This window comes from Pseudarthrobacter sp. alpha12b (genome assembly GCF_054130495.1).
On record NZ_CP196746.1, the window covers coordinates 1,599,698 to 1,826,123 of the forward strand.

Annotated in this window: 203 protein-coding genes, 11 tRNA genes, 1 other RNA gene, 2 pseudogenes and 2 riboswitches (1 of these 219 only partly in view); of the genes and pseudogenes, 78 read left to right on the top strand and 139 right to left on the bottom strand. The window is 65.3% G+C overall.

Annotated features, from left to right (window positions below):
• From mctP to ACTAQI_RS07305, 15 genes are all read right to left on the bottom strand, one after another.
• A protein-coding gene (gene mctP, locus ACTAQI_RS07235) for a monocarboxylate uptake permease MctP (RefSeq protein ID WP_457950377.1) crosses the window boundary here: on the bottom strand, positions 1-1,548 show its 5' portion. 129 nt of this gene lie to the left of the window's left edge; 1,548 of the gene's 1,677 nt are visible here — the first part of the coding sequence; the start codon lies at positions 1,546-1,548; the stop codon falls past the left edge of the window.
• Positions 1,545-1,922 (bottom strand): DUF3311 domain-containing protein, encoded by a 378-nt coding sequence (locus ACTAQI_RS07240; RefSeq protein ID WP_457950378.1) that lies wholly within the window; start codon positions 1,920-1,922, stop codon positions 1,545-1,547. The genes mctP and ACTAQI_RS07240 overlap by 4 nt, the downstream gene beginning before the upstream one ends.
• Positions 1,923-2,125: 203 nt before the next feature.
• Positions 2,126-2,198 (bottom strand) — tRNA-Ala (locus tag ACTAQI_RS07245).
• Between the two features lie 212 nt (positions 2,199-2,410).
• Positions 2,411-2,483 (bottom strand) — tRNA-Ala (locus tag ACTAQI_RS07250).
• Positions 2,484-2,599: 116 nt separating this feature from the next.
• Positions 2,600-3,001, bottom strand: coding sequence for a ribosome silencing factor (gene rsfS / locus ACTAQI_RS07255; RefSeq protein ID WP_457950379.1), 402 nt, complete (start codon positions 2,999-3,001; stop codon positions 2,600-2,602).
• Between the two features lie 47 nt (positions 3,002-3,048).
• The gene (locus tag ACTAQI_RS07260) at positions 3,049-4,272 is read right to left on the bottom strand and encodes a hypothetical protein (protein ID WP_457950380.1); all 1,224 of its coding nucleotides are present in this window, start codon (positions 4,270-4,272) and stop codon (positions 3,049-3,051) included.
• A gap of 7 nt (positions 4,273-4,279) precedes the next feature.
• Positions 4,280-4,948: a nicotinate-nucleotide adenylyltransferase gene (gene nadD / locus ACTAQI_RS07265; RefSeq protein WP_457951009.1), complete on the bottom strand. Its 669-nt coding sequence runs from the start codon at positions 4,946-4,948 to the stop codon at positions 4,280-4,282.
• Between the two features lies 1 nt (position 4,949).
• Positions 4,950-5,189, bottom strand: coding sequence for a hypothetical protein (locus ACTAQI_RS07270; RefSeq protein ID WP_457950381.1), 240 nt, complete (start codon positions 5,187-5,189; stop codon positions 4,950-4,952).
• Positions 5,190-5,267: 78 nt separating this feature from the next.
• A complete protein-coding gene (locus tag ACTAQI_RS07275; protein ID WP_457950382.1) occupies positions 5,268-6,653 on the bottom strand; it encodes a glutamate-5-semialdehyde dehydrogenase in 1,386 nt (461 codons plus the stop codon).
• A 26-nt stretch (positions 6,654-6,679) separates the two neighbouring features.
• A complete protein-coding gene (proB, locus tag ACTAQI_RS07280) occupies positions 6,680-7,831 on the bottom strand; it encodes a glutamate 5-kinase (RefSeq protein WP_457950383.1) in 1,152 nt (383 codons plus the stop codon).
• Entirely contained in the window at positions 7,821-9,410 is a 1,590-nt protein-coding gene (gene obgE, locus ACTAQI_RS07285; RefSeq protein ID WP_457950384.1) for a GTPase ObgE, read from the bottom strand. The genes proB and obgE overlap by 11 nt, the downstream gene beginning before the upstream one ends.
• A gap of 117 nt (positions 9,411-9,527) precedes the next feature.
• Positions 9,528-9,791 carry a 50S ribosomal protein L27 gene (gene rpmA, locus ACTAQI_RS07290; RefSeq protein WP_009372867.1) on the bottom strand — a complete coding sequence of 88 codons (264 nt, stop codon included), beginning with the start codon at positions 9,789-9,791 and terminating at the stop codon, positions 9,528-9,530.
• Between the two features lie 60 nt (positions 9,792-9,851).
• A complete protein-coding gene (gene rplU / locus ACTAQI_RS07295) occupies positions 9,852-10,160 on the bottom strand; it encodes a 50S ribosomal protein L21 (RefSeq protein WP_003803420.1) in 309 nt (102 codons plus the stop codon).
• A gap of 263 nt (positions 10,161-10,423) precedes the next feature.
• Positions 10,424-11,944, bottom strand: coding sequence for a bifunctional hydroxymethylpyrimidine kinase/phosphomethylpyrimidine kinase (gene thiD, locus ACTAQI_RS07300; RefSeq protein ID WP_457951010.1), 1,521 nt, complete (start codon positions 11,942-11,944; stop codon positions 10,424-10,426).
• A 7-nt stretch (positions 11,945-11,951) separates the two neighbouring features.
• Positions 11,952-12,049, bottom strand: a riboswitch (TPP riboswitch).
• Between the two features lie 150 nt (positions 12,050-12,199).
• Positions 12,200-15,622, bottom strand: a complete 3,423-nt coding sequence (locus ACTAQI_RS07305; RefSeq protein ID WP_457950385.1) for an Rne/Rng family ribonuclease — start codon at positions 15,620-15,622, stop codon at positions 12,200-12,202.
• Positions 15,623-16,061: 439 nt separating this feature from the next.
• On the opposite strand from ACTAQI_RS07305, the gene ACTAQI_RS07310 reads away from it, so the two are divergent.
• Positions 16,062-16,730, top strand: a complete 669-nt coding sequence (locus ACTAQI_RS07310) for a vitamin K epoxide reductase family protein (protein ID WP_457950386.1) — start codon at positions 16,062-16,064, stop codon at positions 16,728-16,730.
• Positions 16,731-16,843: 113 nt separating this feature from the next.
• Here the strand turns inward: ACTAQI_RS07310 and ndk are convergent, their stop codons facing one another.
• The 4 genes from ndk to ileS are packed head-to-tail and all read right to left on the bottom strand — an operon-like array spanning position 16,844 to position 22,458.
• The gene (ndk, locus tag ACTAQI_RS07315) at positions 16,844-17,260 is read right to left on the bottom strand and encodes a nucleoside-diphosphate kinase (protein WP_457950387.1); all 417 of its coding nucleotides are present in this window, start codon (positions 17,258-17,260) and stop codon (positions 16,844-16,846) included.
• A 51-nt stretch (positions 17,261-17,311) separates the two neighbouring features.
• Positions 17,312-17,776 (bottom strand): DUF4233 domain-containing protein, encoded by a 465-nt coding sequence (locus tag ACTAQI_RS07320; RefSeq protein ID WP_457950388.1) that lies wholly within the window; start codon positions 17,774-17,776, stop codon positions 17,312-17,314.
• Between the two features lie 2 nt (positions 17,777-17,778).
• A complete protein-coding gene (locus tag ACTAQI_RS07325; protein ID WP_457950389.1) occupies positions 17,779-19,137 on the bottom strand; it encodes a bifunctional folylpolyglutamate synthase/dihydrofolate synthase in 1,359 nt (452 codons plus the stop codon).
• A 3-nt stretch (positions 19,138-19,140) separates the two neighbouring features.
• Complete coding sequence (gene ileS, locus ACTAQI_RS07330; protein ID WP_457950390.1) at positions 19,141-22,458, bottom strand: isoleucine--tRNA ligase; 3,318 nt, start codon at positions 22,456-22,458, stop codon at positions 19,141-19,143.
• Between the two features lie 462 nt (positions 22,459-22,920).
• Here ileS and ACTAQI_RS07335 point away from each other — a divergent pair, with 462 nt between their 5' ends.
• Complete coding sequence (locus ACTAQI_RS07335) at positions 22,921-24,000, top strand: endonuclease/exonuclease/phosphatase family protein (protein WP_457950391.1); 1,080 nt, start codon at positions 22,921-22,923, stop codon at positions 23,998-24,000.
• Between the two features lie 63 nt (positions 24,001-24,063).
• The gene (locus ACTAQI_RS07340; protein WP_457950392.1) at positions 24,064-25,071 is read left to right on the top strand and encodes an endonuclease/exonuclease/phosphatase family protein; all 1,008 of its coding nucleotides are present in this window, start codon (positions 24,064-24,066) and stop codon (positions 25,069-25,071) included.
• 48 nt (positions 25,072-25,119) lie between these two features.
• Here ACTAQI_RS07340 and ACTAQI_RS07345 read toward each other — a convergent pair whose 3' ends face one another.
• Both ACTAQI_RS07345 and ACTAQI_RS07350 read right to left on the bottom strand, forming a co-directional pair.
• A complete protein-coding gene (locus ACTAQI_RS07345; RefSeq protein ID WP_457950393.1) occupies positions 25,120-25,878 on the bottom strand; it encodes an SDR family oxidoreductase in 759 nt (252 codons plus the stop codon).
• 18 nt (positions 25,879-25,896) lie between these two features.
• Positions 25,897-26,268, bottom strand: a complete 372-nt coding sequence (locus tag ACTAQI_RS07350; protein ID WP_457950394.1) for a DUF488 domain-containing protein — start codon at positions 26,266-26,268, stop codon at positions 25,897-25,899.
• An 81-nt stretch (positions 26,269-26,349) separates the two neighbouring features.
• Between ACTAQI_RS07350 and valS the strand changes: the two genes are divergently transcribed.
• Positions 26,350-28,971 (top strand): valine--tRNA ligase, encoded by a 2,622-nt coding sequence (gene valS / locus ACTAQI_RS07355; protein ID WP_457950395.1) that lies wholly within the window; start codon positions 26,350-26,352, stop codon positions 28,969-28,971.
• 359 nt (positions 28,972-29,330) lie between these two features.
• Here the strand turns inward: valS and ACTAQI_RS07360 are convergent, their stop codons facing one another.
• From ACTAQI_RS07360 to ACTAQI_RS07385, 6 genes are all read right to left on the bottom strand, one after another.
• Complete coding sequence (locus ACTAQI_RS07360) at positions 29,331-29,945, bottom strand: mycothiol-dependent nitroreductase Rv2466c family protein (protein WP_457950396.1); 615 nt, start codon at positions 29,943-29,945, stop codon at positions 29,331-29,333.
• 14 nt (positions 29,946-29,959) lie between these two features.
• On the bottom strand, positions 29,960-31,240 hold the full coding sequence (clpX, locus tag ACTAQI_RS07365) for an ATP-dependent Clp protease ATP-binding subunit ClpX (RefSeq protein WP_457950397.1): 1,281 nt from the start codon (positions 31,238-31,240) through the stop codon (positions 29,960-29,962).
• A 175-nt stretch (positions 31,241-31,415) separates the two neighbouring features.
• Entirely contained in the window at positions 31,416-32,075 is a 660-nt protein-coding gene (locus ACTAQI_RS07370) for an ATP-dependent Clp protease proteolytic subunit (RefSeq protein ID WP_138606612.1), read from the bottom strand.
• Between the two features lie 36 nt (positions 32,076-32,111).
• Positions 32,112-32,735, bottom strand: coding sequence for an ATP-dependent Clp protease proteolytic subunit (locus tag ACTAQI_RS07375; RefSeq protein ID WP_457951011.1), 624 nt, complete (start codon positions 32,733-32,735; stop codon positions 32,112-32,114).
• A 233-nt stretch (positions 32,736-32,968) separates the two neighbouring features.
• Positions 32,969-34,363, bottom strand: coding sequence for a trigger factor (tig, locus tag ACTAQI_RS07380; RefSeq protein ID WP_457950398.1), 1,395 nt, complete (start codon positions 34,361-34,363; stop codon positions 32,969-32,971).
• 79 nt (positions 34,364-34,442) lie between these two features.
• A tRNA-Pro gene (locus ACTAQI_RS07385) sits at positions 34,443-34,517 on the bottom strand.
• A gap of 131 nt (positions 34,518-34,648) precedes the next feature.
• Here ACTAQI_RS07385 and ACTAQI_RS07390 point away from each other — a divergent pair.
• A tRNA-Gly gene (locus ACTAQI_RS07390) sits at positions 34,649-34,722 on the top strand.
• A gap of 52 nt (positions 34,723-34,774) precedes the next feature.
• Here the strand turns inward: ACTAQI_RS07390 and ACTAQI_RS07395 are convergent.
• From ACTAQI_RS07395 to ACTAQI_RS07405, 3 genes are all read right to left on the bottom strand, one after another.
• Positions 34,775-35,734 carry an Fpg/Nei family DNA glycosylase gene (locus ACTAQI_RS07395; RefSeq protein WP_457950399.1) on the bottom strand — a complete coding sequence of 320 codons (960 nt, stop codon included), beginning with the start codon at positions 35,732-35,734 and terminating at the stop codon, positions 34,775-34,777.
• Complete coding sequence (locus tag ACTAQI_RS07400) at positions 35,734-36,228, bottom strand: ribose-5-phosphate isomerase (protein ID WP_457950400.1); 495 nt, start codon at positions 36,226-36,228, stop codon at positions 35,734-35,736. The genes ACTAQI_RS07395 and ACTAQI_RS07400 overlap by 1 nt, the downstream gene beginning before the upstream one ends.
• 85 nt (positions 36,229-36,313) lie before the next feature.
• Positions 36,314-37,333: a hypothetical protein gene (locus ACTAQI_RS07405; RefSeq protein ID WP_457950401.1), complete on the bottom strand. Its 1,020-nt coding sequence runs from the start codon at positions 37,331-37,333 to the stop codon at positions 36,314-36,316.
• A gap of 172 nt (positions 37,334-37,505) precedes the next feature.
• Here ACTAQI_RS07405 and pepN point away from each other — a divergent pair, with 172 nt between their 5' ends.
• Positions 37,506-40,079, top strand: coding sequence for an aminopeptidase N (gene pepN / locus ACTAQI_RS07410; protein ID WP_457950402.1), 2,574 nt, complete (start codon positions 37,506-37,508; stop codon positions 40,077-40,079).
• Positions 40,076-40,549 carry an OsmC family protein gene (locus ACTAQI_RS07415; RefSeq protein WP_457950403.1) on the top strand — a complete coding sequence of 158 codons (474 nt, stop codon included), beginning with the start codon at positions 40,076-40,078 and terminating at the stop codon, positions 40,547-40,549. The genes pepN and ACTAQI_RS07415 overlap by 4 nt, the downstream gene beginning before the upstream one ends.
• Here the strand turns inward: ACTAQI_RS07415 and ACTAQI_RS07420 are convergent.
• On the bottom strand, positions 40,506-41,546 hold the full coding sequence (locus tag ACTAQI_RS07420) for an NAD-dependent epimerase/dehydratase family protein (RefSeq protein ID WP_457950404.1): 1,041 nt from the start codon (positions 41,544-41,546) through the stop codon (positions 40,506-40,508). The two genes, ACTAQI_RS07415 and ACTAQI_RS07420, sit on opposite strands and share 44 nt — an antisense overlap.
• A gap of 67 nt (positions 41,547-41,613) precedes the next feature.
• Between ACTAQI_RS07420 and ACTAQI_RS07425 the strand changes: the two genes are divergently transcribed.
• Entirely contained in the window at positions 41,614-42,297 is a 684-nt protein-coding gene (locus ACTAQI_RS07425) for a mechanosensitive ion channel family protein (protein ID WP_457950405.1), read from the top strand.
• A 1-nt stretch (position 42,298) separates the two neighbouring features.
• Entirely contained in the window at positions 42,299-42,757 is a 459-nt protein-coding gene (locus ACTAQI_RS07430) for a globin (RefSeq protein WP_457950406.1), read from the top strand.
• A gap of 43 nt (positions 42,758-42,800) precedes the next feature.
• Here ACTAQI_RS07430 and ACTAQI_RS07435 read toward each other — a convergent pair whose 3' ends face one another.
• The gene (locus ACTAQI_RS07435; RefSeq protein ID WP_457950407.1) at positions 42,801-43,460 is read right to left on the bottom strand and encodes a hypothetical protein; all 660 of its coding nucleotides are present in this window, start codon (positions 43,458-43,460) and stop codon (positions 42,801-42,803) included.
• Between the two features lie 64 nt (positions 43,461-43,524).
• Between ACTAQI_RS07435 and ACTAQI_RS07440 the strand changes: the two genes are divergently transcribed.
• Positions 43,525-44,445, top strand: coding sequence for an acyl-CoA thioesterase (locus tag ACTAQI_RS07440; RefSeq protein ID WP_457950408.1), 921 nt, complete (start codon positions 43,525-43,527; stop codon positions 44,443-44,445).
• Positions 44,446-45,422: 977 nt separating this feature from the next.
• Here ACTAQI_RS07440 and ACTAQI_RS07445 read toward each other — a convergent pair.
• The 5 genes and pseudogenes from ACTAQI_RS07445 to ACTAQI_RS07465 form a co-directional block, all read right to left on the bottom strand.
• Positions 45,423-46,235 (bottom strand): IS3 family transposase, encoded by an 813-nt coding sequence (locus ACTAQI_RS07445; protein WP_457950409.1) that lies wholly within the window; start codon positions 46,233-46,235, stop codon positions 45,423-45,425.
• Positions 46,236-46,273: 38 nt separating this feature from the next.
• The gene (locus ACTAQI_RS07450; RefSeq protein WP_457950410.1) at positions 46,274-46,762 is read right to left on the bottom strand and encodes a helix-turn-helix domain-containing protein; all 489 of its coding nucleotides are present in this window, start codon (positions 46,760-46,762) and stop codon (positions 46,274-46,276) included.
• Between the two features lie 111 nt (positions 46,763-46,873).
• Entirely contained in the window at positions 46,874-48,556 is a 1,683-nt protein-coding gene (gene ettA / locus ACTAQI_RS07455; protein WP_079596350.1) for an energy-dependent translational throttle protein EttA, read from the bottom strand.
• A 61-nt stretch (positions 48,557-48,617) separates the two neighbouring features.
• Positions 48,618-49,184 carry a DUF6993 domain-containing protein gene (locus tag ACTAQI_RS07460; protein WP_457950411.1) on the bottom strand — a complete coding sequence of 189 codons (567 nt, stop codon included), beginning with the start codon at positions 49,182-49,184 and terminating at the stop codon, positions 48,618-48,620.
• A 172-nt stretch (positions 49,185-49,356) separates the two neighbouring features.
• Positions 49,357-49,767: pseudogene (locus ACTAQI_RS07465) on the bottom strand (single-stranded DNA-binding protein); the annotation flags it as partial.
• Between the two features lie 10 nt (positions 49,768-49,777).
• On the opposite strand from ACTAQI_RS07465, the gene ACTAQI_RS07470 reads away from it, so the two are divergent.
• The 18 genes from ACTAQI_RS07470 (at position 49,778) to ACTAQI_RS07555 (ending at position 66,841) form a co-directional block, all read left to right on the top strand.
• Positions 49,778-51,202, top strand: a complete 1,425-nt coding sequence (locus ACTAQI_RS07470; protein ID WP_457950412.1) for a recombinase family protein — start codon at positions 49,778-49,780, stop codon at positions 51,200-51,202.
• A gap of 304 nt (positions 51,203-51,506) precedes the next feature.
• Positions 51,507-51,668, top strand: coding sequence for a hypothetical protein (locus tag ACTAQI_RS07475; protein ID WP_457950413.1), 162 nt, complete (start codon positions 51,507-51,509; stop codon positions 51,666-51,668).
• Positions 51,665-51,865, top strand: a complete 201-nt coding sequence (gene trbK, locus ACTAQI_RS07480) for an entry exclusion lipoprotein TrbK (RefSeq protein WP_457950414.1) — start codon at positions 51,665-51,667, stop codon at positions 51,863-51,865. Before ACTAQI_RS07475 ends, trbK begins: the two co-directional genes overlap by 4 nt.
• Before the next feature lie 184 nt (positions 51,866-52,049).
• Positions 52,050-53,669 (top strand): primase-like DNA-binding domain-containing protein, encoded by a 1,620-nt coding sequence (locus ACTAQI_RS07485; RefSeq protein ID WP_457950415.1) that lies wholly within the window; start codon positions 52,050-52,052, stop codon positions 53,667-53,669.
• Between the two features lie 535 nt (positions 53,670-54,204).
• Positions 54,205-54,783 (top strand): hypothetical protein, encoded by a 579-nt coding sequence (locus tag ACTAQI_RS07490; RefSeq protein ID WP_457950416.1) that lies wholly within the window; start codon positions 54,205-54,207, stop codon positions 54,781-54,783.
• Between the two features lie 381 nt (positions 54,784-55,164).
• The gene (locus ACTAQI_RS07495) at positions 55,165-55,755 is read left to right on the top strand and encodes a hypothetical protein (RefSeq protein WP_457950417.1); all 591 of its coding nucleotides are present in this window, start codon (positions 55,165-55,167) and stop codon (positions 55,753-55,755) included.
• Positions 55,752-57,179, top strand: coding sequence for a hypothetical protein (locus ACTAQI_RS07500; protein ID WP_457950418.1), 1,428 nt, complete (start codon positions 55,752-55,754; stop codon positions 57,177-57,179). The genes ACTAQI_RS07495 and ACTAQI_RS07500 overlap by 4 nt, the downstream gene beginning before the upstream one ends.
• Before the next feature lie 235 nt (positions 57,180-57,414).
• The gene (locus ACTAQI_RS07505) at positions 57,415-58,470 is read left to right on the top strand and encodes a phage portal protein (protein WP_457950419.1); all 1,056 of its coding nucleotides are present in this window, start codon (positions 57,415-57,417) and stop codon (positions 58,468-58,470) included.
• Entirely contained in the window at positions 58,463-59,965 is a 1,503-nt protein-coding gene (locus ACTAQI_RS07510) for a phage major capsid protein (protein ID WP_457950420.1), read from the top strand. The genes ACTAQI_RS07505 and ACTAQI_RS07510 overlap by 8 nt, the downstream gene beginning before the upstream one ends.
• Positions 59,966-60,343: 378 nt before the next feature.
• Complete coding sequence (locus ACTAQI_RS07515; RefSeq protein ID WP_457950421.1) at positions 60,344-60,733, top strand: hypothetical protein; 390 nt, start codon at positions 60,344-60,346, stop codon at positions 60,731-60,733.
• Positions 60,734-60,752: 19 nt separating this feature from the next.
• The gene (locus tag ACTAQI_RS07520) at positions 60,753-61,163 is read left to right on the top strand and encodes a hypothetical protein (RefSeq protein ID WP_457950422.1); all 411 of its coding nucleotides are present in this window, start codon (positions 60,753-60,755) and stop codon (positions 61,161-61,163) included.
• Between the two features lie 4 nt (positions 61,164-61,167).
• Positions 61,168-61,668 (top strand): hypothetical protein, encoded by a 501-nt coding sequence (locus tag ACTAQI_RS07525; protein ID WP_457950423.1) that lies wholly within the window; start codon positions 61,168-61,170, stop codon positions 61,666-61,668.
• Between the two features lie 3 nt (positions 61,669-61,671).
• Positions 61,672-63,282 carry a hypothetical protein gene (locus ACTAQI_RS07530; protein WP_457950424.1) on the top strand — a complete coding sequence of 537 codons (1,611 nt, stop codon included), beginning with the start codon at positions 61,672-61,674 and terminating at the stop codon, positions 63,280-63,282.
• Between the two features lie 3 nt (positions 63,283-63,285).
• Positions 63,286-64,038 (top strand): hypothetical protein, encoded by a 753-nt coding sequence (locus ACTAQI_RS07535; RefSeq protein WP_457950425.1) that lies wholly within the window; start codon positions 63,286-63,288, stop codon positions 64,036-64,038.
• Positions 64,035-65,162, top strand: a complete 1,128-nt coding sequence (locus ACTAQI_RS07540; protein ID WP_457950426.1) for a hypothetical protein — start codon at positions 64,035-64,037, stop codon at positions 65,160-65,162. Before ACTAQI_RS07535 ends, ACTAQI_RS07540 begins: the two co-directional genes overlap by 4 nt.
• Before the next feature lie 13 nt (positions 65,163-65,175).
• Positions 65,176-65,688 carry a hypothetical protein gene (locus tag ACTAQI_RS07545; RefSeq protein WP_457950427.1) on the top strand — a complete coding sequence of 171 codons (513 nt, stop codon included), beginning with the start codon at positions 65,176-65,178 and terminating at the stop codon, positions 65,686-65,688.
• A gap of 50 nt (positions 65,689-65,738) precedes the next feature.
• Positions 65,739-66,218, top strand: coding sequence for a hypothetical protein (locus ACTAQI_RS07550; protein WP_457950428.1), 480 nt, complete (start codon positions 65,739-65,741; stop codon positions 66,216-66,218).
• Between the two features lie 35 nt (positions 66,219-66,253).
• A complete protein-coding gene (locus tag ACTAQI_RS07555; protein WP_457950429.1) occupies positions 66,254-66,841 on the top strand; it encodes a hypothetical protein in 588 nt (195 codons plus the stop codon).
• A gap of 22 nt (positions 66,842-66,863) precedes the next feature.
• Here ACTAQI_RS07555 and ACTAQI_RS07560 read toward each other — a convergent pair.
• Positions 66,864-67,016, bottom strand: a pseudogene (locus ACTAQI_RS07560) (single-stranded DNA-binding protein); the annotation flags it as partial.
• A 207-nt stretch (positions 67,017-67,223) separates the two neighbouring features.
• Here ACTAQI_RS07560 and ACTAQI_RS07565 point away from each other — a divergent pair.
• Positions 67,224-67,296, top strand: a tRNA-Arg gene (locus tag ACTAQI_RS07565).
• Between the two features lie 49 nt (positions 67,297-67,345).
• Here the strand turns inward: ACTAQI_RS07565 and ACTAQI_RS07570 are convergent.
• Positions 67,346-68,572, bottom strand: a complete 1,227-nt coding sequence (locus ACTAQI_RS07570; RefSeq protein ID WP_457950430.1) for an ROK family protein — start codon at positions 68,570-68,572, stop codon at positions 67,346-67,348.
• Positions 68,573-68,721: 149 nt separating this feature from the next.
• Between ACTAQI_RS07570 and xylA the strand changes: the two genes are divergently transcribed.
• Positions 68,722-69,909 carry a xylose isomerase gene (xylA, locus tag ACTAQI_RS07575; RefSeq protein ID WP_457950431.1) on the top strand — a complete coding sequence of 396 codons (1,188 nt, stop codon included), beginning with the start codon at positions 68,722-68,724 and terminating at the stop codon, positions 69,907-69,909.
• Between the two features lie 3 nt (positions 69,910-69,912).
• On the top strand, positions 69,913-71,331 hold the full coding sequence (gene xylB, locus ACTAQI_RS07580; RefSeq protein WP_457950432.1) for a xylulokinase: 1,419 nt from the start codon (positions 69,913-69,915) through the stop codon (positions 71,329-71,331).
• Positions 71,332-71,436: 105 nt separating this feature from the next.
• On the opposite strand, the gene ACTAQI_RS07585 is transcribed toward xylB, so the two are convergent.
• Genes ACTAQI_RS07585 through ACTAQI_RS07595 form a run of 3 tightly spaced genes read right to left on the bottom strand, consistent with a single transcriptional unit; the run spans position 71,437 to position 74,656 of the window.
• The gene (locus ACTAQI_RS07585; protein ID WP_457950433.1) at positions 71,437-72,276 is read right to left on the bottom strand and encodes a sugar phosphate isomerase/epimerase family protein; all 840 of its coding nucleotides are present in this window, start codon (positions 72,274-72,276) and stop codon (positions 71,437-71,439) included.
• Entirely contained in the window at positions 72,273-73,487 is a 1,215-nt protein-coding gene (locus ACTAQI_RS07590; RefSeq protein WP_457950434.1) for a dihydrodipicolinate synthase family protein, read from the bottom strand. The genes ACTAQI_RS07585 and ACTAQI_RS07590 overlap by 4 nt, the downstream gene beginning before the upstream one ends.
• Complete coding sequence (locus ACTAQI_RS07595; RefSeq protein ID WP_457950435.1) at positions 73,487-74,656, bottom strand: Gfo/Idh/MocA family protein; 1,170 nt, start codon at positions 74,654-74,656, stop codon at positions 73,487-73,489. Before ACTAQI_RS07595 ends, ACTAQI_RS07590 begins: the two co-directional genes overlap by 1 nt.
• Before the next feature lie 167 nt (positions 74,657-74,823).
• On the opposite strand from ACTAQI_RS07595, the gene ACTAQI_RS07600 reads away from it, so the two are divergent.
• On the top strand, positions 74,824-75,918 hold the full coding sequence (locus tag ACTAQI_RS07600) for a LacI family DNA-binding transcriptional regulator (protein ID WP_457950436.1): 1,095 nt from the start codon (positions 74,824-74,826) through the stop codon (positions 75,916-75,918).
• Positions 75,918-76,664, top strand: coding sequence for an alpha/beta hydrolase (locus tag ACTAQI_RS07605; RefSeq protein WP_457950437.1), 747 nt, complete (start codon positions 75,918-75,920; stop codon positions 76,662-76,664). The genes ACTAQI_RS07600 and ACTAQI_RS07605 overlap by 1 nt, the downstream gene beginning before the upstream one ends.
• On the opposite strand, the gene ACTAQI_RS07610 is transcribed toward ACTAQI_RS07605, so the two are convergent.
• Positions 76,661-77,563, bottom strand: a complete 903-nt coding sequence (locus tag ACTAQI_RS07610; RefSeq protein ID WP_457950438.1) for an aldose 1-epimerase family protein — start codon at positions 77,561-77,563, stop codon at positions 76,661-76,663. The genes ACTAQI_RS07605 and ACTAQI_RS07610 overlap by 4 nt on opposite strands.
• A gap of 79 nt (positions 77,564-77,642) precedes the next feature.
• On the opposite strand from ACTAQI_RS07610, the gene ACTAQI_RS07615 reads away from it, so the two are divergent.
• A complete protein-coding gene (locus ACTAQI_RS07615) occupies positions 77,643-78,350 on the top strand; it encodes a DNA alkylation repair protein (RefSeq protein WP_457950439.1) in 708 nt (235 codons plus the stop codon).
• Positions 78,351-78,356: 6 nt separating this feature from the next.
• Here the strand turns inward: ACTAQI_RS07615 and mptB are convergent, their stop codons facing one another.
• Complete coding sequence (gene mptB, locus ACTAQI_RS07620) at positions 78,357-79,913, bottom strand: polyprenol phosphomannose-dependent alpha 1,6 mannosyltransferase MptB (protein ID WP_457950440.1); 1,557 nt, start codon at positions 79,911-79,913, stop codon at positions 78,357-78,359.
• 154 nt (positions 79,914-80,067) lie between these two features.
• Here mptB and orn point away from each other — a divergent pair, with 154 nt between their 5' ends.
• The 3 genes from orn (at position 80,068) to def (ending at position 81,602) form a co-directional block, all read left to right on the top strand.
• Positions 80,068-80,712 carry an oligoribonuclease gene (gene orn, locus ACTAQI_RS07625; protein ID WP_457950441.1) on the top strand — a complete coding sequence of 215 codons (645 nt, stop codon included), beginning with the start codon at positions 80,068-80,070 and terminating at the stop codon, positions 80,710-80,712.
• Between the two features lie 114 nt (positions 80,713-80,826).
• A tRNA-His gene (locus tag ACTAQI_RS07630) sits at positions 80,827-80,899 on the top strand.
• Between the two features lie 130 nt (positions 80,900-81,029).
• On the top strand, positions 81,030-81,602 hold the full coding sequence (gene def / locus ACTAQI_RS07635; RefSeq protein ID WP_457950442.1) for a peptide deformylase: 573 nt from the start codon (positions 81,030-81,032) through the stop codon (positions 81,600-81,602).
• A gap of 21 nt (positions 81,603-81,623) precedes the next feature.
• Here def and ACTAQI_RS07640 read toward each other — a convergent pair whose 3' ends face one another.
• From ACTAQI_RS07640 to rnpB, 5 genes are all read right to left on the bottom strand, one after another.
• The gene (locus ACTAQI_RS07640) at positions 81,624-82,439 is read right to left on the bottom strand and encodes an HNH endonuclease family protein (RefSeq protein ID WP_457950443.1); all 816 of its coding nucleotides are present in this window, start codon (positions 82,437-82,439) and stop codon (positions 81,624-81,626) included.
• Positions 82,440-82,565: 126 nt separating this feature from the next.
• Positions 82,566-82,775 carry a hypothetical protein gene (locus ACTAQI_RS07645; RefSeq protein ID WP_457950444.1) on the bottom strand — a complete coding sequence of 70 codons (210 nt, stop codon included), beginning with the start codon at positions 82,773-82,775 and terminating at the stop codon, positions 82,566-82,568.
• Positions 82,776-82,849: 74 nt separating this feature from the next.
• Positions 82,850-84,328: a glyceraldehyde-3-phosphate dehydrogenase gene (locus ACTAQI_RS07650; RefSeq protein WP_457950445.1), complete on the bottom strand. Its 1,479-nt coding sequence runs from the start codon at positions 84,326-84,328 to the stop codon at positions 82,850-82,852.
• A gap of 237 nt (positions 84,329-84,565) precedes the next feature.
• On the bottom strand, positions 84,566-85,099 hold the full coding sequence (locus ACTAQI_RS07655; protein ID WP_457950446.1) for a TspO/MBR family protein: 534 nt from the start codon (positions 85,097-85,099) through the stop codon (positions 84,566-84,568).
• 44 nt (positions 85,100-85,143) lie between these two features.
• An RNA gene (gene rnpB, locus ACTAQI_RS07660) (RNase P RNA component class A) lies at positions 85,144-85,529 on the bottom strand.
• A gap of 57 nt (positions 85,530-85,586) precedes the next feature.
• On the opposite strand from rnpB, the gene ACTAQI_RS07665 reads away from it, so the two are divergent.
• Entirely contained in the window at positions 85,587-86,351 is a 765-nt protein-coding gene (locus ACTAQI_RS07665) for a YaaA family protein (protein WP_457950447.1), read from the top strand.
• A gap of 27 nt (positions 86,352-86,378) precedes the next feature.
• On the opposite strand, the gene ACTAQI_RS07670 is transcribed toward ACTAQI_RS07665, so the two are convergent.
• Positions 86,379-87,116, bottom strand: coding sequence for a zinc ribbon domain-containing protein (locus ACTAQI_RS07670; protein WP_457950448.1), 738 nt, complete (start codon positions 87,114-87,116; stop codon positions 86,379-86,381).
• A 61-nt stretch (positions 87,117-87,177) separates the two neighbouring features.
• Positions 87,178-88,101, bottom strand: coding sequence for a Nif3-like dinuclear metal center hexameric protein (locus tag ACTAQI_RS07675; protein WP_457950449.1), 924 nt, complete (start codon positions 88,099-88,101; stop codon positions 87,178-87,180).
• A gap of 99 nt (positions 88,102-88,200) precedes the next feature.
• Between ACTAQI_RS07675 and msrA the strand changes: the two genes are divergently transcribed.
• From msrA to epsC, 3 genes are all read left to right on the top strand, one after another.
• Complete coding sequence (gene msrA, locus ACTAQI_RS07680) at positions 88,201-88,725, top strand: peptide-methionine (S)-S-oxide reductase MsrA (protein WP_457950450.1); 525 nt, start codon at positions 88,201-88,203, stop codon at positions 88,723-88,725.
• Positions 88,726-88,789: 64 nt separating this feature from the next.
• Entirely contained in the window at positions 88,790-89,725 is a 936-nt protein-coding gene (gene cysK / locus ACTAQI_RS07685; RefSeq protein ID WP_159631762.1) for a cysteine synthase A, read from the top strand.
• Positions 89,726-89,764: 39 nt separating this feature from the next.
• Positions 89,765-90,349 carry a serine O-acetyltransferase EpsC gene (epsC, locus tag ACTAQI_RS07690; RefSeq protein ID WP_457950451.1) on the top strand — a complete coding sequence of 195 codons (585 nt, stop codon included), beginning with the start codon at positions 89,765-89,767 and terminating at the stop codon, positions 90,347-90,349.
• Positions 90,350-90,430: 81 nt separating this feature from the next.
• Here epsC and gndA read toward each other — a convergent pair whose 3' ends face one another.
• The gene (gene gndA, locus ACTAQI_RS07695; protein ID WP_457950452.1) at positions 90,431-91,867 is read right to left on the bottom strand and encodes an NADP-dependent phosphogluconate dehydrogenase; all 1,437 of its coding nucleotides are present in this window, start codon (positions 91,865-91,867) and stop codon (positions 90,431-90,433) included.
• A 228-nt stretch (positions 91,868-92,095) separates the two neighbouring features.
• On the opposite strand from gndA, the gene ACTAQI_RS07700 reads away from it, so the two are divergent.
• Positions 92,096-92,821, top strand: a complete 726-nt coding sequence (locus tag ACTAQI_RS07700; RefSeq protein ID WP_457950453.1) for a FadR/GntR family transcriptional regulator — start codon at positions 92,096-92,098, stop codon at positions 92,819-92,821.
• A gap of 3 nt (positions 92,822-92,824) precedes the next feature.
• Here the strand turns inward: ACTAQI_RS07700 and ACTAQI_RS07705 are convergent, their stop codons facing one another.
• From ACTAQI_RS07705 to ACTAQI_RS07715, 3 genes are read right to left on the bottom strand one after another with little or no spacing between them, the layout of a single operon-like run.
• Complete coding sequence (locus ACTAQI_RS07705) at positions 92,825-93,898, bottom strand: L-idonate 5-dehydrogenase (RefSeq protein WP_457950454.1); 1,074 nt, start codon at positions 93,896-93,898, stop codon at positions 92,825-92,827.
• On the bottom strand, positions 93,898-94,668 hold the full coding sequence (locus tag ACTAQI_RS07710) for an SDR family oxidoreductase (RefSeq protein ID WP_457950455.1): 771 nt from the start codon (positions 94,666-94,668) through the stop codon (positions 93,898-93,900). Before ACTAQI_RS07710 ends, ACTAQI_RS07705 begins: the two co-directional genes overlap by 1 nt.
• Positions 94,665-95,591 (bottom strand): NAD(P)-dependent oxidoreductase, encoded by a 927-nt coding sequence (locus ACTAQI_RS07715; RefSeq protein ID WP_457950456.1) that lies wholly within the window; start codon positions 95,589-95,591, stop codon positions 94,665-94,667. Before ACTAQI_RS07715 ends, ACTAQI_RS07710 begins: the two co-directional genes overlap by 4 nt.
• Positions 95,592-95,650: 59 nt before the next feature.
• Between ACTAQI_RS07715 and ACTAQI_RS07720 the strand changes: the two genes are divergently transcribed.
• A complete protein-coding gene (locus ACTAQI_RS07720) occupies positions 95,651-96,715 on the top strand; it encodes a D-2-hydroxyacid dehydrogenase (protein WP_457950457.1) in 1,065 nt (354 codons plus the stop codon).
• Positions 96,716-96,777: 62 nt separating this feature from the next.
• Here the strand turns inward: ACTAQI_RS07720 and ACTAQI_RS07725 are convergent, their stop codons facing one another.
• From ACTAQI_RS07725 to ACTAQI_RS07755, 7 genes are all read right to left on the bottom strand, one after another.
• Positions 96,778-98,124, bottom strand: a complete 1,347-nt coding sequence (locus ACTAQI_RS07725) for an MFS transporter (protein ID WP_457950458.1) — start codon at positions 98,122-98,124, stop codon at positions 96,778-96,780.
• 147 nt (positions 98,125-98,271) lie between these two features.
• The gene (locus tag ACTAQI_RS07730; protein ID WP_457950459.1) at positions 98,272-99,069 is read right to left on the bottom strand and encodes an IclR family transcriptional regulator; all 798 of its coding nucleotides are present in this window, start codon (positions 99,067-99,069) and stop codon (positions 98,272-98,274) included.
• Positions 99,070-99,316: 247 nt separating this feature from the next.
• Complete coding sequence (locus ACTAQI_RS07735; protein WP_457950460.1) at positions 99,317-99,607, bottom strand: hypothetical protein; 291 nt, start codon at positions 99,605-99,607, stop codon at positions 99,317-99,319.
• A gap of 99 nt (positions 99,608-99,706) precedes the next feature.
• Positions 99,707-99,782: transfer RNA gene (locus ACTAQI_RS07740), tRNA-Val, on the bottom strand.
• A 96-nt stretch (positions 99,783-99,878) separates the two neighbouring features.
• Positions 99,879-100,799, bottom strand: a complete 921-nt coding sequence (locus ACTAQI_RS07745) for an NAD-dependent protein deacetylase (protein WP_457950461.1) — start codon at positions 100,797-100,799, stop codon at positions 99,879-99,881.
• Between the two features lie 6 nt (positions 100,800-100,805).
• Complete coding sequence (locus ACTAQI_RS07750) at positions 100,806-101,300, bottom strand: peroxiredoxin (RefSeq protein WP_457950462.1); 495 nt, start codon at positions 101,298-101,300, stop codon at positions 100,806-100,808.
• The gene (locus tag ACTAQI_RS07755) at positions 101,297-101,716 is read right to left on the bottom strand and encodes a DUF3052 domain-containing protein (RefSeq protein ID WP_457950463.1); all 420 of its coding nucleotides are present in this window, start codon (positions 101,714-101,716) and stop codon (positions 101,297-101,299) included. The genes ACTAQI_RS07750 and ACTAQI_RS07755 overlap by 4 nt, the downstream gene beginning before the upstream one ends.
• A 426-nt stretch (positions 101,717-102,142) precedes the next feature.
• Here ACTAQI_RS07755 and aceE point away from each other — a divergent pair, with 426 nt between their 5' ends.
• The 6 genes from aceE to ACTAQI_RS07785 all read left to right on the top strand — a co-directional run bounded on the left by aceE (position 102,143) and on the right by ACTAQI_RS07785 (position 110,181).
• A complete protein-coding gene (aceE, locus tag ACTAQI_RS07760; RefSeq protein ID WP_457950464.1) occupies positions 102,143-104,884 on the top strand; it encodes a pyruvate dehydrogenase (acetyl-transferring), homodimeric type in 2,742 nt (913 codons plus the stop codon).
• Positions 104,885-105,127: 243 nt separating this feature from the next.
• Positions 105,128-106,372, top strand: a complete 1,245-nt coding sequence (locus ACTAQI_RS07765; protein ID WP_457950465.1) for a PucR family transcriptional regulator — start codon at positions 105,128-105,130, stop codon at positions 106,370-106,372.
• An 88-nt stretch (positions 106,373-106,460) separates the two neighbouring features.
• Complete coding sequence (locus ACTAQI_RS07770) at positions 106,461-107,390, top strand: ACP S-malonyltransferase (RefSeq protein ID WP_457950466.1); 930 nt, start codon at positions 106,461-106,463, stop codon at positions 107,388-107,390.
• A complete protein-coding gene (locus ACTAQI_RS07775) occupies positions 107,387-108,448 on the top strand; it encodes a beta-ketoacyl-ACP synthase III (RefSeq protein ID WP_457950467.1) in 1,062 nt (353 codons plus the stop codon). The genes ACTAQI_RS07770 and ACTAQI_RS07775 overlap by 4 nt, the downstream gene beginning before the upstream one ends.
• Before the next feature lie 77 nt (positions 108,449-108,525).
• Positions 108,526-108,771 (top strand): acyl carrier protein, encoded by a 246-nt coding sequence (locus ACTAQI_RS07780; protein ID WP_009359314.1) that lies wholly within the window; start codon positions 108,526-108,528, stop codon positions 108,769-108,771.
• Between the two features lie 174 nt (positions 108,772-108,945).
• Positions 108,946-110,181, top strand: a complete 1,236-nt coding sequence (locus ACTAQI_RS07785) for a beta-ketoacyl-[acyl-carrier-protein] synthase family protein (protein WP_457950468.1) — start codon at positions 108,946-108,948, stop codon at positions 110,179-110,181.
• Between the two features lie 142 nt (positions 110,182-110,323).
• Here the strand turns inward: ACTAQI_RS07785 and ACTAQI_RS07790 are convergent, their stop codons facing one another.
• The 8 genes from ACTAQI_RS07790 to ACTAQI_RS07825 form a co-directional block, all read right to left on the bottom strand.
• Positions 110,324-110,827 carry a DUF3145 domain-containing protein gene (locus tag ACTAQI_RS07790; protein WP_188571271.1) on the bottom strand — a complete coding sequence of 168 codons (504 nt, stop codon included), beginning with the start codon at positions 110,825-110,827 and terminating at the stop codon, positions 110,324-110,326.
• A 241-nt stretch (positions 110,828-111,068) separates the two neighbouring features.
• On the bottom strand, positions 111,069-111,995 hold the full coding sequence (locus ACTAQI_RS07795) for a tyrosine recombinase XerC (RefSeq protein WP_457950469.1): 927 nt from the start codon (positions 111,993-111,995) through the stop codon (positions 111,069-111,071).
• Positions 111,996-112,041: 46 nt separating this feature from the next.
• Positions 112,042-113,217, bottom strand: coding sequence for a DNA-processing protein DprA (gene dprA / locus ACTAQI_RS07800; RefSeq protein ID WP_457951012.1), 1,176 nt, complete (start codon positions 113,215-113,217; stop codon positions 112,042-112,044).
• A gap of 56 nt (positions 113,218-113,273) precedes the next feature.
• Positions 113,274-113,447 carry a hypothetical protein gene (locus ACTAQI_RS07805; protein WP_457951134.1) on the bottom strand — a complete coding sequence of 58 codons (174 nt, stop codon included), beginning with the start codon at positions 113,445-113,447 and terminating at the stop codon, positions 113,274-113,276.
• 493 nt (positions 113,448-113,940) lie between these two features.
• Entirely contained in the window at positions 113,941-115,026 is a 1,086-nt protein-coding gene (locus ACTAQI_RS07810; protein ID WP_457950470.1) for an LPO_1073/Vpar_1526 family protein, read from the bottom strand.
• A 4-nt stretch (positions 115,027-115,030) separates the two neighbouring features.
• Positions 115,031-115,204: a hypothetical protein gene (locus ACTAQI_RS07815; protein ID WP_457950471.1), complete on the bottom strand. Its 174-nt coding sequence runs from the start codon at positions 115,202-115,204 to the stop codon at positions 115,031-115,033.
• Positions 115,205-115,479: 275 nt separating this feature from the next.
• Entirely contained in the window at positions 115,480-115,782 is a 303-nt protein-coding gene (locus ACTAQI_RS07820) for a hypothetical protein (protein ID WP_457950472.1), read from the bottom strand.
• The gene (locus ACTAQI_RS07825) at positions 115,782-117,104 is read right to left on the bottom strand and encodes a phage major capsid protein (protein WP_457950473.1); all 1,323 of its coding nucleotides are present in this window, start codon (positions 117,102-117,104) and stop codon (positions 115,782-115,784) included. Before ACTAQI_RS07825 ends, ACTAQI_RS07820 begins: the two co-directional genes overlap by 1 nt.
• A gap of 1,243 nt (positions 117,105-118,347) precedes the next feature.
• Between ACTAQI_RS07825 and ACTAQI_RS07830 the strand changes: the two genes are divergently transcribed.
• Positions 118,348-118,569: a hypothetical protein gene (locus ACTAQI_RS07830; protein ID WP_457950474.1), complete on the top strand. Its 222-nt coding sequence runs from the start codon at positions 118,348-118,350 to the stop codon at positions 118,567-118,569.
• Positions 118,570-118,724: 155 nt separating this feature from the next.
• On the opposite strand, the gene ACTAQI_RS07835 is transcribed toward ACTAQI_RS07830, so the two are convergent.
• From ACTAQI_RS07835 to ACTAQI_RS07920, 18 genes are all read right to left on the bottom strand, one after another.
• Positions 118,725-119,006 (bottom strand): hypothetical protein, encoded by a 282-nt coding sequence (locus ACTAQI_RS07835; protein WP_457950475.1) that lies wholly within the window; start codon positions 119,004-119,006, stop codon positions 118,725-118,727.
• Between the two features lie 168 nt (positions 119,007-119,174).
• Positions 119,175-120,557 (bottom strand): DNA primase family protein, encoded by a 1,383-nt coding sequence (locus ACTAQI_RS07840; protein WP_457950476.1) that lies wholly within the window; start codon positions 120,555-120,557, stop codon positions 119,175-119,177.
• Positions 120,558-120,909: 352 nt separating this feature from the next.
• On the bottom strand, positions 120,910-121,137 hold the full coding sequence (locus ACTAQI_RS07845; RefSeq protein WP_457950477.1) for a hypothetical protein: 228 nt from the start codon (positions 121,135-121,137) through the stop codon (positions 120,910-120,912).
• Positions 121,138-121,368: 231 nt separating this feature from the next.
• Positions 121,369-122,763, bottom strand: a complete 1,395-nt coding sequence (locus tag ACTAQI_RS07850) for a recombinase family protein (protein WP_457950478.1) — start codon at positions 122,761-122,763, stop codon at positions 121,369-121,371.
• The gene (locus tag ACTAQI_RS07855) at positions 122,760-124,232 is read right to left on the bottom strand and encodes a YifB family Mg chelatase-like AAA ATPase (protein ID WP_457951013.1); all 1,473 of its coding nucleotides are present in this window, start codon (positions 124,230-124,232) and stop codon (positions 122,760-122,762) included. Before ACTAQI_RS07855 ends, ACTAQI_RS07850 begins: the two co-directional genes overlap by 4 nt.
• The gene (locus tag ACTAQI_RS07860) at positions 124,232-124,588 is read right to left on the bottom strand and encodes a YraN family protein (RefSeq protein ID WP_457950479.1); all 357 of its coding nucleotides are present in this window, start codon (positions 124,586-124,588) and stop codon (positions 124,232-124,234) included. Before ACTAQI_RS07860 ends, ACTAQI_RS07855 begins: the two co-directional genes overlap by 1 nt.
• Before the next feature lie 109 nt (positions 124,589-124,697).
• Complete coding sequence (locus ACTAQI_RS07865; protein ID WP_457950480.1) at positions 124,698-125,024, bottom strand: DUF2469 domain-containing protein; 327 nt, start codon at positions 125,022-125,024, stop codon at positions 124,698-124,700.
• A 49-nt stretch (positions 125,025-125,073) separates the two neighbouring features.
• Entirely contained in the window at positions 125,074-125,859 is a 786-nt protein-coding gene (locus ACTAQI_RS07870; protein ID WP_457950481.1) for a ribonuclease HII, read from the bottom strand.
• A 2-nt stretch (positions 125,860-125,861) separates the two neighbouring features.
• Entirely contained in the window at positions 125,862-126,689 is an 828-nt protein-coding gene (gene lepB, locus ACTAQI_RS07875; protein ID WP_457950482.1) for a signal peptidase I, read from the bottom strand.
• Positions 126,690-127,367, bottom strand: a complete 678-nt coding sequence (gene lepB, locus ACTAQI_RS07880; RefSeq protein ID WP_457950483.1) for a signal peptidase I — start codon at positions 127,365-127,367, stop codon at positions 126,690-126,692.
• Positions 127,368-127,451: 84 nt separating this feature from the next.
• A complete protein-coding gene (gene rplS, locus ACTAQI_RS07885) occupies positions 127,452-127,811 on the bottom strand; it encodes a 50S ribosomal protein L19 (RefSeq protein WP_457950484.1) in 360 nt (119 codons plus the stop codon).
• Between the two features lie 235 nt (positions 127,812-128,046).
• Positions 128,047-128,859, bottom strand: a complete 813-nt coding sequence (gene trmD / locus ACTAQI_RS07890) for a tRNA (guanosine(37)-N1)-methyltransferase TrmD (protein ID WP_457950485.1) — start codon at positions 128,857-128,859, stop codon at positions 128,047-128,049.
• Positions 128,860-129,405, bottom strand: coding sequence for a ribosome maturation factor RimM (gene rimM / locus ACTAQI_RS07895; protein ID WP_457950486.1), 546 nt, complete (start codon positions 129,403-129,405; stop codon positions 128,860-128,862).
• Positions 129,406-129,521: 116 nt separating this feature from the next.
• Complete coding sequence (locus ACTAQI_RS07900) at positions 129,522-129,764, bottom strand: RNA-binding protein (protein ID WP_018759999.1); 243 nt, start codon at positions 129,762-129,764, stop codon at positions 129,522-129,524.
• 1 nt (position 129,765) lies between these two features.
• A complete protein-coding gene (gene rpsP / locus ACTAQI_RS07905) occupies positions 129,766-130,188 on the bottom strand; it encodes a 30S ribosomal protein S16 (protein WP_018768286.1) in 423 nt (140 codons plus the stop codon).
• A gap of 244 nt (positions 130,189-130,432) precedes the next feature.
• Positions 130,433-130,888: a hypothetical protein gene (locus ACTAQI_RS07910; RefSeq protein ID WP_457950487.1), complete on the bottom strand. Its 456-nt coding sequence runs from the start codon at positions 130,886-130,888 to the stop codon at positions 130,433-130,435.
• Positions 130,889-131,030: 142 nt separating this feature from the next.
• A complete protein-coding gene (locus ACTAQI_RS07915; protein WP_457950488.1) occupies positions 131,031-131,906 on the bottom strand; it encodes a VOC family protein in 876 nt (291 codons plus the stop codon).
• A gap of 100 nt (positions 131,907-132,006) precedes the next feature.
• Positions 132,007-133,089, bottom strand: a complete 1,083-nt coding sequence (locus tag ACTAQI_RS07920) for an amidohydrolase family protein (RefSeq protein ID WP_457950489.1) — start codon at positions 133,087-133,089, stop codon at positions 132,007-132,009.
• A 79-nt stretch (positions 133,090-133,168) separates the two neighbouring features.
• Positions 133,169-133,276, top strand: a riboswitch (TPP riboswitch).
• Between ACTAQI_RS07920 and thiC the strand changes: the two genes are divergently transcribed.
• A complete protein-coding gene (gene thiC, locus ACTAQI_RS07925) occupies positions 133,272-135,098 on the top strand; it encodes a phosphomethylpyrimidine synthase ThiC (RefSeq protein WP_457950490.1) in 1,827 nt (608 codons plus the stop codon). Its footprint overlaps the riboswitch before it by 5 nt.
• Here the strand turns inward: thiC and ACTAQI_RS07930 are convergent.
• Both ACTAQI_RS07930 and ffh read right to left on the bottom strand, forming a co-directional pair.
• Complete coding sequence (locus tag ACTAQI_RS07930; protein ID WP_457950491.1) at positions 135,095-135,829, bottom strand: alpha/beta fold hydrolase; 735 nt, start codon at positions 135,827-135,829, stop codon at positions 135,095-135,097. The genes thiC and ACTAQI_RS07930 overlap by 4 nt on opposite strands.
• A gap of 42 nt (positions 135,830-135,871) precedes the next feature.
• The gene (ffh, locus tag ACTAQI_RS07935; protein ID WP_457950492.1) at positions 135,872-137,455 is read right to left on the bottom strand and encodes a signal recognition particle protein; all 1,584 of its coding nucleotides are present in this window, start codon (positions 137,453-137,455) and stop codon (positions 135,872-135,874) included.
• A gap of 84 nt (positions 137,456-137,539) precedes the next feature.
• On the opposite strand from ffh, the gene ACTAQI_RS07940 reads away from it, so the two are divergent.
• Positions 137,540-138,943, top strand: a complete 1,404-nt coding sequence (locus ACTAQI_RS07940; protein WP_457950493.1) for a glucose-6-phosphate dehydrogenase — start codon at positions 137,540-137,542, stop codon at positions 138,941-138,943.
• A gap of 69 nt (positions 138,944-139,012) precedes the next feature.
• Here ACTAQI_RS07940 and ACTAQI_RS07945 read toward each other — a convergent pair whose 3' ends face one another.
• Together ACTAQI_RS07945 and ACTAQI_RS07950 are read right to left on the bottom strand one after the other, a co-directional pair.
• Positions 139,013-139,351, bottom strand: a complete 339-nt coding sequence (locus ACTAQI_RS07945; RefSeq protein ID WP_307089431.1) for a P-II family nitrogen regulator — start codon at positions 139,349-139,351, stop codon at positions 139,013-139,015.
• A complete protein-coding gene (locus ACTAQI_RS07950; RefSeq protein WP_457950494.1) occupies positions 139,348-140,700 on the bottom strand; it encodes an ammonium transporter in 1,353 nt (450 codons plus the stop codon). The genes ACTAQI_RS07945 and ACTAQI_RS07950 overlap by 4 nt, the downstream gene beginning before the upstream one ends.
• Before the next feature lie 226 nt (positions 140,701-140,926).
• On the opposite strand from ACTAQI_RS07950, the gene ACTAQI_RS07955 reads away from it, so the two are divergent.
• A complete protein-coding gene (locus ACTAQI_RS07955; protein ID WP_457950495.1) occupies positions 140,927-142,168 on the top strand; it encodes an MFS transporter in 1,242 nt (413 codons plus the stop codon).
• Between the two features lie 41 nt (positions 142,169-142,209).
• Here the strand turns inward: ACTAQI_RS07955 and ftsY are convergent, their stop codons facing one another.
• Both ftsY and smc read right to left on the bottom strand, forming a co-directional pair.
• Positions 142,210-143,415: a signal recognition particle-docking protein FtsY gene (gene ftsY, locus ACTAQI_RS07960; protein ID WP_457950496.1), complete on the bottom strand. Its 1,206-nt coding sequence runs from the start codon at positions 143,413-143,415 to the stop codon at positions 142,210-142,212.
• A 102-nt stretch (positions 143,416-143,517) separates the two neighbouring features.
• Positions 143,518-147,105, bottom strand: a complete 3,588-nt coding sequence (smc, locus tag ACTAQI_RS07965) for a chromosome segregation protein SMC (protein ID WP_457950497.1) — start codon at positions 147,103-147,105, stop codon at positions 143,518-143,520.
• 199 nt (positions 147,106-147,304) lie between these two features.
• Here smc and ACTAQI_RS07970 point away from each other — a divergent pair, with 199 nt between their 5' ends.
• Genes ACTAQI_RS07970 through ACTAQI_RS07980 form a run of 3 tightly spaced genes read left to right on the top strand, consistent with a single transcriptional unit; the run spans position 147,305 to position 151,991 of the window.
• Positions 147,305-148,357, top strand: a complete 1,053-nt coding sequence (locus tag ACTAQI_RS07970) for a 3-oxoacyl-ACP synthase III (RefSeq protein WP_457951014.1) — start codon at positions 147,305-147,307, stop codon at positions 148,355-148,357.
• Entirely contained in the window at positions 148,351-151,023 is a 2,673-nt protein-coding gene (locus ACTAQI_RS07975; protein WP_457950498.1) for an alpha/beta fold hydrolase, read from the top strand. Before ACTAQI_RS07970 ends, ACTAQI_RS07975 begins: the two co-directional genes overlap by 7 nt.
• Positions 151,020-151,991, top strand: coding sequence for an NAD-dependent epimerase/dehydratase family protein (locus ACTAQI_RS07980; protein WP_457951015.1), 972 nt, complete (start codon positions 151,020-151,022; stop codon positions 151,989-151,991). The genes ACTAQI_RS07975 and ACTAQI_RS07980 overlap by 4 nt, the downstream gene beginning before the upstream one ends.
• Before the next feature lie 36 nt (positions 151,992-152,027).
• On the opposite strand, the gene mutM is transcribed toward ACTAQI_RS07980, so the two are convergent.
• From mutM to coaD, 5 genes are all read right to left on the bottom strand, one after another.
• Positions 152,028-152,993, bottom strand: a complete 966-nt coding sequence (gene mutM / locus ACTAQI_RS07985) for a bifunctional DNA-formamidopyrimidine glycosylase/DNA-(apurinic or apyrimidinic site) lyase (RefSeq protein WP_457950499.1) — start codon at positions 152,991-152,993, stop codon at positions 152,028-152,030.
• A 6-nt stretch (positions 152,994-152,999) separates the two neighbouring features.
• On the bottom strand, positions 153,000-153,728 hold the full coding sequence (rnc, locus tag ACTAQI_RS07990; protein ID WP_457950500.1) for a ribonuclease III: 729 nt from the start codon (positions 153,726-153,728) through the stop codon (positions 153,000-153,002).
• Positions 153,729-153,748: 20 nt separating this feature from the next.
• Entirely contained in the window at positions 153,749-153,952 is a 204-nt protein-coding gene (gene rpmF, locus ACTAQI_RS07995) for a 50S ribosomal protein L32 (protein WP_308930650.1), read from the bottom strand.
• A gap of 36 nt (positions 153,953-153,988) precedes the next feature.
• Positions 153,989-154,513 carry a YceD family protein gene (locus ACTAQI_RS08000; RefSeq protein WP_457950501.1) on the bottom strand — a complete coding sequence of 175 codons (525 nt, stop codon included), beginning with the start codon at positions 154,511-154,513 and terminating at the stop codon, positions 153,989-153,991.
• Between the two features lie 122 nt (positions 154,514-154,635).
• Positions 154,636-155,136, bottom strand: a complete 501-nt coding sequence (gene coaD / locus ACTAQI_RS08005; protein ID WP_457950502.1) for a pantetheine-phosphate adenylyltransferase — start codon at positions 155,134-155,136, stop codon at positions 154,636-154,638.
• 43 nt (positions 155,137-155,179) lie between these two features.
• Here coaD and ACTAQI_RS08010 point away from each other — a divergent pair, with 43 nt between their 5' ends.
• Both ACTAQI_RS08010 and ACTAQI_RS08015 read left to right on the top strand, forming a co-directional pair.
• Positions 155,180-156,409 (top strand): aminotransferase class I/II-fold pyridoxal phosphate-dependent enzyme, encoded by a 1,230-nt coding sequence (locus ACTAQI_RS08010; RefSeq protein ID WP_457950503.1) that lies wholly within the window; start codon positions 155,180-155,182, stop codon positions 156,407-156,409.
• Complete coding sequence (locus ACTAQI_RS08015) at positions 156,409-157,197, top strand: spermidine synthase (RefSeq protein ID WP_457950504.1); 789 nt, start codon at positions 156,409-156,411, stop codon at positions 157,195-157,197. The genes ACTAQI_RS08010 and ACTAQI_RS08015 overlap by 1 nt, the downstream gene beginning before the upstream one ends.
• On the opposite strand, the gene rsmD is transcribed toward ACTAQI_RS08015, so the two are convergent.
• From rsmD to ACTAQI_RS08040, 5 genes are read right to left on the bottom strand one after another with little or no spacing between them, the layout of a single operon-like run.
• On the bottom strand, positions 157,194-157,823 hold the full coding sequence (gene rsmD / locus ACTAQI_RS08020) for a 16S rRNA (guanine(966)-N(2))-methyltransferase RsmD (protein ID WP_457950505.1): 630 nt from the start codon (positions 157,821-157,823) through the stop codon (positions 157,194-157,196). The two genes, ACTAQI_RS08015 and rsmD, sit on opposite strands and share 4 nt — an antisense overlap.
• Before the next feature lie 42 nt (positions 157,824-157,865).
• Positions 157,866-160,136: an ATP-dependent DNA helicase RecG gene (locus ACTAQI_RS08025; RefSeq protein WP_457950506.1), complete on the bottom strand. Its 2,271-nt coding sequence runs from the start codon at positions 160,134-160,136 to the stop codon at positions 157,866-157,868.
• On the bottom strand, positions 160,126-161,112 hold the full coding sequence (locus ACTAQI_RS08030; RefSeq protein ID WP_457951016.1) for a DAK2 domain-containing protein: 987 nt from the start codon (positions 161,110-161,112) through the stop codon (positions 160,126-160,128). The genes ACTAQI_RS08025 and ACTAQI_RS08030 overlap by 11 nt, the downstream gene beginning before the upstream one ends.
• 22 nt (positions 161,113-161,134) lie before the next feature.
• Positions 161,135-162,181, bottom strand: coding sequence for a thiamine-phosphate kinase (gene thiL / locus ACTAQI_RS08035; protein WP_457950507.1), 1,047 nt, complete (start codon positions 162,179-162,181; stop codon positions 161,135-161,137).
• A 46-nt stretch (positions 162,182-162,227) separates the two neighbouring features.
• Positions 162,228-163,595: a hypothetical protein gene (locus tag ACTAQI_RS08040; protein ID WP_457950508.1), complete on the bottom strand. Its 1,368-nt coding sequence runs from the start codon at positions 163,593-163,595 to the stop codon at positions 162,228-162,230.
• Between the two features lie 117 nt (positions 163,596-163,712).
• On the opposite strand from ACTAQI_RS08040, the gene ACTAQI_RS08045 reads away from it, so the two are divergent.
• A complete protein-coding gene (locus ACTAQI_RS08045; RefSeq protein ID WP_457950509.1) occupies positions 163,713-164,216 on the top strand; it encodes a DUF3515 domain-containing protein in 504 nt (167 codons plus the stop codon).
• 81 nt (positions 164,217-164,297) lie between these two features.
• Here the strand turns inward: ACTAQI_RS08045 and ACTAQI_RS08050 are convergent, their stop codons facing one another.
• The 6 genes from ACTAQI_RS08050 to leuC form a co-directional block, all read right to left on the bottom strand.
• Entirely contained in the window at positions 164,298-165,446 is a 1,149-nt protein-coding gene (locus tag ACTAQI_RS08050) for a D-alanine--D-alanine ligase family protein (protein ID WP_457950510.1), read from the bottom strand.
• A gap of 2 nt (positions 165,447-165,448) precedes the next feature.
• Complete coding sequence (locus tag ACTAQI_RS08055; protein WP_457950511.1) at positions 165,449-166,498, bottom strand: NAD(P)H-dependent glycerol-3-phosphate dehydrogenase; 1,050 nt, start codon at positions 166,496-166,498, stop codon at positions 165,449-165,451.
• Positions 166,495-167,265 (bottom strand): lysophospholipid acyltransferase family protein, encoded by a 771-nt coding sequence (locus ACTAQI_RS08060; RefSeq protein ID WP_457950512.1) that lies wholly within the window; start codon positions 167,263-167,265, stop codon positions 166,495-166,497. The genes ACTAQI_RS08055 and ACTAQI_RS08060 overlap by 4 nt, the downstream gene beginning before the upstream one ends.
• Before the next feature lie 9 nt (positions 167,266-167,274).
• Positions 167,275-168,600 carry a UDP-N-acetylglucosamine 1-carboxyvinyltransferase gene (gene murA, locus ACTAQI_RS08065; protein WP_457950513.1) on the bottom strand — a complete coding sequence of 442 codons (1,326 nt, stop codon included), beginning with the start codon at positions 168,598-168,600 and terminating at the stop codon, positions 167,275-167,277.
• 147 nt (positions 168,601-168,747) lie between these two features.
• Positions 168,748-169,350 carry a 3-isopropylmalate dehydratase small subunit gene (leuD, locus tag ACTAQI_RS08070; protein ID WP_457950514.1) on the bottom strand — a complete coding sequence of 201 codons (603 nt, stop codon included), beginning with the start codon at positions 169,348-169,350 and terminating at the stop codon, positions 168,748-168,750.
• Between the two features lie 9 nt (positions 169,351-169,359).
• The gene (gene leuC / locus ACTAQI_RS08075) at positions 169,360-170,814 is read right to left on the bottom strand and encodes a 3-isopropylmalate dehydratase large subunit (RefSeq protein ID WP_457950515.1); all 1,455 of its coding nucleotides are present in this window, start codon (positions 170,812-170,814) and stop codon (positions 169,360-169,362) included.
• 113 nt (positions 170,815-170,927) lie between these two features.
• Here leuC and ACTAQI_RS08080 point away from each other — a divergent pair, with 113 nt between their 5' ends.
• Positions 170,928-171,647, top strand: a complete 720-nt coding sequence (locus ACTAQI_RS08080; RefSeq protein ID WP_009356552.1) for an IclR family transcriptional regulator — start codon at positions 170,928-170,930, stop codon at positions 171,645-171,647.
• A gap of 43 nt (positions 171,648-171,690) precedes the next feature.
• Entirely contained in the window at positions 171,691-172,236 is a 546-nt protein-coding gene (locus ACTAQI_RS08085; protein WP_457950516.1) for a DUF1697 domain-containing protein, read from the top strand.
• A gap of 9 nt (positions 172,237-172,245) precedes the next feature.
• Here the strand turns inward: ACTAQI_RS08085 and ACTAQI_RS08090 are convergent, their stop codons facing one another.
• The 5 genes from ACTAQI_RS08090 to ACTAQI_RS08110 all read right to left on the bottom strand — a co-directional run bounded on the left by ACTAQI_RS08090 (position 172,246) and on the right by ACTAQI_RS08110 (position 177,092).
• The gene (locus ACTAQI_RS08090; protein ID WP_457950517.1) at positions 172,246-173,862 is read right to left on the bottom strand and encodes a GTPase; all 1,617 of its coding nucleotides are present in this window, start codon (positions 173,860-173,862) and stop codon (positions 172,246-172,248) included.
• Entirely contained in the window at positions 173,859-175,637 is a 1,779-nt protein-coding gene (locus ACTAQI_RS08095; protein WP_457950518.1) for a dynamin family protein, read from the bottom strand. Before ACTAQI_RS08095 ends, ACTAQI_RS08090 begins: the two co-directional genes overlap by 4 nt.
• A gap of 7 nt (positions 175,638-175,644) precedes the next feature.
• Positions 175,645-176,697 carry an acyltransferase family protein gene (locus ACTAQI_RS08100; protein ID WP_457950519.1) on the bottom strand — a complete coding sequence of 351 codons (1,053 nt, stop codon included), beginning with the start codon at positions 176,695-176,697 and terminating at the stop codon, positions 175,645-175,647.
• A gap of 119 nt (positions 176,698-176,816) precedes the next feature.
• Positions 176,817-176,892, bottom strand: a tRNA-Glu gene (locus ACTAQI_RS08105).
• A 128-nt stretch (positions 176,893-177,020) separates the two neighbouring features.
• Positions 177,021-177,092 (bottom strand) — tRNA-Gln (locus ACTAQI_RS08110).
• A 300-nt stretch (positions 177,093-177,392) separates the two neighbouring features.
• On the opposite strand from ACTAQI_RS08110, the gene ACTAQI_RS08115 reads away from it, so the two are divergent.
• Positions 177,393-178,955 carry a hypothetical protein gene (locus ACTAQI_RS08115; protein WP_457950520.1) on the top strand — a complete coding sequence of 521 codons (1,563 nt, stop codon included), beginning with the start codon at positions 177,393-177,395 and terminating at the stop codon, positions 178,953-178,955.
• 72 nt (positions 178,956-179,027) lie between these two features.
• Here ACTAQI_RS08115 and ACTAQI_RS08120 read toward each other — a convergent pair whose 3' ends face one another.
• The 4 genes from ACTAQI_RS08120 to ACTAQI_RS08135 are packed head-to-tail and all read right to left on the bottom strand — an operon-like array spanning position 179,028 to position 182,945.
• Positions 179,028-179,765 (bottom strand): HAD family hydrolase, encoded by a 738-nt coding sequence (locus ACTAQI_RS08120; protein ID WP_457950521.1) that lies wholly within the window; start codon positions 179,763-179,765, stop codon positions 179,028-179,030.
• Positions 179,765-181,279 carry a glutamate--tRNA ligase gene (gene gltX, locus ACTAQI_RS08125; protein ID WP_457950522.1) on the bottom strand — a complete coding sequence of 505 codons (1,515 nt, stop codon included), beginning with the start codon at positions 181,277-181,279 and terminating at the stop codon, positions 179,765-179,767. Before gltX ends, ACTAQI_RS08120 begins: the two co-directional genes overlap by 1 nt.
• Positions 181,280-181,336: 57 nt before the next feature.
• Positions 181,337-182,113 carry a fumarylacetoacetate hydrolase family protein gene (locus ACTAQI_RS08130; protein WP_056335278.1) on the bottom strand — a complete coding sequence of 259 codons (777 nt, stop codon included), beginning with the start codon at positions 182,111-182,113 and terminating at the stop codon, positions 181,337-181,339.
• Positions 182,114-182,123: 10 nt separating this feature from the next.
• A complete protein-coding gene (locus ACTAQI_RS08135; protein ID WP_457950523.1) occupies positions 182,124-182,945 on the bottom strand; it encodes an MBL fold metallo-hydrolase in 822 nt (273 codons plus the stop codon).
• Between the two features lie 136 nt (positions 182,946-183,081).
• Between ACTAQI_RS08135 and ACTAQI_RS08140 the strand changes: the two genes are divergently transcribed.
• A complete protein-coding gene (locus tag ACTAQI_RS08140) occupies positions 183,082-183,675 on the top strand; it encodes a hypothetical protein (protein ID WP_457950524.1) in 594 nt (197 codons plus the stop codon).
• 80 nt (positions 183,676-183,755) lie between these two features.
• Here ACTAQI_RS08140 and ACTAQI_RS08145 read toward each other — a convergent pair whose 3' ends face one another.
• The 10 genes from ACTAQI_RS08145 to ilvD all read right to left on the bottom strand — a co-directional run bounded on the left by ACTAQI_RS08145 (position 183,756) and on the right by ilvD (position 198,907).
• Positions 183,756-184,868, bottom strand: a complete 1,113-nt coding sequence (locus tag ACTAQI_RS08145; RefSeq protein ID WP_457950525.1) for a branched-chain amino acid aminotransferase — start codon at positions 184,866-184,868, stop codon at positions 183,756-183,758.
• A gap of 103 nt (positions 184,869-184,971) precedes the next feature.
• Complete coding sequence (locus ACTAQI_RS08150; RefSeq protein WP_457950526.1) at positions 184,972-186,024, bottom strand: 3-isopropylmalate dehydrogenase; 1,053 nt, start codon at positions 186,022-186,024, stop codon at positions 184,972-184,974.
• A gap of 92 nt (positions 186,025-186,116) precedes the next feature.
• On the bottom strand, positions 186,117-187,673 hold the full coding sequence (gene metG, locus ACTAQI_RS08155) for a methionine--tRNA ligase (protein ID WP_457950527.1): 1,557 nt from the start codon (positions 187,671-187,673) through the stop codon (positions 186,117-186,119).
• A 36-nt stretch (positions 187,674-187,709) separates the two neighbouring features.
• The gene (locus ACTAQI_RS08160; protein ID WP_457950528.1) at positions 187,710-188,465 is read right to left on the bottom strand and encodes an ABC transporter ATP-binding protein; all 756 of its coding nucleotides are present in this window, start codon (positions 188,463-188,465) and stop codon (positions 187,710-187,712) included.
• On the bottom strand, positions 188,462-191,260 hold the full coding sequence (locus ACTAQI_RS08165) for an FtsX-like permease family protein (protein ID WP_457950529.1): 2,799 nt from the start codon (positions 191,258-191,260) through the stop codon (positions 188,462-188,464). The genes ACTAQI_RS08160 and ACTAQI_RS08165 overlap by 4 nt, the downstream gene beginning before the upstream one ends.
• Before the next feature lie 217 nt (positions 191,261-191,477).
• Positions 191,478-193,067: a phosphoglycerate dehydrogenase gene (gene serA, locus ACTAQI_RS08170; RefSeq protein ID WP_457950530.1), complete on the bottom strand. Its 1,590-nt coding sequence runs from the start codon at positions 193,065-193,067 to the stop codon at positions 191,478-191,480.
• A 125-nt stretch (positions 193,068-193,192) separates the two neighbouring features.
• A complete protein-coding gene (ilvC, locus tag ACTAQI_RS08175; protein ID WP_457950531.1) occupies positions 193,193-194,218 on the bottom strand; it encodes a ketol-acid reductoisomerase in 1,026 nt (341 codons plus the stop codon).
• 84 nt (positions 194,219-194,302) lie between these two features.
• Entirely contained in the window at positions 194,303-194,815 is a 513-nt protein-coding gene (ilvN, locus tag ACTAQI_RS08180) for an acetolactate synthase small subunit (RefSeq protein ID WP_043453275.1), read from the bottom strand.
• A gap of 2 nt (positions 194,816-194,817) precedes the next feature.
• Positions 194,818-196,725, bottom strand: a complete 1,908-nt coding sequence (locus ACTAQI_RS08185) for an acetolactate synthase large subunit (RefSeq protein ID WP_457950532.1) — start codon at positions 196,723-196,725, stop codon at positions 194,818-194,820.
• 463 nt (positions 196,726-197,188) lie between these two features.
• The gene (gene ilvD, locus ACTAQI_RS08190) at positions 197,189-198,907 is read right to left on the bottom strand and encodes a dihydroxy-acid dehydratase (protein WP_457950533.1); all 1,719 of its coding nucleotides are present in this window, start codon (positions 198,905-198,907) and stop codon (positions 197,189-197,191) included.
• 259 nt (positions 198,908-199,166) lie between these two features.
• Between ilvD and ACTAQI_RS08195 the strand changes: the two genes are divergently transcribed.
• The 3 genes from ACTAQI_RS08195 to ACTAQI_RS08205 all read left to right on the top strand — a co-directional run bounded on the left by ACTAQI_RS08195 (position 199,167) and on the right by ACTAQI_RS08205 (position 201,577).
• Positions 199,167-200,249 (top strand): sunset domain-containing protein, encoded by a 1,083-nt coding sequence (locus ACTAQI_RS08195; RefSeq protein WP_457950534.1) that lies wholly within the window; start codon positions 199,167-199,169, stop codon positions 200,247-200,249.
• 4 nt (positions 200,250-200,253) lie between these two features.
• Positions 200,254-201,387, top strand: coding sequence for a PQQ-dependent sugar dehydrogenase (locus tag ACTAQI_RS08200; RefSeq protein WP_457950535.1), 1,134 nt, complete (start codon positions 200,254-200,256; stop codon positions 201,385-201,387).
• Positions 201,388-201,501: 114 nt separating this feature from the next.
• A tRNA-Lys gene (locus tag ACTAQI_RS08205) sits at positions 201,502-201,577 on the top strand.
• A gap of 314 nt (positions 201,578-201,891) precedes the next feature.
• Here the strand turns inward: ACTAQI_RS08205 and ACTAQI_RS08210 are convergent.
• Positions 201,892-202,350 (bottom strand): MarR family winged helix-turn-helix transcriptional regulator, encoded by a 459-nt coding sequence (locus tag ACTAQI_RS08210; RefSeq protein WP_457951017.1) that lies wholly within the window; start codon positions 202,348-202,350, stop codon positions 201,892-201,894.
• A 96-nt stretch (positions 202,351-202,446) separates the two neighbouring features.
• Between ACTAQI_RS08210 and bcp the strand changes: the two genes are divergently transcribed.
• The 8 genes from bcp (at position 202,447) to ACTAQI_RS08250 (ending at position 212,502) form a co-directional block, all read left to right on the top strand.
• On the top strand, positions 202,447-202,920 hold the full coding sequence (gene bcp / locus ACTAQI_RS08215) for a thioredoxin-dependent thiol peroxidase (RefSeq protein WP_457950536.1): 474 nt from the start codon (positions 202,447-202,449) through the stop codon (positions 202,918-202,920).
• Between the two features lie 96 nt (positions 202,921-203,016).
• Positions 203,017-203,098 (top strand) — tRNA-Leu (locus tag ACTAQI_RS08220).
• A gap of 235 nt (positions 203,099-203,333) precedes the next feature.
• A complete protein-coding gene (locus tag ACTAQI_RS08225; protein WP_457950537.1) occupies positions 203,334-204,020 on the top strand; it encodes a fasciclin domain-containing protein in 687 nt (228 codons plus the stop codon).
• A 165-nt stretch (positions 204,021-204,185) separates the two neighbouring features.
• Positions 204,186-205,853 carry an ABC transporter substrate-binding protein gene (locus ACTAQI_RS08230; protein WP_457950538.1) on the top strand — a complete coding sequence of 556 codons (1,668 nt, stop codon included), beginning with the start codon at positions 204,186-204,188 and terminating at the stop codon, positions 205,851-205,853.
• Between the two features lie 79 nt (positions 205,854-205,932).
• Positions 205,933-207,435 (top strand): malate:quinone oxidoreductase, encoded by a 1,503-nt coding sequence (locus ACTAQI_RS08235; RefSeq protein WP_457950539.1) that lies wholly within the window; start codon positions 205,933-205,935, stop codon positions 207,433-207,435.
• 68 nt (positions 207,436-207,503) lie between these two features.
• Positions 207,504-210,737, top strand: a complete 3,234-nt coding sequence (locus tag ACTAQI_RS08240; protein ID WP_457950540.1) for an efflux RND transporter permease subunit — start codon at positions 207,504-207,506, stop codon at positions 210,735-210,737.
• A 194-nt stretch (positions 210,738-210,931) separates the two neighbouring features.
• Positions 210,932-212,041, top strand: coding sequence for an LLM class flavin-dependent oxidoreductase (locus ACTAQI_RS08245; protein ID WP_457950541.1), 1,110 nt, complete (start codon positions 210,932-210,934; stop codon positions 212,039-212,041).
• On the top strand, positions 212,041-212,502 hold the full coding sequence (locus ACTAQI_RS08250) for a MarR family winged helix-turn-helix transcriptional regulator (protein ID WP_457950542.1): 462 nt from the start codon (positions 212,041-212,043) through the stop codon (positions 212,500-212,502). The genes ACTAQI_RS08245 and ACTAQI_RS08250 overlap by 1 nt, the downstream gene beginning before the upstream one ends.
• On the opposite strand, the gene ACTAQI_RS08255 is transcribed toward ACTAQI_RS08250, so the two are convergent.
• Both ACTAQI_RS08255 and ACTAQI_RS08260 read right to left on the bottom strand, forming a co-directional pair.
• Complete coding sequence (locus ACTAQI_RS08255; RefSeq protein WP_457950543.1) at positions 212,499-213,305, bottom strand: transglutaminase-like domain-containing protein; 807 nt, start codon at positions 213,303-213,305, stop codon at positions 212,499-212,501. The two genes, ACTAQI_RS08250 and ACTAQI_RS08255, sit on opposite strands and share 4 nt — an antisense overlap.
• A gap of 72 nt (positions 213,306-213,377) precedes the next feature.
• On the bottom strand, positions 213,378-214,205 hold the full coding sequence (locus ACTAQI_RS08260) for a hypothetical protein (protein WP_457950544.1): 828 nt from the start codon (positions 214,203-214,205) through the stop codon (positions 213,378-213,380).
• 169 nt (positions 214,206-214,374) lie between these two features.
• Between ACTAQI_RS08260 and ACTAQI_RS08265 the strand changes: the two genes are divergently transcribed.
• On the top strand, positions 214,375-215,037 hold the full coding sequence (locus ACTAQI_RS08265) for a DUF1684 domain-containing protein (protein WP_457950545.1): 663 nt from the start codon (positions 214,375-214,377) through the stop codon (positions 215,035-215,037).
• Between the two features lie 83 nt (positions 215,038-215,120).
• Positions 215,121-215,609: a GtrA family protein gene (locus ACTAQI_RS08270; protein WP_457950546.1), complete on the top strand. Its 489-nt coding sequence runs from the start codon at positions 215,121-215,123 to the stop codon at positions 215,607-215,609.
• A 23-nt stretch (positions 215,610-215,632) separates the two neighbouring features.
• On the opposite strand, the gene ACTAQI_RS08275 is transcribed toward ACTAQI_RS08270, so the two are convergent.
• From ACTAQI_RS08275 to ACTAQI_RS08295, 5 genes are read right to left on the bottom strand one after another with little or no spacing between them, the layout of a single operon-like run.
• On the bottom strand, positions 215,633-216,799 hold the full coding sequence (locus ACTAQI_RS08275) for a cysteine desulfurase family protein (protein WP_457950547.1): 1,167 nt from the start codon (positions 216,797-216,799) through the stop codon (positions 215,633-215,635).
• Positions 216,800-216,806: 7 nt separating this feature from the next.
• Positions 216,807-217,724: a carboxylating nicotinate-nucleotide diphosphorylase gene (nadC, locus tag ACTAQI_RS08280; RefSeq protein ID WP_457950548.1), complete on the bottom strand. Its 918-nt coding sequence runs from the start codon at positions 217,722-217,724 to the stop codon at positions 216,807-216,809.
• Complete coding sequence (locus ACTAQI_RS08285; RefSeq protein WP_457950549.1) at positions 217,717-219,558, bottom strand: L-aspartate oxidase; 1,842 nt, start codon at positions 219,556-219,558, stop codon at positions 217,717-217,719. Before ACTAQI_RS08285 ends, nadC begins: the two co-directional genes overlap by 8 nt.
• Complete coding sequence (gene nadA, locus ACTAQI_RS08290; protein WP_457950550.1) at positions 219,558-220,862, bottom strand: quinolinate synthase NadA; 1,305 nt, start codon at positions 220,860-220,862, stop codon at positions 219,558-219,560. The genes ACTAQI_RS08285 and nadA overlap by 1 nt, the downstream gene beginning before the upstream one ends.
• On the bottom strand, positions 220,859-221,569 hold the full coding sequence (locus tag ACTAQI_RS08295) for an NUDIX hydrolase (RefSeq protein ID WP_457950551.1): 711 nt from the start codon (positions 221,567-221,569) through the stop codon (positions 220,859-220,861). Before ACTAQI_RS08295 ends, nadA begins: the two co-directional genes overlap by 4 nt.
• A 286-nt stretch (positions 221,570-221,855) precedes the next feature.
• Between ACTAQI_RS08295 and ACTAQI_RS08300 the strand changes: the two genes are divergently transcribed.
• The gene (locus tag ACTAQI_RS08300) at positions 221,856-223,253 is read left to right on the top strand and encodes an amino acid permease (protein WP_457950552.1); all 1,398 of its coding nucleotides are present in this window, start codon (positions 221,856-221,858) and stop codon (positions 223,251-223,253) included.
• Between the two features lie 81 nt (positions 223,254-223,334).
• Positions 223,335-224,162 carry an alpha/beta fold hydrolase gene (locus tag ACTAQI_RS08305; RefSeq protein ID WP_457950553.1) on the top strand — a complete coding sequence of 276 codons (828 nt, stop codon included), beginning with the start codon at positions 223,335-223,337 and terminating at the stop codon, positions 224,160-224,162.
• Positions 224,163-224,210: 48 nt separating this feature from the next.
• Here the strand turns inward: ACTAQI_RS08305 and ACTAQI_RS08310 are convergent, their stop codons facing one another.
• Both ACTAQI_RS08310 and ACTAQI_RS08315 read right to left on the bottom strand, forming a co-directional pair.
• On the bottom strand, positions 224,211-224,798 hold the full coding sequence (locus tag ACTAQI_RS08310; protein WP_457950554.1) for a hypothetical protein: 588 nt from the start codon (positions 224,796-224,798) through the stop codon (positions 224,211-224,213).
• Between the two features lie 177 nt (positions 224,799-224,975).
• Positions 224,976-226,310: an MFS transporter gene (locus ACTAQI_RS08315; protein WP_457950555.1), complete on the bottom strand. Its 1,335-nt coding sequence runs from the start codon at positions 226,308-226,310 to the stop codon at positions 224,976-224,978.
• Between the last annotated feature and the right edge of the window lie 116 nt (positions 226,311-226,426).

Genomic DNA, 226,426 nt, shown 5'->3' on the forward strand with positions numbered 1-226,426 from the left:
CAGGGCCCGCAGCACCACGGTCAGCACCACAGCGACAATCAGGTTCAGCGCGAAGGCGGACACGGCAATGTAGACGCTGAAGTCCGTCCCGGGAATGGGAGCCACCGATCCCCCAAAGTGGGCTTTGGTCACCGGATTAACCACGTTGTACGCGGAGACGGTGCCGAAGATGATGCCGGCGGCCCAGCCGATCAGCAGCGCCCACCGGTCGAACCACCGGGTGTAGAGGCCTGCCACCACGGCCGGGAAGGTCTGCAGGATCCAGATCCCGCCCAGCAGCTGCATGTTGATGGCCGCGGACTGGTCCATGGCGATCACGAAGACCAAGGCGCCCACCTTCACTACCAGCGAGACGATCTTCGACACTTTCGCCTCGGTCTTTGGATCGACGTCGGGCCGGATGAAGTCGCGGTAGATGTTGCGGGTGAACATATTCGCGGCCGCGATGGACATGATCGCCGCGGGCACCAGGGCGCCGATGGCAATGGCGGCCAGCGCGATTCCGGCAAACCAGGCCGGGAAGTGGTCAAGGAACAACTGCGGAACCACCAGCTGCGGATTGACAGATCCGTCCAGGTCGATCGGCTTGGTGCCCGCCTTGATGGCCACGAAACCCAGCAGTGCCAGGAAGCCAAGCATCAGCGAGTACAGCGGAAGGATGGCGGCGTTGCGGCGGATGGTGTTGCGGGCCTTCGAGGCCAGCACGGCCGTCACCGAGTGCGGGTACATGAACAGCGCCATGGCCGAGCCCAGCGCCAATGACCAGTAAGCGGAGTAGTTCGCCGCGCCCGGGACAAAGACGCCTGCCGGCTTGCCCGTTGCCTGGTTGACCGTGCCCAGCTTGGCTTGTGCCGAGCTAAAGATGGTGTCCCACCCGCCGAACTTAATGGGCAGGTAGATGACCGCCACGATGACGGCAAGGTAGATCAGCAGGTCCTTGACGACGGCGATCATCGCCGGCGCGCGCAGGCCCGACGTATAGGTGTACGCGGCGAGCACCACGAACGCCAGGATCAGTGGCAGGTCAGTCAGCAGAACGTTGCCGGAGCTCCCCAGGCCCAGCACAGTGAGCACCGCCTTGATGCCCACCAGCTGCAACGCGATGTAGGGCATGGTGGCAACGATGCCCGTTACGGCGACGGCCAGGGAGAGCCAGCGGCTGCCGTAGCGTCCGCCCACGAAGTCCGCCGAGGTGACGTAGCCGTGGCGGTGGGAGACCGACCACAGGCGGCTCATGATGATGAAAATGATCGGATAGAGCACGATGGTGTACGGCACGGCGAAGAAGCCGGTGACCGCACCGGTAGCCCACATTGCCGCCGGAACTGCCACAAAGGTGTATGCGGTGTAGAGGTCACCGCCCAACAGGAACCAGGTGATCCAGGTACCGAATCCACGCCCGCCCAGGCCCCACTCATCGAGGCTGTGCAGGCCTTCCACCTCGGGGCTGCGGCGCCACTTGGCGGCGAAGAAGCCCATGACGGCCACCACGACGAAGAGCAGCACCACAATGACCAGGGCGGTCCAGTTGATCTCGCGTCCGTTCATGGCCGGTCCCCTCCCAACCCGGAATCGGCGGAGTCGTCGCCCGCCCGGGGCGGGCCGCCGGCATGTGCCTCGGCCCGCCGTCGTCGGTCTTCCCTGGTGACCAGCCAATACGACGTGCCGGTCAATATGGCCGAGATCGGCACCCAGAGCAGCTGGTACCAGTAGAAGAACGGCAAACCGGCCAAGCGGGGCGCATCAAAGGAGTACAGCTGCGGCATGAGGGGAAAGAGGATCGCGGCGGCCAGCAGGATGCCGGCCCCAATATACGGGGCGGGCCTGGCCGGCCCGCGGATGGCGGTATCGCGCGTCACGCGTGATCCGTTTGGAGAAACTTCCCCGTTGGGGCTGTAGCCGGAACCTTCTGCGTGGGACATCGGTGACCTCCTCGTCAACGCGTCCCGCGGGCCGCTCTTGGGTGTAAGCGGCCGAGCGGCGGGACGATGTGCCCTCAATCTCCAGTTGTACCCCCGTTTGACCTGCGCGGGAAGAGTTTTCAGCGGCAAGGATCATGCTCCATGCCGGCGAACGAAAAAGGGAACCATCACAATGTGATGGTTCCCTTTGTCCTTTGTACCGGTGGAGCTGAGGGGACTCGAACCCCTGACCCCCTGCATGCCATGCAGGTGCGCTACCAGCTGCGCCACAGCCCCGTACTTTCGTCTCTTCCGGTCGATTTCCCCGAAGCAACCTGACCAGAGTAATGCACTTTTTCGCTGGACGCCAATCGGTCCTCGACGGCTCCGAAACCTGCCTCATCCGGGCCGGTTTTACCGCCCGGAAGCGGCGGCCGGTGCATGTCCGCGAGGATACGTGGAAACAAAAAAGTCCGCCGGAACCATAGTGGTTCCGGCGGACTTACCCGTGGAGCTGAGGGGACTCGAACCCCTGACCCCCTGCATGCCATGCAGGTGCGCTACCAGCTGCGCCACAGCCCCGGATGGTTGCTGCCCTTGTACGAGCTTTCTTCAAGGTCTCCCCCGAAGCAACTCAAATATCTTAGAACAGCAATTCCGAAAATTCCAAATCGGGAATATTCACCGCCGGACGGAGCCTACTCGCTGTCGGAGACCGCGCCTGCTTTGGCGGATGCGTCCTCGCCGAGCTGAAGGTCCACAACCGGGCAGTCCTTCCAGAGACGCTCCAAAGCGTAGAACACCCGGTCTTCCTCGTGCTGGACGTGGATCACAACATCGCCGTAATCCAGCAGGACCCAGCGCCCGCCGGACCGGCCCTCGCGGCGCACCGGGCGCAGGTCCTGCTTGGCGAGCTCTTCCTCGACGCCGTCCACGATGGCGTTGACTTGCCGTTCGCTGGGCGCCGACGCGATGAGGAAGACGTCTGCCAGGGCCAGGCGTTCGCTCACGTCCATGGCGACAATGTCCTGGGCGATCTTATCCGCCGCGGCTTTGGCAGCCGCACGGGCTATGACGATGGAAGATTCTGTTGCAGTCACGGGACTCCTTGTTTGATTTAAAGTGTTGTTGATGCCGGCTGGCGGGGTCAGCGGGACATGCCGCTGACGATCAGGATGATGCCGGCGACGAGGGCCAGAATCCCGAACGCGAGGATGCAGAACTGGAGGATCCGGTTCCGGCGCGCCCTGGTCAGGCCTGCCGTGGCGGCGTCCAGGGGGTCGAGCCCGTAGGCGGACCGGGCAGGGACCCGGGGAAGGTCCTCGAAAAGGTCCTCCGACTGGTCCTCCGGCCGCGACACGGGCTGGGGACGGCTGGCGGCCTTGGCAACCGCCTCGGCACGGGCGATGACCTGCGAACGGCCGGTGGCGGAGTCCGCGGCGGGTGCTTTGGGACGGGCGGCAGGCTTTCGTTTTCCAGCACCCGGTACCTTGGTTCCGGGCCGGGTGGTAACCGGGACGTGCGAGGTTGCCGGCGGCTTCATCACCGGACGTTCGACGCCGGGCACCTGGACGAACTCCAGCGGCGTCACCATGGCCAGGTTGTTGGCGGTGGACGGGCCGGGCTTGTCGCTGGGCGCGGAATCCCTGCCCGGGCCGGCGGGACTACCGGCCTGCTCGGCGAGCTTTTGCCGGGCCATGGCGCGGCGGTTCATGACCGCGGCCCGTTCGGCCAGGGCAATCTGCTCTGCCAGGATTTCCGGATCCACTGCCTCCGGATCCATGGAGGCGATGTGCTCCATCTTGGCGATCTGGTTCCTGGCCTGCGCCGCGATGAGTTCGCGCGCCTCCAGGGCCTGTTCCACCGTCATGCCCTCCGGGGCGCTTCCGGCGGCCGGCCGGGGATCTGCGGTCTTCTCCCCTGCCCCGGTGACCTTTCCGGCTGACGGCGTTGCCGTGGGGGCCGGCGCAGCGGCAGGCGGCACAATCGGGTTGGCCGCCGTCAGTGCCTGTTCTTTGAGTTGCTGCAACCGCAGCTGGCGCCGGGTGGGTGGCCCCCCGGCAGCAAGCTGCCCTTCCTTTTCCTCAAGCTCTTTAATGGCGCGCAGCGCGGCGCGGTCGCGGGCCCGGATCTGGGAGGAGCGCTGCGTGGCCATCTGGTCTACAGCCGCCTGCGGGCGCGCCGCGGAAGCGGCGTCGCCGGTAGGACCTGGGCGGGGCACCGAACCCTGTGCTTCCGGTGCGGCTGCGCTGTCAGCCGGCCGGTTGGCGGCAGGCGGGCGCTGCTCCGTGGCAGGCAGGGTGGCTTGTTGGGCGTCCCTGGCCTTCCGGAGTTCCCGGCGGCTGCGGATTGGGGGCTGTTCCTGACTCATTGAGAACTCATTCAGTACTGGCTGGTTCGCGTGCTTCGGAAGTTGGGTCATCCGCGCCTGCCGGCGCGTCGGAATACAGGCCGTACTTGGCTATGTACTGGACTACCCCGTCCGGGACCAGGTACCAGACCGGGTGGTTCACTGCCACGCGGGCCCGGCAGTCCGTGGACGAGATGGCCATGGCCGGAACTTCCAGGAGGCTGACGTCGTCACGGCCCATGCCGTCAAGGACGTGACCGGGCCGCGTGACTCCCACGAAGTGGGCCAGCGACCACAGCTCGTCAATGTCCTTCCAGGACAGGATCTGCGCCAGGGCGTCCGCGCCGGTGATGAAGAAGAGATCGGCATCGGGGCGCTGTGCCCGGAGGTCGCGCAGGGTGTCGATGGTGTAGGTGGGACCAGGACGGTCAACGTCGACACGGCTGACGGTGAAGCGCGGATTGGAGGCCGTGGCGATGACGGTCATCAGGTAGCGGTGCTCGGGCTCGCTGACCTGTTTATGGGACTTTTGCCATGGCTGCCCGGTGGGAACGAAGACCACCTCATCGAGGTCGAACTCCGCCGCGACTTCGCTGGCCGCCACAAGGTGGCCGTGGTGGATGGGATCAAAGGTCCCACCCATCACGCCCAGCCGCAGCCTCCCCCGGGCCCCATGGCGTTGCAGGTTGTGCGAAATCTTAGTGGCCCTGCCCGCGATCGTGCTTGTTGGGGTGCTGGCGGTGCGGATCCGCGTGCTCGTCCGTGGCTGCGTGCCGGTTGCCCAGGTTGTTGTACGACCAGGCGATGAACATCAGCACCACCAGGATGGCGAACATGGACACGCCGAAGACCCACGGCTCAGCCCACAGCGGCGCAAGCTCCTCATGGCCTGCTTCACCTGCGGCGGCGACGGACGTGGCAATCTGCTGGAGCAGCATTTTCTCCCCTTGTTCAAGGATTTACGGGCAGCGGAACCTTCCGCTGCTTTCCGGGTTCTGGTCTATGTTACCGCGTTGCTACCCGCGGACCTGGCCTTCGCCCTGGACGATCCACTTCGTGGTGGTGAGCTCGGTCAGGCCCATGGGCCCGCGGGCATGCAGCTTCTGGGTGGAGATGCCCACCTCGGCGCCAAGGCCCAGCTCCCCGCCGTCGGTAAACCGGGTGGAAGCGTTGACGATCACGGCCGCCGAGTCCACCTCCGCGATGAAGCGTTCGGCGTTGGCGAGGCTGTTGGTGAGGATCGCTTCCGTGTGCCCGGTGGACCAGGTGCGGATGTGCTGGACGGCTTCGTCCAGGCTGTCCACCATTGCCACAGCCAGGTCCAGGTCCATGTACTCGGTTCCCCAGTCAAGGTCCGTGGCCGGCTCCGTTTCGGTCCCGGCGGGCAGAGCGGCGCTGATGCGCGCGTCCACGTGGAGGCGGACACCGGCTTGGCGCAGGGCATTGGCGACGGCGGGAAGCACCGTCGAGCCGGAGTGGACCAGGAGTGTCTCCACCGTGTTGCAGACACTGGGCCGCTGGGTTTTGGCGTTGAGCAGGATTTCCACGGCCATGTTCTCGTCAGCGGACTCATCGATGAAGATGTGGACGTTGCCCTCCCCCGTTTCGATGACGGGCACGGCGGAGTTGGTGACCACGGCCTGGATCAAGTCCCGGCCGCCGCGGGGAATCAGCACGTCAACCCTCCCGCGGGCCTTCATCAGGACGTTGGCGCCGGCACGGCCGTACTGGTCAATCGTCTGCACGGCATCGGCCGGGAGGCCAACGGATTCCAGGGCTTCGCGGAGAATCCGTACCAGCACCTGGTTGGTGGCTTCTGCCGCACTTCCGCCGCGCAGGATCACGGCATTGCCGCTCTTGAGGGCCAGGCCGGCGATGTCCACGGTGACGTTGGGCCGTGCCTCGTAGATGGCTGCCACGACGCCCATGGGCACGTTGACCTGGCGGAGGCGCAGCCCATTGGGGAGGGTCTGGCCGCGCACAACGTTGCCCACGGGGTCCGGGAGGTTTGCCAGGTTCTCAAGGGCAGCCGCCAGCCCGGCAATGCGGGTTTCGTTGAGGGTAAGCCGGTCCAGGAGGGCGGCGGAAGTGCCATTGGCCTTGCCTCGCTGCACATCCATTGCGTTGGCTGCCAGGATTGCCGGGACATTCTCCTGCAGCGCGGCACCGACGGCGCGGAGGGCACGGTCTTTCCAGGCCCTGTTGGCGGTGGCCATGCTTCGGGCTGCGTGGCGGGACCGGTCCGCGATGGCGTGGACAGCTGCTTCCACCTCGGCACTGGACTCCACATTTGCACTGGGCTGGGGCACCTCAGCCGATACCGGTTCTGCCGACGGACCCGGCTGCGCCTGCGCAGCAGTGGTTCCGGTATTTTCAGCAGTGTGGATCAGGGCTTCAGTCATGATCCAAGTTTAGGCGAGGCGGCAGCTCAGACCAGCACCAGGTCGTCAACATGAACAACTTCACGCTCGTAGCCACTGCCCATTTCCTCGCCCAGCTCCCGGGTGGAGCGTCCCAGCATGTGCGGCAGTTCCTGGGATGAGTAATTCACCAGTCCCCTGGCAACAACGGTGCCGTCGGCACCGGCCAGCTCCACCGCGTCGCCCGCTTCAAAGTCACCGTGCACTGCGGAGATGCCCGCCGGCAGCAGGGAGGTGTGGTGGTGCCGCACCGCCCGCACCGCGCCGTCGTCCAGGACCAGGCGGCCCTGCACCGAGGCAACGTGCGCCAGCCACAGGAGCCGTACCGGTTTGCGCGAGCCGTTGACGGAGAACCACGTACCCACGTCCTCCCCGTTCAGCGCTGCGGCAGCGTTGGGCGTGGAGGTCACCAGGGCATGGATTCCCGAGCCTGCGGCCATGCTGGCGGCCTCCACTTTGGTCATCATGCCTCCGGTGCCCACGCCGGCCTTGCCTGCCTTGCCGATGGACACGCCGTCGAGGTCGTGTGCGCCGGTGACCAGCGGGATGCGCTTGGCACCCTGGGCGGGCGGACCGTCATAGAGGGAGTCGACGTCGGACAGCAGCACCAGTGCATCGGCGCGGACCAGGTGCGCCACCAGGGCGGCCAGCCGGTCGTTGTCGCCGAAGCGGATCTCGTGGGTGGCCACGGTGTCATTTTCATTGACCACGGGGACCACCCCGAGACTCAACAACCGGTCCATGGCGCGAAGCGCGTTGGTGTGCTGGCTGCGCCGCATCAGGTCCTCCGCCGTGAGCAGGACCTGGCTGACGGTGACGCCGTGCGCACCAAAGGCGTGGGTGTACCGCGCCATCAGCAGCCCCTGGCCCACGCTGGCAGCCGCCTGCTGGGTGGCCAGGTCGCGGGGACGCTTGGCCAACCCCAGCGGAGCCAGTCCGGCCGCGATGGCGCCGGAGGACACCAGGATGATCTCGGCACCGGCGTTGTGCTTTGCCGCCAGCGCGTCGGCCAGGGCCGTCAGCGATTCCTCCGAGATGCCGCCCTTGATGCTTGTCAGCGAGGAGGACCCCACCTTCACCACGATCCGGCGGGCACCGGCCAGCGCACTTCTGTCCGCGGCGCGCCCAGCCGGTACCGTGGCCACGCCCCTAGAGGTCATCGTCCGCTTCCAGTCCGCTGTCCTTAACGGGCTGGGCGGCACGGCGTCCGCTGACGGATTCGGTCCAGATCCCGGCTTTCCGCTCCGCCTCAAGCTCGGCGCGGGCGGCAGCCTTGGCATCCCGGCGCTCCTGCTGCTCTTCGCGCTTCTGGCTGCGGGTGGGGCGGTCACCAATATCGGCGAACCGGACGTCGGTGCCACGCGGCGAGGCCAGGAGCTCAGCGCCTGCCATCATGGTGGGCTCCCAGTCGAAGACGACGCCGTCATCCTCACCGATGACCACCGTGTCACCCGGCTTGGCGCCCTGCTTGAACAGTTCGGTTTCGACGCCGAGCCGGGCCAGCCGGTCCGCCAGGTAGCCGATGGCTTCCTCGTTGGTGAAGTCGGTCTGCTTGACCCAGCGCTCGGGCTTTTCGCCCAGGACGCGGAACAGCGGCTCCAGGTTCTTTTCCTCGCGGCGGATCTTGAACCCGGCTTCGTTGACGGCGCGCGGCCGCAGAACGGCGGGCTGCACCTTGGGCGGGGCGGCGGCCACGGCGTCGCGGGCGGCCTTGACGATCTCGGCCATGGCGAAGCCGAGCTGGCGCAGCCCCTCGTGGCTGGTGGCGGACACCTCGAAGACCCGGTAGCCGCGCGATTCAAGCTCCGGGCGCACGAATTCAGCCATGTCCTTGCCGTCGGGCAGGTCCACCTTGTTCAGTGCAACCAGCCGCGGGCGGTGGTTCAGGGGAACCACTTCGCCGTCCTGGCCTGCGTAGCTCATGTCGACCGCGTACTTCTCCAGCTCACCCTCGATGATGGCGAGGTCCGCGAGCGGGTCCCGGTCCGATTCCAGCGTGCCGCAGTCAAGCACATGGACCAGGGCCGCGCAGCGCTCAACGTGGCGCAGGAAGTGGTGCCCCAGGCCGCGTCCCTCGCTGGCGCCCTCGATGAGGCCGGGGACATCGGCGATGGTGAACCGCACCTCGCCTGCCTGGACGACCCCCAGGTTGGGAACCAAGGTGGTGAAGGGGTAGTCGGCGATCTTGGGTCGGGCAGCCGACATGGCCGCGATAAGGCTGGACTTGCCGGCGGACGGGAAGCCCACCAGGGCGATGTCGGCGATGGACTTCAGTTCCAGGACGATGTCACGGGAGTCGCCCTCGATGCCCAGCAGAGCAAAGCCGGGTGCCCGGCGCTTCTGTGAGGAGAGGGCGGCGTTGCCGAGCCCGCCAATGCCGCCGGCGGCTGCGATGAACTCGGTGCCCTCGCCTACGAGGTCAGCCAGGACTTCGCCGTCCTTGGTCTTGACCACGGTGCCGTCCGGCACGGGCAGGATCAAGGTCTCGCCGTTCTTGCCGCCGCGCCAGTCACCCATGCCGGGCCCGCCGTTGCTGGCGTGCCGGTGCGGTGCGTGGTGGTAGTCAAGGAGCGTGGTGGTCTGGTGGTCAACGCGAAGGATCACGTCGCCGCCATTGCCACCGTTGCCGCCGTCGGGCCCTCCCAGCGGCTTGAATTTCTCTCGGTGGACGGAGACGCAACCGTGGCCGCCGGTTCCGCCGGATACATGCAGTACTACCCGGTCTACAAAGCTGGCCACGTGGTTCTCCTCAAGTGCTGTTTATGTAGCGCCCGGGGACGCCACATCGATTGTAATGCTGTTAAAAGAACAGTGGAGCGGACCCTCAGGCCCGCTCCACCGCTTCAGAACTGGTTGTTACTCTGCAGCTGCAGCAGCAACGATATTGACCACGCGACGACCGCGGCGGGTGCCGAATTCAACGGCGCCCGGGGTCAGTGCGAACAGGGTGTCGTCCCCGCCACGGCCAACGCCGGCGCCCGGGTGGAAGTGGGTGCCGCGCTGGCGGACGATGATCTCGCCTGCGGAAACTACCTGGCCGCCGAAGCGCTTGACGCCGAGGTACTGAGCGTTGGAATCGCGGCCGTTGCGAGTGGAGCTCGCGCCCTTTTTATGTGCCATTTGAAATGCCTGCCTCTAAATTCTGGGGAATCTGTTGAAATACCTGAACAGTAACCGGTGTTACTTGATGCCGGTGATCTTGACCTTGGTCAATTCCTGGCGGTGACCCTGGCGCTTCTTGTAGCCGGTCTTGTTCTTGAACTTCTGGATGACAATCTTAGGACCACGCAGGTCCTGGAGGATTTCAGCCGTAACAGTTACCTTGGCCAGGTCGGCGGCGGCGGAGGTGACCTTGTCACCATCAACCAGGAGCAGTGCGGGCAGCTCAATGGTGCTGCCGGCTCCACCGGCGACGCGGTTCAGGGTAACGAAGTCTCCAACGGAAACCTTCTCTTGGCGGCCGCCTGCGCGGACAATCGCGTACACCACTTGGGAACTCACTTCTCTCGACGTTTATAACTAAATTTGCGTGCGGAACCGACTATCAAAAGCCTGGTTTCTCGCTGTGCCTCAACGCCGTGGGGTCATAACCCAAGTGTTGGCGTAAGCACCGAAGATCTAGATTACGCTAATTTTGTCTTCGGCCGCAAATGAGGCTGGTTCCCGGCGGCTTGCTGTGATAGCTACCACAGCTCAGGTCCGGCGTCCGCACCGTGCCCCACCATATTACCGGCACACCCGCCGGCACTGAATCAGGCGTGCAGCCTCGGCGCGTCGAAGAATTCCACTTCCAGCCGGCAGGACTGCTTGAATGCGGTCACCATCGCCGCCCTTTCATGGTCGGAGGCCTTGCGCCCTGCCGCGTCCACGATGGCAATGGCCCGGCGGGTGGCTTCGGCAAAGCCCTCGTCGGCGTACGTGCGGAGCCAGTCCGCGTAGGCATGCCCGTCGGGTTCGCCGGCGTCAAGGAACCGTGCATGGAGCTTCTTCCCAACCTCGGCATAGAGCCAGAAGCAGGGCAGGACAGCGGCGGCCAGCACTGCATAGCTGCCCGACGCCGACGCGGCAGTGAGGTGGTCCACGTAGGACTTGGTGACCGGGCCCAGTCCGTTCCGGACCGGACGCGTGCTGAGCCACGAGCGGTGGAGCTCCGATTCCACCTCCAGGCACTGCTGCGCGGACCCCGCCCAGAACAGCTGCTCCGCCTCGGAGGGGGCCAGGGCACTTGCCCGGGCCAGCACGCGGGAGTAACCATTCAGGTATAGGGCATCCTGGGCCAGGTAATAGGCAAAGTCTTTCTCGGCAAGGTCGCCGGATGCCAGGCGGCGGATGAAGTCCAGATCGTAGATGTCCGCGAGGTCCTGTTGGGCTTCCGCCCACAGCCGGGCTGCGAAACCGCCTTCCGCCAGGAGCGGCCGCACATGGTGGAAATGGTGTACCGGGCCGTTCCCCTGACCCACGTTCAGCATGTCCGAGTTCTCGAGGGCGCCGGCCAGCCATGGCTTGACCGTCCGCAGCGATGCCTCCCAGTCCCCCAGGCGGGCCTGGACCGTTGCCATCGCGGAGGATAAGGAACAGCCGGTTCCGTGGCTGTTGCGCGTGGAAACCCGCTTCCCCTGCACTTCCACCACCTCCTGTCCCAGGAGGCCTGACGTGTTGACCAGCGCGTCCGGGCAGTCTGCACCTGCCAGATGGCCGCCCTTGACCAGCACGGTGGCCCCGGTGGCGTCCGTCAGGCGCCTGCCCTGGTCCAGCGCAGCGTCCCAGTTCTCCGCAAGGTCCCCGCCCACCAGCATGGCAAGCTCCGGGAGGTTGGGCGTGATGAGGTGGGCAAGGGGCAGCAGTTCCCGGAGGGCCGCCTCCGCGGATTCCTTCAGGAGCCGGTCACCGCTGGTGGCCACCATCACGGGATCCAGGACCACGACGGCGGGCCGGACCTTCCCCAGCCATTGCCGGACAGTGCGGATCACCGCCTCGTCGCCCAGCATGCCGATCTTGACCGCGTCGATGGTGATGTCGTCGCTGACCGCATCCAGCTGCTGGGCCAGGAAGGCGGCCGGAGGAACGTGGACGGCCTGCACGCCGCGGGTGTTCTGTGCCGTCAGGGCAGTGATGGCAGCCATGCCGTATCCGCCGTGCGCAGCAATGCTTTTGAGGTCCGCCTGGATGCCGGCGCCCCCGGACGGATCGGAGCCCGCAATGGAGAGGACCCGTGGGACCTCCCGGCCTGCCGGCAGCGGGACAGGAACGTCGGAGGCGGCAGGCAGGGGCATGGAAAGGGTCGAAGACAAGAGACATCCCTTCGCCGGTACTAGCCGGACAGGTTCAACGGGTCTGGATCTCAGCCGGCCTTCTGCGCGGCACCCCGTGTCGGTTTCCAGCCTAGCCCGTGGGATGCACCCGGCGGAAAGGTGACAGCACCTGCAGACGCAGGAAGTCCCCGCCTTGCGGACTGTTTCCCCTGAAATTCAGGGGGAACAGTCCATATGGCGGGGACTTCCTTGCTGGCGCGTTGGTCACGCCTTGGCCTAGAGCTCCGAGGCAGGCACGCCGACGCCGAGGATGATGGGTTCCCCGGCCCCCTTGCCGGCTTCGGCCACCGGCTGCGGCTTCGCGGGCTCTGGGGCCTTGGCGGCGTGCGTGTGGCCCGCGGCGGACGCCTGGACGTTCTCATGCTGCTGGACGGCGGTCTCGTTGGCGGCGCCCTGGGCGCGGCTGGCGGCACGGTGGCGCCGCGGCCTGCGCTGCCGTGACTGCTCCAGCGTGTGGTCGGAATAGTCCTTTTCGGCTGGCGCTTCACGGGCGGTGCGGGTTTCCGCTTCCCCGGCGTCGGGCTGCCGTTCCGGCGCCACCTGTTCCGGTACCTTCACGGCATCTGCGGTTTTGGCGGGCGCGTTCTCCACGGGGGAAGCCGGCTGCCCCAGGTGGGCGAACGCCTCCGCAAGCCGGTCCAGGGTCAGGGCGGGCTTGGGCTGCTGCTCCTCGGCGTGCTCCACGAACGGAAGCGGAACTTCCTCGCCGCCAAACGTCAGGACAGCTGCCGGACGCGCCGGGGACTCGGCGTCGTGCTTCTCCTCCACCGGTGCCGGCGCAGGCTCCACGGAAGGCACCTGCCGGGCGGCCGCCACCTCATCGTCATGCACGTGGGCTGCGTGGGCGGCAGCGGCGATGTTCGCCAGGGCAAGCCTGGTTGCCTCTGCCTTGGCGTGCCGCTCTGCGTCGGACGGGTCCGGCTGGACGGTGTGGACATGGACGGCAGGTGCGGGAGCCGCTTCGGGCTGCTGCCCGCCGCGTCCACGCCGCCGCTTGCGCTCCGAACGGACGCCAGGCTGGGTATTGTCGTTCCGCTGGCCTTCCGGACGGTGGGTTTCCGCGCGGGCTTCGGGCCGGTTGTCGGTGCGCTGGACATGGTGCTCGGCCGCGACAATGTTGGCGCGGCGGTGCTCCACGGGATCGTCGTGGGTCACAACGCCACGGCCGGCGCAGGCCTCGCATTGCTCGCCGAATACTTCCAGAAGTCCGGTGCCCATGCGTTTGCGGGTCATCTGGACCAGGCCGAGTGAGGTCACCTCGGCAACCTGGTGCTTGGTCCGGTCACGGCCCAGGCACTCCACCAGGCGGCGCAGGACCAGGTCGCGGTTGGATTCGAGCACCATGTCGATGAAGTCGATCACGATGATGCCGCCGATGTCGCGCAGCCGCAGCTGGCGCACTACTTCCTCGGCGGCTTCCAGGTTGTTCTTGGTGACGGTCTCTTCAAGGTTGCCGCCGCTGCCGGTGAACTTGCCCGTGTTGACGTCCACCACGGTCATGGCCTCGGTACGGTCGATCACCAGGGAACCGCCGGAGGGCAGGAAGACCTTCCGCTCAAGGGCCTTGTGGATCTGCTCGTCGATCCGCCAGGCGGAGAAAATGTCCTGGTCCTTGGTCCACTTCTCAAGGCGGCCCACCAGGTCCGGCGCCACGTAGGTCACGTAGGCCTCGATGGTGTCCCAGGCTTCCTCACCCGAAACGATGAGCTTGGAGAAGTCCTCGTTGAAGACGTCGCGGACCACTTTGATGGTCAGGTCGGGTTCGCCATAGAGCAGCTCGGGAGCCAGGATCTTGGTGGACGTAGACTGGCTTTCGATGCCCTCCCACTGCGCGCGCAGCCGGTTGATATCGTGCGTCAGCTCTTCCTCGGAAGCGCCCTCGGCGGCGGTTCGGACAATGACGCCGGCGTGCTCGGGCAGGCGGTCCTTGAGGATGCGCTTGAGGCGGTTGCGTTCGACGTCGGGCAGCTTGCGGGAAATGCCGGTCATGGAGCCGCCGGGGACGTACACCAGGTAGCGGCCGGGCAGCGAAATCTGGCTGGTGAGGCGCGCACCCTTGTGGCCCACGGGGTCCTTGGTCACCTGGACCAGGACGGTGTCCCCGGACTTCAGCGCGTTTTCTATGCGGCGCTGCTTGCCCTCGAGGTTGACGGCTTCCCAGTTGACCTCGCCGGCGTACAGGACGGCGTTGCGGCCGCGTCCGATGTCCACGAACGCCGCTTCCATGGACGGCAGCACGTTCTGGACCTTGCCCAGGTACACGTTGCCGATCAGCGAGTCCTGCTGGGTCTTGGAGACGAAGTGCTCGGCCAGGACACCATCTTCCAGGACGGCTATCTGGATTCTGTCGTCGCGCTGGCGGACGATCATTTGCCGGTCAACGGACTCGCGGCGCGCCAGGAACTCGGCCTCGGTGATGACGGTGCGGCGGCGGCCCGTGTCACGGGATTCGCGGCGGCGCTGCTTCTTGGCCTCGAGGCGGGTGGACCCCTTCACGCTGGTCACCCTGTTGCTCACGGGCGCTTCACTGACGGCGCGCGGCGCACGGACACGGGTCACCGTGTTGGGCGGATCGTCATCCCCGCCACCAGTGAGCTCAAGGTCCTGGTCTCCGCGGCGGCGGCGACGGCGGCGGCGGGAGGTCACGCCGTCCTCCAGCTGCCCGACGGTGTCCTCGTCGGCTTCGTCTTCGTCGTCAGCCTCGGCGCTGCCGCCCTGGTTGTCCTCGTCGGACCTGTCATCGACGCGGCTGCGGCCCCTGCGGCCACGGCTGCGGCGCCGGCGGCGGCTGGAGGAATCATCGGCGTCGTCGGTTTCTTCCTCGTCAGGCTCCTCGACGGCGGGGGCTGCGGGACGGACCACGGTGCTGAGGTCCGGTGCCTGGAAGATTACGGATGTGGGCGATGCAGGTTCCAGGAAAAGGGAACCAAAGGCACTGGCGGCCGGGGCGGACCCCCCGTCCTTCACCTCAGGGGAATCCTGGGCCGGCTTCTGGGCTGGCGCGGCTTCCGTGACCGGCTCCTGCATGGACGCAGGTTCCTGGGCCGCGGCGGCTTGGGCTGCTGCCACCGGCTCCTGCACCTGCTCCTCGTTCTGCACCGCCACCTGGTCCGCGGCTTCCGGCACCACTGATTCCGGCGCCACTGACTCCGGCGCCACGTCAGCCGCGGCTGCGGAGTCCGCTGCGGGTGCGGCGGCCGGGGACGCAGCCTTGCGGGTGGCTACTCGACGGCGGCGGACCGGCTTGGTTTCGGCGCCGGCCGTGGCGTCCGGAGCAGCATGGGCCGCGGGGCTTTCCTCAGCCGCGGCCGACGCGGTGGCAGGGGCGTCGACGGCAGCGACGGCGCCTGCGGCAGCCGCCTCGGCTTCACCGGCGAAGGCGGGCAAGGGTTCGGCGGCGGCCGCCGCTTTCCGGGACCGGGTGCGCCGGACTGGGGTCTTGGGCGCCGCCGCGGTTTCTTCAGCCGGCGCGTCCGCATTGGGGGTGGCTGAAGCTTCCGGCGCCGCAGTCACGGAAGCCGCCAGGGCGTCCTCCGTCCTGGGAGCCGCTTTGCGGCGGGTGCGGGGAGCCCTCTTGGGTGCAGCAGCCTCAGCAGCCGCTGCTTCGTCGTTAACGGCCAGTTCCTGATCATTGTCCATATGTGGCAACACTCCTGCCCCTGACGTACCGCCACATCCGGCACCCATTGGGGCACATATTTGTCAAAACCCGCAGGCGTTGACAGAAGTCAAGTGGATACTCCCAGGTTCGCACCGTCATTGGGGTGCGGCAGCCCGTGGGAGCCGGTGGATGTTCTGAAAACCCGTTGTTCTGCGTGCTACAACCAGGTGCCGCCCAATGGAGTCGCGGGAGTGCCGGAAGAATCCAAAGCCTGCCCTGCTCATCATTGGCGGTCTTGGGAACATACCACCGGACCGGAGTCCGAATGTGGATCGGCTTCCAGCCACGTTCATTCTCTCATACCCGCGCTGGATCGCCGCGGAAGCGGGCGTTGCTGTTCCTATTGCTGTGTGTTGGCGTCAGCCACCGGCGTTACAATCAGGCACAGGAGCACCGGACGAAAAGGACGCAACACCCATGCCCAGCATCTCCCCCGTCAGCGCCCATGAACAGCAGCGGGCCGCCGATCCGCAGACCACTGCGGCCGGAAGCGTTCCGCGCATGGCCCGGAACCGCCCCTTCGGCTGGCTGCTGGTCATCACCGGAATCATCGGCTGGCTTGCCTCCGGAACCCTGGTCCTGGAAAAACTCGAAGTGCTCAAGGACCCTAACCACACCACAGTGTGCGATGTGAATCCCTGGATCTCCTGCGGACAGGTAATGCAGACCTGGCAAAGCTCGCTGTTCGGTTTCCCCAACATGTTTATCGGGATCGTGGCCTTCGCCATCACCATCACAGTGGGCATGGCCCTCCTTTCCGGAGCAACCTTCGCCCGCTGGTACTGGCTGGGACTGCAGGTTGGCGTCACGCTCGGTTTCGCCTTCGTCGTTTGGCTGTGGTCCCAGGCCCTGTACGCCATCCACATCCTGTGCCCGTTCTGCATGATCGTCTGGGCGGCAATGATCCCGCTCTTTGTGTGGACCACGATCCGGAACATCACATCCGGAATCATCCCCATGCCTGCAGGCGCGGCCCGCGTCCTGGGGGACTCCGGCTGGATCATCACGGCGCTGCTGTACGTGGCCGTCATCGCCACCATCTTCTTCGCGTTCATCCAGGTCTTCGCAGGAACCTCGGGGTTCTAGGCCAGTCCCCGATCCCTTTCGCACTCCCCCGCAGGATGACGGATAAGGTCAATGTTCACGAAGAACATTGGCCTTATCTGTCAGTTCGCGCAGCAGCGCGGGGCTGGACGTGGTTACTGGAACCAGATTTTGATCTCGCGGTCCGCCGACTCAGTCGAGTCGGAGCCGTGCACCAGGTTCTGCTGCACCTTCAGGCCCCAGTCCCGGCCGAAGTCGCCGCGGATGGTGCCCGGGGCCGCCGTCGTGGGGTCCGTGGTGCCTGCCAGGGAGCGGAAGCCTTCGATGACGCGGTGGCCTTCGAAGATGGCCGCCACCAAGGGTCCGCTGAGCATGAATTCCACCAGGGGCTCGTAGAACGGCTTGCCCACGTGCTCCTCGTAGTGCTGCTCCAGCAGCTCACGGGTGGCGTCGACCTTCTTCAGCTCAACAAGGCTGTAGCCCTTGGCTTCAATCCGGGCCAGGATGGCCCCGGTCAGGTTACGGGCGACGCCGTCGGGCTTGATCAGGACGAGGGTGCGCTCTGTAGTCACAACTGCTCCAATGCGTTGGTGGGGTTTCGGGATAAGTCTACGGGGACTGGCCTATGGGGTTTGGGGCTGGGCGGGACCGGCGGACTGGTCCGGGTGGGCGGCTTCCCATTCCGCCTGTTCGCGTGCCCGCTGGGCGGCTTCGCGGTCCAGCCGGATGCCGGTGCGGATCCCGTACCACCAGGCCACCGCAAACAGCGCTCCCACCAGGAACATGGCGGGCTCAAAGATGCCCGTCAGGATCAGGACCAGTTGCAGGATCCATCCCAGGCCGATCCCCCATGGCTTGTTGAGGACCGCACAGGCGAAGATCATGACCACGCTGAGGGCAATACCCACGCCCAGGATCAGGGCCGGCGGGAACTCTCCGCGGCGCAGGCCAAACACCACCAGGGTGGCAAAGAACATGACGAACGCTTCCAGGAGCAGCACGGTGGAGGCGAACATGACCTTGGTGGAACGGCGCTTCTTCGGCATTCCGGGACGCCATTCGCGCTGGGCTTTTGTCAGTCTGGCCATGCTCACGCCTCCGTTTTTCCGAGCAGGATCCGCGCTTCGGCCACCAGGGTGATCGAGCCGGTAACCAGCACCCCGCCGGAGAGGTCGTCATTGGCTTCCGCCCGCTCCACGGCCCATTCCAGTGCGTCGTCCAGTTTCTCGGCGATGTGGACGTTGTCCTCACCGAACCCCAGGTCGATGGCGAGTTCAGCCAGTTCGGCGGCCGGCACGGCACGGGGAGAATTGGACTGGGTGAAGCAGTACTCCACTGCCATATCCCCCAGCGACTCCCTGAGGCCGCGGAGGATCTCTTCTGCATCCTTTTCCTTGAGCACGCCCACCACGGGAACCAGCCGGGTGAAGGTGAATGCTTCCTGCAGGGCGGCAGCGGAGGCCTTGATGCCGTCGGGGTTGTGGGCGGCGTCCACGATGATGGTGGGCGCGGTACGCACCACCTCGAGGCGGCCCGGCGACGTCACTGCGGCGAAGCCTTCCTGCAGGACTTCGAAGTCGAGTTCCTTTTCGCCGCCGAAGAATGCTTCAAGGGCTGCAACCGCCACGGCGGCATTTTGGGCCTGGTGGGCGCCGTGCAGAGGTACCAGCAGGTCCGGGTAGCGGCCGGCGATGCCCTGGATGGTGACCATCTGGCCGCCGACGGCCACCGCCCGTGACTCGACGCCAAACTCCACGCCCTCGAAGCGGAACGGCACGCCCACTTCCTTGGCCTTCTCCAGCAGTACCTGGGCCGCGTCAAGGGGCTGTGCTGCGCTGATGAGGTAGCCGCCGGGCTTGATGATGCCGGCTTTTTCGTAGGCGATGTCTTCGGTGGTGTCGCCCAGCAGGTCCGTGTGGTCCAGCGAAATCGGCGTCACCACCGAAACCTGGCCGTCGCCCACGTTGGTGGCGTCCGTGATACCGCCCAGGCCCACCTCGATGATGGCGACATTGACGGGCTGGTCGGCGAAGATGGCGAAGCCCAGGATGGTGAGGCACTCGAAGTAGGTCAGCCGCGGCTGGCCCCCGGCTTCAAGTTCGGAGTCAACGATCTGCAGGTAGGGCCGGATTTCGTCCCAGATCCTGACGAACGTCTCGTCGGAGACCGGGTGGCCGTCGATGCTGATCCGCTCGGTGACCTTGGACAGGTGCGGGCTGGTGTAGCGGCCGGTGCTCAGGCCATGGGCGCGGAGCACGGATTCGATCATCCGCGAGGTGGAGGTCTTGCCGTTGGTTCCGGTCACGTGGATAATCGGGAACGCCTTGTTGGGCTCACCGAGCACGTCCATGGCGCGGAACAGCGGCGCCAGGCGGGGCTCCATCTTGTTTTCAGGCGCCCGTCCCAGCAGTTCGGCGTAGACGCTTTCCACTGAAAATTCGTCGGTCATGTCCTAGGCCTCCACTTTTTCAACCGCGACGGCGGGTTCGGCCACGTCGGCCGGTTCAGCGGTCAGGTCCACCGTCAGCGTCTCACCCTTGACCAGTTCAGCGTTGGCCAGCAGGGCGTCCACCACGTTCGGCGCGGCGGTGACGGTGGTCCGGATCCGGTCGCTCACGTTGAGTCCGGCGTCCTTCCGGGCCTGCTGGATGGCGCGGACCATGTCGCGTGCAAGGCCCTCGGCCTCAAGCTCAGGGGTGACTTCCGTGTTCAGGACCACGAACCCGCCTCCGGGCAGGACGGCAACAGCAGCCGAACCGCCCTCGGACTCTGCCACCACTGTCTCCAAGGTGTACTCCTGGGGCTCCAGCTGGAGTCCCCCCGCGGTGACCACACCGTCGTCGTCCACTGACCAGTCGCCGGACTTGGAACCCTTGATGGCAACCTGGACGTTCTTGCCCAGCCGCGGACCGGCGGCGCGGGCGTTGACCACCAGCTTCTGCTGGATGCCGAACTCCTCCGGGGCAGCGGTGGCTGCGTCCAGCAGGCGAACGGAACGGAGGTTGAGTTCATCGGCGACGACGGCGGCAAAGCCTTCCAGCGCGTCCGCGCCAGGTGCCACGACGGTGAGTTCCTGCAGCGGCAGGCGGACCCGCAGGTTGGCTGCCTTGCGGAGGGAGGAACCGGTGGAGCAGATCTGCTGCACCCGGTCCATGGCTTCAACCAGGGACGGATTTGCGGGGAAGAGGTCCGCGTCCGGCCAGTCGGCAAGGTGCACCGACCGGCCGCCGGTCAGGCCCCGCCAGATTTCCTCGGAGACCAGCGGCAGCAGCGACGCCGCGGCCCGGGTGATGGTCTCCAGTGCGGTGAAGAGCGCGTCGAAGGCGTCCTGGTCCTCGTCGAAGAACCGCTGCCGGCTGCGGCGGACATACCAGTTGGTAAGCATGTCCAGGTAGCTGCGCAGCGAGTCGCAGGCGCCGGAGATGTCATAGGTGTCCAGCTGCGCGGCCATGGTGCGGGCCAGATCGCCCGTGTTGGCCAGCAGGTACTGGTCCAGGGTGTCCCGGTAGCCCTCGTAGCGGAGTTTGGCATCGTAACCGGCGCCACCGTTCGCTGCGTTGGTGTACAGCGTGAAGAAGCTGTACACGTTCCACAGGGGCAGGATCACCTGGCGGACGCCGTCGCGGATGCCCTGCTCGGTGACAATCAGGTTGCCGCCGCGCAGGATGGGGCTGGACATCAGGAACCAGCGCATGGCGTCGGAGCCGTCGCGGTCCAGGACCTCGGAGACGTCCGGGTAGTTGCGCAGGCTCTTTGACATCTTCTGCCCGTCGGAGCCCAGCACGATGCCATGGCTGATGACGTTCCTGAACGCGGGCCGGTCGAACAGTGCCGTGGACAGGATGTGCAGCATGTAGAACCAGCCACGGGTCTGGCCGATGTATTCCACGATGAAGTCCGCCGGGTTGTGCGTGTTGAACCAGGCTTCGTTTTCGAACGGGTAGTGCACCTGGCCGTAGGGCATGGAGCCGGAGTCGAACCAGACGTCCAGGACGTCCTCAACGCGGCGCATCACGGACTGGCCCTCTTCGGGCGTGCGGGGGTCATCCGGGTTGGGGCGGGTCAGCTCATCGATGAACGGGCGGTGCAGGTCCACCTGCCCGTCCTTGTTCAGCGGGAGCCGGCCGAAGTCCGCCTCGATCTCGGCCAGGGAGCCGTAGACGTCCGTGCGCGGGTACTCGGGATCCGTTGACTGCCACACCGGGATGGGGCTGCCCCAGAAGCGGTTGCGGCTGATGGACCAGTCGCGGGCATTCTCCAGCCACTTGCCGAACTGGCCGTCCTTGACATTGCCGGGGATCCAGTTGATCTCCTGGTTCAGTTCGGACATCCGGTCCTTGAACTTGGTGACCTCCACGTACCAGGAAGACACCGCGCGGTAGATCAGGGGGTTGCGGCAGCGCCAGCAGTGGGGGTAGCTGTGCTCGTAGCTGGCCTGGCGGACCAGCCGGCCCTGGGCCCGCAGCACCTGGGTGATGGGCTTGTTGGCCTCGAAGACCTGCAGCCCAACGATGTCGTGGAGGTCGCCGTGCTTGAACAGCGGCAGGAACTTCGCGCCCTCGTCGACGGAGAGGACCACGGGGATGCCTGCCTCCTCGCAGACCTTCTGGTCGTCTTCACCGTAGGCGGGCGCCTGGTGCACGATGCCGGTTCCGTCCGTGGTGGTCACATAGTCGGCCACCACGAAGCGCCAGGCGTTCTCCATGCCGTACTTCTCGTTGTCGGCAAAGTCGTCCCAGAGCCGCTGGTACTCGAGCCCCTCCAGTTCGGCGCCGGTGTGGGTGGACACGACGGCAGCTTCCGCATCCTCAAAGCTGTCATAGCCAAGGTCCTTGGCGTAGCTGCCCAGCAGGTCCGCTGCGAGCAGGAAGCTGCCCGTGACCGGGGCGTCCGAGGAGGCCGCCTTGATGCCGTTGGGACCGGCGGGCAACACGGCGTAGGTGATGGAAGGCCCGACGGCGAGCGCAGCGTTGGTGGGCAGCGTCCAGGGCGTGGTGGTCCAGGCGAGGGCCTGCACGCCGGCAAGCTGCCTGGAGAGCTCCGACTCCCCCGCGAGGATGGGGAACGTGACGGTGACGGTTTGGTCCTGGCGGTTCTTGTAGACGTCGTCATCCATGCGCAGCTCGTGGTTGGACAGCGGCGTTTCGTCCTTCCAGCAGTACGGCAGGACCCGGTAACCGTTGTACGTCAGGCCCTTGTCGTGCAGCTGTTTGAAGGCCCACAGGACCGACTCCATGTACTCGACGTTGAGCGTCTTGTAGTCGTTGTCGAAGTCCACCCAGCGGGCCTGGCGGGTGACGTAGCTGCGCCATTCGTCGGCGTACTTCATCACTGAGGCGCGGCAGGCGTCGTTGAACTTGTCGATGCCCATGGCTTCGATCTGGGTCTTGTCTGTCATCCCCAGCTGCTTCATGGCCTCAAGTTCGGCGGGCAGGCCGTGGGTGTCCCAGCCAAAGCGGCGTTCCACGCGCTTGCCGCGCTGGGTCTGGTAGCGGCCCACCAGGTCCTTGGCGTAGCCGGTGAGGAGGTGCCCGTAGTGCGGCAGGCCGTTGGCGAAGGGCGGGCCGTCGTAGAACACGAATTCGTTGCTGCCCGGCTCTCCGCCGGGGGCGTCGGCGCTGCGCTGGTCAATGCTTGCCTGGAAGGTGCCGTCCTGGTCCCAGTACTTCAGGATGCGCTCTTCAATCTCCGGAAACTTCACGGAGGCGGAAACGCCGGCGCTGCCGTTGGAAGAGGTGCTGGAGGCTGAGGCCTTGGGGTAAAACGTCATGTTCGACATCCTGGGTTGAGCGTGGTGAACCCCGGCAGTGCCGGATGTTCCGTTCAGGATGCGAGGACGGCTGCCGCACGGTCCGAAGACTGCACGCCTACCGCGGTACCACCTCACTTACCGGCGCTGCGTGTTCCCGACGGAACGGCCGCTGGCCCCGGCCTCTCATTACTGCTGTGACGGGCTTACCCGTCCGGTTCTACTGGCACAGCCACCCTGCAGGGTCACACTGCGCGTTCTTCCGGAAGCTCACCGGTGATAGCCGGGTCATAGCCAATGGCAAGTCTACTATCGCCGCGGCGTCCTGTGCCATTCCGGATCCCTCACGCCACCAATCCTCCTGAACCGGGGACATCCTGGTTCCGGTACCCCAGCCAGAAGGTGTAAAGGTGCCCGGATTAGGGAGGAAGTGGAGGGGAATGCCCGCTGTCCGCCCGGCACCAGGACTCCGATAATGGACAGATGCGAGCGGTGGACGCATCCCTGCCGGGCAAGAGGCGCGGCCAATTACGGCGTACAGGCTCGTGGGCCTGCTGGTCCGTTGCGGCCGTACTGTGGATCCCTGGAGCCGGGCTGACCGCCATGCGTCTCAGCGCCGGAGATGCCGGAACCCCATGGGTGCAGTTACTGTCATTGTTCCCCGCCAGCCTCTTCCCGTCCATGGCAGCGATGGCGGCCGCGCTGGCCGCCGTCTGCCTGGAACCCCGGACAACACGTACAGTATTGGCCGCACTGGCCACCGGAGTCCTGCTTTGCCAGTTGCTTCTGGTGGCACCCCGTGTGGTTCCGGTTTCCGGAGCAGCGCGCGCAGCCTTGGAAGCCCCCGTCGCCGCCTTTGCGGCCGGCAGCCCAGGCCGTGCGCAGCGGCTTACCGTGATGGCGCTTAACGTGGGGTCCACGGGAGTCGATGCGGCCGCGCTGCTGGGCCAGGCACGGGCGTGGAACGTTGATATCCTGGCGCTGCCCGAGCTGGCGCCTGCAGGGGTGGAAAACCTTGATGCTGCAGGAGTCGGCGCGGTCCTTCCCTATCGGGTCCTCGATGTCGACGCGGCCGGCACCGGCAACGCCATCTTTTCCCGCTATCCCCTCCAGCCGATGGCCCGCGTCCCCGGCAGCTCCTTTTACCAGACCCGCGCCGTTGCGGCCCTCCCTGGTGCCAACGGACGCATCCAGCTGACATCTGTCCACATCGATTCCCCCCGCCCTGGACACACAGTGGCCTGGCGCACCGAACTCGACCAGCTTTCAGGCCTGCACCGGGCGCTGCCCACCGACACGCACTCTGTCCTGCTGGGCGACTTCAATTCCGGCCACGACCACGCCGGGTTCCGGAACCTCCTGGCCGCCGGCCTGGTTGACGCCGCGCAGACCGCCGGAATGGGCCTGGCACCCACGTGGCCGGCGAATGCTGCGGTGCCCGCCTTTACCGCCATTGACCACATCCTTGTCAGCCCCGGTGTCACCGTGCTGGGCTTCAGCACGGTGGGATTCCCCGGGACAGACCACGCCGCCGTCGTCGCCACCCTGAGCGCCCGGCCCTGACTTTCCCGCCTGCACTGCATTGCCGGGCTGACGCATGCGGGACGCATTGCCTAGACTCGCCTCATGACAGCTTCCGGACGCCCCGGTGGGCGGAGGCGCGCGGCCGCCGTGTGCAGATGGCTGTTCATTCCTGTTGCCCTGCCGGTGGCGGCCGTGTCGGCCGTTCGGGCTGTACCTGCGGACTGGCCCGTATTTGCGGTCCAGCTGGTGGCGTTCACGCCCTGGCTCGCGGTGCCTGCCGCGGCAGCACTGATCCTGGCTTTCCTGGGACGCAGCCGGTGGCAGCAGGTCCTGGCCGCGTCCCTGGTGGGGTGCCAGGCGTTCTGGCTCTTCCCGCTGGATGTCCGCGAGCCTGCCGCCGAGGCTGCCGGCAGGCCGGTGTCCCTGGTGGCCATGAGCATCAATGCGGAATTGGGCGGCGCGGACGCCGGGAGCATCGTGGACCTGGTCCGTGAACGGCACGTGGACCTGCTGGCGGTGGAGGAGTACACACCACAGCTGTCACGGACGCTGGAGGCGGCGGGGCTGGACGGACTGCTCCCCCACCGGGTTGCCCATGCCAGGGACGGCGCCGGCGGCACGGCCATCTACTCCTCGTTCAGCCTGAAGGAGACCGGGGTGCTCCCCGACACGCAGTTCACCATGCCGGTGGCCCGCCTTGACCTCGGAGACGGCAGCGGTGCCGCCCTTCGCGTGGTGGCTGTGCACACATTGGCGCCGGTGGGGGACGGCCTTGAGCAATGGCGCAGCGACCTCGCCACGGTGGCCAGGGCTGACAACGGTTCCGGTCCCCTGCTGCTGGCCGGGGACTTCAACGCGACCTACGACCACCGCGAATTCCGGGCGCTGCTGGCCGGAACAGGGGGCAGCCGCCCGCTGGTGGACGTCGCGGCCTCCCAAGGCAGCAGGCTGGTGCCCACTTGGCCCATGCGCGGCTACCGCCTCCCGGGGATTGCCTTGGACCACCTGGTGACCAGCCCGGACGTCACGGGCTACGGCTACTCCGTCCACCGCATAAAGGGAACGGACCATGCTGCAGTGGTGGCCACCCTGAACATCCAGGTCCCCTGATGCTTCCTGCCCCTTCGGGCCCGGCCAGCCCAGCCTTTCCTGGCCGGCTCAGCCCTTCCGGATGAGCTTGTAGTTGGCGGCCTGCGCCACCGGCCTGATGACGATCTGGTCCAGGTTGACGTGGTGCGGGACAGTGACGGCGTAGCGGACAACATCGGCCACGTCCTCTGCGGTCAGCGGCTTTTCGACGCCCTGGTAGACCTTGCCGGCGGCCTGGGGGTCCCCAAGGCGGTTGAGGGCGAACTCCTCGGTTTGCACCAGTCCCGGCGCCACCTCAATGACGCGGAGGTTGTGCTCGGCCTCCTCAAGCCGGAGCGCGTTGGTCAGCGCGTGCTGGCCAAACTTGGCCGCGTTGTAGCCACCACCGCCCTCATACGCGTCAAGGCCCGCAGTGGACGTCAGGTTCAGGACCGTTCCCTCACCGGTTGCGCGCAGCATCGGCAGGAAGGCGCGCGTGAGCTTCATGGTGCCCAGGACGTTGACGCGGTACATCCACTCCCAGTCAGCGGTGCTTGCCTCACCCACCTTGTCGGCGCCGCGGGCGCCGCCGGCAATGTTGATCAGCGTATCGATGCCGCCCGCCTCGGTGACCTGGGCGAGAAGCCGGGACACGTCGTCGTCCTCTGCAATGTCGGCAGGAATCGCGACGGCGCCCGTCTCTGTTTCCAGGGCCGCGAGCCGTTCGGCACGGCGTGCCACCGCGTAGACCGTCCACCCGTCCGCACGCAGCGCTCGCACTGCCGCCTCCCCGATCCCGCTGCTCGCGCCGGTCACCAGTGCTGCCTTTTTCTGCAAATCCTTCGTCATGGCACCACCCTAACGGGATCAGCCGCCGGACCGTCCCCGGAGGTAATCAAGCAGGACACGCGCGTGGTTGGCTTCCCTGTTGCGGGCCGCGTAGAGGAGGGTGATCCGTGGGTTTTCACCGGCCAGTTCCAGCAGGGCCTCCACGGCTGGATTGGAATCCAGTTCAAGCCGGTAGCGTTCGGTGAAACCGGCAAACCGCTCGGTCTGGTGGTTGAACTCCTTGCGCAGCTCAGTGGAAGGTGCCACATCCTTGAGCCAAAGGTCGACGGCGGCGCTTTCCTTGGGCATCCCCCGCGGCCAGAGCCGGTCCACCAGCACCCGGCAGCCGTCGTCGTCCGCCGGCGGCTCGTAGATGCGCTTCACGCCGAACGTTGCCCGGAACTCTCCCATGGGCCGCATGCTACCCCCGCTCGCGGCCTACTTGGTGGGACGGGTTGGGTGGGATGTAAGCGGGCATGAAAGAATTGCCCAATGGCTGAAGACACGCAGGGTACAGACACGCCCACCACCGCCCCCATCAACGTTCCGGACAAGCCGGCCCTCGAAGGCCTCGAGGCCGCGCTCACCGAGCGCTGGCTGGCCGAGGGAACCTACAAGTTCAACCCCGACACCACCCGGGAGCAGGTCTACTCGATCGACACTCCCCCGCCCACCGCGTCGGGATCCCTGCATGTGGGGCACATGTTCTCCTTCACACAGACGGACGTCCAGGCCCGCTACATGCGCATGACCGGCAAGAACGTCTTCTACCCCATGGGCTGGGACGACAACGGCCTGCCCACGGAGCGCCGTGTCCAGAACTACTACGGTGTCCGCTGCGATCCCGCCATCCCGTACAACGCCGACTACCGGCCGCCCGCGCAGCCGGCCAAGAACCAGCGTGATTTCGACGTCGTGTCCCGCCAGAACTTCATCGAGCTGTGCGAGGAACTGGCCGTCGAGGACGAGAAGGTCTTCGAGAACCTGTTCCAGACCCTGGGCCTGTCCGTCGACTGGGACCTGACCTACCGCACCATTGACGACACGTCCCGTGCGGTGTCCCAGCGCGCCTTCCTGGCCAACCTGGCTGCCGGCGACGCCTATATGGCCGAAGCTCCCACCCTGTGGGACGTCACCTTCCGCACCGCGGTGGCGCAGGCTGAGCTCGAGGACCGCGAAGTCCCCGGCGCCTACTACCGCTACCCCTTCTTCACCCAAGACGGTGACAAGGTCTTCATCGAGACCACCCGCCCCGAACTGCTTGCCGCCTGTGCCGCTCTGGTGGCAAACCCCGACGACGAGCGGTACCAGCCGCTGTTCGGCAAGACCGTGAAGTCCCCGCTGTTCGACGTCGAGCTGGAGGTCAAGGCCCACCCGCTGGCAAAGGCGGACAAAGGCTCCGGCATCGCCATGGTCTGCACCTTCGGCGACCTGACCGACGTCACCTGGTGGCGCGAGCTGCAGCTGCCCACGCGCGCCATCATGGGCCGCGACGGCCGCATCATCACCGAGACCCCTGAGTGGATCACCACCGAGGCCGGTAAGGCGGCTTACGCCGCCATCGCCGGGAAGACTGCCTTCTCCGCCAAGGAAGCCGTGGTGGAACTGCTCAAGGAAGCCGACCTGCTCGATGGCGAACCCAAGAAGATCACCCACCCGGTGAACTTCTTCGAAAAGGGCGACAAGCCACTGGAAGTGGTCACGTCCCGCCAGTGGTACATCCGCAACGGCGGCCGTGACGAGGACCGCCGCGAACGCCTCATCGGCCGGGGCAAGGACATCGACTTCCACCCGTCCTTCATGCGTTCCCGCTACGAGAACTGGATCGCCGGCCTGAACGGTGACTGGCTGGTCTCCCGCCAGCGGTTCTTCGGCGTGCCCATTCCCGTCTGGTACCCGCTCGATGCACAGGGGAACCCGGACTACGACAACCCCATCCTGCCCTCCGACGAGCTGCTCCCCGTGGACCCTGCGGCGGATGCTGCGCCGGGCTTTGCCGAGGCGCAGCGCGACCAGCCCAACGGCTTCACCGGGGACGCCGACGTCCTGGATACCTGGGCCACGTCCTCGTTGACCCCGCAGATCGTGGGTGGCTGGAGCCGGGACGAGGACCTGTTCGGCAAGGTGTACCCGTTCGACCTCCGCCCGCAGGGCCACGACATCATCCGCACCTGGCTGTTCTCCTCCGTGGTCCGCGCCGACGCGCTCCAGGGCTGCGCCCCGTGGAAGCACGCGGCCATCTCCGGCTGGATCCTGGATCCTGACCGCAAGAAGATGTCCAAGTCCAAGGGCAACGTGGTGGTACCCACCGATGTCCTGAACGAGTACGGCTCGGACGCCGTCCGCTACTGGGCCGCCTCGGCGCGGCTGGGCGCGGACACCGCCTACGAGATCGCGCAGATGAAGATCGGCCGCCGCCTGGCCATCAAGCTGCTGAATGCCTCCAAGTTCGTGCTGAACCTCGGTGCCACCGAGAACTCTGTGCTCTCAGGCGATCTTTCCGTCCTAACCAACCCCTTGGACCGGGCGCTGCTGGCCCAGCTGGCCGACGTCGTGGCCCAATCCACCAAGGCGTTCGACAACTACGACTATGCCCGCGCCCTGCAGCTTACGGAATCGTTCTTCTGGCAGTTCACTGACGACTACGTGGAGCTGATCAAGGACCGCGCATACGGGGCTGCCGGCGAAGCTGAGCAGGCCTCCGTGCTTGCTGCCCTTGCCACAGCTTTGGACACTCTGCTGCGGCTCTTCGCCCCGTTCCTTCCCTTCGCCACCGAGGAAGTCTGGAGCTGGTGGCGCGCCGGGTCCGTGCACCGTGCCGAATGGCCTGCTGCGCTGGAGATCCCCGGCGGCGACACCGCCATGCTGGCAACCGTGGGTGTGGCCCTCAGCGGTGTCCGCAAGGCCAAGTCCGAGGCCAAGGTCAAGCAGCGCACCGAAGTGTTGTCCGCAACCATCACCGCCCCGGAGGCACTGACGGCGCAGCTGCAGGCGGGGCTGGCTGACTTGAAAGCAGCATCCAATGCCCGGGAAATCACGCTGGTAGTGGGCGACGGCGACCTCGCCGTGACCGACGTAGCCCTGGCTCCGAGCGACGAGCCCGCCAAGGCCTGACAACCGGCCGTGGCCGGCCCGGCTCTGTTTCCGGGCAAAGGGGAAGCCCCATCAGCGTTTTGCCGTTGGTGGGGCTTCGACTTTTCGGCCATCTGGTGACGTTCTCATGGTCTGGCAGGATCCGCTGATATTCAGGTCTTACTACACCGTCACTTGTAGCTTGCATTCAACTTTGCCGATGGCTGCGTCAAACTACATATCACTGAATCTTTGGTTCCTGCGTCCCGCTTCTTTCGAAGTGGGTAAGAACCATTGTTCTCCTGGTACATGGCATGCACAAGGGCCCGGGGATAACTACACAACGGTAGTTATCCCCGGGCCCTTGAAGGTTCAGTGAGCGGACCGAGGCCGCCCGGTGCCTAGTCGAATTCGGGGCTCTCCGTGCGGCTGCGCTTCAACTCGAAGAAGTGCGGATACGCGGCAATGGCAGTGGTGGCGTCCCAGATCCTGCCGGCGTCCTCGCCGCGGGGAATACGGGTCAGGACCGGCCCGAAGAATGCTGTTCCATTGAAAGCAACCACAGGGGTTCCAACGTCCTGGCCCACGAGCGAGATGCCTTCCTCGTGGCTGGCCCGGAGCTGTTCATCGTACGCGTCGGTGGTGGCGGCATCGGCCAGGGAGGCGGGGAGGCCGCACTCGGCGAGGGCCTTGGTGATGACCCCGGCCCGGTCTTTTTCGCCCTGGTTGTGGATCAGCGTTCCCATGGCGTCGTACAGCGGTTTGATCACCTGCGGCCCATGTTCTTCCCGGGCGGCGATGATCACGCGGACCATGCCCCACGCGTTGTCCATGGATTCCCGGTAGCCGGGCTCCAGGTCGCGTCCCTCATTGAGGACAGCGAGGCTCATGACGTGCCACTCCGTCTCGATGTCACGGACGGCTTCCACCTCGCCGATCCAGCGGGAGGTGACCCATGCGAAAGGGCACAGGGGGTCGAACCAGAAATCGGCTTTGTTCTTTGCAGGTGCAGTCACGAAGGTCCTTTCGGTCAGGCAGACTTACGGCGCTTGGCCACGTGCGGAATTATGGTGGGCTCGGCGCCGCGGAGAACCACATCTTCGGTGATCACCACACTGGCTACGTCCTCGCGGCTCGGAAGATCGAACATCACGGGAAGCAGGACCTCCTCCAGGATGGCGCGGAGGCCACGGGCGCCGGTGCCGCGTTCCAGGGCTTGTTCGGCAATGGCGTCCAGGGCGGTGTCGTCAAAGACCAGTTCCACGCCGTCGATCTGGAACATCTTCTGGTACTGCTTCACCAAGGCGTTCTTGGGAGTGGAAAGGATCTGGATCAGGGCGTCGCGGTCCAGATTGGACACCGTGGTGATCACGGGAAGCCTGCCGATAAATTCGGGGATCAGGCCGAACTTCAGCAAGTCCTCCGGCATGACCTCGCCGTAGGAGTCCACCTTCTTGCTGGCCTCATTGAGCGGAGCGCCGAAACCGATGCCCTTGCGTCCCGAGCGGGAGCCGATGATCTCTTCCAGGCCTGCGAAGGCACCCGCCACGATGAACAGGACGTTCGTGGTGTCGATCTGGATGAATTCCTGGTGCGGGTGCTTGCGTCCACCCTGCGGCGGCACCGAAGCCACGGTCCCTTCCAGGATTTTCAGCAGGGCCTGCTGCACGCCCTCGCCGGAGACGTCACGGGTGATGGAGGGGTTCTCGCTCTTGCGGGAGATTTTGTCGATCTCATCGATGTAGATGATGCCCTGTTCGGCCTTCTTGACGTCATAGTCAGCGGCCTGGATGAGCTTGAGGAGGATGTTCTCCACGTCCTCACCCACGTATCCGGCCTCGGTCAGGGCGGTGGCGTCCGCGACTGCGAACGGCACGTTCAGCCGGCGGGCCAGGGTCTGGGCAAGGTAGGTCTTGCCGCAGCCGGTGGGGCCGATGAGGAGGATGTTCGACTTGGCGATCTCGACGTCGTCGTGATGGCCGCCTTCCCCCAGGTTTCCGGACTTCGGCGCATGGCCGGCCTGGATGCGCTTGTAGTGGTTGTAGACCGCGACGGCGAGGGAACGCTTAGCGGGCTCCTGGCCGATGACGTATTCCTGCAGGAAATCGAAGATCTCACGCGGCTTGGGCAGTTCAAAGCTGCCGAGGTCCGCGACCTCCGCGAGCTCCTCTTCGATGATTTCGTTGCACAACTCGATGCATTCATCGCAGATGTAGACACCGGGCCCGGCAATGAGCTTGCGCACCTGCTTCTGGCTCTTTCCGCAGAAAGAGCACTTCAGCAAATCCGTGCTCTCGCCAATCCGAGCCATATATGAACCCCTTAGTATCCCGCTGCCAGGCAGCCCTGCACCATTGCTGAAATCTTTCCCGGCCAGCGCGGGCCGGTTTGTGACAACATCCACTCTAGGTCACATTCGGCCCCAAGGGTGGAATGAAAAGGCCGGTGCGGCCAAATGAACTGGACCGCACCGGCTTTCCGTACTGCTACCTCGTGATCGCCTGGGGCTTGATCTTGCGTGAATCGAGCACCTGGTCGATGAGCCCGTACGCCTGGGCCTCATCCGCGGTGAGGATCTTGTCGCGCTCGATGTCGTTGTTGACCTGCTCGGATGTGCGTCCGGAGTGCTGGGCCAGGGTGTCCTCCAGCCACGAGCGCATGCGCATGACCTCTGCGGCCTGGATCTCCAGGTCGGAGGCCTGTCCACCCTGGCCGCCGGACAGCGCCGGCTGGTGGATCAGGACGCGGGCGTTGGGCAGTGCCAGCCGCTTGCCGGGGGTACCCGCCGCCAGCAGGACAGCAGCGGCGCTGGCAGCCTGGCCCAGGCATACGGTCTGGATCTCGGGGCGGATGTACTGCATGGTGTCGTAGATCGCCGTCATGGCCGTGAAGGAGCCGCCGGGCGAGTTGATGTACAGCGTGATGTCGCGGTCAGGGTCCGTCGACTCCAGGACCAGCAGCTGGGCCATGATGTCGTCAGCGGAGGCGTCGTCAACCTGCACCCCGAGGAAGATGATGCGGTCCTCGAAGAGCTTGGTGTACGGGTCCTGGCGCTTGAAGCCGTAGGGCGTGCGCTCCTCGAACTGCGGCAGGACGTAGCGGCTGGACGGAAGATTTCCGGCGGACCACCCGAAGTTATAGTTCATTGTCTTTGCTCCTGATCGAAGTGTGATGGTTGCCGGTTAGTTCTGGGAGGCTGTTTCGCCGGAAGCGCTGTTGGACGTTCCACCGCCGCCTGACACGGAGCCGGCGTGTGCGGCGATCTTGTCGAAGAAGCCGTATTCGAGGGCCTCGGGGGCGGTGAACCACTTGTCGCGGTCGTTGTCCTTGAGGATGGTCTCAACAGTCTGGCCGGTCTGATCGGCCGTCAGTTCCGCCATGACCTTCTTCATGTGCAGGATGAGCTCGGCCTGGATCTTGATGTCCGAGGCCGTGCCGCCGATGCCGCCGGAGGGCTGGTGCATCAGGACGCGGGCGTTGGGGGTGGCGTAGCGCTTGCCCTTGGTGCCCGAGGAGAGGAGGAACTGCCCCATGGACGCGGCCAGGCCGGTGGCGACGGTGACGACGTCGTTGGGGATGAACTGCATGGTGTCGTAGATGGCCATGCCTGCGGTGACGGAGCCGCCGGGCGAGTTGATGTACAGGTAGATGTCCTTTTCCGGATTCTCGGCCGAGAGCAGGAGCAGCTGCGAGCAGATGGCGTTGGCGTTGTCATCACGCACCTCCGAGCCCAGCCAGATGATCCGCTCCTTGAGAAGGCGGTTGTAAATGTAGTTGTCCTGGGCTGCAGGATCGACGGTCGCCATCCGGGGGGCCTCTGAGTGCTGTGACATGTTTACTTACCTCTCGCTGGTGACGGTGACATCACTGAAAATCTCTACTTGGACACTAACCGGTTTCACGGGTGTTTTGTTCGCGCACTGACGGCTGTTCGCTGACGGCGCACGATCATCAAACCAGTGCCGTGTTGCTTCCGGTCAAACGCGAACGGCCCCCGGATCGAATGGATCCAGGGGCCGTTGCTGCGGGTGGGTGAGGACTATGCCTTGGCGTCTGCCGTGGCGTCCCCGGCTTCGACAACTTCGGTCTCAGCAACGTCAGATTCGGTTGCGTCGGCTGCTTCCGCGGCGGGGGTTTCCTCGCCGCCCGGGCGGACGAAGTCGCTCAGGTCAACGGCGTTGCCCTCGGTGTCGGTCACCGTTGCCTGGCCCAGGACGACGGCCAGTGCCTTGCGGCGGCGGACCTCGGAAACCATCATGGGGACCTGGCCGCTCTGGTCGATGATCTGGGCGAACTGGTTGGGGTCCATGCCGTACTGGCTGGCGGTGGTGACGATGTAGTCGATCAGCTCGTTCTGGCTGACGTTGACTTCTTCCTTCTCAGCGATGGCGTCGAGGATGATTTCGTTCTGGAAGGCGCGGGCCGTGTTGGCGCGGACCTCTTCGCGGTGCTCTTCGGTGTCGTGCTCGCCGTCACCGTGGCCGTTGCCCTCCTGGAAGTGGGCCTCGAGCTGCTCTTCGACGACAGAGTCCGGAACCGGAACCTCAACCAGTTCCACCAGCTTGTCCAGGACCTTGTCGCGGGCTTCAACGCCCTGCTCCACGATCTTGGATTCTGCGGCCTGCTTGGCCAGGTCTTCGCGCAGCTCGGCGAGGGTGTCGAACTCGGAGGCCAGCTGGGCGAAGTCATCGTTCGCTTCGGGCAGTTCGCGTTCCTTGACGGCCTTGACGACAACCTTGACCTGGGCGGCTTCGCCGGCGTGGTCCCCGCCCACCAGGGTGGTATCGAAGATGGCGTCCTCGTCGGCGCTGAGGCCGGTTACGGCCTCGTCCATGCCCTCGAGCATGGTGCCGGCGCCAACCTGGTAGGACAGGCCGGCAGCGGAGTCAACCTCTTCGCCGTCAATGGTGGCGGTGATGTCGATGGTGAGGAAGTCGCCGTCAGCGGCGGGACGGTCAACGGACTTCAGGGTGCCGAAGCGGCCGCGCAGTTCGTCCAGTGCCTTGTCCACGTCTGCATCGGAGGATTCCGCAGCCGCAACCTGGACCTCGATGCCGGCGTAGTCCGGGAGTTCGATTTCGGGGCGGACGTCAACCTCGGCGGCGAACTTCAGGCCACCGTCGGTGGCGGAGGGGTCCGGGACCTCGGTGATTTCCACCTCGGGACGGCTCAGGGGGCGGATGCCGGATTCCTGCACGGCAGCCTGGTACCAGCCGTTGAGGCCGTCGTTGATGGCCGTCTCCAGGACGTAGCCCCGGCCGACGCGCTGGTCGATGAGCTTGGCGGGAACCTTGCCCTTGCGGAACCCGGGGACCTGGATCTGCGATGCAACAGTCTTGTAGGCCGAGTCGATGCTGGGCTTCAGTTCCTCAAAGGGGACCTCAACATTGAGCTTGACCCGCGTGGGGGTGAGGTTCTCGACAGCGCTCTTCACGGTCTAAGTACTCCTGGGTTGTGGGATGGGTTTCTGCAAACGCAATATGTGTCCAGGCCGACTGGTCCTGGCCGCAGAGTCGGGGTGACAGGATTTGAACCTGCGACTTCCTGCTCCCAAAGCAGGCGCTCTAGCCAAGCTGAGCTACACCCCGTAAGTGCACAGGCAAGTCTACGGTGATACGCGCCGCGAATGCACATTTGACACGTAGGCCATGGATTAGGTTTAGTTGTATCCGGCTTGAACAGCCAGCCCGGAGTTTCCGCTCAAAACGGATCTTCCTTCGGGGACGTAGCTTAATGGTAAAGCCTCAGTCTTCCAAACTGATTACGCGGGTTCGATTCCCGTCGTCCCCTCCAGCACAACGAAAAGGCCCCTCAATTGAGGGGCCTTTTCGTGTCTGTTGTTCCCTTATGCCTGCGGCTGCTGGCAGTACGGGCACCAGTAGAGGTTCCGGCCGGCAAGGTCCGCCATGAGCACAATGGTGCGGCATACCCGGCAGGGCAGCCCGTGCCGCTTGTAGACGAAATGGACATCATCACGGTGCGGGAAGTGTGCGCTCTTCGGCGGCACCGGCACCCCTGCGGCGGCCGCTTTGGCGGCCGTGGTGCCGTCAAGCGTCCAGTACCTCGGCGGGGTGGTGATGATCCGGCCGTCAGCGACGCCGTCGTTCATGACGGCGACGATGTCGCGCCACAGCTTCCGGGCGTCGTTGTCCGGCAGGGCGTTTCCGGGCAGCAACGGATCGAGGCGACGGCGGAACAGGACTTCCGCGCGGTAGACGTTCCCGACGCCGGCAATCACCTTCTGGTCCATGAGCAGCGCCGCCAGCGCGGTCTTCCGGGACCGGACATTGGCGGCGAACCGGCCGGCGTCGCCGCGGAGGTTCCGTAAGGGATCAGGCCCCAGCCGCGCCAGGACCCCGTCCGCCTCCGCCCCGGTGATGGTTTCGCAGGTGGTGGCACCCCTGAGGTCCGCCCAGCCGTGGCTCCCAGCGAGCCGCACCCGCACGGCACCGACGGGCGCCGGCGGGCCGGCGTAAGGCGCGCCGCCGTCGTCGTCTCCGTCAGCGAAGGCCTCCTGCTCGCCGACGCGCCGGGGCGCACCAATACTGGAAGCGCCCGCGAAGGTACTGTCACCGCCGAAGCTCCAGGCCCCGTACAGGCCAAGGTGGACGTGGAGCACCAGCGAGTTGTCGAAGTGCAGGAACAGATGCTTGCCGTGCGCCTCAGCGGCCAGCAGCGTATGGCCGTCGAGAAGCGCCGCTCCCCCGCTGAACCGCCCCTGCGGGCTGGAAATAGCGAGCGCCTGGCCGGCGAAGACATCGCCGAACTGCCGGGCAAGCCTGCGGACCGAATGCCCTTCAGGCACTACTCGATGACCTCACCGGTTGCCTCGAAGACAGCGATCTTTTCGATCCTGCGGATGTGCCTTTCGTCGTAGCTGAAAGGCTCGGCGAGGAACGCTTCCACGAGTTCCGTGGCTTCTTCAACTGTGTGCTGGCGGCCGCCCAGGGCCACCACGTTGGCGTCGTTATGCTCACGGGCCAGGGTGGCCGTGGAGAGATTCCAGGCGAGAGCCGCGCGGATGCCCTTGACCTTGTTGGCGGCGATCTGCTCGCCGTTGCCGGAGCCGCCCAGCACGATGCCCAAGGCGTGGATGCCGGCCTCCAGGTCGGCAACCACGGCAAGGGCGGCGTTAATGCAGAACGACGGGTAGTCGTCCTGGGCGTCGTAAACCTTGGGTCCATGATCCACCACCTCGTACCCTTTGCCGGTCAGGTGGGATACCAGGTGGGCGCTGAGCTCCATGCCTGCGTGGTCGGTGGCGATGTGGACCCGCGGGGAGGCAGGGGTAGCTGTCACGTGCTAAGTCCGTTCATTTCGTGGGCTGGCGGGCCGCCGGTGGGGGCCGGAACGACACGGATAAGGATACTAGGGCCGCCCGGGGTCAGGATTCCGGCGGCCCGGGGGCAGGAGCCGGGCCGCCGCCGCGCCGGGCCCTGGCGGCCACCCGGGTCAGGACTTCGGCCAGCCTCGCGGCGGAGGCCTGGCTGCCGCCGCTGACGGCAAGGCGCTGGCCGTCGGTCTTGCTGACGACGACGGCGGGCCCGCTGCTGACGAGCATGGCGGCGGTTCCGCCGTGGTGCCGGTAGCCCCACCCGCCATAGTCCGCGGCCCGCACCTCTGCTGCGCTGGCATCGGAAATGGCATCGGCGGGCACATCCATGACGGGCACCACCCCGGCCAGCAGGACCTTCAGGCCGCGCCGGTCCGCCCTGATGCGGGCGAAGAGGAACGCAGCGCCGATGATGGCAAGGACTACAAGCAGGATCCCCAGCCAGGGCACCACGACGGCGATGAGTGCCGCCGGGAACAGTGCGGCGATGGCGATCATGACGAAGACCGAGCTCCTGGCATGGACCCAGAGCCTGATGCTGTCCCGGGCAAGGTCGGGATCAAGTTCCTTGGCGATGGCGGTCTGGAGCGCCCGGTCGTCATCCGGTGACCACTGCCGGTCAGCTTTGTACACCATTGCCATGGTGACGCCCAGCGATACTGCGGCACCGCTTCCGAGCGCCAGGACCGTCATGTCCACGTGCGACTGCCGGGCGTCTGCGAGTCCGGTCTGGCCGATCAGGCCGGCGGCTAGGGCGGAAGTGATGAACAGGCTGAGGAAGAGTCCGGCACCCATCATGATCCTGCGCATCAGGACGGGCCTGCCGAGGGGCACCGCCTGGAGCAGGACCAGCCAGCCGGCCACGACAATTCCGGCCGCGCCCACCCCCACGTAGGCGGCGAAGGGCGCGAAGGCGGCCCCGCCGTCGTCCGTCCAGCGGATGGCCAGCGGCTCCGGAAGGTCCGGGCGCAGCAGCGATGCGCAGTAGACAAAGGCGGCAGCCAGGACGACGGGGAACCCGACGGCGAAGCGCAGGGCCTTGGTGTCCACCGAATCCAGCAGCTTTCCCATGCATTTAACGCTACCCCTGCGGCTGCCTGGCCAACCGCCCGGCCCGGGGGGACCCGGCTGTGAGCTGCGCAACTTGCCAAGGCCTCTAAGGATGAAAGAATGCATCACAGTGCCGGAACCGGGAACCACCGGCCGGCAGCCGAACTTCTCTGGAGGCCCTCTTTTGCCAGGTATGAACCTGACGCGCGCCGAAGCCCGTGAGCGCGCCGAACTGATCACCGTCGAGTCCTACGATGTCAGCCTGGACCTGACCCGCGGCGGAGAGGTCTTTGGCAGCACCACCACCGTGAAATTCACGGCATCGCCGGGATCGTCCAGCTTTATCGACGCCGTCACCCGCACCGTGCACAGCGTGACCCTGAACGGCCGCGCCCTTGAGCCGGCCACTGTGTCCGACGGCGTTCGGATCCAGCTGCCGGACCTGGCGGAGCACAACGAACTGACGGTCATGGCCGACATGCCCTACATGAACACCGGCGAAGGACTGCACCGGTTCGTGGACCCGGTGGACAACGAGGTCTACCTGTACACGCAGTTTGAGGTCCCCGATTCCCGCAGGATGTTCACCGTCTTCGAGCAGCCGGACCTGAAGGCAACGTTCGCTTTCACTGTCACTGCACCGTCGCACTGGGATGTCATTTCCAACTCTCCCACCCCTGAACCGGCGCCGGCGCAGGCCGGCGAAGGCGGTGCCGGCCGGGCCGTTTGGGCGTTCGCGCCGACGCCCCGGTTGTCCTGCTACGTGACCGCCCTGATCGCCGGACCCTACGAGTCCGTCCGCAGCGAGGTCACCAGCTCGGACGGCCGCGTTATTCCACTGGGAGTGTTTGCGAGGAAGTCGCTGATGCAGTACCTGGACGCCGACAATATCTTCGAACTCACCCGGCAGGGCTTCGGGTTCTTCGAGGCGCAGTTCGGGTGCCCGTACCCGTTCGAGAAGTACGACCAGCTGTTCGTTCCGGAGTTCAACGCCGGCGCCATGGAGAACGCCGGGGCGGTGACCATCCTGGAAGGCTACGTTTTCCGGAGCAAGGTGACGGGGGCGCAGATCGAGCGGCGCGCCATCACGGTGCTCCACGAACTGGCGCACATGTGGTTCGGCGACCTGGTGACCATGCGGTGGTGGAACGACCTGTGGCTCAACGAATCCTTTGCCGAGTACATGTCCCACCTGGCGGCCGTTGAAGCCACGTCCTTCACCAGCGCCTGGACCACCTTCGCCTCCGTGGAGAAGTCCTGGGCCTACCGCCAGGACCAGCTGCCCACCACGCACCCCATTTTTGCCGAGATCAACGACCTGCAGGATGTTGAGGTCAACTTCGACGGCATCACCTATGCCAAGGGCGCCTCGGTGCTGCGGCAGCTGGTGGCCTGGGTGGGGCCCGGGCAGTTCATGGCCGGCGTGCGGGAGTACTTCGCCAAGCACTCCTGGCACAACACCGAGCTGCGCGACCTGCTGGTGGAGCTGGAGAAAGCCAGCGGCCGCGACCTGGACGACTGGGGACGGCAGTGGCTGGAGACCGCCGGCGTGAACACCCTGGCTCCCGAGCTGGACGTGGACCCCGACGGGAAGCTGCGGTCCTTCGCGATCCTGCAGTCCGCCGTGCCCGAGTGGCCCACCATCCGCCCGCACCGGCTTGCCGTGGGCTTTTACGATCTGGACGACGACGGCAAACTCACGCGGGTACACCGCGAGGAATTGGATGTCGACGGCGAACGCACCGAGGTGCCGGCGCTTGCCGGCCTGGCCCAGCCGGACCTGATCCTCATTAACGACGACGACCTGGCCTACGCCAAGGTCCGGCTTGATCCAAAGTCACTGGCCACCGCCACCGCCCACCTGAAGGATTTTGCGAACAGCCTGCCCCGGACCCTGGTCTGGAACTCCGCATGGGACGCTGCCCGCGACGGCGAGACCCCGGCCCGGAAGTACGTGGACCTGATCCTTGCAAACGTCGCCGCGGAAACGGATTCCTCCGTCATCCTGGTCCAGCTCCGCCAGCTGGCCACCACCCTCAACTTCTATGTGGCCGAGGAACACCGCGAAGCCACCACGGTTGCGGCCGTGGACCGGCTGTGGGATCTGGCCGGGGACGTTGCGGGCGGCTCCGACGCGCAGCTGCAGTTCGTCAAGTCCTTCGCGCTCCTGGCCCGCAGCGCCTCCCAGCTGGACCGGGTGGCCGGCCTGCTGGCCGGGTCGGTGGTCCTGGAGGGCCTGGGCGTTGACCAGGACCTGCGCTGGGAACTGGTGGCTTCGCTGGTTGCCGGCGGCCGGATGGGGCAGGACGGCATCGATGCGGAACTGCAGCGCGACAACACCTCCAGCGGCCAAAACGCGGCGGCCCTGGCTAAGGCCGCCCTCCCCACCGCCGAGGCGAAGGCCGCGGCGTGGGAATCCATTGTGGTCAAGGGAGAGCTGTCCAACGCGCTGCAGGGATCGGCGGTAGCCGGTTTCATGCGGGTCCTTGACCGCTCCCTGCTGGAGCCGTACTCCGAAAAGTACTTCGCGGCCGTGCCGGGCATCGTGGCAACCCGAACCCACGCACTGGCCCAGCAGATCGTCGTCGGCCTTTACCCGGCGCTGCTGACCACGCAGGCCACCATCGACCGGACGGACGGGTTCCTGGCGTCGCTGCCGGCGGAAAGCGCCGCGCTGCGGCGGATGATGCTGGAAAACCGCGACGGCGTTGCGCGCGCCCTGCGTGCCCGGGCCGCCGACGTTGTCCAGGACGGCAGCCCGCAGTGAGCATCGACGAACACCGGTACTCGCTGGCTGTCCAGTGGACTGGCAACCTGGGGGATGGCACCTCGTCCTACCGCAGCTACTCCCGGGACCATGACGTGCTCATTCCCGGGCTGCCGGTGTTGAAAGGCTCCGCGGATCCCACATTCCATGGCGACCGGGAGCGGTACAACCCGGAGCAGCTTCTCCTGGCTGCGCTGGCCCAGTGCCACATGCTGTCCTACCTGCACGTGGCCGTGAAGCACGGTGTGGTGGTCACTGACTACCGGGACGAGGCAACTGGGCTGATGCGGCTGAACCGGGACGGCAGCGGCCAGTTCGAGCGGGTGGTGCTGCATCCGCACGTGACGGTGGCCGATCCCGGGCAGGCCGAACTGGCGGCGAGCCTGCACCACGAGGCCAGCCAGGTCTGCTTCATCGCGCGCAGCGTCAACTTTCCGGTGGAGCACCAGCCGGTGACGGTGGTGGGCTAGGCTCTCCGATTGCGTTGTGGAGCATGTCCACGAGCCAGCGTTCCCTGGCGGGTGACAGGCCGGCTTTCCGGGGCCGGTCCAGCCCGCGGATGCGTTCATCGGCGAAGGTGTCAGCCAGGGTTTCCTGCCAGGGCCGCAGCACCATTCCTGCGGCCCGGGCGGCACTGTTGCTGCGGGCCATAAAACCATCGTGGCCTGGCGGGAGCCACAGCGGCAGGGACTCCGGCCCGGACCAGTAGTTGACGCCCTGTTCCACCAACCACTCTTCTCCGGCGGTGATGGCGGTGCTGTTGGAGCCGGACGCTTCGTGGCCGGCGCTGATGAGTTCGGCAAAGGGCACCGTGTCCCCAATGGCGTTCAGTGGACCGGTGATTCCCTGCTCCGCCGAGAGCAGGATCCAGGCCGCCAGGTCCCGTACGTCGATGACCTGTGTGGGGTGCCGGCCGATGTCCGGCACCAGCGCCGGATTCGCGTCCCGGGCAAAGCGGGCGGGCCAGTAGCCGTAACGGTCGGTGGGGTCGCCGGGGCCGCTGATCAGGCCCGCCCGGCACAGGTGGGCCCTGTCCTTGGCGGCCTCCATGGTGGCCTCTTCGATGGCCACCTTTGACTCCCCGTAATTTTCCGGGGTCGAGGGGACCCCTGGGGCCAACGCCGGCAGGAGCCCGGCGTCCTCAGCAGCTCCCGGGACGGAATGGTCCGCATAGGCCGAGCAGCTGGAGACAAATGTCCAGTGCCCGGCCTTCCCCGCGAGGACCGCCAGGGCGTGCCGGGCAGGCTCAGGGTCCCGCGCGACCTCGATCACGGCGTCCCATTCGCCGGCCAGTGACGAGTATGCGGCCGGACCCGTTGAGCGGTCGGCCCTGACCCAGCGGGCACCCTGCGGCGGTTCGCCCGATGTTCCCCGCGCCAGGCACGTCACGTCATGCCCTGTGGCAACCCCCTGCCTGGCGATTTCCCGGGATAGGAAGGCTGTTCCGCCGAGGATGAGAATGCGCATTGCCCCACGCTACGGGGGCTAGGGTTGAAAGAGAACAGAGCAATATCCCTAGGAGCTATTTCCACCCATGGTCAGCATGTTGTCCATCCTTCCCCCTGCCACCAGCCAGCCGGGCGGCATCAGCGTCCCGGGTATCGTGATCAGCCTCGGCGTCGGCGTTGCCGTCTGGCTCGTGGCCACGTTCGTCATTTCCCGCATCACCAAGCGGGTGGCGTCGGGGAGCAATTTCTTCAAGAAGCCCACGTTCAAGTGGGCTGCTCCGGCCTTTCGGGCCCTTGACCACGAACGCCGGGTCCAGCGTGCCGAAACCATTGGTTCGTTGCTGAACAGCGTGGTGGGAGTGCTGGTGGTGATCATCACCGGCATGTATGTGCTGCAGAACCTGGACATCAACATTGCCCCGCTGCTGACCAGCGTGGGTATCCTCGGTGTGGCCATCGGCTTCGGCGCCCAGCAACTGATCCGCGACTTCCTGGCCGGGATCTTCATTACCATTGAAGACCAGTACGGGATCGGTGATGTGATCGAAACCAGCGAAGTGGTGGGCGTCGTGGAGTCCATGGGACTACGGATCACCCGCGTCCGCTCGGACGACGGCGCCATCTGGTACCTGCGCAACGGCGAGATCCTGCGCGTGGGCAACCGTTCGCAGGGACGGTATGTTCCACTGCACGAGTCCGACGACGGGACCACCGACCAGGGCTCGGCGCACGTTGAGACCAAAAAAACTGAGCAGAAAGCCGGGGACTAGCATGTCGCTTCCGATCGAACCGCGCCCAGGGCAGCGGCCCCAGTTGATGCAGAACGACCCCTTCAGCAAGCCGGACTACACGGAAAGCTTCTACGACGCCGTGGGGGGCCACAACACCTTCGTCAAGCTCATCGACGTCTTTTACGACGGCGTGGCCACCGATCCGGTGCTGCGGCCGATGTATCCGGAAGAGGACCTGGCCCCCGCGAAGCGCCGCTTCCGGATGTTCCTCGAGCAGTACTGGGGCGGTCCCACCACCTACGGGGAGGAGCGCGGCCACCCGCGCCTGCGCATGCGGCACATGCCCTTCAAGGTCACCCCCGAGGCAAAGGACCGCTGGCTGTTCCACATGCGCACCGCAGTGGATGCCCTTGATCTGCCGCCGCTCTACGAGGGAACCCTGTGGGACTACATGGAGCGGGCCGCGCTCTCCATGGTGAACAGCCCTTCCGGGGCCTGAACCCGCTTTCCAACCGGCGCTGACGCTGCCCCGGCAGTACCCCCTAGAGCAGGCCGCTGCCGGTCCGCGCCAGAACGTGGCCGCGGGGTCCGCTCAGCCGGAACCAGCGGCCCGCCCGGTAAAGCTTCTGGTCGCCGTCACCCAGGAACCCCAGCGCGAAGGCTGCGAAAGCCGCACCGGCGGGCAGGCCGGCGTCGTCCAGTTCCCGCCCCCACACGGCTGCGCGGGCGTTGTTCACAATGAGGGCGCCCGGTTTCTCCGGCACGATGCCCGCCACTTCGGCGATCCCCGCCTCAGCGGCCGCCCGCAGGCGGGCGTCACTGACTGACCCCAGCAACTCCCACCCGCCCCGTGGGGCGCCTACTCCGGTCCAGGACTCAGTGACGGTGGTGGGCGGAACCGGCAATTCGACGTCGTTCTCCCCCGCGCGTGCCAGCCGGTCAAGGACGGAAGACAACGCAACCGTGACATCTGTTGCGGACGGTTCCTCCAGCGCCATGGTGCGCAGGCCCAGGATGGTGGGCGTTGACTCGCCCAGGAGCCTGGGCCGCAGGACACACACGTACGCGGCCAGGACAGAGCCGGCGGCCTGCAGGCGGATGGCGCCGTCGTCGATGGCTTTGGCCCGGGTCGCGAAAGTCTTCAGGTCGGCGAGATCGCGCGGATCGGCGAAACGGAAGGACGAGGTGAGAAGTTCAGACACATCTAGAACACTACCGGCTGCACTCCGGTTGAGTGGTTCGCCGGGCGCCGTCTAGAGTCGTCCCATGACTGAAGCCGAAGCCGGATTGCTGGCGCCGCCAAGCGGAGACCCCACCTCATCGCTGATTGAACTGCTGGACCTTGGTGAGCTTGAGGGCGCCCGGACGGATGAAGACATTTTCCTTGGCCCCTCACAACAGCAGCCGCACCACAGGGTCTTCGGCGGGCAGGTGCTGGCGCAGTCACTCGTGGCGTCCATCAGGACGGTGGATCCCGAACGGTTTGTCCACTCCATGCACGGCTACTTCCTGCGGCCCGGTGACGCCAACAAGCCGATTACATTCGGCGTGCAGCGGCTGCGCGACGGCAGGTCGTTTTCCGCCAGGCGCGTCCACGCATACCAGGACGGTGTGCCCATCCTGTCCATGATTGCCTCTTTCCAGGGTGAGGACGAAGGGATCGACCACTCGTCAGTGATGCCGGCCGGAATCCCGGACCCCGAATCGCTGCCCAGCACGGCGGACCTGCTGGGGAAGTTCGATCATCCTGTTGCGCGGCACTGGGCGTATGAGCGGCCCTTTGACATCCGGCACGTCAACCCGGCGCTGTATGTGTCGGCGGCCGGCCCGCGGGAGGCGCGCAACGCCGTCTGGATGAAGACATTCGGGCCGATGCCGGACGACTCCAACCTGCACCGTGCCGCCCTGGCCTACGCCAGCGATTACACACTGCTCGAATCCATCCTTCGGCGGCACGGACTGAGCTGGATCACGCCCGGCATGAACGTTGCCAGCCTGGACCACGCCATGTGGTGGCACCGGCCGGCGCGGGTGGACGAATGGCTGCTCTACGTCCAGGAATCCCCCAGTGCCCATGGCGCACGCGGCCTGGCCACCGGCAAGATCTTCAATCGGGACGGCCAGCATGTGGCTTCGGTTGCACAGGAGGGAATGGTGCGTATTCCCACCGACCCCGCCCACGGCTGAACCGGCCGGGACACCCTGCCGGACGTGAGGAAGGCCGGCACCCGTCCGTGAACTGGTCCCCGAAAGTTGGACTCGTGATTGTGCGTGTTCCACTCTATCGGCCGGTGACGGCTGTTCTAAGAAGTCCCCGTCCCGTTTGGAACGGGGACTTCTTCGTGGATGGCAGTTCTATAAATGCTAAAGCGAGTGCTCATTCAAGACTTCGCATTTACCGGCATGGCTTCCGCGGACGACCGGGTTATGGGCAAGCCCCTCCATACATGGGCACTGAAACTGTGGAGGACTTGGCGGTCTCTTTCTCGGTCACTCTGATAACAACACAGGCTGGCCCCTGAACCAACGTCAGCCCCGGGAACTGGGCAGGTCGTTCCCCACATGGGGTGACCGTGTAAAAAGTGGGTATGTCAGGGTCTCCATGGAGGACTGCTTCGCTGGTTTCCCAGTCTGATGCCGAGGCGATAATGAGGGAAGCGTCTGACGGGGCATCGATAGTGATGGTCCGTTCGCCAGATCCCGCTGCCACAGTTATCGGCGTCTTCCATGCCCCGTATTTCTTTCCTCCGTTCCCCGTGAAGGGGTACCCGTTCATTTCATCCCGGACGGGCCAAGAATAGTATGCAGGGCTACCCGCCCAGGAAAGCGATGAAATACCTTGGGCAGCGGGAGCTTCGGGGGCGGGAGGAGGACTGCCTCGCCATGCATCTTCACAGGTCAAATTTGAGGCCAGCTGCAGCCGCGGATGGGACGTCTCTGGGGCGGGACCTGGCTCCGTCGTCGAGCAACCATTGACTGCTACTAGAACAACCAACGCCGCTGCTGCCGTGATCTGCAGTGACCCCATAGCTTCCCCCATTGACCTAATGAACTGCTATAAGAACACCACGAAGAGAGCAAAGTGGCTATCCATGTCCCGGCTGCTGTGGGGGGCGGAGACGCGGCGCAGCGGGGTGTGCCGCTGAGGTTTGGCGAAGAGGGACCTACGCGGCAAGCATCTGAGCGCGATACTGTACCGGGCTAAGACCCTTAAGCGTGGTGGAAATTCTTTCGGTGTTGTACCAACTGATGTAGTCGTGCAGCGCCGTTGCCAGGGCATCGGTGTTGAGGAATCGGACGCGGTGAAAGAGTTCTTCCTTGAGGTGGCCGAAGAAGTTCTCCATGACCGCGTTGTCGTAGCAGTTGGCTTTGCGGGACATCGACTGAACGGCGCCGGCTTCCTGCAGGAGTTTGCGCCAAGAGGTGTGCTGATATTGAAATCCTTGGTCTGAGTGCACGAGCAGCTTCTGCCCGACCTCCAGGGTGGCCAGGGCGGTGCGCAGAGAGGAGTTGGTGAGCTCCCGATTGGGCGAGAGTCCAATGGCGTAGGAGATGATCTGCCGGTCAAAGAGATCCATCACCGGGGACAGGTAAAGTTTCCTGTCGCCAACGCTGAACTCGGTCACATCGGTCACCCATTTCTCGTTCGGGGCATCCGCATCAAATTCCCGCTTCAGTAGGTTCGGGGCCACGACGCCCTGCTCGCCTTGGTAAGAGTTGTAGCGCTTCTTCCGTCGAACCTTGCAGACCAGCTGCAGTAAACGCATCAGCTTTAGCACGGTCTTCTTCGCGACCGTCCAGCCTTGTTTGACCAGTTCGATATGGATTCGGCGGTGTCCGTACCGGGCGTGGCTCTTCTCAAAGATGCCCGTGACCGCTGCCTTGAGGTCTGATTGCGGGTCAGGGGCGAGCAGCCGAGCTTGGTGATAGAAGAACGTGGACCGGGGCACGCCGGCGACGTCCAGAAGAACTTCCAACCGGTGTTGGGCCTTGAGAGCGATGACAGCGCGGACCTTTAGCGCCGTTCCTCGTCCCTCAAGGCGTTTACTTTTCCCAGGAAGGCCACCTCTGCCCGCAACCGCTCGTTCTCGCGGCGAAGCCGCTGCAGCTCCGACTCCGGCTCTGCCGGCACCTTGAGAGATGAGGGTGGTCGTCCGTGCGGTTTCGGGCGTAAACCGTCTTCGCCCTCGTTGCGGTATCGCCTCGCCCACTTCTTGATCAGATCCGGCGAAGAGAGTTGGAGCTCTTTGGCCAGGGCGACCTGGCTCTCCCCGGCCAGGAACCGACGGACCGCATCGAGTTTGAACTCAAACGTGAACTTCCGATGGGTTGATTTGGTCACCAGCGCCGTACCTCCGCGAACTCTCCACAGGTTATGGATACGGATGACAGCTTTAGAACGGACCCCGATCCTCGTCGCCGCTGCCTTCGCGCCCCAACCCATCTCGAACAACGCTACCGCGGCCTCGCGCTGCTCCTCAGATAACGAACTACTGTCCTGCATAGAACTGCTCCCCGATAGAAGGACCGATTTCTCAGTCCAACTTTCGGGGAGCAGTTCACCGCGTGCCGGCCTTCTCCCTATCCACATATGCCCGCTGCGGGGCCGCGCAACCTAGTCGCGGGTCAGGCGGCGGTGCGTGACGCGGTGCGGCTTGGCAGCATCGGGACCCAGGCGCTCCACTTTGTTCTCCTCGTAGGATTCGAAGTTACCCTCGAACCAGTACCACTTGGAGGGGTTCTCCTCGTCACCTTCGTAGGCCAGGATGTGGGTGGCCACACGGTCCAGGAACCACCGGTCGTGCGAGACCACCACGGCGCAGCCGGGGAACTCGAGCAGAGCGTTTTCCAGGCTGCTGAGGGTTTCGACGTCGAGGTCGTTGGTGGGCTCGTCAAGGAGCAGCAGGTTTCCGCCCTGCTTGAGGGTCAGGGCCAGGTTCAGGCGGTTCCGCTCACCGCCGGAGAGGACGCCTGCCTTCTTCTGCTGGTCCGGGCCCTTGAAGCCGAAAGCGGCTACGTAGGCGCGGGACGGCATTTCGACGTTGCCCACCTGGATGAAGTCGAGTCCGTCGGAAACAACCTCCCACAGGGTCTTGTTGGGGTCGATGCCGCCGCGGCTCTGGTCGGCGTAGGAGATCTTGACGGAATCGCCGATCTTGAGATCTCCGCCGTCCAGCGGTTCCAGGCCCACGATGGTCTTGAACAGGGTGGTCTTGCCCACGCCGTTGGGACCGATGACGCCCACGATGCCGTTGCGGGGCAGGGTGAAGGACAGCCCGTCGATCAGTGTCCGGTCTTCAAAGCCCTTCTGGAGGTTTTTCGCCTCCAGGACCAGTCCGCCCAGGCGCGGTCCCGGCGGGATCTGGATTTCTTCGAAATCAAGTTTCCGGGTACGGTCCGCTTCCGCGGCCATTTCCTCGTAGCGGGCCAGGCGGGCCTTCGACTTGGTTTGCCGGCCCTTGGCGTTGGAGCGGACCCACTCGAGTTCCTCGGCGAGGCGCTTGGCCTGCTTGGCGTCCTTCTTGCCCTGGATCTCGAGGCGGGCGCGCTTCTTCTCCAAGTAGGTGGAGTAGTTGCCTTCGTACGGGTACAGGTGCCCGCGGTCCACTTCGGCGATCCATTCCGCGACGTGGTCCAGGAAATAGCGGTCGTGTGTGACGGCGAGGACGGCGCCGGGGTAGCTGGAAAGGTGCTGCTCGAGCCACAGTACGCTCTCGGCGTCCAGGTGGTTGGTGGGCTCGTCGAGGAGCAGCAGGTCCGGCTTCTGGAGGAGAAGCTTGCACAGCGCCACGCGGCGGCGTTCACCACCGGAAAGGTTGGTGACATCGGCATCGGCCGGCGGGCAGCGGAGGGCGTCCATGGCCTGCTCCAGCTGGGAATCGAGGTCCCAGGCGTCCGCGGCGTCGATGGCTTCCTGCAGCTTGCCCATTTCCTCGAGGAGGGTGTCATAGTCAGCGTCGGGGCTGGCCATTTCCTCGGAGATCTCGTTGAACCGCTGGATCTTGCCGTAGATTTCGCCGACGCCTTCCTGGACGTTACCCAGGACGGTCTTTTCCTCATTGAGGGGCGGCTCCTGGAGCAGGATGCCCACGCTGTAGCCGGGGCTGAGCCTGGCCTCACCGTTGGAGGGCGTGTCCAGCCCGGCCATGATCTTGAGGATGGTGGACTTACCGGCACCGTTTGGGCCCACAACACCAATCTTGGCGCCCGGGAAGAAGGACATGCTTACGTCATCAAGAATGAGTTTTTCGCCAACGGCCTTACGGGCCTTGGTCATTGTGTAGATAAATTCCGCCATGGTCTCAAATCTAGTGGGTTGGCGGGCAGATCTCACATTTGCAGCCGGAAAGTCAGCGCGTTCAGGACCCCACGAAGCACTTGCCGCTGGCCAGGACGGGAAGAACTGTGACGGTCACTGCACCTTCACGCACCTGGCCGATGACGCAGTCCTTGCCCTGCAGCACCGCAGCCTCGATGGCGTCAGCCTCCAGCCCGGTGGGCGTCCGGCTTTGCGAGACCTGTTGCGCTGCCGGCGCAATGCCCGCTCCGGTCAATGCGTCGCTGACCTGGGCCGTGGCGGGTTTTGGTGTTCCTGCTGCCAGTTTGGCCAGGGCGTCCGTTACGGTCCGCTTCACGGTTTCGGTGGCTGCGGCTTCTGCTGCCGCCGGCGCACCGGCCGACGTGTTGGCCAGCGCTTCACCGCCGGAGCCGCTGCTTCGTGGCGCTGGATCCGATGCCCGGGCCGCCGCTGCCTGCGTGGCAGGTGCTGCCGCCGTTGGCGTCGGTGATCCCTGACCGCTGCCCCCAGTTGCCGGCTGGTTCATGGAAGGACCGGCAGAACACCCCGACAAGAGAGTGGCCAGGACAGCGCAGGTCAGCGCTGCACCGGCCCGGTTTTTCTGCCGGCGGTAAGGGGTGGGACACATGGTGTCATTCTGCCATGCTGCCGGGAAGCGCCGTCCGCCATGCCCGCGGTGCGCGTCGACCATGTGGCCAGCAGGGGCAAACAACTGTTGGCGGGCGGACGGAAGGCGGGGGGGTGCCGCCGATCCGTCCGCCCGGGACTGGACGGGAACTCCGATACCTGATCCGTGGTTCCTAGACCTCGGCGAGTTCCCCCGTTTCGAGGTCAAGGGAGGCGAGGGCGCCGTCATTGTCCTCAATGACCACGGCGGCGTGGCCCTGGTCTTCGGGGTGTTCGTCCAGGCGGTCCTCCGGTTCGTCCGGGACCTGGTCCAGCCCGGGGGCGTCATCAGGGGCCGGCGGCTGCTCCACGAGGGAAAGGGCAGGCCGGGAGGCGGTACGGATGAAGTTGGCCGATCCGAAGGTGAGGTCATGCCCCACGGCCTCTGCGTCAATGATGGTGGAGTGGTAGACGCGCCCTTCCTTTTCCCAGGTGCGGATTTTCAGCTTGCCCACCACGATGACCGGCTGGCCCTTCCTGATGCTGCAGCCCAGGGTCCCAGCAAGGTTGCGGTAGCCCTGGACGGTGAACCAGTTGGCGGTACCATAACGTGCTATGACCGTTTGCGCTGTTTACCTCCGAATCTCCAAGGACAAGAGCCTTGGCACCGCCGATGAAGGCCTTGCCGTTGACCGTCAGCGGAAGGACATTCACAAGCTACTGAAGGCCAAAGGCTGGGAGGTTGGTCCGGAGTACCTTGAGAACGACACGTCAGCGTCAGGCAAGGTTCCCCGTCCCGAGTATGCACGCATGCTTGAGGACTACTCAGCCGGTGGCTTTTCCGCTATGGCCGCGTGGGACTTGGACCGCTTTTGGCGCGTGCCGATGGAGTTTGAGCATCTGCTGACACTGGTGGATAAGCAGGGCCTCATGCTGGCAACGGTTGGCGGTGAGGCTGACCTGTCCACCGATAACGGCATCCTGTATGCACGCATCAAGGTAGCTGTGGCCGCTGCCGAACTGTCCCGCCGCAGCGCACGACAGAAGGCACGCTTCGCTCAGGACCGTGAGAGCGGGAAGGACCACTGGCGCGGACGCAGGCCGTTTGGTCTGACACTGGAAGGCAAGCTTGTTCCGGAAGAGGCTCAGGCCATCAAGGACATTGCCGAATCCGTGATCAACGGAGGCACCATCTCAGCCGGTGCCGCATTGCTCAATGAGCGCGGCCTCAAGACCACCTTTGGCGGCGAGTGGGGACGGCAACCCTTGAGGCGGACCCTGCTCCATCCGCGCATTGCTGGACTCCGGGAACACGACGGGGAACTTATAGAAGGCAACTGGGAGGCCATCCTTGACCGCCCTACATGGGACGCTCTGGTAAGCCGGTTGCAGACCAAGGACCGAGCCAAGCCAAAGAGGACAAAGCATGAGTACCTGCTGTCCGGTCTGCTGACCTGTGGCACGTGTGGCGGCAAGTGCTACGGCGTTCCCGCCAAGCGCAAGCTCTCTGATGGCAGCTACCGCCTACGCCACGTCTACCGGTGCGGCAATACGCACATCTCCAAATCACTGAAGCCAACGGATGATCTAGTGATCCTGAAGACCCTTGAGCGGATTCTTGTGCTCAACCCTGAAGCCGTAGAGGTTGATAAGGAAGCCTTGAGTGCCCTCCGCAATGAGTGGGCCAAGGAAGTGAAGTATTGGCAGGACTGGCAAGACGAAGCCGCTGAGGAAGGCCTGATGCCATCCGCTTACCGGAAGCCACGTGCACTGCATGAGGCACGCCTCCGGGAGATTGAGCGGAAGATTGCCGAGATGGAGAAGGTTTCCTTGGTCCGGATGCCGACCATTGATGAAGCCCTTGAATCCACCGCCGATGACAACGGGCAGATTGAGATGGTCTTTGAATGGGATGCCCTCAGCCTTGAGAAGCGCCGCCGTCTGGTTTCCCTGATGTGGGAGTCAATCACGATGCTTCCGGCCAACAACGGGAACCGCTGGGACCCCGACAGCATCACCTTCACGCCCCGTATGCTGTAGCACTGGAGGATGTTTCCCACCATCTCCACAAGATCCCCGTTGGCTTCGGCTGGCGGGGTTTTTTGGTTTCCGTTGGAAGTTTTCGTGGTTCCGTTGAAAGTCCGTTGAAACCTCATCCGGCATCCGGAACCACTAGATATAGGGTCAAGACGCCGAAAATGACACTAGATGTGGTTCAAAACTTTCTTAGACTATGGCTTGACAGCGCTGCATAAGGAGCGTAAGATTCCGCCCCGTTCTGAATTCATGGTATGATAGTTGCTATAGACATCAGAAGTCAAGCCCCTACAGAAAGAATTTTTCCATGAACTACGAACGCACCGAACTGATCAGGACACGAAGCAAGCTCTCCCACGCAAGGAACCGTGTGGTACGCCTCCAGAACCAAGCGCTTGAGGCAGCGCGTGAAGTTGGCGTCATTGAGCAGCGGGTAGCTGAGCTTGAGGCTCAGGAAGCAGGCAAATGAAGCGACTAGCCGCAGCATTGCTGGCGGGGGCCATGCTCACCGGTTGTGCACCGGCCCCGCACAAGACGTTCAAGCAGTGCGTGGACGAAGAGACAGCTTTCCTTGAATCGCACTACACGCAGAAGGAACTACGAGCGAAGTCTGCCGAACTCCAAGTAGCAATCTATGACCGGTGTGAAGACTACCCGGACAAATAGAAAGGCCCTCCGGGAAACGACAATAAACCGGAAGGCCTTTCAAAAACGCGGTTATCCGCACCACCGGTAACCCACTCTCCTATTATACAGGAGATTTGTGGGGCCAAGTTGAACGAAATAAAAGACAAAAGCCAAGAGAAAAGAGACCGCATGGACTCACTTACGAATAGAAGGAATTACCTCAATGAACGAAACAACCGCACTCCAGAACCTCTATGTAGAACTACACCTTGATAGGTGGTTTGAAGAGCTTCTAGGTCAGAAGGCGGACTACAGCAGCTTTAACATCCACAAAGCGGAAGCTAGCCTTCCCCGTACGGAGATCAGGGCTGCTAAGGCTATCCGCGATATGTTTGAAACCCGCCTCTCCTATATTCCAACCGAAAACCGTTGGTACCTCTGGAATGGAAAAGTGCACGCTCCGTGCGACGGCGACGGAGTAGCAATTGAAGCGGTCAAGTACTACTACAAGGCCATGGCCGATGCCCTTGAATTCATCAAGAGCCATTTCGAGACCCTAGCTCAGCATGCAGCTTCCTCCGGTTCAGCTTCCGCCAAGGAAGACGCAGCCAAGATCCGCGCCCTGTATGACAAGGGTGAGATCAAGAAGCACAAGTCATTCCGCGACCGGATTTCAACAGAGGCGGGAATCAACGCTGTTGCCCGACTCCTCAAGACGGAACTGAATGTTCCCTCAAACCACTTTGCGGATGACCGCCGTTGGATGGTCATTGAAAACGGCGTGTATGACCTTGACGCGGTACGCAGGGACAAGCGCTTTGACCTTCTCCCCCATGACCCTTCACGCGCTGTCTACCGCATGCTCAACGCTGAAGAGCGCCCCGGCTCCGGATACGGGGATCTCGTGCGCTTCCTTGAGCAGAGCATTGCCGACAAGGGACAGGCACGGTTCTACTCCAAGGCTGTTGCTTGGGCGTTGTTCGGAGTCACCGACGTAGCTACCAAGACGATTGTCTCGGTACAAGGCGCTACCAACTCCGGTAAGAGCATGATGAACCGCGTAATGGAAGACATTGCCGAAAGCTTCTATGCAGAGCCGAAGAGCGAAGCCATTGAGCTATACGCCAAAGGCTCCAAGTCCCACGCTCGCCACGAGATGCAGAAGGCACGCTACGTAGCCTTCACAGAGGTTCAAGGGCAGTTGGATAAGGGCTTTGTCCTTCAGTACTCCGGAGGCGACATGATCGACTCTGAACAGAAGTACGTGAACGCGGTCAAGTGGAGGCCGCAGGGTCTTATGTTCTTCGTCAGCAACGACGGAATGAAGATCGACACGGTAGCTCCGGAAGTCTATGCACGCGTTGCACCGGTCAACTTCCCGCACCAGTACCACCGCGCCGAAGATGCCAAGCTGAACGGCTCCACCTACATTCAGGATGAGGGACTTGAAGGCCGCTTGAAGGCCAACCGTTCCGGGACACTGGAATGGCTCAAGGCCTCCTACCTTGCCTATCTGGATGAGGGTCTAGCGCTGACAGATAGCATGCGTGCCCTGAAGCTGGCTACCCGTGATGACAGTTCCAACGCAATCGAGTTCCTGAATGAGATGAAGGACGCTGAACGCTACCTGATTGACACTGAGGCTCCGAAGTCGCAGTTCATCAAGATCAGTGAGGCCCACACCGACTACGTCTCTTGGTGCAAGGATCACGGCTACACGTCCAAGCAGATCCTGACGCAGCGTGTGTTCAGCAAGCACATCCAGACGCAGCACCCTGAGGCCAATTCAGGCGGACGCAGGTTCGATGCTCTGGTCAAGAACCAGACTCTCAGGGTCTTCTGACCTCCGAACGTTCAACTGAACGTTTCTTGAACCCTTTTGAAGGGGTCTACGTTCAAGCCAAAATCCCTGTAAATAAAGGGAACTAGGCCTCTTCTATACCCTCTTTGAACGTTTGAACGTAAATATTTAGAACTACCTCTATAGAGAGTAAGTAGAACTACATATGCCTATGACCCTATGTATATGTAACAAAAAACTGTTCCATATAAAAAAAGTTTCTAACCACGCGTTCAAGCGTTCAAACGTTCAAACCACACTCTTACACGAAGGAAAAACCTTGGAATCAAATAACTATCCTGCCCCTACCCCTATCTATTGGGACGGACAGTCCAGCATCTTTATGGAAGCAGCAGACGGAAGGGTACACATCCTGCCGGAATCCGGATGCCCTGTAGCAATCGCGGAACGCGTATGGGAAGAGGCACGCAATGCTTGAGACGCTGATTGTTGTCCTGCTGGCTGTTGTCGTGAAGGACCACCGCACACGGATGAAGACCCTTGGGGAAGAGGCGCGTTCATACGGAAGGAGAACCCGATGAGCGTATCCGTGATGCTGGTTGAGCTTCAGTCTCTGGAGCGGTCAGCGGAGACACTAGAGAAGATCGTGTACAGCCATTTGACAGCCTTGGAGGGCCTTCCGGAAGAGCAGACCGCACACTATGAGGCACGCGTTCTCAGGAAGCTTCAGGCGCTTGATGAACTTCAGGAACGGATTGACGGCACGATTGCCAAGCTGAAGGAAGCCGGAGGCTATAGGCCAAGCAGCCGTACAGCAAAGTCCTACTTTGAAGAGCACATGCAGCCAAAGCGTCCCCTTCGCACGGGCCGCACTGGATCAACCAGACCGAAGGCCAAACGCACTCCGAGTGGTCCACCAAAGTTCGTAAGCGAACGCGGAAGCCACAGCACCAGACTCATACGCTCCAGATACTGGCAAGGCGCAGAGGACATTATGGACAGCGGAGATGGAACGTTCACGATCAAAGGCCTGATGGCTTACAACGATCAAACGGAATTGTCGGTTAGATCCAATCTAAAGAAATGGCGAGATGCAGGATTGATTACCGGTACACGAGGTACAAGAGGACATCCAGCGGTTTACAGCCGGGCTTAGTGAGAACTATTCTCAGGTATAATTGGTAAGGGAACATCCCCGGAAATGGGGTGAATATGATCCCGCTATCATTCACCGGACAGAATCCGCTCTGGATAATCCCGACACTCATTCTCATCATCGTGTTTGAGGTATTCAAACGGGAAGGGTAATGACCAACATTTGACAGGCTGGAAAGACAGCCACTCAGCACAGGATGTGCAACCGGAAGGCGACCGGCGAAACGCCGCAAATGACGAAGCGACGATAACCCTGAGGAAGGGCTGATTCGTCATGCCTATACGTCATTACTCGTCTACCCGCAGCAGCGCGGCACGCAAGATAGCTGCTGCCCTGCTGCCCTGCCCCTGCTTCCGCTGTGGCCGCATGGTCACCGCTGACATGAAGTGGAACGCAGACCACACCATCAGCCGCGTTGAGGCTGAAGCGCAGGGCATTCCACAGCACGAACAGGACCGGATGGTTGTACCCAACATCAGGATTCAGAAGACACAGGAATGCAGCCGCTGCTATCAGGCAAGACGCAGGGCAGAGAACCCTGAAGCATTCCGTGAGAAGTGGCGTCAAGCCAAGGCCGAGGCGTACGTACCTGCTGAACTACTGATCACAGCAGCAGTACCACCAACCACAGCGTGCAGCTACGACGCAGCACACCAGCGTGTGAAGCACTACCGAGGCTATGCGTCTAAGCACGTCTGCCCTTGCGGTGCACAGGCGCAGGAGTGGAGCTATCGCGGTGGCAGCAGCTACGAGATGCAGGGCGCACACACCAAGCGCTACAACTCAGGCAAGCAAGGCGAAGTCTTCAGCACTTGGTCAACGAACATCACAGACTACGACGCGCTATGCCGCCCCTGCCATGAGGAACGCGACCTTGGAAAAGTTCACAAAGGTTTTTTCCTAACGGCTTCCAGTGTCCCGCCGTCGGCCCCTCATTTTCTCTCCCTGACCGGCTGTCAGGAGGCGCTATGAGCTACGTAGCCATTCCTAGGCATATCTCCCCCATTCCGGCTAATACGTCCATTACAGAGGCGCACAAGGCCGCTGAGGCTATGGGAATTTCCCTCCTCCCTCAGGGTGAGCAAGTCGCCGGATTGCTGGAGGCCAAGAATGAGGAAGGCTTTCCGCTTTACCCGGAACTCGTAATTCAAATGGGAAGGCGTGCCACCAAGACCTCTTCAATTCAGGCCACGCTTCTAGGCCGCTGCTTCTCCATTCCCGGCTATCGCATTATCAGCACGGCTCAGACCGGAACGCTTTCACAGCAGTTCCTTGCCGAGCTTGGAAGTCAGCTTGAGATGGCCTATCCGGATGAGACCTCACGTCAGTTCCGCTTCTACAAATCCAACGGCTCCATCCGCATTGTGTGGGACAACGGGAGCCAGTGGAGAGCCGTAAAGCCGCAGGCAGCTGCCTTCCGTGGTTCCTACGCTGACTGCATCCTCATGGATGAAGCAGGCGAGTACGACGCGAAGACAACGGAAGACCTGCTGGCCGGTGCCATGCCGGTTCTCGCCACGCGCCCCAACGCTCAGCTAATCGTCACGGGCACTCCACCGAAGACGCGTGAAGGCCTGCTGTGGCAGTACCTACAGGCAGGCCGCAAGGGCACCGAAGACCTTGGAATCTTGGACTACTCCATGGAGCCAACGGATGACGCCACGGATGAAGCCCTGTGGCACCGCGTCTATCCCGGACTCAGCAGCGGCCTTGTCTCCCTGAAGTTCCTCAGGAAGGCTCTGGAGACTCAAGGCCTGTTGTCGTTCAGCCGTGAATTCCTTTGCCTAGATCCTGTTGCCTCTTCCCTTAGGGCCATCCCTGAGGAGGACTGGCTGGCCGGTCAGGTTCCGGATCTGCTGGCGCTGCCGAATGAAAACTTCTCCATCTCCTTTGACGTGACTCAGGACGGCTCAGCCGGTGCTGTGGCGGTTGCTTGGTACACAGCGGACGGCATCCCCAACGTCCAGATCCTTGAGCATAAGGCCGGTTATAACTGGCTTCCCGCCAGCATCTCCAAACTGCTGACGGACCACAGAGGAGCGGAGATCGGCTATGACGCAATCGGGAACAACCTAGCGGTCAACCAGACCATCCAGCGCAATCCCCGCGTACCGAAGAACAACCTCCGAGCAATGACCATGAAGGAAGTAGCTGCCGGTGTTTCCCTGTTCACTTCGCACGTTTCGGATCATGCTTTGGTGCACGCTGTAGATCCTGCCATTGACGCAGCGGTTGAAGCGGTGGCATTCCGCTACGCCGCTGATTCGCGCCTGTGGAGCCGTGGAAATTCAAACGCTGATATTTCCCCTTTGGTGGCTGCTTCCAATGCGCTCTACATTGCCGCTGGAAAGCGTCAGAGAAATGCTCACAGGCCACGTGGAGTAATGCGCTTGTAGATACACCCTTCAACTCCCTATGTCAAATTAATGGTATAATTGAATAGTTGTTTCCTCCAAGGTTCACTTACGTAACAGGCGCTTTCCGGTAATACGGTCAGCGTTAGTGGCGGGAAGTCTCCAACCAGCTTCCCGCCGCTAGAACAACCGGCCTTAATTGCCAAGTCAAATAACAAATCAAAGCAGTACCTGAAGTGCGTCCACTTCAGTTTTCGTTATTTGACTTGGAGTTCAATTGGGTATTTTCAGCAGGGCACAGAAGGTAGCGGCATACAGCCCTGCCACTGGTTACTCCGCATCCCCGGATATCACCGGTCTTTTCTCGCCTTCAACGCTTGCTCAGGCAATCTTTCCTGACGTTGATACTTCGCTCTTCCCGGTAGATCGAGCCGCTGCTCTCTCCGTTCCCGCCGTTGTTCGCGGCCTCCAGATCTTTTCTTCCCTTGGTTCCCGTCTTCCCCTACTGGCTACCGACACCAACGGCAACCCTGTTGACCTGCCGTGGCTTACCACCACTGAAGGCGTCTACTCCCCTGCCAAGCGTCAGGCTTCCGTTATTCAGGATCTGATTCTTGAGAACCACGCTGTACTCAAGGTTGAGCGCGACGCTAATGGATTCGTCACTGCTGCCGCTCACCTTCCCGTTGGAATCTGGGCAATTGACGCTGACGGATATATCACCATCGATAACAAGCGCGTCAACCAAGACAGCGTTCTCTACATCCCGTCTCTCATGCCTGCCGGATTCCTTGAGACCGCCAAGGATTCAGTCCGCCAGTACCGCAACATCACGCAGACGATCAACAACCGCACGGCTGTTCCGGAGCCTGTAGTACTCACCAAAGAGACTCAGCCGCTGGAAGCTACGGCTGAAGAGATCGATGACATGCGTGCGCAACTTCAGGACTCCCTGACAAACAAGCGCGGCGGCATGGTGCACGTTCCTTACGGTCTGGACATCTCCGGATTCGGCGCTACCGATTCCTCAAACTCACTGATGATTCAAGGCCGCGAAGCTCTCCGCAAAGACCTAGCGAACTTCCTTGGAATCACAGTTGGACTTCTCGACGGAACTAACGGCGATTCGAACACTTACAACAATGCCGTTGATGAGCGCAACGAATTGCTTGAGCTTTCCCTGAAGACATGGACGGAAGCAATTGCTGACCGCCTTTCACAGGATGACGTTACGCCTCCGGGAATCAAGGTCTCCGTTGACTATTCCTCTTTCCGCACATCCGTTGCCAAGGGGAACTCTGAAACTCCTATCACTGAGGTAACCAATGACTGAAAAGTTTTCTCTAGGTCAGCTTGTCAGCTTCTCCGAAAAGCGCGGAACACTCCGCTACAAGCTCGCACCCTACAACGAAAAGGCACGCGACCGAGATGCAACCTTCCCGGAAGGAAGCATTGACTTCTCAAACGCAGAAGGCGCAATTGTCAACGTTGAGCATGATCCATTCCGTCCCATTGGAAAGCTTTCCGATTTCGAATCAAAGCCTGACGGACTCTACGCAACTGTGACTCTGGCGAATACCACTCTTGGCCGTGACATTTTCACGGAAGCCAAGGAAGGCCTTCGTACCGGAGTCAGCATGGAGCTTTCGGAAATGACTCCCACTTCCGGAACCATCACCAGCGCTGTCCTATCCGGAGCCGGAATTGTGGTCAATCCCGCTCTTGGTTCCGCTCGCCTTATTTCCGCTTTCTCCGAGGACTCAACTCCAGAGGAAGAAACCACAAGCCCCTCTGAACCGGAACAGCCGGAAGAGGAAATCACCGCTGAGGCAGAAGCCGAAGCAGAAACCCCTACAGAAAGTGAAGACGAAATGTCTGAAACTCCCGCTGCTGTTCCGACAGCTACAACCAAGAACTTCGCAAATCAGAGCCTCCGTGAAGTGGCTTCTGTTTTCGCATCCCGTGATGCCCGTCTTGTTTCCGCAATGGAAGATGCTGGCGCACTTGGTGAGAACCAGCTATTCGCGCTGACCAACATCACCAACACCGCACACAAGGACAACGTTGAGCAGCCTGCTTGGCTTGGCGAACTGTGGAGCGGTAAGGACTACCAGCGCAAGTATGTTCCGCTCGTTGGCTCCGGCTCCCTGACCTCTTGGAAGGTTGAGGGCTTCAAGTGGACCGCTCTCCCCACCGTTGGCGACTACGCAGGCGATCTTGCCGACATCCCTTCAACCGGTGCTACCAGCACTTACTACTCCACCGAGGCATCCCGCCTTGCCGGTGGCGTGAAGGTTGACCGCAAGTTCGTTGACTTCGGCAACACCGACACCATTGCTTCCCTGCTCAAGGGCGCTGCTACGGACTACGCACGCAAGTCCGATGCGAAGGTCATCAACTTCATCAAGGCCAACGCTCAGGCTGTCTCCGCTGGCTCTGTTCCTACCGGTGTAGCTGCTGCCGCTGCCAAGATCGTTGACGGCTCCCTTGCCATGATCGACTTTGCAACTCCGTCCTTCGCCATCGTTGGAACCGCTGCTTACCGCGATCTTCTCCTAACCAAGGAGAACGACAGCCTCAAGTACCTTGAGTCTTCCCTTGGACTTGAGGACGGCTCCCTTGCTGGCTTCAAGATCATCCCTTCCGCAGACGTAGCCGCTAACGATGTCTACGTTGGCGCTCGTGAGGCTGTGACCTTCTACGAACTGGGCGGCTCCCCTATCCGCGTTGAGGCAATCGACGTGAACAAGGGCGGCTTCGATGAAGCTCTCTTCGGCTACTACGCACTCGTTCTCAACGATGCACGCGGTCTCAAGAAGGTCGGCTAAGGCCTAAAAAATTTGTCTCGCTTATTGCGAATGACACTCAATCTCAGAAAGGGTAGGCATGTACTGGAACTTCGGAAGTAATGACTTCGTACTCTCCGTGTGGCCGGAAGCGCCTGTTGATGATCCGCTTTTCGGAGTCATCATGGCCACCGCCAACAGTCTTTGTGTTGCGTACGCGCCTGCCCTTTCTGAGGATGCGGCAGTGCCTGAGTCATGGCGACTGGCTGAAGCCATCACCGCCCGTGACATCTGGTCAAAGATGGCCGGTGGCAACCGTGAGGAAATCGGGCCTGACGGTCTGACTATCCCTACGGCTCCGCTCATCTGGCTTGCTCGTGACCTGCTCCGTCCTAAGACCTCTCCTCTAGGGAGGCTCCGTTGAGCACGGTCAGCGAACAGGTAGCAGCACATATCGGAACCGATAACCCTACGTTCCTCATGAAGGGCTTTCCGGCCTCCACGCCGGACAACATCCCAACGGGGAAGGTAGCGGTTCACGTTTACCGAACCGGCCTCCGCAAGGCCTCCGCAAACGTCATTACTCACTCCCTCATCATCCGCGTGATGGTTCCCGGCACTAATCCGGAAGCCGCTGAAGTCCTGCTTGAGAACGCTCTAGAAGCCGTCCTGAAGCGCGTGGAAACCTTTGCCGGTCTCCGCTGGTCAGAAGGCGAACGCTTCAGTCTTGAGGACAAATTTCACGCCTACGACATCACGGCGGAAGCAGACGCAGTAAACGCGTACCGCCCATCTCATCAAACCTCTTAATCCCTGAAAGGGAAATGCAATGCCTTCAACACCGCACAAAGTCCTAAATATCGCCACAGAGAGCGTAGTTATCGATGGCGTGGATTACTCCGACGCTATTACTTCCGCTTCGCTTTCCACTACTTCCACCGACACAACTTGGATTCCGGTTTCCGGAAACGTCCAGACTTCTACCGGTGCGCTCGTCTGGTCCGCTTCGCTTGAGTTTGGTCAGGATCTTACGGCCAACACCACACTTACAGCCAAGCTGATTTCCCTTCACGGCACACAGAAGACGGTTGTCATCAAGCCAACAGGCACCGCTACACAGAGCATCACCTTCACGGCAACGCTCAAGGCTCCAACCGTCATCGGTGGTGGCGTTGGTGTGGCTACTACAACCGCTGAGTTCCCCGTCAACGGACAGCCAACGTTCCTCTACGGAGTCTAATTCCGTGAAGTTCTACGTCAGTGGGAAGGGCCTCAATAAAGCGGAACGTCTATTCAGACAGCTACCCAAAGAGCTAAAGAATGACATCCGCCGCTACCAGCGCTCTGAGGTCCTTCCCATCTGGCGAGAAGAGATAAACAAGCGCAAGGACATAACTCCTCTAGCTTCCCGCGTGTATAAGTCCGGAATTGCAGTCAAGACCGGAGCCAATATCGTTCTCACGGCTAAAGGCTCTTCCAAGAAAATCGGCAAGCGAAACATCCCGCAGAACGCTCTTTTGGGCGCGGCTGAATTTGGCTCCACTCCGGAGAACTACACCAAGTATTACCGCAAGTCCCCCAAGGGCAGCAGGCACACCGTTACCCGCCGAACCCGCGCAGGACTTCCCCACCACCGCAAGGGCGGCTATGTCGCTGTACCGGCTTCTAAAGCTGCTATCAGCCGTATCCAGTCCCTCACAGTACAGACCACAATCCGCAGGCTCCACGAAGCCGCAGAAGGGTAAGCAATGGCCGGATCACGTCCCATTGAAACCGTCATCACAACAGATGTGGATGACGTTATTAAGGGTGCCGAAAAGGTAGCGGACTCTTTTGAGGATATTCAGGATTCACTCAAGGACACCGCCAAAGCCAGCGATAAGGCATCGGATCAAATTTCGGATGACTTCAAGGAAGCTGCCAAAGACGCAGACACCGCAGCAAAGAACATTGACCGTGACCTGACGCAGGCTCTCAAGGAAGTTGAGAACAAGGCGGACGGTACCGGAAAGCGTATGGGCGACTCCTTCAAGGACGGCTCAGCCAAGGCAGGCGAAGGCCTGAAGGATCTGAAGGATGAATCCAACTCCACAGCAAAGGAAGCAGCTGCCTCCTTTGATGGTTCAGCGGAATCCATTGCTGACGCTTTTCAGGAGGTAGCTGCCAACGCTCTTGGTGGCTTTGGTGCCCTTGGTGCCGGTATCGGCCTTGCCGCTGCTGTCGGTATCGGTATTGCCATTGCCAAGATGCAGGAGCTAGCTGATGCCAACAATGAGGCCAAGGAAAAGGCTGCTGAGCTAGCGCGTGAAATTTACGACGCTGGCGGCAAGCTGGATGACGCTGACATTGCGGAGAAGATCAAGGACATTGCCTTTGCTCTCGCTGAGGAAGACAACCCTTGGACTCCATGGGCCGACGAAGCGAAGACCAATATTGAGCAGGTCCGGGACGCTACAAAGGGTCTAAGCGACGACCTCGCAAAGGACATCTTCAAGGGCCTTGCCGGTGACGTTGGAGCCTCCCAGAGGGCCTACGACGTTCTTACCAAGTCCATTGAATCCAACCGCGACGAGGCGAACCAGCACCGCACGGTTCTAGAGGATGGCCGCGTTACTTTCAACGAGCAGGGCAAGGCTCTTATCGCCAACGCCGATGCCATGGACAAGCAGCGCGAAAAGCTCAAGGAAGCTACCGGCGCTTCCGAGGACGCTTCTGCTCAGGCGGAGTACTACACGGACGTTATGGGGGAATCCTCTGAAGCCGTTGAGAAGCGCAAGGCAGCGGAAGACAGGCTTCTCGCCACGCAGAAGGACCGCATCGACGCTCAGAACGCGCTTGATGAGGCCACGAAGGACGGCATTACCAGTGAGCTTGATTATCTGGATTCCGTTGACAATATGAACGCCAAACTCAAAGAGAATGGCAACACGATGGATTCCAATACGGCAAAGGGCCGTGAGAACCAGCGTGCCGTAATTGAGCTTACGGACAATATTGAGGCTCAGGCTAAGGCTGCTCTAGATCAGGGCCAAAGCGTTTCAGATGTAACAGCAAAGTTCAATGCCCAAAGGGATGCACTGATCAATCAGCTAATTCCTGCTTTTGGTGGTTCCCGTGAGGAAGCAGCAAAGTACGTCGATCAGGTTCTTAGGATTCCGGGCAGGGTTTCAACTGACGTAATCGTGAACGATCAAGAAGCTAGAAACAAGCTGGACGCTCTGACAAAAGCGCGTACGTCTCCGCTCCAGATTCTTCCTGACGGTTCCGCCGTTGAGAAATGGTACATGAGCCAGCAAGGCAAAAAGATTTTCGTTGAATTCGCACCGAGAGGGGGCGGGCAGGCTGCTGCCTTGCCATAAGCCATGACCACATTTACAGCAACTCCTGACAACTCAACCGGTGCCGTTGTCCTTGAAATCACTCAGAACGCATCGGTTCAGAGCATTACCCGCTCCAACAGCAACGGCTTCTCCAGCGTGCGTATTTCAAGCGGACAGCTACCTTCCCCGTCAGGCGGTAAGACCATCGTCACCGACTATGAAGCCGCACATGGCCTGAACGTCTACACGGTCACCACTACCGCTGAAACACTCAGCCAGTCCGCAACGCTCACCATTGATAAGCCGTGGCTGCTAGTGCCGATTGCCCCGAACTATTCGGAGCAGGCCGAGAGCATCGTCAACTACTCCGCAGGACGCGAAACCAACTCCACCGTCCACAACATCATTGGCCGGTCAGACCCCTTGGTTGTTATCGGCAAGCTTGGTTCCCGTACCGGAATCCTTGAAATCTGGACCACCAGCCTTGAGGACGCCAGCCGCCTTGTCCGTGTCTTTGACCGTGGAGAGGCTGTGTTGCTCAAGCAGGCCGTATCCGGAATGGATATGTACTTTGCCGCCAACTCCCTTGACGTGGACCCATACGCAGTCTCAGGACCGGAGAACACCCGCTACAAGCTGACCGTCAGCTACACGGAAGTTTCCCGTCCCTACGGCAACCTTGCTGGCGCTCTTGGCTGGACGTTCGACGCTCTCGCCTCTCAATACCCCTCTTTCGACGCCGTGACAGCGGCCTACGCAACCTTTGATGACCTCACGATTGGGGACGCCCGATGACCACCTATCCTTACGCCATTGATGCCGAAAACCGCATCCGCTACTCAGCACGCCACATCATCACGGCAACCGCCTATCCGCAGGGCGCTGATCCTGTTGAGCTTGATGTGGAAGACGGCTCCGTTGAATTTGACGACTCACGTGCGCCCCGCATTCAAGCGACCCTCACGTGCACCATTCCGGCTGACAAGGCCGTGCTTGACACTCTGGATGCTCGCAAGACGTTCCGCGTGAAGATCTTTGCCGGGTACAAGTACGACAGCAACGAAGAGGACGTTCATCTTCTCGCTGACCTCCACGTACGAAGCCGCGAAATCCGCAGACCGTCTAACCGCATGATCCTTACGTGCTGGTCCGATGAAGGCCTTGCAATGGATTACAAACGCATGGCTTGGGACAGTCAGCCGCCACAGTCAAACCTTATGGACGCGGTTGCCTACCACGTGACGCGGTCCACCATCGGAAGCACTACACCTGCCGTTTCATCCGACTACACACCGAACTTCGGTGCAGCAGCCGTGGCCGGTCTGGTGCAAGATCCGGGGCAGGATTCATGGTCATTGATCCATGAGGCCGCAGCACGTGCCGGTGTGTCGGTCTACTGCGAATCTGACCGCACGTGGCGAATTGCCACGCCTCAGGCTCTCTCCGGTGATACAGCCCTTAACTTCACCACTGGCGGTGGCGGAATCATCATTGAATCCAACTCCGTCTACAGCCGCGAAAACTTCAACAACGCGGTCTGCATCAAGTACGCGTGGCGTGATGCCAACAACGTCGATCAGGTGGTGTGGGGCAACGCCTACATCTCTACCGGCGAGTTCTCCACTGCCGCTATTGGCTACAACTCAGCCTTCGTGGAAAGCGACATTCCCGCCAGCCAGACGCAGGCCAACAACGCCGCAGTAGCACGGTTGCTGGCGCTTTCCCGCCGTGGCCGCAGCTTTGTCTTGAACTCCGTTTCGGCCTATTGGCTCCGTCCCGGCATGACCGTTACCGCAACCCTTCCTGAGGGTGACCAAGAACGGCTTCTCGTCTCCGCTGTCTACTTCAACTTCCCATCCGGCTCCATGTCCGTCCGCCTTCGCCAGCCCGAAGACGTAGCAATCTCCACAAGCAAGTAAGAAAGGCCCTCCCATGCCATCAACCCTCAAGTACGGAATCACTTACCCTTCCGGCACAGTCGCACCAAACGTCCCTATCGTGATGCAGCAGCAGGCCGAATCAGTAGATGCCGCCATCGGCAAAGCTGCTGGCCTCAAGCACGCTGAGTTCACTGGCCCTACTCAGTTGAGCAATGCCAACGTAGGTATCACTTTTGGCACGCTTTCTGCTGATGCCACGAAGACCGTCAACAACACCTTTGCTGTTGGTGGAACCGGAGGACAGATCACCATGAGCGAGGCAGGCGTCTACATCATCACCTCCATGGCTACCCCTGATTCTGATCCGGGCAACGTCCACATGTGGGCAACCTCTGCCGGTGTGCTGGTGGCCTCTGAAGCACATATCAGCTACGGTTCCAACCTCCACACCATTTGCTTTACTTTGCGCCTCACACAGGGCGCAACGCTGGCGCTCGGTGTAACGACGGCAGTAACTCGCTACATCGATACCCGGGTAAAGATCACCAAGATTCAGAACGGTTAGCAAGACCCCGCTTCGCAGGAGGCGGGGTTTTTGCTGTGTAGGTTTGGAGCATGGAATTTCTATTGCCGCTTCTCGGTGGTGCCCTTGGGGCCGCCTTGATCAACGGAATTATTGCCCTCTACAAGCTGAATCGGGACAAGTCCGATGAACACGATAAGTGGTTGCGGGACAACAAGCAGGAAGCCTATGCCCGTTTTATCTCCGCTGTTGTTGAGGCTTCCCTGACCCTGGGTCCCGACGACAAAGCTCTAGCCGCTCAGCAAAAGGCAGCCGTTGCACTCAGTGAGATCAGGTTGATCGGACCTGCGAATGTCAGAGATGCCGCGCTCGTACTCACCAGACTCTCTGGCACGATGTTTCGGCTCGCGTCGGAACGACGTCAGATGATGCCCGAATTCGATGCCAACAAAAGCAAGATCGAGGAAGCCGACATGAAAATGTCAGCGGCCATTGCCGAACTTCCTGATCTCACAGAAGCTTTCGTCTCCGCAGCGCGTTTGGACATCAAAACAGAGGCAAAGGATAGATAGAAACCGGAGCGGTCGGGCTTGTGTAGCTTAAGGATATGGATGCGGAGACAGTCAGACTGTTAGTAACAACAAGCGGAGTTGTGATTGCAGGCTTAGGCGGCGCAGGGGTAACGGCATTTGTAAACCGGAAGAACGTTCAGGACGCTCATAAGGCGGAACGCAGTCTCTGGGAGCTAACGAAACGTAATGAGCAGGAAGAGGCGTTGAAGTCCAAGAAGGAAGAAATCTACATCAACTTCCTCGTCACGCTCGATCGCTACCAGTCACTATTGAACCGAGCCTTGTTCAACGCTCCGAAGATGTGGGACGAAGAGGAAATCTTTCAGCAGAGGCAAGAGCTGCAAGCCTTGATGAACACGGCCGACCTCCTGAACGGTACGGAAGAAGTCGTTGGGGCGATGAACAACATGCTTTCAGCCACCACACGCTTCATGCTTCCTATAGAAGATGCCATAAATGCGAAGCGACCTGCTGAACAGGGATCAAAGCTCATAGACCTGACGAATCAGGTCACCTCTGCGAAGGCAGCACTTGTGATCTCCATGCGCAGCAGTTTAGGTCAGTACCCAGAGGGCCTAGCCGAAGCCATCCGATTACGACGAACGGAAGGCATCAAGCCGTAGCACTATTTGGAACTGCCAATCAGTTGGTGTGCCCGTCGCCCCAGGTTTTGGAGTCCCTGTCAAAGCGGCGGGTGGTGGAACCGAGCCGGAAGGAAGCTGTTGCCACTCCCCCTGGCGTGGTGGAACTGGTTATCTCGGTGGCCACGAAGCCCCGGATGGTGATCGATTCGCTCATGTCTACGTCCTGTCTGGATGGTGGCGCCTGTAGCAGGCATGACCAGCATCGCGCCGGATGCCACCGGGCAGGAGGCATGGGTTTCCGTATGTGGACAACAGGCGCCGGCACGGCACGTGTGGAGGAGCAGTGGCGGCCGGATGACGCCGCCGGCACCCCGGGCAATGTAAACTTTTTGAGGCGCCGGCCTGCAGGCCGGAAGCCGACGCCTCAGTAGCTCAGGGGATAGAGCAGCGGCCTTCTAATCCGCCGGTCGGGGGTTCGATTCCCTCCTGGGGCACATTGATGGCAGCGCCCCGGTCTTCGGACCGGGGCGTTGTGCGTCCCGGTTACGTGTGAAGCCGGTGCGGAGCTTCCACGAGGGACCGGATCACGCTGCCGGCAGCCCCCAGCAGGGCACCGAACTCCCCCACGGCGGACACTGTTACCTGTTCCGAGGCATACTTGCCCGGCGCGTATTTCTGCAGGCTGTCCAGCAACGGGGCACGCAGCCAGGGTTCAAGCACGGCGAAGTGGCCACCGAGGACCACGGAATCGATGTTGACCACCCGCGACGTCGCGGCGAGCGCTATGCCCAGGCAGCGGCCGGCACGTTCGACGGCGGTTACGGCATTGGGTTCCCCGGCCTCCAGCGCCTGCAGGAGTGCGGACATGGTGGCAGAGCGTGAACCCCCATCAGTGGCCAGGCCGGCGGCGGTGAAAATGGCGTCCTGGCCGGCCACCGTCTCCAGGCAGCCGGTGCCCCCGCACGAACAATGGCCGCCGTCGGGGTCCACCACGATGTGTCCCACTTCCCCGGCATGGCCTCCGGGGCCGGTGAACAGCTCCGAGCCGATGACAATCCCGCCGCCGACGCCCACCTCGCCGGAGACGAACAGGAAGTTTGATGCCCCGTCCGGCCGGTGCCGCAGTTCGGCAAGGGCCGCCGCATTGGCCTCGTTGAACAGGGCAACCCCCAGGGGGGCTTCGGGCAGCAGGGCGTCGAGATCGAGCTCCACATTGACCCAGCCCAGGTTGGGGGCGGTCAGCACCCGCGTCCCGTCCGGGTCCACCAGTCCGGGCACTGCAAGTCCTCCGCCCAGGACCTCGACGCCCCGCTCTCCCGCTGTACTCCGTACCCTGGCGCCCAGGACTGCGAGCGCTGCCAGCACTGGCCTGTCAGGGCTGTTGCGGTTATCGCGGTCCTGCACCTCGCGGAGAAGCACTGTTCCGGCCAGGTCAACCACAGCCGCGGAGATGTAGTCGACGTTGATCTCCATCCCCATGACCGCGCGGCTGGGGCTGAGCTCCAACCCCACTCCCGGCCGGCCACGCCCTTGCGGGTTCAGGCCGATCTCGCGGATGATCCCAGCATCCAGGAGGTCCAGCACCAGGCTGGATACCGACGCCTTGGTCAATCCGGTGGCGCCGGCAATCTGGGCACGGCTGGGATGGGCGCCGGGTGGAAATTCGGCGATCGCGCCCAGGACCAGCGCGAGGTTGCTGCGCCTCACATCCCCCACGCTTCCGGGGGCTGCGCCTCCGGGCCCCGCCACTGCAGGCGCCGGCATCACCATCACAAAGCTCCTCGGTTAGATGCGTCCGTCAAGTTTTTCCGGCTGTCTGCCGGCTGGACTATTGACCCCACCCTACGTCCGCTCATATAGTTCAGGCAATGAACTAAAGCCGCGCAATCCCGCGGGGCACCCGATCGCAAGGACGCATCATGACTCTTTCCCCCACCCCCGCTGACAAATTCACCTTCGGTCTGTGGACCGTCGGCTGGACCGGCGCAGATCCCTTTGGCGTGGCCACCCGTTCCGCGCTTGATCCGGTGGAGGCAGTCCACCGCCTGGCGGAACTCGGTGCCTACGGCATCACTTTCCACGACAATGACCTTGTCCCCTTTGATGCCTCCGCTTCGGAGCGGGACCTGATCCTGAAGAACTTCCGCGCAGCGCTGGCGGAAACCGGGCTGAAGGTCCCCATGGTCACCACCAACCTGTTCAGCCACCCCGTGTTCAAGGACGGCGGTTTCACCTCCAACGACCGCTCCATCCGCCGCTTCGCCCTGTCCAAGGTCCTGCGCAACATCGACCTCGCCGCCGAACTCGGTGCCGAGACCTTCGTGATGTGGGGCGGCCGCGAAGGCAGCGAGTATGACGGGTCCAAGGACCTGGCTGCCGCCCTGGACCGAATGAAGGAAGGCGTGGACACGGCTGCCGGCTACATCAAGGACAAGGGCTACAACCTGCGCATTGCGCTCGAGCCCAAGCCGAATGAACCTCGCGGCGACATCTTCCTGCCCACCGTCGGCCACGGCCTGGCCTTCATCGCCCAGCTCGAACACGGCGACATCGTGGGCCTCAACCCCGAGACCGGCCACGAGCAGATGGCGGGCCTGAACTTCACCCACGGCATCGCCCAGGCCCTGTGGGCCGGCAAGCTCTTCCACATCGACCTCAACGGCCAGCGCGGCATTAAGTACGACCAGGACCTTGTCTTCGGCCACGGCGACCTGACCAGCGCCTTCTTCACCGTGGACCTGCTGGAGAACGGCTTCCCGGGCGGCGGCCCGAAGTACGACGGCCCGCGGCACTTCGACTACAAGCCCTCCCGCACCGACGGCTACGACGGCGTGTGGGAGTCGGCCAAGGCCAACATGGCGATGTACCTGCTGCTGAAGGAACGGGCGCTGGCTTTCCGCGCAGACCCGCAGGTGCAGGAAGCGCTCAAGGTATCCGGCGTCTTCGAACTGGGCGAGCCCACCCTCAACGCGGGCGAAAGCACCGCCGACCTGCTCGCGGACGCCGCCGCGTTCGAGGACTTCGACGCCGACAAGGCAGCGGAGCGCTCCTTCGCGTTCGTCCGGCTCAACCAGCTCGCCATCGAGCACCTCCTGGGCGCCCACTAGGCCATGGTGCTCGTCGCAGGCATCGACAGCTCCACCCAGTCCTGCAAAGTGGTCATCCGCGATGCTGACACCGGAGCGCTGGTCCGTCAGGGCCGGGCCACGCACCCTGAGGGTACCGAGGTCCACCCGGACCACTGGTGGACGGCGCTGCAAAAAGCTGTTGCGGACGCCGGCGGGCTGGATGACGTCAGCGCCGTGTCCGTCGGCGGCCAGCAGCACGGGATGGTCTGCCTCGACAGTGACGGAGCGGTGATCCGGCCGGCGCTGCTGTGGAATGACACCCGCAGCGCCGGTGCGGCCGTGGAACTCATCGACAGTGCCGGCGGCGGCGATCCCGCCGCCGGCGCGCAGTACTGGGCACGTGCCACCGGCACGGTCCCGGTGGCGTCGCTGACGCTGACCAAGCTGCAGTGGCTGGCTCAGAACGAGCCGGAGAATGCAGCAAAGGTGGCAGCCGTGTGCCTCCCGCACGATTGGCTGACGTGGCGGCTCGCCGGTTATGGTCCGGGCAGCGGCACGAAAGGCTTGGGGGCTCTGGCCACAGACCGTTCGGACGCGTCGGGCACGGGCTACTACTCGACAGCGGAGGGCCAGTACCTGCCCGACGTCCTGGCCGCATCGCTCGGCCATGTGCCGGTCCTGCCGCGGGTCCTGGGCCCGCTGGAAGCGGCGGGAAGGACGCCGGCAGGCAGCCTTTTGGCGGCAGGGGCCGGGGACAACGCGGCGGCGGCGCTCGGTGCGGGCGCCGCACTGGGCGACGTCGTGATGTCGCTGGGCACGTCGGGCACCGTGTTTGCGGTCTCGGACACGGCGGCGGCAGATGCTTCCGGACTGGTGGCGGGGTTCGCCGACGCAGCCGGCCATTACCTGCCGCTGGTGTGCACCTTGAACGCCACCCGTGTTTTCGATGCCACCGCTGCCCTGCTGAACGTGGACCTGCCGGAGTTCAACCGGCTGGCATTGTCAGCCGGGGCCGGGGCCGGCGGACTCACCCTGGTCCCCTACTTTGATGGGGAGCGGACACCCAACCTGCCGGATGCCACCGGTTCCCTCCATGGCATCACCCGGGGCAACTACACCCCGGCCAACCTGGCGCGCGCCGCCGTCGAGGGCGTGGTCTGTTCCCTGGCCGACGGCCTGGCGGCGCTCCAGGACCAGGGTGTGTCCGCCCGGCGGATTCTCCTGGTGGGCGGCGGTGCCCAGTCCGCAGCGGTGCAGGAAGTGGCAGCAAACCTGCTGGGAACGGACATCACGGTGCCGCAGCCGGGCGAGTATGTAGCCGACGGCGCCGCGCGCCAGGCCGCGGCGGCACTCACCGGTCGCTTCCCTGCGTGGGCGGCCGACGCCGTCGACCTTCCCCGGGGAACGGACGACGCCGGCGTGCTGGCCCGGTACCGCCGGTTCGCCTCGCTCTACGCCTAAGGCGGCAGTACACGGAAGACCCGGACCGCAAGCGGTCCGGGTCTTCCGTGCGTGGGGCGCAGGCTCCTGCCGTGACGTAGCAGGAGCCCGCGGTCTTGGATCAGGTCAGGCGTACGGCAGGACAAGCTCCGCGTACCGCTCCTTGACCGTGGCCAGGACGGTGTTGCCGTCCGTGTCCCAGATCTCCTGATTGAAAATTTCCACCTCGATGTCGCCGGTGTACCCGGCATCACGCACCCAGGTGCCGATCGTGGCGAAGTCCACTACGCCGTCGCCCATGTACCCGCGGGACAGCAGCGGATCCGCGGCGATGGGCATGTTGAAGTCACACACCTGGTAGGACGCGATGCGGTTTTCCCGGCCGGCGCGCTCAATCTGGGCCTTCAGTTCCGGGTCCCACCAGACGTGGAAGGTATCGACGGCGACGCCCACCGCTGCGGCGTCGAACGGCGCCGCGAGGTCCAGGGCCTGCCCAAGGGTGGAGATGAGTGCGCGGTCCGCGGCGTACATCGGATGCAGCGGTTCCAGCACCAGGCGGACGCCGTTTTCCTGCGCGAACGGGACCAGGTCCGCGAGCCGGTCGGCCACGCGCTGCCGGGCGGCCACAATGTCCTTCTCCCCCGGGGCGAGTCCGCCGACCACCAGGAACAGCTCCGTGGTGTCCAGCGCCACGGCCTCGAGGATGGCAGCGCGGTTGTCAGCGAGCGCGGCAGCCTGGCCCTCGGCGTCGGCCGCGGTGAGGAACCCGCCGCGGCAGAGCGAGGAGACGCGCAGGCCCGCGTCCTTGATCAGCCGCGCCGCCTTGTCCAGGCCGGCCTCCGCCACCCGGTCCCGCCAGGGACCAACGGAGGGGATGCCGGCGTTCACGCAGCCCTCCACCACTTGGGCAAGCGTCCACTTCTTGGTGGTGGCGCTGTTGATGGACAGTCTTTGGAAGTCGCTCATACGCCCACACCATTAATCCGCAGGTAGTCCGACATCCGGAAGGCGGCCAGGGCGGGGTCCCTGAGCAGGCCCGCCTTGTCAGCCAGTTCGAACGTCCTGGCAAGGTGGCACACGGAGCGGCCGGAATGCAGGCCGCCCACCATTTGGAAGCCGGGCTGCTTGCCGTTGAGCCAGGACATGAATGCGATGCCGGTCTTGTAGTAGAACGTGGGGGCGCTGAAGATGTGCTTGCCCAGTTCCCGGGTGGAATCCATGATTTCGCGGGCCTTGGCGGCGTTTCCGGCGTCGTAGTTCTGCAGGGCCACCGAGGCGGCCGGGTAAATGGCCGCGAAGATGCCCAGCAGGGCGTCTGAGTGGTGGGTGCCGTCGCCGTCGATCAGCTCGGGGTAGTTGAAGTCGTCGCCGGTGTAGAGCCGGACGCCTTCGGGCAGGGCTGCCCGCAAGTCCACCTCGTGGCTCGCGTCGAGCAGCGAGACCTTGACGCCGTCAACCTTGGCCGCATTGTCCTTGATGAGGCCGAGAAACGTCCCGGTCGCGGTGGCAACGTTGTCGGATCCCCAGTAGCCGGCGAGGGCGGGATCGAACATGGTGCCCAGCCAGTGGAGGATCACCGGCTGGTCCACTTCCTGCAGCAGGGTGGAATAGACCTTCAGGTAGTCGTCAGGCCCGGTGGCAACCTTGGCAAGGGCACGCGATGCCATCAGGATGACTTTGGGACCTGCCTCGGTGATCACGGCAATCTGCTCGCGGTAAGCCTCAAGCACAGCCTTGATGCCGGCCTCGCCGGCCGGCAGGGAGTCGATGTCCAGCTGGTCCGTGCCTGCGCCGCAGGAAACCAGGTCCCGGACCGATTTCCCGGCTGTCGCCGCGTTTCCGGCCGAGACCACCGAGGCCGCTTCAACGCCGGTCCGCTTGATGAGCTGCTGCGTGGCTGCCCAGTCAAGGCCCATGCCCCGCTGGGCGGTGTCCATCGCGTCTGCCACGCCGAGCCCGTAGGACCACAGCTCATGGCGGTAGGCCATGGTTGCGTCCCAGTCGAGCCGCGCAGGAGCGCCGGGGGTGTTGTCAGCGAGGACTTCCGGGATGACGTGCGCGGCAGCGTAGGCGCGCCGGGCAGTCAGCGGGGCCGTCGGGCGGGCCCAGGAGGTGCCGCCCTGCAGCCGGTATTCGCGGGTGCCGCCGTCGTGGGAGGGAAGGATGAGGGAAGTCATTAGAGGGTGATCTCCGGGATGTCGATGGTGCGCCGTTCGTCGTTGGACTGCAGGCCCAGCTCGGCGAGCTGGACGCCGCGGGCGGCGGAGAGCAGGCCGAAGCGGTGTTCGCGGCCGGCGACGACGTCGCGGAGGAATTCCTCCCACTGCAGCTTGAAGCCGTTGTCCAACTCGGCATTGGCCGGGACTTCCTGCCACTGGTCGCGGAAGGACTCGGTAACGGGCAGGTCAGGGTTCCAGACCGGCTTGGGGGTGTGGGCGCGCTGCTGGGCGACGCACTTGTTCAGGCCTGCGACGGCGGAGCCGTGGGTGCCGTCCACCTGGAACTCCACCAGTTCATCGCGGTAAACGCGCACTGCCCAGGACGAGTTGATCTGGCCGATGACTTCGTCGCCGCCCGGGGTCTCGAGCTCGAAGATGCCGTAGGAGGCATCATCCGCCGTGGCCTTGTATTCCTTGCCGGCTTCGTCCCAGCGTGCCGGGATGTGGGTGGCGGTTTTGGCGTTGACGCTCTTGACCTTGCCAATGATGCCTTCCAGGACATAGTTCCAGTGGCAGAACATGTCCGTGGTCATTCCGCCGCCGTCTTCTTTCCGGTAGTTCCAGGACGGACGCTGCGCTGCCTGGATGTCGCCTTCGAAGACCCAGTAGCCGAACTCGCCGCGGATGGAGAGGATCCGGCCGAAGAAGCCCTCGTCAACGAGCCGGCGGAGCTTGACCAGGCCAGGGAGGTAGAGCTTGTCATGCACAACACCGGCAGTAACCCCGGATTCCTTGCCGATGCGGGCCAGCTCGATGGCCTCCTCCAGCGTTTCCGCCGTGGGCTTTTCAGTGAAGATGTGCTTGCCGGCCAGCATGGCCTTCTTGAGGGTGGCAGCGCGGAGGCTGGTCATGGAGGCATCGAAAACGACGTCGACAGTGGGATCGTTGATCACGGCGTCCAGGTCGGTGGTCCACTCGGAAACCTTGTGCTTTTCCGCCAGTTCCCGGATCTTGGCCTCGTTGCGACCCACCAGGATGGGTTCAACCTGGACCCGGGTGCCGTCCTCGAGGGTGAATCCACCGGCATCGCGGATGGGCAGGATGGAGCGCAGCAGGTGCTGGCGGTAGCCCATCCGGCCGGTGATGCCGTTCATGGCAATGCGGATTGTTTTGGTTTCGAAGCCCATGTGTCCTCCACGGTGAGTGAGCAATGTACTCAAGCTGATTGGGAAAGCGCATTCCCACTGCTTCAATGATGCACGGCGCGCTTCCGGTTGGCAAGCGCTTTCCGGAAGTAGTTTGAACTGCCATAATGTGCTTAGCCTTCGAGCCCGTACCAAGACCAGGAGATGCAGTGGCTGCAAGTACCCTTACCGAGGTGGCCCGCCTTGCCGGCGTGTCCCCCGCCACGGCCTCCCGTGTGCTGAACGGCTCGGCCCGCACGCCGGGCAAGGACATCGCTGAACGCGTCCGGCAGGCTGCGGAGTCACTGGGCTACATCCCCAACGCCCAGGCCCAGGGCCTGGCCAAATCCAGTTCCGGCCTGATCGGCCTGATCGTCCATGACATCGCCGACCCCTATTTCGCGGCCATTGCCAGGGGCGTGCAGGAAGCCGCCCGGGAACAGCGCAAAATGGTGCTGCTTGCTACCACGGGCGGGGGTCCGGCAGAGGAGAGGGAAGCGGTGGCCGCCTTCGCGGCACGCCGGGCAGACTCCATCGTGATCGCCGGTTCCCGCTCCTGCCGGGATGAGGACCAGGACGGAAACGCCGAACTGGCGGCCGAACTTGACCGGTACTGCCGCAACGGCGGCCAGGTGGCTGTCGTGGGCCATCCCGTGGTGGGTGCAACCGCCCCGGAGGGTTACCACGTGGTAAAAGTCCCCAATCAGGAGCTCGCCGGCCGGCTCGCCACCGAACTCGCGGACAGCTGGGACGGGGACTTCGTCATTGTGGGCGGACCCGAGGGCCTCCTGACTTCCGATGACCGCGTCCGTGGTTTCCAGCAAGGACTGGAGCGGGCCGGGCGCCAGCCGGCAGAGGTGCTCCGGAGCGCGTTTAACCGGTCCGGAGGATATGAAGCCGGACTGGAACTGGCGGCCAGGATCAAGGCAGCCCAGTCCGGAGACGGCGACACCCCCGCTCCAAAACTCTGTATTTTCGCCGTCAACGACGTGATGGCCATCGGGGCCGCAGCAGCACTGAGGTCGGAGGGACTCCGCATCCCCCGGGACGCCGCCATCGCCGGTTTCGACGACATTGAAACCCTCCGCGACTTCCGGCCCGCCCTTTCCACGGTCCGCCTGCCGCTGGAGGACATCGGACGCTTTGCCACCCGGGCCACCGCCCGGCGGCCGGGCGGCGAAAGCGGCGACGCGCCGGAAGGCGCCTCTTCCGGAGAGATCACCGGCGAGGTCACACTGCGGCGCAGCACCGAAGCGGCCGCCTGATGGCGCCACGCGGACTCACCGCGGCTCCGGCCCGTTCGAAAGCCGGCGGCTCGCGCCCCGCCGTCCTGGTCCTGCCAGGTGGAGGATATGCCCGCCAGGCCGACCACGAGGCGGAGCCCGTTGCTGAGTGGCTGGCCTCCCTGGGCATCCACGCTTTCGTGCTCCGCTACCGGGTGGCCCCTGACCGGCACCCGGCCCCCTTGGAGGACGCAAAGGAGGCCATGCTCTACATCAGGAATGGGGAGCACGGGCTTGCCGTGGACCCGGAGCGCGTCGGCGTCCTGGGATTCTCTGCCGGGGGCCACCTTGCGGCCACGCTCAGCACGGCAGCTGCCACGGGGAACCCGGACCTGGACCTTCCCGCGGCAGTCCCTGACCTATCGGTGCTTTGCTACCCCGTTGCGTCACTGACCCACGAGACGCACCAGGGCTCGGTGGATAACCTCCTTGGCGACGCGCCGCCGTCGGACCTTCTCACGGCGCTTTCGGCGGAGCTGCAGGTCACGCCCCTGACGCCGCCGGCGTTCCTCTGGCATACAGCCGACGACGCCGCCGTTCCGGTGAGCAACAGCGTGAACTACGCCAGCGCGCTGTTCGCCGCCGGCGTTCCGGCGGAGCTCCACGTTTTCCCGGCAGGACGCCACGGCTTGGGTCTCGCGGCGAACCAGCCCGGGCCCGGGCAATGGACCTCACTGTGCGCGGCGTGGCTGCAGCGGGCCGGATGGGCGGATTCCCCCGGCCGCTAGTCCAGTGCCCGGATGGTCCAGCTCGCAGAATGGGACTCGCCCGGCTGCAGGTGCACCAGGTCAGTACCGGAATGCAGGGCGTCCGGCGGGCAGGTCATGGGCTCGACGGCCAGGCCCAGCCGATCCGGGCCAACAGGCTTGTCCCCGGTGTGCACCTGGACCCAGGGCCATTCGGTCCCCCATTCCAGCTCAACTCCTGTTCCCGACGGATCCAGCACCCGCACACGGGCCAGGCCGGCACCGTCCCGCGAGATGCCCGTAAAGGCGTGGTCGATCTTCACAGGCCCCAGGCGGTGCGGCGAGCGGAAGTCAAAGGCATCCCGGTCCACGTGCCGCATGCCTACGGGCAGCAGCCGGTCAGGGGTGACCTCCAGGTAGGCATCGGCCGGAAGTTCCAGTGACCAGTCATCCAGCGGGGACGGACCGGCCACCAGATAGGGATGGGGGCACGCCCCGTAGGGCGCGGCAGCAGCGCCGGTGTTGACCGCCCGGACGGTGCCACGAAGCCCGTCACCGGACAGCGAGTAGGTGACGGCCAGTTCCAGGTCCCCTGGGTAATCCGGGCCGGCCGGAATGCGGCAACCCAAAACGGCGCGGTCCGTGGCCGCTTCCAGCACTTCCCATGCCTGATGGATGGCAAGCCCGTGCAGGGCAGCGCCGCGCTCCGGTTCGTTGACAGCAGCGGCATAGGATGTGCCTGCGTAGGAGTAGGTGCCGTCCGCCAGCCGGTTGGGCCACGGCGCGCAGATGACGCCACGGTAGTCGGGCACAGCACCGTCCGGACCAAAGCCCACCACCAGGTCCCTGTCCCCGTAGCGCAGTTCGCGGAGCGCCCCACCGCGAAGGGTGACGACGGCGGAGTAGGGTCCGTGGGCGAGGTGGACTTCGGTTCCGGGCATGGTTCCCTCTGCGTCGTAGTGTGTTAGCGCTCACCATTCTACCGCACCGGCCGCTGCGGCCGCTGGCTAAAGTTGGCGCATGGACACGGCTGCCGATCAGAAGCTCATTGCCGCCGTCAGGAGTGCACTCCGGGAGCTCGCAGACCCGGCACGTGCCGCGGGAGCGCAGGCGTATATGAAGTCCCCGCTCCCCTCGTTGGGCGTAAGGGTCCCCGAGGTGCGGCGGACCGCAGCGTGGGCCGCCCGGGAGTTTCCGCCGTCGTCTGCCGCGCAGCTCCGGGCCACGGTGCTGGAGCTGTGGCGCACCTCCACGTTCCGCGAGGAAAAGTACGCGGCAATCGACCTGACGGCACACAGGCTGGTGGCCGGCGACCTGGACATGTTGCCTGTGTACGAGGAGATCATCCGCAGCGGCGCGTGGTGGGATTTTGCCGACGGCGTGTCAGGCCGGATCTGCGACCTGCTGCAGGCGCACCGCGGGGAGATGTCCCGGGTCCTCAGGCAATGGAGCCGGGACCCGGACCTGTGGATCCGCAGGGCCTCCATCACGTCGCAGCTTCGCGCAAAGAAGACCACCGATACACAGCTGCTTGCCGCCGTCATCGAGCCGAACCTTGCGGACCGCGGGTTCTTCATCCGCAAGGCGATCGGCTGGGCGCTGCGCGAATATGCCAAGACGGCGCCGGAGTGGGTTGAGGCGTTCGCCACCCGGCATCGGGACGCCATGAGTCCGTTGTCGCGCAGGGAGGCCCTGCGCAGGATCGACGGCGGGGCCGCGCGGCAATAGCGGCTGCTAGATCACGGGACGTTCGACGACGGGCTCGTGCGTCTTGCGGAACAAACTGCGGGTGCCGGGGTCCCAGAAGATCAGGTAAAGGGCAAACAGGAGCGCCGTCAGCGCCGCGGCAATCCGGGCAAGGGCAAGTGCGAAGCCCAGATCCTGGGTCTGGAGATACGGAAAGACGTCCAGCTGGTCCGAAATGGCGTAGATCATGAAGAAGGACACCACGAAGTACAGGGCCTTGACCTGCCAGTCGTTGCGGATGCCCGTCACGGCGAAGAGCGGGATCAGCCAGACGACGTACCAGGACTGGATGATGGGGGCCAGCAGGACTACTGCGGCCAGGCCGAGCGTGAGGCGGCGCATCAGGCGGTCGTAGTCCCCCTTGAAGATCTGCCAGGCGACAATTCCCACAGCAAGCAGCTTCCCGGCGTCGAACACCCAGCCCGCGGGTACCGAGCCGTCCAGGCCGAACGCATTGGCCAGGGATCCCACCACCATTCCCAATAAGCCCACCGGGGCGTACCAAATGGAAATGCTGCCCGGGGCGGACAGCCCGTTGATCCAGCCGAAGCCGAAGCCGTTGACCATGCTCATTGCCGTCAGGAGCGCCAGGCTGAGGCCGGCGGTCAGTGCCCAGAAGGCTGCCTTCCTCAGCCACCCCGCATCCTTGCCTGCCCACAGGAGGCCGATGAACGGCAGGAAGACAATGGTGATGGGTTTGACGGCGATGGACAGGGTCACCAGCATGATGCCACGGACCTCGCGGCGGGTCGCCGCATAGTAGAGCCCCGCCAGGGCCAGCCCGATCATCAGGGAGTCGTTATGGACGCTGGCGATGAAGTTGGTGAGGAAAAGCGGGTTGGCCACGGTCAGCCAGAGGGCCCTGTGCGGGTTCACGCCGTGCAGTTCCGCCAGCCTGGGCACGTAGATGACGCACAGCACCACACCCGCCAGCGCCACCAGCCGGAAGAGCATGACACACGCCTCCGGCTGGACATTGGTGACCCAGACCACGAACTGCTCGATCCACAGGAACAGCTGGCCGTAGGGAACCGGGGCTTCGGTCCACATCTTGTCGGCGCCCAGTTGGAAGTAGTTGGACAGGGCGGAAATGCCGTTTTCGTACGGGTTGAAGCCCTCCACCATCAGGCGCCCCTGCCCGATGTAGGCATACACGTCGCGGCTGAACAGCGGCACGCTGAACATCATGGGAAGCCCCCATGCCACCACCGCGGACAGTGTTGCCCGACGCGCCTGTTCGCCCCAGACACGGACCTTCTGGCCCAGCCGCAACCAGGCACGCACCAGCAGCATGCCCCCCACGGCCACCAGGACGATGGACAGGGCCACGCCGGGAGCCTCGGTGCGCATCCAAATGAAAAGTGGCATGCGGCGCAGTTCCGAGACAGGAGCCAGCCAGCCCACACCGACGGATCCGATCATCATGAACAGGGAACCCAGGAAGCCGGCAAGCAGGGGCGAGCGCGGATTGTCCACCTCGGCACTGCCCGTTCCGGCAATGCCGGCCGCCGCCATCTCCCCCGCTGCGGGCACAGGCGCCGTCATCTCAGGATCGTCCAATCTTCTTGCGTTTCCGCGGTTCGCCCGGCGGACCACGCGGGCCGGCCGGGACACGATTAAGGGCGGAAGGGCGACCCGCCGCGTACCCGAAATCCTAGCATCGGCAGGGTGCCCGGGAGTGTAACGGTAGGCTGGTCCGGTGCCTATATCTAACGAACGAATCGTCTGGATCGACTGCGAAATGACCGGCCTGGACATCAAGAATGACGCCCTGATCGAGGTGGCAGCCCTGGTCACCGATTCGGAACTGAACATCCTGGGCGACGGGGTTGACGTGGTCATCAAACCCGACGACGCCGCCGTGGCCCAGATGTCAGACTTCGTCCGGGACATGCACACCAAGTCCGGCCTGCTGGCCGAACTGCCGCACGGCAGGACCATGGCCGAAGCAGAGGCCGCGGTGATGGAGTACATCTCGGCCTGGGTTCCGGATCCGCGCAAAGCGCCGTTGGGCGGCAACTCGGTGGGAACCGACCGCGTATTCCTGTCCCGCGACATGCCTGCGGTGGTGGAGCACCTCCACTACCGCGTCATCGACGTAAGCACCATCAAGGAGTTGTCGCGCCGCTGGTTCGCCAGGGCCTACTTCCAGTCACCGGCGAAAAAAGGCGGCCACCGCGCGCTGGGAGACATCAAGGACTCCATCGACGAACTCCGGTACTACCGTGAAGCAGTGTTCGTCCCTGCACCCGGACCTGACAGCGCCACCGCCCAGAAGATCGCCCGGGTCATCACCAACGGCGGCGGCGAAGGCCCCCAGGAAAGTAATCTGCGCCACGTTTGAACGAAATTTTGCTTCAAATCGCAGAAAGTGGACAAAGCACCCCTTCCGAGCAGGTAAGCTATTTGAGTTGCGTTTCCGGGGAGCCGTTACAGCGGATTTCCCTTGAGGCACATGGTGGGCGTAGCTCAGTTGGCAGAGCGCCTGGTTGTGGTCCAGGAGGTCGCGGGTTCAACCCCCGTCGCTCACCCTCACGGGGCGGCACATGCAGCCGCCAACAAAGGAGGCCGCACCGGATATCCGGTGCGGCCTCCTTTGTTGTGCCCCACCGGGTACGTGCACTGCAGCTGGGGACACCGCGAAGCCGAAGGACTACTGATATGACCGTTCTGCCGATCACCATCTGGGGCGAACCTGTCCTGCACCGCCGCGCCACCGAGGTTGAGGTCTTCGACGACGAACTGCGCACGCTGATAGCCGACATGTTCGAAACCAACGACGCCGCCAACGGGGTGGGCCTCGCCGCCCCGCAGATCGGGGTCGGCAAGCGGATCTTCATCTACAAGTACGCGAACGAGGACGACGCTCCCCCAACCGGTGTCCTGGTGAATCCGGTCCTGACCCTGTCCAAGGTCTCCGGTGCTGCTCCTGACCCTGACGAGGAGGAAGAGGGCTGCCTCTCCTTCCCGGGTGAGCAGTATCCGCTCAAGCGCGCCGAATGGGCCCGGGTAGAGGGTTTTGACGGGTTCGGAGAACCGGTCAGGTTCGAGGCCACAGGCTGGTTTGCCAGGGTCATCCAGCACGAGTACGACCACCTGGACGGCAAGCTCTATGTCAACCGTTTGATGGACCGCTACGCCCGCAAGGCCATGAAGCAGGCCAAGAAGAACGGGTGGGGCGTGCCAGGGCTGACGTGGATGCCGGGCGTCGATCCGGACCCGTTCGGCCACTGACCCCTTCCGGGCCGGTCCCGGTCAGCTTGCGGTGCTGGCGGGTTGGGTCCTGATGGTCTGCTGCTGGGGGCAGGATGCAAGGACCCGCTTCATGGCGTCCTTTTCGGCCGCGGTCACCCACAACCCGTACGCGGCCTTCACGGAGATCTGGCGGGCCACGTAGTGGCAGCGGATCGCCGCGTTTTTCGGCAGCCAGGTGGCGGCGTCCCCCGCGCTTTTCTGCTGGTTCGCGGCGCCGTCCGCGGCGACGAGGTTCAGCGGATCGTTGGCAAGGCTCTGGCGTTCCTTCGGCCCCAGGCGCTGCGCCCCTTTTTGCCAGGCGTCACCCAGTGCCACCACATGGTCGATCTGCACCGCGCGGCTGCTGTCCGAGCCGCGCCGGAAATCCACGTCCTGGCCGGTGTAGGGTTCCCGGAAGTGCCCGGCCGTTACCTTGCACGTGGAGCCCTCCGAGAACACAACACCGGCGAGGTCCCGGCGAAGAATGTCATTGCGGGTATCGCAGCCGTTCCGGTCAACATCGAGCCATGCCTGGCCAAAGGCCTCCCGGCTGTAATCGGTGCTTGGCGCCCGCCCCTTCACCGCCAGGCCATCGAGGGCCGCAAGGGCGCTGCCCGCCGGCACCGGGTTGGGCTCCTGGACCGGCTTCATCCAGGCCGAATCGAAAACCGGCGCCTCGGCCGGCCCCTCCGTGGCGGGCCCGGCTGCCGCGAACTGGCCGGTGGTGAAGAACCAGCACAGGGCGGCAATGATGGCTACAGCGGCTGTGATAAGGATCGCCCACGCCTGCCGGGAACGGCGGCGTGCGCGGCGGTAGGCGGACCAGCTGATGGTCATGGGGTTGACGCCGGGAGGGGAAAGTCAGGCACCCCAGAAGCCTAGGACAGAGGGCACGCCCCGCCGCTGATATCCACACTGTTGAGGACGAGTGATGGGTCACAGGGCCTTGCGGTTGCCGTCGGGCTACTGTTCCCTGGTGACCCTTCGAAGGTCTTCCTCCGCGATGGCCAGCAGGCTCTCGAGCTGGCGCACCCTGTCATCGCTGACGTCGCCGGTCTTCCGTCCGGCACGCGCGCGGTCCAGCAGCCGCACTGCTTCCTTATGGTTGGCCTTGGCTACGTCCAGGGCGTGCTCGAGGGTGGTTTCGTGCTGAAGTGTCGATTCGTTGTCCATGCCACCAGTGTGGTCCGGTTTCCCGGCTGATTCCAGAGAATCAGCCGGGAATTCGCAGGGCGCGGCAGATCGGGTCAGACGGCGATCGCGGCCAGGGCGGCAGCGCTTTCCTTGGCGGGGAACGACGGCGGGTTCACGCCTGCCATCTCCTCCATGACGCGGACCACCTGGCAGCTGTAACCGAACTCGTTGTCGTACCAGACGTAGAGGACCAGGTTCTTGTCCGTGGACACCGTGGCCAGGCCGTCCACGATGCCGGCGCGGCGGGATCCGACGAAGTCGGTGGAGACAACCTCGGGCGAGTCGATGTAGTCGATCTGCTTGCGCAGGTCCGAGTGCAGCGACATTTCGCGCAGGTAGTTGTTGACCTCGTCCTTGGTGGTGCCGTTTTCGAGGGTGAGGTTCAGGATGGCCAGCGACACGTCCGGGGTGGGGACGCGGATGGAGCTACCGGTGAGCTTGCCCAGGAGCTCGGGCAGGGCCTTGGCCACTGCCTTGGCGGCACCGGTTTCGGTGATGACCATGTTCAGCGCCGCGGAGCGGCCGCGGCGGTCACCCTTGTGGAAGTTGTCGATCAGGTTCTGGTCATTGGTGAAGGAGTGGACGGTTTCCACGTGGCCGTGCACCACGCCGAACTTGTCGTTGATGGCCTTCAGGACCGGAGTGATGGCGTTGGTGGTGCAGGACGCCGCGGAAACGATCTTGTCCGAGTCGGTGATGTCCCCGTGGTTGATGCCGTGCACGATGTTCTTCAGCTCGCCCTTGCCCGGTGCGGTCAGCAGGACCCGGGCGACACCCTTGCTCTGTAGGTGCTGCGCGAGTCCCTCGGCGTCGCGCCAGCGGCCGGTGTTGTCCACCACGAGGGCGTTGTTGATGCCGTAGGCGGTGTAGTCGATGGTGGCGGGGTCGTTCGAGTAAATGACCTGGATCTGGACGCCGTTGGCCGTAATCGTGTTGGCGTCCTCGTCGATCCGGATGGTGCCCTCGAAGGACCCGTGGACGGAATCGCGGCGCAGCAGGCTGGCGCGCTTGGAGAGGTCGTTGTCGGACCCGCGGCGCACCACGATGGCGCGCAGGCGCAGTCCGTGGCCGCCGCCGGCCTTTTCGATGAGGATGCGTGCCAGGAGCCGGCCGATGCGGCCAAAGCCATAGAGCACGACGTCGGTGCTGGTGCGGTCATCGCCGCCCCGCTTGCCAACGATCTCGGCGAGCTCAGCGCGGAGGAATTCCTCCAGGGTGGCGCCGTTGCCTTCTTCCTTGAACTTCTGGTTCAGGCGGGCAATGTCGATCGCAGCGGCGCCCAGCTCGAGGTTGGCCAGCGTGTTCAGCAGTGGCGCGGTGTCCTCCAGGAGCAGCTCGTCCTTGCTCATCCGGCGCGCAAAGCGGTGCGCCTTGAGGATGTTCATGGTGGACTTGTTGATCAGGCTCCGCCCGTGGATGCTGGTCACCACGTTGTTTTCGCGGTACAGCCTGCCGATCACCGGGATCATGGCCTCGGCCAGGGCCTCCCGGCCCATCCACGTATCAAGACAAGAATCAGACGTCTGGCTCACAGAAATACCTTCCTCGGTTCAGCCGTGTACGTCGTCGTACACAGATGTAGGCCACCTGATGATGTCCAGGGGCACCGGCGCCTGCAGGGATGGCCCCCAGGCGCCTGGATCGCGTGCAAAGAAAAACCGCCGGCTGCGAACGCAACTTTCGGCGGTAGAACTCCTGCGTCCGGGATCCATTCTAATTTGGCCCGCCGCAGGGAACACGCTTGCGCTGCGTGAAATCACTCACACACGTCAGTTGTGGAGCGCGGAGTACAGGTTCAGGCTGGCGGAAAACACCAGCCAGGAAAAGTACGGCAGCACCAGGTATCCGGCGGTCGCATCCACCGGCCCGAATCTCAGGATCAGGAACGCCAGGGTCGCGGTGAGGGCGCAGATGACCGCGAATGCAGCCCAGAGGGCCACCGCTCCAAGCATGGGGTACAAGGCGAAGAAGGTCACCGGCCATGCGGTGTTAAGCAGCAGTTGGACCACATAGCCGGCAAGGGTGACCCCGGACAGGCGGCCTTTGCGCCAGACCAGCCAGGCGGCTGCTGCCACGCCTGCGTACAGCAGCATCCAGGTGGTCCGGAACATCCACGACGGCGGCATCCACGGCGCTTTCAACGAGCCTGCGTACCAGCCGTTGGAGTTAAGGATGATCGGAACAGAGGAGAGTACCCAGGCCAAGGCGGAGAGAGCCAGGAAACCCGCGAGCGCAATGCCCTGTGAACGGATGCCGGGAAGGCCCGCTGCGGGTGAGGGACGGGGATCATAAATTACGGGCACGGTTCAGGATCCCCGACGCATCTCCCGTGGTCAAACGCGGTTTGAGGATGGGACAGCCGATACGCCGGGTTCTGTTCTCCCCTGCCGTTACCGGAAAGGGAGCGACGGCCATCCATCTACGAGTACCGTTGCCGGCACCCTCCAGCGGCCTACCCGGACACTCGGGCGGGCAGCCCTCAAACGTGTCCTGTCTGGCCTTGCTCCGGGTGGGGTTTACCTAGCCTTCCCGGTCACCCGGGAAGCTGGTGGTCTCTTACACCACCGTTTCACCCTTACCTGTCTTCCGGCCGGAGCCGGAAAGGCAGGCGGTCTGTTTTCTGTGGCACTGGCCTGCGGGTTACCCCGAGTGGGCGTTACCCACCACCCTGCCCTGCGGAGCCCGGACGTTCCTCGAGCCACTTGCGTGGCGCGCGGCCGTCTGGCTGTCCCATCCGCGTCCCAGTCTACCGGCGCCGTCGCCCGCTTTTGTCGCCGGTAGGATCGGACGGTGCTGATTCTGCTTCCCCCTTCCGAAGGCAAGACGCCCGCGCTCCGCGGGCCCGCCGTCGACTGGCCCTCCCTGAGCTTCCCGGAACTCAACCCGTACCGCGCCAAGATCCTTGAGGCACTGGGAACGGTCAGTGCACACCAGGATGCCCTCGCCCTGCTGGGCGTGGGCGCATCACTGCAAGGCGACGTCGAACGCAATACCCGCCTGCACGCCGAGCCCGCGGCGCCGGCGCACAGCATCTACTCGGGGGTCCTGTATGACGCGTTGGGGTACCGGAGCCTCACACCCGCCCAGCGGCGCAAGGCGGATGCGTCAGTCCTGGTGGTCTCGGCGCTGTGGGGAGCCCTTCGCTTTGGCGACAGCGTCCCCGCCTACCGGCTGTCCATGGGCACGGCATTGCCCGGCGTCGGGCGGCTGGCTCCGTTCTGGAAGGCCCAGCTTGGCGACACTTTGGGCGCCGCGGCCCAGGGGCACCTCCTGGTCGACTGCCGGTCCAGCACCTATGCTGCCGCGTGGGCACCGCCGCCGGAACAAACCGTCGCCGTGAACGTCTTCACCGAGAGCGGCGGAGTGCGCAAGGTGGTGAGCCACTTCGCCAAACACACCCGCGGCGAACTGGCACGGCACCTGCTGGTGCGCCGCGGAAAAGCCCCGGCCTCGGCGTCGGACCTTCTGAAGGCTGCACGTGAAAAGTGGGAGGCCGAACTGGTGCCGGGTACGGCCCGCAAGCCGCACGCGCTGAACATCATCCTGCCGGGCTGATCCAGCCGGCCGGTTTATTGCAGCAGGTCAGGACCATTCGTCGGAACGGACCAGGATGGCGCCGGAGTCCGGGCAGAAAACGATGTCATCGGCAGCAGCTGCCTTGATCTCGGCGAGGTCGCCGGGGCTGAGCTTCATTCCGGAGGCTTCCGAGGTGCCGTGGAAGAGCCGCGCCGCACCCACTCCACGCTTGGCCAATGTCTTTTCGTAGACCGACACCAGGCCGGCATCCAGGCCTTCGGCAAATGCGGCGCGCTGGGTACGGACCCCTGCCGCCTCCGTTTCCACTTCCGCCAGGGCCGCATCCAGCTCGGCCCTGATGGTTCCAAAGGAACCCTGGATGTCATCGACAATCTGCTGTTGGGCCGCCTGCCGCTCCCGCAGCGAGTCCAGCCGCTCCATGACCTCCAGCTCGGCGTCCTCAAGGTCGGAGCGCCGCTTGTTCAACGAAGCGATGTCTTTTTGCAGTGCCATCAGGTCCTTGGACAGGCCGGTGCCGCTGTTGAGCCTGGCTTCGTCGCGTTCAATCCGGGTAGCAACCTGTTCGACGTCGGCCTCCGCCCTCTTGAGCGCGGCCTCGGCGTCGTGCACGGCCACCTTGGCCGCGCCCAGTTCGCCGTTGGCCACGGACAGGGCGGCCTCAAGGTCCTTGATGCGGGGATCGTTTTCCAGCGTGCGGCGGCGGTTGGTGAGGCCCTTCAGCCTGGCGTCCAGGCCCTGCAGTTCGAGCAACTTCAACTGTTCCGCCGGTGCTGCCTTGGCCACATTTACCTCCGCTAGATCCCTTCCGGCCGGGGCCGGGCACCGAACCGGCGCTTCCTAGACTCTAGCCCGGAGTGAGGATGAAGTCCCACGGATCGCTGTTGGTGGTGCTGACCAGGATCTCCACATCGTGGCCCTGGTCCGCCAGGACGTTGCCCAGGGCAGCGGCGGCGGCAGGCAGCCAGAGCCATTCGCTGGCGAAGTGGGAAACGTCCACCAGGTAGGGCCGTCCGTTGAGCGCGGCCTCGCGGGCCTCCGACGCCGGGTGGTGGCGGAGGTCGGCGGTCACGTAGACGTCCGCGTTGCTGGCCCGGACTTCGTTGAACAGCGAATCCCCGGCGCCGCCGCAGACTGCGATGCGCCGCACCAGCCCGTCCTTGTCGCCGGAGACGCGCACACCCCCCGCGACGGACGGAAGAATCCCGAAGACCCGCGCAGCGAAGTCGCCCAGGCTCATGGCATCCGCGAGGTCGCCAACGCGCCCAATCCCTTCCTCCGGCAGCCCGTTGGCCGCCACGGTGAGGGGGGCAACGTCCTGGAGGCCCAGGGCATCGGCCAGGACATCGGAGACACCTCCGACGGCGGAGTCCCCGTTGGTGTGCACGGTCAGCAGTGCCGTCCCCGACTCGATGAGCCGGTGGACTGCGCGGCCTTTCGCCGACGTGGCAGCGACCGATGTGACGCCCTTGAGCAGCAGGGGGTGGTGGGTGATGAGCAGCTCCGCTCCCCATTCGACGGCTTCCTCAATGACTTCCAAGGTGGGATCGACCGCAAACATCACCTTGGTGATGGGGGCGGAGGGGTGGCCTGCCACCAGCCCTACCTCGTCCCAGTTCTCCGCCAGGGATTCCGGCCACAGCTCCTCAACCGCAAGGAGCAGTTCAGCCAGCGTGGGGGCGTCCGCGGAACCGGCCGCAGCCGGCGTGTCGGAGGAGGCGTCGCCGTCGTGATCTGCCTGGCCGGTAACGTCGGTGTCCACAGGTTCCATAGTCTTAGTTTTACCCCATTGGCTACCAGCCGCCGCAGTTTGCGGCACTGCGCCGGGGTGCCGGGGAATCTTCCGGCGCCGTCAACCATTGAAGAGGTCATGAAAACTTTTGTTCTTGGCGGAGGGTGCTTCTGGTGCCTTGACGCCGTCTACCAGAAGACCAGGGGCGTCACTTCGGTGGTGTCCGGCTACACCGGCGGCCACGATCCGCACCCGGATTATTACTCGGTCTGCAGTGGAACCACCGGCCACGCCGAAGTTGTGGCGGTGACCTTCGATGAGGACGTCATCCCGGCGGAGGTAGTCCTGGACATGTTCTTCGCCCTGCATGACCCCACCACGCTGAACCGGCAGGGCTACGACGTGGGGACCCAGTACCGCTCCTCGATGTTCTACGAGACCACCGAAGAAAAGATCCTGTTCGAGGAAGCGATCGACCGCAACCAGGCGCTGTGGCAGCATCCCATTGTCACCGAGGTCAGCCGCCTGCCGAGGTTCCATGTGGCGGAGGAATTCCACCAGGATTACTACGCCAAACACCCGGAGCAGGGGTACTGCCAGGTGATCATCAACCCCAAGCTGGCCAAGGCCCGGAAATATTACTCTGCATGGCTTAACGCTTAGCCACCGTTACGCGGCCTCGTTAGGCTGACCTCAGTATCCACCCCTTAGAGATAGGCGTATGTACATGGCACGGATCTATGACGATGTAACGCAGCTGGTCGGCGGGACCCCGCTGGTTCGGTTGAACCGGCTCAGCGAGGGGCTGGACGCCACCGTTGCCGTGAAGCTGGAGTTCTACAACCCGGCCAACAGCGTCAAGGACCGCATCGGTGTTGCCATCATCGACGCCGCGGAAAAGTCGGGCGCCCTGAAGCCCGGCGGCACCATCGTTGAAGGAACCTCCGGCAACACGGGCATCGCCCTGGCCATGGTGGGTGCCGCGCGCGGGTACAAGGTCATCCTCACCATGCCCGAGACCATGTCCACCGAGCGCCGGGTCATGCTGCGCGCCTTCGGTGCCGAGATTGTGCTGACCCCGGGCTCGGAGGGCATGCGCGGGGCCGTGGAGAAGGCCCAGGAAATCGTGGCCAACACCGAAAACTCCATCTGGGCGCAGCAGTTCGCCAACGAAGCCAACCCGGAGATCCACCGCAAGACCACGGCCGAGGAAGTCTGGGCCGACACCGACGGTGCCGTGGACATCTTCGTCGCAGGCATCGGCACCGGCGGAACCATCACCGGCGTCGGACAGGTCCTGAAGGAGCGCAAGCCCGGCGTGCAGATCGTGGCCGTCGAACCCAAGGATTCCCCCATCCTCAACGGCGGCGCCCCCGGCCCGCACAAAATCCAGGGCCTGGGCGCCAACTTCATCCCGGAGCTGCTGGACACCAACGTCTACGACGAAGTCATCGACGCCACCCTCGAGGACTCAGTCCGCGTGGCCCGCGACCTCGGCATCAAGGAAGGCATCCTTGGCGGCATCTCCTCCGGAGCGATCGTCTGGGCCGCACTGGAACTGGCCAAGCGCCCGGAAAATGCCGGCAAGCTGATCGTGGCGGTCGTGTGCGACTTCGGCGAGCGTTACATCTCCACCGTGCTCTATGACGACATCCGCGGCTGATCAGTCCGCCGTCCGCCCGTTTCCTGTAGAAAGAACTTTGTGGGCTTTTTCGCAAGACTAAAGGAAGACCTCGATGCCGCCCGGTCCCACGACCCGGCGGCTCGAGGTTCTTTTGAGAACTTTTTCGCCTACTCCGGCCTGCATGCCATCTGGATCCACCGGCTGACGCACCGCATGTGGCAGAAACCGGAGCTCCGTTTTCCTGCCCGGCTGTTGTCGCAGCTGGGCAGGTCCTGGACCGGTATCGAGATCCACCCCGGTGCCACCATCGGCCGGCGGTTCTTCATCGACCACGGCATGGGGGTGGTGATCGGTGAGACAGCCGAGATCGGCGAGGACGTGATGATCTATCACGGCGTGACGCTGGGCGGCCGCTCACTGGCCAGGATCAAACGACACCCCACCATCGGCGACCGCGTGACCATCGGTGCGGGCGCCAAAATCCTGGGGCCGATCACCATCGGCAGGGACAGCGCCGTGGGGGCCAACGCCGTGGTGGTCAAGGACGCACCGCCGGAGTCGATTGTTACCGGGGTTCCCGCCAAGTGGCGGCACCGCGATGCGCAGCGGGAAACCAAGCCCGCGGTGGATCCGGCCGAATACGACATCGAGTACCGGATTTGATGGCTTAGCGGGTACAGCAAAAGGCGGGCAGGTCCCCGGGTCACCGGGAACCTGCCCGCCTTTGTTGCGCGGCAGAAGGCGCTAGTGCGTGTCCACCGCTTCAACCTCGGACTTGTCCTCGCCCCAGAGGGTGTGGAAGGTCCCTTCCGTGTCGATGCGTCCGTAGGTGTGTGCGCCGAACAGGTCGCGCTGGCCCTGGATCAGGGCGGCGGCCACGCGCTTGCGGCGCAGGCCGTCGTAGTATGCCAGCGATGAAGAGAACACCGGCACCGGGATGCCGAGCTGGACGGCGGTGGCGACAACGCGGCGCCAGGCCGGGAGGGCGTCCGCAATGGCCTTGGTGAACGCCGGGGCGAACAGCAGGTTGGCGGGCTTTTCGTCGGCGGCGTAGGCCTTGGTGATGTCCTTGAGGAGTTCTGCGCGGATGATGCAGCCTGCGCGCCACAGGGAGGCGATTTCGTCCAGCTTCAGGTCCCAGCCGTATTCCTTGGCTGCGGAGGTGAGCATGTCCAGGCCCTGGGCGTAGGAGACCAGCTTGGAGGCGTAGAGCGCCTGGCGGACATCTTCAACGAACGTCTCCGGGATTTCCACCGTGGCCTCGTTGCCGGCCAGCAGTTCCTGGCCCAGCTTGCGCTGTGCGGCCTGGGAGGACAGTGCGCGCGCGAAAACGGACTCCGCGATGCCGGAGACCGGCGAACCCAGTTCCAGTGCCGAAATGACCGTCCAGCGGCCCGTGCCCTTCTGGCCGGCAGCGTCAACGACGACGTCGACAAACGGCTTGCCGGTCTTGGCGTCAACGTGGCCCAGGACCTCGGCCGAGATCTCGATCAGGAAGGAGGACAGATCACCCTTGTTCCACTCGGAGAAGATCTTTGCCTGTTCGGCGGGCTCGATGCCGGCACCGGAGCGGAGCAGGTCGAAGGCCTCGCCGATGACCTGCATGTCGGCGTATTCGATGCCGTTGTGGACCATCTTGACGAAGTGTCCCGCACCGTCGGTGCCAATCCAGGCGCAGCAGGGCTCGCCGTCGACCTTTGCGGAAATCTTCTCCAGCAGCGGTCCGAGGGCCTTGTAGGACTCCTTGGAGCCGCCGGGCATGATGGACGGGCCGTTCAGGGCACCTTCCTCGCCGCCGGATACCCCGACGCCCACGAAGTGCAGGTCCTTCTTGGCCAGGGCGGCTTCGCGGCGGCGGGTGTCCTCGTAGTGGGAGTTGCCGGCGTCAATGATGATGTCGCCCGGCTCCAGCAGCGGCTCAAGCTGCTCGATCACCGAATCCACTGGCTTGCCGGCCTTGACCATGATGAGCACGCGGCGGGGCTTCTCCAGGGAATCGACCAGTTCCTGCAGGGTTTCCGTCCGGATGAAGTCCCCTTCCGAGCCGTGCTTCTCCAGCAGGGCGTCCGTCTTCTCCACCGACCTGTTGTGCAGGGCAACCGTGAACCCGTTGCGGGCCAGGTTGCGGGCAAGGTTGGCGCCCATGACGGCCAGGCCGGTGACACCGATGTGTGCAGACATCAATAACTCCAATTCATTGTTTGCCTCGGATGCCTGCTTCCGCGGGCGGGAAGACACCGGGGCATATCAGGGGGTCGGAATAAAGCATATATATTCTCGCCGTGACGCGAAAGTAACGGCCACGTAATGGAACTGTTTGTGTCGGTGCCAGTCTAGGACTGCTGCCCCCGGCGTCCTGAGCCGCCGGGGCTGCCAACCGCCCGTTTGCCAGCAATTAGGCTTAGCAGCATGACCAGCAGCCTCCACCACCGTGCCATCGACAATTTGGGCACCCGCATCATCTCGGGACACCTCCCCGCGGGTCACGTCATGCTTGCGGAACAGCTGGAGGATGAACTGAAGGTATCCCGTTCAGTGATCCGGGAAGCGGTGCGGGTCCTTCAGTCCCTGGGCCTGGTGGAAACCACCAAACGGGTGGGCATCCGGGTGTTGCCGGCGAGCCGCTGGAATCCCTTCGATCCGCAGGTGATCCGGTGGCGGCTGGCCAGCGACGCACGCGGCGCCCAGCTGCGCTCCCTTGCCGAACTGCGCGCTGCCGTGGAGCCTGCGGCTGCCGAGTTGGCCGCGCAGAACGCCCCGGCGGCGCTGCGGATGGAACTTGTGGACGTGGCCCGCGCCATGCGGGAGGCCGGCAACAACGGCGAAGTTGCGCGCTTCCTGGAACTGGACATCCGCTTCCATTCGCTGCTGCTCTCGGGGTCCGGAAATGAGATGTTCGCCAACCTGATGGGCCAGGTGGCCGAGACCCTGACAGGCCGTACCGTCCACGGCCTGATGCCGGACCATCCCCATCAGGCCGCCCTGCAGTGGCATGAGGATGTGGCGGAAGCGATCGCACGGAGTGACGCCGTGTCTGCCCGTGAGGCCTCGGACCGGATCATGCGGCGCACCATGTCCCAGATGGCCGATACCTGGACGGAGCAGCCACGGGTGTTCATCCCCGTGCGGCAGTGAGCGTCAGCCGAAGCTGAGGAGGACCTTGCCGGAGGTGGTGGAGTCCTTCGCTACCTCGAACGCCTGCAGGGCATCCTCGAGCGGGAACTCGTGGGTGACGATGGGTGCGACGTGAAGGGTCCCATCCGCGAGGGCGGCGATCACCTCGTCGATCTCCTCGTTGAACCGGAACGAACCTTTGAGGTCGAGTTCGCGGGTGATGGCCAGCGAGATGGGCGCCGGCTGCATGCCCGTGGGCAGGAGCCCCACCATCACCACAGTGCCGCCGCGCACCGCGCCCTGGATCGCGGACGCCAGGCCGTGGTGGTTGCCGGAGGATTCAATGACGACGTCGGCCTCCACGGCGGCGATGGCGGCAGTGTCCGCGGCATTAATCACTTGGTCCGCGCCGACGGCCTTGGCGATGTGCAGCGGTTTGGGATGGAGGTCGACTGCGGTGATGCGGGCGGCGCCGGCGCGCTTGAGGACGGCGACGGCGAGGGCCCCGATGGGTCCGGAACCGACCACCAGCGCGGTTTTTCCGCAGACGTCACCGGCCCGGGACACTGCGTGCCAGGCGACGCTGGCAGGCTCGATGAGGGCCGCGGTGCGCAGCTCCAGGCTCTCCGGCAGGGCACGCAGCATCCGCACGGGCAGCGTGACGTACCTGCTGAAGGCGCCGTCGGTGTGCGGGTAGCGGGCAGCGCTGCCCAGGTAGGTGCAGCCCGGCGACAGGTTGGGCCGGTCCGCAGGGTACCGGGCCGCGCCCGGGCCTGGCGTGGCGGGATGGACGGCGACGGCGGTCCCGGCCCTGGGTCCTGCACCGTTGGCTGCCGGACGCACTACCCGCCCGGAGATTTCGTGGCCCAGGACCAGCGGGGCCTTGAGGACGGACTCCCCCGCGGCGCCGTGCAACCAGTAATGCAGGTCCGAGCCGCAGATGCCGCCGTAGGCAACTTCCACCACCGCCTCATCAGGTGCGGGCCGGGGCAGCGGGACTTCGTCGATGCGGAGGTCCCCGGCTGCGTGGGCCACCAGGGCCGGGCCACTGACTGGCAGCTGTTCATGCCCTGCCGTCAGATGGGTATCCAGCGGCATCAGACCACCACCGTCATTCCGCCGTCGATGAAGATTGTTTGGCCGTTCACGAAGTTCGAGCCGTCCGAGGCCAGCCACACCACCGGTCCGGCCAGATCCTCCACCGTCCCCCACCGGTGCGCCGGCGTCCTGCCCAGGATCCAGGAATTAAACTCCTCATCATCCACAAGGTTCTGCGTCATTTCGGTATGGATGTACCCCGGTGCAATGGCGTTGATCTGCAGGCCGGAACCGGCCCACTCCGCAGTCATCGCGCGGGTGAGGTTCCTCAGCCCACCCTTCGCGGCGACGTATGGCGCGATGGTGGGCCTGGCCAGGTCTGCCTGGACCGAGCAGATGTTGATGATCTTCCCCCGCCCGCGGCCGGTCATATGCCGGGCCGCCTCCCGGCCCACCAGGAAAGCGCTGGTCAGGTCCGTGGTGAGGACCCGCTCCCAGTCCACCAGCTCCAGCTCCAGCATCGGCACCCGGTGCTGGATCCCGGCGTTGTTCACCAGGATCTCCAGCGGACCAACGTTCTCCTCGATCCACCTGATACTCCGGGCGGCAGCTTCGTCGTCGGTCACGTCAAAGGCAAGGCTGTGGATCCGGCCGGGTGCGAAGTCCGCCGCCAGCACTGCGGCGGCGTCCTTGAGCCGCTCTTCATTGACACCATTGAGCACCACCGTGGCGCCCGCCTCAGCCAGCGCCCGGGCCAGGGCCAAACCGATGCCCCGGCTCGAACCCGTCACCAGGGCAATCCGGCCGGTCAAATCAAACAAAGCGCTCATGGTGCATCACTTCCTACCGCCGCTGTTACGGCACGCTGGCTGAGGTTGGAGACGGCCTGGCGAACGACGGCGAGGTCCTGGTCGCCGAGGCCCTGGCGTTTTAGTTCCGCGTACAGGTCGAGGGCGGCAGTTGCCATGGGTGTTGCCGCACCCACCACCCCGGCGGCGTCCAGCACAAAGGCAAGGTCCTTGTGCATGAATTTTGCGGGCCCGGTGGGGGTGTAGTCCTTCGACACCAGGCGCGGTCCCACGACGTCCAGGACCCGGCTTCCCGCCAGGCCGCCCTGCAGCACGTCGAACAGTTCCGCCGGGGCCAGCCCGGAACGTTCGGCAAGCTCGGCAGCTTCGGCGAGCGCCGCCGTCGTGGTTCCCACCACCAGTTGGTTGCATGCCTTGGCAAGGGACCCTGTTCCCAGCGGGCCCAGGTGGCGCACGGTGGTGCCCATGCACTGCAGCAGTGGTTCGACACGGCCGAATGCCTGTTCATCCCCGCCGGCCATGATGGCAAGGGTGCCGTCGGCTGCGCCGTTGGTGCCCCCGCTGACCGGTGCGTCCACCACCCGGGCGTTGCCGGCACTGAGCTCAAGGACGCGTTGCCCGAAGTCCTGCACGCCCGTGGGCGAGACACTGCTCATGACCAGCAGGACCGTGTTGGGGGCGGGTGGCTCTTGTTTCCAGCACTCCAGGAGTTCAGCGGCCGCTTCCTCGATGTGCGAAAGGTCGGGAAGCATGAAGATGATGATGGGCAGGCTGCGCAGGTCCGACACCCGCTCCGCGGCCGCTCCGCCCAGCGCCTGCAGGCGGGCGAGAGCGTCATGGGACCGGTTCCAGCCGGTGATGTGCCATCCCTTGGCCATGGCGTGGGCTGCCATCAGTTTTCCCATATGGCCCAGGCCAACAAAGCCCGCCCGATTGTCTTTCATACCCCGCCTCACATCGTCGTGGTCTTCAAAGCTGTTCAATATCCTAGCCTCAATTCAGTATGATGAACGCCATGACGTCTCAAATTACCGTGGCCATCGCCGTCCCGCTCGAAGCCGAGCTGGTAGACCGGATCCGGGCCGTCGCTCCCGCCGTTTCGGTCCTCTACGAACCCGACCTGCTGCCGCCGGAGCGGTTTCCCGCAGACCATGCAGGAGATCCCGGCTTCCAGCGCAGCCCGGAACAGGAGGAGCGCTATTGGCAGATGCTCAACAGCGCCCAAGTGCTTTACGGCTTCCCCAACGAAAGCCCCGTGGGCCTGGCACGTATCGCGGTGGAAAACGAACACCTCCAGTGGATCCATGCCATGGCAGCCGGAGCGGGCGGTGCCGTGAAGGCCGCAGGGCTGGACCCTCAGCTCCTGCAGAAATTCAAGGTCACCACCTCCGCCGGGGTCCACGCCCTGCCCCTGGCGGAATTCGCCGTCATGGGCATTCTCAACGGCTTCAAGCGCACCGCCGAACTGGTGCGCGACCAGCAGGAGAAGGCCTGGCCCGCGCTCCGGACCCCCACCAGGCTGGTGAGCGGATCAAAGCTGGTGGTAACGGGGCTCGGTGAGATCGGCCTTGAGACAGCCCGGCTGGCCGGTGCCCTGGGCATGACCGTCAGCGGGACCAAGAGGACCGTGGAGCCCCTGGACGGCATCGAGGAGGTGGCCGGCAACGAAAGCCTGCCATCCCTCCTCGCCAGTGCCGATGCGGTGGTCAACACCCTTCCGGGTACGCCCTACACGGACAAGCTCTTCAACCGCGACGTCTTCGCGGCAATGAAGCCCGGCACCGTGTTCGTCAATGTGGGACGGGGAACGGTGGTTGACGAGGAGGCGCTCCTCGAAGCCCTGGACAACGGCCAGGTCTCCTACGCATGCCTTGACGTATTCGCGGTGGAACCACTCCCCCTCGAAAGCCCGTTATGGAGCCACCCCAGTGTCCTGGTGTCCCCGCACACCTCCGCCCTGAGCGCCGCCGAGAACAGGCTGATCGCGGAGCGCTTCTGCAGCAACCTGCGCACCTTCCTTGACGGTGGCGAACTGCACCACCTCGTGGACACCATCCACTTCTACTGACACGTCACTGCTACGGCAAACTGCCCGGCCGGTTGAACCGGCCGGGCACTTTTGTGGGGTAGCTAGCTGGCGTCCTCTACCAGCACGAGGTCCCGCCCGCGTGTTTCAGGGGTGAAGAAGGTGGTGATGAACGAGATCAGCGCCAGGACCAGCGAGTAGAACGCGGGAACCAGCCAGGAGTGGTTGGTGGCAGCCAGGAGCGCAACGCCGATCATGGGAGCGAATCCGCCGGCGAGGACCGCCGAGATTTCGCGGCTCAGCGCCACACCGGTGAAGCGATGCTGGGAACCGAACAGCTCCGGCAGCAGCGCACATTGCGGACCAAGCATGGCCTGCACACCCAGGGCGATGCCCACCACCATGACCACCCAGACAAGCGCGACGTTGCCCAGGGTCACCAGGTAGAAAGCCGGAAGTGCGATGACGGTCTGGAACAGGGCTCCGTAGCGGTACACGGGAACGCGGCCATAGCGGTCGGAAAGAGCACCAAAGGTGACCACCATGAAGGCGGCGAATCCAGCGGCGATCAGCAATCCGGTGGGACCAATGAATTTGTCACCCGCGAAGACCCCGGCAGGCATGCTGATGAAGGAAACCAGCAGCGCCGAGTAGATCGAGGAGTTGCCGTTTTCGCCCATGCGCAGGCCAATACCCACAAGGACGCTCTTCTTGGAATGCTTCCAAATCTGGCCAACAGGGTTTTTTGCCACTGCCTTGTGCTTTTCCAGCTCCTGGAAGACAGGAGTCTCTTTGAGGCGAAGGCGGATGAACACTGCGATGGCGATCAGGATGAAGCTGGCCAGGAACGGTACCCGCCACAGCCAGCCCTGCAGGACTGATCTGTCAGCCAAGGCCATCAGCGCGAAGGTTCCCGCACCCAGCAGGGTGCCCAGCTGGATCCCGACGAAAGGAAGGGAGGCGAAGAAACCACGACGGCGGCGCGGGGCGACTTCGGAGATGAGCGTTGTTGCACCTGCCTGCTCGGCCCCGGCACCGAGGCCCTGGATGATGCGAAGGGTAACAAGGAGGACCGCCCCGAGCATCCCGGCCTGTTCGAAGGTGGGAAGGAGCCCGATCGCGAAGCTGGCCATGCCCATCAGGCCGATGGTGAGGATCAGGACCATTTTGCGGCCGAACCTGTCACCGATGTAGCCGAAGACGATGCCGCCGAACGGCCGGGCTGCAAACCCCACTCCGTAAGTGGCAAAGGAGGCGATCACAGCCCCGCTCTCGCCGAGCGGCGCAAAGAAGAGCGGTCCGAAGATCAGTGCGGAAGCAAGGCCGTAGATATAGAAGTCGTAATACTCCAGTGCCGAACCTACGGAACTTGCAAGAGTTGCCCTTCGCAGCTGGTCCGCATCGACGGCGGCACCTTCAGCGATGTGCGGTGCATTAGTACGAGTTGTCACAAGAACTCCCTCATCACACGCCAGGCCCCCGTTGGCCTGGTGGGTCAGCGACAGCACCAAACAATGCTGATCACTATGTTGAACAGAGTACAGCAAGTTGAACAGTTGGCAAGCAGTGGAGTCTTATTCGTCTCAGCAGTGCCCCGCCTACCCCATGGGATTGCCGAGTGACTGCGCGAGTTCCCGCAGTTCCTTGACCATCTGCGTCCCTTGCTCCGGCGTATAGGTGGCCTTCAACGCCGTTACTGACAAGCCAAGGCTGGGACCATGGGACCCCCTGGTGGGAACTGCCACACCAAGGCACACCACGCCCGTCGTGGATTCCTCGTCCTCAAAGGCGTAGCCCTGATCGCGGATTACCTGGATCTGCGCCTTGAGCTCGCGGCCGGTTTTAAGTGACTTGGGCGTCAGGACCGGAAGCTGGGCATTATCAGGGAACATGTCGTCGATATCGTGGTCGTGCAGCCTGGAAATCAGGGCCTTGCCCACGGCGCACAGCGAAACGGGCATCTTGTCCCCGATGTTCGACGTCAGCCGGACAGCCGGGTGGCCCTCATAGCGGGCAAGATAGATGACGTTGGACCCGTCCAGCATGGCAATCCGTACGGTCTCCCCCGAGAGGGTGGGTGCCTGCTCGCAGTACCTGTAGAACTCCTGGACCTCGTCCATGCGGCTGAGGTATGCCGCGCCGAGTTCAACCAGCTTGCGGCCCAGCGTGAACTCGGCACCCTGCCTGTTGATGAGCCGGGCCTCTTCCAACGCCAGCAGCAGGTTGGAGGTGGAGGATTTCGGGATCCCCAACTCACGGGCAAGATCGCTGAGGGTGAGCCTTCCGCCCGCCGACGCAGCGAGGGCTTCCAGTACGGCAGCAGCGCGGGTGACGGCCGGCGCCGGCGAAGCGCTTCCCGCTCCGTCAGAGGAACGGGGGGTTCGGGAATCGGCCATGATTCTCCTTCGATAGGCGCTTTCGCTCGACGTCGCATTCATCCAGCTGAACACCAACCATCATAATGGCTGGCTGCTGGGGGCGCGGACGGTGCCAGCCGGCTTCCGGCTACTGCCAGCCAGGCGTGGCTTTTTGTTTCCGGGAGTTCACGGTATATTCATCCCAGGCCCTCCACCGCGGCATCCCCCAATAGTCGCGGTGGAGGGCTTTCCAATGCCCGCGGACAAACGGCTGGGGCCCGGCCCCTCAGGCTGCACCCGCCACCGGCTCCCTCAGGCGCCAACCGCCGCCCACTCCATCCCTCTGGAGATACATGGTGGTCAAGGCCGACCTGCGATTGTTTCCCAGCCTGACCTGCAACTGCAGGACCTCGACGTCCACACCGCTGTTGCCCTTGGGCATCCTGCGGCTGGTTTCCCACCAGTTGATGCGCTCGAACCATCTCACCGGCTCGGCACCCACTGCCCATTCCCTGCCCCGGCCCAGCACCGCCGTCGGGATTCCGTCGCTGTCTGTTTGCACTATGACGTGTTCCATTCCTGCAAGCTATGGCAAGGCACCGACAATCACGTCAGGAGGAAGACAGAACAAAAAAACCCCGTTGCCCCGCCATAAGGCGGGGCAACGGGGTGTTGATGGTGGGTCCTACCGGGATCGAACCGATGACATCCACGGTGTAAACGTGGCGCTCTACCAGCTGAGCTAAAGACCCAAATCGTGCGGTTTCCGGCCGTTCCGCCGTAACCAACGAACATAGACTCTACCCGACGATAGACCGGAAACGCGAATCCATGGAAGAACGCTTCTCCTACAGGCCAGGAAGTTCCGCGGCAAGGTAATCCAACGCCTGACTGACGCCGGCTTCAAGCTTGATGGTCGCCTTGTCATCGCCCCGGGTGGCGCCCCGGTTGATGATTACCACGGGCTTGGATTTCTTGGCAGCGTGCCTTACAAACCGCAGGCCGCTCATGACGGTCAGCGACGAACCCGCCACCACCAAGGCGGCTGCCTCGTCCACCATTGTGTACGACCGTTCCACCCGGTCCTTGGGCACATTCTCCCCGAAGTAGACGAAGTCCGGCTTCAGGGTGCCGCCGCAGGCAGGACAGACTGCCACCACGAAGCTGTTGATGAGCGCCTGGTCCTCTACGGTGGCATCAGCGTCAGGCGCCATTTCCACCAGCCCGCCAGCTGCTGCCCGCTCCAGGAACCCGGGGTTGAGCTCCTCAAAAACACCGGCCAGCAGACGCCGGGAGTATGTACGCCGGCAGTCCAGGCAGACCACCTGGTCATACCTGCCGTGGAGATCGACCACGTTGGAGCTGCCCGCGTCCTGGTGCAGGCGGTCAACGTTCTGGGTAATCAGTCCGGTGAGGTAGCCGCGCCGCTCCAGCTCGGCGGCCGAGTAGTGGCCCTGGTTCGGGTCCGCGTGCCGCATGTGGGACCACCCGATGTGGTTTCGAGCCCAGTAACGCTGCCGGTTGGCTGCGTCCCGGACAAACTCCTGGTAGGTCATAGGTGAACGGGGCGGTGAATCCGGACCCCGGTAATCCGGGATGCCGGAGTCGGTACTGAGGCCGGCGCCCGTCAGCAGAGCGAAGGGGGACCCTGCGAGCAGGTCCCGGATCCGGACCAGAATCTGGAGGTCATGGCCGGAAGGCGGGGCAGGGGCCACCGGCGGCATGCTGGCAAAGCCGGTAAGGCCTGTCCCCCGCCGCTGCCCAGCCATGCTTCCTCAGGCCTGCTTCAGATCCGCCAAGGCGGTGCGGTATTCGTTGAAGTCGCGCGCCTTGCCGAGGGGGTTCACCACGCTGTACCGGATCATGCCCTCGGCGTCGATGATGAAGGTGGCCCTCTTTGCCATGCCGCTTCCGGCGTCGAACACGCCGTAGGCAGTGGCCACGGCCCCGTGCGGCCAGAAGTCGGCAAGGAGGTCGAAGGTGTAGCCTTCCTGCGCGGCGTAGGCACGGAGGCTGAACTTGCTGTCCACTGACACCGCCAGGACAACTGCGTTCGAATCCTCAAACATGCCCAGGTTGTCCCGTATCTCACAAAGCTCGCCGGTACAGATGCCGGAGAATGCAAAGGGATAAAAGACCAGCGCCACATTTTGCCCCCGGAAGAACGACAGCGTCACCGGCTCGCCGTATTGGTTGGCAAGCTCAAATTCAGGTGCTGCAGCGCCCAGCGCCGGAACTGCTGCGGCGGCGGTTTCAACCGCTGCCGTCACTTGTTCTTCCTGCTGACCAGACGGGCGGCGCTCCAGTCCTTTGAGACTCCGGCTGAGGTGGTGACGTGCAGGCCGGCCGTGGGTGCAGCCTCCTGGATTTCCGCCGGCGAAACGTAGCCATTCCTGCCGGACTTGGGGGTAAGCACCCAAACAACGCCGTTTTCGCTCAGGGTTGTGAGGGAATCCATCAGGCTGTCAACCAGGTCCCCATCGCCGTCGCGCCACCAGAGGATAACGGCATCCGCCACCTCATGGTCGTCTTCGTCGAGCATCTCGGAACCGGTGAGGTCCTCAATATCGTCACGCAAGTCGAAATCGACGTCGTCGTCGTAACCGAACTCCTGAATCAGATCCCCATTTTTGAAACCCAATTTTTCCGCCACATTTACCGAAGTGGCGGCGTCGGCCTCGCTCACGTGTTCCTCCAATGCCTCATATATGCAGTGTGCATAGTGATTTCCATTACTCCCAAGCCAACACCCTTTGTGCCTGCGCTTCAAGCTGCCGCCCCCGCGACTGCGCATATTCTGCGTCACATCCGGCCTCGGCAGCCCCGTTGCAGGGGCTTTTCGTCACACAACCAGTATGACGAACGAAATACAACTGCAGCGCCGGGGCCGCAGCTACGCATCGTGTTGCCGTCAGGGCTAGAGTGGCTGATGACAACTATGCCTGCGGACGACAACCTTGTGACTCCGTGCAGACATAGGAGCGCTAGGAAGCTGCCCGGCACACATGACCGGGTTGTTGTAACCGATACGTCGCACACGGCGTATATACGCCGGGCAGTCACCCTGCCTGGCCTGAGTGCGCCGATTCATGCGCGCAAAGAGAGGTTGGACGTGGCTGCAGGAGAAGATACCTCCCATATCCTCAGCGGGTTGACTAACCAGCTGCCTGATCGTGATCCGGAAGAGACTGCCGAGTGGGTTGAGTCCCTGGACGCGTTGATCAGGGAACAGGGCACCGAGCGTGCCCAATACATCATGCGGAGCCTGCTGCAGCGCGCGGGCGCGCAGAGCGTCGGGGTGCCGATGGTGACCACCACCGATTACGTGAACACGATCCCGGTGGACCAGGAAGCTGCGTTCCCGGGCAACGAGGAATTCGAACGCCGGTACCGGGCGTACATGCGGTGGAACGCCGCGGTCATGGTGCACCGGGCGCAGCGGCCCGATATCGGGGTCGGCGGACACATCTCCACCTACGCCGGGGCCGCGACCCTGTACGAGGTCGGCTTCAACCACTTCTTCCGCGGCAAGGACCACCCCGGCGGCGGGGACCAGGTCTTCTTCCAGGGCCATGCCTCCCCCGGCATGTACGCGAGGGCGTTCATGGAAGGGCGCCTGTCCGAGGAGGACCTGGACGGGTTCCGGCAGGAAAAGTCCCGTGAAGGCCATGCCCTGTCCTCCTACCCGCACCCGCGCCTGATGCCCACGTTCTGGGAATTCCCCACCGTGTCCATGGGCATCGGCCCGATGAACGCGATCTACCAGGCCCAGAACAACCGCTACCTGCACAACCGGGGCCTGAAAGACACCAGTGACCAGCAGGTCTGGGCGTTCCTGGGCGACGGTGAAATGGATGAGCCCGAGTCCCGCGGCCTGCTCCAGCTCGCGGCGAACGAGAACCTGGACAACCTGAACTTCGTGATCAACTGCAACCTCCAGCGCCTGGACGGCCCGGTGCGCGGCAACGGCAAGATCATGCAGGAACTCGAAGCGTTCTTCCGCGGCGCGGGCTGGAACGTGATCAAGGTCGTCTGGGGCCGGGAATGGGATGACCTGCTCACCCGCGACACCGACGGGTCACTGGTGAAGATCATGAACGAGACCGTGGACGGGGACTACCAGACCTACAAAGCCGAATCCGGCGGGTTCGTCCGCGAACACTTCTTCGGCAAAACCCCGCAGACCAAGGACCTCGTCGCGGACCTCACCGATGACCAGATCTGGAACCTCAAGCGCGGCGGCCACGACTACCGCAAGGTCTACGCCGCCTACAAGGCCGCCACCGAATTCAAGGGCAAACCCACCGTCATCCTCGCCCACACCGTCAAAGGCTACGGACTCGGACCGCACTTCGAGGGCCGCAACGCGACCCACCAGATGAAGAAGCTGACCCTTGATGACCTGAAGAAGTTCCGCGACCACCTGCGGATCCCGGTCACCGACGAGCAGCTGGAGAAGGACTCGTACCGGCCGCCGTACTACCACCCCGGTAACGACGCCCCGGAAATCAAGTACATGATGGAGCGCCGCGCCGCCCTGGGCGGATCCGTCCCGGAACGCCGCGACACCCACGCCGAGATGGTGCTGCCCGAGGCGAAGTCCTACGAGGTGGCCAAACGCGGGTCTGGCAAGCAGCAGGCCGCCACCACCATGGCGTTCGTCAGGCTCCTGAAGGACCTGATGCGGGATAAGAACTTCGGCAAGCACATCGCCCCGATCATCCCTGACGAAGCCCGTACCTTTGGCATGGATGCGTTCTTCCCCACTGCGAAGATCTACAACCCCAAGGGCCAGAACTACCTGTCGGTGGACCGGGACCTGGTCCTGGCCTACAAGGAATCCCCCGCAGGCCAGCTGATCCACCCCGGCATCAACGAAGCCGGCGCCGTGGCAGCGTTCACCGCCGCCGGCACCTCCTACGCCACCCACGGCGTCCCGCTGGTCCCGGTCTACGTGTTCTACTCCATGTTCGGCTTCCAGCGCACCGGCGACGCCTTCTGGGCCGCCGGAGACCAAATGACCCGCGGCTTCATCATCGGCGCCACCGCAGGACGGACCACCCTCACCGGCGAAGGCCTCCAGCACGCCGACGGCCACTCCCCCCTCCTGGCCTCCACCAACCCCGCCGTACTCACCTACGACCCCGCCTACGGCTACGAAATCGGCCACATCATGCGCTCCGGCCTCGAACGCATGTACGGGCCGGACTCGGACGATAAGAACGTCATGTACTACCTCACCGTGTACAACGAACCCATCGTCCAGCCCGCCGAACCGGAAAACCTCGACATCGAAGGCGTCATCAAGGGCATCTACCTGCTCGCCCCGGCAAAGATCGACGGTCCCCGCACCCAGATCCTCGCCTCCGGCGTGTCCGTGCCCTGGGCCCTCGAAGCCCAGCGCGTCCTGGCCGATGACTGGAACGTCTCCGCCGACGTCTGGTCAGTGACCTCCTGGAACGAACTCCGAAGGGACGGCCTCGCCGCCGAAGAGGAAGCCTTCCTCAACCCGGGCCAGCCCGCCCGCACCCCGTTCGTCGCCCAGCAGCTCGAAGGCGCCACCGGCCCCATCGTCGCAGTCTCCGACTACATGAAAGCCGTCCCGGACCAAATCCGTCAGTTCGTCCCCAACGAATTCGCCACCCTCGGCGCCGACGGCTTCGGCTTCTCCGACACCCGCGCAGCAGCCCGCCGCTTCTTCAAGAACGACACCCACTCCATCGTGGTCCGTGCCCTCGAAATGCTGGCGCGCCGCGGCGAGGTGGATGTCGACGCCCCGGTCAAGGCGATTGAGAAGTACAAGCTGCTCAACGTCAACGCCGGCACCACCGGCAACGCCGGCGGCGAAGCCTAGGCACCCCCGGGAAGTTTTTGGGCAGATACCGGGACATCAGCGGTCCTGACCCCGTCATATCTGCCCAAAATTTCCAACCGCAGCAATAACGACGGCGGCCCTCACCCCACAAGGTGAGGGCCGCCGTCGTCCTGTCCAGGATGGCCGGCACCCAGAGCCCCGTCCCCGTTGTGATCCGCGACAAGGCGTGTTGTAGCCTTCGCACAAATGGAGCTTGCGCATCGGTGGCCGTATGCTCAAAGAATGCCAGCATCAGCCAGCCCGTCCTCGAAGCGGAAACCATCCCCGCCGAAGGTCACGCCGGAGAAGTCCGAAACCCTCAAGAAGCTCCGCGCCAACGTAGGCCAGCTCTCCACCACCACCATGCGCAAGCTTGAGCAGTCGCTGCCCTGGTACAGCCGGCTCAGCGCGGACGAGCGGTCGGCGCTGGGGATGGTGGCGCAGAACGGAATCGCAGCCTTCGTCACCTGGTACGAGCGGCCCAGCTCGCCCTCCTGGATCCTCACCGACGTTTTTGGGACGGCCCCCACGGAGCTGACCCGTTCGATCAGCCTTCAGAAAGCGTTGCAGCTGATCAGGATTGTGGTGGAGGTGGTGGAGGACCAGGTTCCCGTTATTGCACCGGAGGCGGACCAGCCATCCCTGCGCGAAGCTGTGCTGCGGTATTCACGGGAAGTCGCCTTCGCCGCCGCCGACGTCTACGCCCGTGCCGCTGAGTCCCGCGGCTCCTGGGACACCCGGCTCGAAGCCCTGATCGTGGATGCGATCCTGCGCGGCGAAAACACCGACGCCCTGCGCTCCCGCATCGCAGCCCTGGGCTGGAAGGCGCAGGAGCGCTTCACAGTGATGGTGGGGAATTCACCGTCCGAACCCAGCGCCAGTTATGTCAGCGAACTGCGGCGGATGGCCGGGCGTTACGCCGAGGATGCCTTGGTGGGTATCCAGGGCGATCGGCTGATCCTCATTCTGGGCGGAGTGCAGGACCGCGAAACCGCGTACATAAAGCTGAGCGACATGTTCGCCCCCGGACCTGTGGTCTACGGACCCGAGGCCAGTTCGCTGGTGGAAGCCAGCGGCTCCGCCCAATCCGCGTTTGCGGGCCTTACGGCAGCCCGCGCCTGGCCGTCCGCACCCCGTCCAGTGGCCGCCGATGACCTGCTGCCGGAACGGGTGATTTCCGGGGACGACGCTGCGCGGCGGTCGCTCGTGAAGAACATCTACCGCCCGCTCCTGGCTGCCTCCAACGGCCTTGTGGAGACGCTGGGAACCTACTTGGAGCTGGGCCACTCACTGGAGGCCACGGCCCGGGAACTCTTCGTCCACGCCAACACAGTGCGCTACCGGTTGAAGCGCGTCTGCGATGTCACGGGGTGGGATCCGCTGCTGCCGCGGGAGGCATTCGTGCTGCAGGCCGCTCTGGTGGTGGGCCGTCTTGCGGCCCCGCCGAAGGCCGCCACGGAGCGCCAGGCGTCCCGGAACCAGGCCTGAGGCATTGTAGACTTCCTACAACCTGACCCCGTGAGCTTGGTGCGGAGAAACACCGCTGGATCACACAGTAATTTGGAAAGCTGGTTACGTGCTTGCAATAGTCTGCCCTGGACAGGGCTCACAGACCCCGGGTTTTCTTGCCCCCTGGCTGGAACTTCCCTCGGTGGCAGGCCAACTGGCCTCCCTGAGTGACATCGCAGGCATCGACCTGATAGCCCATGGAACCACCTCCGATGAGGAAACCATCAAGGACACTGCCGTGGCGCAGCCCCTGATCGTTGCCGCCGGGCTCGTCGCCGCGGCCTCCCTCTTCGATGTGGAGCTCAATTCCCTCCCCGTAATCCTGGCCGGCCACTCAGTGGGCGAGATCACCGCAGCCGCCCTCGCCGGCGTGCTGACCGAACAGGAAGCCATGACGTTCGTCCGCGAGCGTGCCAACGGCATGGCCGCCGCGGCAGCTGTCACACCCACCGGCATGAGCGCCGTTGTCGGCGGTGACCCGGCCGACGTACTGGCAGCCATTGAGGCTGCCGGTGCTTCGCCCGCCAATGTCAATGGTGCCGGCCAGACGGTGGCGGCAGGCACCTTCGAGCAGCTGAAGGCCCTGGCCGACAACCCACCCGCCAAGGCCCGTGTCATCCCGTTGAAGGTGGCCGGCGCGTTCCACACCAGCCACATGCAGCCCGCCGTCAGTGCGCTCAAGGCGCTGGCGCCGAAGCTCAACCCCGTGGCACCGAAGGTGCCCCTGCTGTCGAATTACGACGGCGGGGAGGTCACCGACGGCGGTGCCGCCGTCGAAAGCCTGATCGCCCAGGTGTCCCGCCCGGTCCGCTGGGACCTGTGCATGGAAACCATGGTGAAGCGGGGCGTTACCGGAGTGATTGAACTTGCCCCCGCCGGCACGCTGGCCGGGCTGGCCAAGCGCGGCATGCCCGGCGTCAAAACCGTTGCTGTCAAGACCCCCGATGACCTGTCCGCCGCACTGGCCCTTTTCGCAGAACTGGAGGGCAACGCATGAGCGTTCCCACGCTGAAACAGGCTCCCATCCAGGAGCACACCCGCATCCTTGGCCTTGGGGCGTACCGGCCGGACGTCATCGTCACCAATGAGGATGTCTGCCAGTGGATCGATTCCTCGGACGAGTGGATCCGCCAGCGCACCGGCATCGTCACCCGCCACCGCGCGGCTGCCGATGTCAGCGTCATCGACATGGCTGAGGGGGCTGCCCGCGAAGCCATGGAGAAGGCCGGCATCGAGGGCTCGGACCTTGGTGCAGTGATTGTCTCCACCGTGACCCACCCCTATGCCACTCCCTCCGCCGCGGCCAGCCTCGCCGACAGGATCGGCGCCACTCCCGCCCCTGCCTTTGACATCTCCGCCGCATGCGCCGGTTACTGCTACGGGATTGCCCAGGCGGACGCCCTGGTCCGGTCCGGCGCCGCCAAGTACGTCCTGGTGGTTGGCGCGGAAAAGCTGTCCGACGTCATCGATAACCGCGAACGCACCATCTCCTTCCTCCTCGGCGACGGCGCCGGCGCGGTGGTCATCGGCCCCTCCGACACCCCGGGCATTGCCCCTTCCGTGTGGGGCTCCGACGGCAGCAAGTGGAATGCGATCGGCATGACCCGTTCCCTGCTTGACGTCCGCGACCTGGGCCTTGCCGCCCGGCAGTCAGACTCCACGGGCGACCTCGCACTCCTGGAAGAAGCCCAGGAGCTGTACCCCACCCTCCGCCAGGACGGCCAGACCGTCTTCCGCTGGGCAGTGTGGGAGATGGCCAAGGTGGCCCAGCAGGCACTCGATGCCGCAGGCATCCAGGCTGAAGACCTGGTGGCCTTCATCCCCCACCAGGCCAACATGCGCATCATCGATGAGATGGTGAAGAAGCTGAAGCTGCCCGAGACGGTTACAGTGGCACGGGACATTGCCGAGGCCGGCAACACGTCCGCTGCCTCAATCCCGCTGGCAACGCACCGGCTCCTGCAGGAGAACCCGGGGCTGAGCGGCGGGCTGGCCCTGCAGATCGGTTTCGGTGCCGGACTGGTCTTCGGCGCACAGGTAGTTGTCCTTCCCTAGATACGCCCAAGGGTCGCAACCGCGGCCCGGACCGTTTCCGGCAGCCCCTGCCGGCAATACAAGAAAAGGAGCCACCAATGGCTAGCAACGAAGAGATCCTGGCCGGCTTGGCTGAAATCGTCAACGAAGAAACCGGCCTGGCCCCGGAGGCCGTCGAGCTGGACAAGTCCTTCACCGAGGACCTGGACATCGACTCCATCTCCATGATGACCATCGTGGTGAACGCCGAGGAGAAGTTCGGCGTGCGCATCCCCGACGAAGAGGTCAAGAACCTCAAGACCGTTGGCGACGCCGTCAGCTTCATCGCCGGAGCACAGGCCTAGTAACAGGCTTTCGCCGTCTTACGGCTTGGCAGGGCTGCCGGTCCGGACTGACCGGACCGGCAGCCCGCCGCATTTATCCGGCGCAGAACCCCGACCGGGACTGGCCGATCATCAATATGTGCGGGACCCTGCGACAGGCGCAGGCGGACTCCCCACCGACGAAAGAGTGATCCCATGACACGCAAAGTAGTCATTACCGGTCTGGGTGCCACCACGCCCATCGGCGGCGATGTACCCACGATGTGGAACAACGCCCTCAAAGGGGTCTCCGGTGCCCGTACCTTGGAGGACGACTGGGTGGCCAAGTACGAGCTCCCCGTCCACTTCGCCGCCCGCTGCAGCACCCCGGCCCTGGACGTGCTCAGCCGCGTTGAAGCCAAGCGGATGGACCCTTCCACCCAGTTCGGCGTCATCGCTGCCCGGGAAGCCTGGGCTGATTCCGGCATCACCGAATTCGACCAGGACCGTCTGGCCGTTGCATTTGCCACCGGCATTGGTGGGGTCTGGACCCTGCTGGATGCCTGGGACACCCTGAAGGAAAAGGGCCCGCGCCGGGTCCTGCCCATGACTGTTCCCATGCTGATGCCCAACGGTGTGGCCGCGGCCGTCAGCCTGGACCTCGGCGCCCGCGCCGGTGCCCACACCCCCGTTTCTGCCTGCGCTTCCGGTACGGAGGCCATGCACCTTGGCCTGGAGCTCATCCGCTCCGGCAAGGCAGACGTGGTGATGTGCGGTGGCGCGGAGGCTGCCATCCACCCCATGCCGCTGGCAGCTTTCGCTTCCATGCAGGCGCTTTCCCGCCGGAACGATGCGCCCGAGCGCGCCTCCCGCCCCTACGACACCGCACGTGACGGGTTCGTCATGGGCGAAGGCGCCGGCGCCCTGGTCCTCGAAGCCGAGGAGCACGCCCTGGCACGCGGGGCCCGCATCTATGCCGAGCTGGCGGGTACCTCCGTCACCGCTGACGCGTACCACATCACCGCTCCGGACCCCGAGGGGCTCGGCGCCACCCGTGCGCTGAAGGCTGCCATGTTCGACGGCCGGATCCAGGCTGAAGACGTGGTGCACGTCAATGCACACGCCACCTCCACCCCTGTTGGCGACAAGCCCGAGTACACGGCCCTCCGTGCCGCCCTGGGCAGCCACGTGGACAATGTGGCGGTCTCCGCCACGAAGTCACAGATGGGCCACCTCCTGGGCGCTTCCGGCGCGGTGGAGGCTGTCCTCACCGTGCTCGCCGTCCATGAGCGCAAGGCGCCGGTCACCATTAACCTTGAGAACCAGGATCCGGAGATCCCGCTCGACGTCGTCACCTCCGCCCGCGACCTGCCGGCCGGCAGCATCGTAGCCCTGAGCAACTCGTTTGGTTTCGGCGGCCACAACGCAGTCGTGGCCATCCGCAGCATCTAGCCGCTGCCCCGGGGACTACCCGGACACAAAAGGAGGCCCCGCCGGCTTGGCGGGGCCTCCTTTTTGTTATGGAGGGTTTAGTGCTTTGCGGTGCCGCGGATCCTTGGCAGCGGTTCGCCACGGGAGGAACGGACGACGGCGGTCAGCCCACTTGGTGGAGCCAGCGCACCGGAGCGCCTTCGGCAGCGTGGCGGAAGGGCTCAAGTTCCTCGTCCCAGGCCTCGCCCAGGGCGAGGGAGAGCTCGTGGTAGACGGCTGCGGGATCGCCGGCGCCGGATTCGTACGCGTAGCGGATGCGGTCCTCGGACACCATGATGTTGCCGTGGACGTCTGTGACGGCGTGGAAAATTCCCAATTCGGGCGTATGCGACCAGCGGCCGCCGTCCACGCCCTGGCTGGGCTCCTCCGTCACCTCATAGCGGAGATGCGCCCAGCCTCGGAGGCAGGACGCCAGTTTTGATCCCGTGCCGGGGGCCCCGGTCCAGGACAGCTCGGCCCGGAACATGCCGGGCGCGGCGGGCTGCGGGGTCCATTCAAGGTCCGTCCGCTTGTCCACTACGGCGCCGACAGCCCACTCAACGTGGGGGCACAGCGCCGTAGGGGCCGAGTGAACGAACAGCACACCGCGGGTCATTGCAACAGACATTCCATCCTCCATAGCTATAGGTACGTCTTCCCCAACGACCTCTGCCTGGATGGAACTGCCGTGCCCTGCTCTGCGGCGGTGGTTTCCCTGCGTGTATTCAGATGTGTCAGCTAAAGCTGCGTCCGGACTTGCCGCACCGCATGAGGCTCAAGGAGCTTCAAGCGACACTTGAAAGTTGCCGGACGTGACTCTTATTGTGCCGTACCCCGCGAAATTACGCCAGTGCGATTAGCCACACCGCTCAGGCCCTGGGATGTGCCTGCTGATAGCTCTTCCGGAGGCGGTCAACCGAGACATGGGTGTAGATCTGGGTGGTGGCCAGGCTGCTGTGGCCCAGGATCTCCTGCACCGCGCGCAGGTCCGCGCCGCCGTCGAGCAGATGGGTGGCGGCCGAGTGCCGCAACGCATGGGGCCCGGATACGGAGGTGTCACCCAAGGCCTCGAACAGGGCGTTCACCAGAGCGCGGACCTGGCGTTGATCAACGCGTCCGCCGCGGGCTCCGAGAAACAGGGCAGGCCCGCTGTGGTCCTTCGCCAGTGCCGGGCGTCCCCGCCGGAGCCAGTCGTCGACGGCCACGGCAGCGGGAACTCCGTACGGGACGGTGCGCTCCTTGTTGCCTTTGCCGAGGACCCGCAGCGTCCGGCGGTCCGGGTCCAGGTCGTCGACGTCGAGCCCGGCAAGTTCGCCCACCCGGATACCCGTGGCGTAGAGGAGTTCCACGACGGCGCGGTTGCGCACAGCAAGGGGTTCGCCTTCCGTGGCCGAGGTCTCCAGCCCCTCCAGTATGCGCGTGAGCTGCGACGCCTGCAGTACCCCCGGCAGGGATCCTTCACGCTTGGGTGCCTTCAGGCGAAGTGCGGGGTCCGCCTCGATAAGTTCTTCCCGGAGCGCCCAGGCGGTGAATGCCCGCGCCGTGGCGGACCGGCGCGCAAGGGTTGCCCGCGAGGCGCCGGCGGAGCTTTGGCTTCCGAGCCACCGGCGGAAGGTTCCCAGTTCAAGGTCCTTCAGTCCTGCCACGCCTTCCGATGCCGCATGGGCCAGGAGGCTGTGCAGGTCGCCCAGGTATGCGCGCCTGGTGTGGGCTGACACTGCACGCTCTCCCGACAGGTAGCCGGAGAACGCGTCCAGTGCCTTGCCAAGTTCCCCGGGCAGTTTTTCATGTTCCACTCCTCTACTTTCCCAGTTGCGTAGCCCTCACCGCGTGCGGACACGGTTACCCCTTACCGCGTTTCCAGGCGCCCCGCTCCGATACGGCGAGCCCCAGCAGCCCCAGCCTGCCAAGCCCTGCCCGCACCGAGTCCTGTGCCAGCCCCGCCACTGTGGAGAGCTTTTCCACGGAAGTGGTGGAGCGAAGCGGCAGCGCGTCCAGCAGGATCAGGTCTTCCAGGGTCAGGCCGTCCTGGACTGCCGCTTCCGTGGTGCGTTGCCCGGGCAGTGCCGTCCCGCTGGGTGAGGCGAGCTCGGCCACCTCCGCCGCATCGGTGACGCAGACTGCGCCTCCATCCCGGAATAGCCGGTGGCACCCGGCGGAGTTGGCGCTGTGGACCGACCCGGGAACGGCGCCGACGGCACGGCCCAGAGTCTCAGCGTGGTGGGCCGTATTGAGTGCCCCCGACCGCCAGCGCGCCTCCACCACCACCGTGACCGCGGAGAGGGCAGCTATCAGGCGGTTCCGTTGCAGGAAGCGGTAGCGGGTTGGAGCCGAACCCGGTGGGACCTCGGCCAGCACTGCCCCCTGGTTTGCCACGGCCCGCAGCAGGTCCTCATTGCCCGACGGATAGAACCGGTCCACTCCCCCGGCCATGACGGCGATGGTGGGGACCGCGGTGGATCCGCCGGCAAGGGCCGCACGGTGTGCATGGGCGTCAATTCCGTAGGCTCCGCCCGATATGACCGTGAAGCCCCGCTGCGCCAGGGAGTAGGCGAGGTCCCCGGTGACCGCCGCCCCGTAGCTGGTGCTGTCCCGGGACCCCACCAGGGCGATGGATTTGTCCACCGCAGGCAGCGGCTGTTCCTGCCCCCGCCACCAGAGGCACATGGGCTCCTGGATCCCCAGGTCCGCCAGCTGGGCAGGCCACAGTTCATCGCCGGGAATGATGAGGCGCCCGCCCAGCCGGGCCATGGTGGCAAGGTCACGTTCGGGCGCAAGGTCGGGGAGCCGCGGCTGCCAACGCTTCAAGGCGGCGGCCAGTCCGGCCCAGCTGCCGGCCCCGCTGTCTGCCAGCAGCGCGGTGATGCCCCGCTCCAGGTCAGCCCCGGCCGCCACCTGGCCGGTGGCGATGCGCAGGGCGTCCGTTGCCCCTGCAAGCTGCACGAGGGCAAGTCCCGCCGCGTCCTGTGGTTCCATCAGCCGTGAAAGGGCGGCGCGGGCCAACCGTTCCGTATCCATGCCCAGATCCTTCTCCACCCGCGGTCCCTTCAGTTCGTTCTGTTCCTGGAGGTGTGTCATGCCGCGGCCGCCGCAGCCTGCCGCAGGCCCAGTGCCTGTCCGATGTCGTTTGTGTCCGGCGCCTCCCGGTGCCCCAGGTCCGCGAGGGTCCACGCGAGAGCAAGGACAACTTTTTGGCAGAGGTAGCCCAAGCGCTTACCGCACTCACTCCTGACTAAGCTGGAGGGCATGGGGGAAGAGACGACGTTTGAACCTTTAGTTGCGTTGGCGTTCGATGGCTTTGAGGCAGCCCGGCAGCGCCATATGGATTTGCGTTTGTCCGCTGACCCCGCCGCGCTATACATATCCGCCACTGAGTGCGTGTATTGGGCCTCCACTCTGGACGAACAACTGCGGCGGAGTTGGGCAGGATACGACGCCTTCATTGCAGCATTTCCCATCGGGGGCCTACTGCCGGGGGTCTGGTATGTGCGCAACCTGAAGACCCACGCTTTGCCTATGACTCTGCAAAAGGTAATGGGGAAGATCTATCCCGTCGTGTACCCCTTGGCAGGGGCTGAAGTCGTATGGCTGCCCCTTGAGCAGCTTCCAGCACCGGGAAGAACCAGCAAGTACACAGCAAGCCAAGCCGCAGCATACGCGCAACGGATGGCGGGTCACCCTACACGCCTCACGTTCGCGCAGTTATCGGAGGGTTTCGCAGGGTTCCCGTGCCTTCAGCCTTTAGGTTGATAGCTCCAAGTACTCGGCCAGCCCTCTAATGTCGGAAAAGTCGTGGTACCGGAGAGAGTTGGCGTAGGCGACGGCGACGCCCGCCGCAGTTATCGTGGGGTAGTCGGGGATCTGGTCCCACCAAGTTCGTATCTTGGATAGAGCCTGGCTGGCGGCTATCGCTTCTTCCAGTTTGGGCACCAAAGATTCGTCCTTTGTGTCCAGGTTGCCTTTCTCGCGGGCCAGTTCGATAACGTAGTCCGCGTCATCCCCCATCACGACACTTGCTGCCAGCACGTTACGTAGCTGCACGGTGCTGTGGTACGGAAGCCGGTAGTATCCGGGCTTCAAATCATGCTCCACAATCCGCAGCGCAGGCACCTTGCGCTCGAGGCAGCTCTTCAAAATGTCAGCAGCTACGTCCTCTTGGAAGCCAGTGCTAAGGAAGCCCGGCCACCGGTCAGCGAAGATATCCACAAACTTCTTGAGGGTAGTGATGCTCCCGGACGTTATTCGGGCAAGGTCGATCATGTCTAAGTGGTCCAGCCAGCGTCGCCCGTTAGGCAAGTTGTCGTAGGGAAAGCGCGTCAGCAGTGTCTCCAAGAGCTTCGTACCTGCCGAAACTGTCTCCCCGCCGGGAGTTAGCGTGAGGATGATCCAAAGCAGGTTGAGGCCCTGCAATGCTGAATCGTCGATCATGTCAACAACCTGGACAGCCCTGTCGACGCTTGCACGAACATAGCGACTGTCTTGTTCTGCTCTTTGGCCTAGCAATCGCGCCAACAGGTCGTAGTCGCCTTCTCGGTCCGTAGATGCTGCCCCTACCTGCGCCTTCTGTAGAGCAATCTGATAAGCCGGGTCTTTTAGAGCGTCCAGCTTCCCTTCGGCAGACAGAAGCTCCACAACACGACGGTCCAGTTGCTTTATACGCGCAAACGCTTCCGGTGCTGACTCCATGGAGTAGTCCCTGAGAACGAGGCGCGCCCGCTCATCCGCGATTTCTGCTGCTCGCTGCTCCGTCACACCCTGGTGAATGATCAGGTCCCCCATAATCTGGGTCTGCTGCGCCCCGGCGCCCGCCTTCTGGCTCTGGCTCACGGCGCTACTTCTTCTTGTAGTCGCGTCCGACCTGAATCTGGCTGGAATCATTGCCAGCCTTCTGGCTCTGGCGTTGGAACCGATTCTTCGCCATGGTCCAGCCACCAGCCGCGCCGCCTGCACCGCCGAGCACAAGTCCAATCACCATCGTGCCGAAACCGTCGAAAAACCACTCCATCTTGGTGTGTCGCCCCCATCATTAGTTGTCTCAGGTCAAATTACCCGCGGTACATCTAACAATAGTCGGCGGGGCTGACATCACATCGGTGCAGTGGACATGCCAAGGCCCGCCGAGCCGTGCCTTGGACGAACACGGGCCGACGGGCCTTGCACTTTATGAGCGCTGGTGGATCATCGGGCCGACTGAAGGAAGAGCCCTCCCCGCCATCGTTCCCCCGACCGCCCCCGTGTCCCTGGCGGGTTGCGCGGGCGGGGGTGGCGTTGACGCCCTTCCTAGCGGCCTTTGACGGCGCGCTTGCCTACTGGCGGCAGACCTGGCAGGCTCGCCAGCCTCTGCCGCTCTTTTGCTGCCTGGTCAGCGGCCGCCCACTCGGGCAGCGCCTCGCCTGGCACGAACACAACCTCGTTGCCCGTTTCCGGGTGCGTGGTGTGCAGGTAATCCAGGGCGACGGCATACCTGCTGCCGCCGCTCGTGGTCAGCCCTCCGCTCTCGGGTACGACCACGGCCTCGGCCTCCTCGGTCGTCAGCCCTGCCTCCCGCTCCAGCGCCCTCACATGCTCATCACGGCGGCTCATTAGAGCGCTCCCTGGATTGCGCGGTAGACGGCGAAGGCTGCCGGGCGGGCGGGTGCCACGTCGCCGCGCCAGTGGGCGACGATGCCAATCTGGCCGTACTCGGCGTACCGCTCGGTCAGGACCTGGATGGTGATGCCGAGGCGCTGGCCGATGAGCAACTGCGTGAAGTCTCCGACAAACAGATCCGTCGCACGGCTGGTCATGGTGCCCTGCGTGTAGCTCGGCAACTGGTTCGACGTGTACCGCGGGATGGACTCCACATCGGCAGGCAACCGCAGCGGCTGCCCCGTCGTGTCGTTCGCGCCCGCGTACTGGCGGGACAGCTTGGCGTTCCAGATCAGCCCGTTAGGCTCCTCGTTGCCGTAACGCACCTTGTAGATGGTGTCGAGCACCTCGTTGTAGTACGTCGCCGCAGTCTGTGCCGTGCCGTTAGCGGCGGCGCCGAGCACGTTGCCCGGCAGGGTCGCGTTCAGGGCAGCCAACACACCGCGCGGGTTCGGCGGGGTCGGCAGGTTGATGGAGCCAGCCCCGGAAGTGATGCCGCCGTACAGTGCAGCAAGGTCAAGCCGTGAAGCCATAGCCTGGGCAATGGCGTTCTTGACGATGGCGTCGCCGTTCTGGCTGTCCTGGAACCACTCCAGGCTCCCGATCACCAGGCACGACATGTCCTGGGCCGTCAAAGTCACGTTATCCAGCGTCGGGTCGCTCGGCGCGATCAGAGAACCCTCGGTGCGGAAGGCCGCTGTCGGGTCACCCGTCAGGCGGCCGATCTTCACCACGCCCGCCTCCATCGGCACAATCTGCGCCCCGGCCTGGAGGACCGCCGACTTGTTCCGGGCCAGGTCAATCAACTGCGCCGCCCACACCTGCGGCACCACCGCGGCACCACCAGTCAAGGTCAGCGCGCGGAGCTGGTTGGCGAGGTTGCCATGAGTAGCAATAGCAGCTTCCTCGCGCGCCGACTCGTTACTGCGGGCCGCACTCACCACTGCATGGCTCAAGAAGCTCTCGCCTGAGCGGACAGCGGCCGGTGCACCGGTCGCAAGGTTCACAAACTCACCGCCACGCGTCTCAGCACTGTCACCTCCACCGAGCAGCTCGTTCATTGCCTTCTCTATCTGGCGGGTGCTTTCCTGCTGGTCCACCAGCCGGTCGATTGCCGTCCGAAGCGACCTAATGTCCTCGTCGTACTTGTCGTACTCGGCCTGCTCAGCGGCCGTCAGGTCACGCTTCTCGACCGTAGCCTTATCGGTGATCGCGCGGGCAGCAACAACAAGCCCCTGCCTCTTAGCCATCAGTTCCTGAATGTATGTCTGTGCCATTGGACTTACCCCTTCCAGGGTGCGCGGCATGCCATACGCATGGGCGCAAAGAAATGAATTGGGATCAGAAGCAGATCGTCGCCTCAACGCCGCGCCGAACCTAGGCGAATCCGGGTGGGATTCCCGGCAGCGGAAGCTCTGCGCTTCTAGCGGCTCCTACGTGTCAACCGGGGGATCCTGTCCGGAGGGTGCTTTCGCTAGGCCCTGTCCGCGCCTTCGGTGACTAAACCTTTTGTGCCGTGTCGTCCGCTGCTGCATGTAAGCAGCTGCTTCGACTCTAAGCCAAGGGTGGCAAGCAATTTCCTGTCCTGTTGCTGATGTGGAGCGGTTTCTTCGGCGCCTACGTGCCAAGTTCCAGCACTACGAATACGAGCCCGCAGACTGGGTAAGGGACTTGACGACCCGGTATGGCCGGGCGGCACTAGGGTGTTATGCAGCAGCACCCGCGGTGTCCGGCCCAATCTCTTAGCTTGCAGCCGACGTACATTCCGAGCACCCACACTGCTTCCGGCTCATGCCGTACTCATGCCCTGGCTCATCAGGGTGCCGCTTCCCGTACTGCGCACGCGCCACAACTGCCGCGTCACAGGCACCGCACTCCCCCGGCGCCACCGAAGGGTAGGCATGCTGGCACTCGACCGAGGGCCGGTGAATCGCGGCCACCCATAAGGTCAGATCGTCCGGTTCGGCGCTTACCGCGCCCTCGGGCTCCGGCGACGGCCGGACAGACGCCTCCAACTCTTTGATCGCCGCGTCGTGCAACCTGTGCGCGGCCGACAACGGCCGCCCCGCCACCAACGCCTCATCAAGCGCCCTGGCGCCAGCCAACGCCTGCGCAATCCACAACTCCTGCGCGGGCGTCCGCTCCAAGCCCATCGACCGGATCAACTTCCGGGTCTGGCGCTCCATATCGCCCCGCCTACGACGGCCAGAAGACGGCACCGCAGCCGCAGACTCGGGCGCACCGCGCTTCCTGCCCCGCTCCCCCGCCACACACCGCCCACAACGGCAGCCCTGCCGGTAACCAGGCGCACCATGCCGCCTCACAGGCACAAACCCCGGCTCATTCTCAGCAGACACGGCCGCCTCCTTTCCGTACGCGGTTTTTCACAATTCCCGACCAGCTACACAAAGGTGCACCTGCGCGGTGTAAGCCACCACCGGGCATGAAAAGTCGGGAGCCCCTCCCGTGCGTGCCAGCCGCTGTCTGCCGGTCGCTTCCGGCTTCGATAGACTCCGGTTCATGGTTGTTGGGGGAAAGGGCGCTGAGCGTCCGCGCTGGCGTCGTCTTGTTGGCATTCTTGTTGCTATCGCGCTGCTCGTTGGTGGTGTTGTTGCCTGCCAGGCGATCAGGGCGGCTGATCCGAAGTACCAGTGTGAGCAGCAGGGCAACACGGTATGGGTTGAGGGCTACGGGCAGACGCCGCACTGCGCGACGCTGACGCCTAAGCAGCCGCGCCACTGACTGAGCAGCCGCCAAGCCTGAACCGTGGCTGCCTGCTGTCTCCGGGCTGTCTGCCCGCCTGCCGCCCGCTCGGGGCCGGCTCTGGATGGTCATAGCTAACCACCCTCCCCATTCCGGTCTCGGGGCGGACAGCGCGTAAGCCCCTCTGCCCTGGTTCACGGAGCGCCGTACTTAGCCTCGAATATGGTGCTCAGCCTTGTGAGCCTGGCAATCTCATGGTCGCGTCCGCCGAGGCGTGGGTCGGCTGTCAGCATGCCCAGCAGCACCACGGCTGCGTCCAACAGCGCGCGTGCGTCGCTTTCGTCTACCGGGGCGAGTGCTGCCCGTTCGTCTGCGGCGCGTATCGGGTCGTCGTCGAGCAGCGAGCGCAGAAGGCCGAGAACCCGCTGCTGTTCGCACTGCTTGACCCCTGCCGTTGCACCTGTGTTGTTATCCATCCCGATTCCCCTTCCACATGCCCCGATCAGAGGGCTCCTTTTGTGCGAGTTTGTACTGCTACTGCCTTGCGATTCCTAGGATGTGGTGGATGTGGTGGATCGATGCAAACTTTTCTATCTCCCTGCTCGCGAGAAAGTTTGTATCGAAGGACCACAAGCACCACACAATCACCCGCTCTCGTCGTCGGCGCGAAGTGCGATGCCTGCCCTGGAGGCTCCGATCCTGGTCTTCCGGGCCTCGTATCCCAGCCGGTCAAGCTCCTTGGCAAATGCGCGTTCCGAAAGCGCGTCGGCTCCATCGGCTGCCGCCCAGGCGCTCCACGCGCTGTACAGCTCGCGCGTGGTGACGTGCACGTGCGGCCCGGTGACGCATTCCGCCTGAATGAACCGCCTGACGGCGTCGGAGTCTGCCTGGTACTCGTCTGTTGCGCGGCGCACACTTTCCGGGTCCGTCAGGCTGCCCCTGTCGTCATAGGCAAACCATCCATGCACCAGCCATGTGAGGATCGCGTCGGCTGCCAGTTCCAGCCGCTCGGGCAACTTCTGGTCCCGCTCGCCCTCGGGGACCACCACGTCGAAAGGGATGACGCGCAGGCGCCGCCACAGCGCCGGGTCATTGCCCTTCACCCGCGGCAAGTGGTTGGTCACGTAAACCAGTTGGTGCGACGGACTCCACGTCACCGGTTCCTGGTACAGCCTGCGCGCAGTGATCGGGTCACCACCCGTAAGCCGCTTCATCAGGGCCGCATCAAGCTGCCGCCCATCTCCCGTCTCGGAGCCGATGACCAGCCGCGCGCCAAGTAGCGACATCATTTCCGGCCCGCCGCCTTCCCTACCCCCGGTCATTAGGAGTTCCGGGTTGATGATCGTTGCGTAGTCACCCATCGCGTTGACAATGGCGCCGTAGGCTGTGCCCTTGCCGTTGGCTCCGGTACCGGTAAGCACCGGGAACAAATGCTCCCGGACCCGCCCATAAGCACTCTGCCCCATGACCTGTTGCAGGTACGCCCGCAGCTCGACGTCCGGTAACATCTGGGCGAGAAATTGTTCCCACCCGGTACCGTCTGCCCTAGGGTCATAGGCGCCGCGTGTTACCCGCGTGATCTTGTCGGCCGGGTCATGTGGTCGCAACTCGCGGGTCCGTAGGTCCAGGGTGCCGTTAGCACAGTTGAGCAGGTATGGATCGGCATCCAACTCGTCTACCGATGCCCGCAGCCGCGGCAGCGACGAGGCTATGGTGAGGACACCGGCGACACCGCCAGCGCTCTCACACTTGCGCACGTCAGCGCGCAGTTCGTGGTCGCCCAACGACTCAGTCAACGCTTCACGAAGGACGGCCGCCACAGCATTCGGCGCCTCACCCTTGTCGTCAAGCGCCCACCTCTTACCGTCCCACACCAACCAGCCGAGGCGGTTCACGAATAGCAGCCTGCCGCTGCTTGCATCCTCCAGGCGATAGGCGATGCGCATCTGTCCCCGGTGCTGCTCGCCGACAGCCCGGCCCGTTGCCTCCCCGTAAACAGTGGCAGCGCGGTTATGGGCGTCAGTCATGGCGCACCCCGCTCCGGCCGTGCCATTGGCACGTAGCTGCTGCCCGCTGCGCGCCGGGCAACCTGAGTATCGATTGCCCGTCTTGCTGCGCGCGCGAGCTGCCTATTGGCCTCGTGCTCCAACTCCAGGACGCGGATGTGCCGTGCCACCCTGTCCGCCATGTCCTCGTCTACCGCACGGGCGTGCGCCTGCCCCTCCAAATGTCCGCGAAAGAAGAATTCCAAACAATTGGGGCACATTTCAGCTTTAGCGGCCGAATCAGTTTGCGACGCTGCTACGCTCGAATCCGGGTGCGCTACACCAGTAATTGAAGGCCCCGTGGACTTCCTGGCCGCGGGGTTTTCGTTTGAATTCATTCAGGCTCACCGCCAGTGCGGAAGATTCCTGCAAGGCGAGCAAGCTGGTCTTCGCTGAGTGGTGGCCACTCGGCCACCTTGCGGCGAATGTGTTCCTCGAGGCTGATTGCTTTCAGCTCTGCCCGAGCATCAACGTACTCCGGGTCTTCGTCGTTGCGGTCACGGGAAAGCCCCGCTACGCGGCCCCTGGCGGCACCGAGGCGGCGGGAAATTGTGTAACCCATCGGTGGTGATTCCTTTAACTGAAGGTTGTGAATAAACAACCCGTGTTTGCGGAAATACACCACCAATGACAACCGAAGTCGCCGGGTGCTGTTTTGCCGCAGAATTCACGGCCCTCAGTGACTAACGGGAATAACATCTTTTCCCTTTAGCTGATTACCACTTTATATGTACGGCAACCGGGACTTTCCTGGACTACCGGAAATGTGGACCACTTTTTGCCCTTGCCCCTTCTACGCCGTGGGGATCAGGTCAACTGTGGACGGATCGAAGCGCCGCACGCCGCGCCCGGGAGGGTGGATGACAATCTTCATCAGCACCTCTAGCGCCGCCCTTTTGCGGCTGACTGACAACCCGTCCCAAGCCATGCGCACATCTTTGGCGGCCACCAACGGTCCCAGGACGTCCACCTTGCCAGCATCCGCCAGTGATGCGTCGATCTCCGTCAATCGCTCACGGAGACGGTTAGTTGCTGCCCGCAGTTGCGAAGCAGTCAAGGAACCGTCAGCGAAATCCACGGCCAAAGCGTCCAAACGTTCTCGGACGCCCACGGCCTCAGCGGCCAGTGCAGCGAGGTCGGGATGGGATTTATCATGTACGAGGTGGCTGGCATCAGCGCGCGAAAGGACGGCCACTGCCATCGCTTCAACGTATTCCTCCACCGGCTCAGCTCTGCGCGACAGATGGCCTGACGATCCGGAACACCGATAGTTGCGGACGCCTGGTCGTGTTGTACCACCCGCGTGAACGGTCGCACCACAAACGCCACATACCGCGAGGCCGGAAAGTAGCTGGCGCCCGCCTGGCTTTCCAGAACGACGGGCAGGGTTCCGCAATATGGCGACCACGGCCTCAAATCGCTCCGGCGCCACAATTGCTGGCCACACTGCGTCAGCCACGATTTCGCCGTTATGCGCCCGCTTCCCAATGTTGCGTGGATTAAGCAGCACCGCCCGCACAGAGTCCGCGCGCCAGGGCGACGGCTCCCCTTCGTGCCCTGCTGCGTAGCGGGCCTGGCCTGTCACGAACCCTTGCGCATTCCATTGCCGCGCCACCTCACGCAACGGAACGCCATAAAGCACCGACTCATAAGCGGTTGCGATAGCTGCGGCTTCTGCGGGCCGGACCGTTATCCCGTCGGCGTCATACCCAAAGGGACGGCGGCCGCCAGTTCTCCGCCCCTGCTCCGCCGCCTGCACCTGCGCCCGCCGCTGGCGGTCGGACTTCATCTCGATTTCCAACCGGGCAACGGAACCAAGGGAATCGGCAACGAACCGGCCCGCGGCAGTTGAGAAGTCAAGGTCGGCACCGTTGACCAAGGACAGGATCACGCCCTTCGCCTGGCACAGCTCGTAGAGCCTCACCTCGTCGCGTCTGCTCCTTTGCAGACGGGTCAAGTCCCAAGCCACGACCACCTGCACAGTACCTGCTGCCACGGCCTTCAATAAGGCATCAAATCCCGGCCGCTTTCGCTTACCAGCCGCGGAAATGTCATTGTCGGTCTGCACGTCCACCACCTGCCAGCCGCGCTCCGCCGCTCGCCTGAGGCAGTCCTCTCGTTGCCGGGTGACGCCGGCTCGTTCTCCCGTACGGTCCTGGGATATCCGCAAATACACTATTGCCTTCACATCTGCGAGATTAGCACCCTAGGTAGCCGTAGGACGCGGTCATACCCGCGGGCAGTCAGCACCCCCCGCTCCAGGGACTGGTCCAGGATCCGGGTTGCGGCCGGGACAAGCCGCAATTCACCGCGCAGGATCCGTCCTGGCACCTGCGAGTTCGTTTCGAGTCCGAAGCACTGCAGGCGTTCCGCCTGCCGCGCGCGTGCGTCCCGCACGCGGCGCGCCACCGAAACCGTGTCCTCCTCAGCGCCCGCCTGGCCGAATTCGGCCAGGGACACCCGCTCCACCTGTAGCTGGATGTCCACCCGGTCCAGCAAGGGTCCGGACATCCTGGCGAGATAACGGCGGCGCATCATGGGAGTGCAGGTGCAGTCCAGCCCCTTGCCCGATGCCTTGCCGCAGGGGCACGGGTTGGCTGCGAGCACCAGCTGGAACCGGGCCGGGTAGGCTGCAGTTCCGGCCGAGCGGTGAATCACCAGTTCCCCGCTCTCCAGTGGCTGCCGCAGCGCGTCCAGGACACGCCGTTCATACTCGGGCGCCTCGTCAAGGAAGAGTACGCCCCGGTGTGCGCGGGACGCCGCACCCGGCCTTGGCAGGCCCGAACCGCCGCCGATAATGGCTGCAGCGGTGGCTGAGTGGTGCGGGTTCTCGAAGGGGGGCCGGCGCAGGAGCTGCACAGAGGACGACGGCAGGCCGCACAGCGAATGGATGGCCGTGACCTCCATGGACTCATGGTCGCCAAGGTCGGGCAAAAGACCAGGCAGCCGCTCCGCCAGCATGGTCTTGCCCGCCCCCGGCGGCCCGGTGAGCAGCAGGTGGTGGGCGCCCGCGGCGGCCACCTCCAAAGCCCTGCGGGCGTCGCCCTGGCCAGAGACATCCGCCATGTCCGGGCACGGGCCGGGAAGGGCCGGTCCGTCACCGGTTTCATCGGCGTCGTCAGGTTCGAAGTCCAGGGCGAGTTCCTGCGGATCGGCTCCGAAGTCGAGGGCAAGCCGGGCAAGCGTGCGGTAGCCGCGGACCGTGGCTCCCGGGACGAGGGAGGCCTCGGCCAGGTTTGCGTGGGCCACCACGATCTCGGGGTATCCGGCCTGTACCGAGGCCATGACGGCCGGCAGGATTCCCCGCACGGGCCGGAGCCGGCCGTCGAGCCCCAGCTCCGCGATGAAGACGGTGCGCCCGGTGGGCTTGATGTCGTTCGCCGCCCGGAGCACGGCCATGGTGACGGCGAGGTCGAAGCCGGAGCCTCGCTTTGGCAGTGACGCCGGAATGAGGTTGGCGGTGATCTTCCTGCGGCTGAGCGGGATCCCGGAGTTCTTTGCGGCTGAGCGGATGCGTTCTTTGGCTTCATTCAGTGAGGCATCCGGCAATCCGAGTATGACGAAGGCCGGGAGCGTCTGGCCGATGTCCGCCTCGACTTCAACCATGTACCCGTTCAGCCCCACGAGGGCGATGGAGTAGGTCCGGCCGAGGGCCATCACCCCACCCCCTTGAGGTGTTCCACCAAGGGTTCCCCGCCGCCGTCGTCCACGACGGCGACGACGTCTACGCGGCGCAGGGGCATCCGCAGCTCCCGGTCGCGGCACCATGCGGCACCCAGGCGGTGCAGCCGTGCCAGCTTTTCCGGGCCCACTGCTTCAAACGGGTGGCCGTAGTCCAGGGAGCGCCGGGTTTTGACTTCGGCGATGACCAGCGCATCGCCGTCCAGGGCGACGATGTCGATCTCGCCCTCGGCGCACCTCCAGTTGCGCTCCACCACCAACATGCCCAGCGCTTCAAGATAGCCCGCGGCGAGGTCTTCGCCGCGCCTGCCCAACAGGTCTTTCGATTTCATTTCTACCTCCGCAACCAGCCTGGCTGCGGACGTAAACGGAGAACAGAAGGCCCCTGTCCTATGTGGACAGGGGCCGGTGTGGAGGGGAAGTCGGGCTTCCCCGGGTTCGCTAGTTCCCCAGGTCCACGTCCTTGGGCAGCGCAAGCTCCTCGTTGCGGGGCAGTTCCTCGACGTTGACGTCCTTGAAGGTCAGGACCCTGACACTCTTGACGAACCGGGCCGAACGGTACACATCCCATACCCAGGCATCCTGGAGGGTCAAGTCGAAGTAGACCTCGCCGTCGGCGCTTCGGGCCTGAAGGTCCACGTGGTTGGCAAGGTAGAAGCGCCGCTCGGTCTCGACAACGAAGCTGAACAGGCCGACGACGTCGCGGTATTCACGATAGAGCTGAAGCTCCATGTCGGTTTCATAGTTCTCAAGATCTTCAGCACTCATGCTTCCATCTTGCACCATGTCCGGCACGGCTGCCGCCGGGCGGCAGGTGTCAGTCTTCGTATGGCCCGTCGGCGACGGCCGCATCGGCGCCCTGCAATTCACCACCGAGCAGCCGCCAGCTGACCCGGTGGTAGGGGGTGGGTCCGGCTGCGCGAAGGACGTTTCGGTGCGCTGCGGTGGCGTACCCCTTGTTGATGTCCCAGCCGTAATCGGGATACTCGGTGTGCAGGTCCCGCATCATGCGGTCCCGCTCCACCTTGGCGATGACACTCGCCGCGGCCACGCTGAGGCACTGCATGTCAGCCTTTACCTTGGTGTGGACCGGGGCCTCACACGCGGCCTCCAGTACGGGCTGGTCAAACAGGGACAGCTGCTCCGCAGGGGAAAGCCAATTGTGGCTTCCATCCAGCAGGACGGCTTCCGGGATGACGCCTGCACCGAGGATGCTGCCCCAGGCCCGGGTTCCGGCCAGCCGCAGGGCAGCGATGATACCCAGCGAATCGATTTCGCCGGCGGTGGCGTGCCCTACGGCGGACGCAACGCTCCAGCGCCGCACCAGGGGATCCAGCCGTTCCCGCTCGGCCGGGCTCAGGAGTTTGCTGTCGCGGACGCCTGCCAGCGGTTTTTGGCGCTCCAGGTCCACCACGGCGATCCCCACGCTGACAGGTCCTGCAAGGGCGCCGCGGCCTACCTCGTCGACGCCGGCCAGGAACCGTATCCCCTGCGCCTTGAAGGTGCGCTCGTGCCGGAGCGTGGGCGACTTGGCCCCGCGGGAGGCAGGTTTGGTGGCCGGACGGGCCTTGCCGGCCGGGGAAGCCTGCACTGCGGAGGACATGGTCAGCGGACCGCCGGCACGTTCTTGAACACGTCCGGGTAGTTGTCGAGGGTCTTGATCCTGTTCAGCGGCCACGCGATGACGGCAGCTTTGCCTTCCAGGTCCTTGAGGTTCACGAATCCCCCGTCGGTCTCCATGTGCGCGCGGGAATCCGCGGAGTGGTTCCGGTTGTCACCCATCACCCACACCTTGCCTTCCGGGACGGTGACGTCAAAGTTGCGGACCTGCGGGACCTCGGCGGAGTTGATGTACGCCTCGTCGACGGCGGCCCCATTAATGGTCAGTTTACCGCCCGCGTCACAGCAGACAACGTGGTCGCCCGGCAGTCCGATGACCCGCTTGACCAGATGCTGCTCCGAGTTGTCCGGCAGGAGCCCGACGAACGTCAGGCCGTCCTGGACCCAGGTGAACGGACCCTGGGTCTTGGCCGGGGCCGGCGGCAGCCAGCCTTTGGTGTCACGGAAAACCACAACATCCCCGCGGCTAAGTGCGAATGGCTCCGGAACCAGGAGGTTGACGAAAATGCGGTCGTCCACGTCCAGGGTATTGACCATGGATTCGGACGGGATGAAGAAGGCACGGAACAGGAAGGTCTTGATGAGGAAGGACAGGACCACCGCGATGACCACTACGGTGGCGATTTCCTTCAGCCACCCCAGCAGGGGGTTGCCGGCGGACTTCCCGGCAGCTTTCGCCGCCTGCCGGTTCCGCCTGTGGACGGGTGCGGCCGCCGCCGGGCCTTCACCGGGCGCGGAGGAAGCTGGAACAGCCGGTGTCTCTGAAGCGCCGTCATGGCGCGGTTCAGGGTTCCGCGCGTGGTTCTCGGGCATTTACCGTCCGTTCTGTGTTGTCGGCCCCGCTGCGGGCGGCCGTGCTACTGGAGCAAATCTATCAAGAGGCCAGAGGATCTGGACGGGCCGGCCGATCACCCGGTCCAGCGGAACCAGTCCGCCGCCCGGGGCACCGAGCAGGCTCCGGGAATCGGCTGACACCGACCGATGGTCCCCCAACAGCCAAAGCCTGCCCTCCGGAACTACGGTGCTGAACTTCTGCGTGCTGGGCGCGTCGCCAGGGAAAACGTAGGGCTCATCCAGCGCTGCCCCATCGACGGTAACCTTCCCGGCGGCGTCGCAGCAGACCACAGTGTCGCCGGGAAGGCCAATCACCCTTTTGACGTACGTTGTGTCGCTGCCGATCAGCCCGAGCCATTGCATCGTGGACGCTGCTGCGTCCACCAGCGGGCCTTTGCCGCTGTTCAGGGGCGCGAAGCTTCCGCGCCCGTCGAAGACGACGACGTCCCCGTGCCGGATTGGTTCAGCCTGGAAGTCGGTGCGTGAGACCAGGATCCGGTCCCCTCCTTCCAGGAGCGGCTCCATGGACTCGGAAGGAATGAAGTACACATCAAGCCACAGGGACCTCACCAGCCCGCTGATGGCGACGGCAAGGAGCAGTGCCGGAAAAACAAAACGCCAGCCCATTTTGCGGGGCTGGCGTTTTGTCTGGTGCATGGTCCGTATCCTGGCGCTGGTGCATTGCTCCGGCGCTTGCCGGTTACGGCCGCGCTCCAGCCTGGCGGTAAGTCCGGTGAGGACTTACTTGGCGGAGCTGAAGTCGCGCTTTTCCTTGATCTTGGCGGCCTTGCCGCGCAGTGCACGCATGTAATACAGCTTGGCGCGGCGGACGTCACCCTTGGTGACAACCTCGATCTTTTCGATGATCGGGGAGTGCACCGGGAAGGTACGCTCCACGCCGACACCGAAGGAGACCTTGCGGACCGTGAAGGTTTCGCGCACGCCGTCGCCCTGGCGGCCCAGGACGAAGCCCTGGAAGACCTGGACACGGGTGTTCTTGCCTTCGATGATGTTCACGTGCACCTTGAGGGTGTCACCCGCGCGGAATTGGGGAACATCGTTGCGCAGCGAAGCTGCATCGACGGAATCGAGAATATGCATGATTGCACTCCTGGTGAACGCCACAGGTCATTCACTTTGGGTCACGGCAGGCAAGTCCGGCTGCTGGAATGCAGCCCGGGGTCTCGCCGCCGAAGTAAAGTGTCCGGCCGCTTCAAGGGTTGATGGGGCCGGTTGTCAGGCTGTTGGCCGCGCTACCCCCTGTGGCAGGTGCGGACCCAGCAGACACAAGGGTTAATTTTGCCACAGCAGCGGGGTTACGCCAATTCCGACGGCGCTAATCCTGCCGTTCAGCTGCCGCCTCCGGGCGGCGGGCCAGCCGGCCGTCCACGACGTCGTAGCCCAGGTTGTTCAATTCGGTGCGGTCCGCACGCGGGAGGCTGCCGGCGTCGAACCCCTCCAGCAGGTCCGGACGGCGCTCCGCCGTCCGGCGGTACTGCTCGTGGCGGCGCCACTGCGCGATCTTCCCGTGGTTACCGCTGAGGAGCACCGGGGGCACTTCCCGGTCACGCCAGACGGAGGGCTTGGTGTAGACGGGGTACTCGAGCAGCCCGTCGGAGTGGGACTCCTCCACCAAGGACTCGGGGTTGCCAACCACTCCCGGCAGAAGGCGGCCGATGGCCTCCACCATGGCCAGGACGGCCACCTCCCCGCCGTTAAGCACGTAGTCGCCCAGGCTGACGGGCCGGACGGTGAACTGATCCTGGGCCCATTCGATGACGCGTTCATCGATGCCTTCGTACCGCCCGCACGCAAACGCCAGGTGCTGTTCCTCCGCCAGTTCGTAGGCGAGGGCCTGCGTGAAACGCTCGCCGGCCGGCGACGGAACGATCAGGACGGGCTTGCTCCCGGGGTCCGGCCGCCCCTCAGCCACTGCGGCGAGGGCCTGCGCCCAGGGTTCGGGCTTCATCACCATCCCGGCGCCGCCGCCGTAAGGGGTGTCGTCGACCGACCGGTGACGGTCAGTGGTGAAGCTGCGCAGGTCATGGACGCGCAGGTCCAGGATGCCGTCCTGGCGCGCCTTGCCGATCAGTGACAGTTCAAGCGGGGCAAGGTACTCGGGAAAGATGCTGAGGACGTCGATCCGCATCTAGTCCCGGCCTTCCGCTTCCGGAGCAGCGGCTTCGTCCGAGTTGATTTCGAAGAGGCCGTCCGGCGGGGTGAGGAGGATGAAGCCTTCCTCGACGTTTACGTCGGGCACGATCTGCTCCACGAACGGGATGAGGATCTCGTCGCCCTTCGGGGTGGTGACCACCAGCAGGTCCTGCACCGGCATCGTGTTCAGTGCCGTTACCTTGCCCACCACTTGGGACCCGACCCGGGCTTCCAAGCCGACCAGTTCGTGCTCGTACCAGCCCTCGTCGTCGTCCTCATCCAGCTCTTCGGTTTCAATGAAGAGCTTGGCGCCACGGAGGGTCTCGGCCTGGTTCCGGTCCTCCACTTCCTCGAAACCGAGCAACAGGATGTCCTTGTTCCAGCGCGCACTGCTCACGGTCAGGGGACCGGACGCGGCAGGCTCAACCACGAACTCCGTCCCGGGCACGAACCTGTCCTCCGGGGCGTCGGTCAGCACCTGGACGGTGACTTCCCCGCGAATGCCGTGCGGCTTGCCAATCCGTGCCACCTGAAGCTGCATCTGTTCCTCTGTTCCGGGTTGTGGTGTTTCTACTGAAAGCACTGTGTTGTGAAAGAGCTCCGGCCCCTCCACCTGGTGGTGGAGGGGCCGGAGCAAAACCGAATATTGCCGAGCGGTCAGCGGCGGCGGTCGGTGTCGACGACGTCGACCCTTACCGGTTCGCCGCCGGCCAGCGCTGCCACCACGGTGCGCAGTGCGCGTGCAGTGCGGCCCTGGCGGCCGATCACCCGTCCGAGGTCGTCCTGATGAACGCGCACCTCGAGGGTATCCCCGCGGCGGTTGTTCTTGGAACTGACCTTTACGTCATCCGGGGAATCAACAATTCCGCGGACCAGGTGCTCCAGCGCTTCTGCCAGCAATCTACTCAGCCTCGGTGGTCTCAGCTTCGGCGTCGGCCGGGGCCTCGGCAGCGTCAGACTTGGAGGCCTTCTTGGTGATGGCTTCCGGGATGATGACCGAGCCCTTCTCCGGAGCAACGAAAGCTTCCTTCGCGACCTTGGTCTTGAGGGTGCCTTCCTGGCCCGGCAGGCCCTTGAACTTCTGCCAGTCACCGGTGATCTTCAGGATCGCGGCAACCTGCTCGGACGGCTGTGCGCCGACGGAGAGCCAGTACTGTGCACGCTCGGAGTTAACCTCGATGAACGAGGGCTCTTCGGTGGGGTGGTACTTGCCGATCTCCTCGATGGCACGGCCGTCACGCTTGGTGCGTGAGTCCGCAACGACGATGCGGTAGTACGGGGCGCGCATCTTGCCGAAGCGCTTAAGGCGAATCTTTACGGCCACTTTTGTGGTCACTCCTGTTTCAGAAAAAGGGGTGAACCCGGCGTTCTGCACCCGTGGGGCGGGCCATACTTGCGGGCTCGAAGGACAGGATCCGGACGCGGAGAGAGGGGCCACGCAGATCGAGTACCTGTTTATTGTGCCAGATGAGCGCTGTTATTTCGACTTGGCGCTCCCGCGCGTGGCGGCGGAGGCGGCCTGAAGGCTGCGCCGCCACGCCAACGTGCCAGGAACGGGCAGGGTCGGGTCAGGCGGACCAGACGTACAGTCCGTTCCGCTCCGAATCGTTGATTCCGGCGGCAAGTTCCGCCAGCTGACGCACATAGGTCCGCGCCTGGGCGGCACCAAAAGGCACGTCCTCCTGGCCGGCCCACTGCCCGGCGACGTCGTCGAGGACATTGCCCTCGCCTTCGGTTTCGTAGGTGAGCAGGTCCGCCAGGGCGCGGACCATGGCCGGCGGAACGGCCAGGAGGGAGTCGCTGGCCACGTCCACCATGGTCAGCTCATAATCGGCTCCGCCGGCGTGGACGGCAGTCCCGGCAAGATCGCCGAGCTGCTCCACCTCGAAGTCGCTGATGCCCTGGATCCGCACCGTCTGGCCTGCGGCAGCGCCGTCCGCGGAGGAGCTGCTTCCTTCGTCAAGGATGCCGGCGCGTTTCAGCGCGGCGTCATGGGTGGCGACAAAGATCTCGGTGAAGCCCATGGCTGGTGCCCTTCTTCCGTTGGCGGAGCTGCGCGCCGGGCGCTGCCTGCGGCCCGGCCGTACGGAATCAGCCTAGTAGTTGCGGACCTGCCGGCGCACGCCCGCCCCGCGTCCCGAGGCATGCCGCGGGAAGGGGGGTCGATCAGCGGGCGGCCACCCGGATCCGGTTGCGCCATGGGTCTTCGAACCGAAGCTCTGCGCCGGTGTGGTGCGCGGGCACTCCGGCCACCTTCAGGCGGTCAGTCAGCGCGCCGACGTCGTCCCCTGAAGGAACTTCGATGAGCACCTCGCCCAGCCCCAGCGTGTCCTTGCGGGGGCCGGCACCGCGGCTGTTCCAGACGTTCATGGCCATGTGGTGGTGGTAGCGGCCTGCGGAAACGAACAATGCCTGCCCGTGCCAGCCCGCCGTCTTTTCGAACCCCAGGGTTCCCACGTAGAAGTCCCGCGCGGTCTGGACATCGCCCACCTGGAGGTGGACATGGCCAACGCCGGCGGCTGTTTGCCGCTGGCCTTCAAGGGACTCCTCGGTGAGGTACTGCTCCAGGTACCGCTGCGGCGGCAGTGCCAGACTGTCCATGACAACATCGGTCCCGTTCCAGGACCAGTTGCTGCGCGGGCGGTCCCAGTACAGTTCAATGCCGTTGCCCTCAGGGTCGGTGAAGTAGAAGGCTTCGCTCACCAGGTGGTCTGCGCTGCCGGTGAAGGCCCGCGGCTCGTACTGCGCAGCCGTGGCGACGGTGGCAGCAAGGGAGGCCTGATCCTCGAACAGCAGTGCGGTGTGGAACAGGCCAGCCTCTCCCCTGCCGGGAAGGTGCAGCCCGGGGGCCGGCGCAAGGTGGACCAACGGCCGGCCGAGCCTGCCAAGGTAAAGCCCGCCGTCCTGCTCAGCCACCACCTTGAGGCCAAGGGCGCGCTGGTAGTAGTCGGTCATGACCTTCATGTCGCCCACCTTGAGCATCACGGTGCCCATGGCGAGATCGGCAGGAAGAAGATCCTGGCTGCTGGCGGATGCGGTCATTGAAGGCTCCTTGCATTGGCGGCCGTCCCGTTGACGGCCTGTCACACATTAAAATTACTTGAAGCTTCAATTTATTCCAAGTCCCCGGGACTCGTTTTAGTCAGCGGATGATTCGGCCGCGCAGCACCACATGTTCCAGCGCCGTGATTGTTTCAGGTAGGGCCCGCGGGTCTTCCCGGCACACCACGACGTCGGCGCGCGCCCCCTCCTCCAGTCCATCCGCTCCCAGCCATGCACGGGCTGCCCAGCAGGCGGAATCCAGCGCAGCGTCCATGGGCAGGCCCGCGCCGTGCAGGGCAAGGATCTCGTCTGCGATCCTGCCGTGGCGGATCACGCTGCCGGCATCGGTGCCGGCAAATAGGCGCACACCCGCGGCATGGGCCTCCGCCACCCGTTCCCGCCTGCGTTCCCAGAGGGCACGCATGTGCGCGGCGTAGCGCGGGAACTTGGGTTCCGCCTGCGCGGCAATGTCAGGGAACGTGGCGATGTTGATGAGGGTGGGCACGATCGGTACGCCCTGTTCGGCGAACCGGGGCAGATGCCGGGGCAGGAGGCCGGTGGCGTGCTCGATGCAGTCAATGCCGGCGTCAAGCATCTGGTCCAGGGTGTCCTCGGCGAAGCAGTGCGCCGTCACCCGTGCGCCCTCGTCATGGGCGGCCTGGACGGCATCGCGTACGACGGCGGCGGGAAAGGAGGGGGCCAGGTCACCTGCACGCCGGTCAATCCAGTCCCCCACCAGTTTGACCCAGCCGTCGCCGTCGCGCGCCTGCTTGCGCATGGCCTCCACGAGGCCCTCCGGCTCCACCTCCTCGGCGAAGCCCCGCAGGTAGCGGCGCGTCCGGGCAATATGCCGGCCGGCGCGGATGAGCACGGGGAAGTCCCGGCCGCCGTGCATCCAGCGGGTGTCAGCCGGTGAGCCTGCGTCGCGGACCAGCAGGGTTCCGGCGTTGAGGTCAGCCAGTGCCTGTTCCCGGGCGGCAGCGGGCTCCACGGGACCGGACGGGCCCAGCCCTATGTGGCAGTGGGCGTCCACGAACCCCGGCAGCACCCAGCCGTCAAGGATCCGGGCCGGCGGTGCTGCGGGCCGGGTGAATGTGAGCCGGCCGTCCACCGACCAGGCTCCGTGCTCCACGGTCTGCGGCCCGGTCAAAACGGGACCGCTGAACTCGATTACTTCTGCCATCCTGGCTCCTTCCGATGCCCGGACAGGCTAGCACCAGCGAATGTGACGGCGTTCTTCCGGGAGGCTGTGGTAGCTTCGTTCCTGACCACACGGGTGCCCCTGCAGGGGCTGAGATCGGGCTGACGCGGCCTGCGACCGTTGAACCTGTCCGGGTAATGCCGGCGAAGGAAGTGAGTATTCCCTTGAGTACGCAAAATACCCAGATCAACCCTGCCCGCATGCCGTCCGCCGGGGAGCCAGGCGTTCAACCCGGGGCCCCGGTGACCCAGTCCTTGAAGTCGCAATCACTGGCGTTCATCGAAGATGCCGGGAATGGAATCCGGGTACCGGTGACGGAGATTGCCCTTGAGCCGTCCCCCAACGGCCAGCCGAACGCGCCCTTCCGGACGTACAGGACGGCCGGGCCCGGCAGCGATCCCGTCCGGGGCCTGCAACCTTTCCGCTCGGAGTGGATCACCGCGCGGGGAGATACCGAGGCCTACAGCGGCAGGGAGCGCAACCTGCTCGACGACGGCCGCTCCGCTGTGCGCCGCGGGGCTGCCTCTGCGGAGTGGAAGGGCGCGCAGCCGGTGCCCCGCCGCGCCGTCGACGGCAGGACGGTGACCCAGATGCACTACGCCCGGCAGGGGGTCATTACGCAGGAGATGTGCTTCGTGGCGCTGCGCGAGAACTGCGACGTGGAGCTTGTCCGGAGTGAACTTGCTGCCGGGCGCGCGATCATCCCGAGCAACATCAACCATCCGGAGTCCGAGCCGATGATCATCGGCAAGGCCTTCCTGGTGAAGATCAACGCCAACATTGGCAACTCGGCCGTGACAAGTTCCATTGCCGAGGAGGTGGACAAGCTGCAGTGGGCCACGCAATGGGGCGCCGACACCGTCATGGACCTGTCCACCGGCGACGATATCCACACCACTCGGGAATGGATTATCCGCAATTCCCCTGTTCCGATTGGCACGGTACCCATCTACCAGGCCCTGGAAAAAGTCAACGGCGAGGCCAATGCGCTGACCTGGGAAATTTTCCGGGACACGGTCATTGAACAGTGCGAGCAGGGGGTGGACTACATGACCATCCACGCCGGGGTGCTGCTGCGGTACGTCCCGCTCACGGCCAACCGGGTGACGGGCATTGTCTCGCGCGGCGGCTCCATCATGGCCGGCTGGTGCCTGGCGCACCACCAGGAAAACTTCCTGTACACGCACTTCGATGAACTGTGTGAAATCTTCGCCAAGTACGACGTTGCCTTCTCCCTGGGCGACGGTCTGCGCCCCGGCTCGACGGCGGACGCCAACGACGCCGCCCAGTTCGCGGAACTGGACACCCTTGCCGAGCTCACCCAACGCGCTTGGGAGTACGACGTACAGGTGATGGTGGAAGGGCCCGGCCACGTTCCTTTCCACCTGGTCAGGGAAAACGTCGAGCGGCAGCAGGAACTCTGCAAGGGAGCGCCGTTCTACACCCTGGGACCGCTGGTGACGGACGTCGCTCCCGGCTATGACCACATCACCTCAGCAATTGGCGCCACCGAGATTGCCCGGTACGGCACGGCCATGCTCTGCTACGTCACCCCCAAGGAGCACCTGGGACTGCCCAACAAGGACGACGTGAAGACCGGAGTGATCACCTACAAGATCGCCGCGCACGCAGCGGACCTCGCCAAGGGCCACCCGGGGGTGCACGAACGGGACGACGCATTGTCCAAGGCGCGGTTCGAATTCCGTTGGCGGGACCAGTTCGCGCTGTCCCTGGACCCGGTGACGGCGGAGGCATTCCACGACGAGACCCTGCCTGCCGAGCCCGCCAAGACGGCACACTTCTGTTCGATGTGCGGGCCCAAGTTCTGCTCCATGCGGATCAGCCAGGACATCCGCGACGAATTCGGGTCCGCGGAGGCGCAGGCAGCGCTGGCGGGGATGGCATCGGGGATGCGGGAGAAGAGCGAGGAGTTCCTGGCGTCCGGCGGAAAGGTATACCTCCCCGAGCTGCGGGTTCCCGCGGAAGGCTAGGACGCCCGGGCCGTCTGGCTCCGGCTGACCCCGCTGATGAACTGCCGGATGGCCTGGTCCCCGTCCGGGGAATCGTGAGGCCGGTGCCCGCCCGCGGCAACGCGGTGCAGGGCGCCGGTCTCGCGGAGGTAGCCGGCAATCTCCTCATAGAGGGGCTCCCAGCCGCCGGTCAGGACCAACGTGGGCACGCCGGGAACAATGTGCAGCGGCGCCTCCCACGACGGCGCTTGCAGCCGCAGCCGCCGCGCGGACCGTTTTTCCTCGGTGGTGGCGGGCTGCTGGAGGTCGGTGGCGTAGACGCGCCGGACGAATTCGCGCTGGAAGTCTTCGTCGCTGAGTTGGTGGCGCACGTCGAAGAGGGGCTGCATCAGGCTGATGTGGGCCGCCGTGGCCGGCAACTCCGCTGTCAGGGAGAGGCAGGCCGGCTCCACCAGGGTCAACGAAAAGACCAGGTCCGGACGTTCGACGGCGGCCATCATGGCAGCGATTGCCCCCTGGGAGTGTGCCACCACGTGTCCGCCGGCGGCGCCGCGGCCGTCGTCGGCAAGGGACCGCAGGATGATCGCGGTGTCTTCCGCAAACGATGACTCCTGCGGCTCCGCGACGGCATCGTAGCCGTGCCGGCGCAGGAACAGGGCGTCATAGGACAGTGCCATGCCGTGCTGGCGCGGCCATGCCGCGGCGCCGAAAGTTCCGGCGCCGTGCACGAACACTACCCTCTGCTTGAACATGTCCCAACCCTATTCCACGGTGCCGACATCCGTGGGGAACTGTTACTTGCCCAGGAACTTGTCGAAGCCCTTGGGCAGGTTCAGCTGAGACGGATCGAAGTCGCCGCCCTGCTGGCCGAAGGCCGCGCCGGTGGGCAGTGCCTTCGCAGCGTTGGCACGGCGGGCCTCCGCTTCCTTGCGCTCCTGTGCTGCCTTGGCCGGGTTTCCCGACTTCGGCTTCTTCTTCGGCGCGTTCTTGGCGTTCTTCCGCGCACCGCCGCCCGCTCCGGGCAGGCCGGGCATCCCGGGCATCCCCGGCATGCCGCCCTGGGCCATCTTCTTCATCATCTTCTGGGCCTGGGCGAAGCGCTCCAGCAGGCCGTTGACCTCGGACACGTGGACGCCGGAGCCACGGGCGATGCGGGCACGCCGTGAGCCGTTGATGATCTTGGGCGCCAGCCGCTCGTGCGGGGTCATGGACCGGACGATCGCCTCAACGCGGTCGATCTCGCGCTCGTCGAACTGTTCGAGCTGCTGCCGGATGTTCTGCGCACCCGGCATCATCATGAGCATCTTCTTCATGGAGCCCATGTTGCGGATCTGCTGCATCTGGGCCAGGAAGTCTTCCAGGGTGAAGTCTTCCTGGTCGGCGAACTTCTTCGCCATCCGGGCGGCTTCATCCTTGTCCCAGGCCTTTTCGGCCTGTTCGATGAGCGTGAGGATGTCGCCCATGTCCAGGATTCGGGAAGCCATCCGGTCCGGGTGGAAGAGTTCGAAATCATCCAAACCTTCGCCGGTGGAGGCGAACATGACCGGCTTGCCGGTGACCGACGCGACCGAAAGCGCGGCACCGCCGCGGGCGTCGCCGTCGAGCTTGGACAGCACGATGCCAGTGAAGTTCACGCCTTCATCGAAGGCAAGCGCCGTGTTCACGGCGTCCTGGCCGATCATGGAGTCGATCACGAAGAGGACTTCGTTGGGCACGATGGCGCGGCGGATCTGGCGCGCCTGTTCCATCATGCCGGCGTCCACGCCCAGGCGGCCGGCCGTGTCGACGATAACGACGTCGTGCAGCTTCTGGCGGGCTTCCTCGACGCCGGCACGGGCGACGGCGACGGGGTCGCCTGCGGGCTGGTCCAGCTCCGTGGAGGTGGCTCCGGGGTGCGGGGCGAAGACAGGCACGTTGGCGCGCTGGCCCACCACCTGGAGCTGGGTGACGGCGTTGGGGCGCTGCAGATCACAGGCCACCAGCATAGGGCTGTGGCCCTGGGCCTTCAGCCACTTGGACAGCTTGCCGGCCAGGGTGGTCTTGCCGGCACCCTGGAGGCCGGCGAGCATAATGACGGTGGGGCCGTTCTTGGCCAGCCGGATCCGCCGGGTTTCGCCGCCGAGGATCTCCTGGAGTTCCTCGTTGACGATCTTGACGATCTGCTGGCTGGGGTTCAGCGCAGCCGAAACCTCGGCACCCAGTGCGCGTTCGCGGACCCGTCCGGTGAACTCGCGGACCACCAGAACGGCGACGTCGGCGTCCAAAAGGGCACGGCGGATCTCGCGGACGGTGGCATCAACATCGGCCTCCGTAAGGCGGCCCTTGCCGCGGAGATTCTTGAAGGTTGCTGTCAACCGGTCAGAGAGTGAATTGAACACGCGCCGTGAACTTCTTTCAGGAGATGATCGGGACTCGACTATCTAGGGTATCAAGTCAGGCACGGTAGATGGCATGCTGGCAAAATGACGAGCCAAACAACTGTGAAAACCCTGCTCATCCTTGGTGCCTCGGGCGACCTCACCGGCCGGCTCCTCCTGCCGGGCCTCGCCCGGCTTGTTGCGGCAGGCCGGGCGGAGGGCCTCACCCTGGTGGGGGCCGGCTCGGATCCATGGACACCGGAACAGTGGCGGGAGAGGGTCCAGTCCTCGTTTGCCGCGGCGGCCGGCGCAGCCGACGAGCATGGGAAGGACGCACTGGAGTCCATGCAGAAGGAGACGGCGTACCACCAGGTGGACGTCACAGCCAAGGGCGCCCTTGCTGCCCTGCTCTCCGGACTGAAAGGCCCGGTGGCCGTCTACTTTGCCCTTCCGCCCCGCATCAGCCAGCTGGCCTGCGAGACGATCCAGCCGGAAGAGGTTCCGGAAGGCACCCGCCTGGTGATGGAGAAGCCGTTCGGCTCCAGCGAGGAGTCCGCCCGTTCCCTCAACCGGACGCTCGCCCGTTTGGTCCCTGAGGACCACATCCACAGGGTGGACCACTTCCTGGGCAAGGCCACGGTCCTGAACATCCTGGGCCTGCGGTTCGCCAACAACTTCCTGGAGCCGGTATGGAACAGGCAGCATGTGGAAAGGGTGGAGATCTTCTTTGATGAGGACCTGGCGCTGGAAGGCCGCGCCCGCTACTACGACGGCGCCGGCGCCCTCCGCGACATGATCCAGAGCCACTTGCTGGAGGTCATGGCCCTCATGGCAATCGAACCTCCCGCCACCATCGGCGAGCGCGACCTCCGCGATGCCGTCTCCGCCGTCCTTCGCGCCAGCAGCGTCAGCGCCCCGTTCACCGACTCAACGCACAGGGCCCGCTACACGGCGGGCACTGTGGCCGGCAAGGACGTGCCGGACTACGCCAGGGAGGACGGCGTGGATCCAGGCAGGGAAACTGAGACGCTGGCCGAGATCCGGGTGGACATCGACAACTGGCGCTGGCGGGGCGTCCCCTTCATCCTGCGCTCCGGCAAGGCCCTGGGCGACAAGCGCAAGGAAGCGGTGGTCACCTTCCTTCCGGTGCCCCACCTGCCCCGGGGCTTTACCGGGGTGGACTCCCCCAACCAGCTGCGGATCGGTTTCGGTCCGGACACGCTGGAGTTCGACGTCGATGTCAACGGTCCCGGCAACATCTTCAGCCTGGGCCGGGTCACCCTGGAAGCGGAACTGAGCGCCTCCGACCTCCTGCCGTACGGCGAAGTGCTGGAAGGCGTGTTGACAGGCGACCCGCTGTTGTCCGTCCGGGGCGACACGGCGGAGGACTGCTGGCGGATTGTTGAACCGGTGCTCAAGGCGTGGGAACAGGGCAAGGTCCCGCTTGAAGAATACGACGCCGGTTCGGCCGGCCCGGCGTCCTGGCCCACCAACCGGCGCAAGGACTGAGCCTTAACGACGGACAGGACGGGTGGGAACCTTGCGGTTCCCGCCCGTCCTGTTGGTGCTGCGTCCGCCCTAAATCGCGGCTACTCCGCGTTCCCCGGTCCGGACCCGTACTGCTTCATGGACGTCCATGGTCCAGACCTTGCCGTCCCCGGCCCTGCCGGTATTGGAACTGGCAATGATCACGTCCAGGATGTCGTCGGCCTGCTCATCCGTGGCCAGGACTTCCACCCGGATCTTGGGCAAGAGGTCCACGTTGTATTCGGCTCCGCGGTAGACCTCGGTGTAGCCGCGCTGCCGGCCGTATCCACTGGCTGCGCTGACGGTCAGGCCCTGGACGCCGTAGGCTTCCAGTCCTTCCCTGACGGTTTCGAGCTTTTCCGGCCTGATGATTGCAGTAATCAGTTTCATGCCCCCACGCTTTCCTTACCTGTTGCTGACTGAGACTTCTGCGTACCGGGTGCCGGCTCGTGGGACTCGCCCTGGGCCTTGCCGGTGATCATGTCGTGCAGCGGCTGGAAGCTTCCGCCGTGGCCGCTGAGGCCGAACTCGTAGGCAGTCTCGGCGTGCAGGCTGAGGTCCACACCCACCGTTTCCTGTTCCTGCGAGACCCGGAAGCCCATGGTCTTGTGGATGGCCAGCGCGATGATTGAGGTCAGGACCGCTGAGTAGGCGATGGCGATGCCGGCTGCCGCGAGCTGTGCCCAGAGCTGGGTGAGTCCGCCGCCATAGAAGAGGCCGCCGCCAACACCGTCAGTGGGCAGTGCGATGAAGCCCAGTGCCACGGTTCCGATGATGCCCGAGACCAAGTGGACGCCGACGACGTCCAGGGAGTCATCGAAGCCCCAGCGGAACTTCAGGCCGACGGCAAGGGCGGAAGCCACACCGGCCACAACGCCGAGGCCAAGGGCACCGACCGGGCTGACGTTGGCGCAGGCCGGGGTGATGGCAACGAGGCCTGCCACAACGCCGGATGCGGCACCGAGAGAGGTCGGGTGTCCATCACGGATGCGCTCGGTGACCAGCCAGCCGAGCATGGCCGCTGCCGGGGCCGCGAGGGTGTTGACCCAGATCAGGCCGCCCTGTTCGGCAGTGGTTGCCGCGCCGCCGTTGAAGCCGAACCAGCCGAACCAGAGGATGGCCGCACCGAGCATGACGAACGGGATGTTGTGAGGGCGGTGGTTAGGGTCCTTGCCGAAGCCCCTGCGGTTGCCGATGATCAGGACCAGGATCAGTGCGGCCACACCGGCGTTGATGTGGACCACGGTGCCGCCGGCGAAGTCGATGGCGGGGCCGAGGGCCTTGCCAATGGCGCCTTCGGGGCCGAAGAGACCGCCGCCCCACACCATGTAGGCCAGCGGGCAGTACACCAGGGTGACCCACACGGGGACGAAGACGGACCAGGCGCCGAACTTGGCGCGGTCGGCGATGGCGCCGCTGATCAATGCCACCGTGATGATGGCGAAGGTGGCGGCGTAGCCCACCTTGATCAGACCGTCAGGGGTGGTGATGCCCTCAAGGCCGAACGTGGCGAACGGGTTCCCCACGATTTCCAGGAATCCTTCACCGGAGCTCATGGAGGCGCCCCACAGCACCCAGACAACGCCCACCATGCCGATGGAGATGAAGCTCATCATCATCATGTTCAGGGCTGCCTTGGCGCGGGTCATGCCGCCGTAGAAAAATGCCAGACCGGGTGTCATGAACAGCACAAGGGCTGCCGCCACCATGACCCAAACGTGACCTGCGGTAAGTTCCATGGTGCACGTCCTCTCTCATCGAATCTTGCGGAGTACTCCGCCTGCCAACGCCTTTTTGCGTCCTGTAAAGAGTCTGTGGGCGGCGTGTTTCGCCCGCGGAGGATTTAGATTGCCGGCCTGTTACAACAACCTCTAGGAAGTAAATGGTGCATATCCGCCTTGTTACGGTTATGTTTCCGCACCCGCGCAGCCACCCGGCTCCCTTTCCTGCAAGGACTCCTGCACCATGACGGCAACACCCCGCGAAAGCGGTGCCACCTCGAGGTTTTTGGCCCGGCTAAGGCCGCAGCGGGAGAAGCTTCCCCGCGACATCAAGGTGATGCTGGCCGCCGCGTTCCTCATTGCGCTTGGATTCGGGCTCGTTGCGCCTGTATTGCCCCAGTTCGCAACAACCTTCGGGGTGGGGAACACAGAGGCCGCGGTCATCGTGGCGATCTTCGCCTTCATGCGCCTGGCGTTTGCCCCTGCCGGCGGTGCCCTGATCGGCAAGCGCGGCGAACGACCCGTCTATGTGGCCGGGCTGCTGATCGTGGCGCTGTCCACCGCAGCGTGTGCCTTTGCCCAGGACTATTGGCAGCTGCTGCTGTTCCGCGGCCTCGGCGGGGCGGGGTCCGTGATGTTCACGGTGGCATCAATGGCCCTGGTGGTCCGGCTGGCACCGCCCAAGAGCAGGGGCCGGGTTTCAGGAGCCTACGCGTCCTCCTTCCTGATCGGGAATGTGTGCGGACCGATTGTGGGTGGCCTGCTGGCGGGGCTGGGCCTGCGGGTCCCATTCCTCGCCTACGCCGCCGCCCTGCTGGTGGCCGCGTTCGTCGTCCAGACCCAGCTCAGCCACCAGCGCCGGGGAGGGAGCGAGGTACAGAACCGTCCACCAGACATGCGCTTTGGCGAAGCCCTGGCTGCCGGAACCTACCGGTCCGCCCTAATCTCCAGTTTTGCCAACGGGTGGGCAACCTTTGGCGTCCGGATGGCAACGGTGCCGCTGTTCGCCGCGGCGGCCTTCGGAGCAGGCCCGCAGGCGGCCGGCCTTGCACTGGCAGTGTTCGCTGCCGGCAACGCCGCCGCCCTGACTTTTTCGGGGCGTCTGGCGGACTCCCTGGGACGCAAACCAATGATGATCTGGGGCCTGCTGGTGGCAGCCCTGTCCACGGCAGCGATCGGCATTACCTCCGACCTGCCCTGGTTCCTTGCGGCATCGACGCTGGCCGGCGTCGGGTCCGGCCTCTTCGGTCCCGCCCAGCAGGCCGCCGTCGCCGATGTCATTGGCAATGCGCGCTCCGGGGGCAAGGTGCTGGCCGCGTACCAGATGACGTCCGACGTCGGAGCGATCGTCGGGCCGCTCGTGGCAGGTATGCTCGCCGACAGGCTGGGCTTCGGCTGGGCTTTCGGCGTGACCGGGGGCATCATGCTCCTGGCCGCCGTTGGCTGGCTGCCCACGCGCGAAACCCTGCGTAAGGCCGGTTCCTAGCCTGCGCTGCAGGCCAGGGCGGGCTGGTCAGATCAGCAGGTTCAGTTCAGCAGGGCGTCGACAAAGCCTTCGGTGTCGAAGGGGGCAAGGTCGTCGGCGCCTTCGCCCAGTCCGATGAGTTTGACGGGCACGCCCAGGGCCTTCTGGATGGCGACGACGATGCCGCCCTTGGCGGTTCCGTCCAGCTTGGTCAAGACGATGCCGGTGATGTTGACCACCTCGGAGAAGACCCGAGCCTGGTTCAGGCCGTTCTGGCCGGTAGTGGCGTCCAGGACCAGCAGGACCTCGTCCACCTCGGCCAGCTTCTCCACCACGCGCTTGACCTTGCCCAGTTCATCCATCAGGCCCACCTTGTTCTGCAGGCGCCCGGCGGTGTCGATCATGACAACGTCGACTTCCTGTTCGATGCCTGCCTTCACGGCCTCGTAGGCAACGGACGCGGGGTCGGCGCCGTCGATATCCGACTTCACGGTGGGGACGCCGACGCGCTGCCCCCACGTGGCCAGCTGTTCGGCGGCGGCGGCGCGGAACGTGTCCGCAGCGCCAAGCAGGACGTCCTTGTCCTCTGCCACCAGCACGCGCGCCAGCTTGCCAACGGTGGTGGTCTTGCCGACGCCATTCACGCCCACCACCATCATCACGGCGGGCTTGTCGGCATGGCGGGTGACGTTCAGGCTGCGGTCCATGGTGGGGTCCACGAGCTTGATGAGTTCTTCGCGGAGCATGGCCTTGACGTGTTCCGGGGTCCGGGTGCCCAGCACCTTGACCCGCTCCCGCAGGGCGTCCACCAGCTGCATGGTGGGCCCGGTTCCCAGGTCCGCGAGCAGGAGGGTTTCCTCCACCTCGTCCCAGACGCCCTCGTCGATCCGGTCGCTGGACAGCAGCGCCAGCAGGCCCTTGCCCATGATGTTGTTGGAGCGGGCAAGCCGTTCGCGCAGGCGGGTGAGGCGCCCCGCGACAGGCAGCGGGGTTTCGACGGGGATGGTTTCCAGCCCTGCAACGTCATCCGGAACCGTAGTGGTGTCCAGCCCCTCAAGGTCCACGCTCCCGGGAGGCGTGCGCTCGATGGTTCCGTCCCTGTCCGCCACAGCGGTGCTGCCGCCCGCGCGGATTTCCGGATCGTTGGCGTCCCGTGTACCCGGGTACCGCGTGATGTTCCTCCGCGTCTTGAGCAGGACCGGAATCAGGCCGCCGATGACCACCAGCGCAACGAGGATGGACAGGACAATGGGAAGGATGTCATTCACTCCCCTAGCTTCTCACAAACGGCCTTACCGCTTCCGGCGGCCGCTGCGCCCCTGACCTGCCCCTTTGCCCGTCCCGCCTGCTGCTGCGTCTTCGCGCCGGTGCTACACCTCCGCGCCGAGGCGCTGGCTGATGACGGTGGAGACGCCGTCGCCCCGCATGGTGACGCCGTACAGCGCGTCCGCCACTTCCATGGTCCGCTTCTGGTGGGTGATGACAATGAGCTGGCTGGATTCCCGGAGTTCTTCGAAGATGGTGATCAGCCGGCCGAGGTTGGTGTCATCGAGCGCCGCCTCCACCTCGTCCATGACGTAGAACGGCGAAGGCCGCGCCTTGAAGATGGCCACCAGCAGCGCCACTGCGGTCAGGGACCGTTCCCCGCCCGAGAGCAGTGACAGCCGTTTGATCTTCTTGCCCGCAGGGCGGGCCTCCACTTCGATGCCCGTGGTGAGCATGTCCGCAGGATCAGTCAGGACCAGGCGGCCCTCGCCGCCGGGAAAGAGCCGCTCGAAGACCCTGACGAACTGGGCCTGGGTATCCTCGAATGCTTCGGCAAAGACCCGCTGGACCCGGTCGTCAACTTCCTTGATGATGTCCAGCAGATCCCGCCGGCTGGCCTTCAGGTCCTCGAGCTGCGTACTGAGGAACTGGTGCCGCTCCTCCAGTGCCGCGAATTCCTCCAGCGCCAGGGGGTTTACCTTGCCCAGGCTGGCGAGGTCGCGTTCGGCCTTCCGCAGCCGCTTCTCCTGCTCCTGCCGCACGTAGGGCTTCCCCTCCCTGATTTCTTCCCCGTCCGCATCAACCGGGGTCCGCAGGGCCGCCCACTTGTCGCCGGATTCCTCCGCGGGCACAGGAACCGGCACGTCCGGCCCGAACTCCGCGACCAAGGCTTCGGGGGTGATGCCGAGCTCGTCCACCGAGCGGGTTTCCAGAGCCTCGATCCTGGCACGCTGCTGGGCCCGGGCCAGTTCGTCCCGGTGCACGTTGTCAGTGAGCTGGGCCAGTTCCCTGGCCAGGGCCTCATTCGCCTCCCGGATGTCCCGCAGCCCGCGGTCACGCAGCTCGCGGTTCTCCTCGGCCAGGTCGCGCTCGTGCCGGGCAAGGTCAACAGAAACGTCCACATAGCCAAGCGCCAGTTCCACCCCTGCGGAAACGGCGGCCGCCCGCCTGGCCTGGACGCGGCGGCGCCGGGCACGCTCCGCCGCCTCCTCACGGGCACGGCGTTCGGTGGCGGCGGCACGTTCCAGGGACGCCACCCTGTTGCGGGTGGCCACCAGCTGCTCTTCGGCACTGCGCAGGGACAACCGCGCCTCCACCTCGGCTGCGCGGGCGGCGGATGCGGCACGGGCCAGCGCGTCGCGCTGCTCCGTGGAGGGTTCCTCTTCCACAGGTGCTTCCTGCGCCGCGGCCAGACGGGCGGTAACAGCGGCGAGCGCTTCTTCCTCCGCCGCGACGTTGCCTTCGGCCCTGGCCAGGGACGCTGCCAGCCGTTCGCTCTCGCCAACGGCGCTGCGCAGGACGGAGTTCAAGTGGCCCAGGCGTTCTGCAACGGCGGCGAGGCGGGCATCGGATTCGTGCAGCTTGTCAAGGGCAGCGTCCGCTTCCTCCTGCGCCCCGGTGCGCCGGGCCTCGGCGGCGGCCAGGGCGAACCTGTTCCGCTCCAGGTCCGCGGTGACCGCCGAAAGTCCGCGGTCGGCGTCGTCCACTGCCGCCTGCACCTCAAGGCGGGACGGCGCCTTGGCGGAGCCGCCGGTGGCAGAGACGGCGGTGAAGACGTCGCCCTCGCGGGTGACGGCCGTCAGTCCGGGCAGCGCGGCCACCAGGGCGGCCGCGGCGTCGATGCCGGTGACGACGGCGGTGCGGGACAGCAGGTGCCGGACCAGGGAGGCGTGCCCCGCAGGTCCGTCGACCAGGTCAGCAGCCCACTGCGCTCCGTCAGGCAGGGATGCGTCGTTCCCGTCGCCCCGGTGGAGTGCCGCAGCCGATGCGAGGAGCAGCGACGCCCGCCCGGCGTCGTCGTCCTTGAGCCGTCTCAGCACGGCGCCCGCTGTTTCCCCGTCCTGGACGAGTACGGCCTCGGATGCCTCCCCAAGGGCGGCGGCGAGGGCGGCCTCGTAACCGCCCTGAACGGTGATCCCGGCAGCAATGCTTCCCTGCACTCCGGGGAACCCGGACTCCAGTACGTGCCTGGCACCGTCCTTGCGGTCAAGGCCGAGCTTCAGGGCATCGAGGCGGGCGGCGAGGGCGTCCCGCTTGCGCACCCCCTCGTTGACGGCGGCCTTGAGATCCGCGATCTCCTGAAGTACGGCATCCAGGACGTCGCTGGCGGCCTCATAATCGGCGTCGAGGGATTCTTCGCCCTCCTCCACGCCGGCCACCTGGTTTTCCAGCGCCGTGAATTCAGCCTGGGCCCGGGCACGCCGTTCCGTGCCTGCGGCAAGGGATTCGCGCAGCCGTCCGAGTTCCGCCTGCGCGGACTCCACCCGGGACCTGGCAGCGGCTACTTGTCCGGCCAGGCGGGCAAGGCCCTCCCGCCGGTCAGCTGCTGCCCGGAGCTGGGCAGTGAGTCGCCGGTCCTCAGCCTGGGCCGCTTGCTCCGCTTCAGCCTTGGCGGCGCTGGCCGTGTCCAGTGCGGCCCGCCTGGCCTGGATGTCCTGTTCGAGTTCGGCCAGCTCCTGCCGCACCCTGGCTGCCTGGCGCTCGAGCTGTTCCGGGTCCCGGCCGGAGGAAGGCGCGGCATCCTCGGAACCCAGCAGGCGGCTCCGTTCGGTGGCCAGCGAGCCGAGCGACCGGAGCCGTTCACGTGCAGTGGAGAGCCGGTACCAGGTGTCCCTGGCGGCATTGAGCCGGGGCGTGGCTTCGGCTGCCAGCTGCTCCAGCGCTGCCTGCTGCCTGCGCCCTGCCTCGAGTTCCTGCTCGACGGCGCTCCGCCGGGCTTTCAGCGCGGCCTCGTCCGCCACGTCCTGCTCCAGCGCCTGCTGCAGCTGGACGAGGTCATCGGCGAGAAGGCGGGCGCGGGCGTCCCGGACGTCGAACTGGACGCGTTGGGCGCGGCGGGCCACCTCCGCCTGCTTGCCGAGGGGCGTGAGCTGGCGGCGGATCTCCCCCGTGAGGTCGGTAAGGCGCTGGAGGTTGGCCTGCATGGCCTCCAGCTTCCGGACGGTCCGTTCCTTGCGCCGGCGGTGCTTGAGGATTCCCGCGGCCTCCTCGATGAAGCCGCGGCGGTCCTCGGGGGTGGCGTGCAGCACGCGGTCCAGCTGGCCCTGGCCCACGATGACGTGCATTTCCCGGCCCAGCCCGGAGTCGGAGAGCAGTTCCTGGATATCAAGCAGCCGGCAGCCGGCACCATTGATGGCGTATTCAGAGCCGCCCGTCCGGAACAGCGTCCGGGAAATCGTCACTTCGCTGTACTCGATGGGGAGGGCGCCGTCGGTGTTGTCGATGGTCAGCGAAACGTGGGCGCGGCCCAGCGGCGGACGCCCGGACGTCCCCGCAAAAATGACGTCCTCCATCTTGCCGCCGCGCAGGGTTTTGGCCCCCTGCTCGCCCATGACCCAGGCCAGGGCATCCACCACGTTGGACTTGCCGGATCCGTTGGGACCCACGACGGCGGTAACGCCGGGTTCGAAGTCGAAGGTGGTGGCAGACGCAAAGGACTTGAACCCCCGGACGGTGAGGCTTTTGAGGTGCAAGGCTTTTCTGGTCTCCTGGAGCGGGTAGGGCACTTTGCTGGAACCGGCTCACTACAATCTACTGCGCAGGGCCGACAATTCCCCGCAGCAGCGCCCGGGAGCCGACGCCGGTGCGACGGGTGAATATGCATGATCCGGCACCACAAAGGCATAGTTAAGCTCTTGAGCCTGCGTTTTTGTGGGTACAGTCACCGCAGGAATGCGGGACGGAAACGAAGAGGGGCTTGAATTGGCAGGTAATGCAACCTTCCGCCACAGCAATACCGCGCTGCTCTCGGTGAGCAGCGTCGAGGCTCCGAGGATTGTGAGCTCCACGGACTTTGACCGCCGGCTGGCATCAACCCTGCAGCGGCTCAAGTTTCCGCCGCGGCTGCTCGAACGCGTGGCGGGCATCACGCACCGCCGTTGGTGGGCTGCCGGAACATCGTTCGACGATGCTGCGGCGGAAGCCGGCGCCAAGGCCCTGGCCGAGGCGGGTATCGAAGCGTCCGACGTCGGCCTGCTGATCAACACGTCGGTAACGCGGCGGAACCTCGAGCCCTCCGTGGCGGTGAAGATCCACCACAGCCTCAGCCTGCCGCCGTCGGCCATGAACTTCGACCTCGCCAACGCCTGCCTGGGATTCGTCAACGCCCTGACCCTGGCAGCCAACATGATCGACTCGGGACAGATCAGGTACGCCGTCATTGTCAACGGCGAGGACGCCCAACTGACGCAGGAGGCCACCCTGGCCCGGCTGCAGCGGCCCGAGACCACGCGGGCTGACTTCAACCGGGAATTTGCCACGCTGACGCTGGGATCCGGGGCAGCAGCGGCCGTCCTGGGGCCGGCGGATGAGCACCCCGGAGCGCACCGCGTGGTTGGCGGCGTAATGCGTGCCGGCACCGAGCACCACGAGCTGTGCGTGGGCGGCATCGACGGCATGAACACCGACACGAAGGGACTGCTCGACGGCGGCCTCCAGCTCGTCGTCGACGCATGGCAGGAAGCCCAGCCCGAGTGGGACTGGGCCGCGATGGACCGCTACGTCACGCACCAGGTAAGCAACGCCTACACACAGGCCATCATCGATGCGATCGACCTGGACCCGGACAAGGTGCCCATCACGTTCCCGCACTGGGGCAACGTGGGACCGGCATCGCTTCCCATGACGCTCGCCGCCGAGGCACAGTCCCTGGGAACCGGTGACCGGGTGTTGTGCATGGGCGTCGGATCCGGCCTGAACACCGCCATGCTGGAAATCGTTTGGTGATCGCAGACTGGCCGGGCGTCAACGCCGAGTGGTCCCGCGAGATCGATGTTCCCTCCACGTCAAGCGCTGACGCCCCCGGCACGGTGCGCCGCTGGCACCTGCTGGACAATGGAGAAGAACTCTCCCGCCGCGGCCTGACGCCGTTGGGAACGCTGCTGTGCGTCCACGGCAACCCCACCTGGTCCTACCTGTGGCGGAGCCTGCTGGCTGCCGGATCCGACCCGGCACATCCGTGGCGCGTGGTGGCCGTGGACCAGCTGGACATGGGTTTCTCGGAGCGCACCGGCACCTTCCGGCGGCTGGCCGACAGGATCAATGACCTGGGCGACCTCACCGACGCACTCGCCCTTATCGGACCAGTGGTCTCCGTGGGCCACGACTGGGGCGGGGTGGTCAGCCTCGGCTGGGCATTGGCCCACCGCGACCAGCTGGCCGGCGTGGTGCTGACCAACACCGCCGTCCACCAGCCCGCCGGATCCCCCATCCCGCCGGCACTGCGCCTGGCCCTGCACCCCGCCGTGCACACGTGGGGAACCACCACCACGGACGCCTTCCTGAGGGTGACGCATTCGCTGGCACACCCGCCGCTGGCCGCGGACGTGCGGGACGCCTTCATGGCCCCTTACCGCGGATCCTCACGCCGTGCGGGGGTGGGCAACTTCGTCGCAGACATTCCCGTTGATGCGTCGCACCCCAGCTTCGCCGCCCTCAACAGCGTGGCGGAAGGTGTGCGCGGACTGGATGTGCCGGCCCTCATGCTCTGGGGCCCGCGGGACCCCATTTTCTCCGACCGCTACCTGAAGGACCTGATCACCCGCATCCCCCACGCGGACGTGCACCGCTACGAGGGCGCGGGACATCTCGTGGCAGAAGACCGAAACATCGCACCGGCGGTCTTCGACTGGCTTGCCGGCCGCGTCACGCACGGCGGAAACGGGTCTGCTGCAGCCGGCACGGCGACGGCCGCCCCGGCCTTCAGGCCCCTGTGGGCCCGCCTTGGGGAACTGTCGGCAGGACCCTCCGGCGGCGGGACGGCCGTCGTCGAAATGGCCGCGGACGGCAGCCCAGCCCGCTCGCTGACGTGGAAGCAACTGGAAACGAGCGTTAACCACCTCGCGGCGGGCCTCCGGAAGACAGGAGTAGGGCCGGGCACCCGGGTGAGCCTGATGATTCCGCCCGGGGTTGACCTGACCGTAGCCCTGTACGCCTGTCTGCGGTTGGGAGCGGTGGTGGTTGTCGCCGATGCCGGCCTGGGTACCAAGGGGTTGAGCCGGGCGGTCAAGGGCGCGACGCCCGACGTCCTGATCGGGATCGACAAGGCCCTGGCCGCTGCCCGGGCACTGGGATGGGCGGCCAGGCGCATCAGCGTGCGCGACCTGCCGGCCGGGCGCCGCCGGCTCCTCGGCGTGGAAACCTCCCTCGCCGCCCTGGCCCAGGCCGGCGCCGGTCAGGGTGGACGCACCGGAGTGGACGGCAGTGCCCACTCCCCGGACCCCGACTCCCCCGCCGCCGTGCTCTTTACCTCCGGCTCCACCGGTCCTGCCAAGGGCGTGCTCTACACACACCGGCAGCTGGCAGCCATGCGGGACACCGTGGCAGAAACCTTCGGAATCCAGCCGGGCCACCGGCTGGTGGCGGGTTTCGCGCCCTTCGCACTGTTGGGGCCGGCACTGGGAACGGTGTCCGTGACGCCGGCCATGGATGTCACCGCGCCCCGCACCCTGACGGCGCGCGCGCTCGCCGATGCTGCCGCGGCCATCGACGCAACGGTGGTTTTCGCGTCTCCTGCCGCCCTGCGCAACGTCGTTGCCACCAGGAACGGGCTCACCACAGAGGGCACCGCGGCACTTGGATGCGTTGAACTGCTGCTCTCCGCCGGCGCGCCGGTTCCGGAACCGCTCCTTGCAGAGGTGAGGCGGCTCATGCCTGCAGCCTCGCTGCACACCCCGTACGGGATGACCGAGGCCCTGCCTGTCACGGACATCAACTTCGAACAGATCCAGGCCGCCACGGCCGACGCCCGCGCCGGAACGATGCCAGGGGCCGGCAACGGCGTCTGCGTCGGCCGGCCGGTACATGGCGCCCGCACAGCCGTGATCCCGCTGGCAGCCGACGGCACCGCCCCCGGGACTGCGCCGGTGACTGACGCCGGGGTAACAGGAGAAATCCTGGTCAGCGCGCCGCACGTCAAGGATGCCTACGACCGGCTTTGGCTGACCGAAAAGGTGAGCGCCGGTCCAGCTGGATGGCACCGCACCGGCGATGTGGGTCATTTCGACGACGACGGCCGGCTGTGGGTGGAGGGGCGCCTTGCGCACGTCATCACTGCGCCCGGTGCGGTGGTCACGCCGGTTGGCGCCGAACAGGCCATCGAACGCCTGGGTGATGTCCGCATGGCCGCCGTCGTAGGTGTAGGACCGGCCGGCACCCAGGCCATCGCCGCCGTCGTCGAAACCGTCCCGCCTGCCCGTAAGGCCGGCCCTGCCGGCCCGGAACTGGCCGCGAAGGTGCGGGGTGCTGCCCGCATGGCAGGCGTGTCCGTGGCGGCGGTCCTGGTTGTCCCCACGCAGCCTACTGATATCCGCCACAACGCGAAGATCGACAGGTCACGGCTGTCCCAATGGGCCTCATCGGTACTGGCCGGCGGCCGTCCGGGGACGCCATGAAAGTCCTGGTCACCGGCGCAAGCGGCCTGTTGGGGCGGAAAGTAGCCGGCCTTCTGGTACGCAGTGGCCACGCGGTCACCACCTTCCAGCGGCGGCCCTCAGGGGTCGAGGGCGCGGCGGACCATTGCGGTTCCCTCGCCGACGATGCCGCTGTCAGGGCTGCCGTCCGGGACGCTGAGGCGGTCATCCATCTGGCCGCCAAGGTCTCCTTCACCGGCCGGACCGCAGAGTTTGACGAGGTGAACGTCCAGGGCACCCGCCGCCTGCTTCTTGCCGCCCGCGAGGCGGGTGTGCGCGACCTGGTCTTTGTGTCCTCCCCCTCGGTGGCCAACTCGGGCGCCGCCATCGCAGGACTTGGCGCAGGGCCGGCGGATCCGGACCGCGCCCACGGCGACTACGCCCGCACCAAGGCGCAGGCGGAGCTGCTGGCCCTTGCCGCGGACGCTCCGGACTTCCGTATCGCCGCCATAAGGCCGCACGTGGTCTGGGGGCCGGGAGACACCCAGCTGGTGGAACGGGTGCTGGCGCGGGCGGCCCGGAACCGGCTGCCGCTAATGGATGCGGGCGCGGCGCTGATCGACACTACCTATGTGGACAATGCAGCGGAAGCGATCGTTGCCGCTTTGGACCGCATCAGTTACATCCACGGCAGGGCGCTGGTGGTCACCAATGGGGAGCCGCGGCCGGTAGGCGAACTGATTGCCGGAATTTGCGCTGCTGGCGGCGTGCCCGCGCCGTCCTGGTCTGTGCCGGGAAAGCTTGCCCGCATGGCAGGGTCAGTGGTGGAAAAGGCGTGGCTCAAACTTGGCAAACAGGACGAACCGCCCATGACCAGGTTCCTTGCCGAACAGCTGTCCACGGCCCATTGGTTCGACCAGCGGGAGACCCAGGAACAACTCGACTGGACTCCCGCTGTGTCCATCGACGAGGGGCTGGCACAGCTGGCCGACTACTACGGCTCCCGCTGAACTGGCCAGGTCAGGCGGTTGGGGGTCTGGCAGGTGCTACCAGCGGCCGTTGCGTGGCCGCGGCTGGCATACAGGGCAGGTGTGGGATGACCGGTTCATGAACTGGTCGCGGCGGATGATCGAGTGGATTCCTGCCGCCGCGCACCGCTTGCATGGCTCCCCCTGGCGGCCATAGGCGTTGAGGGACCGGTCGAAGTAGCCTGAGGCCCCGTTGACGTTGACGTACAGGGAGTCGAAGCTGGTTCCTCCTGCTGCCAGCGCATCGAGCATTACGTCGCGGGCGCTGTCCAGGACGCGCAAGGCGTCAGCCCGGCGCAGTGTGTCGGTGGGCCGAGCGTAGTGCAGCCGGGCACGCCACAGGGCTTCGTCGGCGTAAATGTTTCCAATACCGGACACAAGGCCCTGGTCCAGCAGTGCCCGCTTCAGCCCGGTCTTGCGCTTGCGGAGCCGCTGGTAGAAGAGGTCGAAGGAGAAAGCAGGGTCCAGGGGGTCGCGCGCAATGTGGGCTGCTTCCGCGGCGATCAGCGGAAGGGGGTATTCGCCGAGGCCGCCAGGGCCGCCGTCGTCCGTGGGCACCAAAGCCGTGACGAACAGGCCGCCGAAGATCCGTTGGTCCACGAACCGCAGCTGGTCCGGCATGCCCTCGCGGGGACTGAGCCTGAAGCGGACTTTGAGGTGTTTTTCATCGGGGACGCCGGGCCCCTGCATCAGGAGCTGCCCGCTCATACCCAGATGTGCCATGAGTGCCACTTCCGGCACCGGTGCGGGTTCCTGGTTGTCCCGTGGAGCGGCGCTGTCCACCAGCGGCATCCAGAGGAATTTGCCGCGGCGTACGACATCGGCCACGGTGGCACCCTGGAGGTTGCCGATGAAGTCCCCGGCCCCGAGGGCATGGCGCCGGATGGAGCGGGGATCGAGGACTTCGACGGCGCTGATGGTCCTGCCGCGGACCCAGTTCACCAGGCCGCGGCGCACCACTTCTACCTCAGGCAGTTCCGGCACAAAACCCTACTTGGCGGCTACGGAGCCTGCGGAGGTGCTGGAGGCACCCTGGGTTTCAGCTCCGGAAAGCACCCGCCACGCGTCCGCAGCGGCTTCCTGCTCCGCTTCCTTTTTTGAGTGGCCGGAACCCTTGCCATAGGCGGTGCCGCCGATGTTCAGGACGGCAGTGAAGGTGCGGGCGTGGTCCGGGCCCGAGCCATCCACCGCGTAGTGGATACTGCCGAGCTGCCGGCTCGCCGCGAGTTCCTGGATGCTGGTCTTCCAGTCGGTGCCGGCACCCAAAACGGCTGCGTCCTTGAGCAGCGGACCGATCAGGCGCATGACCAACTGGCGCGCGGTCTCGATGTCGTTGGAGACGTAGGTAGCCCCGATCAGGGCTTCCATGGTGTCCGCGAGGATGGACGCCTTGTTTTTGCCGTGGGTGAGCTTTTCGCCCTGCCCCAGGTAGATGTACTCACCAATGCCCAGGCTGCGTCCGATGCCGGCCAGCGCCCGGGTGCTGACGACGGCGGACCGGCGCTTGGCGAGTTCACCTTCGGGCAGGTCCGGGTTGTCCCGGTAGAGGGCGTCGGTTACGGAGAATCCCAGGATGGAGTCGCCCAGGAACTCGAGCCGCTCATTGGTGGGTATGCCGCCGTTCTCGTAAGCGTACGAGCGGTGGGTAAGCGCAAGACGAAGCGTCCCGGCGTCAATAGTGACACCGAGACGCTTCAGAAGCTCTTCAGTTGAAGACATCAGTCAGCCTGTTGGGCCGATTAGACGTCAGCGACCTTGCGGCCCTTGTACTCAAGGAACAGCGCGGTGCCGGCAGAGTCGGTAACGACCTTTGCCTGGTGCGGCAGGCTGTAGGTGATCTGGCCGTTCTCAACGGTCTTCACCAGGTGGGGGGCGGTCGCCTTCCACTGCGAGCGGCGGGCGCGGGTATTCGAGCGAGACATTTTCCGCTTGGGAACAGCCACGGCTAACTCATTTCTCTCTAGACAAACACGTACAAATCAATTTTGCCGGTCAGGCTTAGCCATATCAGCTAGGGCAGCCCAGCGAGGATCCAGGACCTCGTGGTGGTGCCCCGGCTCGTCTTCCAGGCGAGCTCCGCATTCGGAGCAAAGGCCCTGGCAGTCTTCCCGGCACACCGGCTGGAACGGCAGATTGGTGACAACCGCGTCCCGCAACACCGGTTCAAGATCGATTACATCGTGCTCGACTCGACGTTGCTCTTCATCTTCTTCTCCGTCCGAAAGCTGAGCGCCTTCGTAGAAGAAAAGTTCTTGCACATTGACCTCAAGGTCATACGCAAGGGGATCCAGGCATCGGCCGCACTCGCCGGTTACTTCGGCGATAACGGTTCCTGATACCAGAATTCCTTCGTGTACGGCCTCCAGCCTCAGGTCGAGCTCGACATCCGAGCCTTCCTGAACACCAATGAGCGCCACACCAAGATCACCTGGTGCGGGTACATGTTCCTTCAGTGTCCGCATGCTTCCCGGGCTGCGCCCGAGGTCCTTGACGTCGAACGCCAAGGGCGAACCAGCATCTCTGTTAATGAGAACTCCTGTTGAACATATGACCGACGTACCATCTTAGCCTGAAGAGCCATGGTGACTCAAACCGGCAGCAGGCACCGCCGAAGTACCGATCCAGCCTACCGCCTTGGCTGCTGATCCGGCGAAGGCTCGCCGGAAACCATCCGCCGGTGCACCGACCGGGGCACATAGTCCGAGACGCTGCCGCCCAGCACCGCCACTTCCTTGATCAGTGTGGAGGACAGGTGGACATAACTGGCCTCGGCCGGGAGGAAGACTGTCTCCACCCCGCTCAGCTGCCGGTTCATGGTGGCCATGGGGAGCTCGTAGTCAAAGTCCGACGACGACCGGAGCCCTTTGACGATGGCAGACACGCCCCGCTGGCGGCAGTACTCCGCCAAAAGTCCCTCGCCCACGGGTTCCACCACGATGCCCTTGAGCAGCGCCAGGGTCTCGCGGGCCATTTCCAGCCGTTCCTCCAGGGTGAACATGTACTTCTTGGCGTAGTTCGTGGAGATGGCCACGATGACCTCGTCGAACAGGCCGGCAGCCCGCGCAATGACTTCGAGATGGCCGTTGTGGATGGGGTCGAAGGATCCGGGGCACACAGCGCGTCTCATGCTCCGAACCTACCGCATGGAAAGGCCGGGATACCATGACTGGATGCATCCACCACGGGAACTTTCCGCCCCCTTGGCACCTGCGCCCTGGCAGCGCACCGCGCTCGGAGCCAACCTCCTGGCGCCGGACGGCGGACTGGGTGTCACCATCTTCGAGGAGATGACCACCCTGGCCGTCCAGACCGGCGCCATCAACCTGGGACAGGGCTTCCCCGATGAGGACGGCCCGGCCGAAATCCGGGAGGCAGCCCGTGCGGCCATCGCAGCCGGGGCCAACCAGTACGCGCCGGGCAAAGGCCTCCCCGAACTCCGGGAGGCGGTGGCCGCACACCAGGAACGCTTCTACGGGCTGGCGCCGGACCCGGCAACCGAGGTCATCATCACCACCGGGGCCACCGAAGGCATCGCCGCCTCGCTCCTTGCCTTCGCCGGGCCGGGCGATGAGGTCCTGACGTTCGAGCCGTTCTACGACTCCTACGGTGCGGTCATTGGACTCTCCGGCGCCACCCACGTGACCGTGCCGCTGGCCGCCCCGGACTTCATGCCCGACATGGCGTTACTGGAGGCAGCCTTCAGTGAGCGGACACGCGTGGTCCTTTTGAACAATCCGCACAACCCCACTGGTGCCGTTTTTCCGCCCGCCGTTCTGCAGCGCGTGGTGGACCTTGCGGAAAAGCACGGCAGCACCATCATCACTGATGAGGTGTACGAGCACCTCACCTTCGGCGTGACCCACACGCCCGTGGCCACCCTTCCGGGCGCCGCTGGCCGCACCATCACCATTTCCTCTGCCGGCAAGACGTTTTCCCTGACCGGATGGAAAATCGGCTGGCTGAGCGGGCCCGGGGACCTGGTCGCCGCCGTCCGCACGGTCAAGCAGTTCCTCACCTACAGCTCGGGCACTCCCTTCCAGGCAGCGATCGCCAAGGGATTGGCCCTGCCGGACGCCTTCTATACCGGCATCGCCTCTGCATTGGAGCAGAAGCGCGACATTCTCAGCGACGGGCTCCGGGCCGCGGGCTTTGACGTTTTCGTCCCGCAGGGGACCTACTTCGTCAATGTGGACACCGCGCCGCTGGGCATCACGGATGCCCTGGACCTCGCCCGGCGCCTGCCGGAACTGGTGGGTGTGGCCGCCATCCCCGTTCCGGTCTTCTGCCATCCGGAAGGCGCGGAACGGACGCGAAGCCTGCTCCGGTTTGCCTTCTGCAAGAAGACCGAAGTCCTGGAGGAGTCTGCCGCGCGGCTGGCAACCCTGCGCGGCAGGCTCTGATGACAGGCCGCAGCGGCGGCGCCGCCAACCGCTTCCTGCGGACCACCGGCCAGCACGCCACGATCGAACCCGATACATTCACCGATGGCGGCTACGTCCTCAGCATCGGCGGAGCCGAACAGTCCCACGTCAACCTTGACCGGCCGGAGGAGATCTTCTACGAGTACCTCCGCCGGATCGGGCACCTGGTGGATCTTGCCGGCCCCCGCGGCCAACCGATCAGGGCGCTCCACCTGGGAGCAGGGGCGCTGACACTGGCCCGGTACATCCAGGCCACCCGCCCCGGCTCACCGCAGTACGCGGTTGAGCTGGAACGCGAACTGCTGGACTTCGTCCTCCAGCACCTTCCCATGCCCGGGGGAACAAACCTGACCACCATCATCGGCGATGCCCGCGACGCACTTGGTGCCCTTGACCCCGGCCTCACGTTCGACGTCGTGATCCTGGACATCTTCTCCGGCCCGGAGGCGCCGGCCCACATCGCCGCCAGCGGTTTCTACCGTGAGGCCAGGGAACGCCTTGGCCCGGACGGGCTCCTGATCGTCAATGTGGGCGACGAGCCTGCGCTCACACTTGTCCGGAGCCAAGTGGCTGCAATGCGCGGGGCCATGGCCGATGTGGCCGCTTTTGCCGAAGCCGGCATGTTCCAGGGCAGGTATCCGGGGAACATCATCCTGGTGGGGACGCAGGGTCCCTGGCCGCAATCCTGGACAGCTGAGCTGACGGCACGGGGCCCCCACCCTGCGCGGGTCCTGGCCGGTGTGGACCTGGACCCCTTCTCGGGCTAAGCGTCCGGGGAGGCGGGCCCTGGTGCCTCGGCCAGGTCATCGGCGGCAATCGCATCGGGCACGAACGGCTCCGCGAACCACAGCCTGGTCTCCCCGTACTTCTTCTCGGCAAACCTGGTCATACCGTCCGGCCACCCTGGTTCCGGGGATCGTGAGGAGCGTTCCACCACGACGACGGCTCCGGGTCCCAAGTGGGCTGCAAGTTTCTGCAGCACCGCGGACAGCGTGCCATCCTCCAACGGGTACGGCGGGTCCAGGAACACCAGGTCCCAGGCGGCCGTTTCCGCAGCCCGGTCCAGGAAGGATTCCACCTTTGAGCGGTGGACAGTCACGGTCTTGCTGCCCAGTACCCCATTGATGAGGTCCGCATTGCGCTGGCACACGCCACTGGCCTTGGCGTCTGACTCGACCAGGTCCACCGACCGGGCTCCCCTGCTGCCGCTTTCCACCCCCAGGGCACCTGAACCCGCGTAGAGGTCCAGCACGCGGGCGCCGGCGATTACGTCAAAGGCATCGAGGCGGGAGAACAGCGCTTCCTTTACCCGGTCCGTGGTGGGCCTGGTCAGCGATCCCGGGACGGCCGCCAACGGAGTGCCGCCGGCCGCGCCGGCGATGATCCGCGTCACGGCGCACACCGCGATCCGCCGGCGTCCGGTGCACTTTCGTTGCTAGCCGCGTTCAAGGAACGCCTCCTTCTCGGGGTTGAGGTACTTCTCGATGGCGTCGGCGAGTTCCGGATGGCCGGACAGCAGCGGGTCCCCGCCAACGATTGCCTGGGCATCGTCCCTGGCCCGGGCTATCACGTCTTCGTGTTCAAGGACCCGCAGCAGCTTCAGGGTGGACCGGCCGCCGGACTGGGAGGCGCCCAGGATATCGCCCTCGCGCCGCAGCTTGAGGTCTTCCTGCGAGAGGACAAAACCGTCCGTGGTGGCAGCCACGGCATCAAGCCGGCGCCGGCTTGGGTGGCCGGGTTCCAGGGCTGTGACCAGCAGGCAGGTCCCGGGAAGGCCGCCGCGGCCCACGCGTCCGCGCAGCTGGTGGAGCTGGGAGATTCCGAACCTGTCGGCGTCCAGGATAACCATCAGCGTGGCGTTGTGCACGTCCACCCCCACCTCGATCACCGTGGTGGAGACGAGCAGCTTGATGCGGTTGGCAGTGAACCCGGCCATGGTGTCCGTCTTCAGGTCCGGGTCCTGGCGCCCGTGGAGGGGAGCCAGGGGAACCCCCGCCAGCGAGGGCTCACCCAGCAAGTGGTCCACGACGGCGGTGACGGACGCGAGTTCCCGGGCCTCCTCTGCCTCCACGCCCGGTGGCGCGGCCTCCCCGGGGCTGAAGTCGCCGTCGTCGTCCGTTCCAATCTTGGGGCAGACCACGTACACCTGGTGGCCGGCGTCGATCTCTTCCCTGGCGCGGGCCCAGATCCGTGCCGCCCAGGCAGGGTTTTCCGCAAGGCCAACGAGGTGGGTGGTGATTGGTGCCCGGCCCTTGGGCAGTTCATCGAGGGTGGAGGTCTCAAGGTCACCGAACACGGTCATCGCCACCGTCCGGGGAATGGGAGTGGCGGTCATGACCAGCAGGTGCGGCGGCTTCCTGGCTTTGGCCCGCAGGGCGTCGCGCTGTTCCACGCCGAAGCGGTGCTGCTCATCCACCACGATCAGGCCGAGGTCGTAGAAGGAAACGTTGTCGCTGAGCAGGGCATGGGTTCCGATGATGATTCCCGCGGTGCCCGAGGCGGCGTCCAGCATGGCCTGCTTCCGTGCCGCCGTGGGCATGGATCCGGTCAGCAGCGTGACCTGGACGGAAGGCCCGTTGCCCCCGGCCAGGCCGCCCAGGAGTCCGTCGCTGGAAAGCGGGCCCAGGGTGCGGCGGATGGAGTCGTAGTGTTGGGCCGCGAGCACTTCAGTGGGCGCCAGGAGCGCGGCCTGTCCGCCGGCGTCCACCACCTGGAGCATGGCCCGCAGCGCCACGACGGTCTTTCCGGAGCCCACTTCGCCCTGCAGCAGACGGTTCATGGGCGTGTCCTGCGCCAGTTCCGCGGCGAGGGTCTTGCCGACGGCGGCCTGGCCGGCCGTGAGCGTGAACGGCAGGTTTTTGTCGAACGCAGCCAGGATGCCTTCGCTGACGGGGCGCCGGGCCGTGGCTTCCTCCGCGGCGAGCTGGGCCCGGCGCCTGGCGAGCGCTGACTGCAGCACCACGGCTTCCTGGTAACGGAACCGGTCGCGGGCAAGTTTCCAGTCCGCAGCCGTTTCAGGCACGTGGATGAGCCGGTATGCGTCCGCCACGGGCAGGAAGCCTTCCCGTGCTGCGACCGCCGGGGGAACCGGATCCGGCACCGAGCCGAGGTCCGAGGTTTCCAGCAGCGTGGCGATCACCTTCTGGATCTTCCAGCTGGGAAGCTTGGCGGTGGCCGGATACACCGGAATGGGCATGGCTGCGAGTTTCTCAGGGTCCTGGCCGGCGTCGCTGAACGGATCTTCGTCCAGGAGCTGGAAGTCGGGGTTCGTGAGGCCAAGCTTTCCCTTGAAGCTGGTAACCCTGCCCGAAAACAAGGCCCGGCGCCCCTGCAGGAGTTCGTTTTTTGCCTTGAACCCGTTGAAGAAGCTGATTTTGAGGGTGCCTGGAACCTTGCCGGTGTAATCCCGGCCGCCCACCAGCCGGAGCCCTTGCTGCCCGTCGTCGTCGGAAACTATGACGTCGGTGATGGTCCCGCGGCGTGCCTGCATGTGCCGGGTGCTGCTGGACAGGACCCGGGCAATGAGGGTGACTTCCTCGTCCAGCGGAAGCTCCGTGATGGGCGTCAGCTCACCGCGGCTCATGTAGCGGCGCGGGAAGTAGTTGAGGAGGCCTTCCACGGTGGTGATGCCGAGATGTTTCTCGATGACCGTCGCCGAACGCTTCCCGATGCGCCGCTCCAGGGGCAGTTCCAGCTCAGCGTTCATGCCCGCCGGTGTTCACCGCATCCGCATCCGGGTCCCGCGGCAGCGCCAGTTCGCTGATGCTGATCTGGGCAGGTTCGCCCAGGGACCGGATGATTCCTACAGCCGGGGCGGCATCCGGCACGTGCACGTGCACCCGCCACCGGTAGTTGCCTTCGGCGTCCGGACCGTTGCCCACCTGGCTCATGATCACGGACTCGCCAATCTCATCCAGCCGCTGCCGGAGGGTGGCGGCATTCAGGGGCGAAAGGCTGATGGTGCACATGACTTCCACGCCGTCGTCGTCCGGCATGGAGGTGTGGATGTGGGGATCGGAGACGTCGTAGCCATGCAGGCCATCGAGGAGTTCGCTTTGCAGTTCCTCGCCAAGGACGGCGGAGCGCAGGCAGTCGAGGATCAGCAGCATTCCCACGCCGCCCGCATCCACTACATGGGCGGACTGGAGCGCGTCGAGCTGTTCCTCGGTGTGGATCACTGCGGCCAAGGCGCCCTCCACTGCCGCGTCGAGGGCGAGGCCCAGCGCATGGTTGCTGTCATCGCCGTCCTGGGCGGCGTCGACGGCGGCTGCCTCACGGGCTGCCGCTTCCATGACCGAGAGCATGGTTCCCGGAACCGGATCACTCAGGGCAGACCAGGCGCGGATCTGGGCGCGGTTCAGTGCTGCCGACAGGAGGGTGGACGTCAGCCGGGTATGCCCGGCCAGCGGCTCTGCGGCAGCGCAAAGAAACACGGAAAAGAGCGTTCCGGAATTTCCCCTGGCCTCCTCCATGGCGGCCTGCCCGGCCCTGGCAAGGACTTCACCGACGTCCACCGGGGCTGGCTGGTCCCCGCCCAGCACCAGCGAACGGGCAGCAGCGCGGACCGTGAGGTAGAGGTTGGTGCCGGTATCACCGTCAGCCACCGGGAAGATGTTGATGGCGTTGAGCCGGTCGCTGTGGTTTCCCAAGGCAGTTTCAGCCTTGCCCAGCCACCTCTTCATCGCCAGCGCGTTGGCGGCAACCTTAGTGTGCAAAGTGATCCCATCCCCCGGTGTCCGCGGCCCGGCCAGCTATCAGGACACCCGGGCCTTCGTCGGTACCGAGTGCATGTATCGAGCCTATCGCAGTGAATCCGGGCGGCAGCTGAACGCCCGCAGGGAATGTGGCCAGCAGCCCGTGGTCCTCACCGCCGCCCAGCACCCATGGCGCGGCATCCGCTCCCAGCCGTGCCGCGGCCGGGCCCAGGATGTCCGCCAGCTGGGTTAGCCGCGCTGGATCGAGGGCCACGCCGACGTGGCTGGCGGTGGCAAGCCGCTTCCCGTCGCGCAGGAGTCCGTCGGAAATGTCCAGCATCGCCGTGGCGCCCGCCGCCCGGGCCGCCGGCCCCGCTTCCAGGGGTGGCCGCGGGCGGCACTGCAGATCGATGAACGCACGTTCTGCAGGATCGAGGGTCTCCTCGGCAACGCCCGATTCGAGCAGGGCCAGGCCCGCCGCGGCGTGGCCGACTGTTCCAGCCAGCGCCAGGATGTCACCCGGCCGGGCGCCGGACCGCAAAACCGGCCGCCCGCCGTCGAGCGTTCCCAGGACCGCCGCAGTCACCGAAATTTCCCGGCCGCGGCCAAGGTCACCACCTGCCACTGAACAGTGGATTGCCCCGAGTTCCTGGATTCCGGCGGTCAGCCCGTCCGCCAGGTCCTCCACCCAACGGACCGGCGTGTCAACGGGCAGGGTGAGGCTGACCACCATGGACGTTGCGTGCGCGCCCATGGCATTGATGTCGCTGAGGTTCTGTGCCGCAGCCTTCCAGCCGACGTCAAACCCGGTGGTGCGGTAGCCGTTGGGCCACAGGAGCCGGAAATCCTGGTCCTGGACCTGGGTGTCAATGCTGATGACGGTCCTCCCGTCCGGGGCTGCGACGATGGCGGCGTCGTCGCCCGGCCCCAGCAGCGTGCTTGAGGCGTGGCCCCCCTCCATCCGGAGTCGGGGGAAGATCCGGGCCAGCAGGTCGGCTTCGGAAAGGCCGGCCACGGTGGGTTGGCGGTCAACGCGGTTACGGAGGTCTTCAGGCACGCAACTACGCTACCGCGCCCGGCCGACATTGTGTCCGGATGGACACTCAACGGCCGCGCAGTATGGCGCAATTTACGCTTACCCGCCACCCCTCCGGGGTCACGGGAATGGACACCTCGGGCAGAGCGGAATCACCATTACACCGGGCTGCAGCATCTTGTACCGCGGCAGCCCATTCCGGTCCCGTCTGACGTGTGGTGGTGGCCTGAAAGTAGTGGATCGAAAGAAAAACAACCATGAGGGTAGGGGCCCAGTACTTGGCTCTGCCCGCGACAATCAGCTTTCTGTCTTCTGCCACAGCGCATGCCACTGGCACCAAGACCAACAAAAACATTGAAGGGGCCGCTGCGTAACGGAAGAAGGTGAAGACAGTCAGCCAGTCTTCTCTTGTGAAGTTGGGAAAGTCGAATTCGGGTGAGGGGTTTAGGACAGTTGCTGCCGTCCAACAGGCCGCGGCGGCCGCGAATGCATACATCGCCACGGCCTTCCAGCGGAGATGCCCATATACGAGGATGTAGGCAAGTAGCCCGAAGACGATGACGCACGGAACAGCAACAGCGAATCCGCCGAATGTGGCGATGTTGGTTGCCATCGTATGGGGATCTGACATCCATATCGACCCCACCGGCTGAAGCAGGAAGCCGTAAAGGACGGACAACGGCTCGGTTGCGTCGACCGCCGGTGCCGCAGAGTACCTCGGTTCGAGGATGGTTGCGGCAAGCTGGATGCCGCTCCCCAGGACCAAGGCAGCGGGCGCCCAATAGTTCTTTTTCCAAAAAGCGGCCCAGATGGCGAGGGGGAAGAAGAATCCGACAAGTATCTCGGTGGTTGCGGCGGCCAGCATCGCGGCGAAGACGGAAAGTCCCGAGTACCAGGTCCGCGGCCGATAGATGAGCAGCCATGGGCAAAACCAAAGCATATACCAGTGGAGGTTTGCCGCGTTGCCCAGCACTTCCAGCGGCCCAACAGGCACAAGCACCGGTATCGCCGCCACCATCAGGCGGTATCTACGGTGCTCAAAGAGCTGGCCGGACAGCACATAGGAGCCGACGGAGATGGCTGCGACCACCACGCAACTTAAAAGGGACATCATTGTGGCGTAGTTCTCGATCGGAGCCACGGAATAGGCAATAGCCGCTACAACGCGGGGAACCGTGTGCAAATACCCTGCATAGGGACTCACAATGCTTTGCCACGGGCCAAAGGAGATGGCGTCAGCCAGGAAGACTACGGCATCCTCGGCCCAAACCGTGCCGCGGGTTACTTCAGGAAGGCGGAACCACGCCAGGAAGCTCAGTCCAACGAGTGCAAGCAGACTGCCTACTGCATTGACGCCTCGTCTGCGGGCCGGGAACGACGCCTCGTTTTCATTTGACGCACAGCGGGATAACTCGGCAATCGCGGTCTTTTTCATGGTGGAACCACCTTATAGGGGCTCTGCGGCACCAAAGACTCACGCCGGCCCGGCGTGAGTAACGTGAACGCAAGGCGGGGATTGGTCTTGCCCCGTCCCAGCGGGGATGATAGAAGAATGCCCCATCCCCAGCTGCCCCTGTCCGCCCGCGCCGCCAGGATTGCGATGGTTGGGGGGATCGCCGCCCTTTCCCTGACTGCCTGCTCCCCCGCAGTGGACGTCACCGCTGCCAAGGACGCGGCCAACCCGGCCTGCGCACCCATGATGGTGGCCCTGCCGGATGCCATTGGCGATTCACAACTGCGGAAGACCAACAGCCAGGCCACAGCAGCATGGGGCGACCCCTCCCTTGTCATTCTCCGCTGCGGCGTCAACGTGCCGGGGCCCACGACGGACCGCTGCGTCACCGTCAACGGCGTCGACTGGGTTATCAAGGAAGGCGACCCGGTGTGGACGCTGACCACCTACGGCAGGGAACCTGCTACCGAAATCCTGATGGACCCGGACAAGATCAGTTCGGCAACAGTGCTGGCGGACCTGGCAGCGGCGGCCGGCAAAGTTCCGTCGTTGCGGAACTGCGTTGGCCAGGAAGACCTGCAGAACCTGCCGAAAAGCCAGTAGCTCTCCGGCAGATCCTGCCGGCGGGTGGGCCCACGCCGGCAGGGTTCCCTGGCCGAAGCGAGGCCGAGGGGCCGGCGGGGCTCAGCGAAGGCCGGTTTTGCGGTTCAGGGCCAGGTGGATGAGCTCGTCGATCAGGTCCGCATAGCCGAGGCCGGAGGCTGCCCACATCTGCGGGTACATGCTCTTGGGCGTGAAGCCGGGCATGGTGTTGATCTCGTTGATGATCAACTCACCCTCAGGGGTGTAGAAGAAGTCCACACGGCTCAGGCCTTCGGCGCCCACGGCATCAAACGCAGCGGCAGCCAGCTCGCGGACCCGGGAAATTGCTTCCGGCGGGATGTTGGCGGGACAGCTCAGGGCTGCGGCGTCATCCTCGACGTACTTCGCATTGAAGTCGTAGAACTCGTGGGTTCCCCCTGACACGGAGATTTCGCCGGGCATCGACGTCCGGGGCGCATCCGTGCCCCTGCCTTCCAGGACGGCGCACTCGATTTCGCGTCCGACGATTCCGGCTTCGATCACCAGCTTGAGGTCGTGGCGGCGGGCTTCCTCGATGGCGGCGTCCAGCTCCTCGAGGGAGTCGACTTTCGAGATACCCATCGAGGAACCTGCGCGGGCCGGCTTGACGAACACGGGGAACCCCAGCCGGTCCACCTGTTTCCGCACAGCTTCCGGGTCCTTGCGCCACTGCCTGTCGGTCACGGCAACATACGGGCCAACGTGCAGCCCGGCAGCCTCGAAGACCACCTTCATGTAGTGCTTGTCCATGCCGACGGCAGACGCCAGGACTCCGGCGCCGACGTAGCGGGTGTCGGAAAGCTCAAGGAGCCCCTGGATGGTGCCGTCCTCGCCAAAGGGCCCATGCAGCAGCGGAAAGACCACGTCAACGGTGCCCAGTTCCTGAGGAACTTCATTGGGCGCTGCCACGATCAGCTGGTGTTCCCCGCCGATCTCAGCCAGCGTGACGGTCTGGGGCGAGGGTACGACTTCCGGGAGGGATGATGCGGCGAGCGACCATTGGGCCGTATCCGCGGGGGCAAGCACCCACTGGCCGGTCTTGGCAATCCCGATGGGGATCACCTCATACTTATCCTTGTTGATGGCACCCAGCACACCTGCTGCGGTTACACAGCTCACGGCGTGTTCGCTGGAGCGGCCGCCAAAGAGCACGGCCACACGCGGTTTCCTGGTGGTGGCCGCTTGACCTGTGGTGGGTTTGTCTTGGGACATGGTCAGTAATCGCCTTCAGGTTTCAATTCCCGGGACAGCAGAACCGGCCCCAGTTGGTCAACGGACAGCTTGCCTGCCAGCACCGCCACGACGGCGGCAGTGATGGGCATTTCGACGCCGAGCTTGCCGGCAAGTTCATGGACGGCCTGGCCGGATTTGATGCCTTCGGCAGTCTGGGTCATCTTCCGGCCCACCTCCTCCAACGTCAGGCCCTCGCCCAGCAGCCTGCCGGCGGTGTGGTTCCGGGACAGCGCGGAGGAGCAGGTGGCAACGAGGTCGCCAAGCCCGGCGAGTCCGGCCATGGTTTTCGCTTCGCCGCCAAGCGCCAATGCGAGGCGCGATGTTTCCGCCAGGCCCCGGGTAATCACGGAGGCCTTGGTGTTGTCCCCCATCTGCTTGCCCTCACAAATGCCCACGGCCAGCGCGATCACGTTCTTGACGATGCCGCCAATTTCGACGCCGACGACGTCCGCCGTGGTGTAGGGCCGGAAGTAGGGGGCGGTGCAGCTCCTGGCGAGCCAGCCCGCCGTCGCGGAATCGCTGCATGCCACAACCGACGCGGTGGGCTCCTCGCGCGCGATTTCCATGGCCAGGTTGGGTCCGGACACGACGGCGATGCGTTCCTGCGGCAGGTCCAGTTCCTGGCTGATGACCTCGCTCATCCGGGCGTCAGTCCCCAGCTCCAGGCCCTTCATCAGGGAGACCACAACAGCTCCGGGAGCGATCATGTCCTTCCATTCGCGCAGCTGCGGGCGGAGGGACTGGGCCGGAACGGCCACCACCACGAGCTCAGCTCCTGCCAGTACCTCACGCACGTCGGTGGAAGCGGTGATACTGCCCGGCAGGACAATGTCCTTGAGGTAGTCGCTGTTGCGGTGGCTGCTGTTGATCTCGTCCACCACTTCGGCGCGCCTGCCCCACAGCTTGATGGCGTGCGGCGTGCCGGCGGCTACGGCGGCGTCCGCCAGGATCTTGGCGAACGTTGTGCCCCACGATCCGGCACCGAGGACGGCCACGGTGCGGGCCGTCCCCGGCTTTCCGTCAGAGGTCACTGAGCTTCCGTTCCTGCGCCCGGCTGCTGTCCGCGTTCGACGAAGCGCCCGTGCTTGGTCTGCTGCTGCTTGGCCGGGTCCCAGCGCTCCGCGGGCGGCTGTTCACCGCGCAAACCTGCCAGCAATGCCGTGATCGCATCCATAATCACCTCGGTGGCCTCCGCCAGGGTGGCTTTGTCCAGGGGACGGCCACTGAACGCGCTCAGGTCCACCGGATCGCCCACCACAACACGGGAGCGTTTGCGCGGGAAGATGTGGAACGACTTGCCGTACCGGGGGAACACTTCATGCGCCCCCCAGTGCGCGATCGGAACCACGGGAATGCCGCCTTCGAGGGCCAGCCGCGCCGCGCCCGTGTGCCCCTTCATCGGCCAAAGCCCGGGGTCGCGCGTCAGCGTGCCTTCGGGATAAATGATGATCGCGCCGCCTTCAGCGACAATCTCCTGGGCCACTTGCAGCGATCGATTCGCTCCCGCCGTCGAACGCTCCACCGGCACCTGCTTGGTGGCGCGCAGCAGCCATCCCAGGGCCGGCACCTTGAACAGCCCGGCCTTGGCCAGGAAGTGCGGGGCCCGCTTGTGGTTGTAGAGCATGTGCCCCACCACCAGGGGATCGATTTCGGTGCAGTGGTTGGGCGCAGCGATAAAGCCGCCCGCGGGAAGTTTCTCCGTGCCTTCCCACGTCTTGGCCATCATGAGGTTCAGCAGCGGCCGGACGACGGCGGCGATGAACACAAATGTGGCCCTGCTCTTGGCCGATTCCTTCACAGTCCCGCTCTACTTCGTGGTGGTGATGTCGAAGTCGGCGCCCAGGCCGGCGAGCTTTTCCGTGAACCGCTCGTACCCCCGGTTGATGATGTCGATGCCGGTGACCCGCGAGGTGCCGGTGGCAGCCAGTGCGGCGATCAGGTGGCTGAACCCGCCGCGCAGGTCCGGGACGTCGATGTCCGTTCCCTTGAGCTGGGTGGGGCCGGAAATCACCGCGGAGTGCAGGAAGTTCCGCTGGCCGAACCGGCACGGAACGCTGCCCAGGCACTCGCGGTGCACTTGGATGCTGGCACCCATGCGGATGAGGGCGTCGGTGAAGCCGAAGCGGTTCTCGTACACCGTTTCGTGGACGATCGAGACGCCCTCGGCCTGCGTCAGCGCCACCACCAGCGGCTGCTGCCAGTCCGTCATGAATCCGGGGTGGACGTCCGTTTCAAGGACCAGCGGGTTCAGTTTTCCGCCCTTGTGGTAGAACCGGATGCCGTCCTCGCCGATGTCCATTCCGCCGCCCACTTTGCGGTAGGTGTTCAGGAAGGTCATCATGTCGCGCTGGGAGGCGCCCTCAACGAAGATATCTCCGCGGGTCACCAGCGCAGCCGATGCCCAGGACGCCGATTCGTTGCGGTCCGAGAGCGCGCGGTGGTTGTAGCCGCCCAGGTCGCGGACGCCCTCGATGCGGATGGTGCGGTCAGTCTGGACGCTGATGATGGCGCCCATTTTCTGCAGCACGGCGATGAGGTCGATGATTTCCGGTTCAGTGGCGGCCCCGGAAAGCTCCGTGATGCCTTCCGCCCGCGTGGCGCTCAGCAGGACCTGCTCGGTGGCCCCCACGGACGGGTACGGAAGCGAGATTTTGGCTCCGTGCAGGCCCTTGGGTGCCGAGATGTGGATGCCGCCGGGGCGTTTCTCCACGACGGCGCCGAACTGGCGCAAAACGTCCAGGTGGTAGTCGATGGGGCGGTCGCCGATCTTGCAGCCGCCCAGGTCCGGGATGAAGGCTTCACCGATCGCGTGGATCAGCGGCCCGCAGAGCAGGATGGGGATGCGGGAATCACCGGCGTGGGCGTCGATGGCGGTGCTCGGCGCCGTCTTGGCAGCCTTGGGGTCAAGGGTGAGGTCACCGTTGACCGGGTCTTTCTCCACGGTCACGCCATGCAGCTGCAGCAGGGAGGTGACTACCTCCACGTCCTTGATCTCCGGCACGTTCCGCAACACCGAGGGTTCGTTGCCCAGCAACGCCGCCACCATGGCCTTGGGGACAAGAGTTTTTGCCCCACGGACGGTGACGCGGCCTGTAAGCGGGACGCCGCCGCGGATTGTCAGAACACTACTCATATACCGGTTTCCTCACGATCACTAGCCCCCAAAACCTTGCAAAGGCTCCAACCAAGCATAGGAGGTCGCGTTACCGAACCGAAATAAGGGGGCACCGGCGGCGGGGCGTGGCGGGACCCGCGCCCGCCGCCGGATGGCGCACCGGAGCTAGGACAGCTTGGCGGGCAGGGTCTTGGGCTTGAACGCCGGGCGGGTCGCCTCGTAGGCGGTGATGTCGGCTTCATGTTGGAGGGTCAGCCCGATGTCATCCAGGCCTTCCAGGAGCCGCCAGCGTGTGTAGTCGTCGATCTCGAAGGGCGCCACGATGTTGCCGCAGACCACGGTTTTGGACTCGAGGTCCACCGTGACCTGGGTCCCCGGTGCATTTTCGAGCTCCTTCCAGATGAGCTCGATGTCGTCCTGGGCCACCTGCGCGGCCAACAGCCCCTGCTTGCCCGAGTTGCCGCGGAAAATATCGGCGAACCGGGAGGACAGGACGGCTTTGAAGCCGTAGTCCTTCAACGCCCAGACTGCGTGCTCGCGGGAGGATCCGGTGCCGAAGTCCGGGCCGGCCACCAGGACGGAACCGGCGTTGAACGGCTCCTGGTTCAGGATGAAGGAGGAGTCTTTCCGCCACGCCGAGAACAGGGCGTCCTCGAAGCCTGTCCGGGTGATGCGCTTGAGGTACACCGCGGGGATGATCTGATCGGTGTCAACGTTGCTCTGGCGCAGCGGGACGCCGATGCCGGTGTGCTTGGTGAACTTTTCCATGGTGTTGTCCTAGGCTGCGTCGATGCGGATGGCTGCGGGTTCGGGCGCCGGTTCAAGGTCCGACGGCGAGCTGAGCGTGCCGCGAACGGCCGTGGCTGCCGCCACCACCGGCGAGACCAGGTGCGTGCGGCCGCCCTTGCCCTGGCGCCCCTCAAAGTTGCGGTTGGACGTGGAGGCACAACGCTCCCCCACCTCCAGCTGGTCCGGGTTCATGCCCAGGCACATCGAGCAGCCGGCAAACCGCCATTCGGCGCCGAAGTCCTTGAAGACCTTGTCCAGGCCTTCCGCTTCGGCTTCGAGCCGGACGCGGGCCGAGCCCGGGACAACGAGCATCCGGATGTTCGGGTCCTTGGTGCGCCCGCGGATGATGTCCGCCGCGGCCCGCAGGTCTTCCATCCGCGAGTTGGTGCAGGAGCCCAGGAAGACGGTGTCCACCCGGATGTCCTTCATCGGGGTGCCCGCCTCGAGTCCCATGTACTGCAGGGCCCGTTCCGCGGCGGCCTTGGCGTTTTCGTCGCCGAAGTCCTCGGGGGACGGTACGGCCTGGGACAGGGACACGCCCTGGCCTGGGTTGGTGCCCCACGTGACGAACGGCTCCAGCGTGTCGGCGTCCAGGTCCACCTCGACGTCGAAGGTGGCGTCGTCGTCGGTCTTCAGCGTGTTCCAGTATTCGACGGCCGCGTCCCACTCAGCGCCCTCCGGCGCATGCGGGCGGCCGTACATGTAGTCGTACGTGGTCTGGTCCGGCGCGACCATGCCGGCCCTGGCGCCAGCCTCGATGGACATGTTGCAGATGGTCATCCGCGCCTCCATGGACAGTGCCCGGATGGCGGAGCCGCGGTATTCCAGCACGTAGCCCTGCCCGCCGCCGGTGCCAATTTTGGCGATCACGGCGAGGATAATGTCCTTGGCGGTAACGCCGGGCCGCAGTGTACCCTCCACGTTGATGGCCATGGTCTTGAACGGCTTGAGCGACAGGGTCTGGGTGGCCATGACGTGCTCCACCTCGGAGGTGCCGATGCCCATGGCCAGCGCACCGAAGGCGCCGTGGGTGGAGGTGTGCGAGTCGCCGCAGACAACCGTCATGCCGGGCTGGGTGAGGCCCAGCTGCGGACCCACCACGTGGACAATGCCCTGCTCAGCGTCGCCCAGGCTGTGCAGCCGGACCCCGAACTCGGCGCAGTTGTTGCGCAGGGTCTGGATCTGGGTGCGGCTGGTGAGATCGGCAATGGGCTTGTCGATGTCCAGGGTGGGGGTGTTGTGGTCCTCGGTGGCGATGGTCAGGTCCGGCCGGCGCAGCTTGCGCCCGGCCAGCCGCAGGCCCTCAAACGCCTGCGGGGACGTGACTTCGTGGACCAGGTGGAGGTCGATGAACAGAAGGTCGGGCTGGGCGTTGGCACCATCGCCGTCACCTTTGCGCACCACGTGTGCGTCCCAGACTTTCTCGGCCAATGTCTGTCCCATGGCCATCTCCCTTCACTGCTGTTTGGCTGATTGGTCCAACTGAATCAGGAGGACTTGGCACCGCGCCACCTGAAAGATTTGCATCTCAGATAATGAGACGGCAATATCATTACATGGACAATTCTAGTGGAGTCGGTGTCATTGATAAAGCGGCCCAGGTGCTTGATGCCCTCGAGGCAGGACCCACCACGCTGGCGCAGCTCGTGGCCGCCACCGGCCTGGCCCGCCCCACTGTCCACCGCCTCGCTTTGGCGCTGGTGCACCACCGGCTGGTCAGCCGCGATATCCAGGGCCGGTTCGTTCTCGGCAGCAGGCTCGTTGAGCTCGCCTCCGCCGCCGGCGAGGACCGCCTGATCGCCTCCGCCGGGCCGGTACTCATGCAGTTGCGCGACGCCACGGGCGAAAGCGCCCAGATCTTCCGGCGCCAGGGCGACTGGCGCGTCTGCGTGGCATCCGCCGAGCGCCCCATCGGCCTGCGCGACACCATTCCCGTAGGCACCCAATTGTCCATGAAGGCGGGCTCCGCCGCGCAGGTCCTGCTCGCCTGGGAGGACCACGACCGGCTCCTCGAGGGCCTGCAGTCGGCCCGCTTCACGCCCACCGTCCTGGCAGGAGTACGACGCCGGGGCTGGGGACAGAGCCTGGGCGAACGCGAGCCGGGGGTCGCTTCAGTCTCGGCACCGGTGCGGGGTCCGTCCGGCAGGGTGATCGCCGCCGTCTCCATCTCCGGCCCGATCGAGCGGCTGACCCGCCAGCCCGGACGCCTGCACGCCGAAGTGGTCTGCAATGCCGGCCGCATCCTCACCGAGGCGCTGCGAAAGAACAACGACTAAGGCCTTCCGGTCCCCCGGCGGCCCCGGCCGCTAGGCTGTGCCCATGGGCAGCTATGCAGTGTTCCTCCGGGGCATCAACGTTGGCGGAATCAATATCAAGATGGCGGACCTCAGGGACGCGCTGAAGAACTGTGGTTTCCCCGACGCAAAGACCCTGCTGGCCAGCGGAAACGTGGTGCTCTCCAGCAGCCTGGACGCGGCAGCGGTCAAGGCCGAGTGCGAGAAGTGCCTCCGCGCGGCCTTCGGCTACCAAGCGTGGGTAGTGGTCCTGGACGCCGGGCGGGTGGGCCACCTGGTGGATGCCTGCCCCTATCCGGAAGACGACAAGTCCACCCACGCCTACATCACCATCTCCTCGGACACAGCTGTCCTCGATGACCTGGAGGCAGCCGGCTCAGTCCTGGAAGGCCAGGACCAGCAGCGGCTGGCGCCGGAGGCGCTTGCCTGGCTGGCCCCGGTGGGCGGCACCCTGGACAGCGCCTTCAGCAAAATCAGCGCAAAGGCGAAGTTCAAAGCCGCAACCACCACCCGGAACCTGCGCACCCTGATCAAAGTGCGCGACGCGGCGAATGCCCTGGACGCCGGGTAGCCAACAGCCTTACGCCCGCGAGGCTTTCTTCAACGCCTTGTTGAAGGCAGCCAGCCTGCCAATCTCTGCCTCCACCGGTGCCACCACCAGCGCCTGCGCCGCGGCCGCAACGGCACTGTTGAGCCGTCGTCGTGCCTTTGCCGCCCTTGCCCGGGCAGCTCCGGCCGCAATGAACCGCCCCGTGATGGCCAGGAAGATCCCCAGCACCAGGCCGAAAGCGATCATCAGGGTGGGTACCGGCCAGCCTTCGACGCGTGGCACCTCCGGCACCGGCAGCTGCAGGTAGGCCAGCCCGGCCAGGACGCCGAGCCAGCCCAGGCCACCCAGCACTGTCAGCAGCGCCAGCCACTGCACCACGTTGAAGGCACCCCACCACCACGCCCTGCGGTTGGCACCGAGGTCCGTTCCTGCGATGGCCTGGTCCAGCGCATCGGGCAATCGGTCCCGGCCGGCCCTGGCGGCCCCCCGGATCGCTGCCCGCCAAGGGCCCGGCGCTCCCGCGCTGGCCGAGTCCGCGAACTCCCTTACAGCTGCATCCGTGCGCGCCCGTTCCGGCGCACCTGCCGGCGGCAGCGACGTCCTGTTCAGGCCGGCAGGAGAACTGCTGCGGAGGTTGAGCCGCCGCAGCGGGTCAACCCGGAACCTGGAGAGCCAGCGGGTCACCGGCCAGCCGGTACGGCGCACGGACTCGAGGCGGTAAGACTGCCCGACGGCGCGCACCACGGCAGGCACATTTGCCGCGGTGGCCAGTTCGTCAGCGAGCCGTGTCCTGTCGGTGGAACGGATCCCTGCAGCTTCACCGTCGCCGGAGGCATTGCGCAGGTCTTCCGCTGCCTTGGTGATATCGGCCTCCAGGCGCCGGGACTGGGCCTGCCGCTGGACAGCCACCTTCCGGATCGCTGCGCGCACCTCCGCAATCCCGGTCCCGGTCAGGGCGGACGAAGCGAGGACCCGGACCTGTCCCAGCCCTTCCCCGGCAAGGATCGCGTGCAGTGAGTCAAGCACCGGCTGCACGTCATGCGCGGGCAGCCGGTCCACCTGATTCAGGACCACAAGCGTGACGGCCCCGTGGGACGCCAGCGGTGCCAGGAATCCTTTGTGGACGGCGGCGTCGGCATACTTTTGCGGATCGAGGACCCAGACCAGGACGTCCACCATGCCCACCATGCGCTGCACGATCTCGCGGTTGGCGGCCCGGGTGGAGTCGAAATCGGGCAGGTCCAGCAGGATCAGGCCGGTCTGTTCGTCGGCGAAGCCCGCCACCGGCGCGGCGTGGTGCCGGTTCCCCACCTCCAGCCAGTCAAGGAGCGCCTCGCTCCCCGCTGCTCCCCAGACACCCGCCAAGGGTTCCGAGGTGGTGGGACGGCGCGCCGCCGCCGTCGCGATCTCTGCGCCGCTTACGGCGTTGAAGAGGGATGACTTGCCGCTTCCCGTCGCCCCGAAGAAACCGACCACCGTGTGGTCACCGGACAATGAGCGCCGGGAACTTGCACGTTCCAGGATGTCGAAGGCTTCCTGCAGCGCCAGGTCCGGAAGAACCCCCTCCCCCAGTTCGCGGGCGTCCTGGAGCGCCTGGAGCCGGCCGTCCAGCCGCGAGGACTCACGCGCCCCGCTGTGGCGGCTCACGCACTCTCCGCCAGCCGGGCCAGTTCTCCGGCCTGCGCGGCAAGCGTCTGCGCCAGGGCGGGATTCTCCGCAGGCAACCTCTGCAGGAACTTCTGCTGCTCGTCCATCAGCAACTGCTGGCAGCGCGCCGCCAGGTCCTCGCGCGCCTTGTCGGCCATCCGGCGCACAGCATCCTCGCCGAACACTGCCTCCAGCAGGCGCTGGCCCACGACGGCGGTGCCGCCGGCCACGCCGATCTCAAGTCCGGTCAGTCCCGCAGTCATCGAAAACACCACGATCATCAGCGCCGCACCCAGGCCGTTGATGCCGAAGGACAGCCAGCGCGCCTGGGTGCGTTTCCCCTGGCCCTCGGTTCGGATCAGCTCCATCAGCGCTTCCTGCCAGGCCCGAATTTCCGCGGCGGCCCGGTCGGCGAACCCGGGCGCAGTGCCTGAGAGGTCGTCCGAGGCCAGCAGCTCCCTGCCGGCCGGGTCTGAGCGCCACCGCTGGTCCGTGTCTTCCGCAGCGTTGGCTGCCTCGTCGACAATCACTGCCTGCAGGCCGGTCTCGATGGCCGCCTCCACCCGCACCGCCGGCGCCGGCTCACCCCGGAAAAACGCCCCCAGGCGGTCCCGGAACCGCCCCACGTTCTGCTCAAGGGCGCGGAAGAATTCGCCGGTGCCCACAAAGTCCTGCCAGCGGGCCAGCACCTCACCCCGGAGCAGGGCTCCGTCGCGGGTAGCGTCGAGGATCCGGGTGGCCGCATTCCCATAGGCAGCAACGGCGTCGGATTCGAGCCGGGCGGCTGCCCGTTCCTCTTCCCGCGCGGCCTCGGCGATGTCCGCGACGCGCTGGGCCAAAGCGCGGACCGTCCCGTTCAGGGTCCTCCGCGCAACGTCGGCGCGGCCTGCGGCGTCAGCGGCCAGGGACGCCAGCCACTCCTGCAGCTCATCCACGGCACCGGCGGGCAGCATGCCGTGTGCGTCCAGGACCGTTTCGGCAATGATGAAAAGGCGGCTTCCGGCCAGTCCTTCACGGTCCAGCAGTCCCCGCAGGTCCTGGCTCACCTCGGCTTCGGCTCCCTGCGGCACCCGGTCCAGCACCACGGCTACGGTGATGTCGCGGCCCGCAGCACCCAGCAGGAGCTTCCAGGGGACAGCGTCAGCGTACCGGTTGGCTGTGGTGACAAACACCCAAAGGTCAGCGGCGGCCAGCAGCTGCCCGGCAAGCAGGCGGTTCTGGTCGGAGATGGAGTCGACGTCGGGCGCGTCGAGGAGGGCGATGCCTGCAGGTACTGCCGGGTCAGCCAACAGCACCAGGGAGTCGGTGGCACCGGCCGGCTCCCCCGCCTGGCCTGTCCGGCCCAGGGGCACCGGGCTCGCCGCCAGCGTTCCGCGTATCCGGCTTAGGCCCGGGAGGACGCGCTGGCCTTCAAACCACGTTGCTTCGGCGGGGTTGTGCAGCAGGATGGGCTGTCGGGTGGTGGGGCGGATGGCGCCGGCGCGGGTGACGGGATGCCCCACGAGTCCATTCACCAAGGTGGACTTGCCGGCACCCGTGGAACCGCCGACGACGGCAAGCAGCGGAGCGTCCAGGCTGCGGTACCGCGGGAGGATGTAGTCGTCCAGCTGGGATCTTGCCGCTGAGGTTTCGCGGCGGCCCTGGTCTGCGCCCGGCAGGGCCAACGGCAGCGTGACGTCGTCCAGTCCGCTGCGGATCTCCTCCAGCAGGGTCACCGCGGCAATGTTCTGCGGTGGCTGCTGGGAAGGGCGGCCGTACTCGTCATGGGAGGTCACAGCAACATCATGCCAGTTGAGTGGCTGGCCCCCGGTCTTTTGTAAGTGGGAACCAGCTCCGCGCCGGCATTTCCACGTAACGGCACGATAGCCAGGCTGCAGGCGCTACCGCCAGCAGCGATGCCGCGGCGAATAGCAGCGGTGGAACCACAGTATGCAGCCCCATGGATGCCAGGACCTGCTGGACCGGCCAGCCGTAGATGTACACGCCATAAGAGATATCGAAGCGCGAACCGATACGTGACAACGGCAGATGCAGAGAGCTGGCCAGAAGGAGAATACACAACGGTATGTGCACGAGCGACTGCGCGTAACCCAGCGAAGCAACCAACACGACGAAGCCAGCGGACAACAATGCGGCTCCGCGTCCCGCCGGGATCCAGTCCCGGAACATGTACACCAGCGAGCCCGCGAGAAAGGTGATCACGGGCACAAGAGGCCAATCGTAAGGGGTTGGTGGGAAGGTCCAGCCGGCATCAACGGCAAATGCGGCAACGGTGCCCGCAAGGAAGAGACAAAGCACCGCCACCCGCGCCAACTCTGCTTTAAGCGCGAGAAACAAAACGCCAATCAACATGTAGCAGGCGATTTCCCAGAATAAAGTCCATAGGGGCCCGTTCCACAGTCGGGGATCAGGAACGCCGTCCAACGATCCCGGAATGCCCCCAACGGCAACTCCGGGGAATCCCGCGGACAGGTTGCTTGCAAAGTAGAGCACGGCGTCGGGAAACCAATAGCTCCGCCCTGTCGTCACGGCCGTCAGTGGGGCGATGACAAACGCTACTGCCGCTACGCAGGCGACAAGTCCGGGAAATATTCTCAGGAAGCGCGCACGCCAATAGGTACTGCCCGTCACCCGCATCCTGCTCCGGGTGATCAGGTACCCGGAAATACCGAAGAATCCAAGAACTGCCCAGCTCCCCAGCTTGACTCCCCCCGGTGCCGGTTCGGGCCCATAGGCGCCAAGCCACCATGAGTGCGAAACAACCACAAGGGCTGCGAGCACCAGCCGGATGGCATTCAACGAATTCTTGCCATCAGCAAAACGTTTCCCCAGCACATCTTCCCCCGACGCTCGCCCCTGGAGTTCAGAGTAGGCGGGGCCCCGCAACGTTTGCGCGAGGTCAGCGCAGTTTTAACCAAAAATGGCCCCGGGCTGTTGCCCGGGACCATTTCCGATGGTGACCCCAGCGGGATTCGAACCCGCGTTACCGCCGTGAGAGGGCGGCGTACTAGGCCGCTATACGATGGGGCCATGTACTTCCGGCAGCGTTTCCGCTGCTCAAGCTCAGTGAGTATTTCATACACTTTGCTCTGGTTTCAAATCGGACAACCGAGTGGAAACCTACTGTTTTGCGGCTGAAATCAGCCTGCAAACCAGAGCTGGGATACCAGGACTCGAACCTAGAATGACGGTACCAGAAACCGTAGTGTTGCCAATTACACCATATCCCAATGGTACTTTCGGGCCGGTTTTCAGGGCGTTTTCCCTGCTCCGTGCGCCTCAGCACGAGAAGTTACTTTACCCGAGACTTTCGGCTCGCACAAATCGAGGGCATCGCAGGCGCGGGACGGCCCAGCGGACTGGTCGGCCCAAACCCTTGCCCACCGTCCGGTCATGTGGTTACCCTCGAGTAAGTTACCCATCGGTAACAACCTCCCCGCCCCGCCTGTGGGGCACCCACGAGGAAACGGGAACGCCTTACCAGCCACGGTTTTCGCCCCGGGCAGCGTCGTCCGGCGGAAAGTTAGGAAGTGTCAGCGTTGACAACCCGCACAGCAACCATTGCCGCAGCTAAGCCCAGACCCCGGTCCCAGTCCATCGCGATCACCGCCTTGTCCCTGTTGCTCGCCCTTTTCCTTGCCTTTTACACCTACCTCACGGGCCAGATCTCCAACGGTGCCGCCCAGCTGATGGACGGCGCCGAACAGGCGGCCGCGGGCGCTGCACAGCTCAAGGACGGCTCGGGGCAGCTGGCCACGGGGGCGGGCGCAGCGAGCAAAGGCGCGGTGCAGGTGAAGGACGGCTCGGTCAAGGTCAAGGACGGCAGCGCCGAGCTGAACACCGGGGCCGCGGCCCTGCAGACCGGCGCCGGGAAGATCTATACCGGAGTCCGGGACCAGCTGGCGCCGGGGGTGGACAAGCTGCATGCCGGCACCACCAAGCTGCAGAATGACGTCCTGAACAAACTCGTCCCGGGCGTTTACCAGGTGGATGACGGCGCCCGGAAGCTGCAGGCGGGGGCCGTGGCACTTTCCGCGGCCCTGACCCCCACGGCCGCCGGAAACGCTCCGAACAACCTCGCCGACGGAGCGGGCCAGCTGGCAGTGGGCACCGGCCAGCTCGCGGCGGGAGCCGGGCAACTGGATGCCGGCGCCTCCAGCTTGGGCGACGGGACTGCGGCACTGAAGAACGGAACAGCGCAGCTGAAGGGTTACCCCGGTGCAGGCAACGATCGCACCAAGGGCGACGGACTCGCCGCCCTCAGCCAGGGGCTGGACCAGCTGGAAGCGGCGGCGAACGGGCCCCAGGGCCTGGTGCCCCTTGCGGTGATCAAGGACCAGATCGCCAAACTGGCCGACGGCGGCCGGCGCGCCTACGCAGGGGCTGGGCAGCTCGATGCGGGAGCAGCAAAGCTGAACGACGGCGCACGGCAGCTGAAGGCCGGAACCGGCAAATTGAACACGGGAGCCGGCCAGTTGAACGACGGCGCGACCCGACTGAAGGCGGGCTTCGCCACCCTGGCCGAAAAGCTCAATGCCACGGACCCACAAAACCCGGGTGTGGTGCTTGGAACATCCATGCTGGCCGAGGGCACGGCCAAAATCAGGGTGGGAATGGACGGCGTCCCCGGCAACCCGGACAGCCCCGGCCTGATCTACGCCGCAAACAGCCTCCAGGACGGCACCACTAAGCTCAGCGCGGGAATCAACGGCGGCGGCGACCCCGGCAACCCGGGCCTGCTGGCCGGAACCGAGGCGCTGTCGGACGGCACGGTCGCGCTGAGCCGCGGCACAGGCCAGCTGCAAGCGGGCTCCGCCCAGCTCGCTGCCGGAACCGGACAGCTGGCTGACGGCAACGGCAAGCTGGACGACGGCTCCGGCAAGCTCGCCAGTGGTGCAGGCAAACTGGCCGACGGCAATTCGAGAATCGCGGCCGGCACCCAGGAGCTTCATTCGAAGGTGGCGGCTGTGTCGCCGTCGTCGTGGCTGGACAACCCTGCCGTGGCGCTGCTCCTGGTGGCACTGCTGGTGGCCGCCGCCGTCGGGTCCTACCTGGTTCTTCGCAGGCGTTCCCTGCGACCCGCAGCGGCCTGACGGCGGGAGCACCGGCGTCCACGCAGCGACCGCGGTCCTCGAAGGAGGGCCGCGGTCACTGCGGGGTGCGGCCTACAGCAGCAGCTGGTCCAGGGAAGCCAGCATGCCGCCCTCGAAGCCTTCGACGACCTCGCCCCCACGGTTGAGCCACACGCCCACCAGGCCGGCCGCGGTGGAGCCTTCCGCGTCCAGCAGCCGGTTGTCACCCACATATAGCGTTTCGGCAGGGGAAGTGCCCAGGAGCCTGACGCCTTCAAGGTACATTGCCGGATCGGGCTTGGCGACGCCCAGGGTGTCAGTGCCCACCAGACGGGTGATCCGTTCCAGCCCGGCACCGTCCAGCTTGGCCCGCTGGTAATCGTGGACATTGTTGCTTACGGCACCATAGGGGATGCCCGCACTGTCCAGGACGTCCAGCAGCGGCAGCACGTCGGGAAACGGCTTGACGTACGCCGGCTGCTTCTCCATGTACGCGCTCAGCCACCGGTGCGACTCCTCGCCGTCGGCCAGTTCCACACCGAAGTGGCCCAAGGCAGCCCGGCCCCGAAGCAGCCGCTGTTCGTTGAAGGTCAGCTCACCGGCCAGGTAGCGGTCGTAGTAATGCGTGGTTTCGTGCGTAAAGATGCGCCCGAACCGCTCCCACCCGGCCTGGTCCAGGCCCGGCAGGAGGTGTTCGCTGACCTCGCGCAGGGCGGTGGTCATCGAATACTCAAGGTCCACCAGGGTGTCGTCAATGTCGAACAGGACACCGCGGACAGTGCCGAAAGCTGTCTTCAATACGCCGGCTGCTGCCTGGCTTGGGGCGGTCATCAGCCGCGGAAGGCACGGAGCCGGCGCAGGGAGGACTCCTTGCCCAGGATCACCATGGACTCGAACAGGGGCGGCGAGACGCGGCGGCCGGAAACAGCCGTGCGGACAGGCCCGAAGGCAAGCCGCGGCTTGATCCCCATGTCCTCCACCAGGGCCTGCTTGAGGGCAACCTGGATGTTCTCCGCCGTCCAGTCCTCCACCGGTTCCAGGGCGGCAGTGGCGGCGTCCAGCACCTCGGGAAGGTTGGCGGGAAGGCCCTTGCGGGCGTCATCGGCAACATCGACGGCGTCATCCGCCTTGAACAGGAACGCCAGCATCTCCGGTGCTTCGCCCAGCAGCGTGATGCGCTCCTGGATCAGGGGTGCCGCTTCGGTGAGGATCTCTTCCTCGCGGTCGGTCAGGATCTCCCCCACCAGGCCCGCCTCGCGCAGGTAGTGCGCCACCCGGTCGCGGAACACCTTGGGATCGAGCATCCGGACGTGGGTGCCGTTGATGGCCTCGGCCTTCTTGAGGTCGAAGCGGGCCGGGTTGCCCAGGACGTCGTGGATGTCGAAGTGCTCCACGAGCTGTTCCACGGTGAAGATGTCCTCGTCCGCGCTGAGGGACCAGCCCAGCAGGGACAGGTAGTTCAGCAGCCCCTCGGGAATGAAGCCCCGCTCCCGGTGCAGGAAGAGGCTGGACTCCGGGTCCCGCTTGGACAGCTTCTTGTTGCCCTGGCCCATCACGTACGGCAGGTGGCCGAACTCCGGCATGTACTCGGCAACGCCGATGGCGTACAGGGCCCGGTAGAGGGCAACCTGGCGCGGCGTGGAGCTGAGCAGGTCCTCGCCCCGGAGTACGTGCGTGATGCCCATCAGCGCGTCATCCACGGGGTTCACCAGGGTGTACAGCGGCGCACCATTGGCCCGCACCACGGCAAAGTCGGGGACCGACCCGGCCTTGAAGGTGATGTCGCCGCGGACCAGGTCGGCGAAGGTGATGTCCTCGTCCGGCATGCGCAGGCGGAGGACTGCCTGCCGGCCCTCTGCCCGGTACTGTGCCAGCTGCTCATCCGTCAGGTGCCGGTCAAAGCCGTCGTAGCCAAGCTTCGGGTCCCGGCCTGCGGCGCGGTGCCGCGCCTCGATCTCGTCCGGGGTGGAGAAGGACTCGTAGATGAACCCGGCCTCATGCAGCCGCTTGATGACGTCCTGGTAGATGTCGCCGCGCTGGGACTGCCGGTACGGCTCATGCGGGCCGCCCACCTCCACGCCCTCGTCCCAGTCGATGCCCAGCCACTTCAGCGCGTCCAGCAGCTGGTGGTAGCTTTCCTCGCTGTCGCGCGCCGCGTCCGTGTCCTCGATCCGGAAGACCAGCGTGCCCTTGGTGTGGCGCGCGTAGGCCCAGTTGAACAGGGCTGTACGGATCAATCCGACGTGCGGGGTGCCCGTGGGAGAGGGGCAGAAACGCACGCGGACGGGCGTTTCTGCGGTGACGGGCGGGATGGCGGCGGCAGGTGACGAAGAAGCGATACTCATAGTGGCTTCAACTTTACCCGCCTGGCCGCGTGCGGCCTTCCGCGCGGCAGGACAGTGTCAGCGGCGGACGATGGGGTTGGACAGCCGGCCGATGCCCTCGATTTCCACCTCGAAGCGGTCGCCCTCCTTGACCAGGCCCACGCCGGCGGGCGTGCCGGTCATGATCACATCGCCGGGCAGCAGGGTGAACGCCTGCGACACAACAGACACCAGTTCGCGGACGCCGCGGATCATCTGGCTGGTGCTGCCGTCCTGGCGCACCTCGCCGTTGAGCCGGCCCTGGATCTGCAGGTCCTCGGTGTCCAGGTCGGTCTCGATCCAGGGCCCCAGCGGCGCCGAGGTGTCGAAGCCCTTGGCACGGGTCCACTGGAGGTCCGTCTTCTGGACATCGCGGGCCGTGAGGTCGTTTCCGCAGGTATACCCGAAGATGACGTCGTCCACGCGGTCTTCCGGCACGTCCTTGCAGATCCGTCCGATCACCACGCAGAGTTCAGCTTCGAACGAGACCTCTTCCGAGAATTCCGGCAGCACTACGGGGTCGTTGGGGCCCACGACGGCGGTGTTGGGCTTCAGGAACAGCAGCGGCTGGGCGGGTACTTCGTTGCCGAGCTCATGGGCGTGCTCCACGAAGTTACGGCCTACGCCGATCACCTTGCTCCGCGGGATGATGGGGGCCAGCAGCCGGACGTCCTCCAGCTTGTGGCGCACGGAGGTGCGCTCCACACCATTGAAGAAGGGGTCGCCGTGGATGACAGTGATCTCCTCACTGCCCGGTTCACCTTCCACCACGCCGTACAGGGGATCAGAATCAACGACAAACCTGGCAATACGCATGGCTCCTACCCTACCGTTTCGCCGGGGCCGGCCTGTCCGCGGTGCCGCCGCCGCGCAGGTATTCCAACTGGGCGGCCACGGACAGCTCGGCGGCACGCCGGACGGAAGGGCCGACGTCGGAATAGACGGCGTCAGCCACCTCCCCCACGGCTGCATCCTGGCCCAGCCCGTCCAGTGCGGCGCGGATCTGCTCCAGCCTTTCTTCCCGGTGCCTACGGTAGTCCCGGGCGATGGCTTCAACGGAAGGCAGGACCGGGCCGTGGGCCGGGAGGACGGTTGCCGGCCCCAAAGCCTCGAGGCGGTCCAGGGACGCGAGGTAGTCGCCCAGCGTGCCGTCCGGATAGTCCAGCACGGTGGTGCCGCGGCCAAGGACAGTGTCGCCGGTCAGCACCGAGCCGGACGTGCCGTCCGCAGGCAAGTGGAAACAGACGGAATCGCTGGTGTGGCCCGGCGTGGCCAGGACAACGATCGCCAGCCCCGCAGCCCGAATGGCTTCACCATGGACCAGCGGTCCTCCCCCGCCGTGGCAGTGGTGGGGATCCATGGCGCGGACCGGCGCACCCGTTAGCTCGTGCAGCCGGGCAGCACCCGCCGTATGGTCCGCGTGCCGGTGGGTCACCAGGATCAGTTCGACGGCGCCGACACCGGCCAGTGCCGCCAGATGCGTTTCATCCTGTGGACCAGGATCCACCACCACCACGGAGGAATGGCCGGGGGCACGCAGGACATAGGAGTTTGTGCCGTCCAGGCTCATGGGGCCCGGGTTGGGAGCCAGGATGAACTGTGTGAGCCCGGAGCTGCGCTGCAGGCGGGGGCCGGTAACTGAGGTCACTGACCCATCCTTGCATCCAGTTCCGCCCTCCCCCATCCAGTCGCCCATGTGGGCGCCCGCGGAATAGAACAGCGGCGGCCCCGGGTTGGCAACCAATGACAGCACAACGATCTACACCAGGAAGCCGAATCCCCCAATGAGCACAACATCACTCGCAGACCTTCTCGCCCAGGCGGACGCAGACGGCCACGACCACTCGGCGACCGAAAAGGCCACCGGCCTCCTGCACATCCACAACCACGCGACCGGCAGCATCATCTGGTTTCCCACGTGGAAGAAGTTCCGCGAAACCAGCGACTGGACGGACGCCGTCAACGGCATCACGGCAGAACTGGACGCCGCCTCCGCGCCCGCTGACCAGGCCGGCGCCGCGCTGATCGCCTCGGAACTGGAAACGCTGCTGGACCAGGCCTCCCGCTCCGGCGACGCCACCGTCTTCGTGCAGGAGAACCTCACCCGCCACCTGACGCGGACCTGGGCTGTGGGCGACGCAGTGGCAAAGGCAGACGGCAAAAACCTGTTCACCAGCGGCCCCACCCCCTCTGTCTTCGCCGGCTACCCCTATGACGTCTACGGCCAGGACGGCGGCGTTTTCGCCACCACGCTCTGGAACGACATCATCGACGCCCGGCGCAACCGGGCATTGGCGGAGGAAGCTGCCCGTAAGGCACTCAAGCCGGTGTCGCGCAAAGCCATGAAGAACGCCGCCCGCAAGGCAGCACGCCGCTAGGCGTCCGCGGCCGGAACGCAGAACGGCGCCCGCCGGACCAAAGTCCGGCAGGCGCCGTCGTACGTTACGAAAGTGGTGGACTACGCCAGGCGGGTCAGCCATCCGTGAGTGTCCGGCTCGGCGCCGGTCTGGATGCCCAGGAGCTTTTCGCGGATGGCCATGGTGGTCTCCCCCGCTTTGGCGTCCTCTGAGCCGATGAACTCGGTGTCATCCTTGAGCACGCCGATGGGGGTGATGACGGCCGCGGTGCCGCACGCGAAGACTTCGGTGATCGCGCCGGACGCAACGCCGTCGCGCCATTCATCGAGGGTGATTTTGCGTTCGGCGACCTCGCGGCCCATGTCCTTGGCCACCTGGATCACGGACATCCTGGTGACGCCCTCCAGGATGGTGCCGGTGAGCGCGGGGGTGGCGAGCGATCCGTCCTTCATCACGAAGAACACGTTCATGCCGCCCAGTTCCTCTACGGCGTTGTCATTGGCCTGGTCCAGGAACAGGACCTGCTTGCAGCCGTTGGCCTCCGCTTCCTGCTGCGCGATCAGCGACGCGGCGTAGTTGCCACCGCACTTGGCATCCCCGGTACCGCCGCGGCCTGCGCGGGCGTACTGGCGGGAGATCCAGATGGAAACGGGCTTGAGCTCGCCGCCGAAGTAATTGCCGGCGGGCGAGGCAATCACCCGGAAGGAGACCTCGCGGGCAGCGCGGACACCCAGGAAGGCCTCGGTGGCGATCATGAACGGGCGCAGGTACAGGGCTTCGCCGTCGCCGGAGGGCACCCATTCCTTGTCCGCTGCCACGAGCTCGCGGATGGCGCTGAGGAAGTACTCGGCCGGAAGCTCCGGCAGGGCCAGCCGGCGGGCTGACTTGTTCAGCCGCGCGGCGTTGGCCTCAGGCCGGAAGGTCCAGACGGAGCCATCCGCATGCCGGTAGGCCTTGAGTCCTTCGAAGATCTCCTGGCCGTAGTGGAACACGGCAGCGGAAGGGTCCAGGACGATCGGGCCGTAGGGTTCGATCCGGGCATCGTGCCAGCCGCCGTTGCCGTCCGCGTCCACGCTGTAGTCGACGATGGCGGTGTGGTCGGTGAAGTAATTGCCGAATCCCGGGTTCGCCAGGATGGCTGCACGCTCTTCGGCAGACTTCGGGTTGGCCGAGGGCTGCCTGGTGAATTCGACGCCATGGGCGGTCTGGGTCATGGTTCCTCCACGATCGGCCGCCCGGGGTTCAGCGCTGAACGGCGAAGCGGCATTTGGTGATTCGAGACAAGCTTACGCCCGATGCCGGAGGCCCCGGCGCGGGCTAGAGTCCTGCAGCGATGGCGTCGCCCACGGCGCTGGTGCTGCGTGCGGTGCCGTCGCGCTTTTCGACGTCGGCAACCACTGCCGCTTCGATCCTGCGGGCGGCTTCGGCGTAGCCCAGGTGGTCCAGCAGGAGTGACGCGGAGAGGATGGCCGCGGTGGGGTCCGCCTTGCCCTGGCCGGCGATGTCAGGCGCCGAACCGTGGACGGGCTCGAACATGGAGGGCGCGGTGCGGTCCATATTGATGTTGCCCGACGCTGCCAGGCCGATGCCGCCGGTGATGGCTGCGGCGAGGTCGGTGATGATGTCACCGAACAGGTTGTCAGTGACAATCACGTCGAAGCGGGACGGGTCCGTGACCATGAAGATGGTGGCGGCGTCCACGTGCAGGTAGTCGTGGGTGACCTCCGGGAATTCCTGGGCCACGGCCTCGACCGTGCGCTTCCACAGGTGGCCGGCAAAGACCAGGACGTTGTGCTTGTGCACCAGGGTGACGTGCTTGCGCTCCCGTGCGCTGGCGCGGCGGAAGGCGTCACGGACCACGCGCTCCACGCCGTGGGCCGTGTTCAGGGATACTTCCGTGGCCACCTCGTGCGGGGTTCCCGCCCGCAGGGTGCCGCCGTTGCCCACGTAGGGCCCCTCGGTTCCTTCGCGCACCACGATGAAGTCGATGGTGCCGGGTTTGGCCAGGGGGCTGCCAACGGTTCCGTAAAGCCGGGAAGGCCGCAGGTTGACGTAGTGGTCCAGGCTGAAGCGCAGCTTGAGGAGCAGCTCGCGCTCGATGATTCCGGAGGGAATCCGGGTATCGCCGGGGGCGGCGCCCACTGCACCGAAGAGGATGGCGTCGCGCGTCTTCAGGTCTGTCAGGACCTCATCCGGCAGGGTCTCGCCCGTGGCAAGCCAGTGCTCGGCGCCGAGTTCGTAGTGCGTGGGCTTGAGCTCCACACCCTCCGCGGCCACAGCCTTTTCCAGGACTTTGAGGGCCTCGGCGATGACTTCGGGGCCGATGCCGTCGCCGGGAATAACTGCAAGATCAATGGAGGATGCGCTCATGTTTTCAGGGTAGCCAAGACATCCATATGCTGGTCAAGCTGTCTCAGCTTTTGGACAGGAGCGCATCCGCCGGCAGGGCGTTCGGCAAGAACCTACTCCGCGGATTCCTCGAATTTGGGGAACACGGGGGTGGGAGCGGGCAGCGCAGTACCCGGAACGATCGGCGTGGCTATCGCCGCGAACTGCCGCGCTTCACCTTCAGGCTGGCCCAGCGCGTCCAGGAGCTTGGCCGTGGCGTTGGGCATGACCGGCTGGGCCAGGATCGCCACGATCCGGAGCACTTCCAGGGTCACGTACAGGACGGTGTTCATGCGTTCGACGTCGGTCTTCCGCAGGACCCAGGGCGCCTGCTCGGCGAAGTAGGCGTTGGTGTCCCCCAGTACGTGCCAGATGGTTTCCAGCGCACGGCTGAACTCCTGCTTGTCGAAGGCCGCACGGGCGGCCTCGAGCAGGCCGTTGGCCTGGTCCAGGATGGCGGTGTCCGCCGCTGTGAACTCTCCAGGAGTGGGCACTGCCGCACTGCAGTTCTTGGCCACCATGGACAGGGAGCGCTGGGCCAGGTTGCCGAAATTGTTGGCCAGGTCCGAGTTCATCCGACCCACGATGGCCTCATGGTTGTAGCTGCCGTCGGCCCCGAACGGCACCTCCCGCAGGAAGAAGAACCGCACCTGGTCCAGGCCGTAGCGGGCGACGAAGTCCGCCGGGGCCACCACGTTGCCCAGGGACTTGGACATCTTGACCCCGTTGTTGTGCAGGAACCCGTGGATCATGACGCGCTTGGGCAGCTCCAGCCCGGCGCTCATCAGGAAAGCAGGCCAGTAGATGGCGTGGAACCGGGAGATGTCCTTGCCGATGATGTGGACGTCGGCCGGCCAGTACTTCCGGAACGTCGCCGATTCTGTGTCCGGGTAGCCCACGCCGGTGAGGTAGTTGGTCAGGGCGTCCACCCAGACATACATGACGTGCTGGTCATTGCGGGGAACGGGAACGCCCCAGTCGAAGGTGGTGCGGCTGATGGACAGGTCCTCCAGGCCGCGCTTTACGAAGCTGATGACCTCGTTGAAGCGGTACTGCGGGGCCCCGAACTCGGGGTGGGATTCGTAGAGCGCCAGCAGTTTGTCCTGGTAGGCGGACAGCCGGAAGAAGTAGCTCTCCTCGGCCGTCCACGTCACCTCGGTGTCCGTCTCTTTCGAGTAGCGCACGCCGTCGTCCTTGACCACGGTGTCGTCCTCGCCGTAGAACGCTTCGTCCCGGACGGAGTACCAGCCCTCGTACTTGGAGAGGTAGATGTCGCCGTTGGCTTCCATCTTCTTCCAGATGGCCTGTGACGCCGCGTAGTGGTCCGCGTCCGTGGTCCGGATGAATCGGTCGTAGCTGATGCCCAGGGCGGAGTGGGCTGCCTTGTAGATCTCGGCGTTGCGGTCCACCAGCTCCTTGGGCGTGATGCCTTCCTTCTCCGCGGCCTGGGCAATCTTCATGCCATGTTCGTCCGTGCCGGTCAGGAACATCACGTCAAAGCCGTCAAGGCGCTTGAAGCGCGCCATGGCGTCGGTGGCTATGTACTCGTAGGCGTGGCCGATGTGCGGCACGCCGTTGGGGTAGGTGATGGCCGTGGTGATGTAGAACGGCGTTTTCTCTGGAGCAGTCACGTTCGGACGGTTACCTTCGGTGCGTAAGGGGGCGGGCTAGATCAGTTCTGTCAGGGTATCGCTCAGCCGGACCAGCTCGTGGTCGTGCGAGGCCACCAGCACGGCGATCCCGTCCGAGGTGGTGTCCTTCAGGATGCTGATGATGCGGTTGGCGGAGGCGCGGTCCAGGCTGGCGGTGGGCTCATCAACTACCAGGACCCTGGTGCCCAGGATCAGGGCGCGGGCGATCGCCACGCGCTGGCGCTCACCACCGGACAGCTGGGCGGGACGGTGCCGCATGCGCCGGCCCAGGCCCACCAGGTCCAGCAGGTCCTTGGCCGTGTCACGCCGCTGCTCCACTTCGCCGTCCGGAACGGCGGGCAGGAGGACGTTTTCCAGGGCGCTCATGCCGTCGATCAGGGCACCGCCCTGGTCGACGTAACCGATCAGTGCACGACGACGGTCGGCGATTTCGTCGTCGCCCATGCTTTCGAGGGAATCACCTTCCCAGAACACGCGTCCCGACGTCGGCAGGGTCAGTCCCGCGCCGACAGTCAGGATGCTCGTCTTGCCGGAGCCGCTTCGCCCGGCGACGCAGTGCATCTCGCCGGCGTGCAGGGTGAGGTCGAAGCCTTCCACCACGCTGACGGCGTCGGCGCCGCCTTTTCCGCCGCCGTAGCGGATGGTGATGTCGCGCATTTCCAGCGGGGTGGCGTGATCAGCCGACTTGACGATGGTGTTGGCCCGGGTCTGCAGGGGGACCTCATTGGAGCCGCTCCTGCGGCTGCGCTGGACGTTCGTCGGGTTTGTCATTGGACCACTTTCGTTGCAATCGGTATCCAGCAAATTACAGCTACCAGGCCGGCCACGGCGGCCCAGATGGCCGCGTAGGGGGCCAGCAGCAGGCCGATGCCCAGGGCGCCCAGCACGCCCAGCGGCAGGGCCACGGTTCCCACCAGGGCATTTTCGAACAACCGGACCTGGCCGAGCATGTCCGGGTTCCAGCCCATGGCCTGCAGGATGCCCAGGTACTGCCGTTTGGCGTTGAGTTCGAATCGTCCCGTCACCAGGGTCAGCACCAGCCCCACGGCCACGCCCGCAAGTGCCAGCAGGATGCTCGGCAGCGTGACGCTGGCGGCGGCCAGGCCGCTCAGCGCACTGGCGCCTGCTGCCCGCGGGATGTCGATCAGCAGGGCGATCAGGCCGCCCACGGCGGCACCGAAGACACCCACCGCGACAGCCAATGACAGGGTGTTGAACTTGTTGGTGCTCAGCTGCCGGTTGGCGAAGGTCAGGGGGGAATCGACCGGAATGAGGCGTTCGTCGTGCTGCGGCTCCTGGTCGATCTCATCGCGGTGCCGAAGCTGCCGCGCGGCGAACAGCGCCGCGGCGCAGTAAAGCACCAGGACGGCCGCGCACACCAGCGCGGTGGCCAGGCTCCAGCTCAGCAGGCTCAGCACCACGCCTGCAACGGCGAGCAGCACGGCCCCGACGCCGAATTCCTCCAGCACCCAGCTGCGGATCCGCCGCTGGGTCCAGCCCATGGCCCGGAGTGTGCCGGCCTCGCTGCGGCGCTTCCGGATATAGCTGACGGTGGATGCGCCCGTCAGGAGTGCCGCACCGCACAGCGTCAGGAAAAGCAGGGTGATGTTGGTTCCGGACAGTGCTCCGGCCACGGCTTCGGCAGCATTCTGCCGGACCCAGGACTGCTGAACCGTGCCCAGCGCCGATTCCTTGCCGGCCCCGTCCTTGGAGTAGCCGGGAACGAAGATGCTGGTGTCCTCACGGGCCGAACCGGCCACGACAGTGGCGTCCAGGCCCATGTCCCTGATCTCCGCGGCGAGTTTCTCCACCTCGGGCTGGGCGTCCTTCCAGCTGCCCGGCGCCTTGGCGCGGACGCGGACGGCGTCGATGACGGCGGCGTTCTGCTTGTAGCCCCGGGCGGCAGCGAGTCCGTAGTAGTCCGTGATGGCACCGGCGGACTGGCTGGCCAGTCCGGTGGCGCTCAGCGACGGCTTCAGCTGTGCAGCTGGAACGTCCTTGCCGGCAGCGTCCTTGGACAGCGTGAACGGCGTGGGGTCATACCCGCCGAGCGGAAGCTTGTTGACGTCTCCGGACGCTGCCTCCACGGCGGCGGGGTCGAACGTGCCGTAGACCATGGGCAGCGGCGTCGCGGCCTGCTGCTGGCCGGTGGGCAGGTTGTCCCGGTACGACCGCTCGTCCACGGGGTTCCGCTGGGTCTGGTCAACGGGCGCGCCATTGGCGGCCTTGTCCGGCAGGCGGTTGACGGTGACCCATTCGCCGGGCACGGCGGTCTTGTCCACGGCGCCGTTGGCCGCGGTGTCCCCGTCCGTGTACTTGGGGGCGCCGGCAAAATTAGTGCTCCACTTGGCCGGGGTGTAGAGGCCGGGATTGAAGTTGCCGTTGCTGCCCAGCAGGGACGAGTGGTCCGTGGAGCCCGGCCAGGACAGAACGAAAGGGTCCTTCGAAACGAAGGGCAGGTAATCCTTGCCCAGGGACTTCGAAACGGTGCCGACGTCCTTGACCACCTTGCCGGCGTCGTCAATTTCTTCGATCTTGACGTTGTACTTCAGGTCCAGCGACGTGCCGGAGCGTACGATCAGCGGAACTGCCTGCGAGCCACTGGTCAGCTGCCCGGTGCGTTTGGCCTGCTGGTACTGGGTCATCAGGGGAGCCCAGTACTTGAGCTTGACGCCCAGGAAGTCCGGTCCTTCCTTGAGCTGGTCCATGCTGATGCCGTTGGTGAAGAGCCCTTCCAGGTAACGGCCCACGGCGCCCGCGTCACGCGCGTCAGCGGGCGGCGCCTTCTCCAGCGGAGCCAGGAAGTCGCCGGCCGGGCCGAGCAGTGCCCGTTCGGAGGCGGGGTCAACTGCCACCACGGATTCGGTGACCTCAGGGGCGAGCGGCAGCGCCACGGAAAGGTTGAAGAGGTTGTGCTCGGAGCCGCCGGCGGGAGCGGGGAACTTGATGCCGGTCTCCCCTGCTGCCGGGGCGATGCGGATGCTGTTGCCGCCCTGCGCCTTTTCCTCCACGAGCCGGGCCTTGCCCAGCGTGCCTTCGGCCGTGGTCTTGAAGAGCGTCTGCTCGGAGTTTCCGTCCGAGCTCACGGCGCTGGCGGTGAGCCGGTACTTCTTGGCAGAATCGGTCAGCACGGATTCGGCCGCAGGCCACTTGTCCGGGGCTGTGGCGCCGGCAGCCTGGTCCGCCGTGGCGGTACCGGCCAGCCCGGCGTTGTAGCCGAGGTAGTCCATGGCGTCCAGGCGGGGTGTCTCCAGGTTCTGGGTGACGCGCGAGACCAGGCTGATGGGGGCCGCCACGGACGTGCCGGACAGCTTCCTGATGGAGTCCAGCTGGTCGAAGCCGATGCCGCCGGCGCCGTTGGCGATCTCGGGCTGCAGCAGTGCCCCGGAGGGCGCCTTGGCCTGGACCAGGATGTCGTAGAGCCCCCTGGAATTTTCATCAACCGTCCGGTTGAGCGCAGCCTGTGACTGGCTTTGGACGAGGACCGACAAGCACATGGCTGCGATCAAGATGGCCGCGGTCAACAGCAGCACCCTGCTTCTGATGAACCTCTGGACGGCGTTCATGGAACTCCCTGAAACCTGGATTGCGTGCGCACACGTCCATCCGCCCGGGCAGACGTGGACAATGACGGACGGATGTGCAAAAGGTATTGGCCGGTCTGCCGGCTGCGTCCTGAATCAGGACCAAGCCATTGTAAGCAGACCGGCCAATCATACGTGGCTCCGCCTGGACGTGCCTTTGCGGAGGAGCGGTTACGGCGTTTCGGCCGGTGTGTCGCGTTTAGTCTTCCAGGTCCACTTCCCGGACCATCTCGGCGCCGATTCCGGCCTTGATGGCGTCCAGCACCTGCTGGGGAACGGAGCTGTCGATCGTCAGCAGGGCCAGGACCTGGCCGCCCTCGTTGGAACGGGCCACCTGCATGCCGGCGATGTTGATGTTGTTCATGCCCAGGATGTGGCCGATGGTGCCGATCACGCCGGGGCGGTCAGTGTAGGCAACCACCACCAGGTGCTCGCTGATGGGGATCTCGACCTCGAAGCCGTTGATGCCCACCAGCTTCTCGATCTGCTTGGGGCCGGTCAGGGTGCCGGCCACGGAGATCTGGCTGCCGTCGCTGAGGGCGCCGCGCAGCGTCAGCACGTTGCGGTAGGACTCGGTTTCCGGCGTGGTGATCAAGCGGACGTTGATGCCACGCTGCTCGGCGATGACCGGGGCGTTGACGTAGGACACCTGCTCAGTCACGACGTCGGCGAAGATGCCCTTCAGCGCCGCAAGTTCGAGCACCTTGACATCGAGGGAGGAGATTTCGCCGGCCACTTCGACGTCGAACTGGGTCAGTGATGCGTGGGTCAGCGCCGTGAAGATGCGGCCCAGCTTCTCGATCAGCGGGATGCCCGGGCGGACGTCGGGGGCAATGACGCCGCCGGCGACGTTGACGGCGTCCGGAACCAGCTCGCCCGCGAGGGCCAGGCGGACGGACTTGGCCACGGAGACGCCGGCCTTTTCCTGGGCTTCGTCCGTGGAGGCGCCCAGGTGCGGGGTGACCACGACGTTGTCCAGTTTGAAGAACGGCAGGTCGGTGCTGGGCTCCTTGGCAAAGACGTCCACGCCGGCGCCGGCGATTTCGCCGTCCTGGAGGGCAGTAAAGAGGGCTTCCTCGTCCACCAGGCCGCCGCGGGCCACATTGACCACGTAGGCGCTGGACTTCATCTTCCTGAAGGCGTCAGCGCCCAGCATGCCCACGGTCTCAGGGGTCTTGGGCATGTGGATGGTGATGAAGTCGGACTGGGCCAGGAGCTCGTCCAGGGTGACCAGCTGTACGCCGAGCTGCGCTGCGCGGGCAGAGGTGATGTAGGGGTCGTAGGCAAGGATCTTGGTGTCGAAGCCCTTCAGGCGGGCTGCCACCAGGGCACCAATGCGGCCCAGGCCGATGATGCCGATCTTCTTTTCGAACAGTTCGATGCCGGTGTACTTGGAGCGCTTCCATTCGCCGTCCTTGAGGGCTGCGCTGGCCTGCGGGATGTGGCGGGCCAGGCTAAGGATGTGGCCCACGGTGAGTTCGGCAGCGGAGACGATATTGGACGTGGGGGCGTTGACCACCATCACGCCGGCCTGGGTGGCGGCCTTGATGTCCACGTTGTCAAGGCCCACGCCGGCACGGGCGATGACCTTCAGGTTCTTGGCCGCGGCGATTGCTTCGGCGTCCACCTGGGTGGCGGAGCGGACCAGGATGGCGTCCACGTCACTGATCGCCGAGAGGAGCTGGGAACGGTCGGAGCCGTCGGTCTGTCGGATTTCAAAGTCCGGGCCGAGGGCCTCGACGGTGGCGGGGGAAAGTTCTTCGGCGAGCAGTACTACGGGTTTTGACACGGCTGATCCTCTGCGTTGCAGTCCTGGGGATGGAAACAAGTCTAGGCCGACAGAAAGGCCGGGCTCACATTGTTAAGTGTGAACCCGGCCTCACCATTGGGGTCTATGCGGTTGCGCTGGCAGCCTTAGCGGGCTGCGGAGCCTTCCACGTAGTCGACGTCCTGCTGCTGCCAGGAGAACAGGGAGCGCAGTTCACGGCCAACAGCCTCGATGGGGTGCTGCTCGGCCTTGGCGCGCAGTTCCTTGAACTCCACGCCGCCGTTGTCCTGGTCTTCGATGAAGCGCTTGGCAAACGCACCGGACTGGATGTCGGCCAGGACGGCCTTCATGTTTTCCTTCACCTCGGGGGTGATGACGCGGGGGCCGGAGACGTAGTCGCCGTACTCTGCGGTGTCGGAGACGCTCCAGCGCTGCTTGGCGATGCCGCCTTCCCACATGAGGTCGACGATGAGCTTGAGCTCGTGCAGCACCTCGAAGTAGGCGATCTGCGGCTGGTAGCCGGCCTCGGTGAGGGTTTCGAAGCCGTACTGGATCAGCTGGGACACGCCGCCGCAGAGGACTGCCTGCTCGCCGAAGAGGTCCGTTTCGGTCTCTTCGGTGAAGGTGGTCTTGATGACGCCGGCGCGGGTGCCGCCGATGGCCTTGGCGTAGGACTTGGCCAGCTCCCAGGCAGAACCTGAAGCGTCCTGCTCGACGGCGATGATGTCCGGGATGCCGCGGCCGGCCTCGAACTCGCGGCGCACGGTGTGGCCCGGAGCCTTGGGGGCAACCAGGATGACGTCAACGCCTTCCGGCGCCTGGATGTAGCCGAAGCGGATGTTGAAGCCGTGGGCGAAGGCCAGGGCCTTGCCGGGGGTCAGCTTGGCCTTGATGGAGTCGTTGTAGATCGCGCGCTGGTGCTGGTCCGGCGCCAGGATCATGATGACGTCTGCCCATTCGGCGGCGTCGGCCACGTTCTTGACCGTGAAGCCTGCGTCCTCGGCCTTGGCGGTCGACTTGGAGCCGTCCTTGAGGGCGATAACGACCTCGACGCCGGAATCGCGCAGGTTGAGCGCGTGGGCGTGGCCCTGGGATCCGTAGCCAACGATGGCAACCTTGCGGCCCTGGATGATCGACAGGTCGGCGTCGTCGTCGTAGAACATTTCAGTCACTTGCGTAACTCCTCTTGAGTGGTTGTAGATAGTGGTCTTGCGGTGCTGCGGTTACGGGCGCACGGTCCCGCCTGGGCGCAGTGCCTAGGCGGAGCGGAGCGCCCGGTCACTCATGGAGCGGGATCCCCGTCCAACGGCCAGGGTGCCGGACTGCACAATTTCGCGGATGCCGAAGGGCTCCAGCACTGAGAGCAGGGCTGTGAGCTTTTCGGGGTGGCCAGTGGCTTCAATGACGACGGAGTCGGTGGAAACGTCCACCACTGAAGCGCGGAACAGGTCTGCGGCCTGGGTTACCTGCAGGCGTGTTGCGGCATCCGCACGTACCTTGACCAGGATGTGGTCGCGCTGTACGGAAGATTCTGGGGTCAGTTCAACGATCTTGATCACGTTGACCAGTTTGTTGAGCTGCTTGGTGACCTGCTCGATGAGGTCGCCGTCGGCGTCGACGACCACCGTCATGCGGGAGACACCCGGCACTTCGGTGGGGCCAACCGCCAGGGAGTTGATGTTGAAGGCGCGGCGCGCGAAGAGGCTGGCCACGCGGGTCAGGACGCCGGGCTTGTCCTCAACCAGGACGGAAAGTGTGTGGCGGCTCATGCTCAGTCTTCCTCTTCCCATTCCGGGGTCATGTTGCGGGCAACCTGGATCTGGTCGTTGCTCACGCCGGCGGGCACCATCGGCCACACCATGGAGTTGGGGCTCACCACGAAGTCGATGACCACGGGGCGGTCGTTGATCTCGAGGGCCTTCTGGATGGTGGCATCGATGTCTTCTTCGCGTTCAACGCGGAAGGACGCGCAGCCGTAGGCCTCCCCCAGCTTGACGAAGTCCGGAATGCGGACCGTGTCATGGCCGGTGTTGAGGTCCGTGTTGGAGTAGCGGCCCTCGTAGAAGAGGGTCTGCCACTGCCGCACCATACCCAGCGAGGAGTTGTTGATGACAGCTACCTTGATGGGGATGTGGTTGATGGCGCAGGTGGCCAGCTCCTGGTTGGTCATCTGGAAGCAGCCGTCACCGTCGATGGCCCAGACAACGCGGTCCGGTTCGCCCACCTTGGCGCCCATGGCGGCCGGGACTGCGTACCCCATGGTGCCCGCGCCGCCTGAGTTCAGCCAGGCATGCGGGCGTTCGTACTTGATGAACTGGGCAGCCCACATCTGGTGCTGGCCCACGCCCGCCACGTAAACGCCTTCGGGGCCGGTGAGGGCGCCAATCCGCTGGATGACCTTCTGCGGGGCGATCAGGCCGTCATCCGGTTCCGTCCAGCCCAGCGGGTAGGTTTCCTTGAGGTTGTTCAGGAACGCCCACCAGGTGGTCAGGTCCGGGGTGCCGGAGGCCTCGAACTGGCTGCGCACGGCCTCGGTCAGTTCCGGGATGATCTCCTTGACGGACCCGACGATTGGCACATCGGCGGTGCGGTTCTTGGAAATTTCCGCGGGATCGATATCGGCGTGGATGACCTTGGCGTTGGGTGCGAAGGTCTTCAGCACGCCGGTGACGCGGTCATCGAAGCGGGCGCCAAGCGTGATCAGCAGGTCTGACTGCTGCAGTGCCGTGACGGCTGAAACGTTGCCGTGCATGCCGGGCATGCCCACGTGCTGCGGGTGCGAATCGGGAAACGCACCTTTGGCCATGAGGGTGGTCACCACCGGCGCGCCGGTGGCTTCAGCGAGGGCGAGGAGTTCGGCCGAGGCATGCGCCTTGACCACGCCGCCGCCCACGTACAGGACCGGCTTGGTGGAAGCGGCAATGAGCTTGGCTGCTTCGCGCACCTGCTTGTTGTGGCCGCGGGTGACCGGCCGGTAGCCCGGCAGGTCGATCTTGGGCGGCCAGGAGAACGTCATTTGCCCAACCTGGGCGTCCTTGGCAACGTCCACCAGCACCGGGCCGGGACGGCCGGTGGAGGCCAGGTGGAAGGCCTCGGCCATGACGTGCGGGATGTCGTTGGGGTCGGTCACCAGGAAGGAGTGCTTGGTGATGGGCATCGTGATGCCCACGATGTCGGCTTCCTGGAAAGCGTCGGTGCCGATCACGCCGCTGGATACCTGGCCGGTGATGGCCACCAGGGGTACGGAGTCCATGTGGGCATCCATGATGGCGGTAACGAGGTTGGTGGCACCGGGGCCCGAGGTGGCGATGCAGACGCCCACCCGCCCGGTCACCATGGCGTAGCCTTGCGCGGCGTGGCCGGCTCCCTGTTCGTGACGGACCAGCACGTGGTTCATGGTGGAGGCCATCAAGGGGTCGTAGGTGGGCAGGATCGCGCCACCCGGCAAACCGAAAATATCGTCGACGCCGAGTTCTTCGAGCGAGCGGACGATTGCTTGCGAGCCGGTCATCACCGTCGGGGGTACGACGTTGTTCGGCCCAAGGACAGGAGAGACGGCAGCAAGGTCAGCGACGACGGCGGCATGGTCAGCCGTCCGGTCGGCGCGTTCCGGAGCCTTGGAGGCTCCAGCGGACTTGGTGGCCATCAGCGACGGGCTGATGGGCGATCCTTTGCTCATCGGACTCTTCCTTGTGGATCTTCTCTGGTTCTGGAACTGCTTTGGAACTGTGGGAAATAAAAAAACCCCTCAGCCGGGTGGCTCTGTGAGGGGTTCGCGCGTGACGGTTCGTAACCAGTGGAGGCTAATGTGCCACGCGCTTGGTAAGGACGACGACGACGGTGCCGGCGGTAACGAAAGTCATGCGTTCAGTCTTCCCTCTTGGCAAGATTGGTGTCAACGAGCGACAACCCAATCTCACCATGTGGACTCCATTGTCCACCGGATGACCCTACCCCGAACTTCCGGCGCGGGCGCCGTCAGCCCGGGGCCCCTCGGGTCAACCTTATTAAGCCCTGCCGCCTCCGGCGGGCATGTCCCGGTAGGCGGAAGCTCCTTCCCCGAGCGTACGGCGCGGACGCCGAACGCTTGGGTCCCCTTGGAGCTTCCTTATTAAGCCGGAACGCCTGTGCGGTAGGGCTTGCTAGCCGGTGTAAGCGCCCTGGCTGGCGCTGTGCACCAGCTTGGCGTACTTGGCGAGCACGCCCTTGGTGTACCTGGCGGGCAGCGGTTCCCAGCCCACCTTGCGGGCCTCGAGTTCCGCTTCGTCCACCAGCAGGTCGAAGGTGCGCGCCGCGATGTCCACCCGGATCCTGTCGCCGTCCCTCACGAAGGCGATGGGGCCGCCGTCGACCGCTTCCGGTGCCACATGGCCGATGCACAACCCGGTGGTGCCGCCGGAGAACCGGCCGTCGGTCAGGAGCAGGACGTCCTTGCCCAGACCGGCGCCCTTGATGGCGCCGGTAATGGCGAGCATTTCACGCATGCCCGGGCCGCCCTTGGGGCCTTCATAGCGGATCACAACGACGTCCCCGGCCTTGATCCGGCCATTATCGAGCGCATCCAGGGCGCCCTGTTCGCGTTCGAACACGCGGGCGGTGCCTTCAAACACATCGGCGTCGAAGCCGGCGCTCTTCACCACGGCGCCTTCAGGAGCCATGGACCCGTGCAGGATGGTGATGCCGCCGGTCTTGTGGATCGGGTTGTCCAGGGCACGCAGGATCTTGCCGTCAACATCCGGTGGGTTGATGGCCTCAAGGTTTTCGGCGACGGTCTTGCCGGTCACGGTAAGGCAGTCGCCGTGCAGCAGTCCGGCGTCGAGCAGCGCCTTCATGATCACCGGCACGCCGCCGATCCTGTCGACGTCGGTCATGACGTAGCGGCCGAAGGGCTTGAGATCGCCCAGGTGCGGGATCTTGTCGCCGATGCGGTTGAAGTCGTCCAGGGTCAGCTCAACTTCAGCTTCTCGGGCGATGGCCAGCAGGTGGAGGACGGCGTTGGTGGAACCGCCGAAGGCCATGGTGACGGCAATGGCGTTTTCGAACGCTTTCCTGGTCATGATGTCGCGGGCGGTGATGCCGAGGCGGAGCAGGTTGACCACTGCTTCGCCGGACTTGCGTGCGAACTCATCACGACGGCGGTCTGCCGAGGGCGGAGCAGCGGAGCCGGGCAGCGACATACCCAGTGCCTCGCCGATGCAGGCCATCGTGTTGGCCGTGTACATGCCGCCGCAGGCGCCTTCACCGGGGCAGATGGCCTTTTCGATGCGGGTGAGGTCTTCCATGCTCATCTTGCCTGCGGCGCAGGCGCCGACCGCCTCGAAGGCATCAATGAGGGTTACTTCCTTTTCGGAGCCGTCCTCGAGCTTGACCCAGCCGGGCATGATGGAGCCCGCGTAAAGGAACACGCTGGCCAGGTCCAGGCGGGCGGCGGCCATGAGCATCCCCGGGAGGGACTTGTCACAGCCTGCCAGCAGGACCGAACCGTCGATGCGCTCGGCCTGCATTACGGTCTCAACGGAGTCGGCGATGACTTCGCGGGAGACCAGGGAGAAGTGCATGCCCTCGTGGCCCATGGAAATGCCGTCCGAGACGGAGATGGTGCCGAACTGCATGGGAAAGCCGCCCCCGGCGTGGACACCTTCCTTGGCGCCCTGGGCAAGCCTGTTCAGTGACAGGTTGCACGGCGTGATTTCGTTCCAGGAACTCGCGACGCCGACCTGTGGCTTGGCGAAGTCGTCGTCACCCATGCCGACAGCCCGGAACATGCCACGGGCGGGCGCCGCGTGGATGCCATCCGTGACTACACGGCTGCGGGGCTTGATGTCCGGCTTGTTCCCGGTTGTGGTCTGGGCGTCACTCATAGGGGAAAGTCTAGGGCTCGGACGGTGGCCCAAACGACCGCCGGCACTTCAAACTGCGGAAATTCCACAAAGTTCCTGCCAAATAGTGGACTGCCATCTCATATATTGAGACGTCATCGCACGCGGGACGGCTCACGGCTTGCCGGGCCCGCTTTCCGACAGGCCCTCCCCCACGCCCCGCGGCATCTCTGGACAGCAGTGGTGACCCGACGTAGCGTCGGGGACAGGACACCCGACCACCCGTAACGAAGGGCCTGCCATGGACATTGTTTTCTGGATCATTCTCATAGTTGTCATCGGCGTCATCATTTGGTGGCTGCTCAACCGCAACAAGTCAGCCAACCCGCCCGGCGGGTCATCAGCCGGCGCCAGGACTGACGGAACACGGACCGACGGAGCCCTGGAAGGGGGCAGCGCCGCAGCGTCCGCCGCGGCTGCAGGGACCACCGGTATCCCAACAGCAGCCGGATTCGGAAAGCCAGCCGAACCGGCTGCCCCCGCCACGGCAGAGGAACCGGCGGAGTCGTCCGCCACTTCCGCCACCATGTCCAGCGCGGCCGCCCCGGCGTCCGGTGAGGCTCCCGGCGAGGCGGCGGCCCCGGACGAGGGGCAAGCCGAATGGGAAACCCAATGGTCCGAGGCCGGATCCGGTTCCAGGTCCGGCTCCTCGGTTGCCGGTGCGGCCCCAGCTCCGTCCAATGGCGCGCCGCAGGCGGAGTCCGGTGCTGAAATGCCATCCGGGCAGGCCGCACCCGAGGCGTCGCGCCCTGTACACCATGACGAATACACCGCACCCCACGCCCCCACGCTTCCCGGCGCTGAGACGGCTGCAGTGGAAAGCGTGGACGACGGCGGCATGGCGGGCGCCGGGCATGCCGGCGGCCAGGGGCCCCAGCACCGGGCAGACGGCTCCGGACCAGCGGACCTGAACGAGGCTGCGGCGCCGGTAGCCGCAGGCAGCCACGGCGAGGCAGGAGCAGCCGAAACGGCGGAGCGGGCCCAGTCCTCCGCGCTGGTGGAAAACGGGGCGGACCACCACCAGCCGTCCGGGCAGGGCCAGGACTTCGCCCACGGACAGGACTTCGCCCAGCCCCAAGGTGCAGCTGCCGCTGAGCCGGCCGGACACCTTGCGGCCGATGAGCCCTATGGCGCCGGTTCGGCGGCCCCGGGCCCGGACGGCAGTGGACCTGCGGACTACACGGTCAAGGGCGACGCCGCGGAAATGGTCTACTACGAAGAAGGACATCCCGACTATGAGCAGACCCGGGCGGAAGTCTGGTTTGAATCTGCAGCGCATGCCGAGGCAGCGGGATTCCGCTCCCCACGCCGCAAACGGCTCTAGCAGGATGAAGGCCCGCCGCTTTGCGGCGGGCCTTTCTTGCCTGGCCTTGTGCGTGGTGCTGGCCGCCTGCACGGGGACGTCCGGGCCGCCTGCACCAGGCCCAGGCATTCCCGGCACCGCCACATCGCCCGGTCCCGCCGTCGTTGTTCCAGCGTCCACGGCCCCTGTGCCTGCCGTCCCTGTACCCATCGTGCAGGAGCGGCTGGAACTGCAGCTGGACACACCCTGGGCAGCTGTGTTCCTCCCAGACGGGACCGCCATTGTTTCTGAACGCGGGACCGCACTGCTGAAGGCCGTTCGGGGTGGAAAGGCCACAACCCTCGGCAAAGTCCCGGACGTGGTGCCCGCAGGTGAGGGAGGCCTGCTGGGCCTGGCGCTCTCCCCGAATTTCGACGCCGACCGCTACCTCTACGCCTACGTGACCGCGCGCGAGGACAACCGGATAGTCCGGCTGACCATCGAAGGCAATGCCGACGGATCACTGACGCCGGGCCAGCCCAGGACCGTCTTTTCCGGAATACCCAAAGCCGGCACCCACAACGGGGGCAGGATCAGGTTTGGCCCTGACGGCTTCCTGTATGTGGGCACAGGCGACGCCCAGCGCCGAGAGGAGCCCCAGGATCCCAAAGCCCTGGGCGGCAAGATCCTCCGGCTCAGCGGCGACGGCAGCCCCGCACCCGGCAACCCGTTTGGCAACGCCGTCTACAGCCTTGGCCACCGCAACGTCCAGGGTTTGGCCTGGGACGAATCCGGCCGGCTGTGGGCCAGCGAGTTCGGACCCGACAAGGATGACGAGCTCAACCTGATCCTGCCGGGCGCCAATTACGGCTGGCCATTGGTCACCGGCGCGCCGCACCGTGCGGAGTTCCAGGACGCAAAAGTCGTTTGGCCCTCCACCCGTGACTCCTCGCCCAGCGGGCTCGAGATATCCGGAGGCATTGCCTACCTGGGCGCACTCCGGGGCGAAAGGCTGTGGGCAGTGCCGCTTCATGGAACAGACGCAGGCGATCCTGTGGCCTATTTCACAGGAACCTATGGGCGGATCCGGGACGTAATTCGAAGCCCAAACGGAGGCTTGTGGTTGCTGACCAACGGCCAAAACCCTGATTTTGCGCTGGTTTTGGGCCCCCTCCAGTGAATTCGGCACCTCCGCACGGGCCGATTTCACTTGCACCAAAAGTTCGTGTAGAGTTTCATGTCGTTGCGGAGATCAACGGGAAAGAAAAAGCCCGGGGATGGAAGCAAAAAAGATGCACCTCTAGCTCAATTGGCAGAGCAATTGACTCTTAATCAATGGGTTCCGGGTTCAAGTCCCGGGGGGTGCACCACTGGGAAAACAGCCTCCGGTTTGTGGAAACACAGGCCGGGGGCTGTTTTGTTGTGCGCGCGTCCCAGTCTGGAAAGTACGACGGCGGCGGCCCGGCGCGCAGGAGCTCATCGATTGCTCCGCACTTGTCGTTTTAGGAGTGGAAAACGGCAGATACGGAGCAATCGATGGTGGCTGTCGCCTCCGCGTCAGTCTGGACCGGCAAAGGACTTCCCGGAAACGTACGACGACGGCCCTCGCCCGGGCACAAAAAAGCGCGGCACCGGCTTGCAAGCCAGGGCCGCGCTTTCCTTATGCGGTCTAAGGCGCAAACAACTACTTGGCGGCGTTGTCCATCAGGGCTGCTGCGTTGCTGGGCGTCGTGGAAAACTGGCTGGCCAGTTCCCGGACCACAGCTTTGAGCTCCTGGCGCAGCAGCTCGGGGTCAATCGACGCAGAGGCCAGGACGGATCGCTCCATCTCCACGGCCTGGGCAACAGCTTCCTTGCCCTGCTCGGTCAGCGACACCACATGGCTCCTGCGGTCCGACGTGCTGCGCACCCGGGCGATGTGGCCGTGGGACTCAAGCCGGCTGAGCGTCTTGCCCATGGTCTGGGCCTGGACGCGGACATACTGGGCGAGCTGGGCCTGGGTCATGGGCCCTTGCGCGGCAAGGACCTCGATGGCGATAACACCGGCATGGGTGAGTCCGATGGCGCCGAGTTTTTCGTTCCAGGAGTGTTCGACGAGTCGCGCAGCAGTGGACAGAAGGCGCCCTGTGGGCCAGTGATCCATATCAGGCATAGCAGCAAGTATAGCCAAAGGCCGATTAGCACTCGTTCCACCTGCTTACTAGGCTGTTGTGTCCCGCCCGCAACAAGGAGAAAAACAATGGCTGAAAGACTCGTTACCGGCGACAATGCACCCGCTTTCACCCTGCAGGATTCCACCGGCAAGGAGGTCAGCCTTGGTCCCCGGCCCGGCCGCTCCACCATCGTCTACTTCTATCCGGCGGCCTCAACTCCCGGCTGCACCAAGGAGGCCTGCGACTTCCGCGACAGCCTTGCCTCGCTGCAGGCCTCGGGCTACGACGTCCTTGGGGTCTCCCCCGACCCCGTCGAGAAACTGGCAAAGTTCGCTGCCAAGGAGTCGCTGACGTTCCCGCTGCTCTCCGACGCGGACCACGCGGTGGCCGAGGCCTATGGAGCCTGGGGCGAAAAGAAGAACTACGGCAAGACCTATGAGGGCCTGATCCGGTCGACCGTCGTGGTTGACCCGGACGGCAAGGTGGCATTGGCTCAGTACAACGTCCGGGCCACCGGCCACGTGGCCAAGCTGCGGCGGGACCTGAACCTGGACGCCTGACCCGGCCAGTGCCTGCCGGGGACACTGCCCGGCGCAACGCTACAATGGACTCTGGCATCCGGCGTCGAACGTTTGGCGTTCACGTTGGGAAGCCACGCGCGAGTGGTGAAATTGGCAGACACGCAGGATTTAGGTTCCTGTGCCTTCGGGCGTGGGGGTTCAAGTCCCCCCTTGCGCACACAGGGAATCCCCCGGCTCCGGCCGGGGGATTTCTGCGTTAACCGCCCGGCAGTCCTGCTGAGGCATTCGTGCCACGAATCGAAAAACTCCAAAGATCCACCCATCCGCTGCCGCCCACCGGCCGAATAGCCATTGAGACACCAGCCAAGGGCAGGTGCCCACCCCCAAGGCAGGCTGCACGCCACGGACACACAGTCCGAAGGCGGCAGGAAAACGATCCAAGGAGAACTGAAATGCAGACCTTCAAGCGCACCACTCTCACCGTCGCAGGCGTTGCAGCGGCCGCTCTGCTGAGCCTCACCGCGTGTGGCGGTTCGGGCAGCACCTCCGGGTCGTCGGCGTCCTCGGGGCCGATGTCATCCGCCCCCAGTTCGAGCATGGCGTCCCCGTCGGCCAAGGCCAGCTCATCGGCCGGCACCATGGACCCGGCAGCCAACCTGGTTGGCCCCGGTTGCGCCGCCTACGCCAAGCAGGTTCCCACCGGTGCAGGCTCGGTGGAGGGCATGGCCCTGGACCCGGTAGCCGTTGCGGCTTCCAACAACCCCATCCTGACCACGCTCACCGCGGCCGTGTCCGGGAAGCTGAACCCCAAGGTCAACCTGGTTGACACGCTCAACGGTGGCGAGTTCACGGTCTTCGCACCGGTGGACGACGCCTTCAAGAAGATCGACGCAGCCACGATCGACACCTTGAAGACGGACGACGCCCTTCTGAGCAAGATCCTCACCTACCACGTGGTTCCCGGCCAGATCACCCCTGACAAGATCGCCGGCACACACGCCACGGTCCAGGGCGGCTCCGTCACGGTGACCGGCAGCGGCGACAACCTCAAGGTGGACAACGCCAACGTGATCTGCGGCGGCGTTAAGACCAAGAACGCAACGGTCTACCTGGTCGACTCGGTCCTCATGCCCAAGTAAGTCCTCTCCCACGCCCCCCACGACAGGGCCGGGTCCGCCGAAACACCGGCGGGCCCGGCCGTGGCGCGTCACGCGCTTATCTGGGACTTGCCGCAAGCCCGGTCCCCTAGACTGGATCCCGGTCCGCACGCGGCGGAACCGGCAGCATCCAGAGGTGATAAACGAGTGCCCAGCAGTACATCGCGGCGGACGGTCATCAAGGCCGGCGCCGTCCTCATGGCGCTGGGCGTGACGTCGTGCACGGGAATGCCGTCCCCCTCCCCTACGTCCGGACCGCCCAGTTCCACACCGGCGGAGCCCGAGGCCACGTTCAATTTCGGCACCGCGGCCCAGCCCCTTGGACTGGACCCGGCCCTGTCCAACGACGTTGAGTCCCAGCGCATCACCCGGCAGATCCTGGAAGGCCTGGTGGGTGTGGACCAAACCACCGGCAAGCCCACCCCGCTCCTGGCGACGGAATGGAACGAGTCCAACGACGGCCGCACCTACACCTTCAAACTCCGCACGGGGGTCACATTCCAGGACGGGACACCCTTCAACGCTGACGCCGTCTGCACCAATTTCAACCGTTGGTTCACTTTTCCCGCCGAACTGCGGAAGCACGCACCGGGCAGCTCCTTCAAAGGCGTGTTCAAGGCACACTCGGACGAGCCCGGACTGTCCATTTTCAAGAGCTGCACCGCGCTGGCCGCCGACACGGTGCAGATCGACCTCACCCAGCGGTTCACCGCCTTCCTCCAGGCACTGACCCTCCCGGCATTCGCCATCGCATCCCCTGCGGCCCTTGCCTCAGGCAAGGCGGACGTCCTGGACCAGAACCGGGCCGGCCAGGCAATGTCCGCATTCGCCACGAACCCCGTGGGCACTGGCCCCTTCACCCTCGCCACCTGGGGCGCCGACAACGTCACCCTGGCCAGCAACAAAACCTACTGGGGCGACCGCGGCCAGATCGCCACCATCAACTTCCTGGCTTACAACCACCCCCAGACCCGTCTCCAGGCACTGCTGGACGGCAAGATCGACGGTTATGACGCCGTGACGGTGGGAAATTTTGACCAGTTGGTCAAGCGCGGCAAGCAGATCGTCCAACGCGACCCGTTCTCGGTGATGTACGTGGGCATGAACCAGGACATCCCGGTACTCCAGAACCAGAAGATCCGGCAGGCGGTGGAACTTGCGATCGACAAGGAAACGCTCATCCGGAAGTTCTTCATCGACAACACTGCCAAGGCCACGCAGTTTGTCCCGCCCAAGATCAGCGGCTTCAACAATGACGCTCCGGAACTCGGGCACGATCCGGCGAAGGCCAAGGATTACCTGAAGGAGGGCGGCTACGCGGGCGAGGAACTGAAGTTCTACTACCCCCTGAACGTCACCCGGCCATACCTGCCCACCCCCGAAAAGGTCTACGCCGAGCTCAGCCGCCAGCTCACCGCCGTCGGCTTCAACATCAGGCCCGTGCCCGTTGACTGGTCGGACGGCTACCTCCAGAAGGTGCAGTCCGCCGGTGACCATGCCCTCCACATCCTTGGCTGGAACGGCTCCTACTCGGACGCCGACAACTTTGTCAGCCCCCTTTTCGGGGAGAAGAACGGCGAGTTCGGGTACCAGGATCCCCAGGTCTTTTCGAAGATCAACCGCGCGCGGGGGCTGCCTGATGGCAAGGAACGGGATGAGCTTTATCACACCATCAACGCCCAGATCGCTGCCACGGTCCCGGCGGTCCCTGTCGCCTTCCCCATCTCCGCGCTTGCCCTGTCAGACCGGGTACTGAGCTACCCGGCATCCCCGGTCTTAAATGAAGTTTTCACGAAGGTCCAGCTAAAGCCTTGACGGGCCCGGCCAATTTCAGTATGCGGGCTGCCCGGGGATATTCTGTGACAGCCAGAGCCGCTGCAATCGGAGACTGATCGTGACCTTCATTTCCAAGACCCCCCACGCCGACGTTGTCCTGATAGGCGGCGGCATCATGAGCGCCACGCTGGGGGCATTCCTCAAGCAGCTGGAGCCGGACTGGACCATCTCCCTGTTCGAACGGCTGGACCAGCCGGGCCTCGAAAGTTCAGATCCCTGGAACAACGCAGGAACGGGCCACGCCGCCCTCTGCGAACTCAACTACTCCCCCGCAGCCAAGGACGGCTCGGTCAGCCCCAACAAGGCGCTTCTCATCAACGAACAGTTCCAGCTTTCCCGCCAGTTCTGGTCCCACCTGGTGGACAACAGCCTGATCGGTTCGCCGAAGGGCTTCATTAACACCGTCCCGCACATGAGCTTCGTGCTCGGCGAGGACCACACGCGGTTTCTGAAGACCCGCTACGAGGCCCTGAAGCCGCACCCCCTGTTCCGGAGCATGGAGTACTCCGAGGACCACGCCCAGATCGCCAAGTGGGCGCCGCTGATCGTCAAGGGCCGCGACCCCCAGCAGCGAATCGCCGCCACCCGCGCCGCCGAGGGCACCGACGTCGACTTCGGTGCGCTGACCCGCGAGCTGACCACCTACCTGGGGAACAACGGCGTCGAAATCAACTACGGCCACGACGTCACCGGGATCTCCCGCGCGTCCGACGGCGGCTGGGACCTGACGCTGAAGTACCCCCGGTCCGGGGAACACGGCAAGATCCACGCCAAGTTCGTCTTCGTCGGTGCCGGCGGCGGTGCCCTGCACCTGCTCCAGGCCTCCGGCATCCCGGAAAGCAAGGGTTACGGCGGATTCCCGGTCTCCGGCCAGTTCTTCCGCTGCACGGACGAGGCCATCGCGGCCCAGCACAGTGCCAAGGTCTACGGCCAGGCCTCCGTGGGCGCGCCGCCCATGTCCGTTCCGCACCTGGACACCCGCTACGTCAACGGGAAGCGCTCGCTCCTGTTCGGCCCGTACGCAGGCTTCTCCACCAACTTCCTGAAGAACGGCTCCTACCTGGACCTGCCGCTGTCCATCCGCCCGTCCAACATCATCCCGATGCTGGCCGTGGCCAAGGACAACATGGACCTCACCGCTTACCTGGTCAAGGAAGTAGTCAAGCGCCACGACCAGAAGGTCGAGGCACTGCGGGAGTACTACCCCGAGGCAAAGGGCGGCGACTGGGAACTCATCACCGCCGGCCAGCGTGTACAGATCATCAAGAAAGACCCGCAAAAGGGCGGCATCCTTCAGTTCGGCACCGAAGTGATCGCCGGCCGTGACGGCTCCATCGGCGCGCTCCTGGGCGCTTCGCCGGGGGCCTCGACCGCTGTCCCCATCATGATCGAGCTGCTCCAGAAGACGTTCCCCAAGAACTTCAAGGGCTGGCAGTCCAAGCTCAAGGACATGATGCCCGGCTACGGGGTGAAGCTGGATGAGAATCCGGACCTCGCCGCGGAGCTGGAGCGGGCAACGGCCAAGTCCCTCCAGCTGGAGAGTGTTTCCGCCAACCACTGACCCTGCCGGGGCCAGGGGCTGGCACCCCCAGGGCATGTACCAGTCACTTAGACCCCAGGAGACCACCCATGTTCCGGTTGGCGCACCTTTCCCTGGCGAACCGGGCCCTGATCGCGCTGATCACCGTCTTCGCCTCGGTCTTCGGCGTGATCACTATGTCATCGCTGAAGCAGGAGCTCATTCCTTCCATTGAGTTCCCGCAGATCACCGTGCTCAGCTCCATGCCGGGCGCATCGCCCGAAGTAGTGGACAAGCAGGTCAGCGGTCCGCTGGAGAAGGCGCTGAACGGCGTGGAGGGGCTGGAATCCACCTCCTCCACGTCGCGCACCGGCGTCTCGCAGATCACCATGGTGTTCACTTACGGCTCGAACCTGGACCGGGCCAGGAACCAGATCGACCGGGCCATCTCCAACGCCAAGCGGACCCTGCCCAGCGACGTCCAGCCACAGGCCATCGCCGGAAGCATCAGCGACTTCCCCATCGTGTTCCTCGCGGTGTCCTCGGATAAGTCCCTGAGCGACCTGAATGCCGACCTCCAGCGCCTGAGCGTTCCACGGCTGCAGAAGATCGACGGCGTCCGCAGCGCCGATGTCACCGGCGGCGCGTCCCAGCACATCGAGATCCTTCCCAAGGCTGACGCCATGGCAGCGGCGGGGACAAGCGTCGGGTCCATCCGCGACGCCCTGTCAAACAACGGCGCGCTGATCCCTGCCGGAACACTCGAGGACCAGGGCAAGACCCTCTCGCTGCAGATCGGCAGCCCCGTCGATTCCCTCGACGCCATCAAGGCCCTGCCACTGTCCGGCGCCAAGAACGCGGCGACCATCGGTTCGGTAGCCGATGTTTCCCTCAAGGACGACGAGCGAACCTCCATCACCCGCACCAACGGCGCCGAGACGCTGGCCGTCTCCGTGACCAAGAAACCCGAGGGTGACACGGTGGCGATCTCCCACGCGGTGCGGGACTCCCTGAATGAACTCGAGACGGAACTGGGCTCGAACGCCAAGTTCACCCCCGTCTTCGACCAGGCGCCGTTCATCGAAAAGTCCATCAAGGACCTCACCACGGAAGGCCTGCTGGGGCTGGGATTCGCCGTCGCCGTCATCCTGCTCTTCCTGATGTCTGCCCGGTCCACACTGGTCACCGCCGTCTCCATTCCGCTGTCCCTGCTGATCACGTTCATCGGCCTGTCAGCCACCGGCTACTCGCTGAACATCCTGACGCTGGGCGCCCTCACCATCGCGATCGGGCGGGTGGTGGACGACTCGATCGTGGTCATCGAAAACATCAAGCGGCACCTCAGCTACGGCGAGGAAAAGTCGACGGCGATCCTCACCGCCATCAGGGAGGTGGCCGGCGCCATCACCGCCTCCACCCTGACCACGGTGGCGGTGTTCCTGCCCATCGCGTTCGTCGGTGAGCTGGCCGGTGAACTGTTCCGGCCGTTCGCCCTGACAGTCACCATGGCCCTGCTGGCGTCGCTGCTGGTATCCCTGACCATCGTCCCGGTGCTGGCCTACTGGTTCCTGAAGAACCCCAAGGGCGGCCCTGCAGGTGCGGCGGCAGGCTCTCCCGAGGCCCGGCGGATCGCCGACGAGGCCAAGGCCAAGGCCCACGACGCCGAGCAGCGCAGCCGGCTGCAGCGCGGCTACCTGCCCATCCTCCGGTCCACCCAGAAACATCCGGTCATTACCCTGGTGGCCGCTGTCCTGGTGCTCGGTGCCACCGGTGCCATGACACCGCTGCTGGCCACCAACCTCCTGGGGAACTCCGGCCAGAACAGCCTGACCGTGCGCCAGGTGCTGCCGGCAGGGACCAGCCTGGCGGACACCAGCGCCGCCGCCATCCGCCTTGAAGGGGTCCTGCGCGGCATCGCCGGCATCAAGGACGTTCAGGTGACCTCCGGCAATGCCCAGGCCGGCTTCGCCGCACTCACCTCCACCGGTTCATCCAACTCAACGTTCACGGTGGTGACCGATGAAAAAGCCAACCAGGAACGGCTCCAGGACACCGTACGCTCGGAGCTCGCGAAGGTCCCCGATTCCGGGAAAATCTCCGTAGGCACACAGCAAGGCGGCTTCGGCACCTCATCCACCGTGGACATCACACTGAAGGCTGCCACCAGTGCAGACCTGCAGGCGGCCAGCGACACCATGCTGGCCGCCATGACGGGCGTGCCCGGCACCAGCGAAGTGGCCAGCAACCTCGCGGCCAGCAACCCCGTGGTGCAGGTCAAGGTGGACCGGGCCAAAGCCGCGGCCGCCGGCCTGAACGAGGAACAGGTGGCCGGCGTCCTGGCATCCACCATCAGCCCCATCCCGGCCGGCACGGTCCGGATCGATACCAACGACTTCCCCGTCCGGATCGGCCAGGGCACCAAGTTCACCAGCATCGACGCCGTCCGGAACATCCCGCTCCCCGCGGGCGGGCGGCAGGTGACGCTGGGAAGCATCGCCTCCGTGGACCAGGTGGACGTCCCCGTCTCCATCACTGCCAGCAACGGTGAGCGCACCGCCAAGGTATCCATCACCCCGTCGGGCTCCAACCTGGGCGCGGTGAACACCGAAGTCCAGAAGCGCCTGGCTGATGTCCAACTGCCGGCGGGGGTCACCGCCACGATCGGCGGCGCCACCACCCAGCAGGCTGAGTCCTTCCGGCAACTGGGCCTGGCCCTGCTGGCAGCCATCGCCATCGTCTACGTCATCATGGTGGCCACCTTCAAGTCCCTCATCCAGCCGCTGATCCTGCTGGTCTCGGTTCCGTTCGCGGCGACCGGCGCCGTGGCCCTTCTGCTGCTTACCGGGGTGCCGCTGGGCCTGCCGTCGCTCATCGGAATGCTGATGCTGGTGGGCATCGTGGTCACCAATGCGATCGTGCTGATCGACCTGATCAACCAGTACCGGCAGCCACGCGACGGCCGGCCCGGCATGAACGTGGCGGACGCCATCACCAACGGCGCCCGGCAGCGCCTCCGGCCCATCCTCATGACGGCACTTGCTACGGTCTTCGCCCTGACCCCCATGGCCCTGGGCCTCACGGGCGGCGGCGGCTTCATCTCGCAACCGCTGGCCGTGGTGGTGATCGGCGGCCTGGTGTCCTCCACCGCACTGACCCTGGTCCTGGTGCCGGTGCTCTACCGCCTGGTGGAGGGACGCCGCGAAAGGAAGGCGCTGCTGCGGGACATGCAGGCCCGTCCGGAGGTTGGCCCCGGCTCCGACATCGACGCCGAGTTCAGGGACTGGACCACCGGACAGGTCCCCAAGGTCAGCGGCCGGCGAGCCGCCCCCGGCGGCGCCGAATAAAAGCACGACTTTCCCGCGATGCCCGTACCACTCCTGGTGCGGGCATCGCCGCGTCCAGGGCCGGTCCGTCGCATGCCTGGGCACGGGAATATTCCAGGCATCCGCGCGTTGAACGGAGCAATAGATGCAAATGCATCTAAATTGGTCTACACTGGAGACCAAGCCCAGCAAGTCCAGGAACGGAAAGGCACGTCATGCAGATCGGTGTATTCAGCGTCAGCGACATCACCACGGACCCCACCACAGGCCGGACCCCCACCGAACACGAGCGCATCAAGGCCTCCGTGGCCATCGCCAAAAAGGTCGAGGAAATCGGCATGGATGTCTACGCCATCGGCGAGCACCACAACCGGCCCTTCTTCTCCTCCTCCCCCACCACCACCCTGGCCTACATCGCAGCCCAGACCGAGCGCATCATCCTCTCCACGGCCACCACGCTGATCACCACCAATGACCCGGTGAAGATCGCCGAGGACTTCGCCATGCTCCAGCACCTGGCCGACGGCCGCGTGGACCTGGTCCTTGGCCGCGGCAACACCGCCCCGGTGTACCCGTGGTTCGGCAAGAACATCCAGGACGGCGTGGAACTGGCCATCGAGAACTACAGCCTCCTGCGCAAGCTGTGGGACGAGGACACGGTGAACTGGTCCGGCAAGTTCCGCACCCCGCTGCAGAACTTCACCTCCACACCCCGCCCGCTCGACGGCGTGGCTCCCTTCGTATGGCACGGCTCCATCCGCACCCCGCAGATCGCCGAGGTGGCCGCCTACTTCGGTGACGGCTTCTTTGCCAACAACATCTTCTGGCCCAAGGAGCACTACCAGCAGCTGATTGGCCTCTACCGCGAGCGGTACGAGCACTACGGCCACGGCACGGCGGACCAGGCGATTGTTGGCCTCGGCGGCCAGTTCTTCATGCGGAAGAACTCACAGGAGGCGGTGAAGGAATTCCGCCCGTACTTCGACAACGCTCCCGTCTACGGCCATGGTCCGTCCCTGGAGGACTTCACCTCGCAGACCCCGCTGACCGTGGGCAGCCCGCAGGAAGTCATCGAAAAGACCCTGACGTTCCGCGAGCACTTCGGTGACTACCAGCGCCAGCTGTTCCTGATCGACCACGCCGGCCTGCCGCTGAAGACCGTCCTGGAGCAGCTGGACCTGTTCGGCGAGGAAGTCCTGCCGGTACTCCGCAGGGAGTACGCGGCCCTCAAGCCCGCGCACGTTCCGGAGCCGCCCACCCACGCCGCCCGCGTGGCCGCCCTGCTGGCATCGCAGGATGCCGACAAAGCCACCTCGGAGGCGTAGTGGCTGCGGGAGGACCGGAATCGCCGGTGCGGCTGGCGGCCGAAACCTGGGAATCGCTGTTCCGGGCGCAGGTAGCGGTCATGCGGAAGCTGCAGTCCGGACCGGCGTTCCGGAAGCTGGCGGTGAACGAATACGACGTCCTGTTCACGCTCTCGCGCTGCCCGTCCGGCTGGCTGCGGCTCAACGAGCTCAACGACAACGTCCTGTTGAGCCAGTCCAGCCTCAGCAGGCTGGTGGAGAGGCTCGAAAGGCGGGGCCTGGTGGCCAGGATGCCGGCACCGGAGGACGGCCGCGGCGTGCTGCTCAAACTGACCGACGAAGGGCGGGAACTGCAGAAGGAGATCGGCCGCGAGCACGTCCGGGACATCTCTGACCTGGTGGGTCCGGCACTGACGGCTGCCGAGCAGAAGGAACTGATGCGGCTCACCGAGAAGCTGCGGAGCTCCCTGGGGAAGCGTTAGCCCAGCTGCACCAGCCGGGAGGGATCCTCGCCGGGCAGGTCCCCGTTGACCACGGCGGTGACGCGAAGCTGGTTCAGCACCAGGCTTCCGCCCACCGTGGAAAGGAAGGCGGTGTCCGACGAGTCCCGGCCCGCGGTGATGCGCAGCATCGATTCCCGCGGGGCAAGCCCCGTGGGGTCGATGACGTGCCAGGCGCCCTCCACATAGGCTTCCGCCACGGCGTGGAAATCCATGGGTTTCAGCCCGGGGGCATAGACAGCCGCGAGGCGGGCGGGAATGTCCTTGGACCGCAGCAGGGCAATGGCCAGGTGCGCGAAGTCCCGGCAAACACCCCGCCTGCTGAGGAGGGTCTCCACCGCACCGTCCGTGCCGCGGGAGGAGCCGCTGATGTACCGCAGCTCGCCATTGACCCAATCGCGGACCGTATGGACCAGGTCCGGCCCCTGGACCCCTTCGAATTCAGCGTAGGCCGTCGGCAGCAGCCGGTCCGACTCGGCATACCGGCTGGGACGCACATAGCGGATCCGGTCGGCGAGGCTGGCGTCTTCCGGAACGCCCCGTCCGCCCACGGTGGCGGAATATTCCACCGTGACGTCGGTGGGCTCGGCGAACTCCATGTAGTGGAACCTGCCGCCGTGGTGGTCCGAAACATCAGTGAGTGGAACGTCCGCTCCGCCGGCGGTGACCGACAGGGATTCCTCAAAGGATGAGTAGCCGCTGTTCCGCGCTACGGCGATGGCCATGGCCACCTTGGTGTTGGCGATGGTCCTGAAGGCCAGGCGTGCGGAAACAGAGCGTTCCATGTCTCTCCGGGGGTGTTGGGGGGCGGACGGCAAGTCGCGTGCCCCGGCACCTGGTGAGCGCCGGCCGCGGGACTAGTTTTTGACCTTCAGCGACATTAGCATCCGCTGCACGTTGGCGAAGTCAGCGCTCTCGTTGACGTACTGCGCCGCCTGGCCAAGGGTGTCGAAGGCCTTCGCCGGAGCCACTTTCTCATCCGGCGCGAAGGCTTTGAGGGCCACGAGGTCGCCAAACGAATAATCCCCCTTGCCGGCCGGACCACGCACCACATTGCGCAGCTCGCACGCCTGCCCGTCCGTTCCGCCCACCAGGTTGGTAATGCCGTAGGAACCGAAGTAGCGGTAACCCTGGATCACCCGGTAGACCATGCGCGGCGGGATGGTTCCCTCGCCGCCCTGCGCGGCGAGTTCAAACGGGACGCTGCTGATCACCGTGTAAGGGTGCCGCGCGTTTTCCGGGCAGTCAGCGGACGACGGCGGCAGTCCCGTCCGGAGCACGGCCATGAAGGTTCCGTCGGGCTTCTTCACATCGACCTTCAGTCCGCCGGGAAGGACACCTTCCTCCGGCGCCACTGACTGGGCGACCCAGTCCGCCGGCAGGTCGAAGCTGACCGTCTTTGCCGGATCGGAGAACGTCTTCCACGTCACCGCGGTGGGCACAGCCTGCGGTTCGCCGGATGCCGGGGCGCTGCCGGTCGCGGACGCCGCGCCTGCGCCGGACGATGCCGAGGCTGACGCTGCTGTGGCTGGCGATGCCGTTCCGGGAGTTACTGTTCCGGAAGGTTCCGCCTGCGCCGTCCATCCCGGGTTGCCGGCCTGGGGGCCGGAGCACCCCGTGAGCAGAACCGCGGCGGCCACCAGGGTCACACCGGAAAGAACAGCCTTTGCTGGCTTGCATGTCATGGGATCAGCCTAGTGGCGCCGCACCCCTCGCCTGCCTGTCGTGAAGGTGTTTCGTGCACCCCCGGAGCGGCCCTCTAGCCGGCCCGCCAACGCGCCGCCGGGGGCGGCACCTGCCCGGCGTGTCGCCGTCGGACGCCTACCACCCTGGCCTGGGACTAGGCTGGAGGCTATGTCGGAAGAGCAGCACGGCGCAGCCGAAGAGAACCCCGCGGACATTTCCGCCCTGGACATCGTGGACTGGCGGCTGCGGACCTTTGCGCTCTACGACACCGTCCGCAAAATCTCCGCCGAGAGCCCGTCGGAGGCGCACTCATACTGGCGCCACCAGCGGGACCTGATGTTCGCCACCCATCCTGCATCCGCGCTGACCGCGGCGGACAAGGCGCGCTTTTCCGGCCTGAAGACCGCCGATTACGATCCCATCTACCGGTTCCACGTCCCGCTCACCAAGGAGGGCGCGGGCCGGGAATTGAGCGTGGACACGGGGACCGACGGCGTGGTCCACTTTGTCCGGCTGGGCACGTTCGACCTTCCGGAAATGGGCCAGCTGGGGGTGTGGAAGATCCACGGCTACGGCGGCGGCATCTTCGTTCCGTTCCGCGACGCAACGGCCGGTCAGCCGGGCGGAAGCTACGGGGCGGGGCGCTACCTGCTCGACACCATCAAGGGTGCATTCCACGGCGTCAGCGGCACTGGGCCCGACGCCACCTTCGTGCTGGACTTCAACTTTGCCTACAACCCCTCCTGCGCCTACAACGAGGCGTGGGCATGTCCACTCGCCGGGCCGTCCAACCGGCTGGCAGTGGACATCCCCGTGGGCGAGCTGTACTGATCTATGGCGGGTCTTCGCGGGCGCCCTGCGCACAGCCGTATCCCCTCCCCCTTGGGCACTGAGCGTGCTGCCGGTGCCACCGCGTGAGGGAGGGTACTTCCGCACCCGCCGTCGCGGAGACCCCCGCCCGGCGCTTTCCAGCCACGAGGCACCACCGGGGTGTCCTGCGTTTTCCGGTCATCCGGCAGCTGCTGCGTTTCTCCGGCGTGGGCGTCATCTGCACCGCGGCGTCCCTGGGGCTCTACGCGCTGCTGCGGCCGTGGCTTGGCGCCCAGCTGGCCAACGCCGTGGCACTCATCCTCACGTCCCTGCTGAACACGGCCCTTAACCGGCGGCTGACCTTCAAAATCGCCGGCCAGCAGCGGCGGACCCGTGACCACCTCAACGGCCTTGTGGTGATTGGCGTGGCGCTGGTGATCACCGGCAGCAGCCTGGGGGTGCTGCACTGGTTTAATCCGGATGCCACCGTGGGCGACGAACTGGTGGCCACCACGCTCTCCGGCTTCCTGGCCACCGCTGTGCGCTTCAGCATGCTGCGGCACTGGATCTTCCGCCGCGCGCGCCACCGCTAGGCCTGCCGGACCGTGGGGCGGGGCTAACGGACCTGGCCCGCGCCCAGGTTCCTGACGCCGGCGACGGCCGCCTGGACGGCATTGGCTGCCGCGTCCAGGTCCTCCTGCGTCACCGACGCGTCGAAACTGAAGCGGACCGCCGTCTGGGCCACCCCGGCGGGAATCCCCAGCGCCGTGAGCACGGGTGACGGCGCATCGGAGCCTGCAGCGCAGGCCGAGCCGCTGGAGCAGACCACGCCGCGCCGTTCCAGTTCCAGGAGGACAGACTCGCCACTGGTTCCGGGGAAACAGAACGACGCCACCGACGGCAACCGTTCCGTTCGGTGGCCGGTGAGGACAGCGTCCGGAACCCCTGACAGCACCGCGGCGATGAACCGGTCGCGCAGCGCGGCAACACGTCCCCGTTGCCCTGCCTGGCGTTCCTGCGCAAGCGTAAGGGCAGTGGCCAGGCCCACCGCCCCGGCAACGTTTTCCGTTCCCGATCGGCGGCCCCGCTCCTGGCCGCCGCCGTGGATGACCGGTTCCAGCCGCGTACGGCTCCGGACGAACAGCATGCCGCAGCCTTTGGGTGCCCCCAGCTTGTGCCCGGAGATGCTCATGGCATCAACGCCCAGCGCCTTGGGATCAAGTGGCAGCCAGCCGGCGGCCTGGACGGCATCGGTGTGGAACGGGATGCCGTGGGCGCGGGCCAGTTCCGCCAAGGCTTTGATGGGCTGGATGGTGCCCACCTCGTTGTTGGCGTACATGACGCTGACCAGCGCGGTCTCCGGCCGCAGCACCCCGGCCAAGGCCGCGGGTGTCACCTGGCCGGCGGCGTCCACCGGCACCACATCTACGGCAAAGCCGTGGAAGCGCTGCAGGTACCGCGCGGATTCCTCCACGGCAGGGTGTTCGACGGCGCTGATCACCACCCGGTTAAGCTGCGGGTTGGCCATCTGCCGGGCCAGGGCAATGCCTTTGATGGCCAGGTTGTCGGCCTCCGTTCCCCCGGAGGTAAAGACCACTTCGCCCTGCCGGCAGCCAAGGGCGGCGGCCACCGCTGCCCGCGCCCCTGCGAGCGCCGCAGCGGCTGCTTCCCCGAGGGAGTGGTGGCTGGAGGGGTTCCCGAAGCTGCCCGTAAGGTAGGGCCACATGGCGTCCAGCACCTCACGGCGGACCGGGGTGGTGGCGGCGGCATCAAGGAAGATCATGGCAGGTTCACCCGGCGCTCAGCTCGACGTCGAGGCCCAGGTCCAGGGCGGCCACGGTGTGGGTGAGTGCGCCAATGGAGATGACATCCACGCCTGTGGCGGCAATGGCCGCGACAGTGCCGGGGTTGACGTTGCCGCTGGCTTCCACCCGGGCGCGTCCGGCCACGAGGGCCACGCCGGCCTTCAGTTCCTCGATGCTGAAGTTGTCAAGCATGATGGTGTCCACCCCGGCCGCGAGGACGGGTTCGATCTGGTCCATGCTGTCCACTTCCACTTCAAAGTGGGTGGTGTGCCCCAGCCGGGCCTTGGCGGCCAGCAGGAGCCCGGTGAGTTTTTCCGGGTCGCCGCCGGTCATCACGGCAAGGTGGTTGTCCTTCGCCAGCACGGCGTCGGAGAGACTGTAGCGGTGGTTTGAACCGCCGCCGCACCTGACGGCGAAGCGCTCCAGGATGCGCAGGCCGGGTGTGGTTTTGCGTGTGTCGGTGATGCGGGCCCGGGTTCCCTCGGCGAGCCGCACGAACTCGGCGGTCTTCGTGGCGATGGCGGACATCCGCTGGACCAGGTTGAGCGCCACGCGTTCTGCCAGCAGCACCGAGCGCGCGGTGCCGCTGACCCGTGCCAGGTGCGTGCCGGCGTCGAACGTTTCCCCGTCCGCCACCAGCAACTCCACCCTGGTGGCGGGGTCCACGAGCTGCATGGCGTCGCGGAATACGGTGGCACCGCTGAGGACACCCGGGACCCGGGCGTTGAGGACGGCGGTGGCGCGTGCGTTGGCGGGAATGAGGAGCTGTGAGGTGATGTCGCCGGAGGGCGCGTCCTCGGCGAAGGCCCGTTCCAGGATCTCCCTGACCGGGGCGGGCGGAAGGGTGAGGTCCAGTGCCGGCCGCGGGGGTGCTGCCTGGTCGATCACGGCGGGTTCAGTCATGGAGCAGGCTCGCTTTCGGGCGGAGGGAGGACGGATGGTCGGGTTCTTCGGGTACGTCGCTGCGGTAGTGGGCGCCAAGAGATTCACTGCGCTGGAGGGCACCAGCGACAAGCAGTTGCGCGGCCAGCAAAAGATTCCGGTCCTCATGCACCACAGGGTCAGCGGAGGAATCAACTGCATCAGGACGGACGACGGCGGCCCAGCCAGCCAGGATCCGGGCAGCCCCAGCCAACAGCTCCCCGGAGCGCAAGACCCCGGCATGCGAGGTCATCAACAACCGAAGAGCCCCCCGCGAAAACGGCTCCCCGGCACTGATTCCCCCACCGAAGGTGGACGGCCAACTCCCGCCTGGCGCACTTGCCCCGGCCGTCGCGCCCACTGATGCCGCACCCAAGGGGACCCGACAATCATCGACTGAGGGTGCTCCGGAAGCGAGCGTCAAGGGGAGGCCGGCAGCGGCCGAGACAGCGAGCGGAGGAGCGCCGTCAGGCGACACCCAAGGAAGCGCGTCACCGGAGAGGAAAGATTCAACAGCGCGGCGGCCGAAGACGAGTCCCTCGAGGAGGGAGTTGCTGGCCAGCCGGTTAGCACCCTGGACGCCGGTGCAAGCGACTTCACCGGCGGCGTAGAGGCCGGGGACGGTGGTGCGTCCGTGGGAATCGGTACGCACCCCACCCATCCAGTAGTGGGCGGCGGGGGCGACGGGGACCAGTTCGCGGGTCCAGTCGATGCCGGCGTCGAAGGTCTTGCGGGTGAGGGTGGGGAACCGCTGCTGGAGGAAGCTTTCGCCCCTGGCCTGTTCGATGCCGCGGGCGTCGAGGTAGACGTGGCCGTTGGGCTCGCCCAGCTTGGCGAGGTGGAGCGCGATGCTGCGCGAGACGACGTCGCGGGGTGCCAGTTCGGCGTCGGGGTGGTAGGCCTGCATGAAGCGCCGGCCGTTGGAGTCGAGCAGGATGGCTCCTTCGCCGCGGACGGCTTCGGAGATCAGCAGCGGTCCGTCCAGCCGGGCCGGGTGGGCCGTGGCGGAGCTGACCAGGCAGGTGGGGTGGAACTGGAAGAATTCGAGGTCTGCCACTGCGGCGCCGGCGCGGACGGCGAGCGCCAGCCCGTCGGCGGTGGCAACGGCGGGGTTGGTGGTCTGGGCGAACAGTTGGCCGGCTCCCCCGGTGGCGAGCAGGACGGCATCCGCAGCCAGGGTCGCGTGCCGGCCACCCTGGAGGTATTCGACGCCCGCCACCCGCCCGTCCCGGGTAACGAGTGCGACGGCGTCCGCATGCGTGAGGATGGTCAGCGTTCCCTCGTCCCCCCGGGACAGGACGGCTTGGATCAGCGCGCCGGCGACGCGTGCACCCGTGGCGTCACCCCCGGCGTGCAGGATGCGCGGGGCACTGTGGGCCGCTTCGAGCCCAAGGGCCGGCACGCCGTCGTGCATTGCCCCCTCCTCGCCAGCCCCTGGATCGAAGGCAACCCCGTAGCGCTGGAGGCCCGCGATGTCCCGCCGCGCCTCCGTGCACATCAGCCGCACCGCGGCCTCGTTGCAGTGTCCGGCCCCAGCGCGGAGGGTATCGGCGATGTGCGCGGCCACAGTGTCCCCGGGCGCGGGGTCGGCGAGTACGGCGGAAATGCCGCCCTGGGCGTACCAGGTGTTGCTGTGGTCCAGCGCGCCTTTGGTCAGCAGCACCACGTCCGCGCCGGCGTCGGCGGCGAGCAGTGCGGCGTAGAGGCCGGCGATGCCGCTTCCGACGACGGCGAGGCGGCGCGCAGGCCCGTCCCCTTGGCCGGTGGCCACTTGGGCCTGGCGGCCGCGAGGGGGTACTGCAGGCTGGCGGGTCATCAGGGCCTCGCAGCGAGCATGCGTTCGAGCGCCGTCCTGGCATTGGCCTGTACGTCGTGATCCACGGTGATGCGGTTGACGATACGGCCGGCCACCAGTTCCTCCAGCACCCAGGCGAGGTAGCCGGGGTGGATGCGGTACATGGTGGAGCATGGGCAGATCACCGGGTCCAGGCAGAAGATGGTGTGCTGCGGGTACTCGGCGGCAAGCCGGTTGACCATGTTGATTTCGGTGCCGATGGCGAACGTGGTGGGCTCGGTGGCGGCGGCGATGGCCTTCTTGATGAAGTCCGTGGAGCCGGCGGAGTCCGCGGCGTCCACCACCTCCATGGGGCACTCCGGGTGCACGATGACCTGGACGCCGGGGAAGTCCGCGCGGGCCTTCTCGATCTGGGCCACGTTGAAGCGCTTGTGCACCGAGCAGAACCCGTGCCAGAGGATGACGCGGGAGTCCAGAAGGGCCTGTTCGTCATTGCCGCCCAGGTCCTTGCGCGGGTTCCACATGGGCATCTGCTCCAGCGGCACGCCCATGGCTTTGGCCGTGTTGCGGCCCAGGTGCTGGTCCGGGAAGAACAGCACCCGCTGCGCCCGCTGGAAGGCCCATTCCAGGACGGTCCTGGCGTTTGAGGAGGTGCAGACGATGCCGCCGTGTTCACCGCAGAATGCCTTCAGGGCTGCGGAGGAGTTCATGTAGGTGACGGGGATGACCGGGACCCGGCCTTCGGCGTCGGGCTCGGTGCCGAAGATCTCCGACAACTGCTCCCAGCATTCCTCCACGGACTCTGCGTCAGCCATGTCGGCCATGGAGCAGCCGGCGGCGAGGTTGGGCAGGATGACGGCCTGTTCCGGGGTGGACAGGATGTCCGCCGTTTCGGCCATGAAGTGCACTCCGCAGAAGATGATGGCTTCCGCGTCCGGCCTGGTCAGTGCCGCGTTGGCGAGCTGGAAGGAGTCACCCACGAAGTCGGCGTACTGGATCACCTCGTCGCGCTGGTAGAAGTGGCCCAGGATGACGGCACGGTCACCCAGGGCGGCCTTGGCGGCCCGAATCCGTTCGCCGAGTTCGGCGTCACTGGCCAGCTTGTACTCCTGGGGCAGCTGGCCCTGGCGCGGCGTGGTGGCTGGGGCAGGGTCCGCGCTCGAGGCGCCCGGGCCATAGGCGGGGATGCCGGCGAGGGCCTCGGCGAGATCGTAGTCCCAGGGGCCCTTGGCCAGCGCCGGGCTGCAGGTGCTGCGTTCCGCCGCTGCGCCTTTTTCGGCCTGTTCGCGCGTGATCAGCTGGATTGCCGTGTTGACGCTGCTCATGGTGTGCTCCTGTTGTCTGGGTCAAGGCCTGGCCGGCCGGTGTAGCGGTAGAGGCGTGGCGGACGGTGTTTGCCGCCCTGGAGGTATTCCCCGGTTTCTTCGATTTCCGGAGTGGATTTGAGTTGCCGGCGGAAGTTGGCGGGATCCAGCTGGCGGTCCAGGACGGCTTCGTAGACTTCGCGGACCTGGGCCAGGGTGAAGTACTCACCCAGCAGGTGGTACGCCACCGAGCCGTAGGCCAGCTTGTTGCGCAGGCGCCAGAGGGCGTAGTCAACGATCGCGTTGTGGTCGAAGGCCAGGTCACCCAGGCGGTCGGCCCGGAACCACCGCACGTTCTCGGATTCATCCGCCAGCGCCGCTTCCGTGGGCTGGACCAGGGCCCAGTAGACGATGGACACCACGCGCTGGGTGGGTGAGCGGTGCAGGCCGCCGAAGGCATACAGCTGCTCAAGGTAGCGGGGCGCCAGGCCCGTGGTCTCCCGCAGGTTCCTGGCGGCGGCGTCCTGGAGGGACTCGTCATGGCTGAGGGGGCCCCCCGGCAGTGCCCACAGTCCCTTGAAGGGCTCACGGATGCGCCGCACCAGGGGCAGCCACAGCGTGGGGCGGCCCGAGGTTTCACTTGGCCGCAGGGCGAAGATCACCGTGGAGATGGCGAGCGACGGCGGCGCGGCCTGCCGCTCGGAAACATTTGCCGAGCTGTAGTACATCCGTTCCACCGCCTTCCGTCATTTCCGCCGCGGCGGTTGTTCAGAGTTATGGTCATCTTGACCAAAACTAATTCTACGGCCGCGTGCACCAGAAAGGGAAATATTTCTGCATCCCAGTCGGGGCCGCAGCCGGCCGCATCCGAAACCCTCTTCCCGCATCCCGCGGCCCCTGCCTTACCGTCCATTTCCGGGCGCGTTCCGGAGACGGTAAATTCAAGAGGTCCCACGAGGACCCCCGACCCCAGAGGCCGGACCCCCAACCAGCCCCCAGAAGGTGCATTGCCCCATGACGACGAAGTCTGACCTGACCACGTCCGCCACACCCCCGCAGAAGATCACAGCCGGCCACAGCATGAAGCCGCGGCAGCTCACCATGATGGGGCTGGGCAGCGCCATCGGCGCGGGGTTGTTCCTGGGATCCGGCGCCGGCGTCCAGGCGGCCGGACCGGCAGTACTCGTTTCCTACCTCGTGGCCGGAACGCTGATCATCCTGGTGATGTGGGCCCTGGGCGAGATGGCGGCCGCAAACCCGACCAGCGGAGCTTTTTCCGTGTACGCGGAGCGGGCGCTGGGCCGGACGGCAGGAGCCACCATTGGCTGGCTGTGGTGGCTGCAGCTCGTCGTGGTGATTGCGGCCGAGGCATTGGGTGCCGCCGGACTGCTGTTCTCCGTCTGGCCCGTGGTCCCGGTCTGGGCGCTGGCGCTGCTGTTCATGGTGGTGTTCACCGGCATCAACCTGGCCGGCGTCCGGAACTTCGGTGAGTTCGAGTTCTGGTTCGCCATCCTCAAAGTGGCCGTCATCGTCCTGTTCCTCGCAGTCGGCGCCGCCCTGCTCCTGGGCCTGCTGCCCGGCGTCGCCTCCCCCGGCGCCGGAAACCTCACCGGGAACTTTGCTCCCCAGGGCCTGGGCGGTGTTGCCGCAGCCCTGTTCGTGGTGATCTTCGCGTTCGGAGGGACGGAAATCGTCTCCGTGGCCGCAGCCGAAACCGAGGATCCCGAGCGCAGCGTCGGCAAGGCCATCAGGACGGTCGTGTGGCGCATCCTGGTGTTCTACATCGGTTCTGTCTTCGTCATTGCCGCCGTCCTTCCCGCCACATCCAAGAGCCTCGCCTCGCCCTTCGCCGGCGTGCTGGACGCTGCCAGGATCCCCGGCGCCTCCACCGCCATCACGCTGGTCGCCGTCGTCGCACTTCTCTCGGCGCTGAACGCGAACCTTTACGGCGCCTCCCGCATGGTGTATTCACTCTCGCAGCGGGGCGAGGCGCCGCGGGCCCTGACCCGGCTCAACAATGCCGGAGTGCCCTTGCTCGCTGTGGCGGTATCGGTGGCCTTCGGCTTTATCGCCACAGTCCTTGAACTGTTGTTCCCGGAACGGATCCTGCCCGCACTGTTCCAGCTGGTGGGATCCACATGCCTGGTGGTCTGGGGCAGCGCACTGGTCTCCCAGCTGATCCTGCGGCGGCGGGCAGACCGGGACGGAATCCCGCTTCCCCTGCGCATGAAGGGCTTTCCCGGCCTGACCATCCTGGGACTGGTCCTGCTGGGCCTCATCTTCGCCGTCGGCCTCAGCGCCGACAGCAGCCGCGTGCAACTCTTCAGCACTTTTGCGCTGATCGCAGGCATTGCCCTGGCGTGTGCTGCGGGCGCCCGCCTGGCCAGCAGGAACCGGCCTGCCAACAGGTAGAGTGGTGCGTACCTTTCCAAGGAAGACGCACCGACGCGCCGGGCCCGCCCAGGCGCCGTACCTGATTGGGGAACTGACACCATGAGCGGCAGGCACACCGGACAGCAGCACGCACACACCGTGGAGGGCACCGACCCCCAAATGTATGTTGCGGTCCACGAGCCGGCGGACGATGCAGGCCTCCGGCCGGTCCTGCTGCTGCACGGCTTTTCCTCCTCCTCCAAGCTCAACTGGGAGGACACCGGCTGGGTGTCTGCACTGCTCGACGCCGGCCGCCGGGTCATCACCGTCGATCTTCCAGGACACGGCCGCAGCGGCGCCCCGGAGGACATGGACTCGTACTCCCCCAGCAAGATCAGGGCCGATTTGCTCCAGGCAGCGTTCGACGCCGGAGCGCGCCCCCTGCACGACGGGGACCCTGCCAGCGGGCTGGACGTAGTGGGCTATTCCCTGGGGTCCCGGCTCGCGTGGGAGTTCGCCGCGACCCAGCCCGAGCTGGTGCACCGGCTGGTGCTCGGCGGACCCAACGACTCCGACCCCCTGGCCGCATTCGACCTTCGGGCCGCCCAGGACTACCTGGCGGACGGCACACCGATCCGCGACGAGTCCACCGCCCAGCTCCTGAAGATGGCACTGCTGCTGCCGAGCAACAACATCTTCGCGCTGCTGTCCCTGGTGGAGGCCATCAAGGCCGAACCCTACGACCCCGCCGAAGCCGTACCCCACGTTCCGATGCTGCTGGTGGTGGGAGACAAGGACGAACGGGCCCACACCCTGCCCAGGCTCACCGAACTGGCCCGCAGCGCCGGCTCCATGGCCGAGCAGCTGGTCCTGCCCGGCCGGAACCACACCAACGCCATCACCAGCAGGGCCTTCAAGCAGGCCGCCATCTCGTTCCTGGGGGTCTAGGCTGCAGCGATCCCTTGGGCAGCGCGAATTGATTCAAATCCTGGCCAGTCAGTAGTCAACCCCCGGATCGGGCCCTCCCTCCATCCGGAAGCACGCGGACGATGACAACACATAGAGAGCATTCCGCCCGGGGTTGTACTCAATGGAATGCCTGTAACCCTGATCATCCGTGATGACAAGTTGCGGATTGCCATTGATGCTGGTCTTGTCCGTGACGGTCCAGCCGGCCTGCGCCGACCAGTCCGACTTGATGTCCGTAAGGAGAGCCGAGGGGTCGGCGTCGGCGGTGAGGACGATGTCCATCATCCCTGGCCAGTAATAGCCGCCGTTCCCGCATTCAAACAAGGCGCGGGACTTTTTAATTTGCACCGATGTGGACACTTCCGCCGGCGGCACCGCCGCCTTCAGCTCCTCCTGCTGGCTCAGGACTGACTGCTTTGCGGTAGCAAGATCCAGGCTGGCAAATAGGGGGTCGGCGGCCGGCGCACACGCCGCCAGCACGGCCGCGACGTACGTCAGTGACAAGGCCTTGGCTATCCGCGTGAACCGGTCGGCCAAGGCGATGACCGGCCGCCGTCGACGCAACGATGCGCGTCCCCGCGCAGGTCCTGATCTGACAACGTCTCCGGCCATCATGCCCCCATGTGTTGATTCCCCGGCTCAAGCGGGTTGGCGCCTGGCCAGCAGCCCGTCCCGGCAATGCTACCGGGACCGGCCCACCGGACCGATGGGTAGAACTGCCCTCGCATAACAACGGCCCGGACCTTGCGGTCCGGGCCGTTGTTGCGGTCCCCCGGTAATGCGTCGTCAGCGTCAGTGGTGGCTGCTGACTCCGAGCGGGCGGCCCTTGGTTTCCTTGGCCAGCACGACGCCGACCGCTGAGATGACGCAGAGGACCATGATGTAGATGCCGATCGAACCGGTCCACTTGGTGGACTGCAGCAGGAATTCAGCGATGGTTGCCGCGAAGGCGCCGCCCAGGATGGCACCGAACGCGTAGCCGATGGAGATGCCGGAATACCTGACGTTTGCGGGGAACATCTCCGCGTACATGGCGGACATGGGGCCGTACGACAGGCCCAGGCCAATGGTCAGGACGAACAGGGCAACGCCGTAAAGCACGATGTCCTTGGTGTCGATCAACGCGAACATGGGGATCATCCAGGCGAAGACGATGGCGTAGCCGATCAGGAAGGTCTTGACCCGGCCAATCCGGTCCGACAGCCAGCCGCCCACCAGGGTGAAGATCAGCCAGCCAAACGACGCCAGCGTGGTGGCCAGGAGGATCTGCGGGGTGGGCATCTTCAGGGTCTTGGTGGCGTAGGAGATGAAGAACGCAATGAGCAGGTATCCCGCTGCATTGTTGCCGATGAAGATCAGGGTGGAGTACAGGACGGGCAGCTTGTGGTTCCGGATCAGCTCGCCAAGGGGGGCCTTGCTCTCCTTCTTCCGGAGCGCCATTTCCTGGAAGACCGGGCTTTCGGCCACTGCGCGGCGGATCAGGTAGCCAACGACGATCAGGACGATGGACAGCAGGAACGGCACCCGCCAGCCCCAGGCCGCAAAGTCTTCCTTGGACATGCTCGTGTTGAGGAAGAACAGCAGGCCGGTGGCCAGGATCATGCCCACGGGCACGCCGATCTGCGGGTAGGCACCAAACAGGCCTCGGCGGCTGATCGGAGCATGCTCCACAGCCATCAGGGCAGCACCGCCCCACTCACCGCCGGCCGAGAAACCCTGGATGACGCGCAGCAGGATCAGCAGGACAGGAGCCCAGGCGCCAATCTGCGCATAGGTGGGGAGCATGCCGATCAGTGCCGTGGCTGCGCCCATCATCACCAGGGTGAACACCAGCATCGCCTTTCGTCCCAGGCGGTCGCCCAAGTGCCCGGCGATCACTGCGCCGAGGGGACGGAACAGGAAGCTGATGCCAATGAGGGCAAAGGAGAGGATCTGGGCCAGGCCCGGGTTGGACTCGTTCAGCGGTGCCAGGAACAGCGGTGACAGCAGCGTTGCGGTCAGCTGGGCAAAGATGAAGAAGTCGTACCACTCGATAGTGGTGCCGACGAGGGTGCCGGCGAGGACCTTGCGTTCCTCCCGCCGGTTGCTGGGACCGGCGGCTGTATCCACCTTGGAAGGTGTGGTCATTGAAACTCCATTGTTTATTGGGCAGCAGTGCCGCCCGGACGCCTTCAGGATTACCGACAGAACGGTCAGTTAGTTAGTAGGGTACTACGGAAGTTGTGATGTGGAACACGGAGCGG

Excerpts from the sequence above, each read along its gene's own strand:
- ACTAQI_RS08210 (WP_457951017.1), bottom strand. The coding sequence starts at position 202,350 with ATGGATCACTGGCCCACAGGGCGCCTTCTGTCCACTGCTGCGCGACTC.
- ACTAQI_RS07485 (WP_457950415.1), top strand. The coding sequence starts at position 52,050 with ATGAACGAAACAACCGCACTCCAGAACCTCTATGTAGAACTACACCTT.
- ACTAQI_RS08015 (WP_457950504.1), top strand. The coding sequence starts at position 156,409 with ATGACAGGCCGCAGCGGCGGCGCCGCCAACCGCTTCCTGCGGACCACC.
- ACTAQI_RS08165 (WP_457950529.1), bottom strand. The coding sequence starts at position 191,260 with ATGAACGCCGTCCAGAGGTTCATCAGAAGCAGGGTGCTGCTGTTGACC.
- ACTAQI_RS07705 (WP_457950454.1), bottom strand. The coding sequence starts at position 93,898 with ATGCCGCTGGATACCCATCTGACGGCAGGGCATGAACAGCTGCCAGTC.
- ACTAQI_RS07595 (WP_457950435.1), bottom strand. The coding sequence starts at position 74,656 with ATGGGCTTCGAAACCAAAACAATCCGCATTGCCATGAACGGCATCACC.
- ACTAQI_RS07540 (WP_457950426.1), top strand. The coding sequence starts at position 64,035 with ATGACCACCTATCCTTACGCCATTGATGCCGAAAACCGCATCCGCTAC.
- clpX (WP_457950397.1), bottom strand. The coding sequence starts at position 31,240 with ATGGCTCGGATTGGCGAGAGCACGGATTTGCTGAAGTGCTCTTTCTGC.
- ACTAQI_RS08030 (WP_457951016.1), bottom strand. The coding sequence starts at position 161,112 with ATGAAGAGGTGGCTGGGCAAGGCTGAAACTGCCTTGGGAAACCACAGC.
- lepB (WP_457950482.1), bottom strand. The coding sequence starts at position 126,689 with ATGCCCGAGAACCACGCGCGGAACCCTGAACCGCGCCATGACGGCGCT.
- msrA (WP_457950450.1), top strand. The coding sequence starts at position 88,201 with ATGAAAACTTTTGTTCTTGGCGGAGGGTGCTTCTGGTGCCTTGACGCC.
- nadA (WP_457950550.1), bottom strand. The coding sequence starts at position 220,862 with ATGAGCAGCGTCAACACGGCAATCCAGCTGATCACGCGCGAACAGGCC.
- ACTAQI_RS07870 (WP_457950481.1), bottom strand. The coding sequence starts at position 125,859 with ATGTCCTCCGCAGTGCAGGCTTCCCCGGCCGGCAAGGCCCGTCCGGCC.
- ileS (WP_457950390.1), bottom strand. The coding sequence starts at position 22,458 with ATGACGTTTTACCCCAAGGCCTCAGCCTCCAGCACCTCTTCCAACGGC.
- ACTAQI_RS07785 (WP_457950468.1), top strand. The coding sequence starts at position 108,946 with ATGACACGCAAAGTAGTCATTACCGGTCTGGGTGCCACCACGCCCATC.
- leuC (WP_457950515.1), bottom strand. The coding sequence starts at position 170,814 with ATGGGACAGACATTGGCCGAGAAAGTCTGGGACGCACACGTGGTGCGC.
- ACTAQI_RS07240 (WP_457950378.1), bottom strand. The coding sequence starts at position 1,922 with ATGTCCCACGCAGAAGGTTCCGGCTACAGCCCCAACGGGGAAGTTTCT.
- ACTAQI_RS07550 (WP_457950428.1), top strand. The coding sequence starts at position 65,739 with ATGGAATTTCTATTGCCGCTTCTCGGTGGTGCCCTTGGGGCCGCCTTG.
- ACTAQI_RS08120 (WP_457950521.1), bottom strand. The coding sequence starts at position 179,765 with ATGACCGCCCCAAGCCAGGCAGCAGCCGGCGTATTGAAGACAGCTTTC.
- ACTAQI_RS07820 (WP_457950472.1), bottom strand. The coding sequence starts at position 115,782 with ATGAGCCGCCGTGATGAGCATGTGAGGGCGCTGGAGCGGGAGGCAGGG.
- ACTAQI_RS08225 (WP_457950537.1), top strand. The coding sequence starts at position 203,334 with ATGCAGACCTTCAAGCGCACCACTCTCACCGTCGCAGGCGTTGCAGCG.
- ACTAQI_RS07865 (WP_457950480.1), bottom strand. The coding sequence starts at position 125,024 with ATGAGTGCTGAAGATCTTGAGAACTATGAAACCGACATGGAGCTTCAG.
- ACTAQI_RS07590 (WP_457950434.1), bottom strand. The coding sequence starts at position 73,487 with ATGACTTCCCTCATCCTTCCCTCCCACGACGGCGGCACCCGCGAATAC.
- ACTAQI_RS07470 (WP_457950412.1), top strand. The coding sequence starts at position 49,778 with ATGACCGTTTGCGCTGTTTACCTCCGAATCTCCAAGGACAAGAGCCTT.
- ACTAQI_RS07840 (WP_457950476.1), bottom strand. The coding sequence starts at position 120,557 with ATGACTGACGCCCATAACCGCGCTGCCACTGTTTACGGGGAGGCAACG.
- ACTAQI_RS07920 (WP_457950489.1), bottom strand. The coding sequence starts at position 133,089 with ATGGCAGAAGTAATCGAGTTCAGCGGTCCCGTTTTGACCGGGCCGCAG.
- ACTAQI_RS07430 (WP_457950406.1), top strand. The coding sequence starts at position 42,299 with ATGTCGCTTCCGATCGAACCGCGCCCAGGGCAGCGGCCCCAGTTGATG.
- rimM (WP_457950486.1), bottom strand. The coding sequence starts at position 129,405 with ATGCAGCTTCAGGTGGCACGGATTGGCAAGCCGCACGGCATTCGCGGG.
- rplS (WP_457950484.1), bottom strand. The coding sequence starts at position 127,811 with ATGCATATTCTCGATTCCGTCGATGCAGCTTCGCTGCGCAACGATGTT.
- ACTAQI_RS07405 (WP_457950401.1), bottom strand. The coding sequence starts at position 37,333 with ATGGGAAAGCTGCTGGATTCGGTGGACACCAAGGCCCTGCGCTTCGCC.
- ACTAQI_RS07305 (WP_457950385.1), bottom strand. The coding sequence starts at position 15,622 with ATGGACAATGATCAGGAACTGGCCGTTAACGACGAAGCAGCGGCTGCT.
- ACTAQI_RS08130 (WP_056335278.1), bottom strand. The coding sequence starts at position 182,113 with ATGCGTATTGCCAGGTTTGTCGTTGATTCTGATCCCCTGTACGGCGTG.
- ACTAQI_RS07260 (WP_457950380.1), bottom strand. The coding sequence starts at position 4,272 with ATGAGTCAGGAACAGCCCCCAATCCGCAGCCGCCGGGAACTCCGGAAG.
- ACTAQI_RS08160 (WP_457950528.1), bottom strand. The coding sequence starts at position 188,465 with ATGACAAACCCGACGAACGTCCAGCGCAGCCGCAGGAGCGGCTCCAAT.
- ACTAQI_RS07825 (WP_457950473.1), bottom strand. The coding sequence starts at position 117,104 with ATGGCACAGACATACATTCAGGAACTGATGGCTAAGAGGCAGGGGCTT.
- ACTAQI_RS08010 (WP_457950503.1), top strand. The coding sequence starts at position 155,180 with ATGCATCCACCACGGGAACTTTCCGCCCCCTTGGCACCTGCGCCCTGG.
- ACTAQI_RS07325 (WP_457950389.1), bottom strand. The coding sequence starts at position 19,137 with ATGACCGACGAATTTTCAGTGGAAAGCGTCTACGCCGAACTGCTGGGA.
- ACTAQI_RS07860 (WP_457950479.1), bottom strand. The coding sequence starts at position 124,588 with ATGAAATCGAAAGACCTGTTGGGCAGGCGCGGCGAAGACCTCGCCGCG.
- ACTAQI_RS07830 (WP_457950474.1), top strand. The coding sequence starts at position 118,348 with ATGGTTGTTGGGGGAAAGGGCGCTGAGCGTCCGCGCTGGCGTCGTCTT.
- ACTAQI_RS08195 (WP_457950534.1), top strand. The coding sequence starts at position 199,167 with ATGGACATTGTTTTCTGGATCATTCTCATAGTTGTCATCGGCGTCATC.
- ACTAQI_RS08080 (WP_009356552.1), top strand. The coding sequence starts at position 170,928 with ATGGACAATTCTAGTGGAGTCGGTGTCATTGATAAAGCGGCCCAGGTG.
- ACTAQI_RS07940 (WP_457950493.1), top strand. The coding sequence starts at position 137,540 with ATGACGAGCCAAACAACTGTGAAAACCCTGCTCATCCTTGGTGCCTCG.
- ACTAQI_RS08150 (WP_457950526.1), bottom strand. The coding sequence starts at position 186,024 with ATGAGCGCATCCTCCATTGATCTTGCAGTTATTCCCGGCGACGGCATC.
- def (WP_457950442.1), top strand. The coding sequence starts at position 81,030 with ATGACCGTTCTGCCGATCACCATCTGGGGCGAACCTGTCCTGCACCGC.
- ACTAQI_RS08310 (WP_457950554.1), bottom strand. The coding sequence starts at position 224,798 with ATGATGGCCGGAGACGTTGTCAGATCAGGACCTGCGCGGGGACGCGCA.
- ACTAQI_RS08260 (WP_457950544.1), bottom strand. The coding sequence starts at position 214,205 with ATGACATGCAAGCCAGCAAAGGCTGTTCTTTCCGGTGTGACCCTGGTG.
- ACTAQI_RS08245 (WP_457950541.1), top strand. The coding sequence starts at position 210,932 with ATGCAGATCGGTGTATTCAGCGTCAGCGACATCACCACGGACCCCACC.
- coaD (WP_457950502.1), bottom strand. The coding sequence starts at position 155,136 with ATGAGACGCGCTGTGTGCCCCGGATCCTTCGACCCCATCCACAACGGC.
- ilvD (WP_457950533.1), bottom strand. The coding sequence starts at position 198,907 with ATGAGTGACGCCCAGACCACAACCGGGAACAAGCCGGACATCAAGCCC.
- lepB (WP_457950483.1), bottom strand. The coding sequence starts at position 127,367 with ATGCACCAGACAAAACGCCAGCCCCGCAAAATGGGCTGGCGTTTTGTT.
- ACTAQI_RS08265 (WP_457950545.1), top strand. The coding sequence starts at position 214,375 with ATGTCGGAAGAGCAGCACGGCGCAGCCGAAGAGAACCCCGCGGACATT.
- ACTAQI_RS07915 (WP_457950488.1), bottom strand. The coding sequence starts at position 131,906 with ATGACCGCATCCGCCAGCAGCCAGGATCTTCTTCCTGCCGATCTCGCC.
- ACTAQI_RS08305 (WP_457950553.1), top strand. The coding sequence starts at position 223,335 with ATGAGCGGCAGGCACACCGGACAGCAGCACGCACACACCGTGGAGGGC.
- ACTAQI_RS07950 (WP_457950494.1), bottom strand. The coding sequence starts at position 140,700 with ATGGAACTTACCGCAGGTCACGTTTGGGTCATGGTGGCGGCAGCCCTT.
- pepN (WP_457950402.1), top strand. The coding sequence starts at position 37,506 with ATGAACCTGACGCGCGCCGAAGCCCGTGAGCGCGCCGAACTGATCACC.
- ACTAQI_RS07345 (WP_457950393.1), bottom strand. The coding sequence starts at position 25,878 with ATGACGAAGGATTTGCAGAAAAAGGCAGCACTGGTGACCGGCGCGAGC.
- ACTAQI_RS07805 (WP_457951134.1), bottom strand. The coding sequence starts at position 113,447 with ATGCCCTCCAGCTTAGTCAGGAGTGAGTGCGGTAAGCGCTTGGGCTAC.
- ACTAQI_RS07370 (WP_138606612.1), bottom strand. The coding sequence starts at position 32,075 with ATGAACTATAACTTCGGGTGGTCCGCCGGAAATCTTCCGTCCAGCCGC.
- ACTAQI_RS07675 (WP_457950449.1), bottom strand. The coding sequence starts at position 88,101 with ATGGAACCTGTGGACACCGACGTTACCGGCCAGGCAGATCACGACGGC.
- valS (WP_457950395.1), top strand. The coding sequence starts at position 26,350 with ATGGCTGAAGACACGCAGGGTACAGACACGCCCACCACCGCCCCCATC.
- ACTAQI_RS07530 (WP_457950424.1), top strand. The coding sequence starts at position 61,672 with ATGGCCGGATCACGTCCCATTGAAACCGTCATCACAACAGATGTGGAT.
- ACTAQI_RS07730 (WP_457950459.1), bottom strand. The coding sequence starts at position 99,069 with ATGGCCGATTCCCGAACCCCCCGTTCCTCTGACGGAGCGGGAAGCGCT.
- ACTAQI_RS08145 (WP_457950525.1), bottom strand. The coding sequence starts at position 184,868 with ATGACCCAGACCGCCCATGGCGTCGAATTCACCAGGCAGCCCTCGGCC.
- ACTAQI_RS08275 (WP_457950547.1), bottom strand. The coding sequence starts at position 216,799 with ATGATCTTCCTTGATGCCGCCGCCACCACCCCGGTCCGCCGTGAGGTG.
- ACTAQI_RS07535 (WP_457950425.1), top strand. The coding sequence starts at position 63,286 with ATGACCACATTTACAGCAACTCCTGACAACTCAACCGGTGCCGTTGTC.
- ACTAQI_RS07780 (WP_009359314.1), top strand. The coding sequence starts at position 108,526 with ATGGCTAGCAACGAAGAGATCCTGGCCGGCTTGGCTGAAATCGTCAAC.
- ACTAQI_RS08050 (WP_457950510.1), bottom strand. The coding sequence starts at position 165,446 with ATGTCCCAAGACAAACCCACCACAGGTCAAGCGGCCACCACCAGGAAA.
- ACTAQI_RS08285 (WP_457950549.1), bottom strand. The coding sequence starts at position 219,558 with ATGACCCGCCAGCCTGCAGTACCCCCTCGCGGCCGCCAGGCCCAAGTG.
- ACTAQI_RS08185 (WP_457950532.1), bottom strand. The coding sequence starts at position 196,725 with ATGAGCAAAGGATCGCCCATCAGCCCGTCGCTGATGGCCACCAAGTCC.
- ACTAQI_RS07645 (WP_457950444.1), bottom strand. The coding sequence starts at position 82,775 with ATGGACAACGAATCGACACTTCAGCACGAAACCACCCTCGAGCACGCC.
- ACTAQI_RS07545 (WP_457950427.1), top strand. The coding sequence starts at position 65,176 with ATGCCATCAACCCTCAAGTACGGAATCACTTACCCTTCCGGCACAGTC.
- ACTAQI_RS07745 (WP_457950461.1), bottom strand. The coding sequence starts at position 100,799 with ATGGCTGGGCAGCGGCGGGGGACAGGCCTTACCGGCTTTGCCAGCATG.
- ACTAQI_RS07335 (WP_457950391.1), top strand. The coding sequence starts at position 22,921 with ATGCGAGCGGTGGACGCATCCCTGCCGGGCAAGAGGCGCGGCCAATTA.
- ACTAQI_RS07310 (WP_457950386.1), top strand. The coding sequence starts at position 16,062 with ATGCCCAGCATCTCCCCCGTCAGCGCCCATGAACAGCAGCGGGCCGCC.
- murA (WP_457950513.1), bottom strand. The coding sequence starts at position 168,600 with ATGAGTAGTGTTCTGACAATCCGCGGCGGCGTCCCGCTTACAGGCCGC.
- ACTAQI_RS07500 (WP_457950418.1), top strand. The coding sequence starts at position 55,752 with ATGAGCTACGTAGCCATTCCTAGGCATATCTCCCCCATTCCGGCTAAT.
- cysK (WP_159631762.1), top strand. The coding sequence starts at position 88,790 with ATGGCACGGATCTATGACGATGTAACGCAGCTGGTCGGCGGGACCCCG.
- gltX (WP_457950522.1), bottom strand. The coding sequence starts at position 181,279 with ATGAGTATCGCTTCTTCGTCACCTGCCGCCGCCATCCCGCCCGTCACC.
- ACTAQI_RS07710 (WP_457950455.1), bottom strand. The coding sequence starts at position 94,668 with ATGAGCGCTTTGTTTGATTTGACCGGCCGGATTGCCCTGGTGACGGGT.
- ACTAQI_RS07790 (WP_188571271.1), bottom strand. The coding sequence starts at position 110,827 with ATGTCTGTTGCAATGACCCGCGGTGTGCTGTTCGTTCACTCGGCCCCT.
- ACTAQI_RS07585 (WP_457950433.1), bottom strand. The coding sequence starts at position 72,276 with ATGAGCGACTTCCAAAGACTGTCCATCAACAGCGCCACCACCAAGAAG.
- ACTAQI_RS07555 (WP_457950429.1), top strand. The coding sequence starts at position 66,254 with ATGGATGCGGAGACAGTCAGACTGTTAGTAACAACAAGCGGAGTTGTG.
- ACTAQI_RS08085 (WP_457950516.1), top strand. The coding sequence starts at position 171,691 with ATGGGCAGCTATGCAGTGTTCCTCCGGGGCATCAACGTTGGCGGAATC.
- ACTAQI_RS07425 (WP_457950405.1), top strand. The coding sequence starts at position 41,614 with ATGGTCAGCATGTTGTCCATCCTTCCCCCTGCCACCAGCCAGCCGGGC.
- ACTAQI_RS07275 (WP_457950382.1), bottom strand. The coding sequence starts at position 6,653 with ATGACTGAAGCCCTGATCCACACTGCTGAAAATACCGGAACCACTGCT.
- ACTAQI_RS08140 (WP_457950524.1), top strand. The coding sequence starts at position 183,082 with ATGAGCACAACATCACTCGCAGACCTTCTCGCCCAGGCGGACGCAGAC.
- xylB (WP_457950432.1), top strand. The coding sequence starts at position 69,913 with ATGGTGCTCGTCGCAGGCATCGACAGCTCCACCCAGTCCTGCAAAGTG.
- ACTAQI_RS07835 (WP_457950475.1), bottom strand. The coding sequence starts at position 119,006 with ATGGATAACAACACAGGTGCAACGGCAGGGGTCAAGCAGTGCGAACAG.
- ACTAQI_RS07340 (WP_457950392.1), top strand. The coding sequence starts at position 24,064 with ATGACAGCTTCCGGACGCCCCGGTGGGCGGAGGCGCGCGGCCGCCGTG.
- ACTAQI_RS08295 (WP_457950551.1), bottom strand. The coding sequence starts at position 221,569 with ATGTACTACAGCTCGGCAAATGTTTCCGAGCGGCAGGCCGCGCCGCCG.
- ACTAQI_RS07715 (WP_457950456.1), bottom strand. The coding sequence starts at position 95,591 with ATGAAAGACAATCGGGCGGGCTTTGTTGGCCTGGGCCATATGGGAAAA.
- ACTAQI_RS07720 (WP_457950457.1), top strand. The coding sequence starts at position 95,651 with ATGATGAACGCCATGACGTCTCAAATTACCGTGGCCATCGCCGTCCCG.
- ACTAQI_RS07490 (WP_457950416.1), top strand. The coding sequence starts at position 54,205 with ATGAGCGTATCCGTGATGCTGGTTGAGCTTCAGTCTCTGGAGCGGTCA.
- ACTAQI_RS07475 (WP_457950413.1), top strand. The coding sequence starts at position 51,507 with ATGAACTACGAACGCACCGAACTGATCAGGACACGAAGCAAGCTCTCC.
- ACTAQI_RS08315 (WP_457950555.1), bottom strand. The coding sequence starts at position 226,310 with ATGACCACACCTTCCAAGGTGGATACAGCCGCCGGTCCCAGCAACCGG.
- gndA (WP_457950452.1), bottom strand. The coding sequence starts at position 91,867 with ATGTCTGCACACATCGGTGTCACCGGCCTGGCCGTCATGGGCGCCAAC.
- ACTAQI_RS07610 (WP_457950438.1), bottom strand. The coding sequence starts at position 77,563 with ATGCCCGGAACCGAAGTCCACCTCGCCCACGGACCCTACTCCGCCGTC.
- ACTAQI_RS07460 (WP_457950411.1), bottom strand. The coding sequence starts at position 49,184 with ATGTGTCCCACCCCTTACCGCCGGCAGAAAAACCGGGCCGGTGCAGCG.
- ACTAQI_RS07930 (WP_457950491.1), bottom strand. The coding sequence starts at position 135,829 with ATGTTCAAGCAGAGGGTAGTGTTCGTGCACGGCGCCGGAACTTTCGGC.
- ACTAQI_RS07350 (WP_457950394.1), bottom strand. The coding sequence starts at position 26,268 with ATGGGAGAGTTCCGGGCAACGTTCGGCGTGAAGCGCATCTACGAGCCG.
- rnc (WP_457950500.1), bottom strand. The coding sequence starts at position 153,728 with ATGTCTTCAACTGAAGAGCTTCTGAAGCGTCTCGGTGTCACTATTGAC.
- rpmA (WP_009372867.1), bottom strand. The coding sequence starts at position 9,791 with ATGGCACATAAAAAGGGCGCGAGCTCCACTCGCAACGGCCGCGATTCC.
- ettA (WP_079596350.1), bottom strand. The coding sequence starts at position 48,556 with ATGGCGGAATTTATCTACACAATGACCAAGGCCCGTAAGGCCGTTGGC.
- ACTAQI_RS07440 (WP_457950408.1), top strand. The coding sequence starts at position 43,525 with ATGACTGAAGCCGAAGCCGGATTGCTGGCGCCGCCAAGCGGAGACCCC.
- ACTAQI_RS07270 (WP_457950381.1), bottom strand. The coding sequence starts at position 5,189 with ATGCTGCTCCAGCAGATTGCCACGTCCGTCGCCGCCGCAGGTGAAGCA.
- ACTAQI_RS07765 (WP_457950465.1), top strand. The coding sequence starts at position 105,128 with ATGCCAGCATCAGCCAGCCCGTCCTCGAAGCGGAAACCATCCCCGCCG.
- ACTAQI_RS07450 (WP_457950410.1), bottom strand. The coding sequence starts at position 46,762 with ATGCAGGACAGTAGTTCGTTATCTGAGGAGCAGCGCGAGGCCGCGGTA.
- ACTAQI_RS07980 (WP_457951015.1), top strand. The coding sequence starts at position 151,020 with ATGAAAGTCCTGGTCACCGGCGCAAGCGGCCTGTTGGGGCGGAAAGTA.
- ACTAQI_RS07735 (WP_457950460.1), bottom strand. The coding sequence starts at position 99,607 with ATGGAACACGTCATAGTGCAAACAGACAGCGACGGAATCCCGACGGCG.
- xylA (WP_457950431.1), top strand. The coding sequence starts at position 68,722 with ATGACTCTTTCCCCCACCCCCGCTGACAAATTCACCTTCGGTCTGTGG.
- ilvN (WP_043453275.1), bottom strand. The coding sequence starts at position 194,815 with ATGAGCCGCCACACACTTTCCGTCCTGGTTGAGGACAAGCCCGGCGTC.
- proB (WP_457950383.1), bottom strand. The coding sequence starts at position 7,831 with ATGACCTCTAGGGGCGTGGCCACGGTACCGGCTGGGCGCGCCGCGGAC.
- ACTAQI_RS07420 (WP_457950404.1), bottom strand. The coding sequence starts at position 41,546 with ATGCGCATTCTCATCCTCGGCGGAACAGCCTTCCTATCCCGGGAAATC.
- ACTAQI_RS08025 (WP_457950506.1), bottom strand. The coding sequence starts at position 160,136 with ATGAACGCTGAGCTGGAACTGCCCCTGGAGCGGCGCATCGGGAAGCGT.
- ACTAQI_RS07815 (WP_457950471.1), bottom strand. The coding sequence starts at position 115,204 with ATGGAGTGGTTTTTCGACGGTTTCGGCACGATGGTGATTGGACTTGTG.
- nadC (WP_457950548.1), bottom strand. The coding sequence starts at position 217,724 with ATGACTGAACCCGCCGTGATCGACCAGGCAGCACCCCCGCGGCCGGCA.
- ACTAQI_RS07855 (WP_457951013.1), bottom strand. The coding sequence starts at position 124,232 with ATGGCCCTCGGCCGGACCTACTCCATCGCCCTCGTGGGGCTGAACGGG.
- ACTAQI_RS07955 (WP_457950495.1), top strand. The coding sequence starts at position 140,927 with ATGACGGCAACACCCCGCGAAAGCGGTGCCACCTCGAGGTTTTTGGCC.
- ACTAQI_RS07510 (WP_457950420.1), top strand. The coding sequence starts at position 58,463 with ATGACTGAAAAGTTTTCTCTAGGTCAGCTTGTCAGCTTCTCCGAAAAG.
- ACTAQI_RS07495 (WP_457950417.1), top strand. The coding sequence starts at position 55,165 with ATGAAGTGGAACGCAGACCACACCATCAGCCGCGTTGAGGCTGAAGCG.
- ACTAQI_RS08200 (WP_457950535.1), top strand. The coding sequence starts at position 200,254 with ATGAAGGCCCGCCGCTTTGCGGCGGGCCTTTCTTGCCTGGCCTTGTGC.
- ACTAQI_RS08040 (WP_457950508.1), bottom strand. The coding sequence starts at position 163,595 with ATGAAAAAGACCGCGATTGCCGAGTTATCCCGCTGTGCGTCAAATGAA.
- ACTAQI_RS07640 (WP_457950443.1), bottom strand. The coding sequence starts at position 82,439 with ATGACCATCAGCTGGTCCGCCTACCGCCGCGCACGCCGCCGTTCCCGG.
- ACTAQI_RS07845 (WP_457950477.1), bottom strand. The coding sequence starts at position 121,137 with ATGGGTTACACAATTTCCCGCCGCCTCGGTGCCGCCAGGGGCCGCGTA.
- thiD (WP_457951010.1), bottom strand. The coding sequence starts at position 11,944 with ATGCCCCTGCCTGCCGCCTCCGACGTTCCTGTCCCGCTGCCGGCAGGC.
- ACTAQI_RS08300 (WP_457950552.1), top strand. The coding sequence starts at position 221,856 with ATGACGACGAAGTCTGACCTGACCACGTCCGCCACACCCCCGCAGAAG.
- ACTAQI_RS07970 (WP_457951014.1), top strand. The coding sequence starts at position 147,305 with ATGCGGGACGGAAACGAAGAGGGGCTTGAATTGGCAGGTAATGCAACC.
- ACTAQI_RS08240 (WP_457950540.1), top strand. The coding sequence starts at position 207,504 with ATGTTCCGGTTGGCGCACCTTTCCCTGGCGAACCGGGCCCTGATCGCG.
- ACTAQI_RS07910 (WP_457950487.1), bottom strand. The coding sequence starts at position 130,888 with ATGGGCTTCACCGAGATCTTTGTCGCCACCCATGACGCCGCGCTGAAA.
- ACTAQI_RS07605 (WP_457950437.1), top strand. The coding sequence starts at position 75,918 with ATGGCGCCACGCGGACTCACCGCGGCTCCGGCCCGTTCGAAAGCCGGC.
- leuD (WP_457950514.1), bottom strand. The coding sequence starts at position 169,350 with ATGGAAAAGTTCACCAAGCACACCGGCATCGGCGTCCCGCTGCGCCAG.
- mptB (WP_457950440.1), bottom strand. The coding sequence starts at position 79,913 with ATGACGGCGCCTGTGCCCGCAGCGGGGGAGATGGCGGCGGCCGGCATT.
- ACTAQI_RS07775 (WP_457950467.1), top strand. The coding sequence starts at position 107,387 with ATGAGCGTTCCCACGCTGAAACAGGCTCCCATCCAGGAGCACACCCGC.
- ACTAQI_RS07320 (WP_457950388.1), bottom strand. The coding sequence starts at position 17,776 with ATGGCCAGACTGACAAAAGCCCAGCGCGAATGGCGTCCCGGAATGCCG.
- ACTAQI_RS07615 (WP_457950439.1), top strand. The coding sequence starts at position 77,643 with ATGGACACGGCTGCCGATCAGAAGCTCATTGCCGCCGTCAGGAGTGCA.
- ACTAQI_RS08255 (WP_457950543.1), bottom strand. The coding sequence starts at position 213,305 with ATGGAACGCTCTGTTTCCGCACGCCTGGCCTTCAGGACCATCGCCAAC.
- trbK (WP_457950414.1), top strand. The coding sequence starts at position 51,665 with ATGAAGCGACTAGCCGCAGCATTGCTGGCGGGGGCCATGCTCACCGGT.
- ACTAQI_RS07700 (WP_457950453.1), top strand. The coding sequence starts at position 92,096 with ATGACCAGCAGCCTCCACCACCGTGCCATCGACAATTTGGGCACCCGC.
- ACTAQI_RS07520 (WP_457950422.1), top strand. The coding sequence starts at position 60,753 with ATGCCTTCAACACCGCACAAAGTCCTAAATATCGCCACAGAGAGCGTA.
- dprA (WP_457951012.1), bottom strand. The coding sequence starts at position 113,217 with ATGGATACGGAACGGTTGGCCCGCGCCGCCCTTTCACGGCTGATGGAA.
- ACTAQI_RS07570 (WP_457950430.1), bottom strand. The coding sequence starts at position 68,572 with ATGGTGATGCCGGCGCCTGCAGTGGCGGGGCCCGGAGGCGCAGCCCCC.
- ACTAQI_RS07375 (WP_457951011.1), bottom strand. The coding sequence starts at position 32,735 with ATGGCGACCGTCGATCCTGCAGCCCAGGACAACTACATTTACAACCGC.
- bcp (WP_457950536.1), top strand. The coding sequence starts at position 202,447 with ATGGCTGAAAGACTCGTTACCGGCGACAATGCACCCGCTTTCACCCTG.
- ACTAQI_RS07945 (WP_307089431.1), bottom strand. The coding sequence starts at position 139,351 with ATGAAACTGATTACTGCAATCATCAGGCCGGAAAAGCTCGAAACCGTC.
- trmD (WP_457950485.1), bottom strand. The coding sequence starts at position 128,859 with ATGCGGATCGACGTCCTCAGCATCTTTCCCGAGTACCTTGCCCCGCTT.
- ACTAQI_RS08045 (WP_457950509.1), top strand. The coding sequence starts at position 163,713 with ATGCCCCATCCCCAGCTGCCCCTGTCCGCCCGCGCCGCCAGGATTGCG.